The 226,587-nt window shown below is 67.3% G+C and carries 207 protein-coding genes, 1 tRNA gene and 1 pseudogene (2 of these 209 cut by a window edge); 104 read left to right on the top strand and 105 right to left on the bottom strand.

Annotation, left to right across the window (positions count from 1 at the left end; translation table 11 throughout):
* The 6 genes from J7500_RS02335 to J7500_RS02310 all read left to right on the top strand — a co-directional run.
* Positions 1-800 carry the 3' portion of a creatininase family protein gene (locus J7500_RS02335; protein ID WP_294059686.1) on the top strand. The gene continues 157 nt to the left of window position 1, outside the view, so 800 of the gene's 957 nt are visible here — the last part of the coding sequence; its start codon lies off the left edge, out of view; it ends in the stop codon at positions 798-800.
* A 156-nt stretch (positions 801-956) separates the two neighbouring features.
* Positions 957-1,490: a hypothetical protein gene (locus J7500_RS02330; RefSeq protein WP_294059683.1), complete on the top strand. Its 534-nt coding sequence runs from the start codon at positions 957-959 to the stop codon at positions 1,488-1,490.
* A gap of 37 nt (positions 1,491-1,527) precedes the next feature.
* Entirely contained in the window at positions 1,528-2,331 is an 804-nt protein-coding gene (locus J7500_RS02325) for a hypothetical protein (RefSeq protein ID WP_294059681.1), read from the top strand.
* A 26-nt stretch (positions 2,332-2,357) separates the two neighbouring features.
* A complete protein-coding gene (locus J7500_RS02320; RefSeq protein WP_294059679.1) occupies positions 2,358-3,014 on the top strand; it encodes a helix-turn-helix domain-containing protein in 657 nt (218 codons plus the stop codon).
* A gap of 126 nt (positions 3,015-3,140) precedes the next feature.
* Positions 3,141-4,985: a hypothetical protein gene (locus J7500_RS02315; RefSeq protein WP_294059678.1), complete on the top strand. Its 1,845-nt coding sequence runs from the start codon at positions 3,141-3,143 to the stop codon at positions 4,983-4,985.
* Between the two features lie 261 nt (positions 4,986-5,246).
* Complete coding sequence (locus J7500_RS02310) at positions 5,247-7,196, top strand: TonB-dependent receptor (protein WP_294059676.1); 1,950 nt, start codon at positions 5,247-5,249, stop codon at positions 7,194-7,196.
* A gap of 230 nt (positions 7,197-7,426) precedes the next feature.
* Here J7500_RS02310 and J7500_RS02305 read toward each other — a convergent pair whose 3' ends face one another.
* The gene (locus J7500_RS02305) at positions 7,427-8,074 is read right to left on the bottom strand and encodes a TetR/AcrR family transcriptional regulator (protein ID WP_294059673.1); all 648 of its coding nucleotides are present in this window, start codon (positions 8,072-8,074) and stop codon (positions 7,427-7,429) included.
* A 107-nt stretch (positions 8,075-8,181) separates the two neighbouring features.
* On the opposite strand from J7500_RS02305, the gene J7500_RS02300 reads away from it, so the two are divergent.
* A complete protein-coding gene (locus tag J7500_RS02300) occupies positions 8,182-9,549 on the top strand; it encodes an MFS transporter (RefSeq protein ID WP_294059671.1) in 1,368 nt (455 codons plus the stop codon).
* Between the two features lie 58 nt (positions 9,550-9,607).
* Here the strand turns inward: J7500_RS02300 and J7500_RS02295 are convergent, their stop codons facing one another.
* Complete coding sequence (locus J7500_RS02295; protein WP_294059668.1) at positions 9,608-10,426, bottom strand: NAD(P)H-dependent oxidoreductase; 819 nt, start codon at positions 10,424-10,426, stop codon at positions 9,608-9,610.
* A 126-nt stretch (positions 10,427-10,552) separates the two neighbouring features.
* Between J7500_RS02295 and J7500_RS02290 the strand changes: the two genes are divergently transcribed.
* Both J7500_RS02290 and J7500_RS02285 read left to right on the top strand, forming a co-directional pair.
* Positions 10,553-11,440, top strand: coding sequence for a LysR family transcriptional regulator (locus tag J7500_RS02290; RefSeq protein WP_294059666.1), 888 nt, complete (start codon positions 10,553-10,555; stop codon positions 11,438-11,440).
* Positions 11,441-11,694: 254 nt separating this feature from the next.
* Entirely contained in the window at positions 11,695-12,318 is a 624-nt protein-coding gene (locus J7500_RS02285; protein WP_294059663.1) for a LysE family translocator, read from the top strand.
* Positions 12,319-12,378: 60 nt separating this feature from the next.
* Here the strand turns inward: J7500_RS02285 and J7500_RS02280 are convergent, their stop codons facing one another.
* The gene (locus tag J7500_RS02280) at positions 12,379-13,350 is read right to left on the bottom strand and encodes a quinone oxidoreductase (RefSeq protein ID WP_294059661.1); all 972 of its coding nucleotides are present in this window, start codon (positions 13,348-13,350) and stop codon (positions 12,379-12,381) included.
* A gap of 92 nt (positions 13,351-13,442) precedes the next feature.
* On the opposite strand from J7500_RS02280, the gene J7500_RS02275 reads away from it, so the two are divergent.
* The 6 genes from J7500_RS02275 to J7500_RS02250 all read left to right on the top strand — a co-directional run bounded on the left by J7500_RS02275 (position 13,443) and on the right by J7500_RS02250 (position 17,594).
* Complete coding sequence (locus J7500_RS02275) at positions 13,443-14,345, top strand: LysR substrate-binding domain-containing protein (protein ID WP_294059658.1); 903 nt, start codon at positions 13,443-13,445, stop codon at positions 14,343-14,345.
* A 105-nt stretch (positions 14,346-14,450) separates the two neighbouring features.
* Complete coding sequence (locus tag J7500_RS02270; RefSeq protein ID WP_294059656.1) at positions 14,451-15,671, top strand: helix-turn-helix domain-containing protein; 1,221 nt, start codon at positions 14,451-14,453, stop codon at positions 15,669-15,671.
* Between the two features lie 26 nt (positions 15,672-15,697).
* Entirely contained in the window at positions 15,698-16,351 is a 654-nt protein-coding gene (locus J7500_RS02265; RefSeq protein ID WP_294059654.1) for a glutamine cyclotransferase, read from the top strand.
* A gap of 37 nt (positions 16,352-16,388) precedes the next feature.
* Complete coding sequence (locus J7500_RS02260; RefSeq protein WP_294059653.1) at positions 16,389-16,718, top strand: helix-turn-helix transcriptional regulator; 330 nt, start codon at positions 16,389-16,391, stop codon at positions 16,716-16,718.
* A complete protein-coding gene (locus J7500_RS02255) occupies positions 16,715-17,188 on the top strand; it encodes an SRPBCC domain-containing protein (protein ID WP_294059651.1) in 474 nt (157 codons plus the stop codon). The genes J7500_RS02260 and J7500_RS02255 overlap by 4 nt, the downstream gene beginning before the upstream one ends.
* Positions 17,181-17,594, top strand: a complete 414-nt coding sequence (locus J7500_RS02250) for a GFA family protein (RefSeq protein ID WP_294059649.1) — start codon at positions 17,181-17,183, stop codon at positions 17,592-17,594. The genes J7500_RS02255 and J7500_RS02250 overlap by 8 nt, the downstream gene beginning before the upstream one ends.
* Before the next feature lie 295 nt (positions 17,595-17,889).
* Here the strand turns inward: J7500_RS02250 and J7500_RS02245 are convergent, their stop codons facing one another.
* Complete coding sequence (locus tag J7500_RS02245; RefSeq protein WP_294059648.1) at positions 17,890-18,780, bottom strand: NAD-dependent epimerase/dehydratase family protein; 891 nt, start codon at positions 18,778-18,780, stop codon at positions 17,890-17,892.
* Between the two features lie 467 nt (positions 18,781-19,247).
* On the opposite strand from J7500_RS02245, the gene J7500_RS02240 reads away from it, so the two are divergent.
* The gene (locus J7500_RS02240) at positions 19,248-20,210 is read left to right on the top strand and encodes an AraC family transcriptional regulator (protein ID WP_294059646.1); all 963 of its coding nucleotides are present in this window, start codon (positions 19,248-19,250) and stop codon (positions 20,208-20,210) included.
* Positions 20,211-20,232: 22 nt separating this feature from the next.
* Here the strand turns inward: J7500_RS02240 and J7500_RS02235 are convergent, their stop codons facing one another.
* Entirely contained in the window at positions 20,233-21,168 is a 936-nt protein-coding gene (locus J7500_RS02235) for a sigma-70 family RNA polymerase sigma factor (protein ID WP_294059645.1), read from the bottom strand.
* A 499-nt stretch (positions 21,169-21,667) separates the two neighbouring features.
* The gene (locus J7500_RS02230) at positions 21,668-22,456 is read right to left on the bottom strand and encodes an SDR family oxidoreductase (protein WP_294059643.1); all 789 of its coding nucleotides are present in this window, start codon (positions 22,454-22,456) and stop codon (positions 21,668-21,670) included.
* A 710-nt stretch (positions 22,457-23,166) separates the two neighbouring features.
* Between J7500_RS02230 and J7500_RS02225 the strand changes: the two genes are divergently transcribed.
* From J7500_RS02225 to J7500_RS02210, 4 genes are all read left to right on the top strand, one after another.
* Complete coding sequence (locus tag J7500_RS02225; protein ID WP_294059641.1) at positions 23,167-24,366, top strand: MFS transporter; 1,200 nt, start codon at positions 23,167-23,169, stop codon at positions 24,364-24,366.
* Between the two features lie 33 nt (positions 24,367-24,399).
* A complete protein-coding gene (locus J7500_RS02220; RefSeq protein ID WP_294059638.1) occupies positions 24,400-25,707 on the top strand; it encodes an epoxide hydrolase family protein in 1,308 nt (435 codons plus the stop codon).
* Positions 25,708-25,902: 195 nt separating this feature from the next.
* Positions 25,903-26,271, top strand: a complete 369-nt coding sequence (locus J7500_RS02215; RefSeq protein WP_294059637.1) for a GNAT family N-acetyltransferase — start codon at positions 25,903-25,905, stop codon at positions 26,269-26,271.
* A gap of 114 nt (positions 26,272-26,385) precedes the next feature.
* Positions 26,386-27,030, top strand: a complete 645-nt coding sequence (locus J7500_RS02210) for a hypothetical protein (RefSeq protein WP_294059634.1) — start codon at positions 26,386-26,388, stop codon at positions 27,028-27,030.
* Between the two features lie 211 nt (positions 27,031-27,241).
* On the opposite strand, the gene J7500_RS02205 is transcribed toward J7500_RS02210, so the two are convergent.
* A complete protein-coding gene (locus J7500_RS02205; RefSeq protein WP_294060659.1) occupies positions 27,242-27,469 on the bottom strand; it encodes an AlpA family transcriptional regulator in 228 nt (75 codons plus the stop codon).
* Positions 27,470-28,213: 744 nt separating this feature from the next.
* On the opposite strand from J7500_RS02205, the pseudogene J7500_RS02200 reads away from it, so the two are divergent.
* The 3 genes and pseudogenes from J7500_RS02200 (at position 28,214) to J7500_RS02190 (ending at position 30,322) form a co-directional block, all read left to right on the top strand.
* Positions 28,214-29,122: pseudogene (locus J7500_RS02200) on the top strand (ArdC family protein).
* Entirely contained in the window at positions 29,119-29,346 is a 228-nt protein-coding gene (locus J7500_RS02195) for a sigma factor-like helix-turn-helix DNA-binding protein (RefSeq protein ID WP_294059632.1), read from the top strand. The pseudogene J7500_RS02200 and the gene J7500_RS02195 overlap by 4 nt, the downstream one beginning before the upstream one ends.
* A gap of 70 nt (positions 29,347-29,416) precedes the next feature.
* On the top strand, positions 29,417-30,322 hold the full coding sequence (locus J7500_RS02190; RefSeq protein WP_294059631.1) for a HEPN domain-containing protein: 906 nt from the start codon (positions 29,417-29,419) through the stop codon (positions 30,320-30,322).
* Positions 30,323-30,355: 33 nt separating this feature from the next.
* Here J7500_RS02190 and J7500_RS02185 read toward each other — a convergent pair whose 3' ends face one another.
* From J7500_RS02185 to J7500_RS02175, 3 genes are all read right to left on the bottom strand, one after another.
* Positions 30,356-30,862 (bottom strand): MucR family transcriptional regulator, encoded by a 507-nt coding sequence (locus tag J7500_RS02185; RefSeq protein WP_294059628.1) that lies wholly within the window; start codon positions 30,860-30,862, stop codon positions 30,356-30,358.
* 91 nt (positions 30,863-30,953) lie between these two features.
* The gene (locus J7500_RS02180; RefSeq protein ID WP_294059626.1) at positions 30,954-31,178 is read right to left on the bottom strand and encodes a conjugal transfer protein TraD; all 225 of its coding nucleotides are present in this window, start codon (positions 31,176-31,178) and stop codon (positions 30,954-30,956) included.
* A gap of 19 nt (positions 31,179-31,197) precedes the next feature.
* Positions 31,198-31,518 (bottom strand): conjugal transfer protein TraD, encoded by a 321-nt coding sequence (locus tag J7500_RS02175; protein ID WP_294059624.1) that lies wholly within the window; start codon positions 31,516-31,518, stop codon positions 31,198-31,200.
* Between the two features lie 170 nt (positions 31,519-31,688).
* On the opposite strand from J7500_RS02175, the gene traA reads away from it, so the two are divergent.
* Positions 31,689-34,574, top strand: a complete 2,886-nt coding sequence (gene traA, locus J7500_RS02170) for a Ti-type conjugative transfer relaxase TraA (RefSeq protein ID WP_294059622.1) — start codon at positions 31,689-31,691, stop codon at positions 34,572-34,574.
* A gap of 311 nt (positions 34,575-34,885) precedes the next feature.
* Positions 34,886-35,080, top strand: coding sequence for a hypothetical protein (locus J7500_RS02165; RefSeq protein WP_294059620.1), 195 nt, complete (start codon positions 34,886-34,888; stop codon positions 35,078-35,080).
* Positions 35,081-35,319: 239 nt separating this feature from the next.
* On the opposite strand, the gene J7500_RS02160 is transcribed toward J7500_RS02165, so the two are convergent.
* The 4 genes from J7500_RS02160 to J7500_RS02145 all read right to left on the bottom strand — a co-directional run bounded on the left by J7500_RS02160 (position 35,320) and on the right by J7500_RS02145 (position 40,823).
* The gene (locus J7500_RS02160) at positions 35,320-36,102 is read right to left on the bottom strand and encodes a hypothetical protein (protein ID WP_294059619.1); all 783 of its coding nucleotides are present in this window, start codon (positions 36,100-36,102) and stop codon (positions 35,320-35,322) included.
* Positions 36,099-37,667, bottom strand: a complete 1,569-nt coding sequence (locus J7500_RS02155) for an AAA family ATPase (RefSeq protein WP_294059616.1) — start codon at positions 37,665-37,667, stop codon at positions 36,099-36,101. Before J7500_RS02155 ends, J7500_RS02160 begins: the two co-directional genes overlap by 4 nt.
* Complete coding sequence (locus J7500_RS02150) at positions 37,657-39,276, bottom strand: restriction endonuclease subunit S (protein WP_294059615.1); 1,620 nt, start codon at positions 39,274-39,276, stop codon at positions 37,657-37,659. The genes J7500_RS02155 and J7500_RS02150 overlap by 11 nt, the downstream gene beginning before the upstream one ends.
* A gap of 89 nt (positions 39,277-39,365) precedes the next feature.
* Positions 39,366-40,823 carry a class I SAM-dependent DNA methyltransferase gene (locus tag J7500_RS02145; RefSeq protein WP_294059613.1) on the bottom strand — a complete coding sequence of 486 codons (1,458 nt, stop codon included), beginning with the start codon at positions 40,821-40,823 and terminating at the stop codon, positions 39,366-39,368.
* Between the two features lie 515 nt (positions 40,824-41,338).
* Here J7500_RS02145 and J7500_RS02140 point away from each other — a divergent pair.
* Positions 41,339-44,635, top strand: coding sequence for a DEAD/DEAH box helicase family protein (locus tag J7500_RS02140; protein WP_294059611.1), 3,297 nt, complete (start codon positions 41,339-41,341; stop codon positions 44,633-44,635).
* A gap of 398 nt (positions 44,636-45,033) precedes the next feature.
* Here J7500_RS02140 and J7500_RS02135 read toward each other — a convergent pair.
* From J7500_RS02135 to J7500_RS02115, 5 genes are all read right to left on the bottom strand, one after another.
* Positions 45,034-45,110, bottom strand: a tRNA-Arg gene (locus J7500_RS02135).
* Positions 45,111-45,170: 60 nt separating this feature from the next.
* Positions 45,171-45,551, bottom strand: a complete 381-nt coding sequence (locus J7500_RS02130; protein ID WP_294059610.1) for a DUF6491 family protein — start codon at positions 45,549-45,551, stop codon at positions 45,171-45,173.
* A 4-nt stretch (positions 45,552-45,555) separates the two neighbouring features.
* Positions 45,556-46,230, bottom strand: coding sequence for an endonuclease III (nth, locus tag J7500_RS02125; RefSeq protein ID WP_294059608.1), 675 nt, complete (start codon positions 46,228-46,230; stop codon positions 45,556-45,558).
* Positions 46,227-46,955: a 4-hydroxy-tetrahydrodipicolinate reductase gene (gene dapB / locus J7500_RS02120; protein ID WP_294059606.1), complete on the bottom strand. Its 729-nt coding sequence runs from the start codon at positions 46,953-46,955 to the stop codon at positions 46,227-46,229. The genes nth and dapB overlap by 4 nt, the downstream gene beginning before the upstream one ends.
* A 40-nt stretch (positions 46,956-46,995) precedes the next feature.
* Positions 46,996-47,349 (bottom strand): hypothetical protein, encoded by a 354-nt coding sequence (locus tag J7500_RS02115; protein ID WP_294059605.1) that lies wholly within the window; start codon positions 47,347-47,349, stop codon positions 46,996-46,998.
* A 77-nt stretch (positions 47,350-47,426) separates the two neighbouring features.
* Between J7500_RS02115 and J7500_RS02110 the strand changes: the two genes are divergently transcribed.
* Positions 47,427-48,128 carry an NAD-dependent deacylase gene (locus J7500_RS02110; protein WP_294059603.1) on the top strand — a complete coding sequence of 234 codons (702 nt, stop codon included), beginning with the start codon at positions 47,427-47,429 and terminating at the stop codon, positions 48,126-48,128.
* Here J7500_RS02110 and J7500_RS02105 read toward each other — a convergent pair.
* The 4 genes from J7500_RS02105 to lepB form a co-directional block, all read right to left on the bottom strand.
* A complete protein-coding gene (locus J7500_RS02105; protein WP_294059600.1) occupies positions 48,125-49,003 on the bottom strand; it encodes a PhzF family phenazine biosynthesis protein in 879 nt (292 codons plus the stop codon). The two genes, J7500_RS02110 and J7500_RS02105, sit on opposite strands and share 4 nt — an antisense overlap.
* The gene (gene era / locus J7500_RS02100) at positions 49,000-49,911 is read right to left on the bottom strand and encodes a GTPase Era (protein ID WP_294059597.1); all 912 of its coding nucleotides are present in this window, start codon (positions 49,909-49,911) and stop codon (positions 49,000-49,002) included. Before era ends, J7500_RS02105 begins: the two co-directional genes overlap by 4 nt.
* 156 nt (positions 49,912-50,067) lie before the next feature.
* Positions 50,068-50,724 carry a ribonuclease III gene (gene rnc, locus J7500_RS02095; RefSeq protein ID WP_294060658.1) on the bottom strand — a complete coding sequence of 219 codons (657 nt, stop codon included), beginning with the start codon at positions 50,722-50,724 and terminating at the stop codon, positions 50,068-50,070.
* Positions 50,725-50,735: 11 nt separating this feature from the next.
* Positions 50,736-51,587: a signal peptidase I gene (gene lepB, locus J7500_RS02090; protein WP_294059595.1), complete on the bottom strand. Its 852-nt coding sequence runs from the start codon at positions 51,585-51,587 to the stop codon at positions 50,736-50,738.
* Between the two features lie 117 nt (positions 51,588-51,704).
* On the opposite strand from lepB, the gene pgi reads away from it, so the two are divergent.
* From pgi to gorA, 4 genes are read left to right on the top strand one after another with little or no spacing between them, the layout of a single operon-like run.
* Positions 51,705-53,192 (top strand): glucose-6-phosphate isomerase, encoded by a 1,488-nt coding sequence (pgi, locus tag J7500_RS02085; protein ID WP_294059593.1) that lies wholly within the window; start codon positions 51,705-51,707, stop codon positions 53,190-53,192.
* A gap of 57 nt (positions 53,193-53,249) precedes the next feature.
* Positions 53,250-53,459, top strand: coding sequence for a type II toxin-antitoxin system VapB family antitoxin (locus tag J7500_RS02080; RefSeq protein ID WP_294059592.1), 210 nt, complete (start codon positions 53,250-53,252; stop codon positions 53,457-53,459).
* Positions 53,456-53,866, top strand: coding sequence for a PIN domain nuclease (locus J7500_RS02075; RefSeq protein ID WP_294059591.1), 411 nt, complete (start codon positions 53,456-53,458; stop codon positions 53,864-53,866). The genes J7500_RS02080 and J7500_RS02075 overlap by 4 nt, the downstream gene beginning before the upstream one ends.
* Positions 53,867-55,213, top strand: a complete 1,347-nt coding sequence (gene gorA, locus J7500_RS02070; RefSeq protein ID WP_294059589.1) for a glutathione-disulfide reductase — start codon at positions 53,867-53,869, stop codon at positions 55,211-55,213.
* 12 nt (positions 55,214-55,225) lie between these two features.
* Here the strand turns inward: gorA and J7500_RS02065 are convergent, their stop codons facing one another.
* A complete protein-coding gene (locus J7500_RS02065; RefSeq protein ID WP_294059586.1) occupies positions 55,226-56,494 on the bottom strand; it encodes a cation:dicarboxylase symporter family transporter in 1,269 nt (422 codons plus the stop codon).
* Positions 56,495-56,565: 71 nt separating this feature from the next.
* Between J7500_RS02065 and glmM the strand changes: the two genes are divergently transcribed.
* The 4 genes from glmM (at position 56,566) to J7500_RS02045 (ending at position 60,036) form a co-directional block, all read left to right on the top strand.
* Positions 56,566-57,906: a phosphoglucosamine mutase gene (glmM, locus tag J7500_RS02060; protein WP_294059584.1), complete on the top strand. Its 1,341-nt coding sequence runs from the start codon at positions 56,566-56,568 to the stop codon at positions 57,904-57,906.
* A 122-nt stretch (positions 57,907-58,028) separates the two neighbouring features.
* Positions 58,029-58,253, top strand: coding sequence for a DUF1272 domain-containing protein (locus J7500_RS02055; RefSeq protein ID WP_294059581.1), 225 nt, complete (start codon positions 58,029-58,031; stop codon positions 58,251-58,253).
* Between the two features lie 3 nt (positions 58,254-58,256).
* A complete protein-coding gene (gene thiD / locus J7500_RS02050; protein WP_294059578.1) occupies positions 58,257-59,411 on the top strand; it encodes a bifunctional hydroxymethylpyrimidine kinase/phosphomethylpyrimidine kinase in 1,155 nt (384 codons plus the stop codon).
* Positions 59,404-60,036, top strand: a complete 633-nt coding sequence (locus J7500_RS02045) for a ribonuclease HII (protein ID WP_294059576.1) — start codon at positions 59,404-59,406, stop codon at positions 60,034-60,036. The genes thiD and J7500_RS02045 overlap by 8 nt, the downstream gene beginning before the upstream one ends.
* Here the strand turns inward: J7500_RS02045 and J7500_RS02040 are convergent, their stop codons facing one another.
* Entirely contained in the window at positions 60,037-61,236 is a 1,200-nt protein-coding gene (locus J7500_RS02040; protein ID WP_294059574.1) for a PQQ-dependent sugar dehydrogenase, read from the bottom strand. It abuts the gene before it with no gap.
* 25 nt (positions 61,237-61,261) lie between these two features.
* The gene (locus J7500_RS02035; protein WP_294059573.1) at positions 61,262-62,422 is read right to left on the bottom strand and encodes a PQQ-dependent sugar dehydrogenase; all 1,161 of its coding nucleotides are present in this window, start codon (positions 62,420-62,422) and stop codon (positions 61,262-61,264) included.
* Between the two features lie 142 nt (positions 62,423-62,564).
* On the opposite strand from J7500_RS02035, the gene J7500_RS02030 reads away from it, so the two are divergent.
* The 16 genes from J7500_RS02030 (at position 62,565) to J7500_RS01955 (ending at position 80,625) form a co-directional block, all read left to right on the top strand.
* The gene (locus J7500_RS02030; protein WP_294059571.1) at positions 62,565-64,496 is read left to right on the top strand and encodes a S9 family peptidase; all 1,932 of its coding nucleotides are present in this window, start codon (positions 62,565-62,567) and stop codon (positions 64,494-64,496) included.
* Positions 64,497-64,638: 142 nt separating this feature from the next.
* The gene (gene rimP, locus J7500_RS02025; protein ID WP_294059569.1) at positions 64,639-65,187 is read left to right on the top strand and encodes a ribosome maturation protein RimP; all 549 of its coding nucleotides are present in this window, start codon (positions 64,639-64,641) and stop codon (positions 65,185-65,187) included.
* Complete coding sequence (gene nusA / locus J7500_RS02020; protein ID WP_294059566.1) at positions 65,187-66,833, top strand: transcription termination factor NusA; 1,647 nt, start codon at positions 65,187-65,189, stop codon at positions 66,831-66,833. The genes rimP and nusA overlap by 1 nt, the downstream gene beginning before the upstream one ends.
* Positions 66,834-66,987: 154 nt before the next feature.
* Positions 66,988-67,674, top strand: coding sequence for a DUF448 domain-containing protein (locus tag J7500_RS02015; RefSeq protein ID WP_294060657.1), 687 nt, complete (start codon positions 66,988-66,990; stop codon positions 67,672-67,674).
* An 8-nt stretch (positions 67,675-67,682) separates the two neighbouring features.
* Positions 67,683-70,379: a translation initiation factor IF-2 gene (infB, locus tag J7500_RS02010; RefSeq protein ID WP_294059563.1), complete on the top strand. Its 2,697-nt coding sequence runs from the start codon at positions 67,683-67,685 to the stop codon at positions 70,377-70,379.
* A 107-nt stretch (positions 70,380-70,486) separates the two neighbouring features.
* Positions 70,487-70,909: a PaaI family thioesterase gene (locus J7500_RS02005; protein WP_294059561.1), complete on the top strand. Its 423-nt coding sequence runs from the start codon at positions 70,487-70,489 to the stop codon at positions 70,907-70,909.
* 2 nt (positions 70,910-70,911) lie between these two features.
* Positions 70,912-71,313, top strand: a complete 402-nt coding sequence (gene rbfA / locus J7500_RS02000; protein ID WP_294059559.1) for a 30S ribosome-binding factor RbfA — start codon at positions 70,912-70,914, stop codon at positions 71,311-71,313.
* 88 nt (positions 71,314-71,401) lie between these two features.
* Positions 71,402-71,986 (top strand): thymidine kinase, encoded by a 585-nt coding sequence (locus tag J7500_RS01995; RefSeq protein WP_294059557.1) that lies wholly within the window; start codon positions 71,402-71,404, stop codon positions 71,984-71,986.
* A 36-nt stretch (positions 71,987-72,022) separates the two neighbouring features.
* Complete coding sequence (locus J7500_RS01990; protein WP_294059556.1) at positions 72,023-72,406, top strand: DUF6491 family protein; 384 nt, start codon at positions 72,023-72,025, stop codon at positions 72,404-72,406.
* A 38-nt stretch (positions 72,407-72,444) separates the two neighbouring features.
* Entirely contained in the window at positions 72,445-73,338 is an 894-nt protein-coding gene (truB, locus tag J7500_RS01985) for a tRNA pseudouridine(55) synthase TruB (protein ID WP_294059554.1), read from the top strand.
* Positions 73,339-73,359: 21 nt separating this feature from the next.
* Entirely contained in the window at positions 73,360-73,629 is a 270-nt protein-coding gene (gene rpsO, locus J7500_RS01980; protein WP_294059552.1) for a 30S ribosomal protein S15, read from the top strand.
* Between the two features lie 152 nt (positions 73,630-73,781).
* Entirely contained in the window at positions 73,782-76,157 is a 2,376-nt protein-coding gene (gene pnp, locus J7500_RS01975; RefSeq protein WP_294059551.1) for a polyribonucleotide nucleotidyltransferase, read from the top strand.
* A 671-nt stretch (positions 76,158-76,828) separates the two neighbouring features.
* On the top strand, positions 76,829-77,545 hold the full coding sequence (locus J7500_RS01970) for an ABC-three component system protein (protein ID WP_294059550.1): 717 nt from the start codon (positions 76,829-76,831) through the stop codon (positions 77,543-77,545).
* Complete coding sequence (locus J7500_RS01965; protein ID WP_294059548.1) at positions 77,542-77,790, top strand: ABC-three component system middle component 6; 249 nt, start codon at positions 77,542-77,544, stop codon at positions 77,788-77,790. The genes J7500_RS01970 and J7500_RS01965 overlap by 4 nt, the downstream gene beginning before the upstream one ends.
* The gene (locus J7500_RS01960; RefSeq protein WP_294059546.1) at positions 77,787-79,544 is read left to right on the top strand and encodes an ABC-three component system protein; all 1,758 of its coding nucleotides are present in this window, start codon (positions 77,787-77,789) and stop codon (positions 79,542-79,544) included. Before J7500_RS01965 ends, J7500_RS01960 begins: the two co-directional genes overlap by 4 nt.
* A 286-nt stretch (positions 79,545-79,830) precedes the next feature.
* Positions 79,831-80,625 (top strand): hypothetical protein, encoded by a 795-nt coding sequence (locus J7500_RS01955; protein WP_294059544.1) that lies wholly within the window; start codon positions 79,831-79,833, stop codon positions 80,623-80,625.
* A gap of 4 nt (positions 80,626-80,629) precedes the next feature.
* Here J7500_RS01955 and recF read toward each other — a convergent pair whose 3' ends face one another.
* Entirely contained in the window at positions 80,630-81,691 is a 1,062-nt protein-coding gene (gene recF / locus J7500_RS01950) for a DNA replication/repair protein RecF (RefSeq protein ID WP_294059543.1), read from the bottom strand.
* 41 nt (positions 81,692-81,732) lie between these two features.
* Positions 81,733-82,494, bottom strand: a complete 762-nt coding sequence (locus tag J7500_RS01945; RefSeq protein ID WP_294059541.1) for a Coq4 family protein — start codon at positions 82,492-82,494, stop codon at positions 81,733-81,735.
* Positions 82,495-82,617: 123 nt separating this feature from the next.
* On the opposite strand from J7500_RS01945, the gene J7500_RS01940 reads away from it, so the two are divergent.
* Positions 82,618-82,959 (top strand): hypothetical protein, encoded by a 342-nt coding sequence (locus tag J7500_RS01940; protein ID WP_294059539.1) that lies wholly within the window; start codon positions 82,618-82,620, stop codon positions 82,957-82,959.
* Between the two features lie 196 nt (positions 82,960-83,155).
* Here the strand turns inward: J7500_RS01940 and J7500_RS01935 are convergent, their stop codons facing one another.
* The 4 genes from J7500_RS01935 to J7500_RS01920 all read right to left on the bottom strand — a co-directional run bounded on the left by J7500_RS01935 (position 83,156) and on the right by J7500_RS01920 (position 88,528).
* The gene (locus J7500_RS01935) at positions 83,156-85,720 is read right to left on the bottom strand and encodes an alkaline phosphatase family protein (RefSeq protein ID WP_294059537.1); all 2,565 of its coding nucleotides are present in this window, start codon (positions 85,718-85,720) and stop codon (positions 83,156-83,158) included.
* Between the two features lie 191 nt (positions 85,721-85,911).
* On the bottom strand, positions 85,912-87,024 hold the full coding sequence (gene dnaN / locus J7500_RS01930) for a DNA polymerase III subunit beta (protein ID WP_294059534.1): 1,113 nt from the start codon (positions 87,022-87,024) through the stop codon (positions 85,912-85,914).
* A gap of 133 nt (positions 87,025-87,157) precedes the next feature.
* Positions 87,158-87,814 (bottom strand): porin family protein, encoded by a 657-nt coding sequence (locus J7500_RS01925; RefSeq protein ID WP_294059533.1) that lies wholly within the window; start codon positions 87,812-87,814, stop codon positions 87,158-87,160.
* Between the two features lie 153 nt (positions 87,815-87,967).
* Positions 87,968-88,528 (bottom strand): porin family protein, encoded by a 561-nt coding sequence (locus J7500_RS01920; protein ID WP_294059531.1) that lies wholly within the window; start codon positions 88,526-88,528, stop codon positions 87,968-87,970.
* A 161-nt stretch (positions 88,529-88,689) separates the two neighbouring features.
* On the opposite strand from J7500_RS01920, the gene J7500_RS01915 reads away from it, so the two are divergent.
* Positions 88,690-89,340, top strand: a complete 651-nt coding sequence (locus J7500_RS01915; RefSeq protein WP_294059529.1) for a histidine phosphatase family protein — start codon at positions 88,690-88,692, stop codon at positions 89,338-89,340.
* Complete coding sequence (locus J7500_RS01910; RefSeq protein ID WP_294059526.1) at positions 89,337-89,792, top strand: invasion associated locus B family protein; 456 nt, start codon at positions 89,337-89,339, stop codon at positions 89,790-89,792. Before J7500_RS01915 ends, J7500_RS01910 begins: the two co-directional genes overlap by 4 nt.
* On the opposite strand, the gene J7500_RS01905 is transcribed toward J7500_RS01910, so the two are convergent.
* Positions 89,789-90,688: a LysR family transcriptional regulator gene (locus tag J7500_RS01905; RefSeq protein ID WP_294059524.1), complete on the bottom strand. Its 900-nt coding sequence runs from the start codon at positions 90,686-90,688 to the stop codon at positions 89,789-89,791. The genes J7500_RS01910 and J7500_RS01905 overlap by 4 nt on opposite strands.
* Before the next feature lie 91 nt (positions 90,689-90,779).
* On the opposite strand from J7500_RS01905, the gene J7500_RS01900 reads away from it, so the two are divergent.
* A complete protein-coding gene (locus J7500_RS01900; RefSeq protein WP_294059522.1) occupies positions 90,780-91,712 on the top strand; it encodes an NAD(P)H-binding protein in 933 nt (310 codons plus the stop codon).
* 48 nt (positions 91,713-91,760) lie between these two features.
* On the opposite strand, the gene J7500_RS01895 is transcribed toward J7500_RS01900, so the two are convergent.
* The gene (locus J7500_RS01895) at positions 91,761-92,141 is read right to left on the bottom strand and encodes a DUF4168 domain-containing protein (RefSeq protein ID WP_294059521.1); all 381 of its coding nucleotides are present in this window, start codon (positions 92,139-92,141) and stop codon (positions 91,761-91,763) included.
* A gap of 187 nt (positions 92,142-92,328) precedes the next feature.
* Between J7500_RS01895 and rlmN the strand changes: the two genes are divergently transcribed.
* Both rlmN and J7500_RS01885 read left to right on the top strand, forming a co-directional pair.
* On the top strand, positions 92,329-93,513 hold the full coding sequence (gene rlmN, locus J7500_RS01890) for a 23S rRNA (adenine(2503)-C(2))-methyltransferase RlmN (RefSeq protein ID WP_294059519.1): 1,185 nt from the start codon (positions 92,329-92,331) through the stop codon (positions 93,511-93,513).
* A 55-nt stretch (positions 93,514-93,568) separates the two neighbouring features.
* Complete coding sequence (locus tag J7500_RS01885) at positions 93,569-94,408, top strand: S1/P1 nuclease (protein ID WP_294059518.1); 840 nt, start codon at positions 93,569-93,571, stop codon at positions 94,406-94,408.
* A gap of 186 nt (positions 94,409-94,594) precedes the next feature.
* Here J7500_RS01885 and J7500_RS01880 read toward each other — a convergent pair whose 3' ends face one another.
* From J7500_RS01880 to J7500_RS01860, 5 genes are all read right to left on the bottom strand, one after another.
* On the bottom strand, positions 94,595-95,812 hold the full coding sequence (locus tag J7500_RS01880; RefSeq protein ID WP_294059516.1) for an argininosuccinate synthase: 1,218 nt from the start codon (positions 95,810-95,812) through the stop codon (positions 94,595-94,597).
* A 230-nt stretch (positions 95,813-96,042) separates the two neighbouring features.
* Positions 96,043-97,296 (bottom strand): cyclopropane-fatty-acyl-phospholipid synthase family protein, encoded by a 1,254-nt coding sequence (locus J7500_RS01875; protein WP_294059513.1) that lies wholly within the window; start codon positions 97,294-97,296, stop codon positions 96,043-96,045.
* Between the two features lie 103 nt (positions 97,297-97,399).
* Positions 97,400-98,128, bottom strand: a complete 729-nt coding sequence (locus tag J7500_RS01870; RefSeq protein ID WP_294059511.1) for a molybdopterin-binding protein — start codon at positions 98,126-98,128, stop codon at positions 97,400-97,402.
* Positions 98,125-98,814, bottom strand: coding sequence for a cytochrome b/b6 domain-containing protein (locus J7500_RS01865; protein WP_294059510.1), 690 nt, complete (start codon positions 98,812-98,814; stop codon positions 98,125-98,127). Before J7500_RS01865 ends, J7500_RS01870 begins: the two co-directional genes overlap by 4 nt.
* A gap of 18 nt (positions 98,815-98,832) precedes the next feature.
* Positions 98,833-99,591 carry a sulfite exporter TauE/SafE family protein gene (locus tag J7500_RS01860; RefSeq protein ID WP_294059507.1) on the bottom strand — a complete coding sequence of 253 codons (759 nt, stop codon included), beginning with the start codon at positions 99,589-99,591 and terminating at the stop codon, positions 98,833-98,835.
* Positions 99,592-99,721: 130 nt separating this feature from the next.
* Between J7500_RS01860 and J7500_RS01855 the strand changes: the two genes are divergently transcribed.
* Positions 99,722-101,176 carry a GH1 family beta-glucosidase gene (locus J7500_RS01855; protein WP_294059505.1) on the top strand — a complete coding sequence of 485 codons (1,455 nt, stop codon included), beginning with the start codon at positions 99,722-99,724 and terminating at the stop codon, positions 101,174-101,176.
* A 28-nt stretch (positions 101,177-101,204) separates the two neighbouring features.
* On the opposite strand, the gene J7500_RS01850 is transcribed toward J7500_RS01855, so the two are convergent.
* Both J7500_RS01850 and J7500_RS01845 read right to left on the bottom strand, forming a co-directional pair.
* The gene (locus tag J7500_RS01850; protein ID WP_294060656.1) at positions 101,205-102,170 is read right to left on the bottom strand and encodes an isoaspartyl peptidase/L-asparaginase family protein; all 966 of its coding nucleotides are present in this window, start codon (positions 102,168-102,170) and stop codon (positions 101,205-101,207) included.
* 35 nt (positions 102,171-102,205) lie between these two features.
* Complete coding sequence (locus J7500_RS01845; RefSeq protein WP_294059502.1) at positions 102,206-103,372, bottom strand: acyltransferase family protein; 1,167 nt, start codon at positions 103,370-103,372, stop codon at positions 102,206-102,208.
* Positions 103,373-103,459: 87 nt separating this feature from the next.
* Between J7500_RS01845 and J7500_RS01840 the strand changes: the two genes are divergently transcribed.
* The 7 genes from J7500_RS01840 to J7500_RS01810 are packed head-to-tail and all read left to right on the top strand — an operon-like array spanning position 103,460 to position 108,125.
* On the top strand, positions 103,460-104,296 hold the full coding sequence (locus J7500_RS01840) for a LytTR family DNA-binding domain-containing protein (protein WP_294059500.1): 837 nt from the start codon (positions 103,460-103,462) through the stop codon (positions 104,294-104,296).
* 42 nt (positions 104,297-104,338) lie between these two features.
* Positions 104,339-105,463 (top strand): flavodoxin-dependent (E)-4-hydroxy-3-methylbut-2-enyl-diphosphate synthase, encoded by a 1,125-nt coding sequence (gene ispG / locus J7500_RS01835; protein ID WP_294059498.1) that lies wholly within the window; start codon positions 104,339-104,341, stop codon positions 105,461-105,463.
* A gap of 45 nt (positions 105,464-105,508) precedes the next feature.
* Positions 105,509-106,405: a DMT family transporter gene (locus J7500_RS01830; RefSeq protein WP_294059497.1), complete on the top strand. Its 897-nt coding sequence runs from the start codon at positions 105,509-105,511 to the stop codon at positions 106,403-106,405.
* Positions 106,402-106,881 carry a GNAT family N-acetyltransferase gene (locus tag J7500_RS01825; protein WP_294059495.1) on the top strand — a complete coding sequence of 160 codons (480 nt, stop codon included), beginning with the start codon at positions 106,402-106,404 and terminating at the stop codon, positions 106,879-106,881. Before J7500_RS01830 ends, J7500_RS01825 begins: the two co-directional genes overlap by 4 nt.
* Positions 106,881-107,201: a multidrug efflux SMR transporter gene (locus tag J7500_RS01820; RefSeq protein WP_294059493.1), complete on the top strand. Its 321-nt coding sequence runs from the start codon at positions 106,881-106,883 to the stop codon at positions 107,199-107,201. Before J7500_RS01825 ends, J7500_RS01820 begins: the two co-directional genes overlap by 1 nt.
* Entirely contained in the window at positions 107,201-107,554 is a 354-nt protein-coding gene (locus J7500_RS01815; protein WP_294059490.1) for a TfoX/Sxy family protein, read from the top strand. Before J7500_RS01820 ends, J7500_RS01815 begins: the two co-directional genes overlap by 1 nt.
* A gap of 16 nt (positions 107,555-107,570) precedes the next feature.
* Positions 107,571-108,125 carry a hypothetical protein gene (locus J7500_RS01810; RefSeq protein WP_294059489.1) on the top strand — a complete coding sequence of 185 codons (555 nt, stop codon included), beginning with the start codon at positions 107,571-107,573 and terminating at the stop codon, positions 108,123-108,125.
* A gap of 19 nt (positions 108,126-108,144) precedes the next feature.
* On the opposite strand, the gene J7500_RS01805 is transcribed toward J7500_RS01810, so the two are convergent.
* Genes J7500_RS01805 through J7500_RS01795 form a run of 3 tightly spaced genes read right to left on the bottom strand, consistent with a single transcriptional unit; the run spans position 108,145 to position 111,293 of the window.
* Positions 108,145-108,795, bottom strand: coding sequence for a DUF1345 domain-containing protein (locus tag J7500_RS01805; protein ID WP_294059486.1), 651 nt, complete (start codon positions 108,793-108,795; stop codon positions 108,145-108,147).
* 27 nt (positions 108,796-108,822) lie between these two features.
* Positions 108,823-109,371, bottom strand: coding sequence for an inorganic diphosphatase (gene ppa, locus J7500_RS01800; RefSeq protein WP_294059484.1), 549 nt, complete (start codon positions 109,369-109,371; stop codon positions 108,823-108,825).
* A gap of 32 nt (positions 109,372-109,403) precedes the next feature.
* The gene (locus tag J7500_RS01795) at positions 109,404-111,293 is read right to left on the bottom strand and encodes a peptidase M61 (protein ID WP_294059482.1); all 1,890 of its coding nucleotides are present in this window, start codon (positions 111,291-111,293) and stop codon (positions 109,404-109,406) included.
* Positions 111,294-111,417: 124 nt separating this feature from the next.
* Here J7500_RS01795 and J7500_RS01790 point away from each other — a divergent pair, with 124 nt between their 5' ends.
* Positions 111,418-112,782: an isoprenylcysteine carboxylmethyltransferase family protein gene (locus J7500_RS01790; protein WP_294059479.1), complete on the top strand. Its 1,365-nt coding sequence runs from the start codon at positions 111,418-111,420 to the stop codon at positions 112,780-112,782.
* 9 nt (positions 112,783-112,791) lie between these two features.
* Here the strand turns inward: J7500_RS01790 and J7500_RS01785 are convergent, their stop codons facing one another.
* Both J7500_RS01785 and J7500_RS01780 read right to left on the bottom strand, forming a co-directional pair.
* Positions 112,792-114,165 carry a glutamate--cysteine ligase gene (locus J7500_RS01785; RefSeq protein WP_294059477.1) on the bottom strand — a complete coding sequence of 458 codons (1,374 nt, stop codon included), beginning with the start codon at positions 114,163-114,165 and terminating at the stop codon, positions 112,792-112,794.
* Positions 114,166-114,222: 57 nt separating this feature from the next.
* Positions 114,223-114,966 carry a 16S rRNA (uracil(1498)-N(3))-methyltransferase gene (locus J7500_RS01780; RefSeq protein WP_294059476.1) on the bottom strand — a complete coding sequence of 248 codons (744 nt, stop codon included), beginning with the start codon at positions 114,964-114,966 and terminating at the stop codon, positions 114,223-114,225.
* A gap of 81 nt (positions 114,967-115,047) precedes the next feature.
* On the opposite strand from J7500_RS01780, the gene J7500_RS01775 reads away from it, so the two are divergent.
* Positions 115,048-115,308: a hypothetical protein gene (locus J7500_RS01775; protein ID WP_294059474.1), complete on the top strand. Its 261-nt coding sequence runs from the start codon at positions 115,048-115,050 to the stop codon at positions 115,306-115,308.
* A 123-nt stretch (positions 115,309-115,431) separates the two neighbouring features.
* On the opposite strand, the gene J7500_RS01770 is transcribed toward J7500_RS01775, so the two are convergent.
* Positions 115,432-116,127 carry an EF-hand domain-containing protein gene (locus J7500_RS01770; RefSeq protein ID WP_294059473.1) on the bottom strand — a complete coding sequence of 232 codons (696 nt, stop codon included), beginning with the start codon at positions 116,125-116,127 and terminating at the stop codon, positions 115,432-115,434.
* A gap of 107 nt (positions 116,128-116,234) precedes the next feature.
* On the opposite strand from J7500_RS01770, the gene ubiA reads away from it, so the two are divergent.
* From ubiA to J7500_RS01755, 3 genes are read left to right on the top strand one after another with little or no spacing between them, the layout of a single operon-like run.
* Positions 116,235-117,149, top strand: coding sequence for a 4-hydroxybenzoate octaprenyltransferase (gene ubiA, locus J7500_RS01765; RefSeq protein ID WP_294059470.1), 915 nt, complete (start codon positions 116,235-116,237; stop codon positions 117,147-117,149).
* A gap of 31 nt (positions 117,150-117,180) precedes the next feature.
* Positions 117,181-118,527, top strand: coding sequence for a metallopeptidase TldD-related protein (locus J7500_RS01760; RefSeq protein WP_294059468.1), 1,347 nt, complete (start codon positions 117,181-117,183; stop codon positions 118,525-118,527).
* Positions 118,520-119,299, top strand: coding sequence for a 3'(2'),5'-bisphosphate nucleotidase CysQ (locus J7500_RS01755; protein WP_294059466.1), 780 nt, complete (start codon positions 118,520-118,522; stop codon positions 119,297-119,299). The genes J7500_RS01760 and J7500_RS01755 overlap by 8 nt, the downstream gene beginning before the upstream one ends.
* Here J7500_RS01755 and J7500_RS01750 read toward each other — a convergent pair.
* The 6 genes from J7500_RS01750 to J7500_RS01725 all read right to left on the bottom strand — a co-directional run bounded on the left by J7500_RS01750 (position 119,296) and on the right by J7500_RS01725 (position 125,438).
* The gene (locus J7500_RS01750) at positions 119,296-120,075 is read right to left on the bottom strand and encodes a class I SAM-dependent methyltransferase (protein ID WP_294059464.1); all 780 of its coding nucleotides are present in this window, start codon (positions 120,073-120,075) and stop codon (positions 119,296-119,298) included. The two genes, J7500_RS01755 and J7500_RS01750, sit on opposite strands and share 4 nt — an antisense overlap.
* A gap of 37 nt (positions 120,076-120,112) precedes the next feature.
* Positions 120,113-120,829 (bottom strand): hypothetical protein, encoded by a 717-nt coding sequence (locus J7500_RS01745; protein WP_294059462.1) that lies wholly within the window; start codon positions 120,827-120,829, stop codon positions 120,113-120,115.
* Between the two features lie 3 nt (positions 120,830-120,832).
* Positions 120,833-122,038: a toxic anion resistance protein gene (locus J7500_RS01740; protein ID WP_294059459.1), complete on the bottom strand. Its 1,206-nt coding sequence runs from the start codon at positions 122,036-122,038 to the stop codon at positions 120,833-120,835.
* Positions 122,039-122,137: 99 nt separating this feature from the next.
* Entirely contained in the window at positions 122,138-123,409 is a 1,272-nt protein-coding gene (locus J7500_RS01735) for a mechanosensitive ion channel domain-containing protein (protein ID WP_294059457.1), read from the bottom strand.
* A complete protein-coding gene (gene metC / locus J7500_RS01730) occupies positions 123,409-124,593 on the bottom strand; it encodes a cystathionine beta-lyase (RefSeq protein ID WP_294059454.1) in 1,185 nt (394 codons plus the stop codon). The genes J7500_RS01735 and metC overlap by 1 nt, the downstream gene beginning before the upstream one ends.
* Positions 124,590-125,438, bottom strand: coding sequence for a sulfurtransferase (locus tag J7500_RS01725; protein WP_294059451.1), 849 nt, complete (start codon positions 125,436-125,438; stop codon positions 124,590-124,592). Before J7500_RS01725 ends, metC begins: the two co-directional genes overlap by 4 nt.
* 136 nt (positions 125,439-125,574) lie before the next feature.
* On the opposite strand from J7500_RS01725, the gene queF reads away from it, so the two are divergent.
* The 3 genes from queF to J7500_RS01710 all read left to right on the top strand — a co-directional run bounded on the left by queF (position 125,575) and on the right by J7500_RS01710 (position 129,768).
* Entirely contained in the window at positions 125,575-126,030 is a 456-nt protein-coding gene (gene queF / locus J7500_RS01720) for a preQ(1) synthase (protein WP_294059449.1), read from the top strand.
* A gap of 138 nt (positions 126,031-126,168) precedes the next feature.
* Positions 126,169-128,442, top strand: a complete 2,274-nt coding sequence (locus J7500_RS01715) for a glycosyltransferase (RefSeq protein ID WP_294059447.1) — start codon at positions 126,169-126,171, stop codon at positions 128,440-128,442.
* Positions 128,443-128,481: 39 nt separating this feature from the next.
* Entirely contained in the window at positions 128,482-129,768 is a 1,287-nt protein-coding gene (locus tag J7500_RS01710; RefSeq protein WP_294059446.1) for a glycoside hydrolase family 130 protein, read from the top strand.
* A gap of 42 nt (positions 129,769-129,810) precedes the next feature.
* Here the strand turns inward: J7500_RS01710 and J7500_RS01705 are convergent, their stop codons facing one another.
* Positions 129,811-131,835 (bottom strand): OPT family oligopeptide transporter, encoded by a 2,025-nt coding sequence (locus J7500_RS01705; protein WP_294059444.1) that lies wholly within the window; start codon positions 131,833-131,835, stop codon positions 129,811-129,813.
* Between the two features lie 215 nt (positions 131,836-132,050).
* Here J7500_RS01705 and J7500_RS01700 point away from each other — a divergent pair, with 215 nt between their 5' ends.
* From J7500_RS01700 to J7500_RS01690, 3 genes are all read left to right on the top strand, one after another.
* Positions 132,051-133,904, top strand: coding sequence for a PAS domain-containing protein (locus tag J7500_RS01700; protein ID WP_294059443.1), 1,854 nt, complete (start codon positions 132,051-132,053; stop codon positions 133,902-133,904).
* 86 nt (positions 133,905-133,990) lie between these two features.
* Entirely contained in the window at positions 133,991-134,227 is a 237-nt protein-coding gene (locus tag J7500_RS01695) for a hypothetical protein (protein WP_294059442.1), read from the top strand.
* Positions 134,228-134,495: 268 nt separating this feature from the next.
* Positions 134,496-134,930, top strand: a complete 435-nt coding sequence (locus J7500_RS01690) for a hypothetical protein (protein ID WP_294059440.1) — start codon at positions 134,496-134,498, stop codon at positions 134,928-134,930.
* 530 nt (positions 134,931-135,460) lie between these two features.
* Here the strand turns inward: J7500_RS01690 and J7500_RS01685 are convergent.
* The 4 genes from J7500_RS01685 to hflK form a co-directional block, all read right to left on the bottom strand.
* Positions 135,461-137,077, bottom strand: coding sequence for a helicase HerA-like domain-containing protein (locus J7500_RS01685; RefSeq protein ID WP_294059439.1), 1,617 nt, complete (start codon positions 137,075-137,077; stop codon positions 135,461-135,463).
* A gap of 73 nt (positions 137,078-137,150) precedes the next feature.
* Entirely contained in the window at positions 137,151-138,647 is a 1,497-nt protein-coding gene (locus J7500_RS01680) for a Do family serine endopeptidase (RefSeq protein ID WP_294059437.1), read from the bottom strand.
* Positions 138,648-138,741: 94 nt separating this feature from the next.
* A complete protein-coding gene (gene hflC, locus J7500_RS01675) occupies positions 138,742-139,599 on the bottom strand; it encodes a protease modulator HflC (protein ID WP_294059435.1) in 858 nt (285 codons plus the stop codon).
* On the bottom strand, positions 139,596-140,714 hold the full coding sequence (hflK, locus tag J7500_RS01670) for a protease modulator HflK (protein ID WP_294059434.1): 1,119 nt from the start codon (positions 140,712-140,714) through the stop codon (positions 139,596-139,598). Before hflK ends, hflC begins: the two co-directional genes overlap by 4 nt.
* 71 nt (positions 140,715-140,785) lie before the next feature.
* On the opposite strand from hflK, the gene J7500_RS01665 reads away from it, so the two are divergent.
* Positions 140,786-141,754: an Mrp/NBP35 family ATP-binding protein gene (locus J7500_RS01665; protein WP_294059432.1), complete on the top strand. Its 969-nt coding sequence runs from the start codon at positions 140,786-140,788 to the stop codon at positions 141,752-141,754.
* 2 nt (positions 141,755-141,756) lie between these two features.
* Entirely contained in the window at positions 141,757-142,194 is a 438-nt protein-coding gene (locus J7500_RS01660; protein ID WP_294059431.1) for a CoA-binding protein, read from the top strand.
* A gap of 172 nt (positions 142,195-142,366) precedes the next feature.
* Here J7500_RS01660 and J7500_RS01655 read toward each other — a convergent pair whose 3' ends face one another.
* The 3 genes from J7500_RS01655 to J7500_RS01645 all read right to left on the bottom strand — a co-directional run bounded on the left by J7500_RS01655 (position 142,367) and on the right by J7500_RS01645 (position 144,767).
* Entirely contained in the window at positions 142,367-143,473 is a 1,107-nt protein-coding gene (locus J7500_RS01655) for a class V aminotransferase (RefSeq protein WP_294059429.1), read from the bottom strand.
* Positions 143,470-144,234: a tryptophan 2,3-dioxygenase gene (locus tag J7500_RS01650; RefSeq protein WP_294059428.1), complete on the bottom strand. Its 765-nt coding sequence runs from the start codon at positions 144,232-144,234 to the stop codon at positions 143,470-143,472. The genes J7500_RS01655 and J7500_RS01650 overlap by 4 nt, the downstream gene beginning before the upstream one ends.
* 194 nt (positions 144,235-144,428) lie before the next feature.
* Complete coding sequence (locus J7500_RS01645; protein WP_367112961.1) at positions 144,429-144,767, bottom strand: winged helix-turn-helix transcriptional regulator; 339 nt, start codon at positions 144,765-144,767, stop codon at positions 144,429-144,431.
* Positions 144,768-144,820: 53 nt separating this feature from the next.
* Between J7500_RS01645 and J7500_RS01640 the strand changes: the two genes are divergently transcribed.
* The gene (locus J7500_RS01640; RefSeq protein WP_294059426.1) at positions 144,821-145,429 is read left to right on the top strand and encodes an NAD(P)-dependent oxidoreductase; all 609 of its coding nucleotides are present in this window, start codon (positions 144,821-144,823) and stop codon (positions 145,427-145,429) included.
* 57 nt (positions 145,430-145,486) lie between these two features.
* Here the strand turns inward: J7500_RS01640 and dapD are convergent, their stop codons facing one another.
* Both dapD and J7500_RS01630 read right to left on the bottom strand, forming a co-directional pair.
* Positions 145,487-146,305 carry a 2,3,4,5-tetrahydropyridine-2,6-dicarboxylate N-succinyltransferase gene (gene dapD, locus J7500_RS01635; RefSeq protein ID WP_294059424.1) on the bottom strand — a complete coding sequence of 273 codons (819 nt, stop codon included), beginning with the start codon at positions 146,303-146,305 and terminating at the stop codon, positions 145,487-145,489.
* Positions 146,306-146,968 carry a pyrimidine 5'-nucleotidase gene (locus tag J7500_RS01630; protein ID WP_294059423.1) on the bottom strand — a complete coding sequence of 221 codons (663 nt, stop codon included), beginning with the start codon at positions 146,966-146,968 and terminating at the stop codon, positions 146,306-146,308.
* A gap of 123 nt (positions 146,969-147,091) precedes the next feature.
* Here J7500_RS01630 and J7500_RS01625 point away from each other — a divergent pair, with 123 nt between their 5' ends.
* Both J7500_RS01625 and J7500_RS01620 read left to right on the top strand, forming a co-directional pair.
* Complete coding sequence (locus J7500_RS01625) at positions 147,092-149,449, top strand: S8 family peptidase (protein ID WP_294059421.1); 2,358 nt, start codon at positions 147,092-147,094, stop codon at positions 149,447-149,449.
* Positions 149,450-149,526: 77 nt separating this feature from the next.
* Complete coding sequence (locus J7500_RS01620) at positions 149,527-150,516, top strand: LLM class flavin-dependent oxidoreductase (protein ID WP_294059419.1); 990 nt, start codon at positions 149,527-149,529, stop codon at positions 150,514-150,516.
* Between the two features lie 4 nt (positions 150,517-150,520).
* Here the strand turns inward: J7500_RS01620 and J7500_RS01615 are convergent, their stop codons facing one another.
* The 3 genes from J7500_RS01615 to J7500_RS01605 all read right to left on the bottom strand — a co-directional run bounded on the left by J7500_RS01615 (position 150,521) and on the right by J7500_RS01605 (position 153,004).
* Positions 150,521-151,828, bottom strand: coding sequence for a HAMP domain-containing sensor histidine kinase (locus J7500_RS01615; protein WP_294060655.1), 1,308 nt, complete (start codon positions 151,826-151,828; stop codon positions 150,521-150,523).
* A gap of 127 nt (positions 151,829-151,955) precedes the next feature.
* Positions 151,956-152,627 carry a response regulator transcription factor gene (locus J7500_RS01610; protein ID WP_294059417.1) on the bottom strand — a complete coding sequence of 224 codons (672 nt, stop codon included), beginning with the start codon at positions 152,625-152,627 and terminating at the stop codon, positions 151,956-151,958.
* Between the two features lie 32 nt (positions 152,628-152,659).
* Positions 152,660-153,004, bottom strand: a complete 345-nt coding sequence (locus J7500_RS01605; protein WP_294059415.1) for a hypothetical protein — start codon at positions 153,002-153,004, stop codon at positions 152,660-152,662.
* Positions 153,005-153,120: 116 nt separating this feature from the next.
* Here J7500_RS01605 and J7500_RS01600 point away from each other — a divergent pair, with 116 nt between their 5' ends.
* The gene (locus tag J7500_RS01600; protein WP_294059414.1) at positions 153,121-154,911 is read left to right on the top strand and encodes an ABC-F family ATP-binding cassette domain-containing protein; all 1,791 of its coding nucleotides are present in this window, start codon (positions 153,121-153,123) and stop codon (positions 154,909-154,911) included.
* A 3-nt stretch (positions 154,912-154,914) separates the two neighbouring features.
* Here J7500_RS01600 and J7500_RS01595 read toward each other — a convergent pair whose 3' ends face one another.
* Genes J7500_RS01595 through J7500_RS01575 form a run of 5 tightly spaced genes read right to left on the bottom strand, consistent with a single transcriptional unit; the run spans position 154,915 to position 162,513 of the window.
* Positions 154,915-155,724, bottom strand: coding sequence for an ATP-binding protein (locus J7500_RS01595; protein WP_294059411.1), 810 nt, complete (start codon positions 155,722-155,724; stop codon positions 154,915-154,917).
* 40 nt (positions 155,725-155,764) lie between these two features.
* On the bottom strand, positions 155,765-157,738 hold the full coding sequence (locus tag J7500_RS01590; protein ID WP_294059408.1) for a tetratricopeptide repeat protein: 1,974 nt from the start codon (positions 157,736-157,738) through the stop codon (positions 155,765-155,767).
* Positions 157,722-159,077, bottom strand: coding sequence for a PEP-CTERM-box response regulator transcription factor (gene prsR / locus J7500_RS01585; RefSeq protein ID WP_294059405.1), 1,356 nt, complete (start codon positions 159,075-159,077; stop codon positions 157,722-157,724). Before prsR ends, J7500_RS01590 begins: the two co-directional genes overlap by 17 nt.
* A complete protein-coding gene (gene prsK / locus J7500_RS01580) occupies positions 159,074-161,125 on the bottom strand; it encodes an XrtA/PEP-CTERM system histidine kinase PrsK (RefSeq protein WP_294059402.1) in 2,052 nt (683 codons plus the stop codon). The genes prsR and prsK overlap by 4 nt, the downstream gene beginning before the upstream one ends.
* On the bottom strand, positions 161,125-162,513 hold the full coding sequence (locus J7500_RS01575) for a TIGR03013 family XrtA/PEP-CTERM system glycosyltransferase (RefSeq protein ID WP_294059400.1): 1,389 nt from the start codon (positions 162,511-162,513) through the stop codon (positions 161,125-161,127). Before J7500_RS01575 ends, prsK begins: the two co-directional genes overlap by 1 nt.
* A gap of 176 nt (positions 162,514-162,689) precedes the next feature.
* Between J7500_RS01575 and J7500_RS01570 the strand changes: the two genes are divergently transcribed.
* Both J7500_RS01570 and J7500_RS01565 read left to right on the top strand, forming a co-directional pair.
* Entirely contained in the window at positions 162,690-163,745 is a 1,056-nt protein-coding gene (locus J7500_RS01570; protein ID WP_294059397.1) for a mannose-1-phosphate guanylyltransferase/mannose-6-phosphate isomerase, read from the top strand.
* 82 nt (positions 163,746-163,827) lie between these two features.
* Positions 163,828-164,079: an HNH endonuclease gene (locus J7500_RS01565; RefSeq protein ID WP_294059395.1), complete on the top strand. Its 252-nt coding sequence runs from the start codon at positions 163,828-163,830 to the stop codon at positions 164,077-164,079.
* A 5-nt stretch (positions 164,080-164,084) separates the two neighbouring features.
* Here J7500_RS01565 and pepF read toward each other — a convergent pair whose 3' ends face one another.
* The 3 genes from pepF to groES form a co-directional block, all read right to left on the bottom strand.
* Positions 164,085-165,947: an oligoendopeptidase F gene (pepF, locus tag J7500_RS01560; protein WP_294059394.1), complete on the bottom strand. Its 1,863-nt coding sequence runs from the start codon at positions 165,945-165,947 to the stop codon at positions 164,085-164,087.
* Between the two features lie 457 nt (positions 165,948-166,404).
* Positions 166,405-168,048, bottom strand: coding sequence for a chaperonin GroEL (gene groL / locus J7500_RS01555; protein WP_294059392.1), 1,644 nt, complete (start codon positions 168,046-168,048; stop codon positions 166,405-166,407).
* A 63-nt stretch (positions 168,049-168,111) separates the two neighbouring features.
* Positions 168,112-168,399 (bottom strand): co-chaperone GroES, encoded by a 288-nt coding sequence (gene groES / locus J7500_RS01550; RefSeq protein WP_294059390.1) that lies wholly within the window; start codon positions 168,397-168,399, stop codon positions 168,112-168,114.
* A gap of 240 nt (positions 168,400-168,639) precedes the next feature.
* Between groES and sppA the strand changes: the two genes are divergently transcribed.
* From sppA to J7500_RS01535, 3 genes are all read left to right on the top strand, one after another.
* Positions 168,640-170,532, top strand: a complete 1,893-nt coding sequence (sppA, locus tag J7500_RS01545; RefSeq protein ID WP_294059388.1) for a signal peptide peptidase SppA — start codon at positions 168,640-168,642, stop codon at positions 170,530-170,532.
* On the top strand, positions 170,529-171,089 hold the full coding sequence (locus tag J7500_RS01540; protein WP_294059386.1) for a GNAT family N-acetyltransferase: 561 nt from the start codon (positions 170,529-170,531) through the stop codon (positions 171,087-171,089). The genes sppA and J7500_RS01540 overlap by 4 nt, the downstream gene beginning before the upstream one ends.
* A gap of 293 nt (positions 171,090-171,382) precedes the next feature.
* Entirely contained in the window at positions 171,383-171,769 is a 387-nt protein-coding gene (locus J7500_RS01535) for an STAS/SEC14 domain-containing protein (RefSeq protein WP_294059384.1), read from the top strand.
* Positions 171,770-171,771: 2 nt separating this feature from the next.
* Here J7500_RS01535 and J7500_RS01530 read toward each other — a convergent pair whose 3' ends face one another.
* Positions 171,772-172,404: a trimeric intracellular cation channel family protein gene (locus tag J7500_RS01530; RefSeq protein ID WP_294059382.1), complete on the bottom strand. Its 633-nt coding sequence runs from the start codon at positions 172,402-172,404 to the stop codon at positions 171,772-171,774.
* 85 nt (positions 172,405-172,489) lie between these two features.
* Between J7500_RS01530 and J7500_RS01525 the strand changes: the two genes are divergently transcribed.
* Positions 172,490-173,146: a YoaK family protein gene (locus J7500_RS01525; RefSeq protein ID WP_294059379.1), complete on the top strand. Its 657-nt coding sequence runs from the start codon at positions 172,490-172,492 to the stop codon at positions 173,144-173,146.
* 108 nt (positions 173,147-173,254) lie between these two features.
* Here J7500_RS01525 and lpdA read toward each other — a convergent pair whose 3' ends face one another.
* From lpdA to J7500_RS01495, 6 genes are all read right to left on the bottom strand, one after another.
* Complete coding sequence (lpdA, locus tag J7500_RS01520) at positions 173,255-174,649, bottom strand: dihydrolipoyl dehydrogenase (protein WP_294059377.1); 1,395 nt, start codon at positions 174,647-174,649, stop codon at positions 173,255-173,257.
* A 211-nt stretch (positions 174,650-174,860) separates the two neighbouring features.
* Complete coding sequence (gene odhB, locus J7500_RS01515) at positions 174,861-176,096, bottom strand: 2-oxoglutarate dehydrogenase complex dihydrolipoyllysine-residue succinyltransferase (protein ID WP_294059374.1); 1,236 nt, start codon at positions 176,094-176,096, stop codon at positions 174,861-174,863.
* A 35-nt stretch (positions 176,097-176,131) separates the two neighbouring features.
* On the bottom strand, positions 176,132-179,065 hold the full coding sequence (locus tag J7500_RS01510) for a 2-oxoglutarate dehydrogenase E1 component (RefSeq protein WP_294059371.1): 2,934 nt from the start codon (positions 179,063-179,065) through the stop codon (positions 176,132-176,134).
* A gap of 62 nt (positions 179,066-179,127) precedes the next feature.
* Positions 179,128-180,012 (bottom strand): succinate--CoA ligase subunit alpha, encoded by an 885-nt coding sequence (gene sucD, locus J7500_RS01505; protein WP_294059369.1) that lies wholly within the window; start codon positions 180,010-180,012, stop codon positions 179,128-179,130.
* A 35-nt stretch (positions 180,013-180,047) separates the two neighbouring features.
* Positions 180,048-181,010, bottom strand: coding sequence for a malate dehydrogenase (mdh, locus tag J7500_RS01500; protein WP_294059368.1), 963 nt, complete (start codon positions 181,008-181,010; stop codon positions 180,048-180,050).
* A 170-nt stretch (positions 181,011-181,180) separates the two neighbouring features.
* Positions 181,181-183,037 (bottom strand): glycoside hydrolase family 2 protein, encoded by a 1,857-nt coding sequence (locus tag J7500_RS01495; RefSeq protein WP_294059365.1) that lies wholly within the window; start codon positions 183,035-183,037, stop codon positions 181,181-181,183.
* 108 nt (positions 183,038-183,145) lie between these two features.
* Between J7500_RS01495 and J7500_RS01490 the strand changes: the two genes are divergently transcribed.
* The gene (locus J7500_RS01490; RefSeq protein ID WP_294059363.1) at positions 183,146-184,252 is read left to right on the top strand and encodes an acyltransferase; all 1,107 of its coding nucleotides are present in this window, start codon (positions 183,146-183,148) and stop codon (positions 184,250-184,252) included.
* Here the strand turns inward: J7500_RS01490 and zapE are convergent.
* The 7 genes from zapE to sdhC all read right to left on the bottom strand — a co-directional run bounded on the left by zapE (position 184,222) and on the right by sdhC (position 190,683).
* Complete coding sequence (gene zapE, locus J7500_RS01485; RefSeq protein ID WP_294059360.1) at positions 184,222-185,334, bottom strand: cell division protein ZapE; 1,113 nt, start codon at positions 185,332-185,334, stop codon at positions 184,222-184,224. The genes J7500_RS01490 and zapE overlap by 31 nt on opposite strands.
* Positions 185,335-185,359: 25 nt before the next feature.
* The gene (locus J7500_RS01480; RefSeq protein WP_294059359.1) at positions 185,360-186,142 is read right to left on the bottom strand and encodes a succinate dehydrogenase iron-sulfur subunit; all 783 of its coding nucleotides are present in this window, start codon (positions 186,140-186,142) and stop codon (positions 185,360-185,362) included.
* An 81-nt stretch (positions 186,143-186,223) separates the two neighbouring features.
* The gene (locus tag J7500_RS01475; RefSeq protein ID WP_294059358.1) at positions 186,224-186,808 is read right to left on the bottom strand and encodes a peptidase S14; all 585 of its coding nucleotides are present in this window, start codon (positions 186,806-186,808) and stop codon (positions 186,224-186,226) included.
* 45 nt (positions 186,809-186,853) lie between these two features.
* The gene (locus J7500_RS01470; protein WP_294059357.1) at positions 186,854-187,789 is read right to left on the bottom strand and encodes a C13 family peptidase; all 936 of its coding nucleotides are present in this window, start codon (positions 187,787-187,789) and stop codon (positions 186,854-186,856) included.
* A 281-nt stretch (positions 187,790-188,070) separates the two neighbouring features.
* Positions 188,071-189,873: a succinate dehydrogenase flavoprotein subunit gene (sdhA, locus tag J7500_RS01465; RefSeq protein ID WP_294059356.1), complete on the bottom strand. Its 1,803-nt coding sequence runs from the start codon at positions 189,871-189,873 to the stop codon at positions 188,071-188,073.
* Positions 189,873-190,262, bottom strand: coding sequence for a succinate dehydrogenase, hydrophobic membrane anchor protein (sdhD, locus tag J7500_RS01460; protein ID WP_294059355.1), 390 nt, complete (start codon positions 190,260-190,262; stop codon positions 189,873-189,875). Before sdhD ends, sdhA begins: the two co-directional genes overlap by 1 nt.
* A complete protein-coding gene (sdhC, locus tag J7500_RS01455) occupies positions 190,255-190,683 on the bottom strand; it encodes a succinate dehydrogenase, cytochrome b556 subunit (protein ID WP_294059353.1) in 429 nt (142 codons plus the stop codon). The genes sdhD and sdhC overlap by 8 nt, the downstream gene beginning before the upstream one ends.
* Before the next feature lie 167 nt (positions 190,684-190,850).
* Here sdhC and J7500_RS01450 point away from each other — a divergent pair, with 167 nt between their 5' ends.
* From J7500_RS01450 to J7500_RS01440, 3 genes are read left to right on the top strand one after another with little or no spacing between them, the layout of a single operon-like run.
* The gene (locus J7500_RS01450; RefSeq protein ID WP_294060654.1) at positions 190,851-192,212 is read left to right on the top strand and encodes a methyl-accepting chemotaxis protein; all 1,362 of its coding nucleotides are present in this window, start codon (positions 190,851-190,853) and stop codon (positions 192,210-192,212) included.
* A 47-nt stretch (positions 192,213-192,259) separates the two neighbouring features.
* Complete coding sequence (locus J7500_RS01445) at positions 192,260-192,964, top strand: SDR family NAD(P)-dependent oxidoreductase (RefSeq protein ID WP_294059352.1); 705 nt, start codon at positions 192,260-192,262, stop codon at positions 192,962-192,964.
* Positions 192,965-192,975: 11 nt separating this feature from the next.
* Complete coding sequence (locus J7500_RS01440; RefSeq protein ID WP_294059351.1) at positions 192,976-193,950, top strand: 50S ribosomal protein L11 methyltransferase; 975 nt, start codon at positions 192,976-192,978, stop codon at positions 193,948-193,950.
* Between the two features lie 97 nt (positions 193,951-194,047).
* Here J7500_RS01440 and phhA read toward each other — a convergent pair whose 3' ends face one another.
* Positions 194,048-194,914: a phenylalanine 4-monooxygenase gene (gene phhA / locus J7500_RS01435; RefSeq protein WP_294059350.1), complete on the bottom strand. Its 867-nt coding sequence runs from the start codon at positions 194,912-194,914 to the stop codon at positions 194,048-194,050.
* A gap of 47 nt (positions 194,915-194,961) precedes the next feature.
* Here phhA and J7500_RS01430 point away from each other — a divergent pair, with 47 nt between their 5' ends.
* Together J7500_RS01430 and J7500_RS01425 are read left to right on the top strand one after the other, a co-directional pair.
* Positions 194,962-195,606, top strand: coding sequence for a TIGR02117 family protein (locus tag J7500_RS01430; RefSeq protein WP_294059348.1), 645 nt, complete (start codon positions 194,962-194,964; stop codon positions 195,604-195,606).
* Positions 195,597-196,343 carry an alpha/beta fold hydrolase gene (locus J7500_RS01425; protein ID WP_294059346.1) on the top strand — a complete coding sequence of 249 codons (747 nt, stop codon included), beginning with the start codon at positions 195,597-195,599 and terminating at the stop codon, positions 196,341-196,343. Before J7500_RS01430 ends, J7500_RS01425 begins: the two co-directional genes overlap by 10 nt.
* Here J7500_RS01425 and J7500_RS01420 read toward each other — a convergent pair.
* Positions 196,319-196,603, bottom strand: coding sequence for a hypothetical protein (locus tag J7500_RS01420; RefSeq protein WP_294059344.1), 285 nt, complete (start codon positions 196,601-196,603; stop codon positions 196,319-196,321). The two genes, J7500_RS01425 and J7500_RS01420, sit on opposite strands and share 25 nt — an antisense overlap.
* A gap of 11 nt (positions 196,604-196,614) precedes the next feature.
* Positions 196,615-197,613, bottom strand: a complete 999-nt coding sequence (locus J7500_RS01415; RefSeq protein ID WP_294059342.1) for a glycerophosphodiester phosphodiesterase — start codon at positions 197,611-197,613, stop codon at positions 196,615-196,617.
* A 124-nt stretch (positions 197,614-197,737) separates the two neighbouring features.
* Here J7500_RS01415 and J7500_RS01410 point away from each other — a divergent pair, with 124 nt between their 5' ends.
* Both J7500_RS01410 and J7500_RS01405 read left to right on the top strand, forming a co-directional pair.
* The gene (locus J7500_RS01410; RefSeq protein ID WP_294059340.1) at positions 197,738-198,652 is read left to right on the top strand and encodes an XdhC family protein; all 915 of its coding nucleotides are present in this window, start codon (positions 197,738-197,740) and stop codon (positions 198,650-198,652) included.
* Positions 198,639-199,235, top strand: a complete 597-nt coding sequence (locus J7500_RS01405; protein WP_294059338.1) for a nucleotidyltransferase family protein — start codon at positions 198,639-198,641, stop codon at positions 199,233-199,235. The genes J7500_RS01410 and J7500_RS01405 overlap by 14 nt, the downstream gene beginning before the upstream one ends.
* Positions 199,236-199,238: 3 nt before the next feature.
* Here J7500_RS01405 and J7500_RS01400 read toward each other — a convergent pair whose 3' ends face one another.
* The 4 genes from J7500_RS01400 to J7500_RS01385 are packed head-to-tail and all read right to left on the bottom strand — an operon-like array spanning position 199,239 to position 204,068.
* Positions 199,239-200,444 carry an ABC transporter permease gene (locus J7500_RS01400; protein ID WP_294059337.1) on the bottom strand — a complete coding sequence of 402 codons (1,206 nt, stop codon included), beginning with the start codon at positions 200,442-200,444 and terminating at the stop codon, positions 199,239-199,241.
* 1 nt (position 200,445) lies between these two features.
* Entirely contained in the window at positions 200,446-201,165 is a 720-nt protein-coding gene (locus J7500_RS01395) for an ABC transporter ATP-binding protein (RefSeq protein WP_294059335.1), read from the bottom strand.
* Positions 201,155-202,630: an efflux RND transporter periplasmic adaptor subunit gene (locus tag J7500_RS01390; protein ID WP_294059333.1), complete on the bottom strand. Its 1,476-nt coding sequence runs from the start codon at positions 202,628-202,630 to the stop codon at positions 201,155-201,157. Before J7500_RS01390 ends, J7500_RS01395 begins: the two co-directional genes overlap by 11 nt.
* Positions 202,620-204,068, bottom strand: a complete 1,449-nt coding sequence (locus tag J7500_RS01385; RefSeq protein WP_294059331.1) for an efflux transporter outer membrane subunit — start codon at positions 204,066-204,068, stop codon at positions 202,620-202,622. The genes J7500_RS01390 and J7500_RS01385 overlap by 11 nt, the downstream gene beginning before the upstream one ends.
* Before the next feature lie 128 nt (positions 204,069-204,196).
* Here J7500_RS01385 and acs point away from each other — a divergent pair, with 128 nt between their 5' ends.
* On the top strand, positions 204,197-206,134 hold the full coding sequence (gene acs, locus J7500_RS01380) for an acetate--CoA ligase (RefSeq protein WP_294059329.1): 1,938 nt from the start codon (positions 204,197-204,199) through the stop codon (positions 206,132-206,134).
* A 148-nt stretch (positions 206,135-206,282) separates the two neighbouring features.
* Here acs and J7500_RS01375 read toward each other — a convergent pair whose 3' ends face one another.
* The 4 genes from J7500_RS01375 to J7500_RS01360 form a co-directional block, all read right to left on the bottom strand.
* A complete protein-coding gene (locus J7500_RS01375) occupies positions 206,283-206,483 on the bottom strand; it encodes a hypothetical protein (RefSeq protein WP_294059328.1) in 201 nt (66 codons plus the stop codon).
* Positions 206,484-206,539: 56 nt separating this feature from the next.
* Complete coding sequence (locus J7500_RS01370) at positions 206,540-206,752, bottom strand: cold-shock protein (protein WP_294059327.1); 213 nt, start codon at positions 206,750-206,752, stop codon at positions 206,540-206,542.
* Between the two features lie 184 nt (positions 206,753-206,936).
* Positions 206,937-207,131, bottom strand: a complete 195-nt coding sequence (locus J7500_RS01365; RefSeq protein ID WP_294059325.1) for a hypothetical protein — start codon at positions 207,129-207,131, stop codon at positions 206,937-206,939.
* A gap of 244 nt (positions 207,132-207,375) precedes the next feature.
* Positions 207,376-208,533, bottom strand: a complete 1,158-nt coding sequence (locus J7500_RS01360; RefSeq protein ID WP_294059324.1) for a hypothetical protein — start codon at positions 208,531-208,533, stop codon at positions 207,376-207,378.
* A 519-nt stretch (positions 208,534-209,052) separates the two neighbouring features.
* Here J7500_RS01360 and J7500_RS01355 point away from each other — a divergent pair.
* Complete coding sequence (locus J7500_RS01355) at positions 209,053-209,286, top strand: DUF433 domain-containing protein (protein WP_294059323.1); 234 nt, start codon at positions 209,053-209,055, stop codon at positions 209,284-209,286.
* 82 nt (positions 209,287-209,368) lie between these two features.
* Here the strand turns inward: J7500_RS01355 and J7500_RS01350 are convergent, their stop codons facing one another.
* The 3 genes from J7500_RS01350 to uvrA all read right to left on the bottom strand — a co-directional run bounded on the left by J7500_RS01350 (position 209,369) and on the right by uvrA (position 214,117).
* The gene (locus J7500_RS01350; protein ID WP_294059322.1) at positions 209,369-210,508 is read right to left on the bottom strand and encodes a hypothetical protein; all 1,140 of its coding nucleotides are present in this window, start codon (positions 210,506-210,508) and stop codon (positions 209,369-209,371) included.
* A complete protein-coding gene (locus J7500_RS01345) occupies positions 210,505-211,017 on the bottom strand; it encodes a DUF4365 domain-containing protein (RefSeq protein ID WP_294059321.1) in 513 nt (170 codons plus the stop codon). Before J7500_RS01345 ends, J7500_RS01350 begins: the two co-directional genes overlap by 4 nt.
* A gap of 64 nt (positions 211,018-211,081) precedes the next feature.
* Complete coding sequence (uvrA, locus tag J7500_RS01340) at positions 211,082-214,117, bottom strand: excinuclease ABC subunit UvrA (RefSeq protein WP_294059320.1); 3,036 nt, start codon at positions 214,115-214,117, stop codon at positions 211,082-211,084.
* A gap of 242 nt (positions 214,118-214,359) precedes the next feature.
* Here uvrA and J7500_RS01335 point away from each other — a divergent pair, with 242 nt between their 5' ends.
* The 5 genes from J7500_RS01335 to J7500_RS01315 all read left to right on the top strand — a co-directional run bounded on the left by J7500_RS01335 (position 214,360) and on the right by J7500_RS01315 (position 224,073).
* Positions 214,360-215,934 (top strand): PQQ-binding-like beta-propeller repeat protein, encoded by a 1,575-nt coding sequence (locus tag J7500_RS01335; RefSeq protein ID WP_294059319.1) that lies wholly within the window; start codon positions 214,360-214,362, stop codon positions 215,932-215,934.
* A gap of 153 nt (positions 215,935-216,087) precedes the next feature.
* Positions 216,088-216,474, top strand: coding sequence for a hypothetical protein (locus J7500_RS01330; RefSeq protein ID WP_294059318.1), 387 nt, complete (start codon positions 216,088-216,090; stop codon positions 216,472-216,474).
* Between the two features lie 196 nt (positions 216,475-216,670).
* Complete coding sequence (locus J7500_RS01325) at positions 216,671-222,097, top strand: calcium-binding protein (RefSeq protein ID WP_294059317.1); 5,427 nt, start codon at positions 216,671-216,673, stop codon at positions 222,095-222,097.
* Between the two features lie 122 nt (positions 222,098-222,219).
* Complete coding sequence (locus J7500_RS01320) at positions 222,220-222,573, top strand: group III truncated hemoglobin (RefSeq protein ID WP_294059316.1); 354 nt, start codon at positions 222,220-222,222, stop codon at positions 222,571-222,573.
* A 126-nt stretch (positions 222,574-222,699) separates the two neighbouring features.
* Complete coding sequence (locus J7500_RS01315) at positions 222,700-224,073, top strand: hypothetical protein (protein WP_294059315.1); 1,374 nt, start codon at positions 222,700-222,702, stop codon at positions 224,071-224,073.
* 3 nt (positions 224,074-224,076) lie between these two features.
* Here the strand turns inward: J7500_RS01315 and J7500_RS01310 are convergent, their stop codons facing one another.
* The 3 genes from J7500_RS01310 to J7500_RS01300 are packed head-to-tail and all read right to left on the bottom strand — an operon-like array spanning position 224,077 to position 225,593.
* On the bottom strand, positions 224,077-224,532 hold the full coding sequence (locus tag J7500_RS01310; RefSeq protein ID WP_294059314.1) for a vgr related protein: 456 nt from the start codon (positions 224,530-224,532) through the stop codon (positions 224,077-224,079).
* A gap of 43 nt (positions 224,533-224,575) precedes the next feature.
* Positions 224,576-225,094 (bottom strand): PH domain-containing protein, encoded by a 519-nt coding sequence (locus tag J7500_RS01305; RefSeq protein ID WP_294059313.1) that lies wholly within the window; start codon positions 225,092-225,094, stop codon positions 224,576-224,578.
* 55 nt (positions 225,095-225,149) lie between these two features.
* On the bottom strand, positions 225,150-225,593 hold the full coding sequence (locus tag J7500_RS01300; RefSeq protein ID WP_294059312.1) for a copper chaperone PCu(A)C: 444 nt from the start codon (positions 225,591-225,593) through the stop codon (positions 225,150-225,152).
* A gap of 161 nt (positions 225,594-225,754) precedes the next feature.
* Here J7500_RS01300 and dnaK point away from each other — a divergent pair, with 161 nt between their 5' ends.
* Positions 225,755-226,587 carry the 5' portion of a molecular chaperone DnaK gene (dnaK, locus tag J7500_RS01295; RefSeq protein ID WP_294059310.1) on the top strand. The gene runs 1,081 nt beyond the window's last position, so 833 of the gene's 1,914 nt are visible here — the first part of the coding sequence; the start codon lies at positions 225,755-225,757; its stop codon lies beyond the right edge, outside the window.

Raw genomic sequence — 226,587 nt, 5'->3', positions numbered from 1 at the left:
CCGCCAAGGGCGGCGCGATAGCGCTGTGGGCATTGGGCGCCATCGAGGAACACGGCCCGCACCTCCCGCTGTCGACAGATGTCGCGATCCCCTCTGCCCAGCTGCGCGGCGTAAGATCCGCGCTGGCGGGCAAGGGCATCGAGAGCCGGATCGTTCCTCCCTACTACTGGGGCGTCAACGCGGTGACCGGAGCATTCACGGGCTCAATTCACGTGCGCCCCGAGACCATGATCGCACTCATGCTCGACGTATTCCGCAGCCTGCGCCGCAGCGGCTTCGAGGAAGTCTATTGCATCACCGGTCATTTCGATGCCGCGCACGGCCGGGCCATCGCCGATGCCGTGCGCGAGGCGAACGAGCAGGGCATACTGAAGGCGCGGTTTGTCGTCCCGGACGTGTTGGGCGAGCGCCTTGGCCTTGACCCGGGCAACGCCTCGTTCCTCTTCGCGCGCTGGCCGGCCGCGGAGGAACGCGGATTTCCCGATCTCCACGCCGGCACCGCCGAAACCTCGGCCATGCTGCACGCAGCGCCCGACAAGGTCGACGAAGCCTTGGCAGGGGCCCTTCCCGTGGTTGCGCTCGACCCTGGACAGTTGCGCGAATGGCGCGCCGGGGGGGAGCAGGCCAGCACCCTCACGCCGCGTGGATACATGGGGGCGCCGGCACACGCGACAGCGACCGCGGGGCGGCAGCGGATGGCGCGCGAGATCGAAGCCTATGCGACGGCGATCGAGGGAGCGGTGTCACGTTCGCGCGCGCGCCGCGCGCCGGGTGCGACGATCGAGCGAGGCAAAAAGTGACGAAAATTGATTCCTGGACGAAGCGTGGCGGCCGACGCAGACGACCGCGGACAAACGTGCTTTCCCGCGCCCGGAATACGAGCGCCAAACAGATGCCTGCCGCCGGGGCTTCGCGCGCTCAGGCGGACGCGCCAAGGATCGAGGAGTCTCACGAGCATGTCCGAACAGAGCGAAAGCTTCGTCTTCATGCGTTCCTTGGTCGCCGACGGCCCGCATCCGGATATCCCGGAAGCGGACCGCATCTATGCCCCGGTAATTGGCAGCTGGTCGCTTACGATCGAGTGGCTCGATTCGAAAGGTGACGTCGAGCGCGCACTGCCCGGCGAATGGCACTTTTCGTGGGTGCTCGACGGACTGGGCGTGCAGGATGTCTGGATTACGCCGCCGCGCTCCGAGCGGACGGACGGGACGCCGCCGCACGAGCATGGAACAAGCGTACGCTTCTATGATCGCAGGACGCGAACTTGGCGCTCTACTTGGACGGGACCCCGGCACTCCTCAATTCTCGAATTCCAATCCCGGCTTATCCATGACGAGATCGTCCTCGAGAGCCGGGGACAGACGCCACGGATGAAGTGGGTGTTCTCGGATTTCTCGGCCGATGGCTTCACTTGGCGCAACTGGGTCGAGGACGCCGGCAGCTGGTGGCTCCAGCAGCGTTTCATCGCCTCGCGCATACGCCACGCATGACCCCCATGGGCGCATGCCCATTTCACAGGAGCATTCAATGTCCGCAATCGAACTTGAGCCCGAAGGGGAAAACCCGAGACTTGGAATCGGCATTCTCGCCGTCGGCACGATCTGCTTCGGCATCGCCTGCTTCCTGCAGCGCGATTTCGCGGTATTCTGGCAGCCGGTTCCGGAGAGCCTTCCGTTCAGGCAGCCGCTCGCGTTCCTGTCCGCCGCCCTGCTGGTATTGTCCGGCGCGGGACTGCTGCTCGAGCGCACCCGGTCCATTGCCTCCATCGTCCTAAGCACCCTCTTCGTCCTCTATGCCGCGGCATGGCTGTCGCGCGGCGGCCTTGGGTCGATCATGGGGATCGCGGAAGATCTGGGGGTCGCGCTCGGTGCCGCGACCATCTGGGCTCGCTGCGCGGCGACGCCGTCAAGGCCCGAACCGCTGGCGCCGTGGATTGCGCGCGTCGCTTTCGGCACCTTCTCGGTGATTTTCGGGCTCTCGCATTTCATAGGTCTGAAGAACACCGCCGAGATGGTACCGGCCTGGCTTCCGGGAAGCGGCGAGTTCTGGGCGCTAGCCACCGGGGCCGGGCATGTCGCCGCCGGCGTCGCGCTGCTCACCAATCGCCTTGCCGTTGTCGGTACCCGCGCGGCAGGCGCCATGTATCTGTGTTTCGTCGCCTTGGTGTGGCTGCCGGGCGCCGTCACGCATCCCGATCAATGGCTGCGCTGGGCGGGAGGGGCGATTTCGCTGGCGATGCTCGGGAGCATCTGGCTCATTGGCGACTATCTCGTCTGGAGCGCTTCTGCCAGGCAACGCCGGTCAGCGCCGAAACAATCCGTTGGCGGATGAGGACGTTCGGAAAGGCTATGTCAGCAATGGATATCCAGCGACTTTCGAGTGGCACCATTCCATGGCACGTGCATCGCCGGCCCTACCTCGCGATCGTGCTCGAGGGCAGCTACGAGGAACTGGGCGACCAGGGACGCTGCGCCATCCAGGCAGGGGATGCCGTGCTGCATCTACCCTTCGAGCGCCATGGCAACCACGTCTCGCGAAGGGGTGTGCGGATCGTCAACGTCCCGCTCTCGATCGCCGACGCCTTGCGGCTGCAGTCGATGCGCACCGACGACCCCGAGCGCGTTGTCGACGCGATCAGCCGTGGATGCAGCGTGAGCGACGCCCTTGCCGGGGACCGGCCTAGCCTGCCTGCCCTCGCCGATGACGAGGCCGACGTGCTCGCGCTTTCGCTGGTCAACGGCGCGGATATCGAATTCGACGCATTCGCAGCCAGCTGCAACCTGTCGCGACGTACGTTGCGGCGGCGCTTCCAGCATCTCTACGGAACGTCGGCGGCCAAGTTCAGGGCGCGTGCGCGCGCTCGCCGCGCATGGCGCGCAATTCTCACGACGCCCGCTCCGCTCGCGGCGATCGCATGCGACCTCGGCTTCGCGGACCAAGCGCACATGAACCGCGCCGTGCTCGCCTTGACCGGCGAGACGCCCTCCCGCTGGCGTCGTGACATGTCGGATTAGCCAGCCACGCCGCTGGCGGTATCGTCTGCCCGTCAGCCACTCCCCGCAACCTGAATGAACGGGTGACCGCGCTCGCAGCCGCAGGCAGCGACTAGCCGCCCAATGGCCATTTAGTTCAAGATCGCCATGGCCGGCTTCGGGCATGGCGACGGCATGATTGCCTCCTTGCTCCTCACAGTCGCCTCGATAACCGCCCCATCCGCGGATTGCGCAACACGGCTCGAGCAGGCGCGGGCAGCGTACGGCGTCTATGACGTCGCCGCGGCCGAACGCGCCTATGCGGCTCTGGCGGCAGCATCCTGCCCGTCCGACGTGACCGGCGTTGCCGAGACCGAAATGGCGCGGATCGCTTGGCTCGTCCACAATCGCCCAGCCGATGCCATCGATCGATTGAAGCGCGTCCTGCCGAGCCATCCCGACCCCTGCGGCGCAGCGGTGCTGCTCGGACGTATCCTCAGTGCCAGCGGCCGGCCTAGCGAAACGTCAGCGGCCTTGATGCCCTACCGCGAGCGCTGCGCAGCTCTGGAGTCGGGCGTGCTCCTCGAAATTATCAAGGCATCGGTCGACCAGGCGGCGGCGGGGCCGCTCGCGACGCGGCGGCCGAACCTCGAAACGGCAAGGGCGATGCTCGGCGGGCTGTCCGAGCTTGCACGCGCCTCGCTCGCCGGCGCGCGGCTACGCCTGGCGATCGGCCTAGGCCTTGCCGACCGAGCGCTGGCGCTGGAGGGCTGGCGCGATTTCTACTGGCTTGATGCCACGGTCAAGCCGCAGGCCTTCGGCGGCTCCGACGCCGAGGTGCGCCGCACCTTTGAGGCAGGCCTTGCCCCCGGCGCTTCTGAATTCGACAGGCTTGCCCTGGTAAAGCTCCTCATCCGCGGCGGATTTGCCGACGAAGCTGAGCGTCTTATCGATGGCCGTGCCAAGGGCGAGGCGTGGAAGGCGCCGCTGGCATATCTCGAGATGCGTCGCCGCCTCGCGGCGCTTCTGCTCGCGCACGATCGTGCCTGGGCGCGCGGCGAGCGCCCCGACGATGCGCCTTTCGAAGCGAACCTCGTGCAAGCCCTCAAGGATGCGGTGGCGGCGGCGGGACATCCGGCGGACGATCCCTGGCCCGCGCTGCGCGAGCTCTGGGGCCTCTTCGGCACGACCGGACGAAGCAACGGCGTGAGCGGCCTCCACCTCGGCCACGTCTCGACCGACCGAAGCGAAGAGGTGCGCCAGAGCAGGCGGCAGGGCGAGGTGCGCTTCATCTCTCTGGACAACATGATCGCCAACGGCTTTTCGGGATGGCTCGGCGATGGCACCTTCGCGCCCGGTGGCTGGGCCGCCGACGGGCAGATCATTCAGGTGCGCGCGCGCTACGTCCAAAGCGCGCTTGACTGGGCAGCGGTCGCGAGTGGCGGGCCCGCGCGCGAGCGCTACCTAGCCCTGATGGAGAGGCGCAGCGCCGGTGATGCCGATATCGCGCGGACCGAACCCATCGCCTTCTTGCCGGGGCTTGCCGATCGCATCCGGGTGCAGGCGATCGATGCGCTCGCTCGCGAACTGCGCGTCGCCGGTGACGACCCCGCCACGTTTCCGCGCCGCTTTGCAAGGCTTTGGTATGATCGCAGTTTCGAAGGAACCATCCATCTCCACGAGGGCCGGCATGCGCTGGACCAACTGAGCTATGCCGGCGCGCAGGCACTGTCCGACGACGAGCTCGAATATCGCGCCAAGCTATCCGAACTGCGCTACAGCACCTCGCCGAGGGTGATGCTGGGTTCGATCTATGGTCGGCTGATCGGCGGCACGACCGGCCACGGCATCGCCAACGAGCGGCTGCTGCGCGATTTGATCGCCTGGATGCGCGAGCACAAGGAGGCGGTGGACGGCTTCGATTCCGGCCGGTGCCAGCTTTGCCAGCTCGACCTGCTCAGCGACGCCCAACTTCGCATGGTCGCCGAAAGCCTCGATCCGGAGACCCGCTAGATCAAGTCGGATTGACGGCCGCCCGCGATGTGAATTCGAGGAGGCTGTTGGCCGTTTGCCGTCGACCAGCCTTGCCGGCATTTCGACACCGAGGATGATTGCGGCAGGGCGGACAGGATCCCTAGGTCGGGCTGCCGATGCGGCCTTCCGGCGATTCCCGCGCGCGGTTTGCGAGCAGCACGCAGCGAGCCCGTGCTGAACGCGCAAATGCAGTTCTTCCCTCCGTCTAGGTCGGCCCCCGGAACGACTGGAGATGAAGAAATGGACGCCAAGAGAATTCGGCCGCGCCGGACAGCCGAGATATTTCGGGGCGCGCTTGTCGGCGTATCCTGCCTGTCTGCCCCGGCTTTCGCCCAGGAAAGCGCCGTGCAGAGCGCGGCAGACGCCTTCGGTGAGCGCGTGGGCATCGAGCAGGTCGGACTTTACAACGAGAACCAGGTTCGCGGGTTCGACCTGCAGGCGTCGGGCGCCTACCGCATCGAAGACGCCTATTTTAGCAAGATCGTACCGCTTAACGACCCGGTCGTGGCCGGGGTCGGCGTTCGCGTCGGCGTCAATGCCGCCAGGCTGCCCTATCCGGCACCGAGCGGGGTGGTGAATTATCGGCTGCGTTCGCCAGGCAGCGAGGACTTCCTCTCGATTGCAGGGGGCCTGCGCGATTACGGCACGCGCTTCGTGCAGGCGGACGGCGCCTGGCACCTCCCGGATGGCGGGATCGCCGGCGGGATTGTCTGGAGGCCCGATGCGCGCTGGCAAAGTGGCGCTCGAGGCGCGGCGCTCGACGCCGGGCTGGTGGTGGAGCAGCGGCTGGCGCCCGCGCACCGTCTGCGGGGCTTTGCGCAGTTCTACTGGCGAAACTACGACGGCGAGGATGCGGTTGCGGCAGCGGGCGATGGCTTGCCGCCGCTCGAAGCGCGCACAATCAACTATGCCCCGCGATGGGCTCGATACGAGGCGCTCAATGTGAACGCCGGCCTCCTTTATGACGGTGTTGTTGGTCCATGGGCGTTCAGCGCGTCCGCCTTCCGCTCCTATTATGAAGCGGAGCGCGAGGATTTCGCTGTTGCCGCAGTCCGCGCAGACGGGCGTGCCACCGGAACGCTGTTCATCAGTGGCCCAAGGACGAGTGTCTCGGATTCCGGCGAGGTGCGGGTCGCCCGCCTGCTCGGGAACGGCCGTTTCCGCCATCGGCTCGCGCTCTCCGCGCGGGCGCGGCAGAGCAACGTGGGCCTGACATCGAGCCTGGCGGTTCCGCTTGGCGAATTTGAAGCCGGTACGCGGCCGGGCCGCGTCGTGGTAGAAGAGTGGTCGGGAATCTCAGGCCGGGACCGGGTGAACCAGGTCACCGGGTCGCTCGGCTACGGCGTGAGCCTGGGCAGCCTGGCTGAGCTTCAGGCGGCAGCGCATTGGACCCGCTACGAGAAGACCCGGGCCGGACTTGGCCAAGCGCCAAGTCGCGGCGTCCATGAGAGGCTTCTCGGCAATGCCTCGCTGCTTGTCACGCCGACCCGGCGCCTCAGGCTGTTCGCGAGCTGGGTGACGGGCCTCGAAGAATCCGGCGTGGCACCGCAGAATGCGGCCAATCGCAATGAGGTGCTTGCGCCCGTGACGGCGAGGCAATGGGAACTTGGAGCCCGCTATGCGATCACCGACGGCCTGGCACTCATCGCCGCGGGCTTCGAGGTTTCCAAGTCGACCATGGGCCTGCGGCCCGACAGCAACGTCTTCGGGCCGATCGGGCGCGTGCGTCACCGCGGGGTGGAAGTCTCGCTTGCCGGCAAGCTGGATCAAAGGACACAGATCGTGGTCGGCGCCGTCGCCTTCCAGCCGACAATTGAAGGGCCGCTGGTCGAGGCCGGCATCATCGGCGACGAGCCGGTCGGCGTCTCGTCGAAGGTCGCCAATCTCGGCCTCGAGCGAGAGCTTGCTCGCGGTTGGTCGCTCGATTTTCAATTCACTTTCCAGGGCGCCCGCTGGGTGGATGCGGCAAATACGCTGCGCGCGCCTGCCTTGCGAACCGTCAATCTCGGCATTCGGCATCGCTTCGAGCTTGCCGGCAAGGCCGCCCAGCTTCGAGTCCTTGCAAGCAATATCTTCGACGAGGAACGCTGGGCCGTGGGCTCGTCGGGCCTGCTGAGCGCGGCCGCGCCGCGCACCCTGCGTGCCATACTCAGCTACGATCTCGGCCGCCGTACGCGGAGCAGCGACTAGCTTTGCCGGTCCGAAGAAGTGGGCGCGGCGAGCGCAGCGGCGCGGGCGCTGCCGCGCTCGCCAGATAGCCCGCATACCCTGGATCGAACTCGTCGTCGGGGAAACCCGTCAGGGATGGGGCCGGAGGTGCCGCGGCTTTGAGGCCGATGGTTTTCCCGATAGCAGCTTACCTGGTCGCCCCGGTCCGAGCTGGGGCGTGATGCGTTCAGGCGGGGGCTTCAGGCGGAGTATCACTCCGGCGACCCGAACATCGCGGCGACGGCGAAGGTGGACATCTTCTGAAGTCTTTCCCTGGATGCACCATCGCGGGCCTTCATGGAAATGCCGACAAGCAGCGTTGAGATCGTTGTCGCCAGCGCGTCCGCATCCGTGGCCGGAGATAGGTCGCCGTCATTGCGAGCACGCTTCAGGCGGTCAGCGATCAGTGCTTCCTGCGCGCATCGGCGTTGCGACAGAAACTCACGCACGGCGTCATTTTGCGGAGCACTGCTGACCGCTGCGGAAACCACAAGGCATCCCTTCGGCTTTCCCGGCCTGGTATAAATCTCGATCGCATCGCTCAACATGCGCGTGACGGCTTGGCGGGCGGTCGATTCCTGCGCAAGAGCCGTGGCGACGAAGCTGCCTTCGTTAGCTTCATAGAGCGCAACGGCTTCCCGGAAGAGTTCTTCCTTGGAACCGAATGCCGCGTAGATGCGCGCAGGCGCCAAGCCAAGCGCCGACACAAGGTCGGAGATCGACGTCCCCTCGTAACCCTGAGCCCAGAAGGCCTCCTGAGCCGTCGCCAATGCGACATCTCGGTCAAACTCCCGTGGGCGCGCCATTTTATCTCCGTTCTTGAATGATCGGTCAATAAATAACTTGACATCGGAATTCAAGCGAGGATTCTTGAGCGATCATTCAAGAACTTCCGGAGCACCGCGTGAGCACGGCATCACAATTGCTTGAATCATCAGGCCGCACGAGCACAGGCCGGGGGGCGACCTTGGCTCTGCTCGCATTCGCACAGTTAATCATCGCGCTCGATCTCAATATCGTCTTCGTGGCGCTGCCGGAAATCGGCTCCGGCCTCGGCTTCTCCGACCAGACCCTTCAGTGGGTCATCAGCGCTTACACCGTCTTTACGGGCGGTTTCCTCCTGTTCGGGGGACGCGCAGCGGATCTCATCGGCCAGCGCCGAATGTTCATCTTCGCCCTTTGGCTCTATGCAGTTTCGTCTCTCGTGGGCGGGCTTGCCACATCGCCAGAGGTCATGGTCGCAGCGCGCGCCGTGCAGGGTATCGGCGGCGCCTTTCTCTTTCCGGCGACACTCTCGCTGGTGAACCGCCTCTTCGCCGAGGGACCGGAGCGTAACCGCGCCCTGGCAATCTGGGGTGGCGCTGGCGCCAGTGGCCTGACCATCGGCGCCATTGCCGGAGGGTTCCTGACAGCCGCGTTCGGCTGGCCGTCCGTGTTCTACGTCAATGTCCTTCTTGCGGGTATTGCCATTGTCGCCGCATTCCTCGTCATTCCCAAGGATGCCAAGGACCATGAGCGCCGGAGCTTCGATCTGGCGGGCGCAATTACTGTGACCGGGGGCGCAACATTGCTCGTCTTCGCGCTGGTGCAGGGGCCGGAATACGGATGGACGGCGCCGAGTATCATGTGGAGCGCGGCGGCGGCCCTTGCCCTGTTAGTCATCTTTGCCGTCATCGAAACCCGCAGTTCCGACCCACTCATGCCGCTTCGGCTGTTTCGTAACAAAAACCTCGTCGCCGGCATGACCATCACCTTCCTCTACATGGCAACCTTCGGCACGCTTCCTTACTTCCTCACGGTCCTGTTTCAGAATGTGCAGGGGATGACGGCGCTGCAAACGGGCCTGGCTTTCCTCGTGCCGTCCATATCGATCGCGGCAGGAACGCAGATCGGCGAGCGTCTTGCGACCCGCAGTTCAATCCGCCCCACGCTGATCGCCGGTCTCGTAATCGGCGCGGCCGGCACGCTGCTGATCGTCCCAGGCGCTGCGGTCGAGGGAGCTTATCTCCACATCGTCCCAGGCCTGATAGTGTCCGGTATCGGGCAAGGAATTGTTTGGACGGGCATGTGGATCGCCGCCGCCACTGGCGTTGACCACGAGGAGCAGGGTGTCGCGTCCGGTATGGCCTCGACAACCCTCAATGTCGGCAACGCGATTGGCCTCGCCATTTTGATCGCGGTCGCCAACGCGGCGACGGTTGGCCATTCAGGAGAGGCTTTGAAGGCAGCTACGATCGTCGGAATGCACACGGCCTTTTACCTCGCAGCCGCGGGCATCGGCCTCTCGCTCTTGATCGTACTGGTCCCGGGTAAGCCGGCTAAAAACGCTTCCTGAGCGAAGAGCAGAAGGTTGGGCTATCCAGCAACTCCGTTGAGGCCTGACCCAACGCCTTTCAGTCCGGACCGGACTGTGACCTGGCGGCGGCCGCCTCGGCACCCAGGTGAAGCGCAAAACCCGACACGCCTGGGCGTGCATGCTGCGGCCGCAGCTTCATGCTCGGGATGTCGTAGTCGCCGCCATTTTGCGAGCGGTAAGGGATCGGCGGTGTCGTCCCGAGCGTCGCCATGCGCGCGCGCAGGCGCTCGGCAATGGGTTCGAACGCGCCCTCCTTGAGGCGATCGGTGCTGTAGACCACGAACGGCGGCAGCACTTCATAGCCGGGATAATAGAGAATGCCGTGGTTGATCGGAAACAGCAGGTCGTCGATCGGTCCATTCACGCCGGTCGGCGAATAATGGTCCTCCCAGCCGCCTGCAGTCACGACCAGCATGGCCTTCTTGCCGGCGAGCGTGCCTTCGCCGAAGCGATCACCCCAGCGCTTGTCGCTGTGCTCGCCGACGCCGTAGGCGAAACCATAGGCGAAAACCCGGTCGACCCAACCCTTCAGGATCGCGGGCATGGTATACCACCAGAGCGGGAACTGCAGAATCAGCAGGTCCGCCCAGAGCAGCTTGTCGATCTCCGCCCGGACGTCGGCGGTCAGCGTGCCGCTTTCGAATGCCAGTTTTGACGCATAACCGACAACCAGGCGTGCGTCCGGGGCCAAGGCCGGAAAGTCCGCCCGGTCGACCTGCGACTTCCAGTCCTGGCCGTAAAGATCCGAGACCTGGACCTCGTGACCCTGCGCCTCCAGGGTCTGCACCGCTACATCCTTGAGGGCACCGTTGAGCGAACGGTGCTCGGGGTGGGCATAGACGATCAGGACTCGCACGGTTCGGCACTCCCGCCAGGTTAGTTTGAGGCCAGAGGATAGTGCCGCGAATATTCATGCGGTATATGGTGAGCAAGAATATGACTCTGCCGAAAAATGGATAGATCGAGCATCACGCTGGAGCGCATGCGGACCTTCGTGCGGGTGGCCGAACGCGGAAGTCTTTCTGCCGTGGCGCGCGAACTCGGGGTCGGCCAATCGACGATCACCCGCCAGTTGCGCGAGCTCGAGGACGCGCTCGGCGTATCCCTGTTGAGCAGGACTACGCGGCGAGTGACGATCACGCCGGAGGGGAGCCAGTTTTACGCCCGAAGCCTGCAGGTCCTGCAATTGGTTGACATGGCGGGCGAAGAACTGGCGAACAGCAGCGGATCGGCCTTCGGGACGGTGCGCCTCTCCTGCTCGGCAGCGATCGGCGTGCTGCATTTCAGTCGCCTTCTTTTCGAATTCCAGGACCTTCACCCGAATGTCGGCATCGACCTGAGCCTGACCGACGAACGGGTGGACCTCGTGCGCGAGGGCGTCGATCTGGCAATTCGCCTGGGTCCGTTCGCCGACAGCTCGATGCGACTACGGTCGCTGGGTCAAAGCCGGCGCGTGCTCGTTGCCTCGCCGGCCTATCTGAACGCGCGCGGCCGACCGGCGGTGCCTGACGATCTGGCAACACACGAGTGCATCCGCATGTCCAACGTGTCCGGAAGCGACACGCTGGTCCTGCGGGACCCGGAGGGCGGGCTGCACCGGGTGGCCATCAAGGCGCGGCTCAACGTCGACCATGGCCTTGCCGCGCGCGAGGCGCTGCTGGCCGGGCGCGGCTATGCCCCGGCACACCGGTGGCTGGTTGAGGATGCAATCCTCTCGGGCGCGCTGGAGGCGATCCTTCCGGCCTACGCGCCCCCATCCACCCCACTGAGCCTACTGATCGTTCCCGAGCGCGCGCGCATCCACAGGGTGCGGCTGCTGATCGATTTCCTGTCCGGCAGGATAGGCTCCATCGCTGGAATCGACAGGTAGGACGGCGGGTGAGGCAGCGCGACGGCGGTGTCCGTGGCTGGCACGCAGCAGCCGAAAGCCGGGCAGCTCGCGCGCTGGTCGAGGCCGCGCGCGAAGCGGCATAGCGTCTCCCGGTTGGAGCGCGCCTGCGGCGCGGTCAACGCGCAAATCGTACCCTGATATCGATCGAAAACGGCAGCGCCCGTCGGTAGCATGCGCGCTGAAAACTGGCCGGAGTCACGCGCTCGCGCGGCCCCGCCTGCGAGAGCAAGCACATGAATATCGAAACGCTCCTTGTGTTCGTCCCGGCTTGCTTCGCCTTGAACCTGGCGCTCGGTCCCAACAACCTGATGTCCATCACGATTGCCGCGCATCATGGAGCGAGGCGCGCGATTGCCGCTTCGGCAGGGCGTATCGTTGCGTTTGCGGCGATGATTGGCGTGGCGGCGCTCGGCCTCGGGGCTGTGCTCGCCGCTTCCGACCTTGTATTCTCGGCCATCAAATGGACCGGTGCCCTCTATCTGTTTTGGCTAGGCGCCAGGCTGCTGTTGTACAAGGGAGAGGCCATTGGGCCGCACGCGGGCGCGCCGTCGCGGCCCGCGCCGCAATACGCGCGGCGGGAGTTTCTCGTCGCCGCCGGCAATCCCAAGGCTATCCTCATCTTCACCTCGTTCCTGCCGCAGTTTGTATCCGTGGAGGACTACTGGCAGGACTTTTTCGTCCTGGGAGCAATGTTCCTCGCACTGGAAGTCGCTGCCGTGACTATTTACGCCCTCGTCGGTTCGCGGCTGCAGCAACGCGTACGGGACCGAACGATGGCCCGGCGCGTCAATCGGACGAGTGGCGTTGCAATGATCACCCTCGCCGGTGCGCTCTTGTTCGCCGATCGACGCACCTGATCGCGCGGCGAAGCATTACCGAGCGACAGGAAGCGGCAGGCCCGAGGCGCGGCAGCGGTGTCAGGGGAGCAGGATTGTCGCGCCCATCGTCTCACGAGCTTCCATCCGCCGATGCGCTTCAGCCGCCTCCGACAATGCGAGACGGTCGTGCACGGTGATCTCTACCGCCCCCGCCTCGACCGCGCCGAACAGCTCGCGTGCCATGCCCAGGTAGGTGTCGCGGTCGGCGATATGGGTCGGCAGCAGGGGAAAGGTCGCAAAGAGCGAACCCTTTGCGGCCAGCAATGCGATGTCAAACGGCGCGATCGGGCCCGACGCGGAGCCGAAACTCACGAACGAGCCGAAGGGACGCAGGCAGTCGAGCGAGCCAGGAAAGGTCGCTTGGCCAATGCCGTCGTAGACGACGTGACAGCCTTGCCCCCTAGTGAGGTCCATGACCCGAGCGGGGAATGGCTCCTCGCGGTAGAGGACGACATGGTCGCAGCCGTTCGCGCGCGCGGTGGCGACCTTGTCCGGCGAGCCGACCGTGCCGATGACCGTCGCGCCAAGGTGCTTGGCCCATTGCGCGAGAATGAGCCCGACACCGCCGGCCGCGGCATGCACGAGAACGGTTTGCCCCGGCTCTACGCGGTAGGTCCGGCGCAGCAGGTATTGCGCGGTCAGCCCTTTAAGCATCATCGCGGCGGCGGTTTGGTAATCGATCGTATCGGGCAGGCGAAGCAGGACTTGCGCCGGAACGTTGTGCTCCTCTGCATACGCGCCCGGCGCTTCGACATAGGCCACCCGATCGCCCGGCGCAAAGCCCGAGACGCCGGGACCGAGCGCGACCACCTCGCCGGCGCCTTCCTTGCCCGGCGTGAACGGCAGGCCGGCCACGGGATAAGCGCCGGTGCGATGATAGATGTCGATGAAGTTGACGCCGATTGCCCGGTTGCGAACCCGGACCTCTCCCGGTCCGGGCGGCGCAAGGAGCAAGTCTTTCACTTCGAGCACTTCGGGACCGCCATAACGGTCTATCTGGATCGCTTTCACGTTGCGACGCTCCTCACGCTGTGTCGCCCGCCCAGCTAGTATGTCGCCTGATATCAGGGTAGACTGATATCCTTAGCATCAGAGTTTGCATCATGTTGATATCGGACCAGATCGGCCTCGACCTGCTTCGGCTTTATGCCGCCGCGTGCCGACAGGGCAGCTTGAGCAAAGTCGCGCAGCAGACCGGCCGGAGCCAGTCCGCGGTCAGCATGCAGATACGGCGGCTAGAGGAACTGGTCGGCCATCGGCTCTTCCGCCGTACCGGGCGAGGTGTCGTGCCCACGGCGGAAGGAGAAGTCTTCCTCGGCTATGTCGCGCGCATGCTCGCGCTGGGCGACGAGGCGCAGGCGCGCCTCAGCCGGCCCGACATCACCGGCAGTGTGCGCATCGGGCTCGCCGAAGAAGTCGCCGGCACGGCGCTTCCGGCGGCGCTCGGACGGCTGCACCGGGCGCACCCTGGCGTCCAGCTGGACGTGATGGTCACGAACAGCATTGCGTTGGGTCAAGCCTGGAATGCGGGGCAGTTCGACATCATGCTTGCCCCTGCGTCAGTGGTCCGCGACGAGGCGCGTACCGCCTGGACCATCGATCTGCTGTGGGCCTGTGCACTTGACTACTCGGTCGATGCTGCAAGTCCGCTTGACCTAGTTGCCTATGCGGCGCCCTGCCTGTGGCGCGACCGGATGATGGCGGCGCTTGCAGCAACGGCACGCGCCCATCGCATCGTGTTCGCCAGTCAGAGCATTTCCGCGCTCCAGGCGGCAGTGGAAGGCGGTCTCGGCATGGGGTTGCTGCCGCAGAGCTACATCCGGCCAGGCTTGTCGCGAACGGCCGCGCCGTCGGAAGCGCCGGAGCCGATCACCGTCCAGTATGGGCTTTACGCGCGCGATCGGCGGCCCGCATGCGTCGGGGCGGCCATGGATATCCTCCTGCAGGCGGCTCGTCCTGCCCTGAACCCGGCTTCCCGGGGCCAGCGGGACGTGGTTCAGCCTTGAGCGTGCGTTGAGCCGGGTGGGGCGACAGCCTTTTTGACCCTGAGGCGAGCAGGCGCATAAGAACGGTCGGGATACGAGGAGTGTGGCAAGCGTGGCGCGATTTGGATGGACTCGCTGATCACTGCCGCGGCGCGAGCGCTTGCAACGGGCGATATCCTCGGCGCCATGAACCGCGTCGCGCTCCGAGACGATCCGCCGGCGCTCGCGCTACGAGGCATCGCCATGGCGCAACTGGGCGAGTTCGACCGGGCAAAGGTGCTGCTCAAGCGGGCTGCGCGTGGCTTCGGCGCCAGGGAAGCGGTGTCGCGGGCGCGATGCGTGGTCGCCGAAGCGGAGATCGCGCTCGTTTCGCGGGACCTGCGCTCGCCTGCGAAGTCGCTCTCGGCGGCGCGGGTGACGCTCGAGGTCCATGGCGATGCGCTGAACGCCGCCCATGCACGGCACCTGGAAATTCGAAGGCAGGTGCTGGTGGGCGATCTCCACCGTGCGAAGCAGGGGCTTGCCGAGCTCGACCTCAAATTGTTGCCTCCGGCATGGCGCGCGATGCACGAGCTCGTGGTGGCGGAAATCGCCATGCGCAAGATCGAGGCGGGAGCTGCGCGCGCTGCGCTGGAGCGGGCACGAGAGGCCGCGCAGCTTGCCGGCATCCCGGCGCTCAACGCCGAAGTATCGCGAGCCTTCGAGACCCTCAATGCGCCGGTGGCCCGGCTGGTCGCGCCGGACGCGCAGCGTTCGATCCGCCTGGAGGACGCCGAGGCGCTGATGGCGACCGGCGCGCTGGTAGTCGATGCCTGTCGACATGCGGTGCGCAAACACCAGATACGCATTTCGCTGGCGAGACGGCCCGTCCTGCTGTCGCTCGCGCGTGCCCTTGCCCAGGCATGGCCGGGCGACGTCTCGCGTGACGATCTGGTCCGCCAAGCCTTCCGGGCCAGGAGTGCGGACGAATCGCACCGCGCGCGGCTGCGCGTCGAGATGGCACGGCTGCGCAAGGCCATTGCCGCAGTCGCGACCGTCGTAGCGACGCGGAACGGGTTTGCGCTCGTGCCTGTCGACACGGCGGGCGTCGCAGTAATGGCGCCGCCGGTAGAGGAAGGCCATGAAGCCGTCCTGGCGTTGCTGAACGACGGAGAGGCCTGGTCGAGCTCTGCCCTGGCTCTGGCGCTCGGGAAGAGCCAGCGCGGCATCCAGCGCTCGCTCGAGGCGCTTTCTGCCAAGGGCCGGATACAGCACTTCGGCAACGGAAGGGCGCGGCGCTGGGTCGCGCCGGCACCCTTGGGATTCGCGACAACCTTGTTGCTCCCAGGCGGCCTTCCCTTCGGCTAGGAACAGCCTGCAGCATCGGAGGAAGCATGAAGCAGTCGCAGGCCAAGATTGATCGGGTCTATGGTCCCTTCGACGGGATCGATGCCGTGCACGGCGTTTCCTATGACGGGCAGCGGATTTGGTTCGCGGCCGGCGAGAGGTTGAATGCCCTCGATCCCTCGAGCGGTGAAATCGTGCGATCGCTCGAAGTTACCGGCGATGCCGGGACCGCCTTCGATGGCGAGCATCTGTTCCAGATCGCCGAAAACCGCATCCAGAAGATCGACCCCCAGACGGGCACCCTCCTGGCGACGATCCCGGCACCCGGCAAGGGAGGCGATTCCGGACTGGCATGGGCGGAAGGAGCTTTGTGGGTCGGGCAGTACCGGGACCGCAAGATCTATCAGGTCGACCCGGGAAACGGGGACATTCTTCGCACGATCGAATCCGATCGTTTCGTCACCGGCGTCACCTGGGTGGAGGGCGAGCTCTGGCATGGAACGTGGGAAGGCGACGAGAGCGACATAAGGCGCATCGACCCCCGGTCCGGCGAGGTCCTGGAGAGTCTCACGATGCCCGCCGGAGCAGGTGTATCGGGCCTGGAGTCGGATGGCGGCGAACGCTTCTTTTGTGGCGGCGGCGGCAGCGGGACGATCAGGACAGTGCGCCGTGTGTCCCAAGTGTCCACTGCAAATAATTAGCATTGACTATTTGATTAGCATCAGCTAATGATTTGCCATGCTCGAAAATGCCTCTATCAACTTGGTCATGCGCGCACTTTCAGATCCTACGCGGCGCGCGGTGTTCGAGCGCGTGGCGCAGGCGGACGAGATCACCGTCGTAGAATTGACGCGCGGAAGCGGTGTCACGCAGGGAGCCATTTCGCAGCACCTGCGATCGCTGAAGCGAGCTGGACTGGTCTTGGAGCGGCCGCAGGGACGAAACGTGTTCTATCGCGCCGAACCCAAGGGGCTGGCGCCGCTGTTCGACTGGATGAGCCATTACGGCGTCTTCTGGCGCGAACGTCTGGCTGATCTGCACATCTTGCTTAAGGAAATCGATCCATGAACGCCACTGCGTTGCTCGCCGACACACACGATATCGTGGTCGACGAGGTCTTCCCGCACGCGCCCGAATTCATCTGGAAGGCGCTCACCGACGGCGAGCTTATCGGTCGCTGGCTGATGGAGCCGACGGGCTTCGCGCCGGAAGTCGGCAGGCATTTCACCTATCGCACGACGGCGGCCGGCAAATGGGATGGCACGATCGAATGCGAAGTGCTCGAAGTGCAGCCGCACGAACGCCTCGTCTACTCGTGGAAGGGGGGCGACGCCGGAAACGTCGGCTACGGCTCGCTGCTCGATACTGTCGTGACCTGGGTCCTGCAGCCCGTCGATGGCGGGACGCGCGTGCGCCTGGTCCATGCCGGCTTCGTGCTGCCGCGAAACGAGAGCACCTATCGCAAGCTGGCGGAAGGCTGGAATAATGTCGTCGGCAAGATGGTAGGTGTCGCCGTCAAGGCTGCCGCCGATGAGTGAGCCCTACACCGGCGGCTGCAAATGCGGCGCCATCCGCTACGAGGTTTCCGGCGAACCGGCCGCGATGCTCTACTGCCAGTGCCGGCAATGCCAGCGCGACAGCGGCACTGGGCACGGCGCGCACCTGACTTTCGTCGGCGCGAACGTAAAGCTCACCGGCGAGGCGGCGACATGGACCGTGACGGGTGACCTGGGCACGCGCAAGAGCCGGGGCTTTTGCAGCGCGTGCGGAGCGCCTGTCTACCTGTTCTTTCCGGACAATGCCGATGTCTTCGTCGCGAGCGCGACAAGCCTCGACGACCCGATCCGGTTCAAGCCGCAGTTCGTCACCTGGACCGACGCCGGCCAGCCCTGGGATCACCTCGATCCGGCGCTGCCGCGCTTCGGCAAAATGCCGCCGGTTTGAGCGGCGAGACACCGGAGGCCCGTCCATAGTCCTGTGTCCGGCCAGGCGGGCTGGCCCGGCATACAGCATCGAAGGCGGCTGCGCCGACGGCGGCGCGCTTGACGCCGACCTTAAGAATAACGTGCCCCTGAGGGTCGCACGTGCCCGCCGGAGCGATCCGGCGGGCACACTTCTATGCGGGGATCTTTGGCTCGATGAGGTGCGCGATGCCCCGGACCCTACCTTGGATCCGGCCCTCATCGCGCATGAAGGACCCCCATGTCTGCCACCGGGAGGGCGCAAAACCGACGGGCGGCTAGGCCGCGCCGCGCGCCGTTGCACGAGCCATCTCGTCGAGGCTGCTTGCGCGGACGCCGAGGAGCCTTTCCGTCTCCGACGTGTCGACGCGCGCGGGTCGGTCCCATTGGTACGTGAGCTCGACGGCCTCGTGCCAGCCGAGCCCTTCCAGTTCCGCTGCCGGAGCAACTCGCAGGGCAGGCACCTCGAGTCCCCGGTGCTCGGCAATCTTGCCGAGCACCTCGCGCACGCTGGCGTGCTGTACCGGTGCAAGGAAGGCGCGATCCCATTCGCCTTGGTAGAGCGATGCAGCGATGAGCGTTCGCGCGACATCGTCGATGTACGACCAGGGGTGGATTTGGTCGACCGAACCGACAAAGGCCACCTCGGCTCCCGTCGCAAGGGCGGGCAACGCCAGGAGCGCGAGGTAGGTAACCCGTGCGTCGCCGAGATAATCGCTGGCACGGATTTCGATCGCTGGCGCCTTCGACCGCCGAGCGCGCTCCCACATGATCGCACGCACGGTGCCCTTCAAGGTGGTGGGATCAAGCGGCGTGTCGCTGGCAAGCGTTTGGGGTGCGCGCTCGCCGTAGCCATACGTGTTGCCCGCGATGACGATCTTCGCCCCCACCGCTTCGGCCGCCTGGACAGTGCCGTCCATGATGGGAAAGAAATCGGTGGGCCAACGGTGATAGGCCGCCATCGCGCACATGAAGATCGTGTCCACGCCCTCGCCGATGCCGGCAAGGGCTGCGGCCTCGGTCGCGTCGAGCGATACGGTCCGTATTCCGGGCAGGTCGAGAGTCCCGGCGTTGCGGCTTGTCAGCGTGACGCTGTGACCAGCATCGGCAAGGAGCCGCGCGGTCGCGCGCCCGACCGGGCCAGCGCCCACGACGATATGGGAAGCCATGTGCAATTTCTCCTCAAGTGCGGTGTTGGGTCGCTCGACGTGAGAAGCGGGCGACCGAAAGTCGCGCACGAAACGCCAAGTTTTGAGCAGATTTCTCCAAGGATGCAGCTGGGGCTTGCGCGGCCGGGGGCCGTCGCGCTCAGCCGGGCTTGCGCACCTGGGGTAATCGACCTGGTGATCAGCCATGGAGGCCGCGGCACGGCGGCCACGCTGGGTGCCGGCGTAGCGGTGCTGTGCATGCCTTTCAGGCGCGACAGCCCTGGGGTCGCACGGCGGGTGCAAAGTCTCAGCCTGGGCATTGTCCTGGAACCTGGATCCGATGCCGACGCGATTGCCGCGGCGGTGGCAGGCATGCTGGCTGACACGGCGCTACGACAGTGCACGTGGGCCTCTGCCTCGAGCGTGCAACGGTTCGGAGAGCTCGATCTCGCAGTCCGTCATGTCTACGTGCTGACGCGCTGTGGCCGATGACCGGCATCGAGCCTTCGGTGGAGAAGGCGAACGAAGCGCGCCCCAGCCGCGCCACGTTGAAGACCGGGCGCAAGTCGCCAGATACGGCGCACATGACTGAAGGATGGCAGCCCATGCAGTTCGAAACCAGCGCGACTTGGCCGCCCGCAGGGATCGGTATCGCGTCGCGCCGCGCTTGCCCGGGGAAAGGCCGGCTAGAACCGGCCGAGCACCACCGGATCATCATTCACACCAGTCCCTCCACGCGTTCCTTCTGTCTGGATACCGGATCGAGCTTCCTGCGCACCGAAGGACACATCGACTTCATTCCGTCCAATCATGGTGGGGGTTTCGATGCGTCTGCGCCGTACGAATGCCTCGAAGTGAGCCTAGCACCGGGGTTGCTAGACCGGGTCGCCGTCCAGACGGGCAGCCTAGCCCGCTTCGAGGCGCGGCACATGCTGCGGGACGAGCGGATATACCACTTGGCCCGCGCGCTCGAGAGCAACCGCGCGGCCTATGCTGCGGGCGATGTGCTCTATGCCGACAGCATCGGGATCGCTCTGGCTGCCCGCCTCCTTGGGCTGCAAGGAACCCAACCCGCCGCTTCACGCTTGTCCAGTGCGCAGATGAAGCGCCTGCTCGACTACATCGAAGCCCATCTCGACCGACCGCTGACGACCGAGACGCTGAGCCGCGTGGCGGGGGCGAGCAACTCGCACCTGCGCAGCTGGTTCAAAGTCGCGACCGGCACGACGCTGCATCGCTACGTGTTGCGGCGCCGAGTGGAGCGGGCGCGCCTGCTCCTGGTCGAGGGGCACATGTCAACAAGCGAGGTCGCCTTCGCCGTCGGCTTTGCCCATCAGTCCCATCTGGCGCGATGGATGCGCCGCGAATTGGGCGTGCCGCCGTCCCATATTCGGCGCGCGGGCCGGCCCAGCGAAAACACGGCAGCCCAGGATAGACTGCTCGTCGATTGAACCGGGCGCGCTTCTGCGCGAATCACACCGTCCACGGAAGCGACCGGTTCTCAAACAGCCGGACAATGCCTCGATTTACCCAGGGGCAGTGACGGTAATCGCGGACGCCGACGATCCTGTCCCCCGACGTTTCGATCCGGACGACGGCGCCGGGTAGCATTCGGCCCTCTGTTTCCCGCAGGATCACCACGACATCTTCGCTTCCAATCGTAGCGACCATGGCGAGCCACGGCAGCCACTGCTCATTACGTAGGAAATAGGGTGACTCACGCATGAGGCCCTCGAAGCGCTCATATACCTGCAAGCGGGCATCGGCGCTGACAAGGTCGCGCACGCCGTCCCAGTCGCGCTGGTTGAAGCGCTCGACATAAAGACGCAAGAGCTCGGCGCGCTGCGGATCGGTCCGCATCGCCGGTACCGAGCCGGCATCCTCGGGCAGTGCCGCCAGTTTCGTTCGCGCGCGAAAGAGCGCTGCCTTGACGCCGCCGATGGTTGTCTCAGTAAGCTCGGCGATTTCGGCCAGGGGATAGTCAAAGACATCCTTCAGCAGCACGCATGCACGCTCCTTGGGTGGAAGACGCAGGACGAGCCGTTCGATGGCATGCGCGACGCCCGGATCTCCGGTGGTGGTGAAATCGACCAACTCGTCGTCAGCGAAGGCGGCCTCGACCGCTGGCCGTAATTCCCGGCGCCGGAGGAAGTCGATCGCCCGGTTATGCGCGATGCGAAACAGCCAGGACCCAAGCGCCGACGGCTTATCGAGATCGTCGAGCTTGCGATAGGCTTCGAGCAGCGCCTCCTGCATTATGTCTTCCCCGTCCAGCGGCGAGCCGGTCATTCGACTGCAGTAGCGGTGCAGCCGCGAGCGAAGGTGCGAAACGGTCTCCAGGAAGGCGCGGTAGCGATCGTCGATCGCGCTCCCCTCGCGAGGGCCGACGTTCGATGGGGCAGCCGACATTGAAAGTCCTTCAGACAGAGCGATGGCGGCGTCGGCGCTCTCGCGGGTTGTCCGGGAGAACCGTCCGCCTGCAACAGCGACGAATGAATCCTCGGCCAGGATACGCTGGGCCGCAGCGTACTGTCGGCATCGACGCGGGCTTATGCAATATCATGCGCACGCGGGCCCTCTCGAGCGCGACAGACTGCAGGTCGTAGAGCGGGCGGCTGGTGTTCGCCCGGGCTTCGGGGCGCGTGCCGGAAGCCGCGCGAACGAGAGGATCGATCGACGCGGCTCAGGCAGGAAGGATATTCTCGGCGCTCCCGGTCCCGTATCGCTGCCGGGCGAGTTTCGTCCCGATCATTGGCGCCACAGTCGGCGGCTCCCATGCTGGACGCCCGGCCTCGGACCCGCGACCTCAAAGCGAAGGATCATTGCATGTGCCGCCGACACGCTGGCCTTTCCAGCACGGCATGGGCCCTTGGTGGCGCGCCTGCCGCCTGTGTGACGCTCCGCTCGATCAGGCGGCGGCATCCTCCAGGATCGTTACGCCGTCATCTCCCTTGAGATTGAAGGCCCGGGGTGTCTCGAATTCAGGTCGGGTAAGGACCGAGATGATGTACTCGCCGAACTGGCGCGGCGGCATCGGCGCGCCGAACCGTTCCATGTACTTGTCGAGGGATGTCCCGAGCTTGGCACAGTATGCAGAGGACGCCGCGTCGCCGACTCCCGTGCCGGCGATCATCTGCCGCGGCACCACGGTCTGGAAGCGAATGCCCAGGTTCCTTTCGGCCGATAGTCGCTCGGCATAATTGGCCATGATCCACAGCATGCGCTTGGCGCCGGCGTAGCCGCCGGACATGGGCGAGCCGTTGACCGCCGCGCCGCTGGATCCGACGAGCACCCTGCTTCCGGCTTCGAGGGGCGTTGAAATCGCTGCCTGGAGCCAGTGGAGGCCCGCCTTTACGTCGGTCTCCCAGGTGTTGCTGAACGATTCCCAGCTATGCTCGTCGAGCGGGGCCATTGCCGGCGGGGCTCCTGCGTTGAGCAATAGGATCGTCGGCCTGGCCTCCGCCAGGATTTTCGCCGCCGCCTCGCGGTCCGTGACATCGGCAGCAATCGTTGCAACGCCGAGCCGGCCGCCCACCGCTTCCAGGTCGCCGGCCGTCCGCGCAACGACCGTCACCTTGACGCCACGATCGACCAGTGCTTCGACTGCCCCCAGCCCGAGGCCGCGGCTCCCGCCGGTGACGACCGCCCTTTGATTTTCCAGTTTCATGATGGTTGCTTCCTCTTCTCGCTTTCGCATCCGCAACCATTGACGGCCGAAGACGGGGAAAAGGTTCGGATATGGAAGCCCCCGCTCGCCAGAGTGGCAGGAATTCGCCGCTCCCTGGAGGGAGTCTGGGGATCAGGCTGCCGCTGCCGGCGGAGCGCTTGCCTAGGGAGAAGGCGCGTTCCGGTGTAGCCCGAACGGGGCGAGGATGACCGGCAAAGCCATGAGCGCCCACGCGAATTCCCACGGCACGGGTTCGAAGGGGTGAAACAAATTCGGCCGCAGGCCTCCACCGGCCCACACATGCGCGGCGACGACCGCTAGAACCGGCAAGCCGGTGAACAACCAAGCCACGAGGATGGCCTTGTACCAGCGTCTTGCCCTCATCGAGCCCCCTGCGACGGTGAAGAACGCAAAGCCAATAGGCCCCATCGAACGGCAAGACCAGCCCGGACCACCCCGGTCGATCCCGCTGGCGGTCTCCGGTACGCCCGCCACCTGTCCCACAGCGGCCATTTCCGCCCACTGCCTAGAACATCGAGGTGAAAGCCTGCTGCCTTGTGAGCCCTTCGAGCAATTCGGCCCGGTGCCATGTGGATGCCGCGTTTCCCTTCCACCCGGGTGGCCAAGCTAAACCCGCCACATTTGTCACTCCCGCTTGCACTGCGTCTTCGCGCAGGCTGGTCGCGAATGGGGATTTCGAGCCGGAATTTCGGGCCGGTCCCAGCTGCATGGAGTTTTGCATGACCGGATCCCGTGACGATCGCGCGACTTGGCCGATCGCCACTTGGCTCGCCCTGGCCTCGCTTGCCTTGGGCAGCTTCGCAGTCGTCAGCAGCGAATTGTTGCCGATGGGCGTGCTCCCACCGTTAGCGCGAGACTTGGGAGTCAGCGAAGGGGTGGCGGGTCAGACGGTAACCATGACCGCCCTATTCGCGGGCTTGGCCGCGCCGAGCATCACTTTGATCATTGGCCGTACGGACCGCAAATATGTGATGCTGGCCGTGACCGGGCTGGTCGTTGCATCCAACCTCCTTGCTGTCCTGTCCTCGGGGTTCTGGGGCTTGCTGGGCGCGCGCGTGATCTTGGGGCTAGCGATCGGGGGCTTCTTCGCACTCGCGGGAGCTACCATCGCCCGCCTGGTTGCGATGGAAAGCTTCGGCAGCGGAATGGGTGTCGTCTTCGTGGGCATTTCCCTCGCCACGGTCGTGGCGCCGCCTCTCGGTGCCCTCGCCAGCGATGCCTGGGGATGGCGCGCGGCCTTTCTGGGCGCCGCAGGCATTGGCTTGGCCGCCGTAGCGTTGCAGGGAGCCTGCCTCCCGCGGGTGCCGGCCGCTGCTGCCACGAGCCCCGGAGCGCTTGTTGGCCTGGTAAGACGGCCCTCGGTGCGCTTGGGCCTCGTTGCGGGCCTACTGGTGGTAGGCGGACATTTCGCGGGCTTCACCTTCCTTCGCCCTTGGCTGCAGACCGGAGCCGGCCTGCGGCCCGGTGCGGTGGCGGCGATCCTGCTGGTCTACGGCATCGCCAACATCGGCGGATCCGCCCTTGCCGGGCTTATCGCCGATCGCAGGCTGCAGGCCGGGTTTACGGGCGGGAGCTTCCTGCTGGGCGCATCCGCCACCGGCTTGGTCCTGGTCGGGGCCGCATTCTTCCCCGCCATGGCTTTCGCCGCCCTGTGGGGACTGGCCTTCGGTGCTGCGCCGGTATTGATCCAGACCTGGATGGGGCGCGCGGCCCCTGACCAGATGGAGGCGGTCGGGGGGTTGTTCTTGGGGGTCCTGCAGTTCTCAATCGCCCTTGGCGCGATCGCCGGCGGCTCGGCGCTGGACATGCTCGGTGTCCGCGCCCCGTTTCTGATCACTGCGGGCTGCGGTGTTCTGGCCGCCTTGCTCGTCCTCGGCCGCGTTCCCGCCGCGCCCCAAGCCACCGCGACCGCGGATTGATCATTGACACGCACGGCATCTCGGGAGGTTTTCATGACAGACGCATCGAACTCCGGCCTTGCGAGGGCCGCCACTTCCCGCAGGGAGATGCTGGCTGCGGGCGGCGCGCTCATGACCGGCATGCTCGCGAGCGGGGCGGTTTCTGTCTCGGCCCAGGTGGCAACCACCTCGATCCGTCCGTTTCGTGTCGCAATTCCGCAGGGCGATTTGGACGATCTTCGCCGCCGGCTTGCGGCGACCCGTTGGCCGGAACCATCCACCCAGGCAGGCTGGGCCGAAGGGCCGCCCCTGGAGCGATTGAGTCGTCTCGTGGACTATTGGCGCGACGGGTACGACTGGCGAGCGTTCGAAGCGCGGATCAACGCCTTTCCCCAGTTCCTGGCCGAGATCGACGGTCTGGACTTCCACTTCCTGCACGTGAGATCGCCCCATCCAGATGCCCTGCCGATTGTGCTGACTCACGGCTGGCCGGGTTCGGTAGCCGAATTTCTCAAGGTGATCGGCCCGTTGGCGGATCCGGTCGCGCACGGAGGACGCGCTGCGGATGCGTTTCACGTCGTGGTGCCCTCGCTCCCAGGTTATGGTTTCTCGGGAAAGCCGACCGCGCCGGGCTGGGATGCGAAGCGCGTCGCGAAAGCCTGGATCACGTTAATGGACAGCCTCGGTTATCGCCGCTGGGTTGCCCAAGGCGGCGACTGGGGTGCCATCGTGACCACCCTCATGGCGCAGGAGCGGCCGCAAGGGCTGGACGCGATCCACCTTAACCTGCCGGTGGCGGTTCCAGCAGTCCTCGCCCCCAACAGCCCGGACGCGCGCGAGCGCGAGGCGGTCGCCGCCCTGCAGCGCTTCACCACTGACGGCTGGGGATACCGGATCCAGGCCACGCGGCCGCAGACGATTGGCTATTCCTTGGCGGATTCGCCCGTGGGCCTGGCCGGATGGATCTACGAGAAGTTTCAGTCCTGGACCGACAATGACGGGGATCCTGAAACGGCGCTCACGCGCGATGAGATGCTCGACGACATCTCGCTCTATTGGCTGACCAACACAGCGGCGTCGGCAGCGAGATTCTATCGAGAGAACGCGGAATACGGCATGAACCTTGGCGTGGTCGACCTGCCGGTCGGCGTCAGCATCTTTCCCGGGGAGATATTTCGAACGCCACGCAGCTGGGCCGAGAAAGTCTATCCGAAGCTTGTCCATTGGAACGAGCTGGACCGGGGCGGGCATTTCGCCGCGCTCGAGCAGCCAGCCCTGTTCGTCGAGGAGCTGCGTGCGTGTTTCCGCGACGTACGCAGCCGAGCGCCGGGGAACGCGACCGGAGAGAGGCCCGGGACGTGAACTCGCCTCCTCTCGCCAACGCCGGCAGCTCAAGGTTGGTTCTCCGGCCACGCCACGAGGACGCGGCGAGCGCAGTGCTTGCCACCATAAACGGGGCGGCCCAGATCTTCCGGCGGAATCGCGCTGATTGCTGGCATGAGCCGTACATGACGGCGGGACCAGCTTCGTGCTGAGATCGCGGCTGGCGCCACATTCATGGTTTGCGAAATAAACGGAGTGCTCGGAGGCACCATGGGCATCCAGTCGGTTCGCGACGTCGATCTGATTCGCCATGCCTATGTGCTGCCGGTCTACCAAGGGATGGGTATCGGAGCCGCGCTGACCAACGCATTGCGCGCCCGCGCCGCCGGGCATCTGCTGGTAGGCACTTGGGCGGCGGCGACTTGGGCCATCGGCTTCTACCAGCGACATGGGTTCCGGATCGTTCCCGGTTCGATGAAAACGTCGCTGCTTCGGGCCTACTGGCCCGTCTCGGCGCGCCAGATTGAGACATCAGTCGTGCTCGCAGCGGCCCGGCTCAATGAGGCACAAGCCTCTGAGTTGATGAAAGCAGCGCAGGCATGATTGATTGCTGATACGCCGAGCCGCCGTTTTGGACCGGCTTGCCCAGATGCGCCGGCGGGCCGCGCTCACGCCGGCGCTAGATGAATCCTGCCGAGAGCCGATGGGTGCCGGCCGATGACCAGAAAGACCCGTCTTGAGGATCGCTTGGTGGTCACGGCAACGCTTGCCTGGCTTGTCTTGTGTGTGGTTCCTTTCGTAGCAACCTTGGTCTTGCGCCGTGCCTTTCCGGTAACGGATTGCCCGAACGGTCCTGCCTCCTGCGTGCCTGACCAGGGCTGGCCCATCGCCCTGGCAGGCATGAGCCTGGAGCTCGCGTCCGCACTTACCCCCAGCTGGTTGATTACGCAGCTCGTCGCGCTCGCTTGGCTGATCGCGGTGGCATGGTGGACTTGGCGTCTTCGTCATAAGCCCCCGCAATGCACTGAACGGCAGGGACGGTTCGTGGGGATTGCCGCGGCGCTCGCGTGGGTCGCAGGCTTCGGTCCGCTCGTGGCCAGCCTCGCCGCCGGCGGGATCGCAGGGGAACTGGGCTGTTATGTCACAGAACATGGAACCTACTCCCGCATCGACGATAACCATGTGCGCCAGTGTCTGCTGGGTGCAATCGACCTGGGTCCGTTGCTCCATGCGGCTCATCTGTCGGGAATTTTCCTGGTCGCGAGCTGGCCGCTTGCCCCTGTTGCCGTGTTGCTGTCGGTACACTTGGCATTTCGGCGGCGTGCTCGGGTGAGCGAGGCGGAACCGGGACGAATTAAATAGAATGTCCAAACCGAGCGCACGCCTGCGCGACGCGTTCCATCACGACCAGCGTCGACCTACGTGCCGGCCGCGTCGAGTGGGCCGTGCGGACCGGAAGGCCATGTCTAAGGCGTCAACGCCTGCTCTCTAGGAGGCTCAATGATCGCACCAGCCACTGCCAGGTTTAATTTCTGGGGGTGCGGGTAAGCCCAACTGCTTGACCGCTCGATTCTCAATCGATCGATCGAGCGTGGAAGCCAGTCTCGGCCGAATAGAACATCGGATTGCGCAGCCAGGCCACCACGTCGGACTCGCGCCATCCTGCGCAGCGCGTGCTGATCTTGACGTTTCTCGGGAAGGTGCCGTTGTCCATTTTCCGGTACATGGTTGATCGACTAAGGCCGGTGCGTTCGAGTACCGCCTTCAGGCGGAGGATCCGTTCGGGGGCATTGGTCTCGATTGGCATGGCATTGCATCCAGTGCAGTTTTGCGGCGCTCCCTGGATAAAGCTGCGCGTGATGGCCTCCTGATGGAAGGGCCTGCTTGGGGCCACTGCGGGCGCCTGCGGCCATTGACGGCACAAGCGTACCCGCGGGCATGATGCTGACAGCCGATCTGGAAGTGTCAGGGCGTCTCACGCTCGCGGCGTGATCGCGCTCTGCGGGGCTAACCGCGTCGCCGAGTCGCGCACTTCTCGGACCCATGCGCGTGACGGTCGCATGACGCGAGGTCGCCTGGCCGGCAGCGGAACGCGACATCTATTGCGCGTACACTGACGGACTGCTCCGCAGTCGCCAGAGGCCGCGGCGCCTTTGCTTCCCGCGTGGCACGCTCGATCCGGCCGGAGGGCGCGGCGGCGGCTGGCTCCCCGGCCCGCGCGCACGCCGCCGCTTGGGTCCGGCGGATTCGAGGGTGCTGCCTTTGATGCGGCTCCTGGCGGAGCCCGAGCGCTTTCGCGCTGGTCGCTGCGGTCGCCGCGCTTGTGCGCGGCGGCGTTTGCCTCCGGCACTCGATCTGGCGGGGTGGGCGTCGCTGCCCTCTAGTCCCGCCGCGGCGTGCCGCAAGCTGCGCTGCGCGCAGCTCCTCCTCTTCGTTGCGGCCCTCCGGGTGCGGCCCGCCTCTGCCGGCGGGACTGCCGGTCCGCTCCTGCCGCCCACCCCGCCATTCCGGCGCCGGTTGCGGTGGTTTGGAAGGAGTGAAGGAGATGACCGCGAGGACCGAGAACCGTCAGAGCCTCTATGCCGAGGTGACCGCCCGGGTGATTGCCGAGCTGGAAGAGGGGCGGCTGCCTTGGGTGCAGCCTTGGGATGCAGCCATGTGCGATTGCGCCATGCCGGCGAACGCCGTGACCGGGCGGCGTTATTCGGGGATCAACGTGCTGATCCTGTGGGCGGCCGTTATCGAGGGCGGCTATCCGACCCAGCGCTGGCTGACCTATCGACAGGCACAGGCGGCGGGCGGCAATGTCCGCAGGGGCGAGCGGGGGACCACCATCTGCTATGCGGATCGCTTCACGCCGAGGGACGAAGCCGAGCGCGCGCGCGACGAGGACCGCGAGGCGCGCCAGCTCGCCTTTCTCAAGCGCTTCACCGTGTTCAACATCGACCAGTGCGAGGGGCTGCCCGAGCGGCTCATGCCGGAGCCTGGCGCGGAGCTGATCGACGATGCTGACCGGGTGCCGGCGGCGCATGCGCTGATCGAGGCGAGCGGAGCCGACTTCCGGATCGGCGGGGGCGAGGCCTATTACAGCCCGAGCGGCGATTATGTCGCCGTGCCGCCGCAGCTGGCATTTCGTTCGCGGATCAACTGGTACCGCACCGCGCTGCACGAGCTGGGGCACTGGACCGGGCACACGTCGCGGCTGGGCCGCGATCAGTCCGGGGCATTCGGCAGCGCCAGCTATGCCCGCGAGGAGCTGGTTGCCGAAATGGCGAGCGCCTTCACCTGCGCCTCGCTCTCGATCCGCCCGACGGTGCGGCATGCCGACTATATCGCCAGCTGACTGGCGGTGCTGCGCGGTGATGAAAAGGCAATCTTCCGCGCCGCAAGTGCTGCCAGCAAGGCGGCCGACTATCTGCTGGCGTTCGTGTCCGGCGAGGAGGCAGCGGCATGAGGTGCGACCCTGAACTGCGGCGCATCAGGCGCGCCATTGCCAGGCTGCCGCACGCGCAGCGAATGGTCTTCGAGGCAGCACGCTTTGAGGACCTCAAGAATGAGGAAATCGCCGAGCGCATGGGACTCGAGGTCGCCGAAGTGGAGGCCCTGCTCGTCAAGGCGCTCGGCAGCATATTCCGCGTGATGGATGCGCCGCCGCGACCCTGGTGGCGCTTCTGGTGACTGGCGACCGCGTGGGGCAGTCCCCACGCGGTTGTCCTTTGCCCCGATGCTCGGATAGGATCATTTCCGGATGCGCACCGAAACCGACCATCTGCCGGAGCGGCAACAGCGCGAACTCGAGCGCGTGCGCGACATTCTTCTCGAGGAATTCGACAAGGCGATTTCGACCGCGACCAAGCCGCACCGCAGGGGCGGGAAGGTGCTCAAGATCGTCCTGTTCGGCTCCTATGCCCGGGGCGATTGGGTCGATGAGCCGGCGAACGGCTATCAGTCCGACTTCGACCTGCTGATCGTCGTCAGCCACGAGGACCTGACCGACATCGCCGGCTATTGGTACATCGCCGAGGATCGGATCGCGCGCGACGCCGCGATCGGCCGGCCAGTCAACATCATCGTCCATTCGCTCGACGAGGTGAACCGCGGCCTCGTTCGCGGCGAGTATTTCTGGACCGACATCGCGCGCGACGGTGTCCTGCTCTACGAGCTTCCTTGCCATCCGCTTGCGACACCCAAGCCGCTCACCGCTGCCGACGCACACCGGATGGCTTCTGAATATTTCGGGGAATGGCTGGAGAGCGCGAACCGCTTCTTCGTGAACGCGCAGGAAAATATTGAGCGAGGGTGGAGCAAGGAGGCGGCGTTCTTGCTGCACCAAGCCGCCGAACGCCTCTACATCTGCTTCCTGCTCGTGCGGACGCTCTATTTCCCGCGCTCACACAACATCAAGTTCCTGCGCTCGCTGGCCGAGGACAAGGAGCCCAGGCTGGTGGACGCATGGCCGCGCGAAACCAAGGCGGATCGCGCACGCTTCGAGCGCCTGAAGCGCGCCTATGTCGAGGCCCGCTATTCCGCGAGCTACGCGATCACCGCCGAGGATCTCGACGCGCTTGCAGCATCGGTGGCGAGACTTCGCGATATCGTGGCCGCGGTCTGTGCCGAACGGCTCGCGGAACTGAAGGCCGCAGCCGAAAAATAGTGCGCGCCGCGCGGATGCGCGGCGCGCTCGTCGTCAGTTTGCCGGAGTGGTCTTGCGCCGTGAAGCCTTCGGCTTCGGCGCCGCGTTGGCAGTCGCCACCCGTGCCCCGCGACCTTTGGCGCCAAGTCCGATCTTGTGCGCCATCGCGCGGCGCGCTTCCGAATAGCTGGGTGCGACCATCGGATAATCGGGCTTCAGATTGTAGCGCACGCGATATTCCTCCGGCGTGAGGCCATGCGTGGAGAGATGTCGGCGCAGCGTCTTGTAGGGCTTGCCGTCGATCATCGAGATGATGTGATCCCTCGAGGCCAGTGATTTGCGCACGGATACTGCCGGCGTGAATTCGGTGTCCGCCGCCGCGTCCTGACCGGCCGGTGCCGGAGCACCGGCGCCACCTGCGAGTTCGGTGACGGTCGCGTGCATCGTTCGAAGGAATGCCGGCACGTCTTCGGCCGCGACGCGGTTGTTCTGGTTGCCGAGCCACGCGATCGTGAGTTCGGTGGCAAGTTCGACAGCGTTCAGCGAATTCTCGTCCGGCATAGAACGACCCTTTATTGATGAGACGTGCCGGTAAAGATCATCTGATCTATTCCACCGCACACTAAAGTCATGTCCGATTGCTTCGCCGGAATCAACGCAAGTTCTTGTCGGTGATTTCTCCATTGAATGCGCGCCGTCCTCGCCGCGCCCATAAGGCAAGCGCCTGATCTCGCTTCTCGCTTCGAAGCGTCGCTGCTCCCTCGAGAAGAAGCCCAAAAAGGACCGCGCGATCATCGTCGGTCAGCGCCACCAGATCGGCTTTGACGACGAGGCCGCCAAGCTCGATCAGCTGCCGCGTCCTTTCGCGGCGCTTCACGACCCAGGCCCTTTTATCGTCACGCGCGATCCTCGCCTGCCTGCGGTGGCGTTCCGCCGCCGCTCGCCGCAGCGCCGCGGCTGTCGCGGCGAGCGCCGCCGCCAGCGCTGACCGCCCGCTGAAAGAAGGCGGCGCCGCGCTTGCGCCAGGCCTCCCGGATCGCGGCGTCGCCCGTTTCGGCCGCGCTCAGCAGCGCGCCTGCCAATTGCTCCATCGGCAGCGTGTCGGCACGACAGGCGATCACCAGATCGCCGAGCTGCTGGACCCGGCGTTCCTTGAGCCGCCTGGCCTTGTCGTCGAGCGCTTTCAGTTCCGCGTCATAGTCTCTGGGCTTGCGCATGATCTGTCCTCCTGGCTCGATGAGGACAGATCAGTTATCGTGCGTATCGATCAGCGCCAATGCCCTGAAATCTCTTGGCACGACCGCGTCCCGAAGAAGATGAAATCTTTCGAGGGCGCGCTTATACGTCGTGCCGACGTCGCTCATGAAGTGTAGATGGTTTGAGCGTCATGGCGATCTACCACTTCTCTGCCAAGATCATCTCCCGCGCCAACGGATCGTCCGCGCTGGCGTCTGCCGCCTACCGCTCGGCGTCGCGGCTCTATGACGAGCGGCTCGGCCGCCACCACGATTTCTCGAACAAGGCCGGTGTCGTTCACTCCGAAGTGATGCTGCCGGACGGCACACCCGAGCAGCTCTGCGATCGCGAGAAGCTGTGGAATGCGGTCGAGGCGGCCGAGCTGCGCAAGGACGCGCAGCTTGCGCGGGAGATAGAGTTCGCGATTCCCCGCGAGCTGGACAGGCAAGAGGGTATCCGCCTGGCGCGCGAGTTCGTCGAACGGGAGTTCGTCGCGCAAGGAATGATCGCCGACCTCAATGTGCATTGGGACGTCGGCGCCGATGGCGAGCCCAAGCCACACGCACATGTGATGCTCACTCTGCGCGACGTCGATGAAAACGGCTTCGGCAAGAAGAACCGAGACTGGAACCGCACCGACCTGCTGGAGAAATGGCGCGAGCGCTGGGCCGAGCACGTCAACACGCGGCTGGCTGAACTTGATATCGATGCGCGGGTCGATCATCGCTCGCTGGAGGCGCAGGCCATCGACCTCGAGCCGCAGCATAAGATCGGCCCGGCCGCCGCCCGGTTGGCGGAGCAGGGGCTCGCCTCCGAGCGGTTGGAAGAGTACCACGCGATTGCACGCGCCAATGGCGAGAAGCTGCTGGCGAACCCGGCGCTCGCGCTTGATGCGATCACCCGCACCCAGGCAACATTCACCACGCGCGACCTTGCGATGTTCGTGCATCGCCACAGCGACGGGAAGAACCAGTTCGACCAGGTGATGGCTGCGGTGAAGGCGGCACCCGAGCTGATGCGGCTGGGCAAGGACGGCCGCGGCGAAGACCGGTTCACGTCGCGCGATATGCTGGACACCGAGCAGCGGCTCGAACGCGCGACCGGACGGCTCGCGATGCGCCATCATCATGGTCTTTCGGCGGAGGCGATCGACCGTGCGATCGTCTCCGCCGGAGGTGGCGGCCTGGTCCCGGGGGAGGAGCAGCGGGTCGCCCTCGAGCGCGTACTCGGCGGCTCCGATCTTGCCATCGTCGTCGGCTATGCCGGTACGGGCAAATCGGCCGTGCTGGGCATTGCGCGCGATGGGTGGGAGCGCGCCGGCTACTGCGTCCAGGGCGCGGCGCTTTCTGGCATCGCAGCCGAGAATCTCGAAGCAGGTTCCGGCATCGCGTCGCGCACGCTTGCGAGCCTCGAACATCAATGGGCGCGCGGCGAAAACCTTCTCTCGTCAAGTTACATCCTTGTAATCGACGAGGCCGGGATGATCGGGACGCGGCAGATGGAACGCGTCATTGGCGAGGCCGAGAGGCGCGGCGCCAAGGTTGTGCTGGTCGGCGATCCCGAGCAGCTCCAGGCGATCGAGGCGGGGGCGGCGTTCCGTGCGGCTGCCGAGCGTCACGGCAGCATCGAGATCACCCACGTTCGGCGCCAGCATGAAGAGTGGCAGCGCGACACGACGCGGCAACTGGCCACCGGCAGAACTGGCGAAGCGATCCATGCCTATGATCAGGCGGGACACGTCCATGCCGCGGATACGCGGGAGGCAGCACGTGTGGAGCTTGTCGAGCGCTGGGATCGCGATCGGTCTACCGCTCCGGACGAGAACCGGATCATCCTCACGCACACGCGCGGCGAAGTCGAAGCGCTCAATCGGCTCGCCCGCGCGCGATTGCGCGAGGCGGGGCAGATCGGCGGCGAGGTGGAGATCGGAACTGTGCGAGGCGCCCGACAATTCGCGCCCGGGGACCGTGTCATGTTCCTCAGGAACGAGCGCGCTCTTGGGGTGAAGAACGGATCTTTGGGCAAGATCGAGAGCATCAACGCGGCTCGCATGGCTGTGGTGCTCGATGACGGCCGCGCGGTTGCGTTCGATCTGAAGGATTATGCCGCGGTCGATCACGGCTATGCCTCGACCATCCACAAGGCGCAGGGCGTGACCGTTGATCGCGCCTATGTGCTGGCGACGCCAGGGCTCGATCGCCACGCGGCCTATGTCGCGCTCTCGCGGCATCGGGATGCGGTGGAGCTGTATTATGGCCGCGACGATTTCGCCGATCAGGCAAAATTGGTCCGCGTGCTCTCGCGCGAGCGCGCCAAGGACATTGCCTCGGATTATGCGCGCGACTTTGCCGAGCGGCGGCAGATCGTGTTGCCGATGCCGACGTTGGAGAGGACCGTCCTACCGCAGGAACGAGACCAGTTCGCCGGGCTGAAGCTTTTCACGTCCGGGCCGGAACACGCCGTGCGGCCCCGGGCAATGGGACTCGATCCCGCAACGGTGCCGCCGGCTGCCGTAAGCCGTCACGCGCAAATCGTGCGCTCCATGCGGTTCGCGCAAACCATCGGCGAGCCTTACACCGAGGAGCAACGCCAGCAGCTGGCGGCCAGCCGCACGGCGTTGAACACGATCAGACCTCATGCGGCGCTTGATCTCGAGACGGCGTTTTCGAATGAGCTGGGGTTGATCCGTGAGGCGGCTGAGGGACGGACCAAGGCCACAATCCGCGCCATGCAATTGGAAGGCCAGCTTCGCGCCGATCCGCAACTCAGAGCCGATACCTTCGTGCAGCGCTGGCAGGCGCTGGATCGGCAGCGCCGTTTGCTTTTGCGGGATGGTGAAACAACCCGCGCCAACGCAATGGGCGACCGCATGATTGGCATGGCGAAGCGTCTCGAACGCGATCCGCAGGTCGAGTCGATCTTGCGCAATCGCCGGGCGCAGCTTGGCCTGCCGGAGGTGCCGGGACGAAGTGTCGGCCAAAGCCTGGCCGATCTCGTCGGACGGGGACGAAGCCGCGGGCTCGGCATCGGCATGTGAGCAGGTCGGCTTATCGAGTGATATTTTTTACCTCCGCTGACAGACACGTCCGATGTGACGAACTGCAACGCGTGTTGGTGCCCGCGTCCGCTCTCGCCCCACTTGCGGACATTGAGCGATTTGCGACGATAGTGAGGGTGAGGGTCCTCGGTAAGGTCAGCCAAGTCGGCTTAGTCCTGCTCGCCGGATGCGATTTCATTGAGCCGAGAACCACGTTTGTAATCGCGTCAGCTGATCGGCCGGTGCAATCTGCCACGTTGAGATTTTGCCGCGAGCTTTATCCCTTGATCGATGTTGGCGGGCGTCGGCAAGTGGCCATCAAAGTCACGGAGGAAGATTGCGACAACAGCGTATCCGCCGTGCTGAGTGATGGCCGGGGCGTCGTATGCCGGATCGGCTATGTCAGCGGTGGGGGCTTTCCAAGGCAGGTGCTGTTTCACATCGAAGGTGCCTCGTGCCGAACAGAGGAAGTGTATGGCAACACCGAGAACCCGAGCGGCAGTTAACCACCAATTCTGGCCATCCCCGTGCGGGAAGAGGACGCCAAAAGCTGCCGAGCTGCAGACATTTGCTTAGCAATCGCTTCTGCTCTGACCCTTGTCCGCACACCTCTGGAGATGTGTCATTGAAATCTTTTGGAGCAGGTACGAGCACTTGCGCTGGATAAGATCGAAGTGGTTGTGAAGCATCATGAAAACTGTCCGGTCTCGACCTCTAGTGGCAACAACATCGTTACGAGACATTACTATAAGGACCGCGCGACTTCTTTCGCAAGTCGCACGATCATCTCTGCATTTAGCTCCTTAGCGCAAGCCCAAGCCGTAGCCGTGAACTCAGACGTCTCATCGTAAAGATCATCCAAATCTCTGCAGAGATCTTTCAGTCGATCGCCGGCGTCGGTGTTGTTCTGGTGGCGCTGGGCTTCGATGATGCCGCGCAGATCTTTCAACCGGCGTTCGCAACTGCGCCATGTGTGGCGGCGGCCTTCGCAGAGTTTCTCCGTATCAAGATCGAGCAGTTTGACCGACAGCTTGACCCTTAGTGCCGACAGCGGGTCTCGAGGATCGGCACAAGTCGGCTCGCCAGCTCCATTGAAGGTGAGAAGGTCCGGATCGCCCCACTGAGTGGGATCTAGCAGAAGGGGAACCTCCAGAGCGGTCGAGGGGCTGGCGGCGGTGGCTCGGGTGGTTTCATCGTTCAGCGGAAAATCGTTGGATTTGGCGATATTGGGCATGCCGCCGCACAGGCGCATGTTCCTCCAGTCGAAGGCGAGCCAAGGATACAAGCTCTTGGGGCGGTAGTGGTCAACGTGCCAGTAGGAAACCCGGTCCTTGGCTTCCGAGTACCAGCATTTCCCCGAGGATAGGCCTTCCAGGACCGGCTTCAGGTCGCTCCAAATCTCGCTTCGACTGGCGATGTAAGCATTCGCCTCTTCGCCGGATTTCTGCGCCGCCGTGCTCGCGGCGGTGTTGGCCCTAGCCTGCCAAGCCGCCTCGATCGCGCCCGCGGGATAGTTTATGTATTTCACCGAAGACCCTCAACGATCTCCTGCATGAAGCGGTTCTGCGCTTCGACCTCTTCAGGCGTGTAAGGGCCGCGCCCTCCTTGGTCAGCCCTATGCATGGAACGCAGGAAGTCTTCGAAAGCGGGATTGCCGCTCTGGTAAGCGAGCCCGAGGGAGTCCAGCTTGTTGTTCAGCGCAAACAGATCGGCCTCTTCGAGCTCGGTGCGTGTCGGCAGGGCGAGCAGTGCGTTACGATCGTCGACCAGCTTTTGGGTTTCGGCATCCAGTGTCGTCGCCATGCCAAAGATCTGGCGCAGCACACCTGACACGCCGAGCCCTTTCGGGTCGACAGCAGGCTGCGCCGCCTTCACCTCGTTGTCGCGCCCCCTAAACAGCACCTGGACCTGGGACTTCTCAAGGCCAGCGATCGTCAGAGGATCGTGGCTCGTCATTACGACGTGGCAATTTTCGTTGCGGCCAGCGACCTCCTTAATGAAACTCAGGTAGTTCCATTTCCACGCCGGGTTCAGATGGGTGTCCGGCTCGTCGAGCAGGAAAAGCGACTCGTCATGGGCGGCGAAGCGCATCATCCCCAAGACACTGAGCAACTGCTTCTCGCCGTCGCTGATCTCGTGAAACGGAATGGCCTCCGAAGCACCTTCCCGCGTGACCCAGATCCGGATAGTCCGGACGAGGTCTGACAGGTCGAGGGTTTCGAGATAGGCGAAGAAGGTCTGCTCGTCGCGAAACGGCGCGGCGAGTGACCTGAGCGCCTGCTCGTCCCTCAGATAGATGTAGATCTGCTCCTCGGACGCCCCTGCCCGGCGATAGTCCTCGGAAACGCTTTCCTTGTGTCGGATGGGCGTGAGCGAATGGGTCCAAAGTCCATCCAGCAGCTTGCGCACAATGCCCCGGGCGTACCAGAATCGGCTGTCCGACTTGGCCAGAGCCTCGCCGACGGGCTTCCGCTTGCCCCATTCGGCCCGGCGGAGCGTGAGCAGAGCGGAATCGAACTGACCGACGCCCAAATGTCGTTTGAGAAACGCCTGCGCTTCGTTGTCGGCAAAGGCGAAATAGGTCAGGAGGGCTAACGCGCCGTAGCGTTCCCTGACGTAAAAGAGCCGTCGCAGGGAGGACGTTCTCGGGTCCAATTTTTCATCGGCACCGACTTCGATGGCCGCGTCGTAGAAGCGGCGCTGCGGCGGGTCGAAGATGGTGCGCAGCCGGTCGGACTCGCCTGAGTAATACCCAAAAACGTGGTTCGGCAGGAAATCGCTGTCTCGCGCGCGGATCACACTCATGGGTGTCGGCTTGCCATCGATCGTCGCGATAGTGCTCGCCACATCTGAATGCCGATGGTCGATCCGGACCTTGCGGCCCTTGCATTGGTAAGTGATGTCGTAGGCGAAATCAGTTTCGCGGCGAGGATCGTCGAGATCTCGGAAGATCGTCGCTAAGGCTTCCAACACGTTGGACTTGCCGGTCCCGTTCTGTCCAATGATCACGGTTTCCAAGCGAGACGCATCAAAATCGAGATGGACATCGCGAAGGTTCTTAAAGTTTCGAACAGCGAGATGGTCAATGCGCAAGCAGCCTCTCCTTGTCACTCGACTCGGTCAGGCGACCCGCCGCAAGTTCATCCCGGATTCGCCGGTAAAAGATGTCAATTGGAAGACCGCTCAACTTCCAAAGCGCGTCCGCGGCTATCGAGCCGCCGGCCTCGCGTACCGCAGCGATGATCTGATCTGGTGTCATGACAGGATCCGGGGTTTGTTGGATTGTAGGAGGGGCCAAATTCGTACGCCGTTTCGGTTTCGAACGCTTGCGTTCGACTTCGAGCGCGAGACGATCTGCTGCGATGTCATCGAGAAGGGATCGGGCGGAGGCACTTGAGGCCGAACTCGCGATGCCAAGGGCACCCGACATCGCCTGAGTGATGGTACGGACGACGAGGTCGTCCGCTACGCCTATGGCGCGAGAGGCCTCGGACTCCAGCATATCGGCGCGGTAGAGTAACCGCTTGATGCGGCTTGTGATGGCCTGCTGCTCCTCGATCGGCGGCAAGGCGATATGAAGAGCGCGCAGCTCTGGAAAATAGATTGTCGTGTGAGTCGACCCTCTGCCGAAGCGACGGATGCCCTTTCCTTCGGCCATCAGGGCGTAAAGCAGATACTCTGGCATCAGCGCCGGTGAGCAGGTCCACGTCACGAAGTCCTGGCTGGTCGCCATAGGTCGACCAAGCATGGTGACGTAGCCAACGGACGCTGTGCGCGACATACATACGGTCCGGGTCGGAAGTATTCGCGCGGATGAGCCATCTAGGCCGGCGGCCGTGATGGTCTGCGCGGTCCGGTCGATGACAGTACCGTGATGTTTGCGGGCGTCGCGAATGCCGAGCCAAGGGACATCTCCATCCCAATACTCCGGGTGTCGCCGGCTCGGCGTGTGACCGGTTTCCTGGCGCGCCAATCGCAGTAGGGGCGTCCATCGCCAACCTTCTGGCAAAGGCGTTCCAGGATCATTGACGGCGATCCCCGCCTGGCCTGCCATCCGCGTGTCCGTTGGCTTGCGTCCACCCGGCGCCTGGGCCGGTGCTGGGATCCGCTCGAGAAGGGCATCGACGGTCTCGACGTCGGTGGCTGTTTCTCGCCATCGCGCCGTTAGCTGGCCGGTCACGCCGGCCTTTAGACCGCTCACCTTCAGCGCATTCGCCGCCCTCAGCGCAAGATGCGCTTCCGACTTGGCGTTCTCTGACCGTGCCATGACAGTCCGGATTCTTTCGACCAGCGCTGCCTGCATATCTTCGGGCGGAAGGGGTAGGGGCGCGGCTCGGAGGACAGCGAGGTTGATCCGAATTCTTCCCACGCCCTTGCCGTGCTCTGAGAAATATCGCGCGAGCGGCGGACTGTTGAGCCAGAACATAATGAGTTGGGCGTCGACGCGTGGGTGAAGCCTTGAGCGGAAGCAATCGGCTTTCACGATCGCGGACCCGAGATTCTCAGGCACGAGGCAGGACCGGCCGAGCGGGTCCCCCAAAGCAGCCGTCAATATGTCTCCAGCCACAGCTTCGTGCCGGCGCAGTTCGGGAAATCTGCGAACATCCACATAGGCTTTGTCCGTGTCGTTAAACGTAGCGACGTTGATGTTGTTAAGCCGGATCACCCGGCAGCCTTGCGAGGTATAGTCGCTAGACTTCAACGCGCTTCCGAACGGGCCGTCGACTATTGCGCCGGGCGCCGGGTGGAGGAGGTCTTCAAGAGTGCACGTCGCCCAGTCAGCCGGCAGCGTCATTCCGGGTCATCCCAAGCCGCGTTATCATCTCCCAGTTCGTCGATGAGCGATCGGATCTCGCCCAAAGCGGAGACAAGATGGCGTTCTACGACGGCGGCGACGGCATCGGGAGACGCCGATTGGAGCGCCTCATCCTCGCTTTCATCCTCATTCAGCCAAACGATGTAGAGGTCGTCGCCTCGTTCCGCGATTGCCTGACGTGTGAACCGGCGGAATCGACCGTTTGGCCCATCCTCTTCGCGCGGTGCCCGACCAAACGGATCGTCGCCGAATGCCAAGCCGAACGCTTCGAGGCCCAAGGCGAAGCCACCTCCACTGCCTCCACTGCCCGCCTCTGCCGCTCGGAGATCGTAGATCCAGACCGCCTCCGTCGCGCTTCCCTCCGGCGGGGCCGCCGGTCGGCTGAAGAACAGCACATTGGTTCGGACCCCTTGGGCGTAGAATATTCCGGTAGGTAGGCGCAGGATCGTGTGCAGATCAAAATCCCGCATCAGCGCCTGACGTAGTGCCTTACCCTTGCCTCCCTCGAAGAGGACGTTGTCGGGAATAATGACCGCCGCCCGTCCGCCAGGAGCAAGGGCTCGCATACAGTGCTCTACAAAAGGCAACTGGAAGCTTGCAGATTTCGCAGTGATCGTAAGGTCTTCGCGAGACGACGTGCCCCCCGAAGGTCCAAAGGGGGGATTGGAGAGGATAACGTTGGCGTTTTGAAACTCGGGAGAGGCGCCGAGTTGCGATAGGGTGTCGCCCATCAGGACGTGTTCGGACTCAATCCCGTGCAGATACAGGTTCATGCAAAGCAGGCGATAGGTGTCCAGTACGTTTTCTACACCGCGCAGCGCGCTTGTGCGCTGAAAAGCCAGGGCCTCCTCTGATCCTTGCCAGCCCGCCCGCAGGGCGCGATCCGCCGCAATAAGGAATCCGCCTGTGCCCGCCGCAGGATCCTGCACGATCTCGCCAGGACGAGGCTTGAGCAGAGAGACGATGCTGTCCACCAAAACGCGAGGCGTGAAGTACTGACCTGCGCCGCGCTTGGTTTCTTCGGCATTCTTCTGGAGCAGCCCTTCATAGGCGTCACCAAAGGCATCTCGTTCGTCCGAGAACCAGTCGGACCCGTCGATAGCATCGACCAAGCGGCGTAGCGTCGCCGGGTCCCGCACAACGGTGACGGCCCCGGCGAAGACCGCCTGCATGGTCCGGCTGTGCCGTGACATGCCTAGTATCGCTAGCGTCTCGCGGTAACGGTCAAGGATCGCATCGTCGCCGCTGCCGAGTAGGTCGCTCCAGCGGTGCCCCTCCGGTATCGCTATGTTTTCGGCTTGTCGCTCAGAGGCGAGCTTGAGGAAGATTAGATAGGTGAGTTCGGTCACGTATTGGGGATAAGTCACCCCGTCCTTTCGCAGCAGACTGCAGAGTCGCCAGAGGCGGGTAACGAGGTCAGAATAGGGCGTCACGCAGATGGTCCTTGGGCCGGTACGGGCGGCTACTCTCTTCGTAGATGGTCATTCGGCTTAGCGAAAGTCGCCTTCTCACGGAGCCGTTTCTGAAATCAGGGACGGATTGCGGAACGAAGCGTCTAAGCCCAAGACATGTCACGGCATGCCGCTGAAGCCGCGCAAAAATGTGGGACGCAACGTGGGGACGAAGTTAGCTAAATCGTCCGATATGGCAGATTATCGCCATTTTCCGCTTGACGATGGTGACCCCTACGGAAGCCGAACGGCAGGAGTTGGGCCGACAGCCGACCGTCAGCTTTGAGACGGATGGGGACCGAAGGCGGACCGTCGGCTTCGTGGCCCGATCATTATCGCTGGTGGGATTGGGGCGCTAGAAGCGTTCCGTCGCGCAGTGGGCTTGCTGTCTATATCCCGGAGGGTCGCGTAGCTATTTCTCAAGCCATTGGCTATCCTTGCCTCTTGAATAGTGAGCTAACAGAGAAATAAGTTGAAGGGGCCGGGAGGAACTCGAATTGGGCCTATTTGATGACTGGAGCGGGACGCTTAAGCTGCCACCGCTTCCAGAGAGGAAACTTCGTATTGGGGGGAACACCGTTTATCAACGGGTGTTCGCCGGCGCCGATGTGCATGCGAAGATTGCTTCCTCGGAGTTTTCCAACTTCGATTTGGTTTCGACGAACCTTCCTCCTCCTTATGCGCACGTCCTGCTTCGTCGCAAGAAAGGTGCCCGCCGACCTTCGACATCGTTGCCGATCGTGAGATCACCGCAGGTTGCCGAAACGGCGTTTCCTGAAAACTTCGACATCGAATGGGAGACCTTGGGAGCGCTGGAGGCATACGCTCAAACTCCCGATGAGGTTCTGGAGGCTTGGAAGAATAAGTTTGAGTTCCGGACCGAAGACGAGGCCGCGGGATTGCCGGGCCTGCGCACGCCTCAGATCGGTGCACTACATGCGATCTCTGCGCACTTCTCGGTAGGCAGCGCATTTGAGCCTGCAACGGTGGTTCTGCCGACTGGCACAGGCAAAACCGAAACAATGCTCGCGGCGCTCGTTTATCGGCGCCTGCCTCGCGTTTTGGTGATGGTGCCGAGCGACGCGTTGCGCGGCCAGATTTCCGGGAAGTTCCTCACCCTCGGCGTTCTCCCGCTGGCTTCAGTGGTGCCACAGGAAATCGCCAAGCCTAGGGTTGCGGTTATCTCCACCGGCATTCTCTCAATTGATGAGGCGAAGGCCATCGTCGATAACGCCAACGTTATCGTGGCGCTTCCTAATTCCTTGGAGAGTTCGAACGCCGAGGCGATCGACTATCTTGCGGCTGAATGCACGGACCTGATCGTCGACGAAGCTCACCACGTCACTGCGTCGACGTGGGATCGGGTGAAGGCTCGATTCAACACTAAGCGCGTGACACAGTTTACCGCGACACCGTTCCGGCAGAATGGTGATCGCATCGATGGAAGGATCATCTTCAATTACAAGCTGGGGGACGCGCAGGCCGCTGGATATTATCGCTCCATCAACTTGGTCACCGTTGAGGAGTATGGCGAGGAGGAAGTCCGGGATCGGGCTATCGCCTCCGCGGCGATCGCGGCGCTCAGACGAGATCGCGATGAGCTAAACCTCGACCATCTGCTCATGGCGAGAACAGCATCTAAAGATCATGCCGAGCGGCTCGTCGCCCTTTATGGCGAAATGGCACCCGAGCTTCATCCTGTGCTCGTGTATTCCGGTGCCGGGCGAACGCTCGCGAACCGTGAGGCACTTACTCAGGTTCTCGATCGAGGCGACGCGGGCGCTCGCATCGTCGTTTGCGTCAATATGCTCGGCGAAGGCTTCGATCTCCCGAATCTCAAGATTGCTGCCCTTCACGACAATCACAAATCCTTGGCCATCACGCTGCAATTCATCGGCCGCTTCACGCGAAAAGGAGATCCTGCAAAGATCGGCGAAGCCACGGTTGTGACGAACATCGCCGATCCGGCAGCGGAAAGAAGGCTTGCGGCGCTTTATGCTGAAGGCGCCGATTGGGATCATCTCATCCGCCGCCTGAGCGAAGATAGGATTGAGGACGAGCTTAAGCTTCAAGATGTGGTCTTTGGGCTCCGCGAGAAAGGTGACCTGGGGTCGCAACTCTCGTTGTGGAACTTGCGGCCAGCGCTCTCCTGTCAATTCTTCGCCACCAAGTGTGAGGAATGGAACCCGCTGGCATACAAGTCCGTCCTGCCTGCGAGCGCCGAGACCTGGTACGCCTGGAGTGAGCAGGACCATACGCTGGTCGCCGTGGTGTGTCGCGCCGCCGAAGTTTCCTGGGGCAATTATCAGAATGTCCTTGATACCATCTACGACCTCGTCGTTCTTCGATGGGACGAGGGGGCAGCCGCGCTTGCACTCTATGCAAGTGACTATGACGCCATGCGCTCGGAACTCATGGCCAAGGCGGTAACCGATGACGGCACAGAGCTTGTCACTGGCACCCCGATCTTTCGCATTCTGAACAACGTCGAGCTCCCCTTGGTGAAGAGCTTGGGATCATCCCGCGTGGGAGCAATCAGCTTCACATCGTATTTCGGTCCCAACGTTACCGAAGGGCTGGCGAGCATCGAGAAAGCCGAAGCCGAACTGAACAACATGGCGTGCCTTGGCTACGAAAACGGCGACCGGGTCATCTGGGGTGGAACGCAGCGCCGAGGAAAAGTTTGGCAGCAGAAGGGGGGGTCGGTCGCAGACTGGATCACGTGGACGAAGGCGACTTGGGCGAAGGTTTCCTCCGAAGAGGAGCCTGCCAGCAACGTGCTCCAAGATTTTCTCCGTCCGATAAAGATCCCTCGGCCTTATGACTCACCGCCAATCGCCTTGCAGTGGGGAGAGCAGGCGCAGACGAGGTTGAACAACACGCAGTTCATCGTTTTCGGCGGAACGGAAATACCCGTCTTGTTAGTGGACCTCGAGCTGGCCGAACGAGCGGATGACGGACCAATTCGCTTCCGGGTTTCCAGCGAATCGATCGTCTCAGAATATGAGCTGACGATCGATGAGAGTCTCCCGGGAGGGTACAAGCACGAGCACGTTTCCGGCCCGGTTTTGCAATTCAAAAAGAACCGGACAGAAGCCATCCCATTTGAAGAGTACCTTCGGAAGGATCCCTTGATCGTCCGATATGCGGACGGCACGTACTCATATAATTGCTATCACATCCCGGCCCCCTTGAGCGCCGGTGAGTTTGATAAGGATCGCTTGGAGGCTTGGGATTGGAGCGGCATCCCGCTCAACAAGGAATCCATGGGCAAGGCCGCCGATCAGAATACGATCCAATATCGCACCTTCGAGAACATCCGTGACGAGTTTGACCTCATCATCAACGATGATGGTTCAGGAGAGGCAGCGGACCTAGTTTGCTTCAAGGATGTCGACGAAACCACCATCCGGTTAGCACTGGTGCATTGCAAAGGAGCGCACGAGGCGCGGGTGTCGCGGGACATCCGAAACTTCTACATTGTTTGCGGGCAAGCTCAGAAGAGCATCACAGCGAAGCATGCCGGTATTAAGCGCCTGTCGGACGATTTGCGGAGGCGACAGGAGACCTGGGCGAAGGAAGGCAAAACGCGCTTCCTCAAAGGCGATCAGCGCCGCCTTGCTTACTTCGCCGAGAAGGCGCGCCGGGCAAAGGTCGAGTTTGAAATGGTGCTCGTGCAGCCGGGCGGATCGGTGGCCGACATTCCGAGTGACGCGCTGAAGCTCCTAGCTACGACGGAATTGTATTTGATGAAAACGACGCAGAGTAAGTTTCGTGTTATTCTGTCGGCTTAGGCTTCGCGCTCGGCACGCTAAATTTGGCTTCCGCCCAGCAACGACCGCTTTCGGCATCGCCCGCAGACAGGCTGAATGTCTGCTATTAGGGCGCAAAGCGGCCGCGAGGCGTGCCGCATCATGTCGCAAAATCTCGCCCGACTTTTGGGGGAAAAGGGTGGGTAGCGAGCAGCGCCGGAAACGCTGTTGGTGTTAAATCAATTGGCTACGGAAAGCTTGGGGCTTCCTCCCGCGACGTCGTAACCCAACTGATAGGACGGCGCTCGGTGATCGAGATGCACCCGGTTGTTCCGGGCGAATCGTCCCGGTGCGAGTTCATTTATCGCATTTCGACCGACGACGTTTTCCGTACATTTTCCGTACGGCCGTTGTCGGATGCTGCTAAGTTATTGATTTTATGGCGCACCCGACAGGATTCGAACCTGTGGCCTCTGCCTTCGGAGGGCAGCGCTCTATCCAGCTGAGCTACGGGTGCGTGGGAAGGCCGCGTAGCAAAGCCTTGGCGCCTGCGCCAGTGCGTTTGTCGCGGGGCGGCTCAGCGTTTGGCGAGCGTCACCGGCTGGAACTTGCCCAGCCCGCAGCTCGGCCCGGGAGTCAGGCCGGGGTCGCGCAGCACGGTGATCGTGTCGAGCGAACAGAGATCGCCGGTGCTGGTCTTGTGCATGAAGCGGCCTTCGGAGCGGAGCATCGGGCACGAGCCGTCGAGCGTGTTCCGGTAGACGCGGCCGCCGGCCATGTAGAAATCGATCGTCGAATCGTCGCGCACCTTGCTCTGGCGGATGTCGCGCAGGCGGATGCACGAGACCGGATCGCCGGCCGCGGTCGCCACGGGAACGTCGGTGCGCTTGTTCTGCTCGATCGCCGAGCCGGGTGCGGCAGCGAAGAGCAGGGCGGAGGCGGCGAGCAGCAGGCGCATGGCTTCATCCTTCCGAACGGCCGCGCGGCGACTTGGCGGTGCCCGGCGGCGGAGTTTTGGGCTGGAACGCGCAAAGATCGGCGACGGGGCATCGCCAGCACTCGGGAGTCCGAGCCTTGCAGATGTATCGGCCGTGCAGGATTAACCAGTGATGAGCGTGGAGCCGGAAGGGCTGGGGCACCCGCTGATCGAGCTTCTTCTCGACCGCGAGGGGCGTCTTGCCGCGCGCGAGGCCGGTGCGGTTGCCGACGCGGAAGATGTGCGTGTCGACCGCGAAGGTCTCGGCGCCGAACGCCGTGTTCATCACGACGTTCGCGGTCTTGCGGCCGACGCCGGGGAGTTTTTCCAGCGCGTCGCGATCGGCGGGGACCTGGCCGCCATGGTCGCGGATCAGCGCTTCGGACAGGGCGATGACATTCCTGGCCTTGGTGTTGAACAGGCCGATCGTCTTGATGTGCTCCTTCAGCCCCTCCTCGCCGAGCGCGACCATCTTCTCGGGCGTGTCCACTTCGGCGAAGAGCCGGCGGGTGGCCTTGTTGACGCCGACATCGGTCGCCTGGGCGGAGAGCGCCACGGCGACGAGCAGCGTGTAATCGTTGACATATTCGAGCTCGGTCTCGGGATGCGGATTGTCCGCCGCCAGCCGCGCGAAGAACTCGACGATGTCGGCCTTCTTCAAATGCCGAGCACCTGGTCCATGGTGTAGCGGCCGGGCTTCTGCCCCGCGAGCCACAGCGCCGCGCGGACCGCGCCGCGGGCGAAGATCGCGCGGTCGTCGGCGCGGTGGGTGAGCTCGATCCGCTCGCCCTCGGTCGCGAACAGCACGGTGTGGTCGCCCACCACCGAACCGCCGCGCAGGCTCGCCATGCCGATCGTGCCGGGGGCGCGCGGCCCGGTGAGCCCGGCGCGCGCCTCGACGCCGGCCTCGGCGAGCGTGGTGCCGAGCCCGCGCGCCGCGGCCTCGCCCAGCATCAGCGCCGTGCCCGAGGGCGCATCGGCCTTGTTGCGGTGGTGCGTCTCGACCAGCTCGATGTCCCAATCGGCGCCGAGCCGGGCGGCCGCCTCGCGCACCAGCCGGGCGAGCAGGCCGATGCCGAGCGAGGTGTTGCCGGTCTGGAGCACGGCGATCTCGGCCGCGGCCTCGTCGATCAGCGCATGATGCCTGGCGCTGAGCCCGGTGGTGCCGACCACGATCGGCCTGGCCGCGCCGCGCGCCGCGGCGAGATGCGCCTCGAGCGCCGCGGGGGCGGAGAAATCGACCAGCACATCGGCCCTGGTCGCCAGCTCCGCCGGATCGCCGGTGACATCGCAGCCGCCCGCCACATGCGCGTCGAGAGAGGGGGCGACCGCTGCGATCGCCTGGCCCATGCGGCCCATGCTGCCGAAAATGCCGATGCTCGTCATGGCGCCCGCTGTGGCACAAGCCGCGCCGCGCCGGAACCGGCTATTTGGCCTGCGGGTCGTCGGCGCGTTCCGACTTGGGCTTGCGCCCGAGCGGGATGCGCAGCGTCACCATTGCCGCGGGCACGCTGACGCCGCCCACGCCGCGCTGCACGGCTTCCGCCCGGACGCTGCCGCCGCCGCGCAGGCCGAGCTCGGCCCGGGTCGGCTTCTCGCGATAGCGGTCGGTCAAAGGCTTGACGCGGAAGGCGGACTGGTCGCGCGCGCAGACGGTGATCTCGTCGCTCGCCCCCGAGCGGCTGCAGCCCCTGGGCGCGGGCGGGGGCGCATCGTCGCCGCCGGGGAAGGCCGAAGCATGATCCTGCGGGGCAAGCAGCAGCAGCGCGAGTGCGATCATCGGCGGGTCTCCCGGTCGAGCGGGGGCACTCAATCAGGGATTTGCGGCAGCGGCAGGGCAGCGGCTATCCAAGGGGCATGCGCGCAATCCGCAACATCGTCATCCTCACCGGCGCCGGCGTCTCGGCCGAGAGCGGCGTCGCGACTTTCCGCGGGCCAGGCGGGCTGTGGGAGGGCCACCGGGTGGAGGAGGTGTGCACGCCCCAGGCGCTCGCGCACGGCCCCGAGCTGGTCCATCGCTTCTACGACGAGCGGCGCGCGAAGCTGGCGAGTGTCGAGCCCAACGCGGCGCACCGGGCGCTCGCGCGGCTCGATGCCGAATGGCCGGGCGCGCTGCTGCTGGTCACGCAGAATGTCGACGACCTGCACGAGCGCGCGGGATCGCGGCGGCTGGTGCACATGCATGGGGAACTCAAATCAGCGCTGTGTGCAGCGTGCGGGATCCGCGAGCCATGGGAGGACTCGCTGCCGCCGGGCACCGAATGCCCCGACTGCGGTACGCCCGCGCTGAGGCCCGACATCGTCTTCTTCGGCGAGATGCCCTACCACATGGAGACGATCGAGCGCGCGCTGGCCGAGGCGGACCTGTTCGTCTCGATCGGGACTTCGGGCGCGGTCTATCCGGCGGCGGGGTTCGTCCGCACCGCGCGCTATCACGGCGCCGCGACGCTCGAGCTCAACCTCGACCCGTCCGAAGGCAGCCTGTGGTTCGGCGAGAGCCGGATGGGGCCGGCGGGGGTGCTGGTGCCGGCCTGGGTGGAAGCGGTGCTCGGCGGCTAGCCCTGTACCTCGCCGCGGAACATCGGGACGCAGCTTCCGCCGACGTGCGCGACGATGCCGTCGGGCGTGCGTTCGGCGGCGACTTCGATGCGACTCGGGCGGCGCATCTCGACGCCCTGGGCGACGGTGAAGCCGAGCGACTCGCCGCCGTCGAGCGCCAGCAGCAGCCCGCCGAGCGCGGCGGCGGCGCTCCCGGTCGCCGGATCCTCGAAGGTGCCGGCGATCGGCGCGAACATGCGGGCGCGCACGTCGCCACCCTCGCGCGCATAGGCGAGCAGCGAGAAGCGGCCGTGCATCCACGGCTGGAGCCCGGCGCGGAAGGCCGCGAGGCCGGGCGTGCAGCGGCCGAGCGCGTCGGGCGCGACTTCGGCGAGGATGAACCAGACGCCCATCGACGCGGCGCGCGGCACATGCGCCTCGACGCGCACGTCCTCGACTGCGATCCCCAGGCACGCCGCGACGACCGCGGGGTCGACGGCCTCGCCGAGCTGGAGCGGCTGGGGCGCGGTCAGCCGCCCGCCGCTGGGCATGCCGTCGGCGCCGGTCGCCATCGCCACGCGCACGAGCCCCGCCGGCACTTCGAGCCGCGCCTCGCCGCCCGCAACGCGGCCCATCCGCGCGAGCACATAGGCGGTGCCGATGCTCGGATGGCCGGCGAAGGGCATCTCGGCCGTGCGCGTGAAGATGCGCACGCGCGCGGTGTTGGCGGGATCGACGGGCGGCAGGACGAAGCTCGTCTCGCTGAGGTTCATCTCGGCGGCGAGCGCCTGCATTTCCTCGCCCGACAGCCCCTCGGCGTCGGTGAAGACGGCGAGCGGATTGCCGCCGAAGCGCCGCTCGGTGAAGACGTCGACGGTCTCGAAGCGATAGGTCATTCCACCCAGTCCAGTCCGATCTCGCGGTAGAGCGAGCGATCCTCTTCCCACTTGGGGTTCACCTTGACGTGCAGATAGAGGTGCACCGGCACGCCCATGATCCGCGACAGCTCGGCACGCGCGCGGGCGCCGATTTCCTTGATCCGGCTGCCGCCCTTGCCGAGTACGATCGCGCGCTGGGTCTCGCGCGCGACGAGGATCTGCTGGTGGATCTCGACCGATCCGTCTGCGCGCTCGCTGTACTTCTCGGTGTCGACTGCGCTGGCATAGGGCAGCTCGGCGTGGAGCTGGAGGTAGAGCTGCTCGCGCGTCACTTCGGCGGCGATCATCCGCTCGGTGGCGTCGGAGACCTGGTCCTCGGGGAAGTGCCAGGGGCTTTCGGGCATGCGGCCGGCGAGCGCGGCCTTGAGCTCGGCCACGCCGTCGCCGGTCTGGGCCGAGACGAACCAGGTCTCGTCGAAGCGCAGCGCTTCGTTGAGCTTCGCCGCATGACCCAGAAGCCGCGGCTTGTCGGCGACGTCGACTTTGTTGAGGATCAGGATCTTGGCCTCGGGCCGCTTGGCCAGGCTCTCGAGGATCGCGTGGACCTTGGGACCGATGCCCGCCTTGCCGTCGACCACCAGCGCGATCAGGTCGGCGCCCTCGGCGCCCTCCCAGGCGGCGGCGACCATCGCGCGGTCGAGCCGGCGCTCCGGGGTGAAGATGCCCGGCGTGTCGACGAGCAGCAGCTGCGCATCGCCTTCGATCGCGATGCCCATCAGCCGCGCGCGGGTGGTCTGCGCCTTGGGGCTGACGATCGCGACCTTCTGGCCGACGAGCGCATTGACCAGCGTCGACTTGCCGGCGTTGGGCGCGCCGACGACGGCGATCAGGCCGCAATGTTGGGTGGTGGGGGCGGGGTCGGTCATACGTCCTTCGTCTCTATTCCCCTCCCTGCAAGGGAGGGGCAAGGGGTGGGTGCGCAAAGGCGAGGCTCGATGCCTCGGCTTTGCGACGGGCGATGAACGCGCGGCTGCGCCGCGCACCCACCCCCGACCCCTCCCTTGCAGGGAGGGGAGTTGATATCACTTGCCCAGCTTCTCGAGCAGCGCTGCCGCCGCCGCGGTCTCGGCTTCCTGCTTGTTCGCGCCCTCGGCGGTCGCGTCGGCGAGCTTGGGGATGCTCACGCGGATCGTGAAGCGCGGGGCGTGGTGCGGGCCGGAGCGGTCGACCACTTCATATTCGGGGGGACGCCGGTTGTGCGCCGCGGCCCATTCCTGGAGCGCGGACTTGGGGTGCTTGGGCGCCTGGGCATGCGCGTCGATGTGGCGCTCCCATGCCTTGCGGATGAAGGGGCGCACCGCCTCGAGCCCGAATTCGAGGTAGAAGGCGCCGATCAGCGCCTCGACCACGTCGCCGAGCACATTGTCGCTGTCGGCGGCGCCGTCCTCGCGCGCCTGCTTGCCGAGCTTGAGGTGCGCGGCGACGCCGATCTCGCGCGCAACTTCGGCGCAGAGCTGACCGGTCACCAGCGCATTGAGCCGGCGCGAGAGCGCGCCCTCGGCCTCGTCGGGAAAGCGTTCGAACAGCCATTCGGCAACGACGAGCCCCAGCACGCGATCGCCGAGGAACTCGAGCCGCTCGTAATTGGCCGAGGCCTGGCTGCCGTGCGTCAGCGCGCGGGCATAGCGCGCGGTGTCGGCGGGCTCGCGGCCGAAGGTCTCCGCAATCCAGCCCGCCAGGTCGCGGGTGCTCAGAAGCCTTCTCCAATCCGGCTCCAGCGCGCGGCGGTGAACCAGGTCCAGGGCAGGAACCAGTTGGCGCTGCCGTCGGTCGACCAGAAGGTCACCACGGCCTTGCCCTCGAGGTTCTCCATCGGAACGAACTCGATCCCGCCGTCTTCATGGCTGAAGCGGCTGTCGGTCGAATTGTCGCGATTGTCGCCCATCAGGAACACATGGCCGGCAGGCACGGTGTAGACGCCGGTGTTGTCCTTGGGATAGGTGCCCTGGTCCAGCACTTCGTAGCTCTTGCCGTTGGGCAGGGTCTCGCGGAAGCGCGGGATGCTGCACACCATGTTGCCCTGCGCGTCGAGGCTCTGGAAATTGGCCTGGCAGCGCGTGAAATTGGGCGTCAGCGGCAGCGTGAAATTGGCGACCTGCTGCTTGGGCACGGGCTTGCCGTTCAGGATCAGCTGGCCGTTCACCATCTGCACCGTGTCGCCCGGCAGGCCGATCACGCGCTTGATCCAGTCGGTATCGTTCGCGGGGGGCGCCTTGAACACCACCACGTCGCCGCGCGCAGGGTCGTTCGCGAAGATGCGGCCGGGGATCAGCGGCAGGCTGAACGGCAGCGAGTGCCGCGAGAAGCCGTAGTTCCACTTGGTGATGAACAGATAGTCGCCGATCAGCAGCCGCGGCAGCATCGACTCGCTGGGAATCGAGAAGGGCGAGAAGATGAAGCTGCGCACCACGAAGACGATCAGCGCGAGCTTGACCAGGAAGGACGCGAGGTCGCGCCATTCGGACTTGGGCTTTTGGGCCGCCGTTCCCACCGAATAGGGCTTGGGAGCGTCGGTCTCGGGCTTCTCGGGCGCGTTATCCATGGGGCCATGCTCTGCTTGGGCTGAGGGGTGGCGTCAAGCCGATGAATCCGGGTGGCCGTGACCGGCAGGGGACGATAGGGGCATGTGCGAACCCGACTTGCCGAGATGGAGATGAACATGGCCTTGCCCGATTGGTCGCCGATCCGCGCGCTGCCCCGCACGCCGCTCAAGCAGCTCTTTGACGGGCAGGACCGGGTCGCCGCGCTCTCGGCCGATGTCGCGAGCATCCATTTCGACTGGTCCAAGACCCATCTGACCGCCGATGCAGTGGCGGCCTTCGCGGCCCTCGCGGAGTCGATGGGGCTCGCCGCCAAGCGCGACGCGCTGTTCGCGGGGGAGGCGGTGAATGTTACCGAAGGTCGCGCAGCTGAGCACAGTGCCGAGCGGGGCGAGGGCGCGCCCGAGAGCGTGGCGCGGGCGCGGGGCTTCCATGCCCGGATGCGCGCGCTGATCGACGCGATCGAGGCCGAGGCGCTGGGACCGGTACGGCACGTGCTCCACATCGGCATCGGCGGGTCGGCGCTGGGGCCCGACCTGCTCGTCGACGCGCTGGGCCGCGATGCCGACCGCTATGACGTGGCAATCGTATCCAATGTCGACGGATCGGCGCTCGAGGAAGCGCTCGACCGGTTCGACCCGCAGGCGACGCTGATCGCGATCGCGTCCAAGACCTTCACCACCACCGAGACGATGCTCAACGCCGAGAGCGCGCTGTCGTGGATGGCGCAGGGCGGGGTGGCCGACCCCTATGGCCGCGTGGTGGCGCTGACCGCAGCGCCCGAAAAGGCCGTCGAATGGGGCGTCGACGAGACGCGGGTGCTCCCCTTCGCCGAGTCGGTGGGCGGGCGCTATTCGCTCTGGTCGTCGATCGGCTTCCCCGCCGCGCTGGCGCTCGGCTGGGAGGCGTTCGAGGAGCTGCTCGAAGGCGCGGCCGAGATGGACCGGCATTTCCGCCTGACGCCGCTGGAGAAGAACGCGCCCGCGCTCGCCGCCTTTGCCGACCTCTATTACAGCCAGGCGCTCGGCTGCGAGACGCGCGCGACCTTTGCCTATGACGAAAGGCTGCGGCTGCTGCCGAGCTACCTCCAGCAGCTCGAGATGGAATCGAACGGCAAGCGCGTGACCGCCGAGGGGCAGCCCGTCACATGGCCGACCGCGCCGATCACCTGGGGCGGCGTCGGCACCGATGCGCAACACGCGGTGTTCCAGCTGCTCCACCAGGGCACGCGGCTGGTGCCGGTCGAGTTCGTCGGCGTGATCGAGCCGGGCGACGGGCTGGCCGAGGCGCACCATCGCCAGCTGCTGCTCAACATGTTCGCGCAAGGCGCCGCGCTGATGGCGGGCCGCGGGCATGACGACGAGGCGCGCGCCTATCCGGGCGACCGGCCGTCCTCGACCTTGCTGCTCGACGCGCTCGAGCCGCGCACGCTGGGCGCGCTGCTCGCCTTCTACGAGCAAAGGACGTTCGTGAACGCGGTGCTGCTCGGCATCAATCCGTTCGACCAGTTCGGCGTCGAGCTGGGCAAGGAAATGGCGAAGGCGGCGGAGCAGGGCGGCGACTTCGACGCCTCGACCGCGGACCTGATCCGGCGGGCGTTCGGCTGACGTTGCGCGGGCGCCTGGGGTTGCTTATGTGTACAAATGTCAATCAGGATACACATCATGCGCACGAATATCGAGATCGACCAGGGACTCGTCGCACAGGTCATGCGCGCCATTGGCGCGAAGACCAAGCGGGAGGCAGTGGACACCGCGTTGCGTGAGACGCTCAGGCTTCGGCAGCAGGAGGCACTCCTTCAGCTCTGGGGGATCGGCTGGGACGGCGATCTCGACGAGATGCGGACGAGCAAGTACGTCCCGGACGGCAAATGATCCTTGTCGACAGCAGCGTCTGGATCGACTTCTTCAACGCACGCGAGTCTCGTGAGACAACGTGGCTCAAGGCGGCGCTGATACGCGAACCTATCCTGATGGCGGATCTGGTTCTCGCCGAGGTCCTGCAGGGTATGAGGAGCGAGCGCTCCTTCGCCTTGGCGCGCGATCTGATGCTGCAGCTGCGCCTGGTGACTGTCGGTGGCGGCGATCTGGCTGTCGAGGCGGCACGCAATTACCGTCGGCTTCGCGCGCTTGGGATTACAGTGCGAAAGACGATCGATACGCTGATCGCGACGCGGTGCATCCGCGATCGCATTCCGCTTCTTTACTGCGACCGCGATTTCGCGCCCTTTGTAGAGCACCTCGGCTTGCGATCGGCGCTGGACCTTCCTGGAGCGAATTGAATGGCCGAGTTCGACTATGACCTGTTCGTGATCGGTGCCGGATCGGGCGGGGTGCGCGCGGCGCGCGTCTCGGCCGGCTATGGCGCCAGGGTCGCGATCGCCGAGGAATATCGCGTCGGCGGCACCTGCGTGATCCGCGGCTGCGTGCCCAAGAAGCTGCTCGTCTATGGCGCGCATTTCGCCGAGGATTTGAAGGACGCGCGCCGCTTCGGCTGGAACGTGCCCGATTGCGGCTTCGAATGGGCGACGCTGCGCGACAACGTCCTCGCCGAGGTCGACCGGCTCAACGGGCTCTACACCCAGGGGCTGCAGAACGCCGGCGCCGAGATCATCCTCGAGCGCGCGACCGCGAGCGGGCCCAACGAAGTGACGCTGGCGAGCGGGCGCAAGGTCACCGCAAAGAACATCCTGATCGCCACCGGCGCGCATCCGCACGTGCCCGACTTCCCGGGCGCGGAGCATGGCATCACGTCGAACGAAGTCTTCCACCTCGACGCGCTGCCGCGCCGGGTGATGATCGCGGGCGGCGGCTATATCGCCAACGAGTTCGCCGGCATCTTCAACGAGTTCGGCTCGAAGGTGACGCTGGTCAACCGCACCGACGTGATCCTGCGCGGCTACGACCAGTCGATCCGCGATCGGCTGCTCCAGATCTCGATGACCAAGGGCATCGACTTCCGCTTCCACGCCAGCTTCGAGAAGGTCGAGAAGCAGGAGGACGGGTCGCTGCGCGTCCATCTCTCCGGCCAGGACCCGATGGAAGTCGACTGCCTGATCTTCGCCACCGGTCGCGTGCCGAACACGCGCGGGCTGGGGCTGGCCGAGGTCGGCGTCACGCTCGACGACAAGGGCGCGGTCAAGGTCGACGCCGACAACCGCAGCTCGGTCGACAGCATCTATGCGGTGGGCGACGTGACCAATCGCGTCCAGCTCACGCCGGTCGCGATCCGCGAGGGGCAGGCGTTCGCCGACACGGTGTTCGGCGGCAAGCCGCACCAGGTCGACTATCACTGCATCCCGGCTGCGGTGTTCAGCCATCCGCCGATGGCCGGCGTGGGGATGACCGAGAGCGAGGCGCGCAACAAGCTCGGCTCGGTGAAGGTCTATACGTCGGACTTCCGCGCGATGAAGAACGTGCTGGCGGGCCGCAACGAGCGCGCGCTCTACAAGATGGTCTGCGACGGCGTGACCGGGAAGGTCGTCGGCCTCCACATGATCGGCCCCGACGCGCCCGAGATCCTCCAGGCCGCGGCAGTCGCCGTGAAGGCCGGGCTCACCAAGGACGATTTCGACCGCACCGTCGCGCTCCACCCGAGCATGGCGGAGGAGCTGGTGCTGCTGAAGTAAGGGCGCGGGCGCCTATTCGTGCTCGGCGAGCATGGCGTCCGCCTCGTCGAGCGGCACCTTGCCGGTGCGGCGCGACAGCCATGCAGTGGCGGCAACGTCCCAGGTGACGTTGCCCACGGTGCGCATGATGTCCGGAAGCGTCTCGACTGCGACGAGCAGGCCCAGCGGCGCCACCGGCGCGCCCAGCGTCGAGGCGACCGGCGCAATCGCGCTGATGTAGCTCACCGTCCCCGGCAGGCTGACCGATCCGAGCGAGGTCAGCATCGCCACGATCGTGCCCAGCGCCAATGTCGCCGGGGTGAGCGGCACGCCGAACCATTTGGCGATGTAGATCGCGACCGCGAAGTTCATCGCCGGCCCGGTCGCGCGCAGGATCGCCACGGCCAGGGGCAGGGTGACGCCCGAAACCGCCACCGGCACGCCGATCTTGCTCGATCCCTCGACCATCACCGGCAGCGTCGCGAGCGATGACTGGGTGCTGATCGCGACCGCCTGGCTGGGGAGCACGGCGCGCGCGAAACGCAGGAAGCGCAGACGGCCGCCGATCACCGCCGCGGGATAGGCGAACAGCGACACCGACAGGCCCACCGCCGAGACGATCAGGATATAGTGGATCAGCGCGCCGAAAGCGCCCGTGCCCGCCTTTGCCCCCACGACGAAGGCGAGCGCGAACACGCCGACCGGGCCGACCCACAGCACCCAGTCGATCACCACCAGCATCACGTCGCGCAGCGCGATGAAGAAGCCGGTCATCGTCTTGCGCATGACGTCGTCGACGCGAGTCAGCGCGAAGGCGAAGATCAGCGCGAAGATGATGAGCGACAGGAAGGCGTTCTCCGCCGCGGCCTTGACGATGTTGGCCGGAATGATCGCCGCCAGGAATTCGCCCAGCGGCGGCATCGGGCCGATTTGCCCGGCACCGGTGAGCGCCGCGCGCAGGTTCGCGGCCGATTCCTGCGGCAAGGGAAACAGCTTGAGGAACAGCGGCGTGAGCAGCGCTGCCGCGACGGCCGACAGGAACATCAGCACGCTGTAGAGCGCAATGGCCCGCCCGGCGAGGCGACCGGCCTGCGCGGCCTCGGTGGTCGCGGCGACGCCGGTGATCAGCAGCGCGACGACCAGCGGCACGATCGTCATCTGCAGGCCGTTGAGCCAGGCCTGGCCGATCGGCTGGGCGATATCCGCTGCTGCGAGCGCGGTGGCAGGCGCATAGGCAGCGAGCAATGCGCCGATCGCGAGGCCGGCGATCAGCGCGAGGAGGATGCGGGTAGGTTGCGACATGCTCGCCCTTTATGGTTTTGGCCGCTATCACTGCGGGCACGAAACGCCACAAGGGCGCGAACAGGCAGGGCATGGCAAGAAAATATTTCGGTACCGACGGGATTCGAGGGACGACCAACCTCGGCGCGATGACCGCGGCGATGGCGATGAAGGTGGGGATGGCCGCCGGCGCGCACTTCCGCCGCGGCGATCACCGCCACCGCGTGGTGATCGGCAAGGACACGCGGCTTTCGGGTTACATGCTCGAGAATGCGATGGTCGCGGGCTTCACCAGCGTGGGCATGGACGTGGTGCTGCTGGGGCCGATGCCGACCCCGGCCGTGGCGATGCTCACCCATTCGATGCGCGCCGACCTGGGCGTGATGATCTCGGCCAGCCACAATCCCTTCGCCGACAACGGCATCAAGCTGTTCGGCCCCGACGGCTACAAGCTCTCCGACGAGGACGAGCTGGCGATCGAGGCGCTGATCGAGGGCGACGTGGCGCTCGCGGCATCGGGCGACATCGGCCGGGCGCGGCGCGTGGAGGATGCGCGCGGGCGCTACATCCACTTCGCCAAGTCGACCTTCCCCGAGGATCTGACGCTCGACGGGCTCAAGATCGTCATCGATTGCGCCAATGGCGCCGCCTATCAGGCCGCACCCTCGGCGCTGTGGGAGCTGGGCGCCGAAGTGATCGCGATCGGCGTCACGCCGAACGGCAAGAACATCAACGACGGCGTCGGCTCGACTGCGCCCGACACGCTTTGCCAGACGGTGGTCGCATCGGGGGCGCACATCGGCATCGCGCTCGACGGCGACGCCGACCGGCTGATCGTGGTCGACGAGACCGGCCATGTCGTCGACGGCGACCAGCTGATGGCGACGATCGCCGGCGGCTGGGCGCGGCAGGGCCGGCTCGCAGGCGGCGGGCTGGTCGCGACGGTGATGTCCAACCTCGGGCTCGAGCGGCACCTGGCGGCGCAGGGGCTGGGGCTGGTCCGCACCAAGGTGGGCGACCGCTATGTGCTCGAGAAGATGCGCGCCTCGGGCTATAATGTCGGCGGCGAGCAGTCGGGACACATCATCCTGTCCGACTATGCTACCACCGGCGACGGGCTGGTCGCGGCGCTGCAGGTGCTCGCCGAGATCGTCCGCGCCGGCGCGCCGGCGAGCGAAGTGCTGCGCCGCTTCGAGCCGCTGCCGCAGCTGCTCAAGAACGTGCGCTTCAAGGGTGGCAAGCCGCTCGAGGACGCGCGCGTCAAGGAAGTCATCGCGGCCGCCGAGGCCGAGCTCGACGGCAAGGGCCGGCTGGTGATCCGCCCCTCGGGCACCGAGCCGGTGATCCGGGTGATGGCGGAGGGCGACGATCGCGGCCAGGTCGAGGCCGTGGTCGATCGCGTGTGCGACGCCGTGCGCGAGGCGGCGGCGTAAACTCCCCTCCCGGTTGCGGGAGGGGGCAGGGGAGGGGATGACCCTCGAATCGATTGGGCGGAAGGTGCCGGACAGCCCCTCCCCCGACCCCTCCCGCAAGCGGAAGGGGAGAAGGAAGTAGAATGCTCGAGATGCGGCCCGATTGCGAACGCTGCGGCACCGACCTGCCCGCCAATGCGCATGGCGCGTTCATCTGCTCGTTCGAATGCACCTTTTGCGCGGACTGCGCCGATGCCGTGGACGATGTGTGCCCCAATTGCGGCGGCGAGCTGGTGGATCGGCCGACGCGAACTGGTAAGGCGCTGGAGCGCAATCCGGCTTCGACGGAGCGCAAGTTCAAGGGATAGCCAGTGACTCCGCGTATCCTGATCATTGCCGGCTCGGATTCGGGCGGCGGCGCCGGCATCCAGGCCGATATCAAGACCGTCACCATGCTCGGCGGCCATGCGATGACCGCGATCACCGCGCTGACCGCGCAGAACACGCTGGGCGTCACCAAGGTGCATCCGGTGCCGACCGACATGGTGCTCGCGCAGATCGACGCGGTGGTGAAGGACCTGGGCGTCGACGCAGTCAAGATCGGCATGATCGGATCGGCGCGCACTGCGCTGGCGGTGGCCGAGCGGCTCGGCGAGCTTCCCGGCGTGCCGGTGGTGTTCGATCCGGTGATGGTCGCGACCAGCGGCGCGACGCTGGCCGACGAGGCGACGATCGCCGCCTTCGAGCGGCTGATGGACCGGGCCACGGTCACCACGCCCAACCTGCCCGAATTGGAGGCGCTCGGCCGCGACCCGCAGGAGCTGGTCGCCGCGCACGGCTGCGCGGTGCTGGTGAAGGGCGGGCACGGCACCGGCAGCCAAGTGACCGACCGGCTCTATTCGGCCGATCCCGAGGACCCGCCGCACATCGAATGGAGCGATCCGCGGATCGAAACCGAGGCGACGCACGGCACCGGCTGCACGCTTTCCTCGGCGATCGCCTGCGGACTGGCGCAGGAATGGGACCTGCCCGCTGCCGTCACGCGTGCGCGCCGCTTCGTTCGGATCGCGATGCGCGAGGCGCCGGGCATCGGCCGCGGCCATGGCCCGATGGGGCAGCAGGCAGTGCGGCTCGACCTCAACACCAGCTTCTTCGAGCCGATGCTCAACCAGGTCACCGTGCCGGCGCAGGACCTGGCCGCGAGCGAGCGCTTCTACCGGCTGCTCGGGCTGCGGCAGGTGGTCCGCGCCGCTCCGCGCTACGCACGGTTCGAGACCGAAGGCGGCGCCACCTTTTCGGTGGCGACCGAGGGCTATGCCGCGCCGGTGGTCTATTTCGAATGCGGCGACCTCGACGTCACCGTCGCCTATCTCCAGCAGCAGGGCGTGGCCTTCGAGCAGGAGCCCAAGGACGAGCCCTGGGGCTGGCGCGAGGCGCGGCTGCGCGATCCGGCGGGCAATTCGATTCGTCTCTATCAGGCTGGCGAGATGCGCCGCTTTCCGCCATGGCGAGTCGGCGATGCCTGACCTGAAATTCGAGCGGAAATACAAGCGCCTGCACAAGGGGCCGGTCGCCGGCGTCGACGAAGCGGGGCGCGGGCCGCTCGCCGGGCCGGTGGTCGCCGCCGCAGTGGTGCTCGACCCGCGGTGCATTCCCGAAGGCATCGACGATTCGAAGGTGCTCACCGCCGCCAAACGCGAGCGGCTCTGCGCCGAACTGCTCGCCTGCGCCAAGGTGGGCGTGGGCATCGCGAGCGTCGAGGAGATCGACACGCTCAACATCTTCTGGGCCTCGATGCTGGCGATGTCGCGCGCAGTCGAGGCGCTGGGCTTCCGCCCCGCCTTCGTGCTGGTCGACGGCAATCGCTGCCCGGATTGGGACCACCAAAGCCATGCCGTGGTGGGCGGCGACGCGCTGTGCCTGTCGATCGCGGCGGCCTCGATCGTCGCCAAGCACAAGCGCGACTGCATGATGGACGAACTGGACGCGCTCCACCCGGGCTATGGCTGGCGTTCGAACAAGGGCTATTCGGCCAAGGTGCATCAGGAGGCGCTGCGGGTGCTGGGCCCTACGCCGCACCACCGCCGCAGCTTCGGGCGCGTCGCGCAGGCGGAGCTCGATTTCGGGCCGATCGTCAGCGCCGCCGAATAATCAGCGCGGCACGAGCTTGAGCAGTCGTCCGTCGGCGGCGTCCTCGAGCACCCAGAGCGCGCCGTCGGGGCCCTGCTCGACTTCGCGGATGCGCCGGCCGAGGCCGATGCGCTGCACTTCGGACGCGCTGCTGGTGGTGAAGCGGACGCGGACGAGCCCCTGGCTCACGAGTCCTGCGATGATCGCGTCGCCGCGCCAGTCGGCGAAGAGGCTGCCGGAGTAGATCGCCATTCCGCCCGGCGCGATCACCGGAGTCCACCAGGTCAGCGGGGCGACATAGCCGTCGCCGGGGGCATGGTCGGGGATCGGCGTGCCGTCATAGTTGCTGCCGTTGGAGACGTTGGGCCAGCCGTAATTGCCCCCGCGGACGATCAGGTTGAACTCGTCGCCGCCCATCGGCCCCATCTCGGTCTCCCAGAGCTGGCCGGCCGAATCGAAGGCGAGGCCATAGGGATTGCGGTGGCCGCTGCTCCAGATCTCGCCGCGCGCGCCGGCGGTGCCCAGGAAGGGATTGTCGGCGGGGACGGTGCCGTCGTCATTGAGCCGCACGATCTTGCCGAGCGTGGTGGCGAGGCTCTGGACCTGGCCGATCTGGCGCCGGTCGCCGGCGGTGACGAACAGCTTGCCGTCTGGCGCGAAGGCGATGCGGCCGCCATATTGGCCGGTGTCCGAGACCTTGGGCGTCTGGCGCCATAGCACGCTCACGTTGCCCAGCCGCGGGCCGGCGGCGTCCTCGACCAGCGTGCCGCGCGCGACCGCCAGCCCTGCGCCGCCGGTGCCCGGCTCGGCATAGCTGAGATAGACGAGCCGGTTCGTCGCGAAACTGGGATGGAGCGCGACGTCGAGCAGCCCGCCCTGCTCGGCATAGGAGACCGCGGGGAGGCCGCCCAGCGGCGCGGACTTTTCGCCCGATTGCGTGACGATGCGGAGCGCGCCCGGCTTCTCGGTGACGAGCATCCGGCCGTCGGGGAGGAAGACCATCGCCCAGGGCCAGCTGAGCGTCGCCACCGCAGTCGACTGGACGTTCGCGATCGGCGTCGGTGTCGGCGTGGGCGAGGAGGTCGGGGTTGGCGCGGGCGCGGGGCTTGGGCTGGGTGTCGGCGCAGGCGGCGGGGTCATCGTGCCGCCGCCGCTTCCGCTTCCGCCGCAGGCCGACAGCACCAACAGCGCCGCGCCCGCCATCCACGCACCTGCCCGCATGGTACCTACTCCCTGGGCGGGGAGCTCACCCCGCGGGAGTCAAACGCAGCAAGCGCCCCTGGGAGCCGTCGCCGCCGTCCTCGAGCAGCCAGAGCGCGCCGTCGGGGCCTTGCTCGACTTCGCGGATGCGCGCGCCCATCGGCCATTGGTCGCCCTTCTTCGCATCGGTGCCGTCGACGTCGACGCGAATCAGCGCCTGGCCCGAAAGCGCGGGGATGAACAAGTCGCCCTGCCACTGCGGGAACAGCTTGCCCGAATAGACGATCACGTCCGCCGGCGAGATCGAGGGGTTCCACCAGACCTTGGGCGCCTCGAACCCGTCGCCCGCGGTGTGATCGGGGATGTCGCGGCCGTCGTAATGGCTGCCGTTCGAGGCCTTGGGCCAGCCATAGTTGCGCCCGGGCAGGATCAGATTGACTTCGTCCCCGCCCTTCGGACCCATCTCGATCTCCCAGAGATTGCCCGATTTGTCGAAGGCGACGCCCAGCAGGTTGCGGTGGCCATAGGACCAGATCGCCGGGTGGAAGCCCTGGGCCGCCAGCGGATTGCCCGCCGCCGGCGTGCCGTCGTCGTTGAGGCGCAGCACCTTGCCGAGCGTGACCTTCGGGTCCTGCGCGGGGTCGAACTTCTGGCGCTCGCCGTTGGTGAAGAAGAGCTTGCCGTCGGGCGCGAAGGCGATTCGGCCGGAGAAATGGCCGTTGCCCTCGACATAGGGATCGGCGCGGAACAGCGTCTGGATGTTCTCGAGCTTCGGAGCGGCGCCGTCCGCGAAGGTGCCGCGCGCGAGGACCACGCCTTTCAGCCCGTCGGCGCGCTGCTCGGAATAGCTGAAATAGACGAGATGGTTCTGCGCGAACTTCGGGTGCAGCACCACGTCCATCAGCCCGCCCTGGCCCTCGCGCATCACCTGCACCGTGGCGAGGGTCTGGCGCGTCTTGCCGTCGGCCGAGACGAGCAACAGCGCGCCCGCCTTCTCGGTCACCAGCATCCGCCCGTCGGGGAGGAAGGTCATCGCCCAGGGCGCGTCGAAGTCGGCGACGGGGGTGACGGCGAACGGCCGCCCGGCTGCGGCGGGGGCCGCGGCATTGTCCTGCGCGGCGATCGCGGTGCCGGCATTGCCTTCGCCGGGCGCATTGCAGGCGGCGAGCAGTGCCGCGGGCAGCAGGAAGCTGGCGTGCAGGATCATGTGGCGAACCCCTTTGCTATTCGTCGAGGCGGCAAACCTAGCCTGTTCTTGCGCGCGCGTCATCGCGCGCTGCTATTTCGCTTGCATGCCGGCGCGCTCCCAAGTCATCGTGGCCGCGGGAAAAAGACTTGGGGGCAAGTCCATGCGATCGAAATTCTTGAGAGTGCTCGCGCTCGCGGGGGCGGCTGCCCTGGCGGCGCCCCCGTCGACGGCGCACGAACCGGACCCCGTCGCGCTGACAGTGCCGACTGCGGCCGATCTGGGAGCAGTGGCATCGCTCACGAGCCCCATCCTGTCGCCCGACGGCAAGCTGGTCGTCGCGATGGGCGTGGAGAAGGGCAAGCCGGTCGTGCGGCTGATGGCCGCCTCCGCCCATCCGGGCGCGCCGCACAATTTCTCGATCCCCGAGAAATACAAGGTCAACTGGGTGCGCTGGGCGGGGTCGAAGAAGCTGCTGGTCAGCATGGCCACCCCGACGCGGCTGCTCGGCGAAGAGGCCCGGATGACGCGCGTCGCCCTGCTCGACTTCGGGACGGGCAAGACCAGCTTCGTGGGCCCGCGCGAGCAGGGGCTGATCGGCGACGACCTGATCCATGTCGATCGCGAGGGCAAGTTCGTGCTGCTGTCGACCCAGCCGAGCATCTACGAATATCCCTCGGTCTTTCGGGTCGATCTCGACACCGGCAAATCCGAGCGGATCGTGCGCGCGCAGGAGCATGTGTGGAGCTGGTACGCGGACAATAGCGGTGTGGTCCGCGCGGGCATCGGCGTAGACGGCAAGAAATGGTGGCTGCTCTATCGCACGGCTGCCGATCAGGAGTTCAAGCGCATCAAGCGCACGCGCGACGACGGTACCGACGTCGACAAGTTCATACCCTTGGACGGCAGCGACCAGGGCTTCGCCGTCGCTGCCGGCGCGACCGGGCGGTTCGGCCTCTATCGCTACGACTTTCTGGCGGACCGGGTGGGCGAGCAGCTCTACGAGAATCCGAGCGTCGACATCGACGATTTCGACTTGCTGCCCGATGGCAAGGTGGCGGGCGTCTATTACACCGACGACAAGCCCGAGGTCGCCTGGATCGACCCGCAGCTCAAGGCATTGCAGGGCCGCATCGACCGCGCGCTGCCGGGCAAGGTGAACCGCGTCGTCTCAACCAGCCGCGACAAGATGCGCCTGCTCGTGTGGAGTTCGGCGGCCGACGATCCCGGCATCTTCTATTTCTACGACCGCGCCACTCGGGAGATGTCGCCCTTCGCCGCGCCGCACGAGGCGCTGTTCGACAAGCGGCTCGCGGCCATGGAGCCGGTGCGCTACAAGGCGCGCGACGGGCTCGAGATCCGCGCCTATCTCACGCTTCCGCCCGGCAGGAGCGACAAGAACCTGCCGCTGATCGTGATGCCCCATGGCGGCCCGTTCGCGCGCGATGCCTGGGGCTTCGACCCTTGGGTCCAGTATCTCGCGAGTAAGGGCTATGCAGTGCTCCAGCCCAATTTCCGCGGCTCGACCGGCTTCGGCAAGAGCTTCGTCGAAAAGGGCTATGGCGCCTGGGGCCGCGCCATGCAGGACGATATCGACGACGGCGTGAAATGGCTCGCCGGCCGCGGCACCGCCGATGCGAAGCGCGTATGCATCATGGGGGCCTCGTTCGGCGGCTATGCGGCGATGTGGGCGGCGGTGCGCAACCCCGACCTTTATCGCTGCGCGATCAGCTTGGCGGGCATCTCCGACGTCGGCTCGATGCTGCGCTACGACCGCAAGAGCTTTTCGGCGCCGCGCTACGCGCGCGACTGGCAGTCGAAGGTGCAGGGCGACAAGGGCTTCGAGCTCGACCAGATCTCGCCGATCAAGAGCGTCGACAAGCTCGGCGTGCCGATCCTGATCGCGCATGGCGACGAGGACGACAATGTCCCGCTCTATCAGTCGCGGCGCCTGCACGAGGCGCTGGAAAAGCTCGGCCGGCCCCATGAATATGTGGTCTACAAGGGCGAGGGTCACGGCTTCGCAGATCCCGACAACGCCACCGACTTCCTGAGCCGCGTCGGCAAGTTCCTCGACACGCACAACCCGAGCTGAATCGCGGGCGATAGACTCCCCTTGCCGTCCTGCGCCCAAGTGGATATATCGCCTGTGCTTTCTCGACATCGTCAAACATGCCGAGGTCGGGGCCCCGCGGGCTCCGGCGCCGAAGCTGCTTACCCGATTGCCGGAGACTATCGTGGCGGACATCGCCGAACTGACGAAGCTGATCGAACCCGAAGCCCAGGCGCTCGGGCTCGCGCTCGTGCGCGTCAAGATGTTCGGCGGCACCAGCGACCCGACGCTCCAGATCATGGCCGAGCGCCCCGACACCCGCCAGCTGACCATCGACGATTGCGCCGACCTGTCGCGCCGCATCTCGGACCGGCTCGACGAGCTCGAGGCGCAGGGCCGCGACCCGATCGACCATGCCTATCGGCTCGAAGTCAGCTCGCCGGGGATCGACCGGCCGCTCACCCGGCTCCAGGACTATCAGGACTGGGCGGGGCACGAGGCGCGGCTCAACCTCGCCGAGCCGACCGAGGACGGGCGCAAGCAGCTCACCGGGATCCTGAAGGGTGTCGAGGGCGACCAGGTCACCGTCGACGTCCGCAAATATCGCGAAGTCACGGTGCCGTTCGGCGCGATCGCCGACGCCAAGCTGCTGATGACCGACGCACTGATTGCCGCAACCGTGCCGCTTTCGATCGAAGGCGCCGAAGAGTTCGAGAACGAGGAACAAGACTGATGGCCACTGCCATTTCCGCGAACAAGGCCGAGCTGCTTGCCATTGCCGATGCGGTCGCGCGCGAGAAGCTGATCGACAAGGCCATCGTCATCGAGGCGATGGAGGACGCGATCCAGCGCGCCGCCAAGAACCGCTACGGCGTCGAGAACGACATCCGCGCCAAGCTCGACCCCAACACCGGCGACCTTCGCCTGTGGCGCGTCGTCGAAGTGGTCGAGGCAGTCGACGACTATTTCAAGCAGGTCTCGGTCAAGGACGCGCAGAAGCTCCAGAAGGGCGCGGTCGTCGGCGACTATATCGTCGATCCGCTGCCCCCGATCGAATTCGGCCGCATCCAGGCGCAGGCTTCGAAGCAGATCATCTTCCAGAAGGTCCGCGACGCCGAGCGCGAGCGCCAGCATGAAGAATTCAAGGACCGCGTCGGCGAGATCATCACCGGCGTCGTCAAGCGCGTCGAGTTCGGCCATGTCGTGGTCGACCTGGGCCGCGCCGAGGGCGTCATCCGCCGCGACCAGCAGATCCCGCGCGAAGTCGTCCGCGTCGGCGATCGCGTCCGCTCGATCATCCTCAACGTCCGCCGCGAGAACCGCGGGCCGCAGATCTTCCTCAGCCGCGCGCATCCGGACTTCATGAAGAAGCTGTTCGCGCAGGAAGTGCCCGAGATCTACGACGGCATCATCGAGATCAAGGCCGCCGCCCGCGATCCGGGCTCGCGCGCCAAGATCGGCGTCATCTCGCACGACTCCAGCATCGACCCGGTCGGCGCCTGCGTCGGCATGAAGGGCAGCCGCGTCCAGGCGGTGGTGCAGGAGATGCAGGGCGAGAAGATCGACATCATCCCCTGGTCGCCCGACACCGCGACCTTCGTGGTCAACGCGCTGCAGCCGGCGAACGTCAGCCGCGTCGTGATCGACGAGGAAGAGGACCGCATCGAAGTCGTGGTTCCCGACGACCAGCTCAGCCTGGCGATCGGCCGCCGCGGCCAGAACGTCCGCCTCGCCTCGCAGCTCACTGCCAAGGCGATCGACATCCTGACCGAGACCGACGCGAGCGAGAAGCGCCAGCAGGAATTCGTCGCGAACAGCGAGATGTTCCAGAACGAGCTCGACGTCGACGAGACGCTCGCGCAGCTGCTCGTCGCCGAGGGTTTCTCGAGCCTTGAGGAAGTCGCCTATGTCGAACTCGACGAGATCGCCTCGATCGAGGGCTTCGACGAGGAGCTCGGCCAGGAGCTGCAGAGCCGCGCGCAGGAAGCGCTCGAGCGCCGCGAGGAAGCCAATCGCCAGCTCCGCCGCGAACTCGGCGTCGACGACGACCTGGCGACCATGCCGTACATGACCGAGGCGATGCTGGTCACGCTCGGCAAGGCGGGCATCAAGACGCTCGACGACCTGGCGGACCTCGCCACCGACGAGCTGGTCCAGAAGAAGCGCGCCGAGCCGCGCCGCCGCGGCGAGAACACGCGTACGGAGCGTTCGGAGGACAAGGGCGGAATCCTGGCGGAGTACGGCCTGACCGACGAGCAGGGCAACGAGATCATCATGGCCGCCCGCGCGCACTGGTTCGACGACGAGCCTGCGCCTGCTGCCGCTGAAGAAACCGGCACCGCCGGCGAGGAGGACGCAATTGCGGACTCCGAACAATGATACGCGATCGGTAAAGACCGGTGCTTCCCCTCCCGCGCGCGGGAGGGGACCGAGGGGTGGGCGCGCGGCCTCCACGAGCGATTCGCTCGCGGATGGCGGGGGCCCACCCCCCAGCCCCCTCCCGCAAGCGGGAGGGGGGGCGACACGCACCTGCATCCTCAGCCGCGAGGAAGCCCCCCGCGAGGGGCTGATCCGGCTCGCGCTCTCGCCCGACGGCGAAGTGCTTCCCGACGTGCGCGCAAAGGCGCCCGGCCGCGGCGCCTGGATCGCGGTGAACCGCGCCGAGCTCGAGGCCGCGCAAGCCAAGGGCAAGCTCAAGGGCGCGCTGTCGCGTTCGTTCAAGACCGGCGACGTCCGCGTGCCCGAGGATCTCGGCGCCCGGATCGAGGTGCAGCTGCAGCGAAACACGCTCGATCGGCTCGGACTCGAGTTCAAGGCCGGCCATGTCGCGATCGGCGGCGACCGGATCGAGAATGCCGCGCGATCGGGCCAGCTCCACCTGCTGCTCCATGCGAGCGACGCAAGCGAGGACGGCGCGCGCAAGCTCGCCCAGGCGTGGCGCGTGGGAACCGACCGGGAAGGCACCGACCTCAAGGGGTTAACATTGCCCGTCCCGCGCACCATATTGTCCTTGGCGCTTGGCCGCGAAAATGTGGTACACGCCGGACTGACCGACGCCCGGGCGGCGAAGCGGGTGAGCGACGCGCTCGACCGCTGGCTGCATTTCATCGGACCCGATCCTGGCCTCGAGCCTTGCGAAACGCACTCGCAGGGCGCATCGGCTCACGGGAACGACGTGCGACCGACCGAACACGACGAAGAACATACCGAAGGACTTTGAAGAGCCGCATGAGCGACACGGACAACGATAAGCCGAAACTGGGCATGCGCGCGCCGCTGGGACTGAAGCGCACGGTCGAGACGGGCAAGGTGAAGCAGAGCTTCAGCCATGGCCGCTCGAATACCGTGGTCGTGGAGGTCAAGCGCCGTCGCGTGCTGGGTCCCCAGTCCGGCGATGCGCAGCCGCAGCAGGCAGAGGCCGCCCCGCCTCCGCCGCCGGCCGCGCCTGCGCCCGCTCCGCGGCCCGCAGCCCCTGCGCCGCGCCCCGCGGTCTCGAACGAGACTCCGCAGGAGCGCCAGACGCGTCTGCTGCGCGAGGCCGAAGAGCAGCGCATGAACGCGCTCGAGGAAGGGCGTCGCCGCGAGGAGCGCGAGCGTGCCGAGGCCGCCGAGGCCGAAGCCCGCCGCCTCGAGGAGCGCGCGCGCGCCGAGGCCGAGGCCGCCAAGGCGCCCAAGGAAGAGCCCAAGGCTCCCGAGCCCGCGCCGGCTCCGGTCGCGGCCCCGACGCCTGCGCCCGCACCCGCCCCGGCTCCGGCTCCTGCGCCCAAGCCCGCGCCCCAGCCCGTGACGCTGCAGCTCGACCCGAGCCTGCCCGCGCCGCGCCGCTTCACGCCGGTCCAGCGCCCCGAAATCCCCAAGCCGCAGCCCAAGCCCGAGCCGCAGCGCCAGGAGCGCGAGGCGTCGACGCCGGCACCCGCCGCCAGCGCCGCACCCTCGCCTTCGCGGCCCGCGCCGACGGGCGGCCTGCCGCCGCGCCGCGGCCCCGAGCCCGCGCGTCCCTCGCGCGATCGCAAGGGCGACGACCGGCGCCAGTCGGGCAAGCTCACCGTCAATCGCGCGCTCGGCGGCGACGACGGCGCGCGTGCGCGCAGCCTCGCGGCGCTCAAGCGTGCGCGTGAGAAGGAGCATCGCCGCTCTTATGGCGGTCCGCGCGAGCCCCAGGCCAAGCAGGTCCGCGACGTGGTCGTCCCCGAGGCGATCACCGTCCAGGAACTCGCCAACCGTATGGCCGAGAAGGGCGCCGACCTGGTGAAGGCGCTGTTCAAGATGGGCATGCCGGTCACCGTCAACCAGACGATCGACCAGGATACCGCCGAGCTGCTCGTCACCGAGTTCGGGCACAACATCCAGCGCGTCAGCGAGAGCGACGTCGACATCGCGGTCGACACCAGCGAGGATCCGGCGGATCAGCTCCAGCCGCGCCCGCCGGTGGTGACGATCATGGGCCATGTCGATCACGGCAAGACCTCGCTGCTCGATGCGCTGCGCGGCACCGACGTGGTCAAGGGCGAGGCCGGTGGCATCACCCAGCACATCGGCGCCTATCAGGTCACGCTGAAGGACAAATCGAAGGTCACCTTCCTCGACACGCCGGGCCACGAGGCCTTCACCGAGATGCGCGCGCGCGGTGCCAACGTCACCGACATCGTCGTGCTCGTGGTGGCGGCGAACGACGGGCTGATGCCGCAGACGATCGAGGCGATCAATCACACCAAGGCGGCGGGCGTGCCGATGATCGTGGCGATCAACAAGATCGACCTCGACAGCGCCAACCCGCAGCGCGTGCGCGAGCGTCTGCTCGAGCATGAAGTGATCGTCGAGGAGATGGGCGGCGAGACGCAGGACGTCGAAGTCTCGGCGCTCAAGAAGATCGGTCTCGACCAGCTGATCGAGAAGATCCAGCTTCAGGCCGAACTGCTCGACCTCAAGGCCAACCCCGATCGCGCCGCCGAAGGCACGGTGATCGAGGCCAAGCTCGACAAGGGCCGCGGCCCGGTCGCGACGATCCTCGTCAACCGCGGCACGCTCAAGGTCGGCGACGTGTTCGTCGTCGGCGCCGAGAGCGGCAAGGTCCGTGCGCTGGTCGACGACAAGGGTCGCCAGGTCAAGGAAGCCGGCCCGGCGATGCCGGTCGAGGTGCTCGGCCTCTCGGGCGTGCCGATGGCGGGCGATCCGCTGCAGGTCGTCGAGAACGAGGCGCGTGCCCGCGAGGTCGCGGAGTACCGCGCCGGCGTGATCCAGCAGAAGCGCACCACCAACGCGCCCGCGAGCCTCGAGAGCATGTTCTCGGCGCTCAAGGAGAAGCAGGCGCAGGAATATCCGGTGGTGGTCAAGGCCGACACCCAGGGCACGGTCGAGGCGATCGTGGGCGCGCTCAACAAGATCTCGACCGACGACATCAAGGTGCGCATCCTGCACTCGGGCGTCGGCGGCATCACCGAGAGCGACGTGACGCTCGCCGGGGCGTCCGGCGCGCCGATCATCGGCTTCAACGTCCGCGCCAACGCCAAGGCGCGCGAGATCGCCGAGCGCAACAAGGTCGCGCTGAAATACTATGACGTGATCTACGACCTCACCGACGAGATCCGCGCCGGCATGGCCGGCCAGCTCGGCCCCGAGGCGTTCGAGACGGTCGTCGGCCGCGCCGAGATCAAGGAAGTCTTCTCGGCGGGCAAGCACGGCAAGGCGGCGGGTCTGCTCGTCACCGACGGCGTCATCCGCAAGGCGCTCAAGGCGCGCATCACCCGCGAGGATGTCATCATCTACTCGGGCGAGATCGCGTCGCTGCGTCGCTTCAAGGACGACGTCGCCGAAGTCCGCGCGGGCCTCGAATGCGGTGTCACGTTCAGCCAGAACTTCACCGACATCAAGGCAGGCGACTATCTCGAGACGTTCGAAGTCGAGCTGCGCGAACGCACGCTGTAACAACTAGCCCTCTACCCGCCGGGGAGAGGGTTGGGAGAGGGGCAGGACGGGATAGTGCGCTGCACTTCCCCTCTCCCCGGCCCTCTCCCCCGGTGGGGAGAGGGAGAATGGCGGCTTCGATCTTCGACGATTTCCCATCGCCCTCCTCCGCCCGGCTGCTCGGCTGGGAGCTGCGCGGGTTCGATGCGGAGACGAAGACGATCGAGATCGGCTTCGCGATCGACGATCGTTTCCTCAACCCGGCGGGGACGGTGCAGGGCGGCTTCCTTGCCGCGATGCTCGACGACACCCAGGGGCCGGCGCTGTTCGCCGCGACCGACGGGCAGGTCTATGCGCCGACGATCGACTTCCATATCGTCTGCCTGAGGCCGGCGCTTCCGGGGCGGTTTCTCGGCCGCGGGCGCGTCGTGAATGTCGGCAAGACGATCGCGGTGACCGAGGCGGAATTGTTCGACGAAGGCGGCGATCTGGTCGCCCGCGGCACGTTTACCGGCCGCGTCAGGGAAGGCGCGATGGCGCGCCGGGATTGAAGATGAAGCAGAACCAGACCAACGAAGACCGCTCCGTCCGCGTGCTCCGCGTCGGCGAGCAGGTGCGCCATGTGCTGAGCGAAATCCTCCAGCGCGGCGACGTGCACGACGATGTGCTGGCGAAGCACATGGTCTCGATCACCGAAGTGCGCATGTCGCCCGACCTGCGCCACGCCACCGTCTTCGTGAAGCCGCTGCTCGGCAAGGACGAGGAAGTGGTGATCAAGGCGCTGCGCACCAACACCGCCTATCTCCAGCGCGAGGTCGCGCATCGCGTGAAGATGAAATACGCCGCCAGGCTCAAGTTCCTCGCGGACGAGAGCTTCGACGAGGGCAGCCACATCGACAAGCTGCTGCGCGATCCCAAGGTGGCGCAGGACCTGGGCGACGACGCCGAGGACTGAGGCCGGGCATCGCGGCGCGCGCGGCTTTTCCACAGTTTACCCGCCCGCGGGCTAGCATTCGGCATCCGCCGGGGATCAATAGAGCGCCATGGCCAAGCTCTATTTCTACTATGCCTCGATGAACGCGGGCAAATCGACCACGCTGCTCCAGGCCGATTTCAACTATCGCGAGCGCGGCATGCGCACGCTGCTGTTCACCGCCGGTGTGCACGATCGCGGCGGGCGTGGGGTGATCGATTCGCGGCTCGGGATCCGCGCCAATGCGGTTCCCTTCGAAGCGGATACCGACCTGCGCCTGATCGCCGAGGACGAGCATTTCAAGGCGCCGCTCGCCTGCGTGCTGGTCGATGAAGCGCAGTTCCTCTCCGCCGATCAGGTGCGCCAGCTCGCCGCGCTGTGCGACGAGGACGATATTCCGGTGCTCTGCTATGGCCTGCGCACCGACTTTCAGGGGCGGCTGTTTCCCGGCTCGGCCGAGCTGCTCGCGCTCGCCGATTCGCTCATCGAGATCAAATCGGTGTGCGAATGCGGGCGCAAGGCGACGATGAACCTGCGCGTCGATGCCGCGGGCAATGCGGTTCGCGAGGGGGCGCAGCGCGAGATCGGCGGCAACGAGCGCTATGTCGCGCTCTGTCGCCGGCACTTCATGCAGCGTACAATCGCCGGGGACTAACCTGGACCGACTCGGAGTCGGATTGGAGATGGGACTATGATCAGGCCTGTCGTCACGTCGCTCGTTTCTGCCCTGCTGCTCCTTCCGTGCACAGCGGAGGCACAGAGTACCGCGCGAGTGGATCGCAATCAGGAAGTGTCGATCCCGTTCATCACTCGCGGCCACCCGCGCGCTTTCCGACCCGATCGCGACGGTCGCGGCGTCTATATCCAGAACGCGCGGCGGCAATGGTTCTATGCCCGCTTCTTTACGCGCTGCAATGAACTCCCCTTCGCCACCCGCATCGGCTTTCAGACCTTCGGCGGCGGCAGCACGCTGTCGCGCGGCGACACGATAATCGCTGGCCGCGAGCGCTGCCGCATCGCCAGTATCGTCCGCAGCGACCCGCCGACGCGGCCGAGACGCGCACGGCGCTCCTGACGCTCGCCGTATCGCGCGCGCCGGGCTAAGGCGCGGCGATGCACGGTTGGATCATCATCGACAAACCGCTTGGGCTCGGCTCCACGCAGGTCGTCAGCGCAGTCAAGCGCGCGCTGCGTGAAGGCGGCTATCCCAAGCGCAAGGTGGGGCATGGCGGGACGCTCGATCCGCTCGCCTCGGGCGTTCTGCCGGTAGCGGTGGGCGAGGCGACCAAGCTCGCCGGACGGATGCTCGACAGCGACAAGATCTACGATTTCACCGTGCGCTTCGGCGTGGAGACCGACACCCTCGATGCCGAGGGCCGAGAAGTCGCGACTTCGGACGTGCGACCGACTCCGGCGGAGGCCGAGGTCGTGCTGCCGCGTTTCACCGGGCCGATCGAGCAAGTGCCGCCTGCCTTCTCGGCGCTCAAGGTGGACGGCGCGCGCGCCTATGACCTTGCGCGGGCGGGCGAGGAAGTGACGCTCGCGAGCAGGAGCGTCGTGATCCACGCGCTGACTCCGCATTCGCAGATGGCGAGCGAGCGGCTTGAATCGTTGACGCTCACGGCCCATGTCTCGAAGGGCACCTATATCCGCAGCCTTGCGCGCGACATCGCGCATGCGCTCGGGACGGTGGGGCATGTGACGATGCTCCGGCGCGTGAAGGCGGGCCCATTCGGGCTCGAATCCGCGATTTCGCTGGACAAATTGAACGAAGCCGGTAAGGGCCGCACCCTTGAAGATTGCCTCCTGCCGCTGAGGGCGGGGCTGGACGACATCCCGGCTCTATCCCTCACCCCCGACCAGGCAGGGCTGCTCCGACAGGGGCAGATACTGGCCGGGATCGCCAAGGAAGACGGCCAATATTTTGCGTGCCTGGGGGAAACCCCGATCGCGCTGGTGGAGGCTCTATCCGGAGAGGTCCGGGTGGTCCGAGGCTTCAATCTGTAAAGCGATGTCGAAGGAAAGACTATGTCGATCACTGCCGAGCGCAAGGAAGCGCTCATCAAGGACCACGCCCGCGCCAGCGGCGACACCGGCAGCCCCGAAGTGCAGATCGCGATCCTCACCGAGCGCATCTCGAACCTCACCGAGCACTTCAAGAGCCACGCCAAGGACAACCATTCGCGCCGCGGCCTGCTGATGCTGGTCAACAAGCGCCGTTCGCTCCTCGACTACCTCCGCAAGAAGGACGAGGGACGGTACGCAGAACTCATCGCGAAGCTCGGCCTTCGCAAGTGACCTAAGGGCGCCTTCGGGCGCCCTTTTGCAATGGGCCGCCGGCAATCCGGCCAGCGGCCTCTCAGGGGTGACGATCACTCCGAACCGTACGGGCCGGACAGCCCGCCATAGGCCCCCCGCGTGATAGGCATGTGGGGAGTGAAGGAAATGAAATGTTCGACAAGAAGACCGTATCGATCGAGTGGGGCGGCAAGACGCTGACGCTCGAAACGGGCAAGGTTGCCCGCCAGGCCGACGGCGCGGTGATCGCGACCCTCGGCGAGACCGTGGTGCTGTGCGCCGTCACCGCCGCCAAGAGCGTGAAGGAAGGCCAGGACTTCTTCCCGCTCACCGTCCATTACCAGGAGAAGTTCAGCGCTGCGGGCCGCATCCCCGGCGGCTTCTTCAAGCGCGAGCGCGGCGCGACCGAGAAGGAGACGCTCGTCTCCCGCCTCATCGACCGTCCAATCCGGCCCCTTTTTCCTGAGGGGTTTTATAATGAGATCAACGCCATTGCGCAGGTGCTCTCGTATGACGGCGAGAACGAGCCGGACATCCTGGCGATGGTCGCGGCGAGCGCTGCGCTGACCATTTCGGGCGTGCCCTTCATGGGCCCGATCGGCGCCGCGCGCGTCGGTTACCTCAACGGCGAGTACATCCTCAACCCGACCGACGAGCAGGTCGCCGAGGGCGAGCTCGACCTGGTCGTCGCCGCCACCTACGACGCGGTGATGATGGTCGAATCCGAAGCCAAGGAGCTTTCGGAAGAGATCATGCTCGGCGCCGTGCTGTTCGCGCACGACGCGTGCCGCGAAGTCGTCAAGGCGATCGTCAAGCTCGCCGAGCAGGCCGCCAAGGACCCGTGGGAAATGGCGTCCTCGGACGACAATGCCGCGATCAAGGCCAAGCTCAAGGACCTGATCGGCGCCGACATCGCCGCCGCCTACAAGCTGACCGACAAGTCGGCCCGCTCGAGCGCGCTCAACGAGGCGCGCGCCAAGGCCAAGGCGCAGTTCGTCGAGGACGGCCTCGCCCCGCAGGAAGTCATGGCCGGCATCAAGCTGACCAAGAAGCTCGAGGCCGAGATCGTCCGCACCGCCATCCTCAAGGACGGCAAGCGCATCGATGGCCGCTCGACCACGCAGATCCGCCCGATCGAGGCCGAGGTCCACTTCCTCCCGCGCGCGCATGGCTCGGCGCTGTTCACCCGCGGCGAGACCCAGACGATCGCGACCTGCACGCTCGGCACCAAGGACGCCGAGCAGATGATCGACGGCCTGGGCGGGCTCAGCTACCAGCATTTCATGCTGCACTATAACTTCCCGCCCTATTCGGTCGGCGAAGTGGGCCGCTTCGGCGCGCCGGGCCGCCGCGAAGTCGGCCACGGCAAGCTGGCGTGGCGCGCGCTGCACCCGGTGCTGCCGTCGAAGGACGAGTTCCCCTACACGATCCGCCTGACCAGCGACATCACCGAGTCGAACGGCTCGTCGTCGATGGCATCGGTGTGCGGCGGCAGCCTGGCGCTGATGGACGCGGGCGTGCCGATCAAGCGCCCGGTCAGCGGCATCGCGATGGGCCTGATCCTCGAAGGCAAGGACTATGCGATCCTGAGCGACATCCTGGGCGACGAGGACCACCTCGGCGACATGGACTTCAAGGTGGCGGGCACGTCCGAAGGCATCACCACGATGCAGATGGACATCAAGATCGCCGGCATCACCAAGGAGATCTTCGAGGCCGCGCTCAACCAGGCCAAGGCCGGCCGCGCGCACATCCTCGGCGAGATGAACAAGGCGCTGGGCGAGACCCGCACCGAGCTCAGCGAGCATGCCCCGCGCATCGAGACGATCACGATCGACAAGACCAAGATCCGCGACGTCATCGGCACCGGCGGCAAGGTGATCCGCGAGATCGTCGCCACCACCGGCGCCAAGGTCGACATCGACGACGAGGGCGTGATCAAGATCAGCTCGTCGGACCTCGACCAGATCGAGGCCGCCAAGAAGTGGATCCTCGGCATCGTCGAGGAAGCCGAGGTGGGCAAGATCTACACCGGCAAGGTGGTCAACCTCGTCGATTTCGGCGCGTTCGTGAACTTCATGGGCGGCAAGGACGGCCTCGTCCACGTCTCGGAGATCAAGAATGAGCGCGTCGAGAAGGTCTCGGACGTCCTGAGCGAAGGCCAGGAAGTCAAGGTCAAGGTCCTCGAGATCGATCCGCGCGGCAAGGTCCGCCTGTCGATGCGCGTCGTCGACCAGGAGACCGGCGAGGAGCTGGAAGACACGCGCCCGGCGCGCGAGCCGCGCGAACCGCGCGGTGACCGTGGCGATCGCGGCGACCGTGGCGACCGCCGTCGCGACGGCGGCCGTGGCGGCCGTGGCGGCGAAGGCCGCGGCGGTGATCGCGGTGGCGATCGTGGCCCGCGCGGCGAAGGCCGTGGCGGCGAGCGTGGCGAGCGCGGTCCGCGCCGCGAGCGCTCGGAAGGCAACGACGACAAGGGCGGTGACGACATCGGCCTGCCGGCGTTCCTGACCGGCGGCGACGACTGATCGCTGCTTCGGCCGCAAGGCTGAAATGAAGAGGGCCCCGGGAGACCGGGGCCCTTTTTGTTTTCTCAGGGCAGGGAGACGGAACGTCCGACTATGGGCCGTCTCCTGCCTGTCCATTTGTAGTGGCAAGAACGAGGGAAGCTGCCGTTCGGTCGCGCAATGTGTCGGTCTGCTTCGCGCCTTAAACCCAGTCGTTCAGGCGCCTGGCTATCCGTCCCAAAAGCGGTCGTTCGTTTAAGCGCATCGATGAACACGACGAGGGGAACAGGCCTAGCCGTCTTTGGGTACTCGGGTTCGCTGCAATATGCGAAGGCGTTTGAACGCGAGGGCGATCGCACCTTCCGAATTTACCTAGTCCCGTATGCATGTCGCCTACACCCCGCCGCCAGCTTGATCGCCATTCGGCGAGCATGTAACATTTCCCCTGAGGGGGGGCTCGGTAATTGGGATCGCAAGGATTATCGCCTCAGCAGCTATGGCAATATAAGCTGAGCATTCGCCTCAAATTGTCGAATTCCTACGGAACGGAGTTTCAGGATTTTTTTTCCACCATAATGGAGCGAGCCCACGGCTCAGATTTCATTAGGGTGCGCGCATTTGGGTCTCTTGGCGACAAGGGCTGCGATGGATATTTGCAGACATTGGGTCGCGTTTTCCAATGTTACGGAAAAATGCCCGACGCCGCGATCAACGTCGCCACGCTCGTGAATAAGATCAATGACGATTACACCCTCGCCGGTAATCATTTGAAGGCCATCATGAAGGAATGGCACTTTGGCCATAACCTCCTGAATGGATTTCCGACCGAAGCCGTGTTGGCGCTCGAACAGCTGAAGGCCTCGAACAAGCATCACACTATTGGACTCATCGGTCCGTCGAGACTTGAAGAATATGCTCTCGGACTTGACGGCAACGCGCTGTCGGAGCTTTTCGGACCCGCCGCGACAGCCGAGGATTCCCGTAACCTCAATATGACGGAAGTCGGAGCGCTGATGGATAGCGTGATTTCGGCTATGGACGGCGGAGCCACCAACGATAGCGATCTAAAACCGGTGCCTATCGACAAGCTCGAATTCAACAAGCTCCCCGAGCATTGGTGTGGGCTGATCCGCAGCGGTATCCAAAATGCTCCATATGTCGCGGCGTTCATCGGACAGCATCATGACCCGGAAGCAGGGATGAAAATCGCGGCCGCCTTTAACGAGCGCTATCGCGTGCTGCGTCTAGAAGGCCTTGACCCCGGTGTGATTATGGATCGGCTATATGAGGGGATTACGGGCGTCGGCAGCGTAACCACTCAACGCCAGGTGGCCGCGCACGCGCTGCTCGCGCATCTGTTCGAATCGTGCGACATTTTCGAACGCGAAGCGGAATCGACTGCATCATGATCCTCCCCGACAAACATCTCGATGAAAATCGGGCCTTGCTCGGCGTCGGTGCCGATATTCTAAAGGGGCTGGATAATCCCAGCACTGTCAGCGAGGTCTGGGAGCGGTTCTCCGCTATTCGGAGGCAGAACGCGACAACACAGCCCATATCGTTCGACTGGTTCGCCCAAGCCCTAACATTTCTGTTTGCTATCCACGCGATACGGGTGAAAGATGGGCTGATCGAGCGCGGCGTTGCCGCATGATACGCTCGATCTCCAGCGACCTTCGCACTTTCAAGACGGTCAGCTTTCATGACGGTCTGAACATTCTACTTGCCGACAAATCTCCCAATTCCAGCGACGGTCACACGCGTAACAGCGCTGGCAAAAGCAGCCTGATCGAGATCGTCCAGTTCTTGATGGGAGCGAATGCCACTAAGGACTCGCTCGCCAAACATCCCGAGCTTGAGCAATTTACCTTTACTGGTGAGTTCATGATCGGGGGTCATCAGGTCAGGGCATCCCGGAAGGGTGCCGACGCCGGCAAAATTCTCATGTCGCGAGAAGACGCACAAAAGATTGGTGTCGAGACGAAAGTAGCGAAAGACGGAACGATCTACGTCTCAAACGACATGTGGAAATCTACGTTGGGACACCACATGTTCGCGATGCCATCCGATTCGTGGCAGAGAAAAAACCCGCCCTCGTTCCGCCAGTTATTCCCCTATTTCGCCCGGCGCGCTGGCAGTGGAGGCTATGAACGTCCCGAGAAGACATGGGCCAACGCAAGCCGTGCAGACTACCAGATCAACCTATCCTATCTTTTGGGCCTGGACTGGACCGTCCCCGCTGACTTGGAAAACCTGCGAGAGCGGGAGAAGCAGTTAACCGAACTCCGCAAAGCCAGTAAGGGTGGCGCATTCGATCACTTGGTTGGAACAGTTGCCGAGCTGCGACCCAAGCTTGCGTTGGGAGAGGAGAAGGTCAGCAAACTTCGCTCCGAAATCGAACGCTTTGAGGTCGCGGAGACATATCGCGAACTCTCGGATGAGGCCGCGGGAGCGCGCACGGAAATGTTGCGCCTAGAGCTGCGGGCGGTCACGCTCAAGGACAATATCGAGCGTTTGACCAATGCACTCAACACGCAAGTCCCGCCAGCAGTCAGCAACGTGTCGCGGCTTTATGAAGCCATAGGTATCCAACTTCCCGATATCGCGCGGCGGCGTTTCGAAGATGTCGCAACCTTTCACGCCTCCGTTATTCGCAACCGCAAGGCCTACTTAGAAGCGGAGATCAGCGAAGCTAAGTCCCAACTTGCCTCCGGAGCGTTGCGCAGCCGGCAGCTGAGCGAACGCCGATCCGAGATCCTTACGTTTCTCCAGGGAAAGGGAGCGTTGGAAGATTTTACCTTTCTCCAGACGAGACTCGCGGAGGCCGAGGCCGAGACGGAGTCGCTCCGACAGCGTTACGAGGCAGCGACGCTGCTGGAAGGCAAGGCTACCGAGCTTGAAATTGATCGTGCTAATATCAAGCGGCGGCTCCAATCCGACCACGCTGAGCGAAAGGCACGCATTGATGAATCCATCATCGTCATAGGGAAGCTGATCGCCGAATTATACGACGACCGTACGGGGGAGTTTCAGGTCAGCGTTACGAACAACGGGCCTGAATTTTCGATCTCGATCCAAGGTGACCGCGGCGGCGGCATCTCGAACATCGAAATTTTCTGCTTTGACATTGCGCTTCTCGCCGCGGCTGCAAAGAGACTCGGCGGGCCCGGTTTCCTGATACATGATAGTCACCTGTTTGATCCGGTCGACGAAAGGCAGATCGCACGCGCTGTCAGTCTCGGTGCAGAATACGCGCGCGCCACAAACAGCCAGTATATCGTAGCCCTGAACTCGGACGTGTTTGAGCGTCTCCCTCTTCCCGAAGGCCAAGATTGGACCGCCGCCATTCTTGAGACTCGGCTTTCGGATAACGAAAAGGGAGGTCTTTTCGGCTTCCGCTTCGATTAGGTTTGCGAGCCGCGTCTCGCCCAAACCTTTCTAAGGTCTCCGCCGCGCTCATCGAGAGGCTGGAGATATAGCAGGCGGCCCGATTCGCCGAAACGCATCATTGACGACCACTGGCCGATTATCACCCGATGCCGACGTCCGGTTTTGGGAATGGTGGTCGATACGCCGAGCGGCGAATATTAGGGCGCAAAGCCGCCCTCTCCACTTTCCATTTTCCTACACCCCCGCTTTGCGCATATTTCCTTCGCCTCCACTGAACCCAGGTGAGTCGGGAGGCACATAGCGCATGTCCAGGAAGACGAGCGAAGCGCGGCGGGAGGCTTTCTTTCGCGCGCTGGCGGAGACGGGGAACCAGACGATCGCGGCGGAGCGGGCGAGGGTCTCGCGGAGCTGGATGTCGGTCCATCGGGCGCAGGACCCGGAGTTTCGCGCGCGGATGGAGGCGGCGCTGCTCGAGGCCAAAGCCAGGCTTGAGCGCGGGCGCGGGAGCGTGCGGCCGCCCAGCGGCTGGGGCTCGCTCGACGGCGAGGAGCTGGTCGTGCGCGGGGGCAACGGGCGGCGGGCGCAGATCGCGCGGGCGCGGCTGCGGCAATGGACGCCGCGGGTCGAGGCGCGCTTCCTGGGGGTGCTCGCGGCAACCTGCAACGTGCACGCGGCCTGCGCCGAAGTGGGGCTGTCGCCCGCCTCCGCCTATGTCCACGCGCGGCGCTGGCAGGGCTTTCGGGAGCGCTGGGACGAGGCGCTGGCGATCGGATATCTGCGCGTCGAGATGGGGCTGCTCGCGCAGGTCACCGAGGGCAGCGGCGGCGGCGAGCTGGGGCCCGAGATCGATTGCGATCGGCCGATCGAGCGCATGTCGGCCGACCAGGCGCTGCACCTGCTCCAGCTCTACCAGCACCGCGTCCACGGCGTGGGCAATCGGCCGGGGCGCGCGGCGCGGGTCAAGACGCTCGAGGAAGTGGCGCCAAGCATCCTGCGCAAGATCGCGCTGATCCGGGCGATGGACGAGGCGGAGGCAACGCTCGGCACCGAGCTGCTGGAGCGCGACCGGCGGGAGCTGGCGCGGCGGCGGGGCGGGTGAGGGACTAGCCGATCCGGCCGTCCGCGACGCGGTAGCGCGTGGCTTCGCCGGGGACCGAATCGAACAGCGCGGGCTCGGTGCCGGTCATCCAGACCTGGCCGCGGCCGGCGAGGCGATCGAACAGCGCGGCGCGGCGGCTGGGATCGAGGTGCGCGGCGACTTCGTCGAGGAGGAGGATCGGCGCGCGCGCGGTGCGCTCGGCGACCAGCTCGGCATGGGCGAGGATCAGGCCGAGGAGCAGCGCCTTCTGCTCGCCGGTCGAGCAGAGGTGCGCGGGCTGGGCCTTGCCGAGGTGCGTGACGGCGAGGTCGGCGCGGTGCGGGCCGGCGAGGGTGCGGCCGGCGGCGGCGTCGCGGCGGCGGGAGTCGCGCAGGGTTTGGGCGAGCGCGGCGGCGTCGCCGGCCCAGCCCTCGAGCGCGAGGCCGGCGCGGGCGAAGGGGCCCTCGGGCTGGTCGGCGAGGCGGGCGTCGAGCAGCGCGACGGCCTCGCGGCGGGCGGAGTCGAGCGCGGCGCCGTGCTCGGCCATGCGGGCCTCGAGCGCGGTGAGCCATTCGGGATCGGCGGGGGCGTCGTCGGCGAGGAGGCGGTTGCGCTCGCGCATCGCGGCTTCGTAGCGCGTGGCGTGGTGGGCGTGGCCGGGGGCGAGCGCGAGGGTGAGCCGGTCGAGGAAGCGGCGGCGCTCGGACGCGCCCTCGACGAACAGCCGATCCATCGCGGGGGTGAGCCAGAGGACCGTGACCCATTCGGCGAGCGACGTGGCGGCGGCGGGGGCGGTGTTGATGCGCACCAGGCGGCGCTCGGGGGCGGAGGGCTGGGTGCCGGTGCCGATCTCCGTGTCGCCAAGGCGCGCCGCGACCGCGAAGCCGCCGGGGCCGCCCTGGCGCGCCATGTCGGAGAGCGGTGCGCGGCGCAGGCCCTTGCCGGGGGCGAGGAGCGAGAGCGCTTCGAGGACGTTGGTCTTGCCCGCGCCATTCTCGCCGCTCAGCACCACGAAGCCGGGGCCGGGCGCGAGCACGGCATCGGCGTGGTTGCGGAAATCGGTGAGGACGAGACGCGTGACGGCCATCGAGCCTGCCCTAGCGCAGGCGTGCGGCGGGGGACAGGGCGCTAGATGCCGGTGAGGCCGGCGGCGGCGAGGCTGGCCTGGGCGATGCGATAGGCGCGGGGCTCGGCGATGCGCAGGCGCTGGCGGACGGAGTCGAGGGGCTGGGTGAGGAGCTGCTCGTAATCCTCGCCATGGAGCCAGGCGGCGCGCTTGCCGTGGCGATAGCCCTCGATCACGGCCTTGAGGAAGTCGAGCCTGCCGGTGACGCGGATGCTCTTGAGCGCGGCGCCCAGGGCGATGAAGGCCCAGCCGAGCCCGCCGGTCTGGGCGTAGGAGAAGGCGACGAGGCAGGCCTCGCCGAGGTGCTCGTCGGCCTTGTAGCCGGTGATGACGTGCCAGATGTCGTGGATGTCGCGCTCGCGACGGCCCATCCAGGCATAGGGGTGCTCGAGCTCGAGGCCCTGGTCGCCGATCGCCTCCATGCTGACCTGCGCGAGGCCCTGTGCCGAATAGCCGGTCGAATCGAGGAAGGCGCGATAGGCGGCGCCGACCGAGCCGGCGGGGAAGCTGTCGACCCAGGCGCGGTCCGAGAGGCGCTCGGCGAGCTCGGTGCGGCGATAGGCCATCGCGCCGCCGCCGGGGACCGTCAGCAGCTTGCGATAGTTGCGCTGGGTGACGTCGCCGTTGAGCGCGCGCATGATGCGGAACACCTGCTCGGTGTCATCGCCATTGGCGAGCAGCCGGCGCAGCGCGCGGAGCGCCGTGCCCCACTCGCGCTTGAGCGGGAGACCGGGATTGTACGCGGGAGACGCCTGGCTAGCCATGACTCGCGGTTCCGAATTAACTGACACTAGTGTAAATAGCACGGGCGCGCGGAAAGTTCAATTCGCCCCGCCGCAACGAAAATGCACTCCAACCGTTGCTGCGGCGTAACAGGGAGCCGAGCAATGCGCATGCGCACTCTCGCCGTGGCCGCCGGGCTGATGCTCGCGGCGTGCGGCCCCACCGACCCGCGCGAGGCACGCATCGACAACATCCAGGACCAGGCCGCCGCCGCGGCCGACGCGATCACCGACGCGTCGCGCAACGAAGTCAGCCGGATCCGCGGCGAGGCCGAGGCGCTGGAGCAGCAGGCGGGGACGATCAACGGCTTCGAGGCCGCGCGGCTCCAGGCGCGGGCCGAGGGACTGCGCGAGGAAGCGCAGGTGGTGGAGAAGCAAGGCAAGGCCAAGGCGCGGGCAGTGCGCGACGAGGCACGCGCGCAAGTCAGCGCGATCCGGGCGGAATAGGGGAAGGAAAGAGGGAGTCGCGATGCAGGCCGGACGGCGGAAAAGGGATGACGCCGCCCGGCCCGCAACCCGAATGGTGCGACCCACCGAGTCTGCGCATTCTTGCAAATATGTTGCACAGCGCCAACTAGGGGCAATTGCCTAACGGCCGCCGTAACGACTGGCGTTCGGGCCCGTTTTGGGACGCGAGAAGCGGTCAATCGTCCTTGTCGCGGGCGTCGTCATCGTCGTCGCTGACGTCGATCAGTGGCCGGAAACGGTGCACCGGGGCCGGCATTTCGGAGTCGGCGCCGCGGACGCTCTTCCACACGATCTCGTTGAGCGCGAGCATCGGCGCGCGGTCGACGTCGGAAAAGTCCATCCGCGCGCTCTCCTTCGCGCCCACTGCGTCGGGCGCGTTCTTCGCCATGACGTCGACCTGCGGCGCGATCGCAGTGAAGGGCGTGGTGTCGGGCGCGACGCCGAAGCTCGCGTAGAGCGGCATCGCGGCCGCGTCATATTGGCTCATCGGCGGCAGGCCGAGCAGCAGCTCGATCGAGCGGACGAACGAGCTGGTCGAATAGAGCGTGCTGTCGACAATGCCGCGGCGCGTATAGGGGCTGAGCACCAGGCCCACCGTGCGGCGTGCGTCGACATGGTCGGCGCCGTCCTGCGCGTCGTCCTCGATGATGAAGATCGCGGTCTCGGGCCAATAGCGGCTGTGGCTCACTGCGTCGACGAGCTGGCCGATCGCCTGGTCGTTGTTGGCGACCATCGCCGTCGGCGTGAAGGCGCCCGCCTTGGTGCCGCGGGTATGATCCTCGGGCATCGACATCACGACATAGTTGGGCAGGCGCTTGTTCGGATCGGCGCTGTCGTAATTGGCCTCATAGTCGCGGAATTCGCGCAGGAAGACGGCGAGGCGATCGGTGTCGCGGGTGACTTCGATGCCGGTGAGATAATCCTTGGAGACATGGCCCACCAGCGCCTCGGCGCCCGGGGCGGCCTCCATCGTGTTGCCGGTGCTCGCGCGCGCGGCATTCTCGCCATAGGAGCGATAGGTCAGCCCCTTGCGCCGGGCGACGTCCCACAGCCGGCCGCTGGCGGGGACGAAGGCGCGGACATTGTAGTTGGCGACGCTGTGCCCGCCATAGGCGGCGGGCCACTGCTTCTCGTTGAAGTCGGTCGCATAGGCGGCGTTCGACCAGCTGTGGCCGTCGACGCTGACTTCGCCATCGGCATAGAGATTGTCGAGCGTGACATAGGCCTTTGCCAGCGCATGCTGGTTGGGCGTCACCTTCTCGCCGAAGATCGCCAGCCGCGGATCGCCGTTGGTGCCGGGGAGATCGCCGAACACCTGATCGTAGGTGCGGTTCTCCTTGATGATGTAGATGACGTGGCGGATCGGCGAAGTTTCGCCGACGCGCTGAGGCAGGATGCTCGGCGTGGTCGCCGGGCGTGCCTCGGCAAGCAGCGAATCATGATAGGGCGTGTTCTGCGTCACCTGGCGCGTCCAGCCGGGAAGCCTGGCGATCAGCTGGGCGAGGGGCAGCGTCTCGATGCTGCCGGTCTGCAGCGTCTTGATGCTGACCCTGGGCTCGTCGGGATCGCCGCTCTGCCCGGCGAGCGGGCTGTGCGGGCCGGTCGGATCGGGCCAGGCCTGCTCGCCCTTGGCCGTCCCGATGAACAGCGTGCGGCCCTTGTCCGCGAGCGTCAGCGCCGAGGGGTACCAGCCCGTCGGCACGAAGCCGATCACTGCGCTGTGCGAACGGTTGGCGATCGTCGCGACGGCGAGCGAATTATTGTCGGCATTGGCGATGTAGAGCAGCTTGCGCGCGTCGTCGACGGCGAGCGCGTCGGGCGTCGAGCCTTCGGGCGCGAGCGGCGTCTGGGTGGTCGAGATCCGCTCGGTGACGCGCAGCGTGGCGGTGTCGATCACATGCACGCTGTTGTCGTTCGAGCAGGCGACGAACAGCCGCCCGTCGGCGGACAGCTTCATGTCGTTGGGATTCATGCCGACGTGCAGCGTGCGGATCACCTGGTTGGTGGCGGTGTCGATCACGCTGACCGACTCGCTCGACCAGTTGGAGACGAAAAGGCGCCTGCCGTCGGGCGTGAGCACCAGCTGGTAGGGCGACACTTCGACCGGGATGCGCGTGACGATCGCGCGGGTCCTGGCGTCGAACACCACGATGTTGCCCGGGCCGGGGCCCATCAGATTCGCGGCATAGAGCAGGTCCCTGCCCGGCAGATAGGCGAGGCCCGACCACCAGACCTGCTTGGGGCCGATCGTCTCGCGCAGCGCCGCGCCCGCGTCTTCGGTCAGCCGGCCGCCGGCGTAGCGGAAGGCGCGGATCGGGGCGACCGGATCGGCCTTGTTGCGCGCGCCCGAAGCGTTGCCGCCCGAGACATAGAGCGTGCGGCCGTCGCCCGACCAGGCGAGCCCGACATAGGCCGAGGACAGCGCGATGTGCTGGACCGGCTTTTGCGTGCGCGCGTCGAGCAGGTCGATCCCATGCGGCTGGAAGCCTGCATTGATCGAGACGATCGTCTTGCCGTCGGGCGCGGGCGAGAGGTTCATGACCATGTCGCCGGTGGTCGCGACCGTCTTGCCCGCAGGGGTGATACGCCAGCCGTTGGGCAGGTTCGCGCCGCCGGCGAAGGGGGCAGGGGTCTGGGGCGCAGGGGACTGCTGCGCCTGGGCGGCCGCAGGGGTGGCAAGGGCCAGCAGCGAAGCGGCGGCAAGCGCGGCGGCGAGCGGGCGCCGGCGGTCAACGATCATCGAAATCCCCTGTCATGCGGACGCCGGAAATGACGCCGCGCGGCACCGGAGCGGTGCGCAGGAGAGCAAGATCCGACCTGTTTCGCTGCGAGCCCGGTACACGCCCGCGCGCTAGCCGCGCTATGCGACAGCTGCGTGACGTGCTCCGAGGGACATCCGGATGCGGCGCCGGGCCGGAGCCCGAGCGCCGATCAGACGCGCATCGGCATCAGCACATAGAGCGCCGGCGAGGTGTCGTTCTCGCGGATCAGCGTCGGGGCGGCGGCGTCGGCGAGGTGGACCTCGACCGTGTCGCCCTCGATCTGGCCGAGGATGTCCATCAGGTAGCGGCTGTTGAAGCCGATCTCGAAAGGCAGCGCGGCATAGTCGCCGGGGACTTCCTCGGCTGCGGCGCCGTTCTCGGGGCTGGTCACCGAGAGGATCACCTTGTCGCGATCCAGCGCCATCTTGACCGCACGGGTCTTTTCGGTGGCGATCGTCGAGACGCGGTCGACGCCCGCCATCAGACTCTTGGGGTCGAGCTTGAGCAGCTTGTCGTTCGCGGTCGGGATGACGCGGCTGTAATCGGGGAAGGTGCCGTCGATCAGCTTCGAGGTGAGGATCGCCTGGCCGAGATCGAAGCGGATCTTCGAGCCCGAGAGCGAGACGCCGACCGAGCCGTCGACTTCCTCGAGCAGCTTGCGCAGCTCGGCGACGCACTTACGCGGCACGATCACGTCGGGCATCGATTCGGCGCCGTCGGGGCGCCCCACGGTGACGCGCGCGAGACGGTGACCGTCGGTGGCGGCGGCGCGCAGCAGCGGCGTGGCCTCGTCGGTCACATGGAGGAAGATGCCGTTGAGATAGTAGCGCGTCTCTTCGGTCGAGATGGCGAAGCGCGTCTTGTCGATGATCTGCTTGAGCGTCTCGGCGGGCAGCTCGAAGGTGACGGGGAGGTCGCCCTCGGCGATCATCGGGAAATCGTCGCGCGGCAGCGTCGCCAGCGTGAACTTGGCGCGGCCGGCGTTGACGGTGATCCGGCCTTCCGCGGCCGACAGCTCGACCTGCGCGCCCTCGGGCAGCTTGCGCACGATGTCGAACAAAGTGTGCGCCGAGACGGTGATCGCGCCCGGCTGGTCGACAGCGGCGGGAATGGTCTCGTCGATCTGCAGGTCGAGATCGGTGGCCATCAGCCGCATCGTGCCGCCGGCCTGCGCCTCGATCAGCACGTTGGACAGGATGGGGATCGTATTGCGCCGCTCGACCACGGACTGGACGTGGCTCAAGCCCCTCAACAGAGTTGCGCGTTCGATCGTCGCCTTCATGCCTTCATAACCCCCGAGGCCGCGTCGAATCCGCGGTCGCCATATGGTTGTTCATATTCTCTAACGGCAAAAAGGGCCGGGGCAAGCGCCCCGACCCTTCTTCCACGCCAATTTTGGTGCGGTGCGGCCAGCGTCAGAAGCGAACGCCGAGGCCGGCGACGATCTGGTGGCGATCGGTGTCCACGCCGAACCTGTTGGTCGTGGTGCCGTCGCTGTACTGGAAATCGCCCTTGGTATAGTTCGAGTAGCGATACTCGACCTTGCCGTACATGTTGTTGCCGAGCGACTTCTCGACGCCCGCGCCGAGGCGCCAGCCGTCGAGCTGGAAGTTCTGATCCTCGAGCTCGGTCGAGCCGTCGGCGGCGAGCACGTTGAGGCGGGCATTGGTGTAGCCGCCCTTGGCATAGAGCAGCGTGCCGGGGCTGACGGGAACGCCGACGCGGACGCCGGCATAGATGTCGCGGCCCGCGGTCACCGAACCATAGCCGAAGGTGTTGGGATCGGCGCGGTTGATCCGGGTCTTGGCGGTCGAATCGCTGAGCTCGGCCTCGACGCCGAGCACGACGCCGCCCACCGGCAGGTCATAGCCGGCCTCGACGCCGTAGAGGAAGCCTTCGGCGCTCTGGTCGTCACCCCGGACGTCGGTGTCCTCGGAGCTGCCCGGGCGGGTGATGTCGAGGCCGCCGACGACGCCGACGCGGAAGCCGCTGGGAGTGTCCTGGGCCATGGCGGGGGCGACGAAGAGAGTCGCCGCAGCAAGCGCCGAAGCGGCCAGAAGATGGGTACGCATAACTAACTCCTTGATACCGGACCCGTCTTGCGGGCGGGTCGGCGGGCATAACTAGGCGGGGGAGTCAGGGGTTGCATGAACCTGGGATAAACGCGGGGAAGCGTGGCATTTTCGCAACAACCGGGCGCCGCGCGGGCGCCCGGTTGCCGAGGCTCAGAAGCGGATGCCGAGCCCGCCGACGAGCTGGTGCCGCTCGCCGCCGCCGTAGTCGCTGAAGCGATATTCGGTCTTGAGATAGGCCTTGTCGGTCAGCCGGACCTCGGCGCCGGCGCCGAGCCGGTAGCCGCCGTCGATGCCGCTCGCGTCCTGGTTTTCGGTCGGCGAATGATATTCGACGTTGCTGCGCAGGTTGGTGTAGCCCGCCTTGGCATAGAGCAGGGTGTTCGAACCGGCGACGATGCCGATGCGCCCGCCGATGTAGAGATCGCGGCCGAGCGTGCCGCGGAACGAGGTGTCGGGCGCGAGCTGAAGGTCTTCCTTGAGCGTCGAGCCGGTGATTTCGCCTTCGATGCCGAAGACGGTGTTCGCGCGCCGCACGTCATAGCCGAGCGCCGCGCCATAGGTCGCGCCGTCGCGCATGTCGCCGCCGGGAACATCGGCATGATCCCAGCCGGCGATCACTTCGGCGCGCGGGCCTTCGAAGCTCTGGGACTGCGCGAAGGCGGGCGTCGCCAGCGCCGACGCCGCGAGCGCGGCGAGGAGAAGCTTTTGCATGAGATACTCCATTGTTCGGGTGTGCTCCCAAGGGGGCGGGAGCAGTCGTGTCGTTGCCGTAACGAAGCTGTTCGTTGACTGAACGAAACGAGGCGGAAATATGGAGCGCGCCCAAGTTCGGCCCATTTGCGTTTTGGGCGGCGAACGGCGAGGGAGTCAGCATGCCGGCCACCCAGCGCAAGGGGCGTGATTTCATCGCCCGCCACGGCGAGACCGTGTTCAACATCGCCCGGCGGATGCAGGGCGACCATCTCCACACGCCGCTGACGCGCGCGGGCTTCGCCCAGGCCGAGGCGATGGGCGAGGCGCTGCGGAAGCTGCTGGGGCCCAGGCCTGCGATCACGCTCTGGTCGTCGAGCGCGGGGCGGGCGCTGCAGACGCTGGCGGTGATCGCCGAGCATCTCGAGCTCGACTGGCACCAGGCGAGGACCGACGACCGGCTGGTCGAGATCGGCATGGGCGAATGGAGCGGGCGCTATTACGCCGACCTGCAGCGCGAGGTGGGGACGGTCCTGGACCCCGAGCACGGCCTCTATGCGAAGCCGCCGCCGGGGGGCGAATGGTATGACGCGATCGCCGTGCGCGTCTCCGGCTGGCTCGCCGATACCGACGACGATCCGGGCGACCGGCTGGTGATCATGCACGGCATGTCGAGCCGGATCCTGCGCGGGGTGATGACGGGGCGCGACGTGCTGCCGCAGTTCGCGGCGCCCGTGGCGCCGGACCTGCCGCAGGGATCGGTGGTGCTGATCGAGAAGGGGGTCGAGACCGTGGTGCACCTGGGCACCGGGCGCGGGGCGGCGCCGGCATGATGCTGCTGGCGATATTGGCGCTGCTGGCGGTGCCGCGCGACACGCTGGGAATCTACGAGGGCTGGGGGGCGTTCCGCGATCCCTCTCCGCTGCGCTGCTTCGCGATCGCGCGGCCGGTGGGCGGGCGGGGCGAGGGCTTCGCCTCGGTCGCGACCTGGCCGCGCGAGGGCGCGCGCAGCCAGATCCATATCCGGCTGAGCCGCGCGCGCGCCGCCAACGCGCGGGTGACGCTCTCGGTCGGCGAGCGGCGCTTCGAGCTGAGCGGGGGCGCGGCCGACGCCTGGGCGCCCGACGCGCGCACCGACCGCGCGATCGTGACAGCGATGCGCGACGGGCGGAGCATGAGCGTCGAGTCGGTGGGCGCGAACGGGGCGCCCTTCGCCGATACTTATGCGCTCAAGGGCGCCGCGACGGCGATCGATGCGGCGGCCGTGGGGTGTGCGGGGCGCTAGCCCGTCGCGACATAGTCCCTCAGTCCCGCCACCAGCGCGTCGAACACCGCACGCACCCGGGCGACGCTGCGGAGGTCCTCGTGGCAGACGACCCAGGTTTCGAGGTCGAAGCGCAGCCCGTCGGGGAGGATGCGCACCAGGCCGTCGCGGGCGGCGAGGCCGGTCTGGCAGACGCCGATGCCGAGGCCGGCGCGGATCGCGGCGAGCTGGGCGAGGTCGCTGTCGCTGCGGAAGGCGAAGTCGTCGCGGCGGACCGGGAGGCCCCGCGCCTGGAGAGCGCGCAGCACGGGCGAATCCTGCTCGACGCCGATCAGCACATGGCCGTGCATGGCGTCGAGCGTGGCGGGCGTGCCGTGCGCGGCGAGATAGTCGGGGTGGGCGTGGAGGCCGAGCGGCACCATTCCGATGCGCTGCGCGACCAGCGCCTCCTGCTGCGGGCGGACCATGCGGACGGCGACGTCGGCCTCGCGGCGGAGCACGTCCTCGGTGCGGTTGCTGGGGCTGAGCTCGATCACCAGGCGCGGGTGGCGGCGCATGAGCGCGGCGAGGATCGGCGGGAGGATCTCGACCGCGATCACATCGCTCGCCGAGACGCGGACACGGCCGGCGACTTCGGACGCCTCGGCCGAAGCGGTGCGCGCGAAGGCGTCGGCGGCGAGCGCCATCGCGCGGGCGTGCTCGGCAAGCGCGCGGGCGCGCTCGGTGGGAAGCAGCCCGCTGGGGGTGCGCGTGAAAAGCGGGGTGCCGGTCTCGGCCTCCAGCTCCTCGATGCGTCGGCGGACGGTGGGCTGGGCCACGCCGATCCGCCGCGCGGCGGCCGACAGGCTGCCCTCGGTCATCACTGCGAGAAAGGCGCGCTGGCGCTCCCAGTCGGTGCCTGAATCGAGCGAGCTCATCAAATTTGTATAGGTGAGCTGCAAAGGTCGGACAATTTTATTCCAACCGTCGCGGGCGCATCTCCGGCTCCGGATCAATCAGGAGGCAGTGATGGACAGGACGGTGCTGGTGCTCGGGGCGAGCGGGGGCGTGGGCGGCGAGACGGCGCGGGCGCTGCTGCGACACGGCTGGCGGGTGCGCGGGCTGGTGCGCGACGTGCGGCCGGGGCTCGACCAGGGCGTGGAATGGGTCTCGGGGGATGCGACCGACCGGGCGGCGGTGCTGCGCGCGGCGGAGGGCGTGGCGGCGATCGTCCACGCAGTGAACCCGCCGGGCTATCGCGATTGGGACCGGCTGGTGGTGCCGATGCTTGACAACAGCATCGCCGCGGCGCTGGCGAACGACGCGCGGATCGCGCTGCCGGGGACGATCTACAATTACGATCCCGCCGAGACGCCGGTGGCGCTTCCCGATTCGATGCAGCGTCCGCGGACGCGCAAGGGCGGGCTGCGCGCCGAGATGGAGGCGCGGCTCGAGACCTCGGGGGCGCGGGCGCTGATCCTGCGCGCCGGCGACTATTTCGGGCCGCGGCCGGGGAACAGCTGGCTGTCGCAGGGGATGGTCAAGCCCGGCGCGCGCGTGGCGGCGGTGACCTGCCCGGGAGCGCCCGGCGTGGGGCACGCCTGGGCCTATCTGCCCGACGTCGGCGAGAGCTTCGCGCGGCTGCTGGACCGCGAGGCCGAACTGCCCCGCTTCGCGCGCTATCATTTCGAGGGGCTGTGGGACGCCGATGGCGCAGGGTTCGCCAAGCTGATCGGCGTGGCGCTGGGGCGGAGCGTGAAGACGAAGGCGATGCCGTGGTGGGCGCTGCCGCTCGCCGCGCCGTTCAACCCCACGTTGCGCGAGCTGATCGAGATGCGCCCCTTCTGGCAGCATCCCGTGCGGCTCGACAATCATGCGCTGGTGGCGGTGCTGGGCGAGGAGCCGCGCACCGATCCGCTGGAAGCGATGGGCACGACGCTGGCAGCGCTCGCCTGCCGATAAGGAAAGGGGAGAGGGGCGGCGGGGAGGGTCCGCCGCCCCTCGATGCACTTACTTGGCGGACGCGGCGGCTTCCTGGATGCGCTTGTTGAGCGCGGGATCCGCCTGCATCGCCTGGGCGATCTCGTTGAAGCGAGCCGGCTGGAGCCCGCTCGCGCTGATCGCCTCGACCATCTTGGTGTTCTTGTCCGCCTCGGGCACCGCGGCATCCTTGCGGACCTTGTCGACCGCGAGGGCGGCCGTGGCGAACTGCTTGATCTCGGCGTCGCTCACCGTCGCCGCGGCACCGGCCGAGGCCCCCGTCGCGGCCTGCTCGGCCGGCGCCGCCGGAGCGGCGGGCTGGGCAGTTTGCGAAGCGTCCTGGGCGAATGCTGCCGGTGCAGCCAGCAGCAGGGCAGCGCCGGTCAAGATACGCGAAGTACGAAAAACCATGTCAAAACTCCGATTCCGCGCCCCCGGAGCTTCAAACTGGCTGCGGCCGCCGCATCTGCAAAGGTTTCAGCGATGCGGCGTGCGATATGTGGGACAGACCCTGCTGCGCTGCCGCATTTCCACGGGTGTGGAAAAGCGAGGCGAAATCGCCTACATGGGCGCGATGCAGACAGTGTCGGCCGCTCCCATGCCCATTCCGGGGCACATCGATCCCGTGCCCGTTCCCCGGGCGACGACTCCGCGCGCCGACGGCCGCGTCGATCTGGTCGGGCTTTCCAAGCCCGCGATCCGCGAGGCGCTGGAAGCCGCGGGCATGGAGCCCAAGCAGGCCAAGCTGCGCGCCAAGCAGCTGTGGCACTGGATCTACAACCGCGGCGCGACCGACTTCGCGGTGATGACCGACATCGCCAAGGCGCAGCACCCGTGGCTCGCCGAGCGCTTCGTGATCTCGCGCCCCGAGGTGGTGGAGGCGCAGGTCTCGACCGACGGGACGCGCAAATGGCTGCTCCGCTCGCACGACGGGCAGGATTATGAGATGGTCTTCATCCCCGATGCGGACCGCGGGACTTTGTGCGTGTCGAGCCAAGTCGGCTGCACACTCAACTGCCGCTTCTGCCACACGGGCACGATGCGGCTGGTGCGCAACCTGACCGCGGGCGAGATCGTCGGCCAGGTGATGCTCGCGCGCGATTCGCTGGGCGAATGGCCGAGCCAGCCCGAGGGGCGGATGCTCACCAACATCGTGATGATGGGGATGGGCGAGCCGCTGTACAATTTCGAGCAGGTCCGCGACGGGCTGGCGATCGTGATGGACGGCGACGGGCTGGCGCTCTCGAAGCGCCGGATCACGCTTTCGACGTCGGGCGTGGTGCCGATGATGGCGCGCGCCGGCGCGGAGATCGGCGTGAACCTGGCGGTCTCGCTCCACGCGGTGACCAAGGAGATCCGCGACGAGATCGTGCCCTTGAACCGCAAGTACGGGATCGAAGAGCTGCTCCAGGCCTGCGCCGATTATCCGGGCGCGAACAATGCGCGGCGGATCACCTTCGAGTACGTCATGCTCAAGGACAAGAACGACAGCGACGAGGACGCGCACGAGCTGGTGCGGCTGATCCGCAAGTATCGGCTGCCGGCGAAGGTGAATTTGATCCCGTTCAACCCCTGGCCGGGCGCGCCCTACGAATGCTCGACGCCGGAGCGCGTCCGCGCGTTCAGCAACATCGTCTTCGAGGCGGGAATCTCGGCGCCGGTGCGCACTCCGCGCGGGCGCGACATCGACGCGGCATGCGGCCAGCTCAAGACCGCGGCGGAGAAGAAGTCGCGCGCCGAGCTCGACCGGCTGGCGGAAGAGAAGCTGGCAGCGCTGGGCTGAGGCACCGGGCGCCGGTCCCTTTCCCCTCAGGCGCACTATTGGCTAAGGGCGGGCGATGATTCGCAAATTGCTCCTGCTCGTCGCGGCCTTGATCGGCTTCAGCTCGCCCGCCCATGCCTGGTGGGAACTGGGCCATGAGACCGTCGCCGCGATCGCCTACAAGAACGTCAGCCCTGCCGTGCAGCGCGAGATCCGCCAGCTGCTGTCGCACCAGGCGCTGCTCGAGACGCCGACTTGCCCGGCGCGCACGATCGAGGAAGCGAGCGTCTGGGCCGACTGCATCAAGACGCTCGGTCCGCGCTTCAGCTATGCCTATAACTGGCACTATCAGAACGTGAACATCTGCAAGCCGTTCGACATCAAGTCGAACTGCCCCGACGGCAATTGCGTGTCGGCGCAGGTCGAGCGCAACCTCAAGCTGCTCAAGGACAAGAAGGTGCCGGTGCGCGAGCGCGTGATGGCGCTGGCCTTCCTCGTCCATTTCGTCGGCGACCTGCACCAGCCGCTCCACGCGGGCGACCGCGGCGACCTGGGCGGCAACCGCGCGCGCGCCGCCTATGGCGACTATGTCACCGAGAAGCTCAACCTCCACACCATCTGGGACGGGCTGATCGCCGAGCGCGCGATCACCACGCCGCCTTCGCTGATCCGCGTCTATTCGTCCGAGGAGCGCGGCCGCCTCGGCGCCGGCACCGTCGAGGACTGGAGCCGCGAGAGCTGGCAGGTCGCGCGCGACGTGGTCTATGGCTCGGCCTACAAGGACCCCTGCGCGGACAATCCCGAGCGCGCGAAGCTCGACCAGGCGACGATCGAGAAGCTGATCGAGCCGGCGCGCGACCAAGTCACCAAGGGCGGGCTGCGGCTGGCGCGGCTGCTGGAAGAAGCGCTGGCGTAGTTCGCCCTACCGCCGCCAGCTCCCCTCCCGGAAAAGGGAGGAGTTGAGGGCGGATGCGCGTCTGCGCGTCTCAAAGACTCGATCGAATCAAAGCGGGGGGCGAGGCATCGAGCCTCGCCCCCCGCTAAAACCCACCCCTTGCCCCTCCCTTTCAGGGAGGGGAGGCATCAGGGGGATCGTGTTACCTCAACCGTCGCGGCGGCCGAGGAGGCGCAGGCGCAAGGCGTTGAGCTTGATGAAGCCGGCGGCGTCGCGCTGGTCATATGCGCCCTGGTCGTCCTCGAAAGTCACGACCTTCTCGCTGTAGAGCGTGTTGGGCGACTTGCGGCCGACGACATAGACGCCGCCCTTGTAGAGCTTGAGCCGGACGGTGCCCGACACCTTTTCCTGGCTGTAGTCGATCGCGGCCTGGAGCATCTCGCGCTCGGGCGCGAACCAGAAGCCGTTGTAGATCAGCTCGGCATAGCGCGGCGCGAGCTCGTCCTTGAGGTGCGCGGCGCCGCGATCGAGCGTGATCTGCTCGATGCCGCGGTGCGCGAGGTGATAGATGGTGCCGCCCGGCGTCTCGTACATGCCGCGCGACTTCATGCCCACGAAGCGGTTCTCGACGAGGTCGAGCCGGCCGATGCCGTGCTTGCGGCCGAGCTCGTTGAGCGCCGTCAGCAGCGTCGCGGGGCTCATCGCCTGGCCGTTGAGCGCCACGCCGTCGCCGCGCTCGAAGTCGATCGTGATATACTCGGGCGCGTCGGGCGCATCCTCGGGGTTCACGGTGCGCGAGAAGACGTAGTCGGGCACTTCCTCCCACGGATCCTCGAGCACCTTGCCCTCGGACGAGGTGTGGAGGAGGTTGGCGTCGGTCGAGAAGGGCGCTTCGCCGCGCTTGTCCTTGCTCACCTGGATCTGATGCTGCTCGGCGAACTCGATCAGCCTGGTGCGGCTGGTGAGGTCCCATTCGCGCCAGGGGGCGATCACCTTGATGTCGGGGTTCAGCGCATAGGCCGAGAGCTCGAAGCGGACCTGGTCATTGCCCTTGCCGGTCGCGCCGTGGCTGACAGCATCGGCGTTCACTTCCTTGGCGATCTCGATCAGCCGCTTCGAGATGAGCGGGCGCGCGATCGAGGTGCCGAGCAGGTACAGCCCCTCGTAGAGCGCATTGGCGCGCATCATCGGGAAGACGAAATCCTTGACGAACTCCTCGCGCAGGTCGTCGATGTAGATGTGCTCGGGCTTCACGCCGGCGTTGAGCGCCTTCTGCCGCGCGGGCTCGAGCTCCTCGCCCTGGCCGAGATCCGCGGTGAAGGTCACCACTTCGCACTGATAGGTCTGCTGGAGCCATTTCAGGATCACGCTCGTGTCCAGCCCGCCCGAATAGGCGAGGACGACTCGGTTGATCTTGTCTGACATGGGGCAACTCCAGAGGGTGGGGAACGGTGCGCGCTCTAGGGGCCGCGTGCGGTACGCGCAACCTTTGCGGCGAACGGGCTCTCCCTCAACTCCCTCGTCACCCCGGCCTTGTGCCGGGGTCCACCGGGAAACGAGTCATGGACAAGAAGCGAGAGGGCATCCGGTGACGATACGTGGCCCCCGGCACAAGGCCGGGGTGACGATCGGGAATAGGCCAGTGCCGGACCGCTTCACGCCCAGAGCAGCGCCGGTGCCTCCGCCTCACCCCGCAGCGCGCGCTCGCCTTCCAGCATATAGTCGCGCGTGATCGGCAGCTTGTCGCGCGAGCGCGAGAGCTGGAGCTGGTAGTTGACCAGCCCGCCGTTCAGGAAGCTCACGCACGATCCCGCCAGATAATAGGTCCACATGCGGAAGAAGCGCTCGTCGTAGAGCTTCACGATCTCGTCGTGCGCGGCGACGGTGCGGTCGTACCAGGCCTTGAGCGTATAGCCGTAATGCAGCCGCAGCACCTCCACGTCGGTGGGGAACATGCGCAGCCCCTCGTACCCGCGGACGATCTCCGACAGCGCCGGGATATAGCCGCCGGGGAAGATGTACTTCATCGTGAACTTGTCGGTGACGCCCGGCCCGCCCGCGCGGCCGATCGTGTGGAGCAGCATCACGCCGTCCTCGGTCAGCAGCTCGCGGCATTTGCGGAAGAAGGTCGGGTAGAAGGCGGGCCCGACATGCTCGAACATGCCGACTGAGACGATCCGGTCGAACTGCCCGGTCATCGCGCGATAGTCGATCAGCTCGAAGCGCACCTTGTCTGCCACGCCCGCCTCGTCGGCACGCCGCCGCGCGACCTTGAGCTGCTCCTCGGACAAGGTGATGCCCAGCACTTCGGCACCGGTCTTGGCATGGAGATAGAGCGCCATGCCGCCCCAGCCGCAGCCGATGTCGAGCACGCGCATCCCCGGCTCGAGCGCCAGCTTGGCGGCGATGTGTGCCTTCTTGTCGGCCTGCGCCTGCTCGAGGCTGTTCGCCGGATCGGTGTAATAGGCGCAGCTGTACTGCCGGTCGGCATCGAGGAAGAGGTCGTAGAGCCGGTCGGAGAGATCATAGTGGTGCGCGACGTTGCGCTTCGATCGCCGCGCCATGTTGTAGCGGCCGATCCGGTGCGTGACCGCTTCGATCGCGCGGCGCAGCGGCGTGGGGTTGAGCGCGCTGTCGCTCTCTTCCCAGCGATTGTTGGCGGTCACCAGGTTGAGCAGGTCGAAGATGTCGCCCTGTTCGATCTCGAGCTTGCCGTCCATGTAGCTCTCGGCCGCGCCGAGGCTGGGATCGCGCACGATGGCAGCGCCCGCGCCCGGCTTGAGACGGATCGTCACGGGCTTGAGCGCAGGATCGGGCGCGCCGAAGCTGCGGCTGCGGCCGTCCTTGTCGATAACGGTCAGCGGGCCGCGCTTCACGGCCCGGTCGAGAAAACGGTCGATCAATGCCATTAGGCCGCCTCTCCCAGAACACCCCCCGGAGCCCCGTGCCAATTTAGGCCCGTAACGATCTACCGCAATGCGGAAAAATGCATCTGGCTTGTGTCAGCGCGCCCTAGATCCCCGCGTACCATTCGTAGCCGTTCGAATCCTCCCAATAGCCGCCGCGCCCGCCGCCGACGCTCGCGAGCGAGGCGACGGCCTCCACCCGCATCACATATTTGGCGTGCTTGTAGCCGAGCTGCCGCTCGACCCTGAGGCGCACCGGTGCGCCGTGGCCGACCGAAAGCGGCGCGTCGTTCATCGCCCAGGCGAGGATGGTCTGGGGGTGGAAGGCGTCGATCAGGTCGATCGACTCATAATAGGGCGTGGTGCCGAACCGGTCGGCGCAGTGGAAGACGATGTAGCGCGCGTCGTCCCGGATGCCGGCGAGGTCGAGCAGCGTCTCGAGCCGCGGGCCCTGCCATTTGCCGATCGCGCTCCACCCCTCGACGCAGTCGTGGCGCGTGACCTGTGCGCGCTGGGGCATCGAGCGGAGCTGCGCCAGGCTGAGGCGGAGCGGGCGCGCGACGAGTCCGTCGACCACCAGCCGCCAGTCGGCGAAGCGATTGGCGGCGAGCGCGTTGTATTCGGGCGTGTCGGGGTTGCCGGTGCCGTTGACGCGGAACAAGGGGCTGCGCTGGTCGGTGCGGAACTCGCGTGCCAGCGCCGCGCGGCCGGTGACCGAACGCTGGAGGAAGCGGTGCGCATCCTCGGCGCGCATCAGCCCCGGGCTGTCGGTGAGCGAATCGCACCCCGCGAGCAGGCTCGCGCCGCCGAGGATCAGGCCGCGCCGGGTGATCACGAACGGTCCTCGGGCGCGCGCCAGCGGCCGGTGACCATCGACCGCAGCTCGTTGGCCGGGCCGGCCAGGATCACCAGCGTCAGGTGCGCCACGACGAACACAGTCAGCAGCGCCATCGCGATGAAATGGACCGAGCGGGCCGACTGGCGCCCGCCGAACAGGTCCGCCAGCCAGGGCCACATGCCGGGCGCCAGCGCGAGCCCGCTCAGCACGAGCAGCGGCAGCAGCACGAACACCACGCCTGCATAGCTCGCCTTCTGGAAGCTGTTGTAGGCGCGCGGGTCCTCGGGATCGTGGAAGCGCAGCGCGAGATGCGCGCGGAAGTCGGTCCAGAGCGCGGCGGGCCGCAGCTCGGCGCGGCGGACGCGCAGGTCGCGCCAATGCCCGCCGACCAGCGTCCACAGCAGATAGAACGGCACGCCCAGGATCAGCACCAGCGCGAAGGCCAGGTGCCAGTGCCGCGCGCCCGACAGGCTGTAGTAGCTCGGCAGCGTCGCCCAGCCCGGGAAGCGCGGCAGCTCGAGCCAGGCGGGATCGAAGTTCGCGCCAAAATGCCCCCAATAGAGCCGCGGGTGCGCGTTGAAGATCATCAGCCCGCTCGGGATCAGCACCAGCACCGCGAGCGCAGTCGCCCAGTGCCAGATGCGAGTGATCAGCCGGTGGCGGTAGACCGTCGGGCGCTCCATGCCGCCCCATCTAGCAAATCAATGATAGGCGCGCACGAAGAAGACGATCGTCGTCGTCGCCGTGACGAGCAGCGTCCAGCCGCGCACCAGGCCGGGGGAGAGGCGCTTGCCCAGCTTGGCGCCCAGCCAGCCGCCGAGCAGCGCGCCGACCAGCATCGGCAGGCACGCCGACCACTCGACCAGCCCGGTGGTGATGAAGACGAAGGCGGCGGCGAAATTGGCAGTCGCCAGCATCAGCGTGCGGATCGAGAAGAGCGAGCGCGGGCTCGCGCCGGCGAGCAGCCCATAGACGGCGGTGGTGATCAGTCCGACGCCGCCGCCGAAATAGCCGCCATAGACGCCCAGCAGCGTCTGCGCCGCGAACAAGGTCCGCCGGCCGATCGTCACCCGCGCATGGAGCCAGTCCGACGCGGTCTTGCCGAACAGCATCACCACCAGCGCGAACAGCAGCAGCCAGGGGATGATCAGGTCGAACGCCTTGGTCGGCGTCATCACCAGCAGCGTGCTGCCCACCAGCCCGCCGGCAAAGGTGATCGCCGCGAGCAGCCGCACGTCGACGCCGCCGATCGGCGCCAGCTCGTCGCGGAATTCCCAGGCGCTCGCGCCCGCGCCGGGGAGCAGCGCGACGTTGGAGGTCGCATTGGCGGCGTTGGCGGGGAGCCCGAGCCCGATCAGCGCGGGCAGCGTCGCGAAAGTGCCGCCGCCGGCGAGCGCATTCATCGCGCCGCCGATCGTGCCCGCGGCCGCGGCGAGAAGGATTTGGGTCAAGTCGGCCAAGCAGCGCATCCGCGGGATCGAGGGGTGTGCTCCGCTAGGCGATTATCGCGCGGCGCGCCACCCGCGCTTTGGGGACTCGATCGGCGCGGCGAAGCTGCTAACGTTGTCACAAACATAAGGGGAGAGACTGATGCCCGATTTCTCGCGTCGTGACCTTGGCAAGGCGTTCGGCGCCGCCGCGCTGCTGACCGGCTTCGAAGCGCCGCGCGCCGCGGTGGCGGCCACCGCCCAGGGAGCAGCCGGCACGCCCGCCGCGCGCGCCTTCCCCAGGGACTTCAAATGGGGCTGCGCCACTGCCTCCTACCAGATCGAGGGATCGGTCGACGTCGACGGGCGCGGCAAGACCAATTGGGACGTCTTCTCGCACACGCCGGGCAAGGTCGCGAACGGCGACACCGGCGACGTCGCGACCGACAGCTATCGCCGCTATGCCGAGGACACGCGGCTGCTCAAGGACATGGGCGTCGGCACCTATCGCATGTCGCTCGCCTGGTCGCGCATCTTTCCCGAAGGGCGCGGCAAGCCCAACCAGAAGGGCGTCGACCACTACAAGCGCGTGGTCGACAATCTGCTCGAGAACGGGATCGAGCCCTATATCACTATGTTCCACTGGGACCTGCCGAGCGCGCTGCCCGGCGGCTGGGAGAACCGCGACACCGCCTATGCCTTCGCCGACTATGCCGGCTATATGGCCGCGCAGCTGGGCGACCGCGTCCACCAGTTCATGACCACCAACGAGATCCGCTGCTTCACCGACCTCGGCCACCAGGTCGGCGTCCACGCGCCGGGCCTCAAGCTGCCGCCCGATCGAGTCAACCAGGTCCGCCACCACGGCGTGCTCGCGCACGGGCTCGGCGTCCAGGCGATCCGCGCCAAGGCGGGCCGTGGCGCCCAGGTCGGGCTCGCCGAGAACCCGACCTTCTTCGTTCCCGTGGTCGAGACCCCCGAGCATATCGCAGCCGCCGCCAAGGCGACGCGCGAGGCCAATGCCATGTTCCTGGGCGCGGCGATGGAGGGCAAGTACATCGACGCCTATCTGCAGGCCGAGGGCGCCAATGCGCCCAAGGTGCAGCCGGGCGACATGGCGATCATCGGCAGCCCGGTCGATTTCGTCGCGCTCAACGTCTACGCCCCCGCCTATGCCGCCGCCGACGGCTCGGCCAAGGGGTACAAGGTGCTGCCGCACCCGACCTCGGCGCCGCGCATGGCCTCGCCCTGGCTCTATGTCGGTCCCGAAGTGATGTACTGGGCGATCCGCCACACCAGCGACCTGTGGAAGCCCAAGGCGATCTACATCTCGGAGAATGGCTGCTCGGCGGACGACACGCTTGTCGACGGCGAAGTGTGGGACACCGATCGCACCATGTACCTGCGCAACTACATCGCCAACCTCCACCGCGCCGTGGCCGAGGGCTATCCGGCCAAGGGATATTTCCTGTGGAGCCTGCTCGACAATTTCGAATGGGCCGACGGCTACGGCAAGCGCTTCGGCGTCCATTATGTCGACTTCGCCACCCAGAAGCGCACGCCCAAGCTCAGCGCCAAGTGGTACAAGTCGCTGATCGCGGCGAACGCGCTGGTGTGACGCCTCCCCCGGCGGGGGAGCGGCGGGTCTAGGGGTGGTCTTCGCCGTAGAAGGCCACCAGCCGCTCGCCCGACGAGGAGGCGCGGGCGCGATACATGCCGGGGGTGTTGAAGCTCCACGCCATCTCGCCGGTGGGGCCGGTGACGATCACCCCGCCGGTGCCGCCAAGCGCTTGGGTCTCGGCCATCACCGTGTCGGCGGCGGCCTTGAGGGTCTCCCCCTTGAAGCGGACGCGGGCGCAGATCTCGTGCGCGACGCCCTCGCGGATGAAATATTCGCCCGAGCCAGTGGCGGAGACGGCGCAGGCGCGGTCGTCGGCATAGGTGCCCGCGCCGATGATCGGCGAATCGCCGATCCGGCCCCAGCGCTTGCCGGTGAGCCCGCCAGTGGAGGTGGCGGCGGCGACATGGCCCTTCTCGTCGAGCGCGACTGCGCCGACGGTGCCGTATTTCAAGTCGACGTCGAACCAGCCGAGCTTGGAATTGGCCTTCATCTTGTCGAGCTGGCGGCGGCGCTCGGGCGTGCCGAACCAGCTGTTGTCGACTTGCTCGAGACCCTGCTCGCGCGCGAACTGATCGGCGCCCGCGCCGGCGAGCATGACGTGCGGGCTCTTCTCCATCACCGCGCGCGCGGCTGCGACGGGGTGGCGCGTAGTGGTGATGCCGGCGACGGCGCCGGCGGCGCGTGTGCGGCCGTCCATGATCGCCGAATCGAGCTCGTTCTTCCCCTCCCAGGTGAAGACCGCGCCGCGGCCGGCATTGAAGTGGGGATCGTCCTCGAGCACCTGGATCGCGGCCTGGACGGCGTCGAGCGAATCGCCCCCGGCGGCCAGCACCTTGGAGCCCGCCTCGAGCGCGGCCTCCAGCCCTGCGCGCACCCCCGCCTCCTGCTCGGGGGTGACGCGGCTCTTCTCGATGATGCCGGCGCCGCCGTGGATCACGAGGGTCCATTTGGGGCGCTGCGCCGCTTCCTGGGCATGGGCGGAAAGCGGCATCAGCAATACTCCGAACAACAGGGGCAAGAGGCGCATCAAGGCACTCCGGGGACTGGTGTGCCCTTGGTAGCAGATGCCGGGCGGTTCGCCAGCGGCCGCAGCCCGATCAGCGGGCGGAGCCAGGGAATGGCGCGGCCTCCGAAGTAGAAGGCCCAGCAGCCCGCGACGGTCGCGACGAGCAGGATCGCGAACTCGGCTGAGGGGTGGAGGTGGAGCGGAAGCAATGCGCCGCCGACCACGACGATGATCGTTTGGTGGGCGATGTAGAAGGGGAAGATCGCCTCGGTGAGCATAGCGCGCAGCGGATGGTCGCGGTTCCACCAGCGCTCGGCGATGCCGAGCAGCGCGGCGATGCTGGTCCAGGTCTGCACTTCGCGCGCCACGGCAAAGGCCGTGCGCACGGTGGGCGGGGGCACGGCATTGCCCGGCCAGCGCGCCTCGACCGCGGCGACCACGGCATAGCCGGCGACTGCGAGCAACGCGGCGGGCTTCCACAGCCGGGCGAAGGCCGCCATCGTCACACGCGATCCAGCCAGCGCGAAGCCGAACAGGAAGGCGGGGAAATAGGCAAGATGCGCGACGCCGTCGCCGACCAGGTCGTGCGTCTCCGGGCCGCGGCGGAAGAGCAGGACCTGGAAGACGAGCAGCCAGGCGAGCGGCAGCCACAGCGCGCCCGTGCCGCCGAACAGCCGGTCGAAGCCGCGCTGGAGATCGAGCCGCAGCGTCGCGAGGCTGGCCAGCGCGAGCGTGTAGACCCAGAGATAGGCGACGAACCACAGATGGTTCCAGGACGGCAGCAGGATTCCGTCGAGCGTGCCGAAGCGGAAATAGTCCTGGGTCCAGAACCATAGATAGCCCCGCGCATAGCCGTGCTGGCCGACGAGCTCGACCCAGGCCTGGGGCGGGACGATCACTGCCATGCCGAAGAGCAGCGGCACGAGCAGCCGGGTGCTGCGATTGGCGAGGAAGCGCCGCACGCCAGCCGAGCGGGCGAGCAGCATCCGACTCGCGAAGCCCGAGACGAGGAACAGCAGCATCAGCCGCCAGGCATTGGGGAGCAGCATCGGGATCGCCACCCAGTCGGCGGGGTGGGCGGTCTTCACATGATAGCCCCAGGGCACGAAGACCATGCCGATGTGATAGAGGATCAGCAGCGCGAAGGCGCCGATCCTGAGCCAGTCCATGCCGTAATGCCGTTCCATCGATCGAACTCCCGTGGTGACGTCGAACGGCTAGCGGGCGGGCCGATCGCCCGGTATCGACAAGGGTGGAGCGGCGGGGCGGCAGGGATGGACGAGAACGCGGCAGGGACGAGCGGCGGGCGAGGCGGGACGAGCGGCGAGCGCCGCCGCAAGCTGGCGCTGCTCGCGCTGGTGTTCGTCGGATTCGTCGCGATCCAGTCCTTCGCCAATGTCGAAAGCTCGCGCGCCGACCTGGCGCGCAGCGGGGTGACCGAGAGCCTGGCGCATGTCTGGCTGTGGGAGCTGAGCAGCGTCGCCATGTGGGTGCTGCTGCTCCCGGCGATCGGCTGGATGGTGGCGCGGGTGCGTCCTCCGCGGCTCGACTGGCGCTGGGCGCTGCTCGCGCATGCCGCGGCGACGGTGCCGCTCTCGGCGATCCACGTCTCGGGCATGATCGCGATCCGCATCGCCGTCTATGCGCTATGGGGCCAGCGCTACGATTATGGCGGGGTGCTCGATCGCTTCGTCTACGAATATCGCAAGGACGTCACCGCCTATCTGATGCTCGCCGCCTTCATGGGCTTTGCGCAATGGTGGCTCGCGCGGCGCGAGGCGGTGCCGGCCGCAGCCGCGGAGAGCGACGTGCTGCTGGTCGCCGACGGCAGCGTCACCCACCATGTTCCCGCCGATCGGATCGAATCGGCGTCGGCGGCGGGCAATTATGTCGAGATCGTGTGGAGCGGGCGGACGCTGCTCCACCGCACGACGCTCGCGGCGCTGGCGGAGCGGCTGGGACCGGGCTTCGTGCGCATCCATCGCGGGCGGATCGTCCGCCGCGCCGCGGTGCGCAGCATCGAGACCGACAAGAGCGGCGACTTCACCGTCACGCTCGAAAGCGGCGCGACGCTGCGCGGCAGCCGACGCTATCGCGGGCGGCTGGGATAGCGTGCCTTGGCGCGCGGGGCCGAAATCCCTATAAAGCGGGGCATGTCCGTACGTCCGTGGCGCGATATCGCGCGTCGTCCGAGCCGCCAGATCATGGTGGGCAATGTCCCCGTTGGCGGCGATGCGCCCGTCACCGTTCAGACGATGACCAACACCGCGACTTCCGACGTCGCGGCGACGATCGACCAGATCCGCCGCTGCGAGGACGCCGGCGCCGACATCATCCGCGTCTCCTGCCCCGATGTGGAGAGCACGGCGGCGCTCCGCCAGATCGTGCGCGCGGCGCGGGTGCCGATCGTCGCCGACATCCATTTCCACTACAAGCGCGCGCTTGAGGCGGCGGATGCGGGCGCGGCGTGCCTGCGGATCAATCCGGGCAACATCGGCTCGGCCGAGCGCGTCAACGAAGTGGTCAACGCCGCCAAGGCGAACGGCTGCGCGATCCGCATCGGCGTGAATGCCGGCAGCCTCGAGAAGGACCTGCTCGAGAAGTACGGCGAACCCTGCCCCGAGGCGTTGGTCGAGAGCGCGCTCGATCACATCAAGCTGCTGCAGGACCGCGACTTCCACCAGTTCAAGGTGGCGGTGAAGGCGAGCGACGTGTTCCTCGCGGTCGCGGCGTACCAGCAGCTTGCCGACGCGGTGGACTGCCCGCTGCATCTCGGCATCACCGAGGCCGGCGGCTTCGTCGGCGGCACGGTGAAGAGCGCGATCGGCATCGGCTCGCTGCTGTGGTTCGGGATCGGCGACACGATCCGCGTCAGCCTCTCGGCCGAGCCCGAGGAGGAAGTGCGCGTCGGGTTCGAGATTCTGAAGGCGCTGGGCATCCGCAACCGCGGCGTGCGCGTCGTCTCGTGCCCGAGCTGCGCGCGGCAGGGCTTCGACGTGATCCGCACGGTGCAGGCGCTCGAGGAGCGGCTCCAGCACATCCGCACGCCGATGAGCCTCTCGGTGCTCGGCTGCGTGGTCAATGGCCCGGGCGAGGCGCGCGAGACCGACATCGGCATCACCGGCGGCGGCAACGGCAAGCACATGGTCTATCTCTCGGGCGTCACCGACCACCATGTGCAGGACGCCGACATGATCGAGCACATCGTGCGGCTGGTCGAGGCCAAGGCGGCGGAGATCGACGCGACGGGCGCGGCGGCGGCAGTGGCGGCCGAATAGCCCCTCTCGTCTTTCCGCCATCGTCGCGCTACCGGGGCGCGACCGATGAGCCGCTCCGTTTCCCTCGCCTTCGCCACAGCCTGCATGGGCATCGCGCTCTATGCGGTGATGGACGCGCTGATGAAGGGTCTCGGCCTCGCGATCGGGGCCTATAGCGCGCTGTTCTGGCGGCTGGCAGCGGGCACGGCGATCGCGGTGCCGCTCTATCTGGTTTCGCGACCCGCCTTTCCGCCCGCGTCGGTGGTCAAGGTGCATCTCGCGCGCAGCGCCGTGGTTGCAGTGATGGCGATCGCCTTCTTCTGGGGGATCACCAAGGTGCCGCTGGCCGAGGCGATCGCGCTCTCCTTCATCGCGCCGCTGATCGCGCTGGGGCTGGCGGGGGTGTTCCTCAAGGAGCGGATCGGCGCGCGTTCGGTGATGGGGTCGCTGCTCGGGCTGGGCGGAGTCGGCGTGATCCTGCTCGGCCGGCTGGAGGGGACGCACGCACCGGGTGCGTTGCTCGGCATGGGCGCGGTGCTGCTCTCAGCGGTCTTCTACGCGGTCAACCTGGTAATCGCGCGGCACCAGGCGCAGCTGGCCAAGCCGCTCGAGATCGCGGCGTTCCAGAATGTCTTCGTGCTCGCGATCTTCTGCCCGCTGGCGCCGCTGCTGCTGGTGGTGCCCGCGGCGGACCACTGGCCCGCGATCGGCGGCGCCGCGGGGCTGGCGATCGTGTCGCTGCTGCTGCTCTCCTGGGCCTATGCCCGCGCCGAGGCGCAGGTGCTGCTCACCGTCGAATATACCGCCTTCATCTGGGCATCGCTGATGGGCTGGTGGTTCTTCGGCGAGACGCTGACGCTCGCTACGCTTGCGGGCACCTTCCTGATCGTTGCCGGATGCCTGCTCGCCGTGCGCGGGCGGGCCGCCGGCGCCGCACCCGAAATCGAGGCCGCACTGACATGACGACGAACATCCGACCCTCCACCCCTGCCGACGTGCCGCTGATCCTGCGGCTGGTGCGCGAGCTCGCCGAGTACGAGCGCGAGCCCGACGCCGTGGTCGCGACCGAGGCGATGCTCCACGACGCGCTGTTCGAGCGCCGCTTCGCCGAGGCAGTGATCGCGGAGAAGGACGGAGAGGCGGTGGGCTTCGCGCTGTTCTTCCACAATTTCTCGACCTGGACGGGCAAGCCCGGCATCTATCTCGAAGACCTGTACGTGACGCCCGAGGCACGCGGCGGCGGGGCGGGCAAGGCGCTGCTCCGCCACATCGCGGGCCTCGCGCTCGACCGCGGCTGCGGGCGCTTCGAATGGGCAGTGCTCGACTGGAACCAGCCGGCGATCGACTTCTACCGCGCGATGGGCGCGGCGCCGATGGACGAATGGACCGTCCAGCGCGTCACCGGCGACGCGCTCGTCAGGCTGGCGGGGCGCGGCTGATGGCGTGGCTGCTGCTGATCCTGGGCGGGTGCTTCGAAGTGGGGTTCACGACGTGCCTGCGCTTCGTCGACGGCTTCCGCAACCTGCCGTGGACGATCGGCTTCCTCGCATCGGTGTCGCTGTCGATGGGGCTGCTCGAAGTCGCGGCGCGGACCATCCCGATGGGCACCGCCTATGCGATCTGGGGCGGGATCGGCGCGCTGGGCACGGTGATCGTCGGCATGATATGGTTCGGCGAGCCGGTGAACGCATTGCGGATCGGGCTGATCTTCGCGCTGGTCGCGTGCGTCGCAGGATTGAGGCTGGTGGGGAACGGCTGATGGCAGTCGACGAAGGGCTGGTCGCCTGGGTGCAGGAAGCGCTGGAGCCGATCGGCAGCGTGACGATGCGCCGGATGATGGGCGGCGCGACGCTCTACTGCGACGGCACGATCTTCGCGATCGAGCATGGCGGCGAGCTGTGGTTCAAGGCCGATGCCGAGAGCAATGCGACCTGGGACGAGGCGGGTGCCGAGCGCTTCACTGTCACCTTCGCGACCGGCATGACCGACACGATGAACTACCGCCGCGCGCCTGCCGACGTGTACGACGACGCCGAGGCGATGCGCGAATGGGCGGCGCTGGGGATCGCGGCGGGGCTCAGGGCGCCGAAGAAGAAGGCAAAGAAGCGGTAGGGGGAGGATACGAATAGTGTTCGATTCGATGGGTGCGTTCGCCAAGCGGTTCAAACCGATCGAAGGGGGCTATCTCTATTACCCGTCCAAAAAGGGTGGCGGGAAGCTCGTGACCGCCGAGGAGCGTGATGAATTGATTGAAGGCTGGCGCAAAGTCGCTGGCCCGACAGGGACGTGGAAGATGGTCGGCATCGTCATGCTCGCCATATTCCTCTGGATCTCGATTTCAAGCGCCCTGTCGCTTCCCGACTGGTCGGATTCGGTGAGTACCGCAGTTGTTGTGGCAGGCGTGTGCGGATGGATATTCTGGGCCAGCTTAGCGCCGGCTCGTCTCGTCAAGGACAGACCTGACAGCGCGCCGCCGCTGCCCGTTTCGCAAGCGAAGCGTGAGGCCCGCGCGCTGCTGAACTGGCGCTTTGTTATCTTCGCGCTGCTGTTTAGCGGTGCAGCATTCCTGAAGAGTCTCACCGCGACGGAGCGCGATTTCGCGTCCTGGGCGTGGCTCGTCGGAAGTGGCACGATGTTCAGCCTCTACGTCTGGATCGCCATCCAGAAGTTCCGGGAACGCTAAGGCTAGTTCCCGCATCGTCCTAACCCCCCAGCACGTTGATCGTGAACGCGAGCACGCCGAGGTTGAAGACGAAGGCTGCGAGGCAGTGGAGCGTGACCGGGCGGCGCAGCCGGCCCTGGGTGACGGTCACGTCGCTGGTCTGGAAGGTCATGCCCAGGCAGAAGGCGAAATAGACGAAGTCCCAGTAATCGGGCTCGGGCGTTTCGGGGAACTCGAGACCGGCGGCGTCGCCGCTCTCGCCCTCGCGGTAATAGAGATGCGCGTAATGGAGCGCGTAGACGGTGTTGCTGAAGGTCCAGCACAGCGCCAGCGTGGCGATGACCAGCGCCAGCGACCAGCGCCGCGGCACGTCGGGCTCCATCAGCTCGCTCGCGACTGCCACCAGCACGACGAAGCTGACTGCGACGGTCAGGAGGAGGAGCAGCGGCCGGTTCGCGTCGTTGAGCGCGGCCGAGCGGCGCATGTCGTTCGAGCGGTGCGCGAGCAGCGGCAGCGCCGCGAGCAGGAAGATCAGCGCGGCGGCGTCGAACGCCGCCATGATCCCGGTGCGAGTGCCCCAGGCGGGAATGGCGAAGAAGAGCCCGATGGCTGCGGCGGCGATGAAGACCAGGAAGCGCGGCGGCGCGATCAGATTGCCGATCGTCCGCCGCCTGCGTCCCTGCTCTGTCATCGCCGCTTCACCTCCGGGCGGCACGCCTCAGGCGGCCGCGGCTTCCTTGGCCTTCTTGGCTGCCTCGATCGCCTCGAGGACGATCCGCTTGGCTTCCTCGGCATCGCCCCATTCGCCGATGCGGACCCACTTCTTGGCTTCCAAGTCCTTGTAGTGCTTGAAGAAATGCTCGATCTGCTGGAGCACGATCGAGGGCAGGTCATGCCGCTCGCCCACGTCGGTGTAATAGGGGAAGGTGCTGTCGACGGGGACGCAGACGAGCTTCTCGTCGCCGCCGGCCTCGTCCTCGAGCTTGAGCACCGCGATCGGGCGGGCGCGGACGACGCAGCCCGGCACGAAGGGCGAGCGCGCGATCACCAGCGCGTCGAGCGGGTCGCCGTCGGGCGACAGCGTGTGCGGCACGAAGCCATAGTTCGCGGGATAGCGCATCGGCGTGTGCAGGATGCGATCCACGAACAGCGCGCCCGAGGCCTTGTCGAACTCATACTTCACCGGCTCGCCGCCGGTGGGGACTTCGATGATCACGTTGAGGTTGTTCGGCGGATCGTCGCCCACCGGAATCAAGTCGATACGCATTTCAGCACCTGTGGTTGGCGCCCCGCCCCGTCTCAGCGGGGCTGGAGCAGCTTGTCGAGGCCAGCCTCTCCCGCGGCCGTCTTAACGAGGTGCGGATAGCGAAGCCCGCCATGATAGTCGATGGCGACTTCGCGGAAGCGGTCGCCGCTCTTGAGCAGCAGGCGAATGGGCTCCTTGTCGGTCCTGGCGTCGCGCACCGCGGCCTTGATCCGGTCGGCGGTATAGCCGCGGCCGTTCACTGCGACGATCTCGTCGCCGAGGTCGATCCCGGCATCGAAGGCGGGGCTGCCCCAGGCGACCGCGACGAGACCCTTGGGGCCGAGGGTGAGGCCGAGCGAATAGGCGAGGTCCACGCCGGTCTTGCTCGATGCCTTGTTGGGCTCCTCGGTATAGACGAGCTTGTAGCCGTTGCGCTCGAACCCGGCGAGCGGGGCGCGATCCGAGACATGGTTGACGCGCTTGTCGAGCAGTGAGCGCCAGTCATAGGGCTGGATGGCGTCGAGCGCACGGACGACGTCGTCGAAAGTGTAGACCACTTCGCCATAGTCGCCGTCGCGGCCCTGGAAGAAGGCGCGGGCGAAATCGTCGATCGACCTGGTGCCCTTCGACTGCTCGCGCAGGATCGAATCGACTTCCATCCAGATCAGCAGGCCCTCGTTGTAATAATCCTCCGAGCGCTGCCAGCTCACCCAGCCCTTGGGCGCGCGGGGCGTGATCACGGGATCGTTGGTGGTGTCGCCCATCGGCCGCCAGGTGCGGCCGGCGCGATTGTCGAGGCTCGCCATGATCGCGGCATAGGCGTCGAGCGTGACGTCCTTGCTCACCAGCCCCGAGCGCGCCTGGAAGACATAGCCCCAGAACTGGGTCTGGCCTTCATAGACCCAGAGCAGCGAACCGATGGTGGGGGTGCGGAAATCGGGCGCCCAGAGGTCGGCGCCGCGGCGGTACTTGCCGTCCCAGCTGTGGGTGAACTCGTGCGGCAGCAGGTTGCGGCCCGAGGGATTCTCGTCCCATTTGGTGAAATAGCCGGGGCGCACGCCGTCCTCGGAGCTGCGATGATGCTCGAGCCCGATCCCGCCGAGCTCGTCGCTGATCGACAGCAGGAAATGATAATGGTCGTAGTGCTGCGACCCCATGGTCTTGACTACCTGGTCGACCAGCCGGCGGTGCGCGTCGATCTGCTCGGGCGTGGCTGCGAGCTCCTCGGGGCTGTCGGCGAAGACGTTGAGCGTCACGCGCGGGCTGAGCTCGAAGGCGCGGCCGTAGCGGCCGGCGAGCACCGGCGAATCGACCAGCACTTCGTAGTTGGTCTTGTCATAGGTGTAGGTCGAGCCGACCGCGTTGGCGGGAAGGCCCGAGGCGGCCGACCAGCCGTCGGGGTACTTCACTCGCGCCTGCACCGGGATCTGGCGCGTGAAATAGCCGGCCGGATAGAGGCTCATCGAATTGAACTGGAGGCTGATCAGCTCGGGCGTCATCACGATGCGGCCCTGGTCGGGCGCGGTCGCCGAGACGAACTGGAATTCGAGGTCGAGCTGGCGGGCGCCGCGCGGCACTTCGACATGGAAGGCGAAGACGTCGACCGGGTCGCGCTTCCACTCGACGCGCTGGCCGTTCGCGCGAATCTGCAGGCCGGCCAGCTTCTCGATCTCGCCGCGGGGGCCGTGCTTGCCGGGCAGCCACTTCGGGTAGAGCAGCACCATATGGCCGCTCTTCGCGACGGGGATGGTCTGCTTGACGCGGAAGATGCCGCGCTGGGTGTCGGTCGCGTCGATGTCGAGCTGGAGCGTGCCCGGATAGGGCACGTCGCGCGCTGCGGGGATGGTGTCGACGAACGGCACCGGCTGCGGCGCGGAATTCTGCGCAAAAGCAGGCGCGGCAGTGGCGAGGAGCAGGGCGGCAAGCGGAAGGGCGCGATTCATTCTGGAGCGACCTCGTCTGGGAGGAAGGATGGACGGCTCTTAAGCCGCTGAGGCGGGACGGGTAAAGGGCGCGACGAGCCGCCCTTCACGGCTCCCTAACCATTGGCGGCTAGATGTTTCGGCCATGTATCACGACCGCGCCCTTGCCGCCCGGGCCAAGGCCGAGCCCCGCCCGCGCTCTGCGGTGAGCCATGGCGTGGGGCTGGCCGGACTTGCCGGGCTCACGGCGTGGATGGCGGTGGCGCACCGCTTCGGCATGGACGGGCCCTATGCGGCGCTGGTCAATGTGCTGGCCTGCGCGCTGCCGATGGTCCTGTGGTCGCTGCTGGTCGACAAGGTCCATCGCAATCCCTCGACGGGGATCGACTGGGCCATGCCGCGCCCGTGGCGCGAGACGATCGACCTGTCGGTGACCAAGCTCGTCGGGCTGTGGCTGACCTGGGGAGCACTTGCGGCCGTCTATGCCGCGGGGCGCTTCTGGTGGAACACCGATTATGCCGATTTCCCCTTCGCGCTCTGGTGCTTCGGCATGGCCTCGCCTTTGCTGTTCCTCGGCTCGATTCCCTATGTGCTGTGGATCGACCGGCGGCTGATCGAGCCGCGCGATGGCGCCTGGTCGCTCGGCGCCTGGGCGATGGGGCAGAAGGGCTGGAACGCCGAGGCGATCTGGAACCATCTGCGCAGCTGGGCCGTGAAGGGCTTCTTCCTGGCCTTCATGCTCGCGGTGGTGCCGATCGGCTTCGCCGAGCTGGTTTCGACCGATCCGCGCGCGGTGCTGGGCGATCCGGTGCGGCTGGCGGGTACGCTGGTCGGCTTCATGTTCGTGGTCGACGTGGCGTTCGCGACGGCGGGGTACATCCTGACCTTCCGCCCGCTCGACGCGCACATCCGCACCGCCAATCCCTATGCGGCTGGCTGGACCGCGGCGCTGATCTGCTATCCGCCCTTCGTGCTGATGCGCGAAGGCGGGGCGCTCGATTATCACACCGGTGCGGCCGAATGGACCTGGTGGATGAGCGGCGCGCCCGCCTGGCTGCTGGCGGGCTGGGGCATGATGCTGGCCGTGCTGACGGCTATCTATGCCTGGGCGACGGTGGCGTTCGGGCTGCGCTTCTCCAACCTCACCAACCGCGGGGTTATCACCCACGGCCCTTATGCATGGAGCCGGCACCCGGCCTATCTGTCGAAGAACCTGTTCTGGTGGCTCTCATCGATGCCCTTTCTCGCCACCACCGGCTGGGTGGACGGAATCCGCAACGCCGCGGTGATGGGGGTGGTGAGCGGAGTCTATTACTGGCGCGCGCGAACCGAGGAACGGCATTTGCGCGCGGATCCGGTCTATCGGGACTATGACGCGTGGATGGCGCGACATGGCGTGGTGCCGCGGGTGTTTGGGCGAATATTCAACCGTCATCCCCGCGAAGGCGGGGACCCAGAGCCCCAGGCGACGGCGCTCGTGATTCCTGGGTCCCCGCCTTCGCGGGGATGACGATGGGATTCAGAACTTCGCTTCTTCGTACACCCGCGTGATGTCGCCGCCCCAATCGCCGTTGTAGCGGTCGAGCAGGATCTGCGCGGGCACGCGGCCGGTGCGGACGATCTCGCGGAGCGGGTCGAGGAAGCCGCTCTCGTTGTCGCCCGAGGCGTTGAACCGCGCGCGGGCGTTGAGGCCGGCGCCGGCGATGTCGAGCACCTCGCCGGCGATGTCGCGGAGAATGCCGCCGCCGGGGATCGGCGCGTTGAGCGCGAGCTTCGGCACCGCATTGCGCAGCGCCTCGCGCTCTTCCATCGACCAGCCCTTGACCACGTCCCACGCCGCGTCGAGCGCCGCTTCGTCGTAGAGCAGCCCGACCCAGAGCGCCGGCAGCGCGCAGATGCGGCCCCAGCGGCCGCCGTCGGCGCCGCGCATCTCGAGGAAGGTCTTGAGCCGCACTTCGGGGAAGGCGGTCGAGAGATGGTCGGCCCAGTCGTCGATCGTCGGCTTGTGGCCGGGATAGGCGGGGAGCTCGCCCTTCAGGAAATCGCGGAAGCTCTGGCCGGCGGCGTCGATGTACTGGCCGTCGCGGTAGACGAAGTACATCGGCACATCGAGCGCGTACTCGGCGTAGCGCTCATAGCCGAAGCCCTCTTCGAACACGAAGGGCAGCATGCCGGTGCGCGCCGGATCGGTGTCCGACCAGATGTGGCTGCGGAAGCTGAGGAAGCCGTTGGGCTTGCCCTCGGTGAAGGGCGAATTGGCGAAGAGCGCGGTCGCCAGCGGCTGGAGCGCGAGGCCGACGCGGAACTTCTTGGCCATGTCCGCCTCGGACGCATAGTCGAGGTTCACCTGGATCGTGCAGGTGCGCAGCATCATGTCGAGCCCGAGGCTACCGACGCGCGGCATGTGGCGCAGCATGATGCCGTAGCGCCCCTTGGGCATGATCGGCAGGTCGGCGCGCGCCTTGTCGTGCCACATGCCGAGGCCGAGCACTTCGAAGCCGAGCCGTTCGCCGACGCGCTTGACCTGCTGCAAGTGGCGCCCGGTCTCGGCGCAGGTCTGGTGGAGATTCTCGAGCGGCGCGCCCGAAAGCTCGAGCTGGCCCGCCGGCTCGAGGCTTACCGTGCCGTCCGGCCCCGCGAGCGCGATGACGTTGCCATTCTCCTCGATCGGCTTCCAGCCGAACTCGGTGAGCGCCATCAGCAGGTCGCGGATGCCGCCGGGCTCGTCATAGCTGGGGGCGTGGTGGTCGCGCGTCGAGAAGACGAACTTCTCGTGCTCGGTGCCGATGCGCCAACGGTCCTTGGGCTTCTCGCCGCGGGCGAAATAGTCGATGAGCTGCGCACGATCCTCGATGACCGCTGCGTTGCTGTTCGAAACGGTCTTCGTGCTCATGCGCGGGCCTTTACTCGCGGCGCGGGCGGTGCGCCAGAGTGAATATGTACCGTTCGGTCACCAATCGCCGGCCGTGCCCATCCAAAGGCTTACGGCGGCCGCGGCGGCGGTCTCGGCACGCAGGATGCGCGGGCCGAGCGCGATGCCGACGGCCTGGGGAAGCGCGCGGATCGCCTCGCGCTCCTCGGCATCGAACCCGCCTTCGGGGCCGACCAGGATCGCGGCGGGGCCGGGGCGGGCGCGCATCGCCTCGACCGCGGGGACGCCGCCGGTCTCGTCGGCGAAGAACAGCGTGCGCTCGGCCGGCCAGTCGCAGAGCAGCGCGGCGAGCTTGACCGGTTCGGCGAGTTCAGGAAGCGCAGTGCGGCCGCATTGCTCTGCCGCCTCGACCATGTGGCTGCGCAACCGATCGAGGTTGAGCCGGTCGATCACGGTGCGGCGGGTGAGCACCGGGAGGAGGCGGGCGACGCCGAGCTCGCAGGCCTTTTCGGCGACCCAGTCGATCCGGCCCTTCTTGATCGGCGCGGCGCAGAGCCAGAGATCGGGCACGGGCTCGAGCGGGCGGAGCTGTTCGGTGACTTCGAGGACGAGGTCGCGCTTGCGCAAGTCGCGGGCGAGCGCGAGCCATTCGCCGGTGGCGCCGTCGAACAGCTTGACCGGATCGCCGTTCTTCAATCGCATCACTGCGAGCAGGTAATTGGCCGGCGCGCCGTCGAGCGGCAGGCGCAGGCCGGCGGAGAGCACTGTCTCGACGAAGAGCCGCGGAGTCGATTGCGGCGGCCAGGCGGGGGTGGCGGGCATCGGCTTTCTCTGGCCGATCCGGCGCGCGGCTTCAACCGGAGGCGCTTGCATGCGGCGGCGGCGAGGCGCAGTGCTGGCGGCATGGACCTCGACGCGCTGTTAACCCATTATTTCGGCACCGAAGGGCTCGACGATCCCGTCGCGCTGGAGCGCGGTATCGAGCGGCTGGGCACCGACTTCGCCGTGGAGCAGGAGCCCGGGCGGCGCTTCGCGCTCTGGGCGCTGCTCCATGCGCTGGGTGCGGCGCCCGATCCCGACGTTGCGTTCGAGGACCCCGAGCTTCGCGCCGCCGCGCGCGACTATGCCTGGGCGGCGGACAAGGCAGCCGACCGCGCGCACTAGAGTCAGTTCCGGCACCGGCCCGCTCCCCCACCCGGCCACCCATATGATACTGCCGTTGGGTGGCCGGCTGGGGGAGCGGGCCGGTGCCGCTTCAGCGAATACTGCAAAGGCGCGGCGGGATCGTCACTCGCCCATGCCGCCGGGGCCCATGCCCCCGCCCATTCTGCCCATTCCACCCATGCCGCCGCCGCGATGTCCGCCGTGACGGCCGCCGCCGTGACCCCGGCCGCCGCCCTTGCCGCCGCGGAACGACGGCGGATCGATCTTGGGCAGCTCGCCCTTCTCGAGCTTGCCGTCGCCGTTCTTGTCGAGCAGCGCGAACCTTTTGTCGGCGGCGGCGCGGAACTCGCGCTGGTCGACGCCGCGGTTGAAATTGGTGTCGGCGACGATCACCGGCTCGGGATAGCTGAAATAGCCGAAGCGCGCGGCGCCGCCGGCGACATAGGCGGACGGGCGCGACGGGCCGTCCGAATCGCCGCCGCCGGGTCCGTCGCCGCCTCCGGGCCCGCCGCCGCCGCCCGCCACCCGGACCATCGGCGCGACGACATTCTCGTAATATTCTAGGTCGTCGGGATCGATCTCGCCGTCGTGCTTGCGGTCGAGCGTCGCGAAGAAGCGCATCGCATCGGCCTCCATCTCGGGGAGCGTCAGTGCGCCGTCATGGCTGGTGTCGGCCTGGTCGAACCAGAGATTGGGCGCGTCGGGCCCGCGGAACGGCTCGCCCATCGGGCTGACGAACATGCTGGGGCCTTCGGCGAGAGCGGGGGCTGCGGCAGCGCTGGCGGCGAGCGCGAAGCCGGTGAGGAGAAATCGGCGCATCGATCGTTCCGTTCAAGTAATGTCGGGCGCGTCCTACGGCGCAATTGTCGCAAGAGTTTGTCCGGGCCGGGGGTTGATATTTGGTGCCGGCGCGCGGAGACGAGGCCATGGCCGAGACCTCGCAGATCGTACCCGACACCGAGCATCGCGGGCTGGTGGGCCTGCTGCCGGCGGCGGCGCGGCCCTATGCGCTGCTCGCGCGCTTCGACCGGCCGATCGGCTGGTGGCTGCTCTTCTGGCCCGGCGGCTGGGCCGTCGCGCTTTCGGGCAATGCCGTCGCGCGCTGGGGGCTGATCCTGTGGTTCCTGCTCGGCAGCATCGCGATGCGCGGCGCGGGGTGCGTCTACAACGACATCGTCGACCGCGACCTCGACCGCCAGGTGGCGCGCACGCGCAGCCGGCCGGTGGCGAGCGGGGCGGTGTCGCTCAAGGCGGCGTGGATCTGGCTGCTCGCTTTGTGCCTGGTCGGGCTGGTGGTGCTGGTGCAGCTCACCCCCCGCGCGGCGCTGGTCGCGGTGGGAAGCGTGGCGCTGGTCGCCGCCTATCCCTTCATGAAGCGGATCACCTGGTGGCCGCAGGCATGGCTGGGGCTGGTCTTCTCCTGGGCGGCGCTGGTCGGCTGGGCCGAGGCGCCCGACATGAGCTGGACGCCGGGGCTGCTGCTCTACGCCGGCTGCATCTTCTGGGTGATCGGATACGACACCATCTATGCGCTGCAGGACGTGGAGGACGACGCGCTGGTCGGCGTGCGCTCCTCGGCGCGGCGGCTGGGGCGGCAGGTGCGGCCCGGCGTGGCGGGTTTCTATGCGCTGGCGCTGCTGCTCTGGGGCGCGGCCTTCTGGCAGCTCCGCCCCGACGTGCTGGCGCTTGCCGCGCTGCTGCCGATGGCGCTGCACCTCGGCTGGCAGGTGCTGACGATGGCGCCTGCGGACGGGGCCAATGCGCTCCGCCGCTTCCGATCGAACCGCAACGCGGGGCTGCTGATGTTCGCGGCCTGCTTCGTGGTGGGTCAGACGCTTTGACCTTGGGGGCCGCGATACCTAAGTCGCCAAGATGCTAACCGAGTCCCAAGCCTGCGAGCGCGTCCACGATATCGTCGGGCGCGCGCGTGCCGCCGGTGCCGATGCCGCCGACGCCGTCTTTGCCGCCGATCGCTCGCTCTCCGTATCGGTGCGCATGAGCGCGCTCGAGGACGTCGAGCGTTCCGAGAGTGAGGAGCTGGGGCTGCGCGTGTTCGTCGGGCGGCGCTCGGCGAGCGTCTCGACTTCCGACCTCGGCTCTCAATCGCTCGATACGCTGGTGGAGCGCGCGATTGCGATGGCGCGCGAGGCGCCCGAGGACCAATGGGCGGGGCTCGCGCCCGAGGCGCGGCTGCTCCACGGCCGTCCGCCTTTGCTCGATCTGGACGATGGCGCCGAAGTCGAGCCCCAGGCGCTAAAGGAGCGCGCGCTGGCGGCCGAGGATGCGGCGCGCGCGGTGGAGGGCGTCACCAACAGCGAGGGCGGCAGCGCCGGGGCGACTCGATCGGTGATGGCGCTGGCGACGAGCCACGGCTTTGCCGGCGGTTATGCGCAGTCGAGCCACGGCGTCTCGGCGAGTGTGCTCGCCGGCACGGGCGGGGGGATGGAGCGCGACCATGCGCACCATAGCGCCCGCCACGCATCGATGCTCGAATCGGCCGAGGCGATCGGCCGCCGCGCGGGCGAGCGCGCCGTCGCGCGGCTCGATCCGCAGAAAATCGCGAGCGGCGCGATGCCGGTGGTGTTCGACCGCCGCGTCTCGGCCAGCCTGCTCGGCCATCTGATCGGTGCGATCACCGGATCGGCGATCACGCGCAAGACCAGCTTCCTGCTCGATTCGATGGGCAAGCAGATCTTCGCCAAGGGCGTGACGGTTTGCGACGATCCGCACCGGCCGCGCGGCTTGCGATCGCGCCCGTTCGACGGCGAGGGGCTGCCGGTGCAGCCGCTCAAGCTGATCGACGCCGGCGTGCTGGAGACTTGGCTGCTCGACAGCGCCTCCGCGCGGCAGCTGGGGCTGGAGCCGACCGGCCATGCCGCGCGCGGCGTGGGCGGGGCGCCCGGCGTCTCGCCCGGCAACCTCTTCATGCAGGCCGGCAGCATCCCGCCCGAGACGCTGATCGAGGACATCGAGCGCGGCGTGCTGGTGACCGAGCTGATCGGGCAGGGCGTCAACGGGGTAACCGGCGACTATAGCCGCGGCGCGGCGGGCTTCCTGATCGAGAAGGGCGAGATCACCCGGCCGGTCTCGGAGATCACCATCGCGGGCAATCTGCGCGACATGTTCGCGGCGCTCGTGCCCGCCAACGATCTGGAGTTCCGCTACGGCGTCAACGCCCCGACGCTGCGCATCGACGGGATGACGATCGCCGGTGCCTGAGCTTGCCGAGGAAGTCGCGGCGATCGCCGCCGATGCCGGGCGGCTCGCGATGGAGCTGTGGGAGACCGACTTCCGCCGCTGGGAGAAGGCGCCGGGCAATCCGGTGTGCGCCGTCGATCTCGAGCTCGACGGGATGCTGCGCCAGCGGCTGGGCGCTTTGCTGCCCGACGCAGGATGGCTCTCCGAGGAGACGATCGACGACGCGGCGCGGCTCGGCGCCGAGCGCATCTGGGTGGTCGATCCGATCGACGGCACGCGCGACTATCTGCGCGGCCGGAGCGGCTGGGCGATCTCGGTCGCGCTGGTCGACAGGGGCCGGCCGGTGATCGGCGTGCTCGACGCGCCCGCGCGGGGCGAAGTGTGGACCGCGACTGCCGGCGGCGGCGCCTTCCGCAACGGCGAGCGCTTGCGCGTCGCGAGCCGCGACCAGCTTGCCGGCGCCCGCGTGCCCGCGGACCAGCTTCCCAGGATCGACCGCGACCTGGTGATGGTGCCCAAGCCCAATTCGATCGCGCTCAGGATCGCGCTGGTCGCGGCGGGCGAGGCCGATCTCGTCGCGACGATCCGCTGGGGCAATGAATGGGACATCGCCGCCGCGGTGCTGCTCGCCAGCGAGGCGGGGGCGACGGTGAGCGACGCCTTCGGCCGGCCTCTCGACTTCAACACGCCCAATGCCGAGGCGTTCGGCGTGCTGGCGACGGTGCCGGGTATCCACGCCCAGGCCGTCGAGCGGCTCGCCGAGCGTGCGCATGCGACGGTGGGCGCGCGCTAGCGCAGCCCGACGCCGATCAACGCCGTCGAGGGCACCGGCAGCACGGGCCGCCCGTTCGCCATCCGGCGTACTTCTTCGACCACGGCCGCCTGCTCGGCATCGCTCAGGCTGGTCCAGTCGGGAGACATGCCGAACAGCGTTTCGGGCGCGTCGAGCGCCGCGACTTCGAGCGCATAGTCGTGCGTCACGCTTTCGATGCGGGGTTCACGATAGCCCGCTGCGATCAGCTCGCGGGCAAAATCGGTGGGATCGCTCATCGCCTGCACCGCCTCGGGCATCGTCATTCCCGGGCGTCCGGGGAACAGCTTCTCGCGTATCCGGCCGAGCAGCAGGAAGGTCGCCGCGCCGCGGGCCTGCCACGTCGCGACCACGCCCCGCCCGCCGGGCCGCGTCACCCGTGCCATCTCGGCGAGGCCCTTGCGCCGGTCGAGGAACATAATGACGCCGAAGATCGAGTAGACGGTATCGAAGCTGGCGTCAGGAAGGTCGAGCGCCTGTCCGTCCATCACCTGCGCCTCGACATTGGGCAGGCCGTGCGCAGCGATGCGCGCCACCATGCCCGGAGAGAAGTCGGTCGCGAGCACCTGCGCACCTGTGCGGGCCGCAGCGAGCGCAAGCGCGCCGGTTCCCGCGGCGACGTCGAGCACGCGGCTCGCCGGTGTCAGTTCTACGAGGGCTAGCGCATCCTCGGCAAAGCGCGCAGTGAAGGGGTGCGCGGTGCGCTCATAATGGCCGGCAGCGGTATCCCAGTGATCGGGGTCCTCGAATTCCCGCATTCCCGGTTCCTCGCGGATCATGGGCGATCCCTGCGGATCAGCCGCCCAGCTCTTCGCCCTGGTATTTGATCTGGAGATAGCGGCCGCGCGTCGCGAGCAGGTCGAGGTCGCCCTGGGCGAGCTGGGCGGACATCTGCGAGATCTCGTCGTCGATCACCTGCAGGCCCTGGGCAAGCTGCTGGTCGGGCGTGAGGCCATTGCGCTCGACGCGGCGGAGCGGCTCGGGGACGCGGCCATAGCCGTTGATCAGCTCGGGCAGCTGCTCGCCTACGAGCGTGCGGACTTCGCCTGCGGCGGGTGAATTCTCGTCGAGCTGGGCGAGCTGGGGCGCCAGCATCTCCAGCTTGACGCCGATCGAATCGACCAGCCCGCGGACCGGCGAGGGCAGCGCGGGGCGCTGTGCCTCCAGCCAGCGCTCGGTGGTGAGCGGCAGCGCCTTGAGCGGCACCTGCGCGAGTTGCTCGACCCGCGGCGGGGCGGAGAGCGGGAAGATGGCGAAGACCACGGTGGCGAGGATCAGCAGTGCCATCGTGAGCAGCGCGCCGAACATGCCGATGCCGGTCGGCAGCACCAGGCCGAGCACCAGCGCGACGAGGATGATCAGCCCGTCCGCGGCGGCGATGCGGCCGACGCGGCGGAGAATCTCGGCCTCGCGGCGCTGGCGGCTACGCTTCGATACCGAGCCGTAGCGCTCGCGCGTCCGTTCGAGCAGCGCGTCGGCCTGCGCGAGCTGGCGATCGACGTCGGTGGGCATGGACTACATCGCCTCCAGCTTGAACGTGTCGGACACCGCGCCGCTCTGGTTCTGCGCGGCGCCCTCGGCGCGCGCGATATAGCCCTTCGACTTCTCGACTTCGCTCGAGAGCGTGTTGACCGTGGTCTTCATGCTGTCGAGCGCCTTGAGCTTGAAGGTGTCGATCGCGTCCATCGTGTCGTAGATGTTCTGGAAGGCGCGCTGGAGCGTCTCGACGGGGATCGTCGAATTGGCGGCCTGCTCGTGGATCGCGGCGGTGTTGCTCTTGAGCAGTTGCCCGGTCGAATCGATCAGCCCCGCGGTGGTGGTGTTGATCGCAGTGATCTGGTCAAGCACCAGCTTCTGGTTGGTCAGCGCCTGCGCGACGGTGACGGCGGTTCGCAGTGCCGAGACGGTGGTGGTCGAGGCGCGGTCGACGCCCTTCACCAGCTCGACATTGTTCTTCTTGACCAGGTCGAGCGCGAGATAGCCCTGCACGGTCACGGCCATCTGGGTGAGCAGGTCCTGGGTGCGCTGGCGGACGTAGAAGAGCGCGGTCTCGCGGATCGCCTTGGCCTTGGCCGGATCGCTGTGGTCGAGATCGTTGGCCTTGTCCTCGAGCTTCTGGTCCATCGCCTTGGAGAGATAGATCATCTGCTCGAGGCGACCCATGGCGTTCCACAGGTTCGCGCGCTCGGTATCGATCGCGGCATTGTCCATCAGCAGCTCGTCCTTGCCGCTGGCAAGGTTCTTGAGGATGCCCTGGATGTGCGTCTGCGACGACTGGTACTTGCGGAAATACTGCTTGAGCGGCGAGCCCCCGAAGATCTTCGAGAGGAAGCCGTCGTTGCCGCCGATCAGCTTGCCGTTGCGGCCCGGATCGAGCTCCTCGACGGTCTTGCGCAGCGCGAGCAGGTCGGCGCCGACGCCGGTATCGGCGCTCATCGCGCGGACGGGGCGATCGAGGAAGCGGTTGGACTGGCCCGCCGCGTCGCGGATCTCCTTCTGCCCCATGCCGGCGATCGCATCGACGCGCTTGCCGAACTCGGGCGAATTGACGTCCTGCGCAACGAGATCGTCGACGAAGTTTTCGACGCGCTTCTCCAGCTCACTCTTCTTGCCCTCGTCGACGGGGACGAGCCCGGCGGCCTTCTCGGGCGCGACCGTGGGAACCGGTTCGGGCGGCGTGAGCACCAGGTCCTTTTCGGCTGTAACAGTCTCGGTCGCCATCCCATCCCTCCAAGCTTGACGGCCCATCAATAGGAGCAACGCCGCGCCTATCCAAGTGTGTCGTTTATGTAATACACGCGAGTGCCTGCGCAAGCCGCGCTATTCAGCCCGGCGCAACGCCTGCTGCACGTGCACGTCGAGCTGCGGATGGGGAACGCGCACCCCGTGCTCCTTGAAGAGCAGCCACAGCCGGTTGAGCACGTCGCTGCGGACATTGCCGACGCCGCTTTCGGGGTCGCTGATCCAGGCGAGGATCTCATGCTCGGCGCCGTTCTGTCCGAAGGCCATCAGCCAGACATTGGCCTTGGGGCTGTCGAGCACGCGCGGGCTTTCCTTCGCGGCGCGCAGCATCAGCTGCTGCGCGAGCGGCAGGTCGCTGTCGTAGGAAACCGTGACGGGGATGCGGACGCGGACGTTGCGATCGGTGTAGGACCAGTTCTCCACTTCCTGCGTCATCAGATTTTCGTTCGGAATCAGATGCTCCTTGCCGTCGCGCGTCACGACCGAGACCGCGCGCACGCCGATCTTGTTGACCCAGCCGAAGCTGTCGCCCACCACGATCACATCGCCCGGCTTGATCGAGCGGTCCATCAGCAGAATGATCCCGGCGATCAGATTGCCGATCGTCTTCTGGAGGCCGAAGCCGATCGCGAGGCCGAAGGCGCCCGAGAAGACGGCGAAAGCGGTGAGGTCGATCTCAAGCAGGTCGACGCCGACGAAGAAGGCGAGCACCACCACTGCGATCGCCGCCAGCTTCTGGAAGAGCAGCTTCTGCGTCGCGTCGAACCCGCGTGCCTGGCCGATCGAGTGGGTGAGCAGCCGGTTGGCGAGCCGCACGCCGGCGAAGAGCAGTAGGATGATGACGCCCATCGTGAAGGCGGAGAGCAGCGAGAGGCGGCGCTGGCCGATCTGGATGCCGACGCGGTCAAGCGTCCCCTCGACTGCGGCGAGGCCGCCGATCGCGTGGCTGAACACGGCGGTGAAGGCGAGCAGCCCCAGAGTCCACGCCGCCCAGCGCGGCATGTTGAGCCCGCGCAGCACCGACGAGGCGAGCATCGCGACCGCGAAGCCCTCGAACAGGCCGACCAGCAGCCGGGGGAGCGCGAGCCACGGCCAGCTCACCGCCAGTGTCGCGAGCAGCACGCTCGCCACGGTCCAGCGCACGATCGCGCAGATGCGGAAGCGCAGCCCCTCGGCATGGCCGTTGAGCCGCGCCGCGAGGAAATCCGCGAGCCGCGTGCCGAGGGTGTTGCCGGCGAGCCAGGCGAGCGCGAAGGCGGCGACGGCGATTCCCGCCGCGAAGGCGCCTTCGCTGAGCTCGGCGGTGCCCGGCAGGTTGTGCCCCGCCAGCCAGGCGCCGAGCCGCGCCATCATCCGCGCGCAGCCGTGAAGCGCGCGAGCCCGGCTTCGAGATCGGCGATCAGGTCGTCGGGGTCTTCGAGCCCGATCTGGAGCCGCACCACCGGCCCCTCGGCCTGCCACGGCGTGACGCTGCGATGGCGCTGCGGATCGACCGGCAGCGCGAGGCTCTCGTATCCGCCCCAGCTGAAGCCGATGCCGAAATGCTCGAGCCCGTCGATCAGCGCGGCGCGCGCGGCATCGGATCCGCCGTTGAGCACGAAGGAGAAGAGGCCAGAGGCGCCCTTGAAGTCGCGGACGAAAAATTCGTGGCCGGGACAGCTGGGCAGCGCGGGATGGAGCACGCGCGCGACTTCGGGGCGCGTCGCGAGCCACTGGGCGATGCGCAGCGCCGCGCGGCCGTGCTGCTCGAGCCGAACCGCCATGGTGCGCAGCCCGCGCGCGCCGAGCCAGGCGTCGTCCGGGCTCGCGGTCTGGCCTAGCTGGTAGGCGGCGGCGCGCAGCCGCTGGTACTGGCCCTCGGCGGCGGTGACCGAGCCGAGCATCACGTCCGAATGGCCGACGATGTATTTGGTGCAGGCGAGGATCGAATAGTCGATGCCCATCTGGATCGCAGGCAGCAGCAGCGGCGTCGCCCAGGTATTGTCGATCAGCGTGGTGATGCCGCGCTGTTTCGCGACGCCGATGATCGCGGGGATATCCTGCACTTCGAAGGTGAGGCTGCCCGGGCTTTCGAGGAAGATGGCCTTGGTGCGATCGGTGCACAGATCGGCGATGCCGGCGCCGATCAGCGGATCGTAGAAGGTCGTCCTGATGCCGAAGCGCGCGAGCATGCCCGCGGCGAAGTTGCGCGTCGGATCATAGACGCTGTCGGCGAGCAGTAGTTCGTCGCCCGGATCGAGCACCGCGAGCAGCGCGGTGGAGACCGCGGCGACCCCCGAGGGGAAGAGCAGAGTCGCCTCGGCACCGGGCTCGAGTTCGGTCAGCGCCTCGGCGAGCGACCATTGGGTCGGCGTGCCGCGACGGCCGTAGAAGAGCTTGTGGTGCGTGTCGGCGCCGCCGCGCGCGCGCAGCTCGGCGACCGAATCATAGAGGATCGTCGAGGCGCGCCAGACCGGCGGATTGACGATGCCCTGCGTCCACTCGGGCCGGCGGCCCGCCGAGACGACCTTGGTCGCGTCCTTCTTCTCGCTCATGCCGGACCCAGCGCCTTGGGGGTTGCGGGCTCGGCGCCCCATTCGGACCAGCTGCCGTCGTAGATCGGCACCTCGCGGCCGAGCAGATGCGCGGCGAAGGCGATGATCGCTGCAGTGATCCCCGATCCGCAGGTGGCGACCAGCGGCTTGTCGAGGTCCAGCCCCGCGTCGCGGAACAGCGCGGCGAGCGCCTCGGGCTGCTTCCAGGTGCCGTCGGGCTGGAAGAAGCTGCCCGAGGGCATGTTGCGCGAGCCGGGGATGTGCCCCGATCCGCAGCCGGGGCGCGGGTCGGGCTCGTCGCCGGTGAAGCGTGCCGCCGAGCGCGCGTCGGCGACCTGCTCCGCGCCGCTTTCGACATTGGCCTGCATCTGGGCGAGCGTGCGGACCTGCGCAATCGGAGCGCGGGGCGCGAAATCGACAGGCGCGGAGGCGGGGGCGGAGCCCGTCTCGATCGGGCGCCCTTCGGCCTTCCATTTGGCGAGGCCGCCGTCGAGCAGCGAGGCCTCGACGCCGTACATGCGCAGCACCCACCAGGCGCGGCACGATACATGGTGCGGGCTGTCGTCGTAGAGGAGGATCCGCGTGTTCGCGCCGACGCCGAGCGCGCGCATCCGCTCGGCCACGCGCTCGGCCGTGGGGAGCATCGAGGGGAGCGGATTGGTCTCGTCGACCAGCGTGTCGAGATCGAGGAAACGCGCGCCGGGGATGTGCCAGGCCTCGAAATCGGCGCGGGGGTCTCGTGGCGGGCTTCCGGGGAGGGTGGAAGTATAGGTCGCGTCGAGCACCAGCAGGTCGGGTTCGCCGAGCGCGCCGGCCAGCCATTCGGTGGTCACCAGGGGTTTCATAGGCGTGGCTCTAGCGTGTCGTTGCCGAAACGGAAATGGCCCGTTGCCGCAGGAGCGAGCGCAGCCACCGGCTCCTTCGCCGGGAGGATTTGGCGAATGTGGCTTGGATGATGCAAATTCGGCTCCCAGCCCCTAAATGCCGCGCATGGACCCCAAGCATCTAGGCAAGACCTCCGCGCTTCCTGCTTCTCCAGAAGCGGCCGAGCTCGACTATGTTCCCAATCCGCGGCCGGGCAGCCGCTATCTGGTGCGCTTCGCCGCGCCCGAGTTCACTTCGCTGTGCCCGATCACCGGCGCCCCCGATTTCGCGCATCTGGTGATCGACTATGTGCCGCGCGAGACGATCGTCGAATCCAAGTCGCTCAAGCTGTTTCTGGGCAGCTTTCGCAACCACGGCGCCTTCCACGAGGATTGCACCGTGGGCATCGGCGAGCGGCTGTTCCGCGAGATGCAGCCCGAATGGCTGCGCATCGGCGGCTATTGGTATCCGCGCGGCGGCATCCCCATCGACGTCTTCTGGCAGTCCGGCGAGGCCCCGGCGGGGGTGTGGGTGCCGGCGCAGGACGTGCCGAGCTACCGCGGGCGAGGCTGAACCTCAGATTTACAGCACGTTTCGTCGTGCGAATCATGTTGCAGTGCAACGGAACTGCAACCATATTGGCTGGCGCGAGTTAGAGGAGGCGTAAGGGGCTAGAACTCCCCGATTTATTGCATCAGCGAAGGAACAGGGATGACTCCGTCGTCGATCGAAACGGGTGTACGACACCTTGCCCTGATCGGGAATTTCCTGCCGCGCAAATGCGGCCTCGCCACTTATACGACCGACACGTACGAGGCGCTGCGGCAGCGCTATCCGGATGTTCGCGTCGACGTCTATGCGATGGACGACCATCCCGGCCGCTACGATTATCCCGCCGCGGTGACGCGCGCGATCCCCCAGAACGATCGCGCGGCCTACCTCGATGCTGCACGTGCGATCGAGGCGAGCGGTGCGCAGGCGCTGTGGATCCAGCACGAATATGGCATCTATGGCGGCCCGGCGGGCGAGTGCCTGCTGGCGCTGACCGACCGGCTTTCGATTCCCGTCATCACCACGCTCCACACCGTGCTCGAGAAGCCGAGCGCCGACGAGCGGCGCGTGATGGAGGCGCTGCTGCGCCGCTCGTCGCGCGTGATCGTGATGGCCGAGAAGGGCCGCGACATATTGAAGCGCGTCCACGGCGCCGACGGGCGCAAGATCGTGATGATTCCGCACGGCGTGCCCGATCGCCCGTTCGCCGATCCCGATGCGCTCAAGCCGGCGTTCGGCTGGGCGGGGCGCGACGTGATCCTCACCTTCGGGCTGCTCGCGCCCAACAAGGGGATCGAGACGATGATCTCGGCGCTGCCCGCGATCGTCGCCGATCATCCGAACGCGCATTATGTCGTGCTCGGCGCGACGCACCCGAACCTGGTGGCGCACGAAGGCGAAGCCTATCGCGACCGGCTGAAGGCTCTCGCCGAGGAGAAGGGCGTCCCCGGGCATGTCGAGTTCATCGACGCCTTCGTCGAATATGACGAGCTGCTCGACTACCTCCAGGCGGCCGACCTCTATGTGACGCCGTACAGCAATCCGGCGCAGATCACCTCGGGCACGCTTTCCTATGCGGTGGGCGTGGGCAAGCCGGTGGTCTCGACGCCCTATGTCCATGCCACCGAGATCCTGGCGGACGATCATGGCGTGCTGGTCGACTTCGGCGACAGCGCCGGCTTCGCGCGCGAGATCGCCCGGCTGCTCGGCGACCCCAAGGCCCGGCTGGCGCTGGCGCAGCGCGCCTATGCCCGGGGCCGTACCATGATCTGGCCGCGGCTCGCCGAGAGCGCGATGGCCGAGATCGGCACGATCCTGACCGAGAAGCCGCGCCAGCTCGGCAAGGCGCCGATCGAGCTTGCGCCGCTGGCGCCCGATCTCACTGCGGTCGAGCGGATGAGCGACTCGACGGGCATGCTCCAGCATTCGATCTATTCGGTGCCCGATCGTCGCCACGGCTATTGCATCGACGACAATGCCCGCGCGCTGATCCTGATGTGCAAGATGGACGGGATCGATGAGGCGGTCCGCGACAAATGGACCAGCGTATATGCGTCCTTCGTCCAGCACGCCTGGAACGAAGGCGCACGCCGCTTCCGCAACTTCATGAACTTCGACCGGAGCTGGTGCGAGGACGTCGGCTCGGAGGATTCGAACGGACGCGCGATCTGGGCGCTCGGCGTCACTGCGCGCGACGCCCGCGCGCAGAAGCACCGCGACTGGGCCGCGGTGATGTTCGACGCGACGGCATCGATCGCGCTCGAGCTCGAGGCGCCGCGTGCGCACGCCTTCGCGATGCTGGGCGCAGCCGCGATGATCGAAGCGCACCCGGGCCATGCGCTCGCGCGCACGATCCTGACGCGGTACGGCGAGGAGCTGATCACGCTGCTCGACGGCGCGCGCCGGCCCGAATGGCAATGGTTCGAGATCGTGCTCGCCTATGACAACGCCCGGCTTCCCGAGGCGCTGCTGCGCGCGGGCAAGGTGCTGGGGCGGCAGGAGTTCGTCAGCGTCGGGCTCGAGACGCTCGAATGGATCGTCGAGCGCCAGACCTCGCCGGAGGGTCGCTTCCGTGCTGTCGGCACCGAAAGCTTCGGCCGACCCTATGCCGAGCCGCTGCCGTTCGACCAGCAGCCGCTGGAGGCGCAGGCGACGGTGGAGGCCTGCATCGCAGCCTATGAAGTCACTGGAGATCCGCACTGGCGCGAGGAAGCGATGCGCGCCTATCGCTGGTATCTGGGCGCCAACGACCTCGAGCTGCCGCTCGCGACGGCGCAGGACGGCGGCTGCTTCGACGGGCTGATGCCCACCGGATTGAACCGCAACCAGGGCGCCGAATCGATTCTGGCGCTCCAACTGGCGAATTGCGCGATTTCCGTACTTTCAAAGCGCGCCGAAAACGTGGAAACACGCCCCCGAGCCGCTGTCGCGTAAGTCCCTTCGCGCCAGCGAACGGGAGTTAGAGGGGGCAGGATGCTGGAACTGTACAACCACCCGCTACGGCTGCGCGCCGATCCCTCACGCGTGGTGGTTCGGCCCTTCCATATCGGCTGGGTCGGCAATGGCTCGGGGCCGAGCCGCACCGAGCGGCTGGTGAGCGAAGTGCTCAAGATGACCGCGGCCGAGGCGGCGGCGCAGCTCGAGATCGTGCTCAAGGATTTCGAGGCGCGCCACTGGCAGACGCGCCGCGTGTTCATGACGCGCTACGACGAGATCGAGGCACTGCTCGGGCTCGACGGCGGCCAGATCGGCGACGAGAAGCGCCAGCTGATCGGCGCCTATCTGTGCCACGAGTACAGCTATGCCGCGGCCGCGCTGATGAACCCCAGCGCAGTGCCGCACTTCGACCAGTCGGGCATGCCGCCGGGCAGCCTGCGCATCCTGATGTCGCTGCGGGCAGTGGGCGAAGGCCATATCTCGTCGGTCTCGTTCCGCGAAGGCATCATCACTGACACCAACGAGCTGAGCCTCGCCCCCGAGCCACCCTTCGCCACCGCGGCGGACGCGCGCGAGGAGGACGAGGAGCATATCCCGGAAGGGCCAGTGACGGTGTACCGCCACAGGGATTCGACGCTGTCGGGCACGGTGATCTTTCCGATCACCAAGGCCCAGTCGAACGGGCTCGAGGACCTGCGGATCTGCCACTTCACGCACGACGACAGCAGCGTCGAGTGGATCGGCACCTACACCGCGTACAACGGCTCGGTGATCCAGTCCGAGCTGCTGCGCACGCGCGACTGGCGCAGCTTCGACCTGGTGCCGATGTCGGGCGGCGCGTCGCGCAACAAGGGCATGGCGCTGTTCCCGCGCAAGATCGGCGGGCGCTACATGATGCTGGGCCGCCAGGACGGCGAGAACATCTTCCTCCATGCCTCCGACGACATCACTCGCTGGGAAGGCGGCGAGCTGCTGATCAAGCCGCAATATCCGTGGGAGCTCGTCCAGATGGGCAATTGCGGCCCGCCGATCGAAGTCGACGAAGGCTGGCTGGTGCTCACCCACGGCGTGGGCGCGATGCGCAAATATTCGATCGGCGCGGCGCTGCTCGACAAGAACGATCCGTCGAAGGTGCTCGCGCGCTCGAAGGAGCCGCTGCTCGCCGCCGCCGATCAGGACCGCGAGGGCTATGTGCCCAACGTGGTCTATACCTGCGGTGCGATCAAGCACGGCGACAAGCTGTTCATTCCCTACGGCGTGGCCGACAGCTCGGTCGCCTTTGCCTTCACCCCGGTGAAGGCGCTGCTCGACCAGATGGATTGAGGCCCCCGATCCTCCCCGCGAGGGGGAGGATCGGAATAGCGCTCACCGATAGGTGGCGATGTCCGCCTCGCCTTCGGGTGCCTGGCTCGGCGGGGTGGCGCGGACCATGCGGCGGGTGAGCGTGTAGATCAGCGCGATCAGCCCGAAGAAGAGCAGCGGCGCGATGACCAGCGCGATGGTCTCGAAACCCTCGCCCGCGACTGCCAGCGGCGCGTCGTTGGGCGGGATCGGCGAGTTGCGGTTGGCCCAGGCGAGGATGCCCGCGAAAGCGACGCCGAACAGGCTCTCGCCGACGATCAGCCCGGTCGCGGCGAGGACGCCCATGCGCTCGGCGAAATCGGGGTTGGCGGTGCGCTTCGCCCAGCGCTCGTAGAAATGGCCGATCAGCGCGCCGACCGGGATGAGCAATGTCAGCCCCATCGGCAGGTAGATGCCCATGCCGACCGCGAGCGGCGGCAGGCGCATCTTGCCGGTGCGGCCGAGCAGCTCGTCGATCAGGATCACGCCCGCGCCGATCGCGGCGCCGAGCTCGATCAGGTGCCAGTCGATGTCGCCGCCGAGCACGCCCTTGGCGATCGACGAGATCAGCGCGGCCTGGGGCGCCGAGAGCGCGTTCTCGCCGGCGCCGGGCATGCCGACGAAGCCGAGCGTGTCCTTGAGCAGGTCGAGCACCACGGGGATCGCGAGGCTGCCGAACACCACGCCGAGGATGAGCGCGACCTGCTGCTTCCACGGCGTCGCGCCGACGAGCTGGCCGGTCTTGAGGTCCTGGAGATTGTCGTTCGAGATCGTCGCGACCGAGAAGACGATCGCCGTGGTGAACAGCGCATAGGCGATCAGCGCGTTGGTGCGATCCGGATCCGCCTGGTGGCCGAAGATCAGGACGAGCAGCAGCGCGGCGCCGAGCACCGCGAGGATGCCGACGCCGGAGACCGGCGAGTTGGACGCGCCGATCAGGCCCGCCATATAGCCGCAGATCGCCGCGATCAGTACGCCGACCACCAGGACATAGAGCAAGGAGCCGCCGATCACCGCGAAGGGATAGTCGTGCACCGGCCCGCCCGCCGAGAAGCTCCACAGCAGCCAGGCGATGGGGACCAGAGTCGCCAGGACGGCGAGCGCGACCACGCCGATCGGCAAGTCGCGCTCGGTGAGCGGGAGCGCCTCGCCGCCGGCGCGCGCGCGCGACGCGGCCATTGCCGAGCGCAGCCCCGCCACGATCGGGCGGATGATCTTGAGCAGCGACCAGAGCGCCGCGACGCCGATCACGCCCGCGCCGACGAAGCGGACCTCGCCGCGGAAGGTGCCGCCGACCAGCGCGTCGACGCCCGCCGACAAGTCGCCCCCCGAGGCGAACCAGGGGACGAGCACGGTCCAGGAGATCAGCATGCCGAAGAACATCGCAGCGCCGACCGAGAGGCCGACGAGGTGCCCGACGCCGATGAGCAGCATCGACCAGCTCGTCGAGAAGCCCGATGCGGTGCTGCCGATGGCGAAGTTGCGCGAGGCTTCCTCGGCCACGAGCTTGGTCTTGCCGAGCAGCGCGAACAGGCCGGAGAAGAGCGAGCCGAGGATCAGCACGCGCAGCCCGCGCGCATTCTCCTGGTCGCCGACGCCGCTCGCCGCGCCGACCTTGAGCACTTCGGCCGCGGCGACGCCTTCGGGATAGGGAAGGTCGGTGCCGGTCACCAGCGCGCGGCGGAGCGGAACCGAGAACATAACGCCGAGCACGCCGCCCGTGATGCACACCGCGACCGTGGTCCAATAGGGGAAGCCGGTCCACCAGCCGACCATGATCAGGCCGGGAAGCACGAAGACGATCGCGGCCAGCGTGCCCGCGGCGCTGGCGATCGTCTGGACGATGTTGTTCTCGAGGATCGAGCTGCCGCGGAAGAAGCGCAGGATCGCCATCGACACCACGGCGGCGGGGATCGACGTGGCGAAGGTCAGCCCGACCTTGAGCCCCGCATAGACGTTCGCGGCAGTGAACAGCAAAGTGATCGCGCCGCCGAGCAGCACGCCGCGAAGCGTGAGTTCGAGCGGAGCGCGGGCGGGGGCGGTGGCCATCGGCGGCGGAACTCCGGCGTCAGAAGAGTGAGTGGGAAGGATCGGCGACCGTTCGTCCGCCAGGGCGCGCGCAGCGCTGCCCATCCAGACCCCAGGTGACTGCCGACACGTGCATCGCACGATGGTGACAGGGGAAACCACAGTTTGGAAGCGATTTCAGCGCCGCGGCGGGACAGCGGACCGGAGCGTCGGCGCCGCTCGGGCGTTGAAAGCCGATGCAGCTCGGGCAGGCCATGTCGAACTCGCCGTCGATGCGCGTCGTATCGCGCCCGCCCGAGCTCGACTTCCGCGCCGTGTTCGATGCGCTGGTAGTGCCGTCCGTGATCGTCCAGCCCCCGGACTATGTGATGGTGGCCGCCAACCGGGCGCGGTTGCAGGCGACGAACATGCGGATCGAGGACGTGATCGGCCGCAAGCTGTTCGACGTCTTTCCCGACAATCCCGAGGACCCAGAGGCGACGGGAGTCGCCAACCTCACTGCCTCGCTGGAGCGCGCCATGGCCACGCGCCGGGCCGATGTGATGGCGCTCCAGAAGTACGACATCCGCGGCCCCGACGGCACCTTCGAGGAGCGCTGGTGGCAGCCGCGCAACGTCCCCGTGCTCGCGGAGGACGGGTCGGTCGCCTTCATCATCCACCAGGTCGAGGACGTCACCGCCGAAGTGCGCGAGCGCCAGCGCGCCAATGCGGCGGAACAGGGGGCGGCGCGGCTGCGCGAAGTCGCCGATGCGATACCCGGGCTGGTGTTCGAGACCGATCCCGACGGCTGCAACACTTATGTGAACCAGCAATATTGCATCTACACCGGCCTGCCGGCGTCGGCGCTGATGGGATCGGGCTGGCGCCGGGTGTTCGGCGACGACAGCGCCGACCGGGCGTTCGCGGCCTGGTGCGAAGGCGCCGAGACCGGCGAGCCGCACGAAGTGGAGTGCTGCATCCGCCGCGCCGACGGCGCATGGCGCTGGTTCCTGGTGCGCATCGCCGCGATACGGAACGCGGCGGGCAAGCTCGAGAAGGGGATCGGCGTCTGCACCGACATCGACGATGCCAAGCGCGCCGAAAGCGATCTGAGCATGCGCAAGGCGCAGCTGCGCGCCATGGCCGATGCGCTGCCCCAGCTCGCGTGGATGGCCGACGAGAACGGCTGGATCGATTGGTACAACCAGCGCTGGTACGAATATACCGGCACCACGCCCGAGGAGATGGTGGGCTGGGGCTGGCGCAAGGTCCATCACCCCGACCATGTCGACCGCGTCGTCAAGCGCATCAAGCACAGCTGGGCTACCGGCGAGCTGTGGGAAGACATCTTCCCGCTGCGCCGAGCCGACGGCGAATATCGCTGGTTCCTCTCGCGCGCGGTGCCGATCCGCGATTCGGACGGGCGGGTGGTGCGCTGGTTCGGCACCAATACCGACATCACCGAGCAGCGCGAGCGCGAGGATTTCCAGAAGCTGCTGATGGGCGAGATCAGCCACCGCGTGAAGAACAGCCTCGCGCTGGTCTCGGCGTTGCTCAACCTTCAGGCGCGCAGCCTGCGCGACGACGACTCGCGCGAGGCGCTGGAGGACGCCTCGTCGCGCGTGCTCTCGGTCGCGACGGTGCACGACCAGCTCTGGCGCCAGGCCGATGCGCGCGAAGTCGATCTCGCGCCCTTCCTGTCCAACCTCGGCACCACGATCGCGGCGTCGTCGCCGAACCACGTCACGCGGGTCGATGTGGCGCCCGCGGTCGTATCGGCCGACATGGCGGTCCCGGTCGGCCTGTTCGTCAACGAGCTGGTCACCAACGCCTATAAGCACGCCTATCCGCCCGGCGAGGAAGGCGAGGTGCGCATCCTGGGGCGCCGGCTGTCCGGCGGGCGCTATCGGCTCGAGGTGTCGGATTCGGGGCGCGGGCTTCCCGAAGGCTTCAATCTCGACCGCGCGCGCTCGAGCCTGGGGATACGCGTGATCACCAGCCTTGCGCGCCAGCTCGGCGGCGAGCTGGAGGCGGGTTCCGCGAATCCGGGGGCTCGTTTCACGCTGGTTTTCACCCTCAAGTCGCCCCGGACCGGCGGACTCGAGGGCTAAGGCGCGTGACAAATTGAACGGCAGAAACGCGCGTTCGCTCGCCGGGAACCGGTCATTCCGCTAACGCCCTGATTGCGGCCATCCGCTTGGCAGCGCATATCGGGAATATGGAAGCTGTTTTCGTCCTTCATCATGTGCGGTCCGATGACGAATTTGGCGACGACGCCAAGCTGATCGGCGCGTATCGAACGGAAGGCGACGCACTGGCCGCAGTAGAACGCCTGTCCAATCAGCCAGGATTCGCAGATCATCCCCAAGGCTGGCAGATTGACTGCTACGTGCTGAACCAAGACCATTGGACCGAAGGGTTCGTGACGGTATAATCAAGCGACTGCTTTCCACCCAGTCCCGGCGGTTCCGGTCAGCACAGCAGACGCCCTGAAGCGGCCGGGCGGCAAACGCCCCACTTCTGACATTCCGGCCCCGACTTGTAGGCGCCAAAAGCAGCCTGTCGGATAATGCCCCAATTCTGGCCCATCATAGTGGCGAGGCGTCACCCCCATTGCCGACGTTTGACCCCATGCTAAGTAGCCTCAGGCCCCAAAAAGCGGTGATGTGGCCCGTCGAGGAACTCGCATGCGAGGAAGTAGGGTGTTGATCGGGGCGTCTAAGGTGCTTGCCGTCTTTTTGCTTGCGGCCTGCACGATGCAGGGCAGCGAGGTTCGCCGGGAAGAGCTAATGGATAGCATCGAGCGGCTGGTCGTGCTTCCTACAGGTGCCCAAGCACTGAAAGCCTACGGCCGGAGCTATGCATTCGTGGATAAAGATCGAGTCATCGGCTCCTATTCCATTCCGATCGAAGCACCGGACGGCCCCTGCACGATCGTGATGCCCGGGGATAGGTCTCGCCCGTGCACTGCGGAGGAAGCTGCGCTTACCGAGCAGACGCCCGCAGGCGTCAGACGATGGTACGAGAAGTCAGAAGATGTGCCTCGACGAATGTCTGCCGGCTGCGAGCAAGTAAATGTCGTTTATGTGATTTCGAGCCGCCGTGTGATTGAGGCACTTTGCGACGCGGATCACTAGCGGACATCCGTCAACTGAAGCTCTCGGCAAAAGCGGCTGGCCGCTTTCCATCCGATCTCAGGCATATTCTGGGCTGCTAGCGCTGCCTGGAAGCGGACTGGGCTCGTGCTGGATTTTGTCCACGCGGCCTGGGGTCCCTACTCAATACCCGCAACGGCCGCGACGGAGCGAATTTACGACGCTGCCCCGCCCCAAAAGCGCCCCCGGGCGCACGATCTTGCCGCTTGCAAAATAGGATTTGACCTGAAACAAATCGGGAACGATCTTTCTCAATCTGAATATAATCGGCGTCTCGCGCGCACACGCACACGCACGCGCGCAGGCACGTACGTGCGCACGCGCATGCGCCCGCGTTGGAGTGTCCACTTTGTCCACTTCCGCCGTGTCCACTTCCGGCATCGCCCCGCCGGATCGGCCGATGGTCGGCCCGCTCGGACCGCCGCGATAGTGTGACCTTGGTGTGACCTTTGGTCGCGCAGGATGCGGGGGCGGCGCGATAGCGTCTCGGCCCGACCGGACGGTTTCCTGGCCTAACCCCGGAAAAGTCCGCCGAGCACGCCGCGGACCAGCCCGCCGATCATCCCGCCACCGCGCGCCGATCCGAAGACCTGCTTCGACAGCTCGTTGGCGACGGTGCGTCCCACGGCCGTGCTGGCCGAGCGCGTGGCGGACTTGATCGCGCGGTTCCAGGGCGAGTTGGCGGCTTCGCGCTCGGCCTGGCGCTGCGCCGCTTCGGCGTCGCGCTGCGCGCGCGCGGCTTCCTTGGCGAGACGCGCGTCCTCCTTGGCCTTGGCGGCGGCGGCCTTTTCGGCGTCGGTCGCGGCCTTGGCCTCGGCGGCGGCCGCGACGGCCTCCTGCGCCTTGGCACCGAGCAGCTCCTCGGCGGACTCGCGGTCGATCACCTGGTCGTACTTGGTGCCGATCGCATCGGTTTGGATCAGCACCTTGCGCTCCTCGGGCGTGAGCGGGCCGACGCGCGATGCCGCCGGCTTGATCAGCGTGCGCTCGACCGGGCTCGGCGAGCCGTCTTCCTGGAGCAGCGACACCAGGGCCTCGCCGACCTTCAATTCGGTGATCACGGTCGCGACGTCGACGCCGGGGTTGGCGCGGAAGGTCTCGGCGGCCGAGCGGATCGCCTTCTCCTCGCGCGGGGTGAAGGCGCGCAGCGCGTGCTGGACGCGGTTGCCGAGCTGGCCGGCGACATCCTCCGGAATGTCGATCGGGTTCTGGGTGACGAAATAGACGCCAACGCCCTTCGAGCGGATCAGGCGGACGACCTGCTCGATCTTGTCGAGCAGCGCCTTGGGCGCGTCGTCGAACAGCAGGTGCGCCTCGTCGAAGAAGAAGACGAGCTTGGGCTTGTCGGGGTCGCCCACTTCGGGAAGCGTCTCGAACATCTCGGAGAGCAGCCAGAGCAGGAAGCTCGCATAGAGCCGCGGGCTGGCCATCAGCTTGTCGGCAGCGAGCACATTGACCACGCCGCGCCCCGAATCGTCGGTCCTGAGGAAGTCGGCGATGTCGAGCGCGGGCTCGCCGAAGAAATGCTCGGCGCCCTGCGAGCGGAGCTGGAGCAGCGCGCGCTGGATCGCGCCGACGCTCTGCTTCGAGACATTGCCATAGGTGGCGGTGAGCTCGTCGGCGCGTTCGGCGCAGTGCGCGAGCATCGCCTGGAGGTCGTCGAGATCGAGCAGCAGCAGCCCGTCCTTGTCGGCGACGGTGAAGGCGATGGTGAGCACGCCTTCCTGGACTTCGTTGAGCCCCATCAGCCGCGCGAGCAGCAGCGGGCCCATTTCGGAGACGGTGGCGCGGATCGGATGGCCCTGCTCGCCGAACAGGTCCCAGAACTGGACCGGCGTATCGGCATAGCGCCAGTCGGTATCGCCGATCTCCTGCGCGCGCTGGGCGAAGGACTCATGGATCTTGGAAGTGGGCGATCCGGGCATGCCGAGCCCGGAGAGGTCCCCCTTCACGTCGGCGACGAAGACCGGGACGCCGGCGTTCGAGAAGCCCTCGGCCAGCCCCTGGAGCGTCACGGTCTTGCCCGTGCCGGTCGCGCCGGCGATCAGCCCGTGGCGGTTGGCCCGGCGAAGCACCAGCTCCAGCCGCTTGCCATTGGCGCCGCCAACGAAAATGCCCGTCTCTCCCATCGTGCCTCCTCCGCATTCGAGGAGGAGACACTAGGGGAGAAACGGGCTTTGGTCAGCCTGGATTGACGCGATTTTACTCGCCGATCTCGACGGCGACGAAATTGCCGATGTTGCGGCGCTGAACGTAGAGCAGCACCTGGTCGCGACCCGCGCGACGGGCCTCCGCCACCAGGCGGGTGATGTCCGCGGACGTGGCGACCGGCGTGCGATTGACCGAGACGATCACGTCGCCGCGCTGGATGCCCTTGCCGGCCGCATCGCTGTTCGGATCGGTGCCGAGCACCACCACGCCCTTCACATCGGCACCCAGCCCGAGGCTGCGCGCGATCTGCGGGGTGAGCGGCGTGACTGCGATGCCGAGCGACGCCGCGCCCGGAGTCGCCTGCTGGTCGTCGGAGCCGGGAACGCCGCTGTCGTCGTTGGGATCGAAGCCGGCGAGCTGCTCTTCGGGCGGACGCGTGCCCACGGTGACCTGCACCGTCTGGCGGCGGCCGTCGCGGATCAGCTCGACGGGCACGCGGGTGCCGGGCGCGATGTTGGCGGCGAGGAAGGACAGCGTCTGGTCGGGCGTCACTTCCTGGCCGTTGACGCTGACGATCACGTCGCCCTGCTTGATGCCGGCGCGCTCGGCGGGCTGGCCCGGCTCGACGCGCGCGATCAGCTCGCCGCGGTCCTTGGGCAGGCCGAGGGCGCTGGCGATGTCGGCCGTGAGCGGCTGGATGCCGACGCCCAGATAGCCGCGCTGCACCGAAGCGCCGCGCATCAGCGTGTCGACGATCGGCTTGGCCTGCTCGGCGGGGATGGCGAAGCCGATGCCCACGTTGCCGCCGGTGGGCGACAGGATCTGCGAATTGACGCCGATCACATTGCCCTGGAGGTCGAACATCGGGCCGCCCGAGTTGCCGCGGTTGATCGACGCGTCGGTCTGGATGAAGCGGTCATAGGCGCCGCCCTGACCCGTCACGCGGTGCGTGGCCGAGATGATACCCGCGGTCACCGAGCCGCCGAGGCCGAAGGGGCTGCCGATCGCCACGACCCAGTCGCCGACGCGCGCCTGGCGCGAGTCGCCGAAGCGGACATAGGGAAGGCCGGTGCCTTCGATCTTGAGCACCGCCAGGTCCGAGGGGACGTCGCGGCCGATAAGCTTGGCCTTGAACTCGCGGTTGTCGGAGAGCTTGACCGTGATCGATTCGACCACCGCGCCGCGCGTGCCGGCGGTCACCACATGGTTGTTGGTGACGATGTAGCCGTCGGCCGAGATCAGGAAGCCCGAGCCGAGCGATTCGGCGCGCTGCGGACGGCTGGGGCCGCCGAACATCTCGAAGGGGGTGCCGGCGAGCGGATTGGCGGTCGCCGGGATGCGCTGGCTGGTCGAGATGTTGACCACCGCCGGCTGGAGCCGCGCGACCATGTCGGCGAAGCTCATCGGCGCGCCGGCCTTGGGCACGGCGGCCTGGATTGCTCCCGGCTCGTTCTGCGCGGTCTGCGCGCCCGCCGGGTGGTTCAGCGTCAGGGCGGCGGCGCCGCCGCTCAGGAGGATGGCTGTGGTGAGAGCGTATGCGTAACGCACGTGTGTTGGTCCTCTCAAAGGAAGGAGAAGCGGTCGGCGCGATTTCTTGCGCCGCTTTGCTGAACGCCGATTGAATATGAACGAACCGAAAGGCTCATCGTTGCCCCATGAACTCGCGCAGATAGCTGTTCTGGGGCGACAGGATGATCTGGGTGTCGCCCTTGCCATCGCCCTGGGCGAGGAAGGTGTTCCGGTACGACTGCATCGCGCGGTAGAAGTCGTAGAAGGCAGGGTCCTTGTTGAACGCCTGGGCATAGATCTGCGCGGCCTGGGCCTGGGCGTTGGCGCGGATGATCTGGGCTTCCTTCAGGCCCTGCGCCTTGATTGTCGCGGCTTCCTGCCGACGCGCGGTCGCCATGCGGTTGAGCGCGCTCTCGAGCGGCGCACCGCTCGGCAGCTCGGTCTGCTTGATCCGCACGTCGACGATCTCGACGCCGTACTGGCTGGCGAGCCGCTGGAGCGAAGACTGGATGTTGTCCATCACCTGCCCGCGCTCGGCAGTGAGCAGCACCGCCGAGGGACGACGGCCGAGCTCGTTGCGCAGCGACGAGCCGAACAGCGGCTGGAGCTGGTCGCGGACGCGCTCCTCGTTGCCGACGGTCACCACCATCTTGAGCGGATCGACGACGCGGAAGCGGGCATAGGCGTCGACCTCGAGCCGGAGCTGATCGGTCGAGAGCACCGGCTGGTTGGGCAGATCGATGTCGAGCACGCGCTTGTCGACCCACACGACGCGGTCGACGAAGGGGATGCGGAAGATCGGGCCGGCCTGGGTGCGGCCGAACTGCTCGCCGGGCTGATAGGCGTTGACCGTGCGATAGGGTTGTTCGAGCCGCAGGATCACGGCCTGCTTGGTCTCGGGGACGATGGTGAAGGTGCTGAGCACCACCACCAAGGCGATCAGCACGGCGACCGCGATTGCGATCGGGCTGCGGAACCAGCTGCGGATCATCGCGCCGTCCCTCCCTGCTGCGCCTGGGCCTCGGCCGGCTCCTGCGCGCGCGGCCGCATGGCGGGCAGCGGCAGATAGGGCGTGACGCCGGGCGCCTCGACGATCGTCTTGTCGGTGCGTGCGAGGATCTGTTCCATCGTCTCGTAATACATGCGGCGGCGAGTCACCTCGGGGGCGAGCTTGTACTGCTCGTAGATCTTGTCGAACTCGGCCGCCTCGCCCTGCGCGCCGGCGATGATCTGCTGCGCATAGGCGTTGGCGTTGTTCTTGTTGGCCTGCGCCTCCTGCTGCGCGGCGGTGACCTGCTTGAAGTCCTCGTCGACGGCCTGGGGCGCGGCGGCTTTCTGGACCGCGACGCCCTGGATGCGGATGCCCGAGCGATATTCGTCGAGGATCTGCTGCATCATCGACTGCACCTGGCCCTCGATCCGGGCGCGGCCCTCACCGATCGCCTCGTTGAGCGTGGTCGTGGCGATGACGGCGCGCATCGCGCTCTCGGCGGTCGCGCGGACGGTGTCCTCGGGCTTGGCGATCTGGAACTTGTAGTCGACTGCGCTGCTGATGTCCCAGCGCACCGAATAGGCGAGGTCGACGATGTTCTGATCGCCGGTGAGCATCAGATTCTCGCCGCTCGCCGGGAAATTGTCGGTGCGGATGTTGGCGACGTCGACCACGTCGACGAGCTGGAGCGGCGCGGGAAGGGTGAGGCGCACGCCCGGAGTGAGCGTGGAGGAATAGCTGCCGAGCGTCGTCACCACGCCGCGCTCGCGCGGGCCGATCGGATGGATGCTGGTGTAGAGGATCCAGACGGCGAACAGCGCGGCGACGATCATCAGCCACAGCCGGCTGCCGCTGGGCAGGCCCGGAACGCCGCCGCCTCCGCCGCCGCTGCGCGCGCGCTTGAGCAGCTCGTCGAGCGTGTTGCCGCCGCCGGGACGCGGACGGCGCCCCTCGGGCGGGAAGGACCAGGGATTGCGCGGGCCGTTGCCGCCGCCGCTTCCACCGTCGCCCGAGCCTCCACCCTGGCCGCCGCTTCCGCCGCTGCCCCACGGGCTCTTGGGAGCCTCGTTCTTCAAGGTGCCGGCGCCTGCGAGCCGGCCAGTCCATCTGATCATGACAGCCTTTATAAGTGCGCGGCGGCGGATTTACAGTGGCGGCGGACGATTGTGCGCCTATGTGGCGCTCCATGAGCGAAATCGAACAGCTGAAAGCGGCGCTCGCCCCCGTCGCCGCAGGCCGCGCGACGGCGCGGCTCGACGATAAGGGACGCGCCAGCATCGTCCTCGACGTGACCGGGCTGGGCGCAGCCGCGCGCGTGGAGCTGGAAGCGGACGTGAAGGCGGCGGCGGCGCGCGTGGCGGGCGTCAGCGACGTGCGCGTGCTCCAGACCAGCGAGCGGCGCCAGCGCCGGCTGATCGCAGTGGCGAGCGGCAAGGGTGGGGTGGGCAAGTCCACGATTGCGGCGAACCTGGCGATCGCGCTGGCGAAGCGCGGGCGCAAGGTCGGGCTGGTCGATGCCGACATCTACGGCCCCTCGCAGACGCGGCTGATGGCGGTCGAGGGCGTGCGACCGGAGGCACAGGACAAGAAGCTGATCCCGGTCCAGACGAAATATGGCGTGCCCCTGCTCTCGATGGGCGGGCTGGTGGCCGAGGGGCAGGCGATCGCGTGGCGCGGATCGATGGCGGGGCAGGCGCTCGGCCAGCTGATCGATGGCGACTGGGGCGAGGCCGAGGTGCTGATCCTCGACCTGCCGCCGGGAACCGGCGACCTGCAGCTCACCATGGTCCAGAAGCACAAGCCCGCGGGCGCGGTGATCGTATCGACCCCGCAGGACCTGGCGCTGATCGACGCGACGCGCGCGATCGACCTGTTCGGCAAGGTCGGCGTGCCGGTGGTCGGCTTGATCGAGAATATGGCGGGCTATGCGTGCCCGCATTGCGGCGAGGTCTCGGACCCGTTCGGTCGCGGCGGCGCCGAGGCGGCGGCGGAGAGACTAGGGCTGCCCTTCCTCGGGCGCGTGCCGCTCGAGCTGGCGATCCGCGCGGCCTCGGATGCGGGCGAGCCGCCGGCGGCGGGGAACGGCCCGGCGGCGGAGACGTTCGCCGCTCTGGCGGCACGACTGGATGATTGGCTCGCCGCCAACGGAGGCTAGGCATGCCGCTGACCAGCGACGAGGATATACGCGCATTGCTCGACGAGGTGCGCACGATCGCGATGATCGGCGCGTCGGACCGGCCCGACCGGCCGAGCTACCGCGTGATGGAATATCTCCAGAGCCGCGGCTACCGCGTCATCCCGGTCAATCCGCAGATCACCGGCGAGCATGTCCATGGCGAGTTCGTCTTCCGCGAGCTAAGCCAGATCGGCGAGCCGATCGACATGGTCGACATCTTCCGTCGCCCGATGGCTGCGGGGGAGGCAGTGGACGAGGCGATCGCGGCGGGCGCCAAGGCAGTGTGGCTCCAGATCGGCGTGATCAACGAGGAAGCCGCCGCGCGTGCGGAGGCGGCGGGCCTCAAGGTGGTGATGGACCGGTGTCCCGCGATCGAGATTCCCCGGCTGGGCGTGTCGATGGTGGGCGGGGCGCACTAGGCGCTCGTCAGGAAATTGGTTCACGCAAAGGCGCAAAGGCGCGAAGATTGGCGATCTTCGTTCCCAGTGTCCGCGCCGCGTCAGCGGCTGTTTGTGCTCGGTGCAGAGGAAAGATGGCCGCTATCGCGGAGCTGAACCTCTTTGCGTCTTTGCGCCTTTGCGTGATCAAATCTCAAAGCCGGCGCAGGGCCTCGATGAGCTGCTCCACGTCGCGCATGTCTTGGTAGAGGCCGAAGCCGATGCGGAGCACGTCGCCGCGGACGTCGAGGATGACGTCGTCCGCTTCGAGCTCGGCTTTCCAGCGTTGGGCTTCGGGCGAGCGCAAGGCGAGGAAGCGCGCGGGCGATCCCGGGTTTAGCAGCTCGGCGTCGAGCGGGAGCTCTGCGAGCAGGTGCGCCCGCAGCCCGGCGGCATGCGCGGCGATCGCGGCGGTGGTCAGGCCTTCGTCCGCCAGCATGTCGCGCACTGCGACGAAGCGGTAGATTCCAGAGGGATCGAAGGTCGATCCGAGGAAGCGCCGCGCGTCGGGGGCATAGCCGATGCTTCCCGGCGGCAGCGAGAGATCGTCGAACTCGGCGTACCAGCCGGTGACTTCGGGGCGCGGGCCGAAGCCGGTCGGGGCGTGGAGGAAGGCGCAGCCCTCGCCCGCCATCGCATATTTGTAGCCCCCGGCGAGGTAGAAGATGCGATCGGCGACGGCGGAGAGATCGGTCTCCATTGCCATGAAGCCATGATAGCCGTCGATCACCACCCATGGCCCCTCAGGCCGGGCAAGCGCGGCGAGTTCTTCCAGTCCCTCCAGTACGCGGCCGGTACCGAACTGGGCCTGGCTGGCGAAGATCAGGTCGTGCATGCCGCTGCGGCCGCGCTCGACCAATGTCTCCAGCGGCACGCGCTCGACGATGGCGGTGCCGGCTTCCTCCCAGCGCGCGCTCTGGCGGCGGAAGCTGTGGAATTCGCCGTCGCTCGCGAGGATGCGCAGCGGCCGGTGCGGCAGTGCCGAGGCGAGCGCGACCAGCAGGCTGTGCGTGTTCGGCGCGAAGACGACGGTGGCGGGATCGGGCAGCTTGAGCTCGGCGGCGACATACGCCTGGGCGGCGGGCCAGATCTCGCCCATCACTCGATCCCATTTGCGGTCGGCGAGCCGGGCGGCGTCCTCCCACGCCGCGAGCTGGCCGATGTAGCTGGCGTCGGGCCAGAGGTGATGACTGTGCGTGGCGAAGTGCAGCCGATCGGGTGCGGCGGCCAGCGCACGCTGGAAGAGGCGCTTGTAGCTCACAGGTCGGTGCGGAGCGCCCAGAGCTCCGGGAAGGCGCGCTTGGGCAGCGTCGATTCGAGATAGGTCACGCCCGCCGTGCCGCCGGTGCCGGGCTTGCCGCCGATCACGCGGCTGACGGTGAGGACGTGCTTGTGGCGCCAGGTGGCAAGTGCATCGTCAATGTCGACGAGTTTTTCGGCGAGCTGGTAGAGGTCCCAGTGCGTCGTGGGCTCGCGATAGACTTCGGCCCAGGCGGCGCGGACGCCGTCGTTCGGCTGATAGGGCTGCGGCCAGTCGCGTTCCAGCGCCTCGGCCGGCAGTGCGAAGCCCGATGCGGCGAGCGCGGCATTGGCGTCGTCCCACAGGCTCGGCAGCTGGGCATATTCGGTGGTGAGCGGCCCCGGCACCCCCCCGCCACGCAGCCCCAGCAGCGTCTCGACCGCGCGGAACTGGTCCGACTGGAAGCCGGAGCTGCTGCCGAGCACCGAGCGGAAGCGCGTATAATCGCTGGGAGTCATCGTTGCGAGCACGTCCCAGCTGAGCGTCATCACCGCCTGGATCCGGCTGACGCGCGCGAGGCCCTTGTATGCCTCGACCAGCCTGCCCGAGCGCACGAGCTGCTTGGCGGGCAGAAGCTCGGCGATCATCTGCTTGAGCCACAGCTCCTTGGTCTGGTGGATGATGATGAACAGCAGCTCGTCGTGCCGGTCCGACAGCGGGTGCTGGGCGGTGAGAAGCTGGTCGAGCGCCAGATAGCGGCCATAGGTCATGTCCGAAGTCATGCGGCGGCTCCGGCGAAGAGGGTGCCGATGGCGCGCGCGCGGCCGGGACGGAGAGGATTTGGTTGCATGCGTTACCGAATAGCTTGCCCGCGGGGCGGCTGACAGAGGGTTTCGGTGCGCCGTTCAGCCGATGCGGGCATCGTAGCTGCGCTGCGCCGCTGCCACCTCGACCATCCGCGTCTCCGCCCAGTCGATCATCGACTGGCAGGCGCCATCAGGTCCCGCCCCAATGGCGTGATGCTGTAGGTGACGGTCACCGGCACGGTCGCCTCCACTGCACGCGCGACCAGCCCGTCGCGCTCGAGCCCGCGCAGCGTCTGCGCCAGCATCTTCTGCGAGATGCCCTCGATCCGCCGGCGCAGTGCATTGAAGCGGTGTTCGCTTTCACCAAGGAGCAGCAGAATGAGGACGCTCCATTTGTCGGCGATGCGATCGAGCAGCATGCGGGTGGGGCAGTCGGCAGCGTAGACGTTGCCGCGCGCGCAGGCGGTTCCCTCGGCGGAACCAGCTATGGAAATAGTGCCTTCTTGCATGGGCGATATCCATAACACAGTTGGTTCCCATTGGTAACCACTGGAGACCCATGATGAAGATTGCGGTTCTTGGCGCGAGCGGCCGGGCGGGATCGGAGATCACTCGCGAGCTGGCGGCGCGCGGACACGAAGTGACGGCCATCGCACGCAACATCGACGCGATCCCGGCACTCCCGCGGGTAGCTGCGGTGCGCGGCGACGCGTCCGATCCCGAGGCGCTGGCCGGGCTGATCGGCGGCCATGACGCGGTGATCAGCGCGCTCCACTTCGACGTGCCCGCCGCCACCTTGCTCGAGGCTTTGAAGCGTGCGGGCGTGGGCCGGCTGCTCGTGACGGGCGGTGCGGCGAGCCTGGAGGCGGCGCCGGGCGTACGGCTGATCGATGCGCCCGACTTCCCGGCCGAATGGAAGGGCATGGCGATGGGCGGCATCGCCTTCCTCGACGCGCTGCGCGGCGAACAGGCGATCGACTGGACCTTTTTCTCTCCCGCGGCGCTGCTCTTCGAAGGGCCCCGGCGCGGCACCTATCGCACCGGCGCCGACCAGCTCGTGACCGACGATGAGGGAGAGAGCCGGATCAGCTTCGCCGATTATGCGATCGCCATGGTCGACGAGCTCGAGGCGCACCGGCATCCGCGCGCGCGTTTCACCGCGGCCTATTGAGACCTCTGCTTTCGGCTGGCCATTCCCCTCTCGCAGAGGAGGGGAATGGGCCGATCCTCAGTCGCGCAGCAGCTCGTTGATGCCGGTCTTGGAGCGCGTCTGCGCGTCGACCGTCTTCACGATCACCGCGCAATAGAGCGACGGACCGCCGTTGGGATCGGGAAGCGCGCCGGGCACCACCACGGCATAGGGCGGCACTTCGCCGCGATAGACCTGACCGGTCGCGCGATCGACGATCTTGGTCGAGGCGCCGAGGTACACGCCCATCGAGAGCACTGCGCCCTCGCCGACGCGCACGCCCTCCGCCACTTCGGCGCGCGCACCGATGAAGGCGCCGTTGCCGATGATCACCGGATCGGCCTGGAGCGGCTCGAGCACGCCGCCGATTCCGGCACCGCCCGAGATATGGACGTTCTTGCCGATCTGCGCGCAGCTGCCGACCGTCGCCCAAGTGTCGACCATCGTGCCTTCGCCGACATAGGCGCCGATGTTGACGAAGCTGGGCATCAGCACCGCGCCGTTGCCGATGAAGGCGCCGTGACGGACGATGGCACCCGGCACGGCGCGGAAGCCCGCTGCCCGCCAGCTGTTGTCGCCCCAGTCGGCGAACTTGCTGGGCACCTTGTCGAACCAGTTGGCGCCGCCCGGCCCGGGCATCACGACATTGTCGTTGAGGCGGAAGGAGAGGAGCACGGCCTTCTTGAGCCACTGGTTGACCTGCCAGCCGCCCTCGGTCGGCTCGGCGACGCGCGCCTCGCCGCGGTCGAGCAGGCGCAGCGCCTCGGCCACGGCGGTGCGCACGCGGCCCTGGCTGGCGGTGGTGAAGTCCGCGCGCTGCTCCCAGGCGGCGTCGATCGTGGTTTGCAGGTCGGTCACTCAGTCCTCCAATATTTCGTGCAGCCAACGGCCGAGGTCGTTGACGGTATAGTCGATGAAGCCGCGATCGGGGTCCGGCGTCTGCTCGGAGCCGTTGTCGATCCAGACGGTGGTCATGCCGATCGCCTTGGCGGGCTTCAGGTTGCGGGCCATGTCCTCGACGAAGAGCGATTCGGCCGGGTCGAGCTGGTAGGCGTCGCAGAGCCCGAGATAGGCCGAGGGATCGGGCTTCGGGCGATAGGCAGTCGCATGGATGTCGTGGATCGCCTCGAAGCTCGCGCTCAGGCCGAGCCGGTCGAGCACCTTGCCCGCATAGGGCGCGTCGCCATTGGTGAAGACGAGCTTGCGCCCGGGCAGCCGCGCCAGCGCCTCGACCAGCGCCTCGTTCGCCTGAAGCACGGTCATGTCGACGTCGTGGACGAAATCCAGATAATGATGCGGATCGACGCCGTGCTCGGCCATCAGCCCCGAGAGCGTGGTGCCGTGCGCGTGGAAATATGCCTTCTGGACGCGGTGCGCTTCCTCGGGCGAGCAATCGAGCAGGGTACGGACATATTCCCCGATCCGCGCATCGATCAGCGCGAACAGGTTGGCGCTCACCGGATAGAGCGTGTTGTCCAGATCGAAGATCCAGTTACGGACGTGCGAAAGCTGCGTGAGCATCGGTGCGGGGCTCTACGGAGTGGACGTTAGTGCTGCAAGCAGTCAGGGAAGACTATCGTTAAGTTGCGATAAACCTTAATCATTTTAAGGGCTTGTTCGCGACCTTCTCATGAGAGGACCTGGATGCGGGCGGCATTGTCTCTGCGGTTGAAGCATGGCGCTGCGATTTCGGGCCTGCTCGCCCTCGCCGCATGCGGCGGCGGAAGCGGCGGCGGGGGTGTGGGCACCATCCCCGCGCCTCCCGTCTCGCCTGCGCCGACCCCGACGCCGAGTCCCGTTCCGGTCCCCACGCCCAGCCCCACGCCGCGCGCGAGCTACGACACGTCCGAATATCGCGCGACCGTCGGCGCCGTCTCGATGAACGCGCTCACTGCCTATGACCATGGCGGCACCGGCGCGGGAATCCGCGTCGGCGTGATCGACAGCGGTATCGACCTGCAGAGCGAGGAATTCGGCGACTGCTCGGGCGGCCCGGGTACGGGAAGCTGCCGTATCCTCGCGACCTCGCGCGACACCGCCGGCAACGCCTCGATCGACGACGTCGGCGGGCACGGCACCGCCGTAGCCTTCACCATCGCCGGCCGCCGCAACGACGCGGGCACGCACGGCGTCGCCTTCGACGCGCAGCTGATCGTCACCCGCGCCGATTCGCCGGGGAGCTGCGCCGACACCAGCGCCGACGGGGGCTGCAGCTTCGGCGACGATGCGATCGCGGCCGGGCTCGACGCGGCGCGGACCGGCGGGGCGCGGGTGGTCAACATCTCGCTCGGCGGAGATCCGCCCACCCAGCCGCTTCTCCAGGCGATCGATCGCGCCACCGCGGCGGGCATCGTCATCGTCATCTCGGCCGGCAACAACGGCGACAAGCCCGAGGGCGTCAACCCCGATCCCTTCGCCGGCACCGCCGCCGCGAGCAGCGGGGCGCGCGGGCTGGTGATCATCGCCGGCTCGGTGAATTCGAGCGACCAGATCTCGAGCTTCAGCAATCGCGCGGGCACCGGCGCCGGCACCTATCTCGCCTCCGTCGGCCAGAGCGTGCGCGCGCCGGACCAGACGGGCGCGCCGATGCTGTGGTCGGGCACTTCGTTTTCCGCGCCGCAGATCGCGGGCGCGGTCGCACTGCTCGCCCAGGCTTTCCCCAACCTGACCGGTGCGCAGATCGTCCAGCTGCTCTACGCCACTGCGCGCGACGCGGGCGCGGCGGGCACCGACCCGGTCTATGGCCGCGGCATCCTCGACCTGACGCGGGCCTTCCAGCCGGTCGGCAGCCTGTCGGTCGCCGGTTCGGGCGGCGCGGTGTCGACCGGGGTCAACGCCGCGCTCTCGACTCCGATGGGCGACGCGCGCCAAGGCGCGCTCGGCGCCGTGGTGCTCGATGGCTTCGACCGCGCCTTCGCCACCGATCTGGCGCGCACGATCAGCCATCAGGGCAGCGCGCGCCGACTGCCGCAACTGATGGCATCGCGCGAGCGCAGCTTCTCGGCTGGGGTGCGCGGGCTCGGCGTGGCGGTGTCGCTGGTGCCGACGCGCGATTCGATCCGCATCGAGCGGCTCGGCATCGGCAGCCGGGATGCGGACGCGGCGCGCGTGCTCGCGGCGACGGTCAGCGGTCGGCTGGGCGGCAAGGCACAGTTCGCGATCGGCGCGTCGGAGAGCGGCAACACGCTGACCGCGCGGCTCGCGGGGCGCGCGGACCCGGCCTTCCTGGTCGCGCGCGACCCGGTGCAGAATGCCGGCTTCGACGTGGACGTGGACGGCTCGGTCGCGGTGCGCCAGGCGCTCGGCCGCTGGGGCCTGACGCTCGCGCAGGAACAGGGACAGGTGCTCAGCCGGCGCGACACCGAGTTCGCGTCGCTCAAGTGGCGGCCGCAGCGCTCGGGCTATGCGCGGACCACCATCGGGCTCGACCGCAGCTTCGGCGGCTTAAGCGCAGGACTTTCGCTCACGCACATGCGCGAGGCCGACACGGTGCTCGGCGCGCGCTTCTCGGGCGCGCTGGGGGCGGCGCGCGCCGACAGCAGCTTCCTCGACCTGGGGCTGCGCTACGATCTCGGCTCGGGCTGGACGCTCGGCGGGTCGATGCGCCAGGGCTGGACGCGCGCGGAGCTGCGCGGCGGGCTCAAGGGATCGGGGCTGATCCGCACCAATGCCTTTGCGGCCGACCTGGGCAAGACCGGGCTGTTCGCGCGGAGCGACAGCTTCGGCCTGCGCGTCGCCCAGCCGCTTCGGGTGGCGAGCGGGGGCATCGACCTCGCGCTTCCGGGGGAATGGGATTACGCGACGTCGAGCGTCAGCGCGTGGAACGCGAGCCGCATCAACCTGGCACCACAAGGCCGCGAAGTGGATTACGAGCTGCGCTATCTCTGGCCGCTGGCGGCGGGCGATATCAGCGCGAACCTGTTCGTGCGCAGCCAGCCGGGCAATTTCGCCGACATGGCGCCGGACAAGGGCGCGGCGGTGCGGCTGACGCTGGGGTTTTAGGCAAGCGATCGCCGCTTGGGGCGCGTGCAGTTAAGCTTGAGTGGAATAGAGGGGCGCGAGGTCCCATCTTGCCGGCCATGACTGCTTATTCGCTGCTCGACCTCGTCCCCATCGTCCAGGGCGGGGATGCCCGCCAGGCGCTTGCCAATGCCGCCGATCTCGCCGCCCATGTCGAGGGGCTGGGCTTCACGCGCTATTGGGTCGCCGAGCACCACGGCATGGAAGGGATTGCCAGCGCTGCCACTGCAGTAGTGATCGCGCATGTCGGCCAGGCGACCAGCCGTATCCGCATCGGCGCGGGCGGGATCATGCTTCCCAACCATTCGCCACTGCAGGTGGCGGAGGCGTTCGGCACGCTCGACGCGCTGTTTCCCGGTCGAGTCGACCTGGGGCTGGGCCGTGCGCCGGGATCGGACCAGCGCGTCGCGCGGGCGCTGCGGCGGACGCTCGACAGCGATCCCGACGCCTTCCCGCAAGACGTGGTCGAGCTGCAGAGCTATTTCGCCGATGACGGCCGCACCGGAATCCGGGCGACGCCGGGGGCGGGGGCGGACGTCAAGCTGTGGATCCTGGGATCGAGCCTGTTCGGCGCGCAGCTCGCGGCGATGCTGGGGCTGCCCTATGCCTTCGCCTCGCACTTCGCCCCGGCGATGATGGACGAGGCGGCGGACGTCTATCGCCGCAACTTCCGGCCCTCGCCGGTGCTCGACAAGCCCTGGCTGATGCTCGGCTTCAACGTCTTCGCGGCCGACGACGATGCCGAGGCCGAGTATCTCGCCACCTCGCAGCAGCAGGCGTTCGTCGCGATCCGCACCACCGGGCGCGGCATCCAGTTGCCGCCGCCGATCCGCGGCTATCGCGACACGCTGGGGGCGCATGGCAATGCCGTGCTCGACCATGTGCTGTCGGCGTCGGCGGTGGGCGGGCCGGAGAAGGTCCGCCGCGAGATCGCGGCCTTCGTCGAGCGGACGCGGGCGGACGAGCTGATGCTGACCTCGGCGATGTTCGACCATCAGGCGCGCAAGCGGAGCCTGGCGATCGCCGCGGAGGCGATGCGGGGGATTTGAGAAGCTAGCCCGCCGCCGGCAGGCGCAGGCGGACGAGGAGGCCACCCAGGTCGTCGCTCTCTTCGAGGCTGACGGTGCCGCCGTAGATCTCGGCCACGTCGCGGACGATGGCGAGGCCCAGGCCGGTGCCGGGCTTGCCGGTGTCGAGCCGCACGCCGCGGTCGAAGATACGGATGCGGTCGGCCTCGGGGATGCCGCGGCCGTCGTCCTCGACCATGATCTCGACGAAGCCGGCCTGCGCGGCCGCAGTCACGAATACGCTGCCCCCGCCATATTTGGCGGCGTTCTCGACCAGGTTGCCTAGGATCTCGTCTAGGTCCTGCCGCTCGATGTGCGCGAACAGGTCCCTGGGGCCGTCGACGTCGATCCGCACCGCGGGATAGAGTCGGGCCACGGCGCGCTCGACCGCCTCGATCGAGGGCCAGACCTCGGCGCGGCTGTGCGCGCTGCCGCGCCGGCCGACCGCGCGGGCGCGGGCGAGGTGGTGGTCGATCTGGCGGCGCATCGTCCGCGCCTCGCGGATCACGGTGCCGGGCAGATCGTCCTGCCCCGCGGCGGCGGCGTTCATGATGACGCTGAGCGGCGTCTTGAGCGCATGGGCGAGGTTGCCCGCGTGGCGCCGCGCTTCCTCGGCCTGGCGGTCGTTGTGCTCGACGAGCGCGTTCAATTCCTCGACCATCGGCGCGACTTCGGCGGGCATCGAATCCTCGATGCGCTTGGACTTTCCGGCACGCAGCCGGGCGATCTCCAGCCGCACGCGCCGGAGCGGCAGCAGGCCGTACCAGGTCTGCAGGCCGACCATCACGATCAGCCCGAGCCCGAGCAGCACGAAGCTGCGCACCAGCGTGCGCCGCAGCGTCGCGATCCAGGCGTCGAGCGTGGCGCGGCTCTGCGCGACCTGGAACTTCCAGCGCACCGGAGAGCCGGGGAGCTTGAGGTCGCGCTCGGCGATGCGCAGCGGCTCCTCGGGGAACTCGTCGCTGTCGTAGATGTGGAGCTCGCGGTCGTCATGGACCTGGTCGGCGCGAAGCCGCCGGTCCCACAGCGAGCGCGAGGGGAAGGGCTCGAACCCCTGACCGCTGATCTGCCAATAGGCGCCCGAATTGGGCTCGAGGAAGCGCTGGTCGGCGAGCTCGCGGTTGAGCACCACTTCGCCGCCCGGGCCGAGCTCGGCCGAGACGATCATCGAATTGAGCAGATATTCGAGCTGGTCGTCGAAATTGCGCGTCATCGCAGTGGTGAGCACGCGGTCGAGCGCATAGCCGCCACCCAGCAGCAGCAGCATGATCCAGGCGGAGGCGATCAGGATCATGCGCCGGCTCACCGAGCCGGTGACGCGCACATAGGGGCGCGGGCGGATGTCGTCGGGCAGCACCGGCGCGGGCTCCGGCCGGCGGCCCCACAGGCGGGGGAGCTTCAGGCCGGACAGCCGCACGCGATCAGGCCGCCCCGGCGGGTTCCTCGAGGCTGTAGCCCAGGCCCCGGATGGTGGTGATCACGTCGGGACCCAGCTTCTTGCGGATACGCGTGACGAACACTTCGATCGTGTTCGAATCGCGGTCGAAGTCCTGGTCGTAGATGTGCTCGATCAGCTCGGTGCGGCTGACCACCTTGCCCTTGTGGTGGAGCAGATAGCTGAGCAGCTTGTATTCCTGCGCAGTGAGCTTGACCGGCTCGCCGGCCTTGGTGACCTTGCCCGAGCGGGTGTCGAGGCGGATGTCGCCGGCGATCAGCTCTGCGGACGCATTGCCCGAGGCGCGGCGGATGAGCGCGCGCAGGCGGGCGATCAGTTCCTCGGTCTGGAAGGGCTTGGCGACATAATCGTCGGCGCCGGCATCGAGCCCCGCCACCTTATCCGACCAGCTGTCGCGCGCGGTGAGCACCAGCACCGGCGTGGTCTTGCCTTCCTTGCGCCAGCGATCGAGCACCGTCAGGCCGTCGATCTCGGGAAGGCCCAGGTCGAGGAGGATCGCGTCATATTGCTCGGTCGAGCCGAGGAAATGGCCCTCCTCGCCATCGGTGGCGAGGTCGACCGCATAGCCGGCGCCTTCGAGTGCATTCCTCAGCTGCTGCCCCAGGTTGGGCTCATCCTCGACGATCAAAAGTCGCATATCCGTCCCCGAAATCGGCGCCGTAGTCGCGCCTAGCTGCCCGTGCGGCGCAGGATGCGGCCGCTGCGGCCGTCCACGTCCACCCAGATCACCGATCCATTGCGCAGGAATTTGAGCGTGTAAATGTCCGTGCCCGGATCATAGTCGAAGCCGAGATATTGCGCGCCCGGCATGCGGGGAACGACGCGGCGCTCGATCTCGCGCACGGGCAGGTTCTGCCCGCGCAGGCGGCGCTGGCTCGCGGCGTCCTGGCCCGAATCCTGCACCTCGGGCACGGGCTGCGCAACGACCGGCGCGGCAAGCGTCGTCGCAGCCAGGCACGCGCATAGAACGGGTTCGACCAGCATTCGCATCGGCATCGCATAGGGATCGGGCATTGAATAGCCCCTGAACATCGCTGTCAGCAGCGCGCAACTTGCGGGCGGCAAGGCAGACCCCTAGGTGCTGAGCGCGCCTGCCGATCCGGCGCCCTCCAGATGAATCAAAAGGCAAAATGGCAGCTCCCGTCCTCGCATATGAAAATCTCGGCCTGATCCAGGGTTCCGGCTGGCTGTTCCGCGGGCTCGACATCTATGTCGGCGAGCGCGACCGGCTGGCGCTGATCGGCCGCAACGGCGCGGGCAAGACGACGCTGCTCAAGCTGATCGCCGGCGTGATCGATTCGGACGAGGGCCGCCGCACGATCGTGCCGGGCACGCGCGTGGTGATGCTGGAGCAGGAGCCGCGGATGCAGGGCTGCACGACGCTGCTCGACTATGTGCTCTCGGGCAGCGACGCGCCGCAGCAGCACGAGGCGGAGGCGATCGCCGACCAGCTCGGCATCGACCTGTCGCGCGAGGCCAAGACCGCGAGCGGCGGCGAGCGGCGCCGCGCCGCGATCGCCCGCGCGCTGGCGCAGGATCCCGACGTGCTGCTGCTCGACGAGCCGACCAACCACCTCGACCTCGCCGCGATCGAATGGCTGGAGGAATGGCTCAATCGCTTCACCGGCGCCTTCATCGTCATCAGCCACGACCGCACCTTCCTCACGCGGCTGACGCGGCAGACCCTGTGGCTCGACCGCGGCGCGATCCGTCGTGCCGAGATCGGCTTCGGCGGGTTCGAGGCCTGGACGGATCAGGTCTATGCCGAGGAGGAGCGCAACGCCCAGCGGCTCGACGCCAAGCTCAAGATCGAGGAGCATTGGCTCCAGCGCGGCGTGACCGGCCGGCGTCGCCGCAACCAGGGGCGGCTCGAAAAGCTCAAGGAGATGCGGGCCACCCGCGCGGCGATGCTGGGGCCGCAGGGTGCCGCCAAGCTGGTGACGAGCGTCGACGACACCAACACCAAGGTAGTGATCGACGCCAAGAACGTCACCAAGCGCTTCGGCGCCGGAGAAAATCAGCGCACGATCATCAAGGACCTGACCTTCCGCGTCACGCGCGGCGACCGCATCGGCATCGTCGGCGCGAACGGCGCGGGCAAGTCGACCCTGCTCAAGCTGCTGACCGGCGAGCTCGAGCCCGACGAAGGTAGCGTGACGCTCGCCAAGACGCTCGACGGGGTGATCATCGACCAGCAGCGCAGCCTGATGGCGCCCGACAAGACGGTGCGCGACGTGCTCGCGGACGGCGGCGACTGGATCGAGGTGCTGGGCGTCAAGAAGCACGTCCACGGCTATCTGAAGGAGTTCCTGTTCGACCCGAGCCTGGCCGACGCCAAGGTCGGGTCGCTCTCGGGCGGTGAGCGCTCGCGGCTGCTGCTCGCACGCGAGTTCGCGCGGCGGAGCAATTTGCTGGTGCTCGACGAGCCGACCAACGACCTCGACCTCGAAACGCTCGACCTGCTCCAGGAAGTCATCGCGGATTATGAAGGCACGGTGCTGATCGTCAGCCACGACCGCGACTTCCTCGATCGCACGGTGACGGTGACGCTCGGGCTCGACGGATCGGGTAGCGTCGACGTGGTCGCGGGCGGCTATGCCGATTGGGAAGCGCGGCGCCGGCCCAAGGCCGAGCCGAAGAAGGCCGCGCCCAAGGCGGCGTCGGCGGCCGAGGCGCCCAAGAAGCAGACCAAGCTCAGCTACAAGGACCAGCGCGACTACGACCTGCTGCCCAAGCGGATCGAGGAGATCGAGGCGCAGATCGCCAAGGACGAGGCGGCGCTGGCCGACCCTGACCTCTACACGCGCGATCCGGGCAAGTTCGCGAAATTGAGCGACGGTATCGCCAGGCTGCGCGACGAGAAGGACGCAGCCGAGATGCGCTGGCTCGAGCTGGCCGAGCAGGTCGAGGCGCTGGGCTGAGCCCTATAGCGCCACCCCCGCGCGCCCGGCCAAATCGACGACATATTGCCAGGCCACGCGGCCCGAGCGGCTGCCGCGGCGGGTTGCCCAGTTGACTGCCTCGGCGGGATCGAAGTCGAGCCCATAGGCCTCGGCATAGCCGCGGACGATGTCGATGTAGGTGTCCTGGTCGATCGCGTGGAAGCCGAGGCTCAGCCCGAATCGGTCGGCGAGCGCGAGATTGTCGTCGACCGAATCGCGCGGATTGATCGCGCTCGACTGCTCGGCGATGTCGCGGGGCACGAGATGGCGGCGGTTGGAAGTGACCACCAGTCGCGCATTGGCCGGCCGCGCCTCGGCTCCGCCTTCGAGCAGCGAGCGCAGCGCCCGCGCATCGCCCGAGGCGTCGAAGCCCAGATCGTCGAGGAAGATGGCGAAGGGTCGGTCGGCCCGGGCGAGCAGCGCGAACAGCTCGGGGAGCGTCTCGAGATGCTGCGTCGCGGCCTCGACCAGCGCCAGCCGCCCGCCCTTCGCCTGCACCGCGGCGATCGTGCTCTTGACCAACGCCGACTTGCCGGTGCCGCGCGCGCCCCAGAGCAGCACGTCCTGCGCGGCATGGCCGCCGGCGAGCCGCTCGAAATTGGCGCGCAGAACCTCGCGCTGCGCATCGACGCCGCGCAGCCGATCGAGCGGCAGCGGCGCGAAGGCGCGCGCCTCGCTCAGGTTATGGCCGCGCCAGACATAGGCGGGGTGGGCGAGCGGGTCGGCGGGTGGTGCCGGAGGCGGCGCAAGACGTTCGAGCGCCTCGGCGATGCGGATCAGCGGGTCGGTCATCGCCCGCCGCTATAGAGGCTGGGCGCGCGGGCGCAAAAGCTCAACCCGCCTGGATCGTAGCGAGCCTGCGGCGCAACCCGGCATCGGCGGGCGCGAGGCGGACGGCCTTTTCGAGCAGTTCGCGCGCGGTCGGCGTGTCGCCTGCCAGGAACAACGCCCAACCATAGGCGTCGGCTGCGGCGGGGTTGGCCGGGGCGAGCAGCCAGGCAGCCTCGCCGAAGCGCTCGGCCGCGTCGATCTCGCCGGCGCCCGCATAGGCGTTCGCCAGCTCGGCGTTGAGCGCGGCGTCCTCGTCGCCGATCTTGAGCCGTACGCGTTCGAGGCTCTCGATCGCATCCTCCCACCGGCCCGCGGCAAGCTGGCGGGTCCCGGCCAGCCGGAGCGCGGCGAGATTGGCGGGGTTCTGCGAGAGGAAGAGCGCGAGCGCACTGGCGGCTTCGCGCGGCCGGCGGGCACGGTCACAGGCCTCGACCAGCCGCAGCATCGCGGGCTCGTCGAAGCGCAGGCTCGCCGCCTGGCGATAGGAGGCGATGGCGTCGGCGGGCCGATCGAGCAGCATCATCAGATCGCCGACGAGCAGGTGCGCGGCAGGCACGCCGGGATTGCGCGCGGCGAGCTGCTGCGCGCGGACGAGCGCACCGGCGGTGTCGCCCTTGTCGGCGAGCGCGCGCAAATAGGGGATCGCGGCGCCGGGATCGCCCGGCCGCTGGGCCGCATCGCCGCCGAGCACTTCGGCGCTGTCGTCGGCGCCGAAGCCGCGTACGGGGGCCGCGAAGGGGAGGGCGGCACGATCGAGCAGTGTGGCGGCGCTGGCTCGGTCGCCGATCCGCTCGAAGGCGCGCGCGGCGAGCGCCAGCGCATAGGTGTCGGCATCGGCGCGCGCGACCATCGGGCGCAGCACGTCGATCGCGTTGCGCGCCGAATCGCTGCGGAGCAGCGCTGCCGCGAGCAGCTTGCGCGCGGAGAGGTTGAGCGGCTGCATCGCGATCAGAGCACGCAGCTTGTCGATCGCCTGCTCGTTGGCACCGGATTCGAGGTCGAGCGTGCTCAGCAGGAGCAGCGGCCCGGGCACCGAATCGAGCGCGCCGCCGGTCCGCTCCATCAGCGCGCGGGCGAGGTCGAAATTGCTGGCGCGCGCGGCGATCACGGCCTGAAGGTAGAGCGCCTGCGGACTGGCCGGGCGGACGACGAGCGCCCGGCGGGTGGCGGCGAGCGCATCGATCATGCGGCCGGAATCGCCGAGGGTCGCGGCATATTCGATCAGGGCGTCGTGGTGGCGCGGATCGCGCTTGAGCGCGGCCTCGAACCAGGGAAGCGCTGCGACCAGGCCATATTGGGCGCGCACGAGCTCGCCGCGCAGCACCAGCGCGTCCACCGCGCCGGGGGCCAGCTTCACTGCGCGCTCCGACGCCTGGATCGCGCCGAGCATGTCGCCCGAAGCGAACTTGAAGCGGCCCATGTCGGTCCAGAGCGCGGGATCGTTCGGCGCGGCATGCGCGGCCTGATCGAACGCGGCGAGCGCGCCGGCGAAATCGCCCTGCGCCGCCAGCGCCCGGCCGCGGATGCGCAGCGCGTAGGTGCGGTACGGTGCCGGGGCCTTGGCGGCTTCGGCGAGCGCCTTTTGCTCCTCGCCCTGGAGGAGCAGCGCGTGGGCACGGAGGTGCGCGATCTGGCGCGGGTCCTGCCCGGCATCGACTGCGCGCTGGAGTGCACCCTCGGCGCCGATCCCATCCTGGAGCGCGAGCATTGCCCGGGCGAGCGCGAGCTGTGCGGCGGCATTCTCGGGTGCGGCATGGACTGCGACCTGCGCTTCGTCGCGCGCGTCGGTGGCGTTGCTCGCCGCGAGCAATGCCTCGCTGCGGGCCAGCGCCTCTCCAGCCGACTCGCCGCCGATGCGACCCCAGGCGAATCCGAGTCCGAGCGTTACGACGAGGGCGAACGCGGCGCCGCCGGCTGCGATGACGGCCCAGCGACGGATGGGGCGCGTGCGCCGGCGCCTAGGGCTGGAGGTCATAGGCCTTCATCAAGTCGTAGAGCGTCGGCCGGCTGATGCCCAGCAGTCGCGCGGTGCCCGAGATATTGCCCTCGGCACGGGCGAGCGCGTGGCGGATCGCCTTGCGGTCGGCCATTTCGCGAATCGCCTTGAGGTTGATCGGCTCGACATCGGCGGCAGTGTCGAGGTCGAGATCGGCGGCGGTTACCGACTTGCCGTCGGCCATGATCACCGCGCGCTTCACGCGGTTCTCGAGCTCGCGGACGTTACCGGCCCAGCCCCAGGCGTCGATCGCGGCGAGCGCATCGGGGGCGAAGCCGCGCACCGCCGGGTTCATCGCGGCAGCATATTTCTTGAGGAAGTGGCGCGCGAGCAGCCCCGCGTCGCCGGGCCGTTCGGCCAGCGAGGGGATGCGCACCACGATCTCGGCAAGGCGATAATAGAGGTCCTCGCGGAAACGGCCGTCGGCGACCATCGCATCGAGATCCTGGTGAGTCGCGCAGACCACGCGGGTGTCGACGGAGATCGGCTTGCGCGATCCGATCCGCTCGATCACTCGCTCCTGGAGGAAGCGCAGCAGCTTGACCTGGAGCGGCAGCGGGATGTCGCCTACTTCGTCGAGGAACAGCGTACCGCCGTGCGCGAGCTCGATCTTGCCTTCGGTCGTCTTCACGGCGCCGGTGAAGGCACCCTTCTCATGGCCGAACAGCTCGCTTTCGAGCAGAGTCTCGGGAATGGCGGCGCAGTTGATCGCAACGAAGCCACCCTTGCGGCGCGGGCTCGCCTCGTGGAGGCCGCGCGCGAGCAGCTCCTTGCCGGTGCCGCTGGCCCCGAGCAGCATCACCGACACGTCGGCGCCGGCGACGCGCTCGATCGTGCGGGTGACCTTGAGCATCTCGGGCGCGCCGGTGATCATGCCGCCCAGCACCGCGCCTGCCTCGGCGCGCTCGGCCAGGCGGCGGTTCTCGGCCTCGAGCGCATGGACGTGGAAGGCCCGCGCGACGATAAGTCCCAGCGTGTCGATGTCGATCGGCTTCTGGTAGAAATCCCAGGCACCGAGCGAGATCGCGCGCAGCATCGACTCGCGCGCGCCGTGGCCGGAGGCGACGATCACCTTCGTATCGGGGCGGAGCTGCAGGATCGTCTCGAGCGTGGCGAAGCCTTCGCTGGTGCCGTCGGGATCGGGCGGCAGGCCCAGGTCGAGCGTCACCACGGCGGGCTCTTCGGCACGCACCGCGGCGATCGCTTCCTCGCGGTTGGCGGCGCTCACTATCTCATAGCCGTCATAGGCCCAGCGGAGCTGGCGCTGGAGCCCGGCGTCGTCCTCGACGATCAGCAGCTTGGGTTTCATTTCGGTCATGCCGCCCTCCCGACGGCGAAATCGCTGGCGTGCGCGGCCCTGAGGATCACGCGGAAGCGGGTGCCCTTGCCCTCGCGCGAATTGACTTCGATGCGGCCCCCCATCGCTTCGGCGAGCTGGCGGGCTTCGAAGGCGCCGATGCCGAAGCCGCCCGGCTTGGACGAGACGAAGGGCTTGAACAGCCGGTCGCGCACGAAACCCGGGGACATGCCGCAGCCGCGATCGACGACGTTGATCGTCACGCTGGCGGCCTCCGCGCTGACCGCGAGCGTCACCGGTTCGTTTGCGGGGCTGGCGTCGATTGCGTTCTGGACCAGATGGTCGAGGAGCTGCTCGAGCGCGGCGGGATCGGCGAGCGCGACTGCCGGGGTGCCGAGCGTCGCCACCGGATGCTGGCCGCGGCGGTTTGCGGCGAGGCGATCGACCAGCGGCATCACTTCGACTGCGCGCGGCGGCTCCGAGCGCACGCGATTGTGCTGCGACAGGCGCGCGAGAAGCGCGTTCATCCGTTCGGACGAATCCTGAAGCGTGGCGATCATGTCGGCGCGGAACTCAGGCTTGTCGGCGTGGCGCTCGGCATTGCGCGCAGTGAGGGTGAGCTGGCTCACCAGATTCTTGATGTCGTGGAGGATGAAGGCGAAGCGGCGATTGAACTCGTCGAAGCGCTGCGCCTCGGCCAGCGCCTCCTGTGCTCGCGCCTCGGCGAGATACGACGCCACCTGGCGCCCGGCGACCTTGAGCAGGTCGAAATCCTCCCAGTCGAGCGCGCGATCGATCAGGGGACGCGCGAGCAGGATCGCGCCGGCGAGCGCCCCCATGTGCGGCAGCGGCACCACCACCCAGGCCTCGGGCAGGTCGAGCATCCATTGCGGAACGGCGTGCGTGTCGGGGCTGCTCGTGTCGTCGCGGCGGATGGCGTCCAGCTCGACGATCCGGCCGGTCGTCTCGAGATGGTTGGCGAGCGCAGGGTCGGCCGAGACGGGGAGCGTGGCGCGGTCCCAGTTCCAGCTCGCCCCCGCGCCGAGCCCTGCGCCCTCCGGCACGAGCAGCACCGCCGCGGGCGACTGGGTGAGGTCGGCGATCGCCTTCAGAATGCGCTCGTCGAGGGGCGCGGCGCCTTCTGGTGCGCCGAGCGTCTCGGTGAAGCGCATCCATTCGGCGCGATAGTCGTAGCGATGGCGGAAGAAATGCTTGGCGAGCTTCACCTTCACCCAGGCGCGCAGCCAGGAGTTGGAGACGAGCGTGAGGATCGCGACGGTCGAGCCGAGCACGAAGGCGGTCTGGTAGACACGCGCGTTGCTGCCGCCGATCGTGGCGATCGCGCTGGTGGCGAGCGCGAGCAACGTGAAATAGGCGCCGATCGCGACGAGCGAGAGCGACTGGTAAGTGACTGCGCGCGAGACCTCGACCTTCCACTCGCCCTTGCGCTGCAGCCCTGCGGCAATCGCGAGCGCGACGACCATCATCGCCGCGCCGCGGACGACGGCGGATTCGGGGCGGTAATGCCCTTCGAGATAGGCGGCTCCGAAGACGAGGAAGTCGGTGCCCCAGAGCCCGGCCAGCGCGAGCACGACCCAGCGCAATCCGCCGCCTTCGCGCGGCAGGCCCGAGTGGAGGGCCTGGACGAGCACGAGCGCGGCGACAGCGACGAGCATGCGGAGCAGCAGCGCGGTCTCTACAGGATCGGTGGCCGCTGCGGCATTGGCCTCGGCTCCGAGGTCGGCGAGCAGCGACGCGAGCGCCACCAGCACGACGACGCCGTAGACGGTGCCCAGCGCGAGCGGCGGGCGCGCATTGCGGTCGTGGCGCTGGAGCGCGATCATGAAGCCGATCCAGCCGAGGTCGCGCAGCGTCTCGGCGAGGCGGGTGACGGAGTCGGCCGAGCCTATACCGGCGACGGCGAGCGCCCAGAGCGCCGTGAGGCCCAGCGCGGCGGCGAGCGGTCGGCGCGGCGCGCCCGGCTCGGTCGCGCGGAGCGTGCGCAGCACCAGGCCGCCGAAAAGCAGTGCCGCCAGCGCATGCGACCAGAGCACCAGCGTCGCGAGCATCAGCGCGCGCCTTCAGGGAACAGGATGACCCGCACCGTCTGGAGCAGGATCAGAAGGTCGAGGAAGGGCGAGTAGTTCTTCGCGTAGAACAGGTCGTATTCGAGCTTCTGGCGCGAATCCTCGATCGAGGCGCCATAGGGATAGTTGATCTGCGCCCAGCCGGTGATGCCGGGCTTCACCATGTGGCGCTCGGCATAATAAGGGAGCTGCTGTTCGAGATCGTCGACGAACTGCGGCCGCTCGGGACGCGGGCCGACGAAGCTCATCTCGCCCTTGAGCACGCTCCAGCACTGCGGCAGCTCGTCGATGCGCAGCTTGCGGATGATCCGGCCGATGCGCGTGATGCGGGGATCGTCCTTCTCGGCCCAGACCGCCTTGCCCGGCGCTTCGGCGTCCTGGCGCATCGAGCGCAGCTTGATGACGTCGAACCCCTGGCCGAACAACCCGACGCGGCGCTGGCGGTAGAAGGCCGGACCGCGGCTTTCGAGCTTCACGAGCAGCGCCGTGAGCAGGATCAGCGGGAAGGTGAGCAGCAGCAGCAGCGAGCTCGCCGCAATGTCGAAGAGCCGCTTGAACACGCTCGAGAACATGCGGCCCGAGGAGAAGCCGTCGGAGAAGATCAGCCAGCTGGGATTGACGCTGTCGAGGTCGACGCGGCCGGTCTCGCGCTCGAGGAAGGTCGAGATCTCGTTGACGTGGACGCCGGTGGTCTTGATCCGCAGCAGATCCTTGAGCGGGAGCGAATTGCGGCGTTCCTCGAGCGCGAGCACGACTTCGCTGGCGTTGAGCAGCTCGACGTGATCGGCGAGGTTGTAGATGGCGTCGCGTGCGATTGCCTCAGGGATCACGCGGTTGGCCTCGCTCATCGCGACATAGCCGACCACCGCGAAGCCAGCGCCGGGCGCCTTGGCGAGCGCCTTCAGCCGCGCGGCGCGCGGGCCAGCACCCAGAACGACGACGCGCCGCTTGAACGCCTGGCTTCCCAGCGTCTTGCCGAGCAGGATGCGCAGCAGCACCAGCAGCAGCACCGACGCCGCCATCGCGTAGAGCAGGTTCGAGCGCCAGAAGCTGATCTGGGGAATCAGGAAATAGAGGAAGCTGAGCGCGATCACGCCCAGCGCCACCGCGACGAGCAGCCGCGCGACGGCATAGCGCAGCGACTGGAGCGCGTCGGCACCATAGACGCCGACCGCCATCATCGCGGTCTGGATGAGCAGCGCGTAGCATAGCAGCTGCGGCAGGCGATCGGCGATCGAAGAGGGGGCCATGCCGATCTGGTGCGCGCGCGCGATCCAGCCGAGCTCGCCCGCGGCGACGAGCAGCAACAGGTCGAACAGGCCGAGCAGGAGCACGGCGTTCGGCACATAATGCTTGAACAGGCGGATCATGGCCGGATCGGTCTAGCGAGGAAGTGTAAACAAAACCGACACGGGCGCGGCGCAAGGAAGATGCGAAATCGGGCATGGGCCCGGCAACCGTTCCGATCGCGAATCGTTAAACCGCTTTGAGGGGCAGACACTTACCTTCGTTTCTGACATCATCGCCCAACAGGGAGCACCTTCGCATGCCGTATTCGAAGCCGATCATTCCTGTCATATTGTCGGGTGGATCGGGTACGCGGCTCTGGCCGGTGTCGCGACCCGAACGGCCCAAGCAGCTTCTGTCGCTCACTGCCGAGCAGACGATGCTGCAGCTCACGGTCAAGCGGACCTCGGGGGAAGGTTTTGCCAGCCCGATCGTGGTCGCGAATGCTTTCCATGCGGATCTGGTCGAGGAGCAACTCGGCCAGGTCGGCGCCGCGCCGCAGGCGCTGCTGCTCGAGCCGAGCGGGCGCAACACCGCGCCTGCGATCGCGCTAGCTGCGATTGCGGCCGGCGGCGGCTCTGACCCGATCCTCGTCATGCCCTCGGACCACGTCATCGGCGACGTTCCCGCTTTTCATGCCGCGATCAGGGCCGCCTTGCCGCTGGTCGAGGAGGGCTGGCTGGTGACTTTCGGCATCACGCCCGACAAGCCCGAGACGGGCTATGGCTGGATCAAGGTCGGCGAGCCGCTGCGCGAAGGCGTGCATCGTGTCGATAGCTTCGTCGAGAAGCCGCCGCGCGACAAGGCCGAGGCAATGCTCGCCGCGGGCGACCACGCGTGGAACGGCGGCATCTTTCTGTTTCGTGCGGACATGTATTTGGGTGCGCTCAGCGTCCATGCGCCGGAGATGCTGGTCGCGACGCGCGCCGCGATGGACAAGGCCGTGCGCGAAGGGTCGCGTATCTTTCCGGACGCAGAGGCCTTTGCGGCGAGCCCGTCGGATTCGATCGACTATGCGGTGATGGAGAAAGCGCCCCGCGTCGCCGTCGTGCCGGTCGCGATGGGCTGGAGCGACGTGGGCAGCTGGGATGCGCTCCACGCGATCAGCGACCCCGATGCCGGCGGCAATGTCGTGCGTGGCGAAGTGGTGGCGATCGATTCGAGCAATTGCCTGGTCCAGGCGGAGCCGGGCCGGCGCGTGGCGCTGGTGGGCGTCAGCGACCTGATCGTGGTTGCTGCGGGCGAGGACGTGCTGGTGCTGCCGCGCGGACGCAGTCAGGAGGTCAAGAAGATCATCGAGGCGATGAACGCCTGATGCGCGGGCGGGTGCGGCGCAAGGCCGCGCTCGCGGCGATCGAGGCTCTTCCACAGTTGGCGGCCGAACAGCGTTGCGCGCTGTGCGGCGCCCGCTGGGAAGCCACGTCGAATGGCACCATGTCGTGCCGAAGAGCGAAGGTGGGCGTGAGACGGTCGCGCTCCACCCGATCTGCCACCGCACCATCCACGCGAGCGCGACCAATGCCGAACTCGCGCGGCGCTACCCGACGCTCGACGCACTGCGCGAGCGCGAGGACATCGCCCGCTTTCTCGACTGGATCGCGGACAAGCCGCCCGACTTCCATGCGCCGACGCGCCGGAAGCCGGGCTGACCGGTTCAGGCGAGCAGCGCCTCGGCCTGGTCGAGCGTGTCCTTGAAGGCGGCGACGAGCGCCTGGTACGGCGCAGGGCTCGCCATATCGAGGCCGGCGCGACGCAGGATCTCGACCGGATAATCCGACCCGCCTGCCTTCAGCACCGACAGATAATTGTCGCGCTCCTTCGCGCCGCCCTTGAGGATCGACTGGGCGAAGTACGTCGCCGCGGCGATGCAGGTGGCGTACTGATAGACGTAGAAGCTGTTGTAGAAGTGCGGGATGAACGCCCATTCGTTCCCGTAGACGGGATCGAGGCCCATGTTCGGGCCGTGGTAGCGGCGCAGCAGGTCGAAATAGACCTCGGTGAACTTCTTGCCCGACAGGCCCTCACCCGCTTCGGCGAGGTCGTGCGCCTTGAGCTCGAACTCGGCGAACATCGTCTGACGGTAAAAGGTGCCGCGGAAATTCTCCATCTGCTGGCCGAGATAGAAGAGCTTCTCTTCCTTGGTCTTGGCGTTCTTCAGCATGTGCGCGACGAGAAGCTGCTCGTTCGCCGTCGAGGCGATCTCGGCGAGGAAGATCGGGTAGTCGGCCTTGTCATAGGGCTGGGCCGAATTGGCGAGCAGCGAATGGAGCGCATGCCCCCATTCGTGCGCATAGGTGCTCATCCCGTCGTACTTTTCGGATAGGTTGAGCAGCAGATAGGGGTGCACGTCATAGGCGCCGGGGTTCATGTACGCGCCGGGGCGCTTGCCCGGCCGCGGCCAGGGATCCATCCACTTCGCTGCGGTCGCCTTGGCGATGCGCGCCTGATAGTCGGGGCCGAGCGGCTTGACTGCCTCGAGCGTGGTCGCGCGCATCTGGTCGAGCGTGAAGCTGCGGTCGAGCGACACGAGCGGCGGATAGATGTCGTAATAGGCGATGTCGGGGAGTTTGAGCATCCGACGGCGCAGCTCGAAATAGCGGTGAAGCTGGGGAAGGCCCTTGTTCGCTTCCGAGACCAGCGTGCGATAGACCGTCTCGGGCACGTTCGCGCCGGAGAGCGCCGCGGCGAGCGAGGTCGGATATTTGCGCGCCTTGGCGAGGAAGATGTCGCTCTTCACCTGCGCGCTGTAGGTCGCCCCGAACGAGTTCTGGAACTGGCCGTGCGCAGTCCAGAAGGCGTCGAACACTGCCTTGCGGTCGGCGCGGTTGGGAGCGTCGCGGTTGAGCGTATAGCCTTGGCTGTCGAGGCGGACTTCCTTGCCGGTCGAGAGCTTGATCGTTGGCCAGGGAATGTCCGACGAGCGGAGCTGGCCCGAGATGTCGTCGGGGGCCTGAAGCGCCGAAGTCGAGCTGGCGAGGATCGCCTCGCCCTCGGGCGAGAGCGTATGCTCGGCCTGGCGGACGATGTTGGCGAGATAGAAGTCGAAGCGCGAGCCGAGCGTGCGGTTGGCGGCGACGAAGCCGTCGATCTTCGACTTGCCCACCGCAAGGATCTCCGGCGAGAACCAGGCGGTCGCTTCGCCAAACGCAGTGTAGAGGTCGACCGCCTGTGCCTGCCGCTCCTGCCAGGCGGCGGCGCGGACGTCCTCGTCGGCCCTGAGGCTGGCGTAGGTGTAGACGCGGGCCACGGTGCGGCCGAGATCGGACTGGAGTACCAGCGCCTCGGCGAGCACGTCGGCGCTTTCGCCGAGCCGGCCCTTGTACTTGGCGATGCCCGAGAGCGCCGCGAGCGTCTGCTTGCGCGCGGCGTCCCAGGCGGCGTCGTTCGGATAGATTTCGCTGAGGTCCCAGAGGGCGGTCGTGCCGGGGGCGGCGCCCTGCGCCCAGGCGGGTGCGGCGGCGGCAAGGCCGGCGAGCGCAGCAGCGGCGAGCGCTTCGCGGCGGGATAGTTCGGTCATTAAGTGGCTTTCCCCGAAAGAGAGCGCCGGTAGGCTCAGCGCGTCGTTGGAAAGCCCAATCTGTCGCGGCTCGGCGGCGAAAGAAAGCCTTTTGTGTATTAGGGTGCCAATGCACCCTTTTCGCTCAGGCGGTGCTGCGCTCCGTACGATATTCGTCGCGCGATATCGTAACCCAGTCACGCTTGGCACGGCGCCTCATCGGGACGCCGCAGAAGCGGCATTTGCTCAGCAACCGATCGGGATCCGCAGCGCGTTCGATATGCTTCTCCGACCGTTCGTGCTTTCCCGAAATACAGCGGATGCGTCCGGCAACCCAGTTATACACGCGACATTCTCCCCATCGCTGCGGACGCAGTCGGCAATTCCCGCGCGGCGGTCAAGCCTGCGTGCGCCGCCATGGGAAACGAAGAAGGGCCGGGGTCTCCCCCGGCCCTTCGCGTGTAGGCAGTCGGCGGACTTAGAAGTCCATGCCGCCCATGCCACCCATGCCACCGCCCATCGGGGGCATGGCGGGCTTGTCTTCCGGAAGCTCGCTCACCGCCGCTTCGGTGGTGATGAGCAGGCCGGCGACCGAAGCCGCATCCTGGAGCGCGGTGCGCACGACCTTGGTCGGGTCGATCACGCCGGCCGCGACCAGGTTCTCGTACTTCTCGGTCTGGGCGTTGAAGCCGAGGTTCTGGTCGTTGCCGTCGATCAGCTTGCCGGCGACCACCGCACCGTCGACACCGGCATTCTGCGCGATCTGGCGCACCGGCGCCTGGAGCGCGCGGCGGACGATGTCCACGCCGCGGGTCTGGTCGTCATTGATACCGGTCAGGCCCTCGAGCGCCTTGCCGGCATAGAGCAGAGCGACGCCGCCACCGGGGACGATGCCTTCCTCGACCGCAGCGCGGGTCGCGTGCAGCGCGTCGTCGACGCGGTCCTTGCGCTCCTTGACCTCGACTTCGGTCGCACCGCCGACCTTGATCACGGCCACGCCGCCGGCGAGCTTGGCGAGACGCTCCTGGAGCTTCTCGCGGTCGTAGTCGCTGGTGGTGACTTCGATCTGCTGGCGGATCGCGTCGGTGCGGCCCTTGATCGCATCGGCTTCACCCGCACCGTCGACGATGGTGGTGTTGTCCTTGTCGATCGAGACGCGCTTGGCGGTGCCGAGCATGCCGAGGGTGACGCTCTCGAGCTTGATGCCGAGGTCTTCCGAGATGACTTCGCCCTTGGTCAGGATCGCGATGTCCTCGAGCATCGCCTTGCGGCGATCGCCGAAGCCCGGCGCCTTGACCGCTGCGACCTTGAGGCCGCCGCGCAGCTTGTTGACGACGAGGGTGGCCAGAGCCTCGCCTTCGATGTCCTCGGCGATGATCAGCAGCGGGCGGCCCGACTGGACGACGGCTTCCAGGATCGGGAGCATCGCCTGCAGGTTCGAGAGCTTCTTCTCGTGGATCAGGATGTACGGATCGTTGAGCTCGACCGTCATCTTCTCCGGATTGGTGATGAAGTAGGGCGACAGATAGCCGCGGTCGAACTGCATGCCCTCGACGACGTCGAGCTCGAACTCGAGACCCTTCGCCTCTTCGACGGTGATCACGCCTTCCTTGCCGACCTTCTCCATCGCTTCGGCGATCTTCTCACCGACTTCGGTGTCGCCATTGGCCGAGATGATGCCGACCTGGGCGACTTCCTGGCTGCCCGAGACGGGCTTGGAGCGCGCCTTGATGTCCTCGATCACCTTGCCGACGGCGAGATCGATGCCGCGCTTGAGGTCCATCGGGTTCATGCCCGCCGCGACCGACTTCATGCCCTCGCGGACGATCGCCTGGGCGAGCACGGTGGCGGTGGTGGTGCCGTCGCCGGCCTTGTCGTTCTGCTTCGAGGCCACTTCGCGCAGCATCTGCGCGCCCATGTTCTCGAACTTGTCCTTGAGCTCGATCTCCTTGGCGACGGTGACGCCGTCCTTGGTGATGCGCGGCGCGCCGAAGCTCTTCTCGATCACGACGTTGCGGCCCTTCGGGCCCAGCGTGACCTTCACTGCATCGGCGAGGATGTCGACGCCGCGGAGAATCCGCTCACGCGCGTCGCGGGAAAACTTGACGTCCTTGGCTGCCATGTGACTGCCCTTTCAAAAACCTGTGTTGGTTGACTTCGGTTGACTCGAAAAGCGGTTTGACGCTCAGCCGACGATCCCGAGGATGTCGGATTCCTTCATGATCAGCAGGTCTTCGCCGTTCACCTTGACTTCGGTGCCGGACCACTTGCCGAACAGGATGCGGTCGCCCGCCTTGACGTCGAGCGGCGTGACCTTGCCGTCTTCGGCCTTGGCGCCGGAGCCGACGGCGACGACTTCGCCTTCCTGCGGCTTTTCCTGGGCCGTATCCGGGATGATGATGCCGCCGGCGGTCTTGGCCTCGGCCTCGACGCGGCGGACGAGCACGCGGTCGTGCAACGGACGGAAGTTCATTGCGCCTGTTCCTCTTTCGGGTTGAACGTTCTTAGCACTCAGTCCCCCCGAGTGCTAACGAGCGGGGATATGCGTAGCCTCCAGGGATTCGTCAACGGGTCCGATGGCGATTTGTGCACCGTTCCGGACGCATCGTTGCGAGCCTGTATTGGTACAATAATACGGGGCGTTTACTGGACCTTCGCCATCCGGTAGGCACAGGCCACGCACAGGGCGGCAAATCGACATGGAGCGCGCAAAGTGAAGCTGGTTCGGGGCGCCTGGAAGATACTCGTCGGGATCAAGGATTTCCTGGTCCTGGCCTTCATGCTGCTGTTCTTCGCGGGGCTGTTCGCGCTGCTCTCGCACCGGCCCAACCGCGCCGCGATCCGCGAGGGCGCGCTGGTGGTGGCGCTCGACGGCACGCTCAGCGAGCAGCCCGAGCAGACCGATCCGCTGGCGCAGCTCGGCGGCAGCCGCGCGGCCCGGCAGCAGCGCCTGCGCGACGTGGTGCGCGCGCTCGACACGGCGCGCACCGACACGCGCGTGAAGGCTGTAGTGCTCGACCTCGACCGCTTCCTGGGCGGCTATCCGAGCGCGGTGCGCGAAGTGGCCGAGGCCACGGGCCGGGTGCGCGCGAGCGGCAAGCCGGTGCTTGCCTATGCGACTGCCTATACCGACGACAGCTATGCGATCGCCGCCAATGCGAGCGAAGTCTGGGTCAATCCACAGGGCGGCGCGATGTTCGCCGGGCCGGGCGGCACCCAGCTCTATTACAAGGGGCTGATCGACAAGCTCGGCGTCACCACGCACGTCTACAAGGTCGGCAAGTTCAAGTCGGCGGTCGAGCCCTATATGCGCAGCGACATGTCGCCCGAGGCGCGCGAGGCGAACGAGGCGCTGAACGGCGCGCTCTTCGCCCAGTGGCGCGAGGCCGTGGCCAAGGCGCGGCCCAAGGCACGCATCGCCGACTATCTGACCAAGCCCGACGAAGTCATCGCGGCGGCGCACGGCGACATCGCCGCGTCGAACCTTGCCTATGGGCTGGTCGACAAGACCGGCGGGCGGCTGGAGTTCGGGCGGCGCGTGGCCGAGATCGTCGGCGCGCCGACGGGCAGGCCCGCGGGCAACTTCAAGTCGATCCGCATGGCCGACTGGGTCGCCGCTAATCCCGTGCCGAAGACCGGCGACGCGATCGGCGTGCTGACCGTCGCGGGCGAGATCGTCGACGGCAAGGCGGGCCCGGGCAGCGCCGGCGGCGACACGGTGAGCGCGCTGCTGCTCAAGGGGCTGGCGGAGAAGAACCTGAAGGCGCTGGTGGTGCGCGTCGATTCGCCGGGCGGATCGGCGATGGCGTCCGAGCAGATCCGCCAGGCGATCCTGCAGGCCAAGGCGCAGGGGCTGCCGGTGGTGGTCTCGATGGGAAGCCTGGCGGCGAGCGGCGGCTATTGGGTGTCGACCGCGGGCGACGCGATCTTCGCCCAGCCCGACACGATCACCGGATCGATCGGCATCTTCGGCGTGCTGCCGAGCTTCGAGAACAGCCTCGCCAAGATCGGCGTGACCACCGACGGCGTGCGCTCGACGCCGCTTTCGGGCCAGCCCGACGTGATGGGCGGGATCAACCCGGTGACCGACCGGATTCTGCAGAGCGTGATCGAGAACGGGTACAGCCGGTTCGTCAACCTGGTCGCCCAGTCGCGCAAGCTGACGCCGCAGCGCGTCGACGAGATCGGGCAGGGCCGCGTGTGGGTGGGCGGCATCGCGCACCAGCTCAAGCTGGTCGATCGCTTCGGCGGGCTGGACGACGCCGTCGCGGAAGCGGCGCGCCGCGCCAAGCTGGACCCCGCCAAGGTGCACCCGTTGTTCCTCGAGCGCGAGCCGAGCCCCTGGATGCAGTTCCTCGCGAGCCTGACCAGCGACGACCAGCCCGAGGACGACTGGGCCGACCAGCCCGCGGGCGAGGACGTCTACACGCGCATCGCCGGCGAGCGGCGCGCGCTGGTGGCGCAGGCGCTGGGCGACGCGCGGCGGCTGGCGCTCGGCGGATCGGTGCAGGCGCGCTGCCTGGAGTGCATGGGAATGGGGCCGGCGGTCGGCCGGACCGAAGACAAGACGCTGCTGGAGTATGTGATGCGGAGAATCGGCCTGTGATCGGAATCAGGGGAGCGGAATCGGGTGACGCGCCGTCGATCGCGGCGATCTATGCGCCGCACGTGCTCACCGGCACGGCCTCGTTCGAGATCCAGCCGCCCGACGCCGACGCGATGCGCACGCGCATGGCCGACGGCGACGGCCTCTATCCCTGGCTGGTCGCGACCAACGGCGAGCCCGAGGGCGGGGTGATCGGCTATGCCTATGCGCGGCGCTTCCGCGAGCGGCCGGCCTATCGCTTCGTCGTCGAGACCGCGATCTACATGGCCGATGTGGCGCAGAACCAGGGCGCCGGGCGGCTGCTCTACGAGGCGCTGATCGACACGCTGCGCGCGCAGGGCTTCGTCCATGCGATCGGCGCGATCGCGCTGCCCAACGACGCATCGATCCGGCTGCACGAGGCGGTGGGCTTCCGCCGCACCGGCGTGTACCGCGAAGTCGGCTTCAAGCACGGCCAGTGGATGGACGTGGGCATCTGGCAGTGCGAACTCAACGAGCCGCAGGTGCCGCCGGTGGAGCCGCGCAAGTTCACCGACGTGGGGCTGGTGCGGGGCTGAGTGGTGCTTCTTCGGGCGGAGCGTTTTTGATTCACGCAAAGGCGCGAAGACGCGAAGAAAAATGTTCACGCGGAGACGCGGAGAACAGCTCTCCCGGCGGCGTCAGCCGCCCCCCGCAAGAAGGACGGCTTGGCGCGCCGGCGACATAAAGGCCGCCAGTGCGGCCAGGCATGCTCTCCGCGCCTCCGCGTCTCCGCGTGAGAAAAATCTTCGCGTCTTCGCGCCTTTGCGTGAACCGATTCTGCTCCAGACCGGCGGTTCAATGGCGCGGTCTATTCGGGTAGGGGGCGGAAATGCCGCATTCCGTCTCGCACCACATCGAAGTCGATCCCGTCCGCAAGATCGTCGAGCTGCGCGTCTCCGGGCTGCTCTCGCCCGAGGATGCCGAATGGATCGGCGAGGAGCTGCGCGCGGCGATCCGCTCGCTGGGCCGGGACGCGGGCAGGCACTGCACGCTCTACGACGGCAGCGGCATCAAGGTGGTGCCCGCGGCGACGGTGGCGCGGATCAGCCAGACCTTCGACAATCCGGCGGTCCGCGAGCTCTGGGCGCGCAAGGTCGCCTTCGTCGTCACCACGGCGCTGGCGCGGCGGCAAGTGATGCGGCTCCGCCAGATTCGGCCAGACCTGGGGGTGTTCGACACGCGCGAGACGGCACTGGCGTGGCTGATGGAGGAATAGGCCTACCGCCGGCTCCGGTAGGCTGGCAGGCCGAGCTTCCAGACGATCGCGGCGGCGCGCAGGCCGAAGCCGGCGGCGGCGGCGATGAGGCCCGCGGCGAGGGGGGCGAGGCCCGCGAGCGTGAGCACGACATAGAGCGCCGAGGCGAGCGCGGCGGCAGTGACGTAGAGCTCGGGACGCATCAGGATCGACGGCTGGCCGGCGAGCATGTCGCGGATGATGCCGCCGACACAGGCAGTGATCACTCCCATCAGTGCGGCGGGGACCGGCGGGATGCCATAGCCGAGCGCCTTGGCTGCACCGAAGGCGGCATAGGCGGCGAGCCCGAAGGCATCGAGCCAGTCGAAGGTCGCGTCGTTCCACCAGCGCTGCGGCGTCACCCACACGATTGCGGCCACGCCGAGGATCATCGCCGCGACCACCGCGTCGTGCGTCCAGAACACCGGCGCGCCGATCAGCAGGTCGCGCACCGTGCCGCCGCCGACGCCGGTGACGAGGGCGAAAAAGGCCGCGGTGACCACGGTCTGCCCGTGCCTCGCCGCCGAGAGCGCGCCCGTCGCGGCGAAGACGGCGATGCCGAGCATGTCGAGCCAGGGAAGGATCGGGCCGATCTGGGCGGCGAAATCGGACTCCATGCGCCCCTTCTCTCCCGGAGCGCGGCGTGCGTCAAACCGCTTGCCGGACTGTTTGAGCTGCGCAGAAACCGATTATAGAGGGGCCATGCATCGCACAGAGTCACCGCTGATCGCGGTCGCCGTCTGCCTCGCCGCGCTCGCCGGTTTCGTCGACGCGCTGGCATTCACCAGCCTGGGGGGCTTCTTCGCCTCGTTCATGAGCGGCAACTCGACGCGGCTGGGCGTCGGGCTGGGGCAGGGCGTGGCCGCCGATGCCGCGACCGCGGCCGCGCTGGTGCTGAGCTTCGTCAGCGGAGTGATCGTCGCGAGCGTGATCGTGCGCGCGGCGCGCGCGCGGCACAAGGAAGCGCTGATGCTGGCAGTGACCGGGCTGCTGATCCTTGCCGCGGCGGTGGCGACGGTGGTGCCGGGGCCGCTGGTGCTGCTGCTGCTCGCGGCCGCGATGGGCGTGGAGAACGGCGTGTTCAACCGCGACGGCGAAGTGACGATCGGGCTGACCTATATGACCGGATCCCTGGTGCGCATGGGCCAGAAGATGGCCGACGCGCTGATGGGAACGGGCGATCGCTGGGACTGGATGCCGTACCTGGCGCTGTGGGCCGGCTTCGTCGCCGGCGCGGTCTCGGGCGCGGCGAGCCAGCTGCGCTGGGGCTGGAGCGCGCTGTGGCTGGCGGTGGCGGTGTCGGCGGCGCTGACCGTGGCGATCGCGCGGCTTTCGGGGCGGCGGGTGCTGGCGGCGTAAATTCCCCTCCCGCTCGCGGGAGGGGCTAGGGGAGGGAATATCCTCCCCTCACATCATGCTATTCACGCCCTCCCCCGACCCCTCCCGCAAGCGGGAGGGGAGCGCCGATCAGATATGGATCGGCTTGCCGAGCACGCCCATCGCGGCTTCCTTGATCGCCTCGCTGTGCGTCGGGTGGGCGTGGCAGGTGTAGGCGATGTCCTCGGACGTCGCGCCGAACTCCATCGCCTGGGCGGCCTGGGCGATCATCGTGCCCGCGACCGACGTGACGATCCACACGCCGAGCACGCGGTCCGACTTGGCGTCGGCGATCACCTTCACGAAGCCGGTGGTGTCGTCGATCGCCTTGGCACGGCTGTTGCCAGCCATCGGGAACTTGCCGACCTTGACCTCGCCACGCTCCTTGGCCTGCTCCTCGGTGAGGCCGACGCCGGCGATCTCAGGGTGGGTGTAGACCACCGAGGGGATCACGTCGTGGTTCACGATGCCGGTGAGGCCGGCGATATTCTCGGCAACCGCGATGCCCTCGTCCTCGGCCTTGTGCGCGAGCATCGGGCCCGGGATGACGTCGCCGATCGCCCAGACGCCGTCGACGGCGGTCCTGAAGCTGTGGTCGGTCTCGATCTGGCCGCGCTGGTTGGTCGCAAGGCCGATCTTGTCGAGGCCGAGGCCCTCGGTGTTGGGACGGCGGCCGATCGAGACGAGCACGGCGTCGGCCTCGAGCGTCTCGGCGGCGCCCCCCGCGGCGGGCTCGACCGTCACGGTGGCCTTGCCGCCGTCGACCTTCACGCCGGTGACCTTGGTCGAGAGCTTGAGCTCCATGCCCTGCTTCTTGAAGATCTTGGCGGCTTCCTTGCGGACTTCGCCGTCCATGCCCGGAAGCAGCTGGTCGAGATATTCGACCACGGTGACCTTGGCGCCGAGGCGCTTCCACACCGAGCCGAGCTCGAGCCCGATCACGCCGCCGCCGATGACGACGAGATGGCCGGGGACCTTGTCGAGCGCGAGCGCGCCGGTGGAATCGACCACGACCTTCTGGTCGATCTCGACGCCGGGGAGCGGGGTGACCGACGAGCCGGTGGCGATGACGATGTTCTTGGCGGTGACGGTGCGGTCGCCGACCTGGACGGTATGCGCGTCGACGAAGGTCGCGAGACCCTTCACCCACTCGATCTTGTTCTTCTTGAACAGGAATTCGATGCCGCCGGTCAGGCCCTTCACGGCCTTTTCCTTCTCGGACATCATCGCCGGCAGGTCGAGCTCGACCGCGCCGAGCTTGACGCCGAACTTGGCGAGCACGCCCGAGTTGGCCTCGTCGAACAGCTCGGAGGCATGGAGCAGCGCCTTGGACGGGATGCAGCCGACGTTGAGGCAGGTGCCGCCCAGCGTCTCGCGGCTCTCGGCGCAGGCGGTCCTGAGCCCGAGCTGCGCGGCGCGGATCGCCGCGACATAGCCGCCGGGGCCGGCACCGATCACGAGGACGTCGAAGTCGTATTCAGCCATTTTCACTCGCTCCCGCGACCGCGCGCGTAAAATCCGTTCCAACCATCCGGCTCAGGGTAGCGGATGCGATATGCGTCACGATCACCGCTCCCGAGCGTTGCGAACCAGCGGTCGAACTGGTCCATATAGTCTTCGCCATAGCCCATCCGCCAACCGATGGACCCGGCGCTTATTTCCGCGTGCTTCAACCAAGGCGGCTGAAGCTCCTCCATCAAAGGTCGATCAGCAGCCGGGTCGGGTCCTCGATCGCGTTCTTGAGCGCGACGAGGAAGGTCACGGCCTCGCGGCCGTCGATCAGGCGGTGGTCGTAGCTGAGCGCGAGGTACATCATCGGGCGGACGACCACCTGGCCGTCGCGGACCACCGGGCGGTCCTCGATGCGGTGGAGGCCCAGCACCGCCGACTGGGGCGGGTTGATGATCGGCGTCGACATCAGCGAGCCGAACACGCCGCCATTGGAGATGGTGAAGGTACCGCCCTTCATCTCCTCCATCTTGAGCGTGCCGTCCTTGGCGCGCTTGCCGAAATCGCCGATCGTCTTCTCGATGCCCGCGACCGACAGGTCCTGCGCGTCGCGGATCACCGGCACGACCAGGCCCTGCGGAGCGGAGACCGCGACCGAGATGTCGGCATAATCGTGGTAGACGATCTCGTCGCCGTCGATCGAGGCGTTGACCGCCGGGATATCGCGCAGCGCCTGCACGGCGGCCTTCACGAAGAAGCCCATGAAGCCGAGGCGGACGCCGTGCTTCTTCTCGAACAGATCCTTGTACTTGGTGCGCGCGGCGATGACTTCGGTCATGTCGACGTCGTTGAACGTCGTCAGCATCGCGGCGGTGTTCTGCGCTTCCTTGAGGCGCTTGGCGACCGTCTGGCGCAGGCGCGTCATGCGGACGCGTTCTTCCTTGCGGCCTCCGGCTGGTGCTGCCGAGGGGGCGGGCGCCGGAGCCGGGGCGGGCGCCGCGGCGGCGGGCTTGGCGCTGGCGGCGGCGATGACGTCGTCCTTGGTCAGGCGGCCGTCCTTGCCGGTGCCCTGCACGGTCGAGGGATCGACGCCGGTCTCGAGCACCGCGCGGCGGACCGACGGCGACAGCGCGGCGGCGTCGACTTCGCGGACCTGCTCGCCCGGGCCCGACTGGGCGCCGGTGGCGACGGGCGCCGGCGCGGCGGGCGCCGAAGCGGGGGCAGCAGCCGGAGCGGCAGCGGCGCCGCCGCCTTCACCCACGGTGGCGATCACGGCGCCGACCTGGACGGTGTCGCCCACCTGGACGAGCTGGTCGCCCATCACGCCGGCGACCGGCGAGGGGACCTCGACCGAGACCTTGTCGGTCTCGAGGCTGGCGATCGGCTCGTCGAGCGCGACTGCGTCGCCCGGCTTCTTCAGCCATTCGCCGAGGGTCGCTTCGGTGATCGATTCGCCCAGGACCGGGACCTTAACGTCTGCCATCTTTTCTCTTCCTCGCCGGGGTCAGCGTTAAATCATCAAGCCTTGCGCGTCCGGCGAATCTCTTCGCGGACGCTGTGACCGAGCGCATCGGCGACAAGCGCGCCCTGCTCGGCGGTGTGGCGCTTCATCAGGCCGGTGGCGGGCGATGCCGCCGCGGCGCGGCCCGCATAGCGCGGACGCTGCGGCTTGACGCCGGCCTCGACGAGGCACGCCTCGATGAACGGCTCGACGAAGAACCAATAGCCATTGTTCTTCGGCTCTTCCTGCGCCCAGACCACTTCCTCGAGGTTGGTCATGCGCTTGAGGCGCTGGACCAGGGGCTCGCCCGGGAAGGGATAGAGCTGCTCGACGCGGACGATCGCGGTGTTCTTGTCGCCCGCCGCGTCGCGTGCCTCGATCAGGTCGTAGGCGACCTTGCCGGTGCACAGCACGAGGCGCTTCACGTCCTGGTCCGCAGGCGCGCTCGGGTCCGAGAGCAGCCGCTTGAAGTGGCTCTCGCCGAGGAAGTCCTCGGCCTTGGACACCGCCATCTTGTGGCGCAGCAGCGACTTGGGAGTCATCTGCACCAAAGGCTTGCGGAAGTTGCGGTGCATCTGACGGCGCAGCAGGTGGAAATAGTTCGCCGGGGTGGTGATGTTCACCACCTGCATATTGTCCTGCGCGCAGAGCTGGAGGAAGCGCTCGGGGCGTGCCGAGCTGTGCTCGGGGCCCTGGCCTTCGTAACCGTGCGGCAGCAGCATCACCAGGCCGTTGGCGCGCAGCCACTTGGCTTCACCGCTCGCGATGAACTGGTCGATCATGATCTGCGCGCCATTGGCGAAATCGCCGAACTGCGCTTCCCAGAGCACCAGCGCCTTGGGGTCGGCGAGCGCATAGCCATATTCGAAGCCGAGCACGCCATATTCGGACAGCGGGCTGTCGAGCACTTCGAAATGGCCGTGGCGGATCGTCGAGAGCGGGATGTACTTCGCCTCGGTCTTCTGATCGACCCAGACGGCGTGGCGCTGCGAGAAGGTGCCGCGGCCCGAATCCTGCCCCGAGAGGCGGACGCCAAAGCCTTCCGAAAGCAGCGAGCCGAAGGCCAGCGCCTCGCCGGTCGCCCAGTCGAAATTCTGGCCCGACTTGAACATCTCTCGCTTGGCATCGAGCACGCGCGCGAGCGTCTTGTGGATCTCGTGACCCTCGGGGACCTCGGTCAGCGTGCGGCCGAGGCTGTCGAACAGCTTCTGCTCGATGCCGGTGTCGACGCTGCGCCGCGCGCTCTCCGAATCGGCGGGGACCGACAGGCCCGACCAGCGGCCGGCGAACCAGTCCGCCTTGTTGGGCATGTACGACTTGCCCGCCTCGAACTCGCCTTCGAGCAAGGTGGTGAACTGCTGCGTCTTCTCGCCGACGAAGCCGTCGTCGATCACGCCCTCGGCTTTGAGCCGCGCGCCATAGACTTCGCTCACCGGCGGGTGCTGGCGGATCTTGGCGTACATCAGCGGCTGGGTGAACGAGGGCTCGTCGCCCTCGTTGTGGCCGAAGCGGCGATAGCACCACATGTCGATCACGACGTCGCGCTTGAACTTCTGGCGGAACTCGATCGCCACCTTGCACGCGAAGGTCACGGCTTCGGGATCGTCGCCGTTGACGTGGAGGATCGGCGCCTGGACGCCCTTGGCGACGTCCGACGGATAGGGCGAGGAGCGCGCGAACTGCGGGCTCGTCGTGAAGCCGATCTGGTTGTTGATGACGAAGTGGATGCAGCCGCCGGTATTGTAGCCGCGGATGCCCGAGAAGCCGAGGCACTCCCAGACGATGCCCTGGCCCGCGAAGGCGGCGTCGCCGTGGATGAGGACCGGCAGCACCTGCTGGTGCTCGGCGAGATCGTCGCGGATCGTCTGGAGCGCGCGGACCTTGCCGAGCACGACCGGATCGACCGCCTCGAGGTGCGAGGGGTTGGCGACCAGCGACATATGGACGCTGATGCCGTCGAACTCGCGATCGGTGCTGGTGCCGAGGTGGTACTTCACGTCGCCCGAGCCGCCGACATCCTCCGGATGCGCCGAGCCGCCGGCGAATTCGTGGAAGATCACGCGGAAGGGCTTTGCCATCACGTTGGCGAGCACGTTGAGGCGGCCGCGATGGGCCATGCCATAGACGATCTCGCGGACGCCCATCTGGCCGCCGTACTTGATCACGGCTTCGAGCGCCGGGATCATCGCCTCGCCGCCGTCGAGGCCGAAGCGCTTGGTGCCGACGTACTTGCGGCCCAGGAACTTCTCCCACTGCTCGGCTTCGATGACCTTGGAAAGGATCGCCTTCTTGCCGTCGGTGGTGAAGTGGATCTCCTTGTCCTTGCCCTCCATGCGCTCCTGGAGGAAGCGGCGCTCCTCGACATCGGCGATGTGCATGTATTCGAGGCCGACGTTGCCGCAGTAGTTGGCGCGCAGGATCTCGACGATCTCGCGGACGGTCGCCTTCTCGAGGCCGAGCGTGCCGCCGAGATAGATCGGACGGTCGAGGTCGCCGGCAGTGAAGCCATGATACTCAGGCGTGAGGTCGGCCGGCAGGTCCTGGCGGTTGAGGCCGAGCGGATCGAGGTTGGCGGCGAGGTGCCCGCGCACGCGATAGGTGCGGATGAGCAGCATCGCGCGGATCGAATCGCCCGCGGCGCGGGCGATGTCGGCCTCGGACGCGGCAGGCAGGGCGGGCTTGGGGGCAGGCGCGCCGCCCTTGGCCGGCTTGGGCGCGGGCTCCATCTGGGTCGGATCGAGCGCCGCGGTGAGCGCGTCGGTCTCGGTCAGCGGCCAGCGCGGATTGGCCCAGCTCGGACCAGATGCCGTCGTTTCGAGACCTTCGAACCACTGGCGCCACCCGGCTTCGACCGAAGCCGGGTCGCTCTTGTAGCGGCGGTACAAAGTCTCGACGAAAGCGGGGCTCACGCCGCCGGCGATGTCGTCGAAGTCCAGGCCCTCATAGCCCATCGGTCAATTCCGTTCCTGTTAGCGCTCCCATATCCCCATATAGGAACGCGAACCTTCAAAACTTACCCCTTGAGCACTTCGACGAGCGTCGAACCCAGCTCGGACGGGCTGGCGGCGACCTTGATCCCGGCCGCTTCCATCGCCGCGATCTTGTCCTCGGCGCCGCCCTGGCCGCCCGAGACGATCGCGCCGGCATGGCCCATGCGGCGGCCCGGAGGCGCGGTACGGCCCGCGATGAAGCCGGCCATCGGCTTCTTGCGGCCACGCTTGGCCTCGTCGCGGAGGAACTGCGCGGCTTCCTCTTCGGCCGAGCCGCCGATCTCGCCGATCATGATGATCGACTTGGTCTCGTCGTCGGCGAGGAACAGCTCGAGCACGTCGATGAAGTTGGTGCCGTTGACCGGATCGCCGCCGATGCCGACCGCAGTGGTCTGGCCGAGGCCCGCGTTGGTGGTCTGGAACACCGCCTCATAGGTGAGGGTGCCCGAGCGCGACACGACGCCGACCGAGCCCTTGGAGAAGATCGAGCCGGGCATGATGCCGATCTTGCACTCGCCCGGGGTGAGCACGCCGGGGCAGTTCGGGCCGATCAGGCGCGACTTGGAGCCCGAGAGCGCGCGCTTGACGCGGACCATGTCGAGCACCGGAATACCCTCGGTGATCGCGACGATCAGCGGGATCTCGGCGTCGATCGCCTCGAGGATCGAATCCGCGGCGAAGGGCGGCGGCACGTAGATCACCGACGCATCGGCGCCGGTCTTCGACTTGGCCTCGGCGACGGTGTCGAACACGGGCAGGCCGATGTGCTCGGTGCCGCCCTTGCCGGGCGTGACGCCGCCGACCATCTGGGTGCCGTAGGCCAGCGCCTGCTGGGTGTGGAAAGTGCCGGTCTCACCCGTCATGCCCTGGGTAATGACCTTGGTGTTCTTGTCGACGAGGATGCTCATGCGGGTTCTCGTGTCCTCAAAATTGGAAAAGCGGTTTAGGCGAGGCTCTCGTCGATGCCCTTGCAGGCGACGAGCAGTTCCTTGACCGCGTCGACCGAAACCTGGAGATTGGCCTTCGCCTCGTCGTCCAGCTCGATCTCGACGATCTGCTCGACGCCGTTCGCGCCGATGATCACGGGAACGCCGACGTACAGGTCATCGACGCCATACTGGCCGGTCAGGTGCGCGGCGCACGGCAGCAGGCGCTTCTGGTCGTAGAGATAGGCCTCGGCCATCGCGATGCCGCTGGTGGCCGGTGCGTAGAAGGCCGAACCGGTCTTGAGCAGGCCGACGATCTCGCCGCCGCCCGAACGGGTGCGCTGGACGATCGCGTCGATGCGCTCCTTGGTCGAGCGGCCCTGCTTGATCAGGTCGGGGATTGGAATGCCGGCGACGGTCGAATACTGGACGACCGGGACCATGGTGTCGCCGTGGCCGCCGAGCACGAAGCTGTTCACTTCCTTGACCGAGACCTGGAATTCCTCGGCAAGGAAGTGGCTGAAGCGCGCCGAATCGAGCACGCCGGCCATGCCGACGACCTTGGTGTGCGGGAGCCCTGAGAATTCGCGCAGCGCCCAAACCATCGCGTCGAGCGGGTTGGTGATGCAGATCACGAACGCGTCGGGCGCATTGGCGGCGATGCCTTCGCCGACAGCCTTCATGACCTTGAGGTTGATGCCGAGCAGATCGTCGCGGCTCATGCCCGGCTTGCGGGCGACGCCGGCGGTGACGATGATCACGTCTGCGCCCGCGATGTCGGCATAGTCGTTGGTGCCGGTGATCTTGGCATCGAAGCCCTCGACCGGGCCGCACTGGCTGAGGTCGAGCGCCTTGCCCTGGGGCACGCCTTCGACCACGTCGAACAGGACGATGTCGCCCAGGCCCTTGAGTGCTGCGAGGTGTGCGAGCGTGCCGCCGATGTTGCCGGCGCCGATCAGCGCGATCTTCTTGCGGGCCATGGAATCTCCTTAGCGTAGTTCAAGCAGCCGCAGACGCAGCTGTGGCGCCGTGAAAACGTGGGCGGCTTAGACCCATGATAGGAGGGTCGCAACCCGGGAATCGCGCGGCGCCCAGATTATCTTTGCAACTAATTCGCAACTGCAATAGGGGCGAGCGCCACTGCGCCGCGTCAGTGCTCCGACGCGGCGCGGCGGCGATATTCCTCTGCCAGCACGAAGAACGCCTGCTTGCGCTGTCCGGTTTCGGAGATCAGCCCCTTGCGGTTCCAGCCCTGCTGATAGACCGGGTGCTGGCGGCGCGGAGAGCGGAAATCCTTGAGAATCCAGGGGCTCATCCCGCGCAGGTTCGGCACCTTGGCGGCCATGGCGAGCGTCTGGCGATAATATTCGGCCTGATATTCCTCGCTGAACTTGTGCGGCTCTGCCGCGGCATCGTGATAGCCGGCGAGCGCGTCGGCGCCGAATTCGGAGAAGATCAGCGGCTTCTGGACCGGCGAGCGCCATTCGAGCGAGGGCAGCGACGCGAGCGGATCGTCCGAATACCAGCCGTTGTAGGTGTTGACTGCCATCACATCGAGATCGCCGACCAGCGGATCGTCGATCGTATTGACGCGGTCGTCGCGCTTGCTGAGCAAAGCGGCGGTGACGAGGCGGCTGTCGTCGAGGTTTCGGACGTCGCCGATCAGCGTGCGCAGGAAGCTGTTGCGGGCATTTCCGATCGGAGTCTCGTTGGCGACGCTCCACAGGACGATCGCGGCGCGGTTGCGGTCGCGCACGATATTCTCGCGCAGCATCCGGCGCGCGGTGGCGAGCGTCGCCGGATTGTCCCAGGCGACGCGCCAATAGACCGGGATCTCGCTCCACACGAGCAGGCCGAGCTCGTCGGCGGTGCGCGTCATGATTTCGTTGTGCGGATAATGGGCGAGGCGGACGAAATTGCCGCCGAGGCCCTGCTTGATCTCGCCCAGCAGCGCGTGCGCAGCGGCGGGCGTGATCGCGCGGACCGGATCTCGGCCGAGCTCTTCCTCGTGGAGCGAGATGCCGCGCAGGAAGATGGGCTTGCCGTTGAGCAATATGTCGGCGCCGCGGACTTCGATCGTGCGGAAGCCGACGCGGTCGCGCAGCACGTCGCTGCCGGCCTCGACGTTGACGTCGTAGAGCGTCGGCGTTTCGGGCGACCAGCGGCGCAGGTCGCGCGGCGCGGGCGCGGCGCCGCTCCAATTGCCCTTGGCGTCGGTGCTGCCCCAGAGCGTGAGGTCGAGCGCCTCGATGCGCACGCGCACGTCGCGCCCGGCGGCATTGGGGCCGTCGAGATGGACATCGACATGGACGCGCCCGTCGCGGCCGAGGCGGATCCAGGCGTCGTCGACGAAGGTCTCGGGCACGGTGACAAGCGACACCGAGCGGGTGATGCCGCCATAGGTCTCCCAATCGGTGACGGGCGGGGGGACGTCGGCGTCGGTGCGCGCCGAATCGACGCCGACGGTGATCTGGTTGGTACCGGCGCGCAGGAACTTGGTCACGTCGAAGACGAAGGGCGTGAAGCCGCCGCGGTGGCTGCCGACGGGCTTGCCGTTGAGATAGACTTCGGCGGAATAGTCCGCGGCGCCGAAGCGCAGCAGGGTGCGGGTGCCGGGCCGCGGCGCCGCGGCCTCGAAGTTGCGCTGGTACCAGACCAGGCCCTGATAATAGCGCATCTCCGCCGAATGGCCGATCCACGAGCCGGGCAGATGCGTGACGGGCGAGCGCTGCATGTCGAACTCGAACAGCGCGCGCGGATTGGCCGCGGCGACATCGGCCTGGACGCTGTCCTGCCAGCGGCGCGTGCTCGAGCCGGGAGGGCCACCGTGGAAGCCGGCCATGCCGTCACGGAAGGGATCGACCGACCAGTGCCAGGCGCCGTCGAGGCTGCGGCTCTCGCGCATGTCGGCCGAGGTGAGCACCAGTTGTGCCGCTGCAGGCATGATCCAGAGCGCGGCAAGTGCCGCAAGCCCTATCGCAAGGCGGTAGATTCCGGTCGCGCGCATCCCGTTCCCCGTTTCTATTTTGCTCGATTGCTAGCGGCAGCGTGCGGCTTTGGCGAGGGTGGGGGCGCGGAAAGAGGATATTAAAGGCGGCGGGTGCAGAATGCGCGCATGGCCGGCCGCGACACGCGCAACCTGATCGCTCTCGATTTGCTGCGGTTCGCCTGCGCGCTGATGGTGCTCAGCTTCCATTACTGTTCGTCGTTTGCCTCCGGGGGACCGCCGGGAGGCAGTGCGATGCTGGCCGGAATGCCGGTCGACGGACGGTTCGCCGATTGGGCGAGCAACGGCTGGATCGGAGTCGAGCTGTTCTTCCTGGTATCGGGCTTCGTCATCGCCTGGTCGGCGGAGGGTTCTACCGCTGCGGGGTTCCTGCGCCGTCGGGCGCTGCGACTGGCTCCCGCCGCCTGGCTGTGCGCAACGCTCACCGCAGCGGTTCTGCTGGAGTGCAGCAATCTTCCACCTGCCCAGATATTGTTCGAGTGGCTGTCGTCGCTCGGCTTTTCGCCGTTCAAACCGTACGTCGATCCCAGCTATTGGACGCTGGCGATCGAAGTGGCCTTCTATCTGGCTATGGCGGCGGTGTTGGTCGGCGGATCCGATCTGGCGCGGATCGAGCGTTTCGGCATGCTGCTCGGCTGCGCCAGCCTCGCCTTCTGGATGGCGGCTGCCGCGGGGATGGTGCCCGGATCGGACAGCCGCTTCTACCAGCTCACGCTGGTTTCCTACGGCTGCTTCTTTGCGCTCGGCATCCAGCTGCGCGTCATCCAGCGTGATGGCGCGCGGCCTGTCCGGCTGCTGCTCGCGCTGTTGTTCGCTGTGGTCGGGCTGATCGAGATCGACGTTCATCGCGCCCTGATCTTCGGCGACCGGTCGGCGCCGATCCCCGCGCAACTCCTGTTCGGCATAGGGTTGCTCCCGATCCCCTTCGCCGAACGGCTCCAGCCTTGGCTTGCCCGCCGAATTTCGGGCCCGGTCGCCGCGACGCTGGGGTTGATGACCTATCCGCTCTATTTGCTGCACCAGGAACTCGGCGCAGTGATGATCGGTGCGTTGATGCGTCTGGGTCTGGGGTTCTGGTTGGCGGCCGGACTGGCGCTGGCGGCGTCACTCGGCCTCTCATGGCTGACGGTGCGGTTCGGCGAGCCTTGGGTGCGCGCGGGTCTGACGGGGCTTGGCCGTCCCCATCAGCGCTCGCCGTGGCCTTCGGCGAGGTAGCTGTCCGACGCCATCTCGTGGAGCCGCGAGACGGTGCGCTGGAATTCGAAGGCGCCGTCGCCGGCGATGTACAGCTCGTCAGGCGCCGCATCGGCGGCGGCGAGCAGCTTGACTCGGTTCTCGTAGAGCGCGTCGACCAAAGTGACGAAGCGCGCGGCCTCGTTGCGGTTGTCGGGGCCGAGGCGCGGGATGCCGACGATGATGACGGTGTGGAAACGGTGCGCGATCGCGAGATAGTCGGAGGCGCCGCGCGGTTCGCCGCACAGGCGCTTGAACGAGAAGACGGCGACGCCCTTGAGGCACTTGGGGACGTGGATCTCGCGCCCGCCCTTCACCGGCAGATCGCACGCAGGCACCTTGGCGCGATCCTCGACCGAAAAGTCGGTCAGGCGGAAGAAGGCCGCGGAGAGCTGGGCGGTGGCTTCGGGCCCGTTGGGGACGAGCCAGGTCTTCATGCTGCCCAGTCGATCGAGCCGGTAATCGACGGGCCCGTTCAATGCGAGCACGTCCATCCGCTCCTCGATCAAGTCGATGAAGGGAAGGAAGAGCTGGCGGTTGAGCCCGTCCTTGTAGAGGTCGCGCGGCGGGCGGTTCGAGGTCGCGACCATGGTGAGGCCATGGCCCATCATCTCGGTGAACAACCGCGAGAGGATCATCGCGTCGGCCGGGTTGTTGACCACCATCTCGTCGAAGGCGAGCAGGCGGGTGTTCTCGACCATCGCCTCGGCCACTGCGATGACGGGATCGGCAGTGTCCTTCTGGCGCTCGACGTTGAGGCGTTCGTGCACCTCGAGCATGAATTCGTGGAAATGGACGCGGCGTTTTCTGCGAATGTCGACGCACTCGAACAGCAGGTCCATCAGCATCGACTTGCCGCGGCCGACATCGCCCCAGAGATAGATGCCGCGCGGGGGTTCGGGCGCACGACCGAGCGCGCGCCAAAGGATGCTGCCCTTTCGGGGAGTCGCTTCGAGCTCGGTCGCGAGCCGCCCGAGCCGTTCGGCGGCCGCGCGCTGTTCAGGATCGGGCCGGAGCTCGCCTGCGGCAACGAGCGCTTCGTAGCTGGCGAGAACCTTGCTCACTTGTCCGGAAAGCCGGGAGGCGCGATCAGAGCGCCCGCTCGGCTTCCATCTTCTTGATCTCGGCGATCGCCTTGGCCGGGTTGAGACCCTTGGGGCAGACGTTCGCGCAGTTCATGATCGTGTGGCAGCGATAGAGGCGGAACGGATCCTCGAGCTGGTCGAGCCGCTCGCCCGTCATCTCGTCGCGGCTGTCGGCGAGCCAGCGATAGGCCTGGAGCAGGATCGCCGGACCGAGGAAGCGGTCGCTGTTCCACCAATAGCTCGGACACGAAGTCGAGCAGCAGGCGCACAGGATGCACTCGTAGAGGCCGTCTAGCTTCTCGCGGTCCTCAGGCGACTGGAGCCGCTCCTTGCCCGATGGGGTGGTCGAGACGGTCTGGAGCCACGGCTTGATCGAGGCGTACTGCGCATAGAAGTGCGTGAAATCGGGGACGAGGTCCTTGATCACGTCCATGTGCGGCAGCGGGGTGATGCGGATGTCGCCCTTGATGTCCTCGATCGCGGTGGTGCAGGCGAGACCGTTGCGCCCGTCCATGTTCATCGAGCACGATCCGCAGATGCCCTCGCGGCACGAGCGGCGGAAGGTAAGCGTCGAATCCTGCTCGGACTTGATCTTGATCAGCGCGTCGAGGACCATCGGGCCGCACTCGTCGAGATCGATCTCGAAGCTGTCGTAGCGCGGGTTCTCGCCCGACTCGGGGTCGTAGCGATAGATCTTGAACTTCTTGACGCGGCTGGCGCCCGGATCGGCCTTGTGCTCCTTGCCTTTGGCGATCTTGCTGTTCTTGGGCAGGAGAAATTCGGCCATCTCGGGTTCCTTTGCTGCGCGCGCGATAGCCAATCGGGCGTGGTGGCTCAAGCACCTATGCGGCCGCGGCGCGCTTCGCGGTCAGATCACGTCGAGCACGAGGCCGAGATCCAGCGCCTCCTCAGCCTCGATGTACCAGCCGACCGGGGCGCGGCGATGCACCTCGTCGAAATCGACTCGCGAGCCCGCGACGAGCGCGCGAAAGCCTTCCTCCTCGATCCGGATGGACTGCTCGATCTCGCGCAGATTGGCTTCGATGACGGTGACGCAGGCGCGCAGCGGGCCGGAGACGTTGATCGTCTTGGTCAACTGGCGCTCATGGACCAGTAGCCGCGTGCCGCGAGTGAGGAAGCGGCGCTCGGCGGGGAAGCCCGCCATGAATGTGGCGCCGGCCGAATAGACCGCGACCTTGCCCAGGAAGATCGCCTCGCGCCCGCTATACTCGCTGAGCAGCCGGACATCGTCGGCCATGAGTCGGGCGACCTCGGGATCGCCGCCGAGAGTCGAGAGCGAGATCACAAGCGGCCCTTCGGGCGGCGCGCCGGCAAGCTGCTGGCGGAAGGCGCCGTACATCACATGATCGACGGCGCCGTGGAGCACCACGTGCGGCGATGCGAGTAGCGGATAGCGCGCGGCGCGGCTGTCGGGTTCGGAGGAATCGGCCATGGTGCTGCGCCAACAGGTCTGCGGCGCGGGGGTTCCGTCCCGCGCTCAGTCCTTGAGCGCGTCGGTAGCGGGGGCGCCGGCGGGCGGGGACGCGACCTTGGGCATGCTGGCCTCAAGCGGAGCCAGCCACGCCGAGACGTCGGCGCCCATCGCGATCTGGGGATTGGAAGGCGTGAGGCCGTTCGACCTTTCCCAGTCGTCGATCAGCCCGCGCGCCTCGCGTACCGCCGCCTCGAGCGGCTGGGGCTTGCGCAGCGCGTGGTTGACCAGCGCGTCGCCGAAGAAGGTCCAGTCGTTCTCGGCGCTGCAGCCGAAGGATGTGCGGTCCGACGCAGCCGCGGTGACCACGACGCTGTGCGCGTCGGCGAGCGAGGGCACGAAGATCCCCGAATAGCATGCTGAGAGAATCAGCAGCCGGTTGCGGATGCCCAGCTCGTCGAAGATCGCGGCGAGCCGGGCCGGGGAGACCAGCCCATAGCCTTCGTCGCCGTCGTGATAGGCGAGCGCCACTGGCGCGCCATGGGTGGTGACGTAGAGCACCAGAACGTCGTGCTCGCGGTCCATCAGCTCGGCGGCGCGCGCGATCGCCAGGGTGAGCGATTCGGGGTTGCCCTGGGGAAGCGGCGGGGCGCCGCGGCCGGTATCGCCCGCAAGGACGATGGTATGGCCCGCGGCGCCGTAGCGGCGCGACAGCACCTTCCCCGCCTCGCGCGCTTCGCGGGCGAAGACCGGATCGCTGTCGAGCGCGACCGACACGACATAGGCGTCGACCACCCCGGCCCGTTGCGGGGTGAGCGCGTCGAGCGCGCGCTCCCGGCGGCGCCGGTCTTCGAGGAGTTGCCGGGCCGAGCGGCCGCGCTCGAGCTGCGGGCCGAGTGCCAGCGCGGCGTCCATCTTGGCGGGGTCATCCTCGACGAGGAGCGGAGGCCATTCGTGATTGTGCGAAGCTGTCGACGCGAGCGACTGGGAAGCGGCCGGCATCGCCCACGCCAGAACGGCGCAGGCAAGAGCGCACCAATGGAGCCGAACACGCATCGAATTTCCCCGTTTCGTGTGCGTAATCTCTACGCAGGAGAAACGAAATCAACTCTGGGGCGGTACGTAGTCGGAAGCTATAGACTACGCATAGGTGCCGGCGGTTCTTGCGCGCCGTGACGCGGCACAAATGCGCCAAGATGTGGCGAACGGGGCGAATTGAAGCGCCTCGATGGGCGAACTTCGCCGGTAAATGCCGGCCCTCCGGGCGGAGGGCCGGCGGATCGTCAATACACGCGCTTCTTCGGTTCGATGTACGCGATTTCGTCGGTCAGGGTGTAGTCGTGCACCGGGCGATAGTCGATCGCAGTGGTGCCGCCCTTGCCGCCCCAGCCGTCGAAGCTGGCGACGGTGTGCTTCATCCAGTTGGCGTCGTCGCGGTTCGGATAGTCCTCGTGCATGTGCGCACCGCGGCTTTCCTTGCGGTTCTCGGCGCCCTTGATCGTCACCATGGCCTGGCCGAGCAGATTGTCGAGCTCGAGCGTCTCGACCAGATCGGTGTTCCAGATCAGCGAACGATCGGTGATGCCGACGTCCTGGAAGCCGCGATAGACTTCCTCCATCTTGGCGACGCCTTCCGAGAGCAGTGCGCTGTCGCGGAACACGGCACAGTGGCGCTGCATCGTCTTCTGCATCTCGGCGCGGACCTGCGCCGTAGGCTTGCCGCCCTTGGCGTTGCGGAAATGGTCGAGCCGCGCGAGCGCCTGCTCCTCCGAGCCCTTGGGCAGCGGATTGTGTGGCGTGTTGGGCTTGAGCAGCTCCTTGAGGCGCAGGCCCGTGGCACGGCCGAACACGACCAGGTCGATCAGCGAGTTGGAGCCCAGGCGATTGGCGCCGTGGACCGAGACGCACGCCGCCTCACCCACCGCGAACAGGCCGGGGACGACGGTGTCCGGGTTGCCGTCCTTATTGATGACGACTTCGCCGTGATAGTTGGTCGGCACGCCGCCCATGTTGTAGTGGACGGTCGGGACCACCGGCAGCGGCTGGCGAGTCAGGTCGACACCGGCGAAAATCTTGCCGGTTTCCGTAATACCTGGAAGCCGCTCGTGCAGGATCTTCGGGTCGATGTGGTTGAGGTGAAGGTAGATATGGTCCTTCTCCTTGCCCACGCCGCGACCCTCGCGGATCTCCATCGCCATCGAGCGCGCGACGACGTCACGCGAGGCGAGGTCCTTGGCGCTGGGAGCGTAGCGCTCCATGAAGCGCTCGCCCTCGGAGTTGGTGAGATAGCCGCCCTCGCCGCGCGCGCCCTCGGTGATGAGCACGCCGGCGCCGTAGATGCCGGTCGGATGGAACTGGACGAACTCCATGTCCTGCAACGCGATGCCCGCGCGCAGCGCCATGCCGTTGCCGTCGCCGGTGCAGGTGTGCGCCGAAGTCGCCGACTGGTAGACGCGGCCGCCGCCGCCGGTGGCGAGCACCACGGCATGGCTGCGGAAGCGGTGGATCGAGCCGTCTTCCATGCACAGCGCGATCACGCCGCGGCACGCGCCGTTCTCCATGATCAGGTCGAGCGCGAAATATTCGACGTAGAAGTCGGCGTCATACTTCAGGCTCTGCTGGTAGAGCGCGTGGAGCATGGCGTGGCCGGTACGGTCGGCCGCAGCGCAGGTGCGCTGCACGGGCGGGCCGGCGCCCATGTTCTGCATGTGGCCGCCGAATGGGCGCTGGTAGATGGTGCCGTCCTCGTTGCGGCTGAACGGCACGCCGGCGTGCTCGAGCTCGTAGACCGCCTGCGGCGCCTCGCGCACCATATATTCGATCGCGTCCTGGTCGCCGAGCCAGTCGGAGCCCTTGACGGTGTCGTACATGTGCCACGACCAATGGTCAGGCGTGTTGTTGCCCAAGCTCGCGGCGATGCCGCCCTGCGCCGCCACGGTGTGGCTGCGGGTGGGGAAGACCTTGGTGATGCACGCGGTCCTTAAGCCCGCTTCGGCGCAGCCCATCGTCGCGCGGAGGCCCGAGCCGCCGGCGCCGACGACGACGGCGTCATAGCTGTGATCGATGATCTTGTAGGCGGCGGGCATCAGGCGACGGCTCCGGCCGTGAAGGCCAGCTTGAGGATCGAGAAGATCGCGAACGTTCCCGCCGCGATGGTGAAGTATTTGAGCAGGATGAGCAGCACGAAGCGGGTGTGATCGTGCTGATAGTCCTCGATCACCACGGTGAGGCCGTGGTGGAAGTGATAGAAGGTGCTGACGACGAGCAGGATCAGCGGCACCGCCACGATCGGCTGGGCGATCCAGCCGACGAGCGTCGCATAGTCATGCGCCGGAAGCATCGCGATCGAGATCAGGAACCACAGGACGAGGATCAGGTTCGATCCCGCGCTGACCTTGTGGTGCCACCAGGCGTCGGCGCCCTCATGCGCCGAACCGAGGCCGCGGACGCGGCCGATGCTGGTGCCGTTACCCATTGCTCTTCTCCAGCAGGAAGACCCAGAACGCCGCGGTGGCGAGGATCGAGAAGACGAAAGTGACGAGCGCGGTGCGCTTGTTGCCGCCGAGCTCGAAGTTTGCGCCCGCGTCGAGGAACAGGTGACGCACGCCCGAGGCCATGTGCTGGAAGAAGGAGAGCGTGAGCCCCACCGCCAGGATATAGCCGAGGATGTTGAGCCCGCCCGACTTGACGGTGAACAGCTCGACGAAGGCCGCATAGGCGGCCGGGCCCGAGGACAGCGCGGAGAGCCACCAGACGAACAGGATGGTGCCGACCGTCGCCATTCCGCTTCCGGTGACGCGGTGCACGATGGAGACCGTCATCGACGGGCCCCATTTCCAGATCGAGAGATGCGGCGACAGCGGTCGCGCCGGGTTGCGGACGTTGGCCAAGGACATTCCTTTCGGGTCGACGCCCGCCTCCTTAATCCCCGCGTCGCCGGATGCAAGTCGCAACGCGGAAAGCATGGGTGGCTAACCGCCCCTTAACCAGTTGCGGGCATAGCTCGTTCAGGAGTGCCGCGTCTGATGCGCGGCGGCGAGAGGGGATTTCCTTCGTGACGATTATGGCTTCGACCAACGACCTGCCGGCCCCCGGCACGATGAGCGCGCGGATCGACCTGGGCGCGCGGTTGGGGATCTTCGACTTCGACGGAACGCTCCTCGCCTCGAGCCGAGAGGCATGGGCGGTGCTCGAGCCCGAGATCCGCGCCGTCTCCGAAGCCTATTGGAAGCAGTGGCTGCGCTGCTTCTCCGAACAGCGCAACTGGGCGCCCGACGACACCGAAAAGATGATCGACGTCGGCATCCAGTTCCTGCGCAACCGTTTCCTCGACACTTCGGGCAAGGCCTGGATCGAATCGATCGAGCGCTCGGTCGCCGCGGCCTATGCGGCCGACGTCCCGCCGATGGCGCTGCTCTCGATGATCAGCGCGAGCGATCGCGCCGCCGTCGACGTGCTGATCCGCCGCGTGCCCCGCGAGGACGCGCGGCTGCCGGCTCTGATCGACACGCTGATGCGCCTCTCCGCGCTCGAGGGCGACATCACGGTCGAGATTTATTCGATGTACCGCGATCATAGCGCGCAGGCGGCCCGCGACCGGCTGGCGGCGGAATTCCGCGACTCGATCGGCATGACCGTCGAGCGCGCGAGCAACGAAGGCGATCAGCTGCGCGTGCAGGCGGTGCAGACCTCTGCGGCGGCGCGCGGCATGCTGGGCAAGGCGAGCGAAGTCGCCGCGGCGGCCGAACAGTCGGCTGTGGCGATGCGCGAGGCGGCGCAGACCGCGGCAGGGCTGATCCGTGCGATCGAGGAAGCGCGCACCGAAGTCGAGGCTGCAGCCGAGATCGCGACGCGGGCCTCGGGCCAGGCCGGCGCGGCGGTGGGGATGAGCGAGATGCTCAGCGACCACGCCAAGTCGATCGAATCGATCCTGAGCCTGATCCGCGACATCGCGGGGCAGACCAACCTTCTCGCGCTCAACGCGACGATCGAAGCGGCGCGTGCGGGCGATGCCGGCCGTGGCTTCGCCGTCGTCGCACAGGAAGTGAAGAGCCTGGCGAACCAGACCGCGCGCGCAACCGACGACATCGCCGCGCAGATTGCCGCGATCCAGTCGGCGACGCGTTCGACCGTCGACACCAACGCCTCGATCCGTTCGACGGTGACCGAAGTGCAGGAAAGCGCCAATCGCATCCGCACCGCGATGGAAGTGCAGGCGCAGACCGTGACCGCGATCACCGCAGCCGTCGACGAGACCGCGCTCGCCGCCGACTCGATGTCCGCTACGATCGGCGCGATCCGCGAGGATACCAAGGTGGTAACCAGCGAGATCGACACCCTCCAGCGCGACGTCGCCGAAGTCGACGACCGGCTCAACCAGCTCCGCGTCGCCGCGGACACCTTCTCGGCCTCGGTCGCCGCCTGAGCTCAGCACGCTTCCCTCTGCCCATGGCTTCGCGCTAGGGCAGAGGGATGAGCCACACGCACATCCTCCTGACCGGCAGCAGCCGCGGCATCGGCGCGGCGATCGCCAAGACGCTCGACCGGCCCGGAATACGCCTGGTCGGCCACGGTACGCGGAGCGGCATCGCCGCCGACTTCACCGATCCGGCTGCGCCCGCCGCGCTGTGGCAACAGGCGCTCGACGCGCTCGACGGGCGCGTCGACGTGCTGATCAACAACGCCGGCATCTTCGAGGCGACTCCGCTCGAGCTCGACCATGACGATTGGGTCGCGGGCTGGGAGAAGACGATGCGCGTCAACCTGACCGCATCGGCCGAGCTCTGCCGGCTGGCGGTGCGCCACTGGCAGGCCGAGGGGCGGCCGGGCCGCATCGTCAATGTCGCGAGCCGCGCCGCCTATCGCGGCGACAGCCCGGCGCACTGGCATTATGCCGCCTCCAAGGCGGGCATGGTCGGCATGACCAAGAGCATTGCCCGCGGGTACGCGCGCGACGGCATCCTCGCCTTCGCGATCTGCCCGGGCTTCACCATGACGGGGATGGCCGAGGATTATCTCGCGAGCCGCGGCGGCGACAAGCTGCTCGCGGACATTCCGCTGGGCCGCGTCGCCGATCCCGACGAAGTCGCGGTGCTCGCGCGCTTCTGCGCGCTCGAGGCGCCGCCCTCGATGACCGGCGCAGTGCTCGACATCAACGGCGCCAGCTACGTCCGCTGAGGGGAAGAGACATGGCAAGCTGGAAGCTGACACTCCCCTGCACCCGCGCCGAGGCGGAGGCGATCGAGGCCGATGAGCTGGGGCTTTTGGGCATCGAGCCGACGCCGGTGCTGATGACCAGCGAGCGCGTGGAGGACGATCCCGACAGCTGGCAGCTCGACGCCTATTTCGAATCCAAGCCCAACAGCGGGGCGCTGGAGGCAGTGGCGCGGCTGGTGCCGAGCGCGGCGGGGACGAAGCTGGTCCCCGAGCGTATCCGCGACGCCGATTGGGTGACGCTGAGCCAGGCGGGGATCGAGCCGGTCCATGCCGGGCGTTTCTATGTCCACACCGGCACCAACAAGGGCGCGGTGCCCGAGGGCGCCAAGACACTCCGGATCGACGCGAGCGTGGCGTTCGGCACCGGCACGCACGAGACGACCTCGGGCTGCCTGCTCGCGCTCGACCGGCACAAGCGCAGCGGCGCCGTGGTGCGCAACCTGCTCGACCTGGGCACGGGCACCGGGCTGCTCGCCTTCGCAGCGCTGCACCTGTGGCCGCGCGCCTATGCGACGGCATCGGACATCGACCCCAATTCGATCGAGGTGACCGCCGCCAATGCCGATCTGAACGGCGTGGCGCTCGGCGGCGGCGCGGGCGAGCTGGTGCTCGCGGCCGCGGCGGGGATGGACAATCCGCTGCTTGTCGGGCGCGGGCCCTATGACCTGATCATCGCCAACATCCTCGCGGGCCCGCTGATCGAGCTGGCGCCGAGCATCTGCGCGTCGCTGGCCGAGGGCGGCACGCTGATCCTCGCCGGGCTGCTCGAGGGCCAGGCCGAGGCCGTGCTTTCCGCCTATCGCCAGCAGGGGCTGCGCCCGGTGGCGCGGACCGACCGCGGCCATTGGCCGACGCTGACTTTGGTCAAGCGCTACCGCTACGGCGCCCCGCGCGTGCGCCGCCGGAGCCAGGGGCGCGGCGAGGCGCCGGGGTTCGGGAGCTGGTAGGTTCCGTCACCCCCGCGAAGGCGGGCGCCCAGAGCCATGCACGACATCGCTCGTGATTCCTGGGTCCCCGCCTGCGCGGGGATGACGGTTTGCAGCTTCACGCCTTCGCGTTGGCATATTCCTGCGTGCCGCGGGTGATCACGTCGTCCTCGGGCAGGATCGTCGCGACGGGGATGTCCGGGAGTTGGAGCAACTCCTCGTACAGCGGTGCGAAGTCGGTTTCGACCGTGGCGCGGAGCAGCGCGTCGAAGCTCGGGATGACGAAATAATTCTGCTGGAAGTCGTCGATCCGATACTCGGTGCGCATCACGCGCTTGAGGTCGAAGCGGATGCGGTTGGGGCTCGGGTCCTCGAGTGCGAAGCGGCTCTCGGCCGAGCTCGACACGATGCCCGATCCGTAGATGCGCAGGTCCCCGGCTTCCTCGATCAGCCCGAACTCGACCGTGTACCAATAGAGCCGGCCGAGCTGCTTGAGCGCGCCCAACTCCATCGCGCGAACGCCGCCGCGGCCATAGGCCTCGAGATAGTCGGCGAACACCGGATCGGCGAGCATCGGCACATGGCCGAAGACATCGTGGAAGACGTCGGGCTCCTGGATATAGTCGAGCTGGTCGCGGCGGCGGATGAAATTGCCCGCGACGAAGCGGCGGTTGGCCATATGGTCGAAGAACACGTCGTCGGGGACGAGCCCCGGCACCGCCACCACCTGCCAGCCGGTGAGCTGCATCAGCCGCTCCGACAGCTCCTCGAAATTGGGGATGCCCGACTCGGAGAGGCGCAGCGCGTGGAGGCCGTTGAGATAGGCTTGCGCGGCGCGGCCGGGGAGCAGCTTCGCCTGGCGCTCGAAGAGCAGGTCCCAGGTGGCGTGTTCCTCGGGCGTATAGGCGCTCCAGTTCTGCGGTATCGTCCAGTCGGGTGCGGCGCCCTCCGGGGGGCGATCCAGCACATGCGTTTGCTCTGCCATGGATATGGCATAGCATGGGCGGCGAAGCGCCGAAACGGGAGGCCGGATTGATCCGAATTCTCAAGCGGATGGGGCTGGGACTCCTCGGGCTCGTGCTCCTCTATCTGGGGGCGGGCACGGTGGGCGGCGCGATTCCGGTGAACCACGGCTGGCGCAGCGGCGATGCCGGCGTGCGCATCTATGTGATCGACAACGGCATCCATACCGACCTGGTGCTGCCGATGTTCGCCGAGCCCGACGGCTGGTCGAACCTCGTGCGGCCGCAGGACTTCGCCGATTCGACGACTGCGACGGCGACGCATCTTTCCTTCGGATGGGGCGACCGCGACTTCTACCTCAACACGCCGACCTGGTGGGACCTGAACCCGATCCGCGTCGTCAAGGCGATGGTCGGGGTGGGCGAGACGGTGGTGCATGTCGAGCGGATGTACGAGCCTCGGCCCGGCCGGAACGTTCGCGCGGTGACGCTGCGGCCCGAGGAATATGCCCGGCTCGCCGCCTTCATCCGCGCGACCTTCGGCGAGGGGGAGCCGGTGCGCGGCTATGGCGGCAGCGACGTCTTCTATCCCGGCACCGGCAACTACAATATGTTCAACACCTGCAACAACTGGACCGGCGCCGGGCTGCGCAAGGCGGGGGTGAAGATGGGTATCTGGACGCCTTTCACCTTCGGCGTGATGAAATGGCTCTGAAGCCCGCGATTCCGCCCTCGGCCGACGTTCCGCCGCCGCGGAGCGCGCTGCTCTCCGAATGGCCGCGCGCGGCATGGGGACTGGCGCGGCTCGCGGCCGAGTGGCGGCACTTGCCGCAGGGGCCGCGGGGTGACGGGCGGCCGGTGATGCTGCTGCCCGGGCTGTTCAACTCCGATCGTTCGAACCTGGTGCTGCGCGCCTATCTGCGACGGCTCGGCTATCGGCCCTATGGCTGGTCGCTGGGGCGCAACTTCGGCGTGCGCGCGACAGGCCCCGAGGCCGAGCGGCTGGTCGAGCGGATCGTGGCGATCCGGGCCGAGACGGGGCAGAAAGTGACTCTGGTCGGCGTGTCGCTGGGCGGGATCATGGCGCGACTGGTGGCGCAGCGGCACCCCGAGCTGGTGCGCGAAGTGATCACGGTCAGCTCGCCCTTCGCCGGCCCGCCGACTGCGACCAATGTCTGGCGTCAGTTCGAGTGGCTGACGGGCGAGAAGATCGGAGATCCGCAAGTGAAGGCGCGGCTGGCCGAGGCGGCGCGGCCGCTGCCGGTACCCGCGACGGCGATCTGGAGCCGCAGCGACGGACTGGTGAACGGCCTGATCTGCCGCGAAGGCGAGGGCTCCGCCTGCCGCGACATCGAGATCAGCAGCAGCCATTTGTTCGTGCAGATGCGGCCCGAGACGCTGCGCGCGGTGGCGCAGGTGCTGGGCGCTCAGTCCGGGTTGGACGCGCGATAGCCGTCATAGTCGCCGCAGCTCTCGGGATGCTTGCGGCATTCCTTTTCGTGCGCGCGGCGCTCCTTGCCCTCGCGCGCTTCCTTCTCGCGCATTTTGCGGCCGTAGTTGCGGTCCGATTCCTCTTGGCTCGTCGTGGACCAGTCGACCACCTGGCTGCCGGCCTTCACCGGGAGGGTCGCCACGTCCCAGGCGGTCTTGGCGAGGCAGCCGCCCGTCAGCAACGGCAGGGCGGCGACGAACGGAAGAAGCAGCTTACGCATCAGAATACCCTTTAGTCGGCGGGCGCCGGGGAGGCCGATGCGCGCGCGGAAACGCCAATATATGGGTAATCGCTGAAGAAGCCATCTATGCCTAATCCGATGAAATACCGGATTTCTTCGGCGAGCCGACCATGTTCGGCCGGATTCGTGCCATTGCGGAAGGCGGGCGAGAGGAAGAAGTTCTCGGCGCGGAAGGTCCAGGGGTGGACCTTGAGCCCCGCGGCATGCGCATCGGCGATCAGGCTGGTGGGGGTGCCCGAGGAAGGCAGGATCATCGCGCGCTCGGGGCCGATGCCATAGGCGTAGCGCGCCACCTCGCGCAGCCCTTCGGGGGTCGCCATTGCGGCATAGCTGGGCGCGGCATGGTCGGCCGGGCCGCCGCTCGCCGACATGAGCTGGATCAGGCGCACGTGCGTCATCGTCTTGAGCTGCTTGAGGTTGTTCACCTCGAACGACTGGATGAAGACCGGCGCGTCGGCGCGATCCCAGCCCACGGCCTTGAGCTTGTCGACCAGCCGTGCCTCGAGCGGCATGCCGATCGAGGCGAAATAGCTGGGGTGCTTGGTCTCGGGATAGATGCCGATGGTGCGCCCGGTCGCCCTGGACGCGCGCTTGGCGAGCGCGATGACTTCGTCGAAGGTCGGGATCTCGGCCTGACCGTCGAAGCGGGTGTTGCCGGGGCGGAGCTGGGGCAGCCGCTCGCGGGCGCGCAGCGTCTTCAGCTCGGCGAGCGTGAAATCCTCGGTGAACCAGCCGGTGACCTGCTCGCCGTCGATCGTCTTGGTCGTCTTCCGGTCCGCGAACTCCGGGTGCGCGGCGACGTTGGTCGTCCCCGAGATCTCGTTCTCGTGCCGCGCGACGAGCACGCCGTCCTTGGTCGGGACGAGATCGGGCTCGATGAAGTCGGCGCCCTGCTCGATCGCCAGCTCGTAGGAAAGCAGCGTATGCTCGGGGCGTTCGCCGCTGGCACCGCGGTGCGCGATGACGATGAGGGGAGAATGGACGGGCATGGTGCGTTCTCGCACGCCGGCGCATCCCTGCGCCAGCAACATCAGGGCGATCAGCAAGCTTCTTGTGGCGAGTTTCGGCATAGGGCAGGCGTCTAGGGGGCGTATGTGACGGAAACGAGACGAAATGTCGGGCAATGACGGAGTGCTGGCGGCGGCGCAGGCGTGGAAGGGTGCGCCGATGGCGCTCGCCACGGTGGTGTCGACCTGGGGCTCGGCGCCGCGGCCGCGCGGGAGCCATATGCTCGTCCATGCCGATGGGCGGTTCGAGGGATCGGTGTCCGGCGGGTGCGTCGAGACCGATATTTTGACGACGGCGGCGGACGTGATCGCCGGCGCGCCCGCGGTGGTGAAGCGCTACGGCGTCGCCGATGCGGCCGCCTGGGAAGTGGGGCTGCCGTGCGGCGGCGAGATCGCGGTGCTGGTGCAGCCGGTATCGGCCGAGGGCTTCCATCCGCAGCTGTTCGAGGCGATCGCTGCGGCGCGGGCGGCGGGCCATGCTTTCGACGTGGCGACCGACTTCGCCACGGGGCGGAGCGCGCCGGGCAGCGAGGGGGACTTCGTCAATCGCTACGATCCGCCGCACCGGCTGATGATCGTCGGCGCGGTGCAGATCGCCCAGGCGCTTGCCGGGCTCGCGCGCGAGCTGGGCATCCGCACGCATGTGATCGACCCGCGCGGTCGCTTCCTCACCGAGGAGCGCTTTCCCGGCGTAACGCTCGACGATCGTTGGCCGGACGAGGCCGTGACGGCGCTGCGGCCCGATCCGGCGACGGCCGTGGTGACGCTGAGCCACGACCCCAAGATCGACGATGCCGCGCTGATCGCCGCGCTCGCACATCCCACCGGCTATGTCGCCGCGCTCGGCTCGCGCCGCAGCCATGCCGCGCGGCTGGAGCGGCTTGCGGCGGCAGGCGTTTCAGCCGAGAGTCTGGGGCGGATCGAAGGGCCGGCCGGGCTCGACATCGGTGCGATCGGACCTGCCGAGATTGCGTTGTCGATCGCGGCGTCGATGGTGCGGAGCTTTCATGATCAAGCCTAGACAGGTCGCCCTCATCCTGCTCGCAGCGGGACGGTCGCGGCGATTCAACGATGGGGACAAGCTGGCCGAGCCGTTCCTCGACAAGCCGCTGGCCTTTCACGTCGTGACGGCGCTCGAAAAGATCCCCTTCCTGGCGCGGATCGCAGTGGTCTCGAACACGGTGCTGGACTTTGCCGCGCTCGGCTATGAAGTGGTGCGCAACCCGGATCCCTCGCTCGGCCAGGCACGATCGCTGTGTCACGGAGTCGAGGCGGCGCGCGAGGTGGGCGCCGATGCAGTGCTGATCGCGCTGGCGGACATGCCGCGCGTCACGGCGGCGCACATCTATCGCATGTTCGATGCGGCGAACGGCACCGCGACGGTGGTCGCGTCGAGCAACGGCGTGCACCCGACGCCGCCGGCGCTGATCGGGAGCGACCATTATGACGCGCTGCTCGCGCTCGAAGGCGATGAAGGCGCACGCGAGCTGATCCTCGCCGGGCGGCACGTGGTCACCAGCCCCGCCGAGCTGGTCGATATCGACACGCAGGAGGACCTCGCCGAGCTGCGCGCGCTCTACGGGCTGCCGACCGACGGCAAGTAGTTCCTACTCGTGCCGGAGGGCGTCGATCGGGTTGAGCCCGGCGGCGCGGCGGGCGGGGAAATAGCCGAACACGACGCCGATCAGCGCCGAGACCAGGAAGGCGATGACGTTGATCTGCGGCTCGAACATCCATTGCACCTGCATCAGCGGTGCGAGGATCACGACCACGAGCTGGGCAACCACCAGCCCGATAATCCCGCCGAGGCACGAGAGCACCACTGCCTCCATCAGGAACTGCATCAGCACCTCGCTCGCGACTGCGCCAATTGCGAGGCGGATGCCGATCTCGCGCGTGCGCTCGGTGACCGAGACGAGCATGATGTTCATGATGCCGATGCCGCCGACGACGAGGCTGATCGCGGCGACGGCAGTGACGATCTGGGTGAGCAGCGTGGTGACGCCGGTGAGCGCCTGGCTGATCTGGGCAGTGTCGAAGATGTTGAAGTCGTCTTCCTTGCCCCCCGCGATCCGGCGGCGCTCGCGCAGCACCTGCTTGATCGATTCCTGCACCTGGGCGGTGTCGTAGCTGGGATCGACGCCGACCAGCATCAGGCGAATGTCGCGGTTGCCGGTAAAGCGGCGCTGGACCTGCTTGATCGGCATGATGACGACGTCGTCTTGGTCGCCGAAGCCGCCCTGGCCGCGAGTCGAGAGCGCGCCGATCACGTCGCACGAGATGCCGTTGATGCGGATGCGCGCGCCCACCGCCTCGCCGCCGCGGAAGAGGTTGGTGCGCACGGTGTTGCCGATGATGCACACCGCCTTGCCCGCGAGCTCCTCCTGCCGCGAGAAGGTACGGCCCGAGACGAGCGGCCACGGCTGGACCTGGAAGAAGGCATTGGTGGTGCCGTTGATCGTCGTCGACCAGTTGGCGCCCTGGTAGATGGCAGTGCCGGTCGATTGCGCCTGGGGCGCGACGGCAGTGACGCCGGCCACCTGCCGCGCGACTGCGTCGACGTCCTCCTGCTTGAAGTCGGGCGGGCGCGGCCCGCCGCCGCCGCGGCCGAAGCCCTGGCCGGGGCGGACCTGGAGGATGTTGGTGCCCAGCGCCGCGACCTGCTGCTGCGCGGCGACGGTGGTCGCCCGGCCCAGCGTCACCATCGCCACCACTGCGGCGACACCGATGATGATGCCGAGCGTGGTCAGGAACGACCGCAGCTTGTGCCGCAGGATCGAACGGATCGCGAGCATGAAGGTGGTGCCGAGCATGCTAGGCCACCACCTCGCCGCGGGCGTGGTTGGTGTCGACGCGTTCGACCAGCCCGTCGCGGAAATGGACGATGGTGTGCGCGAACGCGGCCATGTCGGGTTCGTGCGTGACCATCAGCACGGTGATGCCGCTCTCCTTGTTGAGGCCGGAGAGCAGCTCCATGATCTCGATCGAGCGGGCGGTGTCGAGGTTGCCCGTCGGCTCGTCGGCAAGCAGCACGTCGGGATTGGTGACGATCGCGCGGGCGATCGCGACGCGCTGCTGCTGGCCGCCCGAGAGCTCGCCGGGAGTATGGTCCCACCATTCCTTGAGCCCGACCTTGTCGAGTGCGGCCATCGCCGTCTCGCGGCGCTCGGCGCGGGGATCGCCGCGATAAAGCAGCGGGAGCTCGACATTCTCGAGCGCAGAGGTGCGCGCGAGCAGGTTGAAGCCCTGGAAGACGAAGCCGAGATATTTGCGGCGGAGCAGCGCGCGCTGGTCGCGTTCGAGCCGCTCGACATGGACGCCCTTGAACAGGAATTCGCCGCCGGTCGGCACGTCGAGGCAGCCGAGGATGTTCATCGTCGTCGACTTGCCCGAGCCCGAGGGGCCCATGACCGCGACGAAATCGCCGGCGTGGATGTCGAGATCGACGCCTTTCAGCGCCTGGAACGCCGTAGGGCCCTCACCAAAGACCTTGGTGACGCCGCGGAGCTGGATGATGGGCGGTTCACTGGCCACGCGGGGCTCCCCCGCCGCCCTGACCGCCCGCGCCCTGGCCGCCGGCTGCGCCGCTTTGACCACCGGCGCCGCCGCCCGCGCCGCCCTGGCCGCCCGCGCCGCGCTGGCGACGCTGGCCCGAGCCGGTGCCGCGCTGGGTACCGCCTGCGGCGAGCTGGCCGGTGATAACCTTCATGCCAGGCTTGAGGTCGCCGCCGGTGATTTCGGTGACGGTGCCATTGGTGTCGCCGGTGGTGACCGCGACGGGCTTGGGCTGGCCGTCGTCGAGGACATAGACCTGCTGGGTGGCACCGCGCGCCACGGTAGCGGTCTTCTGGGCACCCTGATTGCCGCGCCGGCCCCGCGGGACGAGCGCGCCGGCGATCCCGCCGCCGCCCTGGCCGTTGGCCGCCTCGCCGTTCGCTGCCGGGCGGAAGCGGAGCGCTGCATTGGGGACGAGCAGGACGTTGGGCTTCGACTGGGTGATGATCTCCGCGGTCGCGGTCATGCCGGGACGCAGCTTCTGGTCGGCGTTCGAGACGCTGAGGATGGCGGCATAGGAGACGACCTGATTGGCCGTGGTCGCGGTGCTGCTCGCGGTGCTGCTCTGCGCCGAAAGGTTCGAGCCGAGGTCGACGCGGGTGATCGTCGCCGGGAAGGTCTCGCCGGGAAAGGCGTCGACGGTGAAGCTGGCGAGCTGGCCATCCTTGACCGAGCCGACGTCGGCCTCGTCGATCGCCACCTGGAGCTCCATCGCCGACAGGTCCTCGGCGATCACGAACAGCGTCGGCGTGTTGAACGAGGCGGCGACGGTCTGTCCCGGCTCGACCTGGCGGGCGAGCACCACGCCGTTGACGGGCGAGCGGATGACCGCCTTGAAGCGCTGCGTCTGGGCAGAGGAAAGTGCCGCGCGTGCGGACACGACATTGGCCTGGGCGGCGCGCAGCGAGGCAACCGCACGCTGCGCGGCGGCGCGGGCCTGCTCCATCTCGACCTTGGCGGGGACCCGTCCGCCCGAGAGGCGGCTGACTTCCTCGAGCCGGGCGAGCTGCGCGCGCGATTCGGCGACGGTCGCCTGAGCCTGGCCGACCTGCGCCTGATTGGCGTCGAGCGCCGCCTGGCTCTGGGCGATCTGGTCGTCGAGCCGCGAAGTATCGAGCACGGCGAGCGGCTGCCCCTTCACCACGCGATCGTTGACGTCGACGGTTACCGTCTCGACCAGGCCCGAAAGCTCGGAACCGACTTCGACTTGATTGGTGGGCGCGAGCTTTCCGGTGGCTGAGACGGTGACGGTCAGATTGCCGCGCTCGACTTCCTCGGTCGAATATTGCGTGGCCGTCGCCCCGCCGAACAGCACCCGCGAGAGCAGCAGCAGCGCGAGCAGCGCCACCACGCCGATGATGATCCACTTGAGCCAGCGCCGCCACCACGGCCGCGCCGGCGTGCCGAGGAAGTCGCTGAGATTGTTGTTCGGATCAGTTGCCATCGGCGGTGCTGCCTGCAGGGGTGGGGGCCGGATTGGGGGCCCGGGGAATGGTGTTGCTGTCCCAGCCGCCGCCGAGCGCGGCGTAAAGAGCGATCAGCGCGGTCGCTTCGTCCGACTGCGCCTGGACGATGCCGTTGCGCGCCGAGAGCAGCGCGCTTTCGGCCTGGTTGAGCGACAGGAAGTCGGTGAGGCCCGAGCGATATTGCATCCGCGCGAGGATCGCCTGGTTGTTCGCCGCCTCATAGGCGATACGGAACTGCGCCTCGCGCTGGTGCGCAGCGTTGAGGTCGACGATCGCGTTCTCGATGTCCTCGAGCGCGGTCAGCACGGTCTGCTTGTAGCCGAGAAAGGCACCGTCGGCGGCGGCCTGGGCCGAACGGACCTGGCTGCGGGTGCGGCCCGCGTCGAAGATCGTCTGGGCGATGTTGGCGAACAGCCGCCCGGTGATCGCGTCGAAGATCGCGTCGAGCGCGCTGGCGCCGGCATCGATGCTGCCCCCGATGCCGAGCGAGGGATAGAGCTGCGCCGTGGCGACGCCGATCCGCGCGGTGGCGGAGGCGAGGTTGCGCTCGGCGGCGCGGATGTCGGGGCGCTGGCGCAGCGCCTCGGCCGGGATGCCGGTGGCGACGCTGGCGGGGCCGCGGGGGATCGGCCTGGCCGCGGCGAGCTCGGCCTTGAGCGCGCCGGGCGCCTGGCCGGTGAGAACACCGAGGCGCGAGACGAAGCCGTTGTAATTGGCCTCTAGCGAGGGAATCGAGGCGGCGGTCTGCGCCCGCGAGGCGCGCGCCTGCTCGGCGTCGATCGACGAGACCAGCCCCGCCTGGACGCGCCACTGGGCGATCTGGAGGTTGTCGTCCTGGATCGCCAGCGACTCGCGCGCATTGGCGAGCTGGGCCTGCGTGGCGCGGGCGAGGACATAGTTGCGCGCCGTCTCCGCCTCGATCGAGAGCAGCACGGTGGCATAGTCGTAGCCCGTGGCTTCGTAATCGGCGCGCGCCGCTTCTACGCCCCGGCGCACCCCGCCGAACAGGTCGACCTGATAATTGGCGTCCGCGCCGATCGAGAAATTGTCGCTGCCCCCGCCCGAGCCGGTGATCCGCTGGCTGCGCGAATAGCCACCCGACGCGCTGACGCTGGGGAAGAGGTCCGATCGCTGCTGGATCAGCGACTCGCGCGCCTGGCGCAGCCGGACGACAGCCTGGGCGAGATCGAGGTTGGCGGCCTGGGCGCGCTCGATCAGCGAGCCGAGGGTCGGGTCGTCGAACTTGTTCCACCAGCGTGTCAGGTCTTCGCGCGCACGCTGGTCGGCGGGGACCGAATAGGCGGCCGGCACGCCCAGCTCGGCGGGGCTGCGGGGGCGGTAGTCGGGCCCGCTCGTACAGGCTGCGAGCAGCAGCAGCGGGAGCGGGACGCTCAGAGTCAGCGCGCTTCGGGCCATGACGTGCAAGATGATTCGGATAGGCAACGAGTTCCATCGAAATTTTGTCGCAACTTGTAACGCAGGCGTTCCACCGGCCTTGCGGAGCCCCCGCCGGCGCTCCTAGAAACCGCCGCGAGGAGAGCGCGATGTCCGACAGCCTGTACCCCGTTCCCGAGCAATGGGCCCGCGAGGCCCGAGTGGATGCGGAGGGCTATGCCAGGCTGCATGGGCGCAGCATCGCCGATCCGGGGAGCTTCTGGCTGGAGCAGGCGCGGCGGCTCGACTGGATCAAGCGGCCGGAGATGGCTGGCGACTGGTCGTTCGACGAGCGCGATTTCCACATCAACTGGTTCGCCGACGGCAGGCTCAACGTCGCCGCCAATTGCATCGACCGGCACCTCGCGAGCCGCGGCAACGACACTGCGATCCTGTGGGAGCCCGACGAACCTGGCGAGGCGCCGAAGCGCTACACCTATCTCCAGCTCCACCAGGAAGTGTGCCGCTTCGCTAATGTGCTCAGGGCCGAGGGCGTGGCCAAGGGCGACCGGGTGACCATCTACATGCCGATGATCCCCGAGGCGGCGTTCGCGATGCTCGCCTGCGCGCGGATCGGCGCGATCCATTCGGTGGTGTTCGGCGGCTTCTCGCCCGACAGCCTGGCCAACCGCATCACCGACTGCGACTCCGCGGTGGTGATCACCGCCGACGAGGGGCGGCGCGGCGGCAAGCGCGTGCCGCTCAAGGCCAATGTCGACATCGCCGCTTCGCATGCGCCTGCGCTCCGCAAGGTCGTCGTCGTCAAGGCGACCGGGGGCGAAGTGGCGATGCAGCCCGGCCGCGACGTCTGGTACCACGAAGCGGCCGCTCAGGTCTCGGCCGATTGCCCCGCCGAGCCGATGGGGGCGGAGGACCCGCTGTTCATCCTCTATACCTCGGGCTCGACCGGCAAGCCCAAGGGCGTGCTGCACAGCTCGGGGGGCTATCTGCTCTGGGCGGCGCTCACCCATGAGCTGGTCTTCGACTACCGGCCGGGCCAGGTCTATTGGTGCGCGGCCGACATCGGCTGGGTCACCGGGCACAGCTATATCGTCTACGGCCCGCTGGCGAACGGCGCGACGACGCTGATGTTCGAGGGCGTGCCCAACTGGCCCGACGCGAGCCGTATCTGGCAGGTGGTCGACCGGCATCAGGTCGAGATCCTCTACACCGCCCCCACGGCGCTGCGCGCGCTGATGCGGGAGGGGGACGAATTCGTCGCCGCCACCAGCCGCAAGTCGCTCAAGCTGCTCGGCACGGTCGGCGAGCCGATCAACCCGGAGGCGTGGCGCTGGTACCATGAAATCGTTGGCGAGGGGCGCTGCCCGATCGTCGACACTTGGTGGCAGACCGAGACCGGCGGGCACATGATCACGCCGCTGCCCGGCGCGACTGCGCTCAAGCCCGGATCGGCGACGGTGCCCTTCCCGGGAGTCGATCCGCAGATCGTCGACAGCGAGGGCAATGTCCTCCACGGCGCGACCGAGGGGAACCTGGTCATCGCACGGAGCTGGCCGGGGCAGATGCGCACCGTCTGGGGCGACCACCACCGCTTCTTCCAGACCTATTTCACCACCTATCCGGGAAAATATTTCACCGGCGACGGCTGCCGCCGCGACGAGGACGGCTATTACTGGATCACCGGCCGGGTCGACGACGTGATCAACGTCTCGGGCCACCGCATGGGCACCGCCGAGGTCGAGAGCGCGCTGGTGCTCCATCCCAAGGTGGCCGAGGCGGCGGTGGTCGGCATGCCGCACGACATCAAGGGGCAGGGCATCTACGCGTATGTGACGCTCAACAGCGGCGTGACTGCCGACGAGGGGCTGGGCAAGGAACTGCGCGACTGGGTGCGCCAGGAGATCGGGCCGATCGCCACGCCCGACGCGATCCAGTTCGCGCCGGGGCTGCCCAAGACCCGCTCGGGCAAGATCATGCGGCGGATCCTGCGCAAGATCGCGGAGGGGGACGTCTCGAGCCTGGGCGATACGTCGACGCTGGCCGATCCGGCGGTGGTCGACGACCTGGTCGCCAACCGCGTCGGCTAGCGGCGCGGGCGGCGGAAGGCGAGGATCTGGCGGCGGCCGCGGTAATGGGTGCGGTGCGAGCGGCGCGACTCACGGCGCCGCAGCGCGACCACGCTGATCGTGATCGACACCGCGGCGACGAGCACCGCCGTCAGGCCGAGCGCGGGGATCAGGCGGGAGCCGACGCCGCGGTCGCGGCGCCTTCGCGGATCGCGCGGGCGCGCTCGGTGCGTTCGCTGCGGTCGGCCATCTGGAGCCAGGCTTCGGCGGCGCGCAGGTTGCGCTCGCGGACGTTGTTGAGCGTCGAGGCATCCGCATCGGCCTGCGCCTTGGCGGCATATTCGCGATAGGATTCGGCGAGCTTCGTCATCTGCGTCTCCCTGGCAAGGAAAAGGGCGACGCCCGGTGGCGCCGCCCTTCGTTATGTTATTCGGCCTGGAGGTTGACCGCGGCCATCTTGCCGCGCTTGTCCGCCTCGAGGTCGTAGCTGACACGCTGGTTCTGATCGAGCGTGCGCAGGCCTGCGCGCTCGACCGCGGTGATGTGGACGAACGCGTCCTGACCGCCGTTGTCGGGGGCAATGAAGCCATAGCCCTTGTCGGCGTTGAAGAACTTAACGGTGCCCTGGATGGAGCTCATGGATATCTTCCTTCAATGATCGGCGCGCCCAAGTGCGGGCGAACCTCGTGCTGCCGAGGCGAGGAGAAGGAAGAAGGAGCCGCAAAGCGCCAAAGACCGTCTGATTGCGACTGTAGCCCGCGCAATGTGGGGGCACGGGCCCCCATGCGCAAGGCGACGGCCGCTTCTCGAGGAGAGGACGCGATCAGCCGAGCACCTCGCGCACTGCGGCGCGGGCGACGGCGCGGGCACGCGCCGGCTGCGACTGATCGACGGGAAAGAGCCGCCGGTGGAGCGGCACGATGGCCTTGGCGGCCTTGTTCCTGGCCTTGCCGGCAGCGCGCGGCTGACGGGCACGGCGAGTGATCTGGGTTTCGTGGATCTGCGTGAAGAAGTTCATTTATTTCCTGTTTCTGTTCTCGTTGTAGTGCCGCCGCGGCGCGGGATGCGTGCCGGCGGGCGACGGAATGCCGCTCCCTTTGGATGCACGACGGCCGCCGGACGGCGCCGGCCATGCAGAGAGCGAAATGAAGCTGGGGGCGCAAAGGTTCCCGCGACGTGCGGGGGAACGACGGGCCGGTGCGGCCGGCGCCCTGCTGAAAGCCCATGTGGGGAGCCGGTGCGCGATCCGCAAGGCCAGCGGCTCATGGCGCAGGGGCTGGCGGATCGCACGCACCGGCGGGCTCTGCCTCGCCGGAGCCGCCGCCCCCGCCGGCGGCCTCCCGCGCCCGCGCCGCGAACCAGGCGTCGCGCTCCTCCGCTCCGGCCCGGTGCAACGCCGCCGTGTCCTGCTCGCAGATCGTTTCGATCAGGGCATGTTCGGCCGCGGTGAGCGTGCGGCTGTAGTCGTCGTCGCCATAGGCGCCGTCCTCGCTGCCGGCGAAACCCTCGGGCGGGGCGAAGCGCGTGCGCCAATCCTTGTCCTGCGGGTCCCACCAGACGGGATTGCCGGCGTGCCCCGGCTCGAGGCTTGCGCCGCCGCCGGCGGTTGACTCCGCTTGACTCGATTCGCGGGTCTCGGCGGGCGCGAGGGCGACCAGCCCGGCGGCTTCGGCGCGCAGCCATTGCTCGCTGCTCCAATGCTCGCGCGCGGCGGGATCGAGGTCCGACGTGTCGAGCGGCTCGGCGATATCGCTGTGCGTTCGCAGCCAGCGATCGGCGCGGGCGAGCGCGCGGATCGGCGCGAGATCGTCCTCGCCGGCGGGCTCGACCCGCGCGCCCAGGAACACGCCCGCGCGCGCCGGCCCGGCATCGCGGCCGACCAGATCGAGATATTGCGCGAAATCGGTGGCGACCAGCCGCGCCGCCGCGGCCGTGCCGGGCGCCTTCGCACCATCAGCCATGCGATCGAGCCGGTTGAGCATCGCGAGCGCGAGGCGATTGTCCTGGCGGTGGCGCGTGACGATGCGGCCGTTATCGTCGGTGGTGCTATCGTGCGTGCCCTGGAAGGCGCGCTCCATCAGCTCGTCGGCCAGCGCCGCGCGCGAGACGAGCACCGCCGCATCCCATCCGAGCGCGAAGCCGGCGCCGCGCGCCGAATGGCGCAGCGCATAGGCGGACTGTTTCGAAAGGCCGACGATCGCGCAGGCCTGCGACACGGTGCGTCCTTCGGACAGCGCCTCGAGGAAGATGCGCTGCCGCGCCGGGATCCAGCCCTCGTGCCGCGTGGCGCCGGGGGCGGGGCGGAAGCCGTGATAGGCGGCATGATCGAAGGTGGCGGGATCGAAGGGCGGGTAATCGGTGACGATCTCGGCGGTGATTCCGGCTGCGATCTCGCTTGTGGTTCCGGTCTGCGCGTTCATGGCTGTGGTCCTCCCGTCTCGCGTCGAGGACCATTCAGATATGCCGGAACGGGGGCTGTAGGAAAGTGAAAAGTTCTGTGTTTGTTCTTACGGTTATGGAGAGGGGCCGGGGAAGGAAGCGATTGGTTCACGCGGAGGCGCGGAGACGCGGAGGTGATTCGCGCAGAGGCGCAGAGGACGCGGAGGCCGTGGACTTGGCTGAGCGTTCCAGCGTCAGGCTGCCGGCGGTGACGATCACCAACTCGGCGCCGTGCGGGTGGACCTCCCACGAGTCCCAGCTCGCATCGAAGCTGTACTGCGACACCAGTCGCCCCTCGGCCCCGTCCGCGGCGTGGGGCTCGGCATACGCGGCGTACCATTCTGGGCCCGTGAACTCGGGCTCGGTCGACGCGCTGCCGCCGTGGCCGAAATGGGCGGGTTGGTGGGAAGGTGGGGCGTGCGGGAAGCTACGCGGCATGATCGCATGTGGCCAGCGGCGGAGAAGTTGCGATTTTCGCAGATTGCGCACATCTTGATGCGATGACGCTCGCCGGCTTTCCTCGGATTTCGGTGGACCCGCAGGTTTGCGGCGGTCGGCCCGTCGTCGCTGGAACACGCGTGCGGGTGACCGATGTGCTCGAGATGCTTGCCGGAGGCGCGAGCCCGGCCGAGATCGCGGCAGACTTCCCCTATCTCAGCGAGGATGATGTGCGCGCGGTGCTCGCCTATGCGGCGGCGCAGGCGGACCACCCGGTGGTGCTCGCCGCCGAATGAACTTTCGGGCGACACGCAATTGCCGCTTTATTTAGTGCGCTGTTACCGTATCCTATAATTGACTTAGGATTGTTTCCAAGTCTCATTCGCCCATTTTATTAATACGGAAGCTATGCGGATTTTCGAGCGCAAACTGTGCGCCCTTTTTAACTAAAGATCCACTCACCTCCAATGTGCAGTCAATTTTGTTCCGGAATGCCTCAATGACGATGTCGCGTTCCCCTCTCGAAAATGGGATGCGCACCGAGTGCGGCTGCTCATCAACCTCAGCCTTAAGTGTCAACGTGCCAGGGCGCCGGAGGCTGGCTTCACGCAGCGCTACTATTACGCCCGACAAGGCAACCGGACGAGCATTTGGCTTGTTGGCTAAGATAGAAGCTCCCTCAGACAAGTGGCGAATATCGTCCCTAGTAAAGGCTACTCTCGCCGCCGGATGCGTATCTTCGTCTTGCAAGCCATGATCGATCCGTACTGTCAGATCTCCTGCGGTCTTCAACATCGATGCTAAAGCGGAGCAGAAATTGGCCGTAACTCCATCGTCTACAGCTTCTATAAAAACACCGCTCCCGCTGGCTCGAGCTTCTTGAATCGCGTGGCGCGACGCTGAGAGCGCTACTGCCAATCGATTCGAGACATTTCTGCCGAAAAGTCTGGGAGGCGCATCGGGCAAGGCGGGAGCATTATTTTCTGCAGTGACTGGAAGCAACAGCGTTAGAATGAAACTTCCTACCTCGGTCTGTCCCATTCTAACCGTCTCAAGATATTCACGAGCTTCATCCGGGCGCCTGCCCCTCAGAATGGAGCGAGGCTCATCCAAAGCCGCCGTGGTCGCTGCCGAGGCAATCAACTCAAACCCATTTTCAAGAAGCTCAACAGCTTCCTCAAAACGTATGCTCGATGCCGCAGCGCCGTCATGGGCCTTAATGCGAACTACGTCGTACGATGATAGCTCAATATTTCGTAGAATTTGTGTTTGATCGAGATCGAGGGCATGCCCAACGTCATATAAGAGCGCAGCTACGCGACGTGTGTAGTCAGCCAAGTCAAAGGAGATTGGAAGTAGGACTTCGATCTTCCTGTCGCCATGCGCATAGGTGAATCGCTCTTCAAATTCCCCCCAACGCCCGCGCCGATCAAAGCCGCTGGCGAGCAGAAAGGAGCGCAAAATAGCTGGGCTAAGCGCCTTTAAGCTTTCGCCCCGAGCTTTGTGACCGCGCGTCATGCTGCATCACCCTGTTCTTCGAGCTGGGCAAACCGCTCCATAATTATATTTGTGAGACTCTCAGGATTGAAAACTTGATCCTTTGGTATGTGAACTGTTTTCGTGGCGACGTTATCGCTGCGCGGTTGCCCTTTTAAGCTAAGCCAAAATGCGCAACGCTTAAATACGAGTTCGTTCGCGTCAGCGGAAAGCCATTGTTCGCTGTCGTCCGGCAAATCCAATACAACAAGATACTGCGGATTAGCGACGCGTGTCGCGCAAAGGTCATTGTAATTCTTTACGTCTAGCGCGAAGCTTACCATGTCATCCGTGTGAACAAGGTTCACTGTTGCCTTCAACTGGACATCAATACGAACGGGAGCGCCCGCAACAGGGCGAATTTCAATGTCGCAAGACTCACGATCGACTGGGATTTCTAGTACTTGACATCCTGCCCGTGCGGAAACGAGCGCAACGTAGCCAATAGACAGGCGCTCCTTGATGTCATTCTCGGTCGTCTCGATTGCCATGCGAAAGCATCCCCCATCGAATGCCTAGCACGTACGTTTTATACCGCAAGTGATTGGTTCTCCTTCACTCCGCCGCCACGCTCACCTTCCGCGCGCCCTTCTCCAGCAGCGGCGCCAGATACTTCCCCGTATAGCTGCGCGGCTCCTTCGCCACCTGCTCGGGCGTGCCTTCCGCCACGATCTCGCCGCCCTTGACGCCGCCTTCGGGGCCCAGGTCGAGGATCCAGTCGGCGGTCTTGATGACGTCGAGATTGTGCTCGATCACCACCACGGTGTTGCCCTGCTCGACCAGCGCGTGGAGCACTTCGAGCAGCTTGCGCACGTCCTCGAAATGGAGGCCGGTGGTGGGCTCGTCGAGGATGTAGAGCGTCTGGCCGGTGGCGCGGCGGCTGAGTTCCTTGGCGAGCTTGACGCGCTGCGCCTCGCCGCCCGAGAGCGTGGTCGCCTGCTGGCCGACCTTGACGTAGCCGAGGCCGACTTCGGCCAGCATCGCCATCTTGTCGCGGATTGGCGGGACCGCCTTGAAGAACTCGACGGCGTCCTCGACCGTCATGTCGAGCACGTCGGCGATGCTCTTGCCCTTGAACTTCACTTCCAGCGTCTCGCGGTTGTAGCGCTGGCCGTGGCAGACGTCGCAGGTGACATAGACGTCGGGCAGGAAGTGCATCTCGATCTTGAGCACGCCGTCGCCCTGGCACGCCTCGCAGCGGCCGCCCTTGACGTTGAAGCTGAAGCGGCCGGGCTTGTAGCCGCGCTCCTGCGCCTCGGGCAGGCCGGCGAACCAGTCGCGGATGTTGGTGAAGGCGCCGGTGTAGGTCGCCGGGTTCGAGCGCGGGGTGCGGCCGATCGGCGACTGGTCGATGTCGATCACCTTGTCGCAATGCTCGAGCCCGGTGATCTTCTCGTGCTTGCCCGCGAGCATGCGCGCGCCGTTGAGCTGGCGCGCGGCGGCGGCGTAGAGCGTGTCGATCGTGAAGCTCGACTTGCCCGAGCCCGAGACGCCGGTGATGCAGGTGAAGGTGCCGAGCGGCAGGCTGGCGGTGACGCCGCGCAGATTGTTCGCGGTGGCGTTGTGGACGGTTAGCTTCTTGCCCGTCCCCTTGCGGCGCTTGGCCGGCAGGGGGACTTCGCGCGTGCCGTTGAGATAGTCTGCGGTGACGCTGCCGGTGGAGGCGAGCAGCTGGTCGAGCGTGCCCTGCGCCACCACCTCGCCGCCGTGGACGCCGGCGCCCGGCCCCATGTCGATGACATAGTCGGCGGTGCGGATCGCGTCCTCGTCATGCTCGACGACGAGCACGGTGTTGCCGAGATCGCGCAGCCGCTTGAGGGTGGCGAGCAGCATGTCGTTGTCGCGCTGGTGGAGGCCGATGCTCGGCTCATCCAATACGTACAAAACGCCCGACAGTCCCGAACCTATCTGGCTCGCGAGGCGGATGCGCTGGCTCTCGCCGCCCGACAGCGTGCCGCTGGTGCGATCGAGGTTGAGATAATCGAGCCCGACATTGTTGAGGAAGCCGAGCCGCTCGTCGATCTCCTTGAGGATCGCGCGGGCGATCTCGCGCTGCTGATCGGTGAGCGTGGCGGGGAGCTTCTGGAACCAGGCGAGCGCATCGACCACCGAGAGGCGGGTGGCGTGGCTGATGTCCTCGCCCGCGACCTTGACCGCGAGCGCCTCGGGCTTGAGGCGCGCGCCGCCGCAGGTCTCGCAGGGGTGCGCGGCCTGGTACTTCGACAGCTCCTCGCGCATCCACGCGCTCTCGGTCTGGAGCATGCGGCGGTTGAGGTTGCCGATCACGCCCTCGAACGGCTTGCGCACGTCGTAGCTCTTGCGGCCGTCGACGAAGGTGAGCGTGACGGGCTTGCCGCCGGTGCCGTGGAGGATGATGAGTCGGACCTCGCCGGGCAGGTCCTTCCACGGCGTCTCGAGGCTGAAGCCGAACTCGCGCGCGAGGGAGCCGAGCACCTGCATATAATAGGGCGAGGGCGGGTTGGACTTGGCCCAGGGGACGATCGCGCCCTTCTTGATGCTGAGATCATGGTTGGGGACGACGAGGTCCTCGTCGAACTCGAGCTTCTCGCCGAGGCCGTCGCACGCCGGGCAGGCGCCCTGCGGGGCGTTGAACGAGAAGAGGCGGGGCTCGATCTCGGCGATGGTGAAGCCGCTGACGGGGCAGGCGAACTTCTCGGAGAAGACGATGCGGTTGGCGGGGATGCCGGCGCCTTTGAGGTTCCCCTCCCGCTCGCGGGAAGGGTTAGGGGAGGGGGCATCTCCCTCCGCCACGAACGTCTGGGGCATCTCGCGGACGGCCCCTCCCCCGACCCCTCCCGCAAGCGGGAGGGGAGCGCCGGAGCCGCTGCCGGTCAGCTCGGCGACGGTGGTGTCCACCAGGTCCACATAGGCCAGCCCCTCGGCGAGCTTGAGCGCCTGCTCGAAGCTCTCCGCCAGCCGCGTGGCGATGTCGGGGCGGACCACCAGCCGGTCGACCACCACCTCGATGTCGTGCTTGTACTTCTTGTCGAGCGCGGGGGCGTCCTCGATCAGATAGGTCTCGCCGTCGATGCGGACGCGCTGGAAACCCGCCTTCTGCCATTCGGCAAGCTCCTTGCGATACTCGCCCTTGCGGCCGCGGACGACGGGGGCGAGGAGGAGCAGGCGCGTGCCTTCGGGGAGCGCGAGGACGCGGTCGACCATCTGGCTGACGGTCTGCGCGGCGATCGGAAGGCCCGTGGCCGGCGAATAGGGCACGCCGACGCGCGCCCAGAGCAGGCGCATGTAGTCGTAGATCTCGGTGACGGTGGCGACCGTCGAGCGCGGGTTGCGGCTGGTGGTCTTCTGCTCGATCGAGATGGCGGGGGAGAGGCCCTCGATATGATCGACGTCGGGCTTCTGCATCAGCTCGAGGAACTGGCGCGCATAGGCGCTGAGCGACTCGACGTAGCGGCGCTGCCCCTCGGCATAGATGGTGTCGAACGCGAGCGAGGATTTGCCCGAGCCCGACAGGCCGGTGATCACCGTCAGCGTATCGCGCGGGATGTCGATGTCCACGCCCTTGAGGTTGTGCTCGCGCGCGCCGCGGACGGAGATTGTCGTGAGTGCCATGCGTGGAGTTCTAGCTTTGTTCTGAAGGGGATTCCAGAGGGGAGATAGGGTGCGGAGCCGCGAGATGCGAGGGGTGGGCACGGAACCCGCGCGATCAGTCTCGATGCCTGGGCGGTATCGGGCATGTCCGGAAACGCGCCGGAGGACGGAGGCAAAAGTCGTTGCATGGATGGAATAGCTGCGATTATTTGCGCGTGATCAGAATAATTTCTGTTCGTTTATTGATGAATTCGGGGGGATTGATGCGGCGCGTGTTTCCGGTGATCGGCTTGGGTCTGCTCGCGGCGTGTTCGGGTGGCGGGGGGAATAGCGCGGGCGGCGGCGGAGGGGGCGGCACGGTCGTCCAGCCGCCGGCAATTCCGACGCTATCGGTGACGCTCGATACCGCCGCGCAAACGCAGGTGGCGTCGGAGACCGATTCCCGCGCCGCCTTCGCCTTCACCGCTACCTATAGCGGCAGCACCAGTGACCCGATCTATCCCAAGATTGGCTTCGATGCCGCCGTGCTGACGCAGGACGGCGACATCGTCCAGACGGGCAAGAGCTATGCCGTCAAGCTCAGCAGCCTGCGCGGGCTGAGCGCGGAGAACCGGACCGGTGACGTGACCTTCCGCCTGTGCCGCGATCAGGCCTGCAACGAAGTCTATCCGGGCTCGACCCAGACCTTCCGTTACACGCTCGACGTCAAGCTGCTCGACTGGGGGACGTTCCAGCGCACGCCCGCGCACACCGGCTTCGTCCATGCGACGTTCGACCCGCAAAAGATCGTCAAGGCCTGGGAATGGTCCCCCGCGGGCACCCAATCCTTCCGCCCGATCGCGGCGAAGGGCGACAGCCTGTTCGTCACCCGCGTCTCGTCGACGGGGTTAACCAGCGTCCATGCGTTGAACAGCGCGAACGGCACGCAACGCTGGAACTATGACATCGGTCAGATCCACAGCGCGGGCGGGCCGGCCGTGGCCGGCGACCAAGTGCATGTAGTCACCATGAGTACGTCTTCCAGCGACAATCGGATCGTGACGCTCGGTGCGACCAACGGCCAGTTCGTCCGCAACATGCTGTTCGCTGCGCAATGGTCGCAATTCGCGCAGCCGACCGTCATTGATCGCGAGCTCTATCTGGCGTCGGGCTATTACGGCAACGTCGTCTACGGCTACAATCTCGACGACGGCACGACGCGCTGGACAGCGAATGGCAGCGGAGGGCGCGTGTGGGACGGGGAGACTCCGGCAGCGGACGACCAATATGTCTATTATTATTCCGGCGGACTGGACGTATTCCGGCGCACGGATGGCTCGCTGGTGAAGAGCATCGCCGATCCCTTCTGGCAATGGAACGGCTATTCCTATGCCGGCGGCCCTATACTGGGTGCGCGCAAGAACGCCATCGCCTATTCAGGAAGTGGCATGGGCACCTACCCCATTGCCTTTCCGCTGGTGAGCTACGATCTCGACGCCGGGCAGGTCGCTTGGCGTACCGCGAACAGCTACAATATCGCGCCCGCACTGGGGAACGGCGTCCTCTTCGCCGGCAGCAACACCCAGGGGCAACTCGATGCGATCGGCGAGGACGACGGAAAGGTTCGCTGGTCGTGGCCGCTGCCAGCCGGCGAGCAGTTCGTAGGCAACATGATAGTGACCGACAATCTGCTGTTCTTCTCGACCACCGCCAAGGTTTACGCGGTTTCGCTGAGCACGCATGCGACTGTCTGGTCGGCATCAACGCCGGGCCAACTCGCGCTCTCGCCTGACGGGAAGCTGATCGTGGTCCCGCAACTCGGGACCGGCACGATAATGACTGCCTATTCGCTCCGTTGAGCACCGCGGCGGCGGCGTGGTCAGATGCGCCGCCGCTGCGCCTTTCCGGCATGGTTCGCCTTGGGAGCTATTTCGGGCAAGCCCTTGCGCAAAACAGAAGCCATGCCGCGGCCGTCGACGTCGACCTGATGGTTCGAGGACCAGAACAGGCGCGTGCGGACACCGGCACGCTGGTCTCGATCGAGAATATCGTGGGCTCGGGCTTCGACGACGTGCTGGCGGGGCTGGGGCGCCAACCTGCTCACCGGCGGCGCCGGCAACGACCGCTTCGTGTTCGGCGAGACGGCGCTCGGCGCGCGCGACCATGTCACCGACTTCGCGGCGGGCGACGTGCTCGATCTGAGCCGGATCGACAGCGCGCTGGCGTTCATCGGCGCGGGCAGCTTCGGTGGCGTGGCCGGGCAGCTCCGCGTCCCCGGCGACGGCACTGCCTGGCTGGTCGAGGCGGACCTCAACGGCGACGGCATGGCCGACCTGTCGATCGAGGTCACTACCCAGGCGGCGGGGTACCAGTTCACCACTGGCGACTTCCTGCTCTGATGTGCCCGGACGATACAGCGCGGTTTGCAACTGTATCGCCGAAGTGCTTGCGGGATAAATAAAGATCAGCGAAATATTGCGTCGTCGTCACGGAAGCGTCCGGGCGGCGGCTTATGACGGGCGAGGCCTCGGGGCCGCACTCCCCCGGTAATTGGCATGTATGCAACCTCCGGCTTCCGGAGGCGAAGGGGGATTCATGGCGAACAACATCATCGGCACCGACGCGGGTGAGTCGATCAGCGGCACTGCCGGCGATGACGTTATCGCCGCGCAGGGCGGCAACGATCAGATCGACACCTCGCGCGGGCATGACTCGGTCGATGGCGGCGACGGTACCGACTGGCTGTTCGTCCACTCGGTACCGCTCGCGCTGCCGGCCGCCCCGCACCACTATACGATAAGCGCGGATCATTTATCCGACGGCTCCGGAGCGCTCGATACCAGCTTCACCCGGATCGAGAAGATCGGGCTGACCGACCTGGATACCGACGAAGTGACTGTCGACGCCAGTGCACTCAGTGCCGTCGACCTCCTGCTGACCCTGCAGGCCGACACGGTCGATGTGAAAGGCGGGGCGGGCAGCGATCAGATAGCGGTGCACGGCGCGGCTGGGACGGTCGACGGGGGGGCGGGCAACGACCTGCTGAGGGTCACGTTCGACAATGCGGCGAACACCGGCATGGTGACGGTGACGGAGTCCGCGGGCGTGACGCTCCTGGCCCAGTCCGGCCGTGCGGACCTCGTCGCGACCAACTTCGAGAGCATCGACATCGGTACCACGAGCGGCGCGTTGCGCGTAGATGCGTCGACCACGGCGGGCGCGATCAGCTTCTCCGCCTCCGCCGGCAGCGACACGATCATCGGCGGCGCGGGGGGTGGCTTCTTTTATGCCATGTCCGGTTCGGCAGGCAGCGCCGACGTGTTCACCGGGGGCGGCGGCGCCGACATCTTCCAGTTCTGGACCTTCGCCGCCCTGAACGGCACGACGATCACCGACTTCTCCGAAGATGACGGAATCTACCTGCTCAATACTTCCCCGACGCTGCGCTTCATCGGCACCGCCGCTTTCAGTGGCGCTGCAGGCGAGATCCGCTACGTTCGAGGCACCACCGAGACTCTGCTGATCGCCGATGCGGACGGCGACGGCATCGGCGACAGCACGCTTACCCTGACGGGCAGCTTCCAGATTGCCGAAGACATTTCCCAGCCGTGGATGCTGCGGCGCGCGCCGGACCAGGTCACGGGCACCGGGGGGCACGACACCGTATCCGGGAGCTCGGCGGATCAGGTGATCAACACCTTGGGCGGCGACGATGAAATCCATGCGTCGCGCGGGCATGACGTGATCGATGCCGGCGCTGGAACGGACAGCCTGTGGATCCATTCGGCGACGCTGCGCTTGGACTCGGGGCCGCACCTTTACACGATCACCGCGGATCGCCTCTTCGACGCTTCGGGCGCACTCGACACCAGCTTCACCGGGATCGAGCGCCTCTGGTTCACCGATTCGAGTGACAGCGACGTGACGCTCGATGCGAGCGCCATCGGCGAAACCCCGATTTCGATCGAGGTTTCGACTGGCACGCACGCGGTGACCGCAGGCGCGGGCGACGACAGCGTCACTGTCCTGGGCGGCTCGGGCGTGTTCGACGGCGGCGCGGGCACCGACCGGCTTTCGATCCGGGTCGATACGGCGGCCAATAGCAATCCGCTGACGCTGACCGAGGCGAACGGCGTGGCCACGCTCGCGCAGACCGGCACGAGCGACCTGGTCGCGCGCAATTTCGAAAGTCTTGAGATCTGGTCGACAGGCGGCGCGCTACGGCTCGACGCATCCGCGACGACCAGCGCGTTCAACGTCACTTCCACAGCCTTTGCCGACACCTTGGTCGGAGGAGCTGGGAACAATCATTTCTATTCGTCGCCGGCCGCGATCGGCGCGGGGGACGTATTCACGGGCGGTGGCGGGGCCGACTGGTTCGATTTCTACACCTTCGCCGCGCTGGACGGGGCAACGATCACGGATTTTTCCGAGCAGGACCAGATCGACCTGCATCTGATTGGCGGGCTGTCCTTTATCGGAACCGCGGCGTTCAGCGGGACCGCCGGTGAGATCCGCTATGTACGCCAGGCCGGACAGACGCTGCTGATCGGGGATGCGGACGGCGACGGTGTCGGTGACAGCACGCTCACGCTCACCGGCAGCTTCCACCTCGACGAGACCTCGCCCGGCTCCGAGTTCCTGAAGCGCGTTCCCACTCAGGTGGTTGGAAGCGAAGGGAACGACACGATCGCCGGGAGCATCGCCGATCAGACCATTCTGACGCTGGGTGGCTCCGACTATATCAATGCCTCGCTAGGGCATGACGTAATCGATGGCGGAGCAGGAACGGACCTGCTCGCAATATCTTCCGCCGCGCTTAGGCTCCCCGCGGGGGCGCACCGCTACACGATAACGGCTAGTAGCGCGAGCGATGCATCGGGAGCACTCGATACCAGCTTCACGGGCATCGAGACGATTTGGCTGACCGACAATGCCAACGGCAATGTGACGGTCGACGCGAGGAATGCTGCCGGCCTTGCCCTCAATGTGATGCTGTCGGCGGGTTCGCACGCGATATGGGGTGCGGCGGGCGACGACCAGTTCATTATCGCCGGTGGCTCGGGTAGCTTCGATGGCGGAACCGGAAACGACGTACTGCGGACGACGATCGACAATTCGGTCAACGCAGGTTCCGTCACCCTAACCGAACTGGGTGGCCTCACGACCATATCCCAGGCAGGCAAGTCCAGTCTGATGGCCCGCAACATCGAACGGTTCGATATCGCTGCCGTCAACGGGCCGCTGCTTGCCGATAGCTCTCGAGTGGCCGCCGCGGTCGATTTTACTTCGACTGCCTTCGCGGACCGCCTCATCGGCGGCGCAGCGGCCAACCATTTCTACTCGTCTTCCAGCGCGGTGGGGGCTGGAGACGTGTTCACGGGCGGGCTTGGGAGTGACAGCTTCGATTTCTCGACGTTCGCGGCACTCGCCGGCGCCACCATCACCGATTTCGCGCCTCAGGACCGGCTCAATCTCTATATGAGCGGCAGCGTGCGCTTTATCGGCACAGCGGCGTTCAGCGGAACGGCAGGCGAGATTCGCTACACGACGGACGGGGATCAGACGCTCCTGATCGGTGACGCGGATGGGGACGGCGTGGGCGAGAGCGTGCTCACGCTTTCCAATCGCGCTATGACGCTTCGCGAAACCTCACCGGCCTCGAGGGTCCTGCAGGTCGATGTGAACCAGATTCGGGGCACCGCCGGCATTGACAGGATCGGGGGAACGACGGGCGAGGACGAGGTCCTCGGCCTCGCCGGCAACGACAGGATCAAGATCAGCCGCGGCAAGGATTGGGTTGATGGCGGCGAGGGCGGCGATGTACTCGAGCTTGATGCGGCAGAGCTCGGGCTCGGCGCGGGGCAGCACAGCTACCGTATCGTCAGCTCCGACGCGAACAGCGGCCGGCTGACGGATGCGTCGGGAGCTATCGACACCCTCTATTCGACGATCGACGCAATTGTTCTCTCCGACGTCACGGGCAACAACGTGGCCCTTGACGCGAGCCAGCTGATTACCGCGCTCACGGTCAACGTCCTGGGCGGTACGCACACGCTTTTGGGAGGGAGCGGCGCCGACAACTTCTCGGTGGGAGGTGGATCGGGCACGATCGACGCCGGCGCCGGGGTCGACACCATCGTGTTTACGACCGACAACGCCGCGAACGCCAATCCGGTATTGGTCAGCCAAACCGCAGACGCCACCGTTTTGACCCAGGCCGTTGGGCCGACGCTGAGCGTGCGCAACGGGGAAGTCTTCCAGCTCGGCACCAGGCAAGGGAGCGGGCTACGGGTCGACGCCTCGGCAGCAACGGTGAGCCTGACTTATCTCCTGACCGACCGGAGTGACATCGTGAAGGGCGGGGCGGGCGTGGATCGTTTCGCGAGCGGCGAGACCGCGACCGGCCAAGGCGACGTGTACACCGGGGGCGGCGGCGCGGACACTTTCGCCTTTGCGCAATACACCGGCTTCGGTGGTGCGACCATCACCGATCTCGACAGCACAGACCTGATCAGCATCACCGCGGCTTCCGCGGGCGGCTATTTCCTGGGAGCCGGAGAGTTTACCGGCCGGGCCGGCGAATATCGCTTCGTTGCAGAAGCCGGGCAGACGGTGCTGATCGGCGATGCCGACGGAGATGGCGTGGGCGAAAGCGTGCTATCCATCACCAACGGCGCTTTCATCCTCGCCGAGACCGGGCCGGCTTCGCGGCAGCTGCGGATCGCCGGCCAGATCGTTGAGGACCCGAACTCTACCGTTCTCACCGGCGGGTTGGGAGGCGATTATCTTAGCGGCGGCGGCGGCAACGACACGATCGACGGGGGAGGCGGAAACGATGTGCTCCGGGGCGGCGCCGATAACGACCGGCTCGTCGGCGGCATCGGCGATGACCTGCTCTACGGCGGTACCGGGGCTGATGTGCTTGACGGTGGAGCGGGCAACGATCGCCTCGACGGTGGTGACGGCGTCGATACTGCGGACTATTCGCGCGCGACATCGGGGATTGCGGTTAACTTGTTGTTCGCCGGCGCGCAGCAGACTGGTGGGGCGGGCGTGGACACGCTCGTCGCTATCGAGAATGTCACCGGCTCGGCCTTCGACGATATTCTGACGGGCAGCGATGGCGCCAACCGGATCGACGCCGGGGCGGGGAACGACTGGCTCTCCGGTGGTGGGGGAGACGACACGCTAATCGGCGGCGCGGGCAACGACACGGTTGGCTATGGAAGCGCCAGTGCGGGCGTGGTCGTGGACCTTTCCAACATGGGTCCGCAGGACACCGGCGGCGCCGGTGTCGATGTACTCCAGAGCGTGGAGAACATCAGCGGCTCGGGGTTCGACGATGTGCTGACCGGAGACGGTGTCGGTAATGTGCTGGCGGGCGACGCAGGGCAGGACTGGTTGAGCGGCGGCGGCGGTAGCGACATCGAGACGGGCGGCGAGGGCCATGACAGCGTTTGGGGTGGCGAGGCGGACGACCTGCTCGACGGCGGGGCTGGTGACGATACGATCTGGGGTGGTGCCGGCATCGACACGGTCACTTATGCGGCGGCGCAGACCGGGGTTGAGATCGATCTGTCCTGGACCGAGGAGCAGGACACCCGGGGAGCCGGCGTGGATACATTGGTGTCGGTGGAGAATGTCGTCGGCTCGGGCTTCGACGATGTGCTGGCGGGAGACTGGGCTGCCAATCTCCTCACGGGCGGCGCGGGCAACGACCGCTTCGTGTTCGGTGAGACCGCGCTCGCCGCGCGCGATCGAGTGACGGATTTCGCTGCAGGCGATGTGCTCGACCTGAGCCTGCTCGACGCCAATGGCGCCGGTGCCGGCGACTCGGCCTTCGCCTTTATCGGCACGGCAGGCTTCGGCCATGTCGCCGGGCAGCTCCGAGTGACTGGCAGCGGGACTGCATGGCTGGTCGAGGCCGACCTCAACGGCGACGGCGTGGCCGATCTGTCGATTGCAGTCACTACGCAGGCGCCGGGCTACCAATTCACTGCCAGCGACTTCCACTTATAACCCGTCGTCAGAAGGCCGGGTGAATCCAAATGCGAATGTTCAGGGAGCGCAGGCAAGTCAGATAGTTCGGGGATTTCCGGACGTTGGCACGGACGGGCGCGCGGGTGTATGGGCCCGCGGCAATGACCGAGGAACAACTCGCCGAGCAGGTCGAGCGCTTCTACGCCAGGGTGCGCGAGGACGAAGTGCTGGGCCCCATCTTCAACGGCGCGATCACCGACTGGCCGCACCATCTCGAGAAGCTGAAGGCCTTCTGGTCCTCGGTGATGCTCACCAGCGGCCGCTACAAGGGCAGTCCGATGGCGGCGCACCTTCAGCACCGCGATGCGATCGCGCCCGAGATGTTCGAGCGCTGGCTGGGGCTGTGGCGCACGACCGCGGACCAGGTCTTCGTTCCTGCCGAAGCCGACGCGATCGTGGAAAAGGCCGAGCGGATCGCCGAAAGCCTGGGACTGGCGCTGTTCTTCCGCGTCTGAGCGAAAAGCGAAGCAGCGGCGGCGAACAGCCAAGAAGAAAGACGCCGCTTTATTGTGTCGGCATGGTCAGCCGCCGTTAAGCGGGGCGGGCGGAAGCTGCGCGCATAGAAACGGAAGGGACGGGGAATGGGCTGGAAGCGCGCGTTGCGGCTGGGGACGATGGGCGGAGCGATGGCGCTCTCGGCCTGTACGATGGCCGACTATGGCGACGGCGGCTATGGTCCCGCGCTCTACGATCCCGTTCCGCCGCCCGCCTATACGGCGCAGGAAACCCCCGACGCCTATGCCTATATCGATCGCGCGGACTCGCTGTGGGAAGCGATCGGCGACGCGCCGCCCGATCACAGCTTCGCCTTCGAAGGCGGCGAGCCCTGGGCCTGGCAGACCGAGGCGGGCTTCCGCGTCATCGTCGAGGACGGGCCCGAGGGTATCCGCAGCTATTATTTCGAGCCGGGTGAGGCTGGGCCCTTCCTCGCCGTCGAGCCGGGGCACAGCTATGGCTATGAGGGCGATGCCGTGGCGGTGGTCTATGGCCCCGACGGCGGTGCCTTGCCGCGCGCCGAGGGCGAGGCGTTCCTCGACGAGGCGATGGCGCTCTATGCCCGCGCCCGGCGGATCGGTGCGGCGATGGCAGGCGGCCAGTGGGAGCCGATCGATACCGATGCCTGGGCCGACGCCAGCCCGCTGATCTTCTCGGGCTTCATCCAGCTGTGGGACGAGGGCCGCCAGCGCTATCCGGGCTGGCGCAGCCACCGCCAGCGCACGCACGACCAGGAATGGCGGCGCCGGCTCGAGGCCGAGCAGCTTCGCCGGCGCGGGCTCGCCGACGCGTTCCGGCGCTGGCGCTCGGGCGGCTTCCAGGGGCCGCCACCCCAGGGTCACTGGCGCAAGCCCGGCGAGCATCGTCCGGGAACCGGCCGCCCGCATCGCCCGGGGGTTCCGCCCGCGGCCGGGACTCCGCAGCCGCCGCGCCCCGGTGTCGGCAGGCCCGATCGGCCGAGGCCCGGCGCAGGCTGGCCGCGGCGGCCCGACGTATCCCCGAACCCGGACGCCTCCTCGCCGCAGCAGCCCGGCGCGGGCCGGCCCGTTCGTCCGAACTGGCCGCGCCGTCCCGATCGTCGCCCGGAGCCTTCCGCCGATCCGGCAGCAGGCACGCCCCAGACACCCGCGACGCGCCCCGCGGGCGCCCCGGGCGGCTGGCGCCCGCGTCCGCGCCCGGACGCTACGCCCGGCACTGCGCCGGCGCCGCGACCCCAGGGTGCGCCGGACTCCGGCTGGCGGAGAGGGCGGCCCGATCCCGGAAATACCGGGGGCGGCTGGCGTCGGCCCGAACGTCCGGCACCGGCGCCCGGCGCCGGTCCGCAGCCGCGCCCGAGCTATTCGCCCCCGCCGCGGCCCGAGCCTCGTTCGGCGCCGCCGCCCCGGTCCGAGCCGCGCGCGCCATCCCCGCGTTCTTCCTCGCCGCGCTCGTCCAAGGCACCAGACAGCGATCCGAACTGAGCCTCAGCCGCGGCGGAAGGGGATCAGCGTCTCGTACTGGGCGAGCGGCGGGGCGCCGGCGATCTCGGCGCCGTGGCGGAGCAGGAAGGCGTGGCGGACGATCTCGGCCTGCTGCTCGAGCCCGTATTTCTCGAACGGCCGGCCGGGCTGGAGCGCATAGGCATAGCGGCAGAAGGGATGCCGCCTGACCGGCAGGAAGATGCCCTTCTGGTGCTGCCAGACATGCACCATCTCGTGGACGAACAGCCCCTGCACGCCCAGCGGCGCGCAGCTGAAGTCGTCGTGATAGATGCCGCTCTTCGGGTGGAAATGGATCGTGCCGAGCGGCGCCATGGTCGTGTTCGCCGGCTGGAAGAAGATCCATTTGGCATTGGCGACGCGGGCGCGCGCATAGTCGATCGCATCGCCGAACACGGCGCGCGAAAGCTCGACTTCACCGGGCGTGAGCGGGCGGCGCATGCAGGGACATATTAGAGGCGCGGGCGCGCGGGGCTAGGGGCGCTCAGATATCCTCGTGCACCATGTCGATCTCGCGCACCCCGCGCTGGCGCCGGGCGGTGTTGACCAGCTCGCGCAGCTTCTCGCGCCGCGCGCGTGCGCGCTCGACATTGGGGATGAGGAGCGGCCTGACGCGCGTCGTCTCGTCGGACGATGCGACTCCGATCGTGCCGATGTCCGCCATCTGGTTGATGATCGAGAAGTCGATGCGCACGTCCTTGACGCGGTAGAGCTCGATCTCGTCGATCGATTTGCGCACCAGGCCGCGGTAGAGGATCAGCCGGTCCGCGGTGATCTCATAGGCGGTGCCGAGGTTCTCGAGCCATTTGACGAGCAGGATCGCGATGGCCGCGACCATCAGCACGGGCAGGAGCAGCGCCACGCCCTGCAGCGTGCCCTGGGCAAGGAAATAGAAGGTGCCGAGCAGCCCGGCGAGGAACAGCAGGCAAGTTCCCCATCCCGCCAGCGTGCCGCGCAGCCAGCCCAGCGTCGAGGATCGGAAACGGTCGATTACTTGCGTCATTCGGGTCCCTCCGGCGGGAGCCGAGGATAGCGAAAGCTGCGGGGGCGTGAAGTGCCTAGATTTGCGGCTCGGGATCGCCGGGGCCGACCACCTTCGCCTGGACCTCGATCTTGCGGCCCGAGGCAAAGGCCAGCGCGAGCGGCACCTGGTCGCCCGGCTTCACCGCCGGGCCCACGTCGAACAGCATCACATGCTTGCCCCCGGGCGCGAAGGCGAGCGTGCCGCCGGAGGGAACGGCAAGGTCGTGGACCGGCTGCATCGACTTCATGCCGGCGTGATCCATCGTCTCGTGAAGCTCGGCGCGCACCGCCGCGGGGGTCGAGACCTGGAGCAGCGTGTCGCCCTTCGATCCGCCCCGGACGGTGAAATAGGCGGCGCCCGGCCGGCCGGCGGCGGCGGGCAGGCGCACCCAGGCGCGCTCGACCTTCGTCTCCACCGGCTGCTGCTGGCATGCCGCGGCGAGCAGCGCCACCGCAACGATCCCCGGAAAACCGCGCATCCAATTCCCTCCCAAATCGGGAGGTTTCCTAGATAGGTGCCCTTCTTGCGGCAAGCCGAACCGCACCTATATCCGCTCTCGGGCTGCCCGTGCCGCATCGCCTGATGAGGGGTGCGGAGGGCACGGATTTTGATTTTTGAACTGGGGGCCAATGAGGGACCATGGCTAAAGTTATCGGTATCGACCTGGGAACGACCAACAGCTGCGTCGCGGTGATGGAGGGCGGCAAGCCCAAGGTCATCGAGAATGTCGAAGGTGCGCGTACCACCCCTTCGATCGTCGCCTTCGCCAAGGACGGCGAGCGACTGATCGGCCAGCCGGCCAAGCGCCAGGCGGTGACCAATCCCGACAATACCGTCTTCGCGGTGAAGCGCCTGATCGGCCGCCGCTTCGACGATCCGATCACCAAGAAGGACACCGAGCTGGTGCCCTATTCGATCGTGCGCGGCTCGAACGGCGACGCCTGGGTCAAGGCGGGCGGCGAGGATTACAGCCCGTCGCAGATCTCGGCCTTCATCCTGCAGAAGATGAAGGAAACCGCCGAGGCCTATCTGGGCGAGAGCGTCAGCCAGGCGGTGATCACCGTCCCCGCATATTTCAACGACGCGCAGCGCCAGGCGACCAAGGACGCGGGCAAGATCGCGGGCCTCGAAGTCCTGCGCATCATCAACGAGCCGACCGCGGCTGCGCTCGCCTATGGCCTCGAGAAGAACGACGGCAAGACGATCGCGGTCTATGACCTCGGCGGCGGCACCTTCGACATCTCGGTGCTCGAGATCGGCGACGGCGTGTTCGAAGTGAAGGCCACCAACGGTGATACCTTCCTGGGCGGCGAAGACTTCGATTCGAAGATCGTCCAGTTCCTCGCCGACGAGTTCAAGAAGGCCGAGGGCATCGACCTCACCAAGGACAAGCTGGCGCTGCAGCGTTTGAAGGAAGCCGCCGAGAAGGCGAAGATCGAGCTTTCGTCGGCTGCCACCACCGAAGTGAACCT

This window comes from Sphingomonas sp. (assembly GCF_017744835.1).
Classification (GTDB): domain Bacteria; phylum Pseudomonadota; class Alphaproteobacteria; order Sphingomonadales; family Sphingomonadaceae; genus Sphingomonas.
This window is presented reverse-complemented; position numbering and strand designations above follow the sequence as displayed.

Coding starts and splice junctions, on each gene's coding strand:
- gorA (WP_294059589.1), top strand. CDS start 53,867: ATGGCCGAGTTCGACTATGACCTGTTCGTGATCGGTGCCGGATCGGGC.
- J7500_RS01665 (WP_294059432.1), top strand. CDS start 140,786: ATGAGCGAAATCGAACAGCTGAAAGCGGCGCTCGCCCCCGTCGCCGCA.
- J7500_RS01920 (WP_294059531.1), bottom strand. CDS start 88,528: ATGCAAAAGCTTCTCCTCGCCGCGCTCGCGGCGTCGGCGCTGGCGACG.
- J7500_RS02110 (WP_294059603.1), top strand. CDS start 47,427: ATGCGCGCAATCCGCAACATCGTCATCCTCACCGGCGCCGGCGTCTCG.
- J7500_RS01625 (WP_294059421.1), top strand. CDS start 147,092: ATGCGGGCGGCATTGTCTCTGCGGTTGAAGCATGGCGCTGCGATTTCG.
- J7500_RS01970 (WP_294059550.1), top strand. CDS start 76,829: ATGCCCGACGCCGCGATCAACGTCGCCACGCTCGTGAATAAGATCAAT.
- J7500_RS01400 (WP_294059337.1), bottom strand. CDS start 200,444: ATGCTCGGCACCACCTTCATGCTCGCGATCCGTTCGATCCTGCGGCAC.
- J7500_RS02080 (WP_294059592.1), top strand. CDS start 53,250: ATGCGCACGAATATCGAGATCGACCAGGGACTCGTCGCACAGGTCATG.
- J7500_RS01335 (WP_294059319.1), top strand. CDS start 214,360: ATGCGGCGCGTGTTTCCGGTGATCGGCTTGGGTCTGCTCGCGGCGTGT.
- J7500_RS02240 (WP_294059646.1), top strand. CDS start 19,248: ATGACCGGCATCGAGCCTTCGGTGGAGAAGGCGAACGAAGCGCGCCCC.
- J7500_RS01360 (WP_294059324.1), bottom strand. CDS start 208,533: ATGAACGCGCAGACCGGAACCACAAGCGAGATCGCAGCCGGAATCACC.
- J7500_RS02175 (WP_294059624.1), bottom strand. CDS start 31,518: ATGCGCAAGCCCAGAGACTATGACGCGGAACTGAAAGCGCTCGACGAC.
- J7500_RS01590 (WP_294059408.1), bottom strand. CDS start 157,738: ATGACCTCCAGCCCTAGGCGCCGGCGCACGCGCCCCATCCGTCGCTGG.
- J7500_RS01905 (WP_294059524.1), bottom strand. CDS start 90,688: ATGAGCTCGCTCGATTCAGGCACCGACTGGGAGCGCCAGCGCGCCTTT.
- pgi (WP_294059593.1), top strand. CDS start 51,705: ATGGCCTTGCCCGATTGGTCGCCGATCCGCGCGCTGCCCCGCACGCCG.
- J7500_RS01570 (WP_294059397.1), top strand. CDS start 162,690: ATGCCGTATTCGAAGCCGATCATTCCTGTCATATTGTCGGGTGGATCG.
- dapB (WP_294059606.1), bottom strand. CDS start 46,955: ATGACGAGCATCGGCATTTTCGGCAGCATGGGCCGCATGGGCCAGGCG.
- J7500_RS01300 (WP_294059312.1), bottom strand. CDS start 225,593: ATGCGCGGTTTTCCGGGGATCGTTGCGGTGGCGCTGCTCGCCGCGGCA.
- prsR (WP_294059405.1), bottom strand. CDS start 159,077: ATGACCGAAATGAAACCCAAGCTGCTGATCGTCGAGGACGACGCCGGG.
- J7500_RS01775 (WP_294059474.1), top strand. CDS start 115,048: ATGGACCTCGACGCGCTGTTAACCCATTATTTCGGCACCGAAGGGCTC.
- sdhD (WP_294059355.1), bottom strand. CDS start 190,262: ATGGGTAACGGCACCAGCATCGGCCGCGTCCGCGGCCTCGGTTCGGCG.
- J7500_RS02005 (WP_294059561.1), top strand. CDS start 70,487: ATGGCGGCTTCGATCTTCGACGATTTCCCATCGCCCTCCTCCGCCCGG.
- J7500_RS01355 (WP_294059323.1), top strand. CDS start 209,053: ATGACGCTCGCCGGCTTTCCTCGGATTTCGGTGGACCCGCAGGTTTGC.
- J7500_RS01880 (WP_294059516.1), bottom strand. CDS start 95,812: ATGTCAGACAAGATCAACCGAGTCGTCCTCGCCTATTCGGGCGGGCTG.
- J7500_RS01490 (WP_294059363.1), top strand. CDS start 183,146: ATGGCCGGCCGCGACACGCGCAACCTGATCGCTCTCGATTTGCTGCGG.
- J7500_RS01440 (WP_294059351.1), top strand. CDS start 192,976: ATGGCAAGCTGGAAGCTGACACTCCCCTGCACCCGCGCCGAGGCGGAG.
- J7500_RS01935 (WP_294059537.1), bottom strand. CDS start 85,720: ATGATCGTTGACCGCCGGCGCCCGCTCGCCGCCGCGCTTGCCGCCGCT.
- J7500_RS01535 (WP_294059384.1), top strand. CDS start 171,383: ATGCCGCATTCCGTCTCGCACCACATCGAAGTCGATCCCGTCCGCAAG.
- J7500_RS02040 (WP_294059574.1), bottom strand. CDS start 61,236: ATGCGGGCAGGTGCGTGGATGGCGGGCGCGGCGCTGTTGGTGCTGTCG.
- J7500_RS02235 (WP_294059645.1), bottom strand. CDS start 21,168: ATGTCGGCTGCCCCATCGAACGTCGGCCCTCGCGAGGGGAGCGCGATC.
- J7500_RS01700 (WP_294059443.1), top strand. CDS start 132,051: ATGCAGCTCGGGCAGGCCATGTCGAACTCGCCGTCGATGCGCGTCGTA.
- J7500_RS02130 (WP_294059610.1), bottom strand. CDS start 45,551: ATGCGCCTGCTGCTCGCCGCCTCCGCCCTGCTCTTCGCTGCCGCACCC.
- J7500_RS02265 (WP_294059654.1), top strand. CDS start 15,698: ATGAAGCAGTCGCAGGCCAAGATTGATCGGGTCTATGGTCCCTTCGAC.
- J7500_RS01445 (WP_294059352.1), top strand. CDS start 192,260: ATGAGCCACACGCACATCCTCCTGACCGGCAGCAGCCGCGGCATCGGC.
- J7500_RS02290 (WP_294059666.1), top strand. CDS start 10,553: ATGCGGACCTTCGTGCGGGTGGCCGAACGCGGAAGTCTTTCTGCCGTG.
- rlmN (WP_294059519.1), top strand. CDS start 92,329: ATGCCCATTCCGGGGCACATCGATCCCGTGCCCGTTCCCCGGGCGACG.
- J7500_RS01525 (WP_294059379.1), top strand. CDS start 172,490: ATGCATCGCACAGAGTCACCGCTGATCGCGGTCGCCGTCTGCCTCGCC.
- J7500_RS01885 (WP_294059518.1), top strand. CDS start 93,569: ATGATTCGCAAATTGCTCCTGCTCGTCGCGGCCTTGATCGGCTTCAGC.
- J7500_RS01630 (WP_294059423.1), bottom strand. CDS start 146,968: ATGCTCACGCAGCTTTCGCACGTCCGTAACTGGATCTTCGATCTGGAC.
- J7500_RS02320 (WP_294059679.1), top strand. CDS start 2,358: ATGGATATCCAGCGACTTTCGAGTGGCACCATTCCATGGCACGTGCAT.
- J7500_RS01915 (WP_294059529.1), top strand. CDS start 88,690: ATGCCGGCCACCCAGCGCAAGGGGCGTGATTTCATCGCCCGCCACGGC.
- J7500_RS01910 (WP_294059526.1), top strand. CDS start 89,337: ATGATGCTGCTGGCGATATTGGCGCTGCTGGCGGTGCCGCGCGACACG.
- uvrA (WP_294059320.1), bottom strand. CDS start 214,117: ATGGCACTCACGACAATCTCCGTCCGCGGCGCGCGCGAGCACAACCTC.
- J7500_RS01685 (WP_294059439.1), bottom strand. CDS start 137,077: ATGGGAGAGACGGGCATTTTCGTTGGCGGCGCCAATGGCAAGCGGCTG.
- J7500_RS01645 (WP_367112961.1), bottom strand. CDS start 144,767: ATGCAAGAAGGCACTATTTCCATAGCTGGTTCCGCCGAGGGAACCGCC.
- J7500_RS01825 (WP_294059495.1), top strand. CDS start 106,402: ATGACGACGAACATCCGACCCTCCACCCCTGCCGACGTGCCGCTGATC.
- J7500_RS01845 (WP_294059502.1), bottom strand. CDS start 103,372: ATGGAACGGCATTACGGCATGGACTGGCTCAGGATCGGCGCCTTCGCG.
- J7500_RS02185 (WP_294059628.1), bottom strand. CDS start 30,862: ATGCCGGACGAGAATTCGCTGAACGCTGTCGAACTTGCCACCGAACTC.
- J7500_RS01790 (WP_294059479.1), top strand. CDS start 111,418: ATGTATCACGACCGCGCCCTTGCCGCCCGGGCCAAGGCCGAGCCCCGC.
- J7500_RS01620 (WP_294059419.1), top strand. CDS start 149,527: ATGACTGCTTATTCGCTGCTCGACCTCGTCCCCATCGTCCAGGGCGGG.
- groES (WP_294059390.1), bottom strand. CDS start 168,399: ATGAACTTCCGTCCGTTGCACGACCGCGTGCTCGTCCGCCGCGTCGAG.
- J7500_RS02250 (WP_294059649.1), top strand. CDS start 17,181: ATGAGTGAGCCCTACACCGGCGGCTGCAAATGCGGCGCCATCCGCTAC.
- J7500_RS01960 (WP_294059546.1), top strand. CDS start 77,787: ATGATACGCTCGATCTCCAGCGACCTTCGCACTTTCAAGACGGTCAGC.
- J7500_RS02330 (WP_294059683.1), top strand. CDS start 957: ATGTCCGAACAGAGCGAAAGCTTCGTCTTCATGCGTTCCTTGGTCGCC.
- J7500_RS01480 (WP_294059359.1), bottom strand. CDS start 186,142: ATGGCCGAATTTCTCCTGCCCAAGAACAGCAAGATCGCCAAAGGCAAG.
- J7500_RS01795 (WP_294059482.1), bottom strand. CDS start 111,293: ATGAATCGCGCCCTTCCGCTTGCCGCCCTGCTCCTCGCCACTGCCGCG.
- J7500_RS01990 (WP_294059556.1), top strand. CDS start 72,023: ATGATCAGGCCTGTCGTCACGTCGCTCGTTTCTGCCCTGCTGCTCCTT.
- metC (WP_294059454.1), bottom strand. CDS start 124,593: ATGAGCGAGAAGAAGGACGCGACCAAGGTCGTCTCGGCGGGCCGCCGG.
- ubiA (WP_294059470.1), top strand. CDS start 116,235: ATGGCCGAGACCTCGCAGATCGTACCCGACACCGAGCATCGCGGGCTG.
- J7500_RS01350 (WP_294059322.1), bottom strand. CDS start 210,508: ATGACGCGCGGTCACAAAGCTCGGGGCGAAAGCTTAAAGGCGCTTAGC.
- J7500_RS01375 (WP_294059328.1), bottom strand. CDS start 206,483: ATGACGAAGCTCGCCGAATCCTATCGCGAATATGCCGCCAAGGCGCAG.
- J7500_RS01955 (WP_294059544.1), top strand. CDS start 79,831: ATGTCCAGGAAGACGAGCGAAGCGCGGCGGGAGGCTTTCTTTCGCGCG.
- J7500_RS02115 (WP_294059605.1), bottom strand. CDS start 47,349: ATGATCGCACTCGCGCTGCTGCTGCTTGCCCCGCAGGATCATGCTTCG.
- infB (WP_294059563.1), top strand. CDS start 67,683: ATGAGCGACACGGACAACGATAAGCCGAAACTGGGCATGCGCGCGCCG.
- J7500_RS02270 (WP_294059656.1), top strand. CDS start 14,451: ATGGACTCGCTGATCACTGCCGCGGCGCGAGCGCTTGCAACGGGCGAT.
- J7500_RS01945 (WP_294059541.1), bottom strand. CDS start 82,494: ATGGCTAGCCAGGCGTCTCCCGCGTACAATCCCGGTCTCCCGCTCAAG.
- J7500_RS01415 (WP_294059342.1), bottom strand. CDS start 197,613: ATGCCCGTCCATTCTCCCCTCATCGTCATCGCGCACCGCGGTGCCAGC.
- lpdA (WP_294059377.1), bottom strand. CDS start 174,649: ATGGCTGAATACGACTTCGACGTCCTCGTGATCGGTGCCGGCCCCGGC.
- J7500_RS01735 (WP_294059457.1), bottom strand. CDS start 123,409: ATGGCGCGGCTCGGCGCCTGGCTGGCGGGGCACAACCTGCCGGGCACC.
- J7500_RS01315 (WP_294059315.1), top strand. CDS start 222,700: ATGGGCTGGAAGCGCGCGTTGCGGCTGGGGACGATGGGCGGAGCGATG.
- J7500_RS02220 (WP_294059638.1), top strand. CDS start 24,400: ATGACAGACGCATCGAACTCCGGCCTTGCGAGGGCCGCCACTTCCCGC.
- J7500_RS02215 (WP_294059637.1), top strand. CDS start 25,903: ATGGTTTGCGAAATAAACGGAGTGCTCGGAGGCACCATGGGCATCCAG.
- truB (WP_294059554.1), top strand. CDS start 72,445: ATGCACGGTTGGATCATCATCGACAAACCGCTTGGGCTCGGCTCCACG.
- J7500_RS01310 (WP_294059314.1), bottom strand. CDS start 224,532: ATGCGCCGCCCGCTCACGCCCGGTGAAGTCGAGCTTTCGCGCGCCGTG.
- J7500_RS01740 (WP_294059459.1), bottom strand. CDS start 122,038: ATGGCGACCGAGACTGTTACAGCCGAAAAGGACCTGGTGCTCACGCCG.
- J7500_RS01940 (WP_294059539.1), top strand. CDS start 82,618: ATGCGCATGCGCACTCTCGCCGTGGCCGCCGGGCTGATGCTCGCGGCG.
- groL (WP_294059392.1), bottom strand. CDS start 168,048: ATGGCAGCCAAGGACGTCAAGTTTTCCCGCGACGCGCGTGAGCGGATT.
- J7500_RS01850 (WP_294060656.1), bottom strand. CDS start 102,170: ATGCCGCTTTCCGCCCATGCCCAGGAAGCGGCGCAGCGCCCCAAATGG.
- J7500_RS01715 (WP_294059447.1), top strand. CDS start 126,169: ATGACTCCGTCGTCGATCGAAACGGGTGTACGACACCTTGCCCTGATC.
- J7500_RS01785 (WP_294059477.1), bottom strand. CDS start 114,165: ATGAGCACGAAGACCGTTTCGAACAGCAACGCAGCGGTCATCGAGGAT.
- J7500_RS02195 (WP_294059632.1), top strand. CDS start 29,119: ATGAGGTGCGACCCTGAACTGCGGCGCATCAGGCGCGCCATTGCCAGG.
- J7500_RS01900 (WP_294059522.1), top strand. CDS start 90,780: ATGGACAGGACGGTGCTGGTGCTCGGGGCGAGCGGGGGCGTGGGCGGC.
- J7500_RS01390 (WP_294059333.1), bottom strand. CDS start 202,630: ATGGCAACTGATCCGAACAACAATCTCAGCGACTTCCTCGGCACGCCG.
- J7500_RS01470 (WP_294059357.1), bottom strand. CDS start 187,789: ATGCCGGCCGCTTCCCAGTCGCTCGCGTCGACAGCTTCGCACAATCAC.
- J7500_RS01595 (WP_294059411.1), bottom strand. CDS start 155,724: ATGACCGACCCGCTGATCCGCATCGCCGAGGCGCTCGAACGTCTTGCG.
- rpsO (WP_294059552.1), top strand. CDS start 73,360: ATGTCGATCACTGCCGAGCGCAAGGAAGCGCTCATCAAGGACCACGCC.
- J7500_RS01815 (WP_294059490.1), top strand. CDS start 107,201: ATGGCAGTCGACGAAGGGCTGGTCGCCTGGGTGCAGGAAGCGCTGGAG.
- glmM (WP_294059584.1), top strand. CDS start 56,566: ATGGCAAGAAAATATTTCGGTACCGACGGGATTCGAGGGACGACCAAC.
- J7500_RS01830 (WP_294059497.1), top strand. CDS start 105,509: ATGAGCCGCTCCGTTTCCCTCGCCTTCGCCACAGCCTGCATGGGCATC.
- J7500_RS01840 (WP_294059500.1), top strand. CDS start 103,460: ATGGACGAGAACGCGGCAGGGACGAGCGGCGGGCGAGGCGGGACGAGC.
- acs (WP_294059329.1), top strand. CDS start 204,197: ATGTCCGACAGCCTGTACCCCGTTCCCGAGCAATGGGCCCGCGAGGCC.
- J7500_RS01450 (WP_294060654.1), top strand. CDS start 190,851: ATGGCTTCGACCAACGACCTGCCGGCCCCCGGCACGATGAGCGCGCGG.
- rbfA (WP_294059559.1), top strand. CDS start 70,912: ATGAAGCAGAACCAGACCAACGAAGACCGCTCCGTCCGCGTGCTCCGC.
- J7500_RS01600 (WP_294059414.1), top strand. CDS start 153,121: ATGGCAGCTCCCGTCCTCGCATATGAAAATCTCGGCCTGATCCAGGGT.
- J7500_RS01405 (WP_294059338.1), top strand. CDS start 198,639: ATGATCAAGCCTAGACAGGTCGCCCTCATCCTGCTCGCAGCGGGACGG.
- J7500_RS01370 (WP_294059327.1), bottom strand. CDS start 206,752: ATGAGCTCCATCCAGGGCACCGTTAAGTTCTTCAACGCCGACAAGGGC.
- J7500_RS01305 (WP_294059313.1), bottom strand. CDS start 225,094: ATGACGCAAGTAATCGACCGTTTCCGATCCTCGACGCTGGGCTGGCTG.
- J7500_RS02075 (WP_294059591.1), top strand. CDS start 53,456: ATGATCCTTGTCGACAGCAGCGTCTGGATCGACTTCTTCAACGCACGC.
- recF (WP_294059543.1), bottom strand. CDS start 81,691: ATGGCCGTCACGCGTCTCGTCCTCACCGATTTCCGCAACCACGCCGAT.
- J7500_RS01365 (WP_294059325.1), bottom strand. CDS start 207,131: ATGAACTTCTTCACGCAGATCCACGAAACCCAGATCACTCGCCGTGCC.
- J7500_RS02045 (WP_294059576.1), top strand. CDS start 59,404: ATGCCTGACCTGAAATTCGAGCGGAAATACAAGCGCCTGCACAAGGGG.
- J7500_RS01895 (WP_294059521.1), bottom strand. CDS start 92,141: ATGGTTTTTCGTACTTCGCGTATCTTGACCGGCGCTGCCCTGCTGCTG.
- J7500_RS02260 (WP_294059653.1), top strand. CDS start 16,389: ATGCTCGAAAATGCCTCTATCAACTTGGTCATGCGCGCACTTTCAGAT.
- era (WP_294059597.1), bottom strand. CDS start 49,911: ATGACCGACCCCGCCCCCACCACCCAACATTGCGGCCTGATCGCCGTC.
- J7500_RS01530 (WP_294059382.1), bottom strand. CDS start 172,404: ATGGAGTCCGATTTCGCCGCCCAGATCGGCCCGATCCTTCCCTGGCTC.
- sdhA (WP_294059356.1), bottom strand. CDS start 189,873: ATGCCCGCCGCCTACAAGATCATCGATCACAGCTATGACGCCGTCGTC.
- J7500_RS01425 (WP_294059346.1), top strand. CDS start 195,597: ATGGCTCTGAAGCCCGCGATTCCGCCCTCGGCCGACGTTCCGCCGCCG.
- J7500_RS01410 (WP_294059340.1), top strand. CDS start 197,738: ATGTCGGGCAATGACGGAGTGCTGGCGGCGGCGCAGGCGTGGAAGGGT.
- J7500_RS01705 (WP_294059444.1), bottom strand. CDS start 131,835: ATGGCCACCGCCCCCGCCCGCGCTCCGCTCGAACTCACGCTTCGCGGC.
- J7500_RS01780 (WP_294059476.1), bottom strand. CDS start 114,966: ATGCCCGCCACCCCCGCCTGGCCGCCGCAATCGACTCCGCGGCTCTTC.
- dnaN (WP_294059534.1), bottom strand. CDS start 87,024: ATGAAGGCGACGATCGAACGCGCAACTCTGTTGAGGGGCTTGAGCCAC.
- J7500_RS01855 (WP_294059505.1), top strand. CDS start 99,722: ATGCCCGATTTCTCGCGTCGTGACCTTGGCAAGGCGTTCGGCGCCGCC.
- J7500_RS01760 (WP_294059468.1), top strand. CDS start 117,181: ATGCTAACCGAGTCCCAAGCCTGCGAGCGCGTCCACGATATCGTCGGG.
- phhA (WP_294059350.1), bottom strand. CDS start 194,914: ATGGCAGAGCAAACGCATGTGCTGGATCGCCCCCCGGAGGGCGCCGCA.
- sucD (WP_294059369.1), bottom strand. CDS start 180,012: ATGAGCATCCTCGTCGACAAGAACACCAAGGTCATTACCCAGGGCATG.
- J7500_RS01995 (WP_294059557.1), top strand. CDS start 71,402: ATGGCCAAGCTCTATTTCTACTATGCCTCGATGAACGCGGGCAAATCG.
- mdh (WP_294059368.1), bottom strand. CDS start 181,010: ATGGCCCGCAAGAAGATCGCGCTGATCGGCGCCGGCAACATCGGCGGC.
- J7500_RS01770 (WP_294059473.1), bottom strand. CDS start 116,127: ATGCGCCGATTTCTCCTCACCGGCTTCGCGCTCGCCGCCAGCGCTGCC.
- J7500_RS01325 (WP_294059317.1), top strand. CDS start 216,671: ATGGCGAACAACATCATCGGCACCGACGCGGGTGAGTCGATCAGCGGC.
- pnp (WP_294059551.1), top strand. CDS start 73,782: ATGTTCGACAAGAAGACCGTATCGATCGAGTGGGGCGGCAAGACGCTG.
- J7500_RS01320 (WP_294059316.1), top strand. CDS start 222,220: ATGACCGAGGAACAACTCGCCGAGCAGGTCGAGCGCTTCTACGCCAGG.
- J7500_RS02285 (WP_294059663.1), top strand. CDS start 11,695: ATGAATATCGAAACGCTCCTTGTGTTCGTCCCGGCTTGCTTCGCCTTG.
- J7500_RS02325 (WP_294059681.1), top strand. CDS start 1,528: ATGTCCGCAATCGAACTTGAGCCCGAAGGGGAAAACCCGAGACTTGGA.
- J7500_RS02210 (WP_294059634.1), top strand. CDS start 26,386: ATGACCAGAAAGACCCGTCTTGAGGATCGCTTGGTGGTCACGGCAACG.
- ispG (WP_294059498.1), top strand. CDS start 104,339: ATGTCCGTACGTCCGTGGCGCGATATCGCGCGTCGTCCGAGCCGCCAG.
- odhB (WP_294059374.1), bottom strand. CDS start 176,096: ATGGCAGACGTTAAGGTCCCGGTCCTGGGCGAATCGATCACCGAAGCG.
- J7500_RS01745 (WP_294059462.1), bottom strand. CDS start 120,829: ATGCCCACCGACGTCGATCGCCAGCTCGCGCAGGCCGACGCGCTGCTC.
- J7500_RS01385 (WP_294059331.1), bottom strand. CDS start 204,068: ATGGCCCGAAGCGCGCTGACTCTGAGCGTCCCGCTCCCGCTGCTGCTG.
- J7500_RS01865 (WP_294059510.1), bottom strand. CDS start 98,814: ATGGAGCGCCCGACGGTCTACCGCCACCGGCTGATCACTCGCATCTGG.
- J7500_RS01660 (WP_294059431.1), top strand. CDS start 141,757: ATGCCGCTGACCAGCGACGAGGATATACGCGCATTGCTCGACGAGGTG.
- J7500_RS01725 (WP_294059451.1), bottom strand. CDS start 125,438: ATGAAACCCCTGGTGACCACCGAATGGCTGGCCGGCGCGCTCGGCGAA.
- hflK (WP_294059434.1), bottom strand. CDS start 140,714: ATGATCAGATGGACTGGCCGGCTCGCAGGCGCCGGCACCTTGAAGAAC.
- J7500_RS02245 (WP_294059648.1), bottom strand. CDS start 18,780: ATGGCTTCCCATATCGTCGTGGGCGCTGGCCCGGTCGGGCGCGCGACC.
- J7500_RS01805 (WP_294059486.1), bottom strand. CDS start 108,795: ATGACAGAGCAGGGACGCAGGCGGCGGACGATCGGCAATCTGATCGCG.
- prsK (WP_294059402.1), bottom strand. CDS start 161,125: ATGCTCGCGACGCTGGTGCTCTGGTCGCATGCGCTGGCGGCACTGCTT.
- J7500_RS01710 (WP_294059446.1), top strand. CDS start 128,482: ATGCTGGAACTGTACAACCACCCGCTACGGCTGCGCGCCGATCCCTCA.
- J7500_RS01875 (WP_294059513.1), bottom strand. CDS start 97,296: ATGGCATTGATCGACCGTTTTCTCGACCGGGCCGTGAAGCGCGGCCCG.
- J7500_RS01345 (WP_294059321.1), bottom strand. CDS start 211,017: ATGGCAATCGAGACGACCGAGAATGACATCAAGGAGCGCCTGTCTATT.
- J7500_RS02030 (WP_294059571.1), top strand. CDS start 62,565: ATGCGATCGAAATTCTTGAGAGTGCTCGCGCTCGCGGGGGCGGCTGCC.
- J7500_RS01650 (WP_294059428.1), bottom strand. CDS start 144,234: ATGACTTCGGACATGACCTATGGCCGCTATCTGGCGCTCGACCAGCTT.
- hflC (WP_294059435.1), bottom strand. CDS start 139,599: ATGATCCGCAGCTGGTTCCGCAGCCCGATCGCAATCGCGGTCGCCGTG.
- queF (WP_294059449.1), top strand. CDS start 125,575: ATGCCGCGCATGGACCCCAAGCATCTAGGCAAGACCTCCGCGCTTCCT.
- lepB (WP_294059595.1), bottom strand. CDS start 51,587: ATGGATAACGCGCCCGAGAAGCCCGAGACCGACGCTCCCAAGCCCTAT.
- J7500_RS01925 (WP_294059533.1), bottom strand. CDS start 87,814: ATGCGTACCCATCTTCTGGCCGCTTCGGCGCTTGCTGCGGCGACTCTC.
- J7500_RS02225 (WP_294059641.1), top strand. CDS start 23,167: ATGACCGGATCCCGTGACGATCGCGCGACTTGGCCGATCGCCACTTGG.
- J7500_RS01750 (WP_294059464.1), bottom strand. CDS start 120,075: ATGCGGGAATTCGAGGACCCCGATCACTGGGATACCGCTGCCGGCCAT.
- traA (WP_294059622.1), top strand. CDS start 31,689: ATGGCGATCTACCACTTCTCTGCCAAGATCATCTCCCGCGCCAACGGA.
- J7500_RS01495 (WP_294059365.1), bottom strand. CDS start 183,037: ATGCGCGCGACCGGAATCTACCGCCTTGCGATAGGGCTTGCGGCACTT.
- J7500_RS01820 (WP_294059493.1), top strand. CDS start 106,881: ATGGCGTGGCTGCTGCTGATCCTGGGCGGGTGCTTCGAAGTGGGGTTC.
- nusA (WP_294059566.1), top strand. CDS start 65,187: ATGGCCACTGCCATTTCCGCGAACAAGGCCGAGCTGCTTGCCATTGCC.
- J7500_RS01605 (WP_294059415.1), bottom strand. CDS start 153,004: ATGCCCGATCCCTATGCGATGCCGATGCGAATGCTGGTCGAACCCGTT.
- J7500_RS02190 (WP_294059631.1), top strand. CDS start 29,417: ATGCGCACCGAAACCGACCATCTGCCGGAGCGGCAACAGCGCGAACTC.
- J7500_RS01610 (WP_294059417.1), bottom strand. CDS start 152,627: ATGCGACTTTTGATCGTCGAGGATGAGCCCAACCTGGGGCAGCAGCTG.
- J7500_RS02310 (WP_294059676.1), top strand. CDS start 5,247: ATGGACGCCAAGAGAATTCGGCCGCGCCGGACAGCCGAGATATTTCGG.
- J7500_RS02255 (WP_294059651.1), top strand. CDS start 16,715: ATGAACGCCACTGCGTTGCTCGCCGACACACACGATATCGTGGTCGAC.
- J7500_RS02035 (WP_294059573.1), bottom strand. CDS start 62,422: ATGATCCTGCACGCCAGCTTCCTGCTGCCCGCGGCACTGCTCGCCGCC.
- J7500_RS01575 (WP_294059400.1), bottom strand. CDS start 162,513: ATGATCCGCCTGTTCAAGCATTATGTGCCGAACGCCGTGCTCCTGCTC.
- ppa (WP_294059484.1), bottom strand. CDS start 109,371: ATGCGTATCGACTTGATTCCGGTGGGCGACGATCCGCCGAACAACCTC.
- sdhC (WP_294059353.1), bottom strand. CDS start 190,683: ATGTCCTTGGCCAACGTCCGCAACCCGGCGCGACCGCTGTCGCCGCAT.
- J7500_RS01615 (WP_294060655.1), bottom strand. CDS start 151,828: ATGATCCTGATCGCCTCCGCCTGGATCATGCTGCTGCTGCTGGGTGGC.
- J7500_RS01420 (WP_294059344.1), bottom strand. CDS start 196,603: ATGCGTAAGCTGCTTCTTCCGTTCGTCGCCGCCCTGCCGTTGCTGACG.
- J7500_RS02315 (WP_294059678.1), top strand. CDS start 3,141: ATGGCCGGCTTCGGGCATGGCGACGGCATGATTGCCTCCTTGCTCCTC.
- J7500_RS02230 (WP_294059643.1), bottom strand. CDS start 22,456: ATGCGAAAGCGAGAAGAGGAAGCAACCATCATGAAACTGGAAAATCAA.
- J7500_RS02055 (WP_294059581.1), top strand. CDS start 58,029: ATGCTCGAGATGCGGCCCGATTGCGAACGCTGCGGCACCGACCTGCCC.
- J7500_RS02065 (WP_294059586.1), bottom strand. CDS start 56,494: ATGTCGCAACCTACCCGCATCCTCCTCGCGCTGATCGCCGGCCTCGCG.
- J7500_RS01640 (WP_294059426.1), top strand. CDS start 144,821: ATGAAGATTGCGGTTCTTGGCGCGAGCGGCCGGGCGGGATCGGAGATC.
- J7500_RS01475 (WP_294059358.1), bottom strand. CDS start 186,808: ATGGCCGATTCCTCCGAACCCGACAGCCGCGCCGCGCGCTATCCGCTA.
- J7500_RS02105 (WP_294059600.1), bottom strand. CDS start 49,003: ATGACCTATCGCTTCGAGACCGTCGACGTCTTCACCGAGCGGCGCTTC.
- J7500_RS02275 (WP_294059658.1), top strand. CDS start 13,443: ATGTTGATATCGGACCAGATCGGCCTCGACCTGCTTCGGCTTTATGCC.
- pepF (WP_294059394.1), bottom strand. CDS start 165,947: ATGACCGAACTATCCCGCCGCGAAGCGCTCGCCGCTGCTGCGCTCGCC.
- J7500_RS01965 (WP_294059548.1), top strand. CDS start 77,542: ATGATCCTCCCCGACAAACATCTCGATGAAAATCGGGCCTTGCTCGGC.
- J7500_RS01510 (WP_294059371.1), bottom strand. CDS start 179,065: ATGGGCTATGAGGGCCTGGACTTCGACGACATCGCCGGCGGCGTGAGC.